Origin of the sequence: Corynebacterium sp. KPL2895 (assembly GCF_040225815.1) — a bacterium.
In the GTDB taxonomy this organism is placed as follows: domain Bacteria; phylum Actinomycetota; class Actinomycetes; order Mycobacteriales; family Mycobacteriaceae; genus Corynebacterium; species Corynebacterium rhinophilum.
Genome location: NZ_JBEHFY010000002.1, coordinates 1 through 165,944 on the forward strand (window position 1 = coordinate 1; position 165,944 = coordinate 165,944).

The following is a 165,944-nucleotide window of genomic DNA, read 5'->3' on the forward strand; positions in this document are numbered from 1 at the left end:
GGGTGTGTTTCGATAATGCGATGGCTGAGTCGTTCTGGTCGACGCTTAAGACCGAGTTCTACGACCGGAAGCGCTGGGCCACCCGTGATGTCGCACGCAAGGCCGTTGCCTACTGGATTGAAGTCGTCTACAACCGTCGGCGCCGGCACTCTGCACTCGGGATGGTCAGCCCCGTCGACTTCGAGAACCATATTGGTTTAACCACCAGCAGAAAAGAAATAGCTGCCTAACCACTAGGTAGCTCTACTATGTGTCCACGATTTGCGGGCAACCCCAGGACCTCTCGCTGAACTCAGCATCAGCCGAGCTCGGTATCAACCGTGCCTCGCTTCATTCATGGGTCACCAAGTACTACACCGGCAAACGTGCCCGCATAAAAGCCGTGCACGAGAAAGCCCAGGCAGCGAATGAATCGTGAGACGCATCCGCCAACTGGAGAAAGAAAACGCACAACTGCGCGAAGAACGTGACATCCTGCGTAAGGCTGCGAAATATTTTGCTTAAAGCAACTCACTGGAGTTCTGGGTTGCGTCCCTTAGTGTGGTGTAACGCTTGCTGATGGTGGGCCCCGGAAATAGTGGGGCGGTCACCGTCAGTTAACCTTTCGACTCAACTACCACATCTCAGCGAAAGGCATATGACGATGACCGCTGCACCACATTCTATCGACCCGACAACCTACTTGGATGATCTGCTCGCTCAAGCCTCCCCTGACTTGATGCGCCAGATGCTGCAAGGGTTTATCAACCAAATCCTCTCCGCCCAGGCCGACACCGTCTGCGGCGCCGAATACAGCGGTTGTCTCCACCGAACGCGTCAACCACCGCAATGGGTACCGCCACCGCGACCTTGACACCCGTGTCGGCACGATCGATGTCGCAGTACCGAAGTTGCGTCACGGCGCATTCTTCCCGGACTGGCTGTTAGAACGCCGTACGCGTGCAGAACGGGCCTTATCGACTGTGATCGCCACGTGCTACCTCAAAGGGGTTTCCACCCGCAGGATGAATGATCTAGTGGCAACACTTGGGATTTCCAGCATGTCGAAATCGCAAGTCTCACGCATGTCAGAAGAACTTGACGACATGGTCACAGACTTCAAAAACCGCCCACTAGACCCCGGCGGGTACGCCTTTGTGTCGTGCGACGCGCTGACGATCACAGTCCGTGAAGGCGGCCGGGTGGTCACATGTTCAGTGCTGCTTGCCACCGGAGTCAACGCCGACGGGTACCGCGAAATGCTCGGCATGCACGTTGCCACCGCGGAATCCAACGCGTCGTGGAAAGGCTTCTTCCAGGACTTAAAAGCCCGCGGACTTACCGGGGTATTCCTTATCACCAGCCACACCCACGAAGGCATCCAGCACGCCATTTCCGAAGTGCTACCCAATGCGTCGTGGCAGCGGTGCCGCACCCATTTCGCGAAGAACCTCTTAAGAAAAGGTCCCGAAAACACAGGTGGCCTATGGTCTCTGCAATGTTCCAGACGATCTTCCAGCAACCTGACGCCACATCCACCTGGGCACAAGCCCGCGAAGTCGTCGACCTGCTGGAGCCGAAGTTCCCGCAAGTTGCGACCTATCTGGAGGAATCACTCGATGAAGTATTAGCGTTTACCGCAGCCCCGAAACCAGTCTGGACGAAGGTGTGGTCGAACAATCCCACAGAACGGTTAAATCGGGAAATCCGCCGGCGCACCGATGTTGTGGGCATCTTCTGGAACCGTGAATCCATCATCCGGCTTGTCGGTGCGGTCCTAGCCGAGCAACACGACGATTGGATCCAACAAAAACGCTACATGTCACTGACCGCACTCGAACACACCAAACACCTCATGCACCGCACAGGAGACGCCAATGGTGACCACAACCAGCTAACCGCCTGACCTCAAACACAGAACTGAATACCGAGCCGAAAGCACAAACGGCTACACCACTACACGGGACTTGACCGGAGTTCTGCTTCCAGTGTGTCTATGACCACCGAACCGAGTTCTCGGTCAAGCGGATGTGCCACGTGTTGAAGCTGAATCGTTCCTCGTTCTATAAATGGGTACAAACCCGTAAAAATCGCAGGATACAATGATGTATTCTGACGGTCTTATTGGTGCGAGGATCGCAACCATCTTTGATGATGAGCTTGGTCTTTACGGCGCTAAACGCATCGCTGCGAGCCTTAAAGCCGATACGAGCTTTGGCCCGACGAATCACAAGAAAGTCGCACGAATTATGAAAGCCATGGGGCTTAGAGACTTTACCACACGTCGCCGATGTACCACCACTAGGCGTAAGCCTGGCCACCGAGTCATGCCGGATTTGCTAGGCCGCAAATTCGCAGCTAACGAGCCGAACCGCGTTTATGTCGGCGATATTACCTACTTGCCATGTAAAGGAGGAAAAACATGTATGTGGCCACTGTCATTGACACTTCATTCACGCAAACGTGCAGGTCATGCACTCGCAGACCACATGCGTGTCTTACTGGTCGTCGATGCTCTATCCCACGCGCATGGTGTGCGTGGCAGTCGTGACGGGGCTATATTCCATTCCGATCACGGCAGCGTGTACACCTCACAGGCCTTTAGGAACTATTGCTCGTCGTTGGGGGTGCGCCAGTCTATGGGGGCGGTAGGAACGAGTGCTGATAACGCTCTGGCAGAATCGTTTAACGCTACTTTAAAGCGGGAAGTGCTGCGTGATAGGAAAGTCTTTGACAATCCGATCGCCTGCCGCCGGGAAGTCTTTAGGTGGTGCATGCGCTACAACACGCGCCGGCGGCACTGCGGGTGCAATCTTGTAGCGCCTGATGTCTTTGAAGCCGAGACTTCAGCTACACTGACCAAAGCAGCATAGCTAACCCCCGATGTGTCCACTTTCCGGGGGTCGGGCCCGTGCGCATCCATCTCTGCCTGTAGACCAGCGTTGATCGACACCTGTAGCAAGCCTTTGACCAGCTCGCTTGCATCATCAGCAGAAGCCGACAGCTCGCTGATCAAGCTGGCGAGCTTAAGGATTTTCCATCAGCTTCTCGCTGATCTCGTTGCCCCTCGCCGGGTCATGGCTTTTCTTTGGTGACACCGTAGTCATTATCGGTGAAACTCCTTCTAGATCAGAGCCTCACACACAAACTTCCTGACCCCCTCGCAGTTCACCAACGATGAATCCGCGCTGAAAACGCTGTGGTTGATGATCTGCAACATTGAAGACAAACGAGCCGCCAAAAGAGCAAAGCAAGGCGAACGAGTCTCCGCGACAGCCGGCAGACTCATGGAAGGAGTCCGAGTTTCCGGCTGGAAACAAGCCATCAACCAAATGGCCGTAGCCTTTCCCGACCGCTTCGACAAATACCTATAAACCTAGCCCCACACACAAACAACTTGACACGCTCGATTGCGCTGCCACAAGCCAAGCTCAATACCAATGCGGTACACAACGCTGGTTCCTACATTAAGCCGCGTTGAAATATCTGACGGCTTCACACCCTGCTTCCATAGCGCTTCAATGCTTTCTGTAACCGAAGCAGAAGTCGACTTCTGAACACGCACAGGAAGTTGATACTCACGAGCCAGCCGATACGCAACACTCAAGCTAAGCCCCAGTTCCAACGCCGCACTACGAACACTACGACCGCCTGAAACCAAGCAACACAGCTGCTCCACCACATCCGGCGAAGGATCCCAACGACTCGACACCACAAACACCACCAATCAAGGTCAGGTGTTTCCACGATCCTTAGAATCCGGGCTTAACCCAAAAAATAAAACCCCCCTCACCAGCGTTTTTGCTGATAGAGGGGGACGTGGAAAAGCTTCCCCACCAGGACTCGAACCTAGAATGGCGGTACCAAAAACCGCAGTGTTGCCGATTACACCATGGGGAACCACAGCGAATGCTGTAGTCATAGCGTACCTGACGCCCCCGGGTAAATAACAAATTACTAGGTAGGGGTGGGGCAAAGGATAGGGTAGAGGGCATGGTTCGACAGAGAATGACCGGACGCGAGCGTCGCGAGCAATTGATTTCCATTGGACGCGCCGCTTTTGCGGAATTGGGGTTTGAAGGCACCAGCGTTGAAGAGATTGCGTCCCGCGCCGGAGTATCAAAACCGGTGGTCTACGAGCATTTTGGGGGCAAAGAAGGCCTGTATGCGGTTGTCGTGGATCGGGAGATGCTGGCGCTAGAAAAAGTCATTAAGGATTCTTTAGAAGAAGGCAGCTGGCGCGAGCGCATCGAGCAGGCCGTAATGGCGCTGCTGAATTACGTTGAGGAAGAAACCGATGGTTTCATCATTCTGGTGCGCGATTCGAAGCCGGGCGAGGAACGCAGTTTTTCCACGCTGCTGAATGCCGCGGTGGGGCAGGTGGCCTATATCTTGGGCGAGGCCTTTGAACACCGCGGTATTAATCCGGAGTTAGCCAATATTTACGGCCAGGCCCTCGTTGGCATGGTCTCTACTACGGCGCAGTGGTGGTTGGATGAGCGCAGCCCGGATAAACCGGATAAGGATGTCGTCGCTACGCATATAGTCAATCTATGCTGGAATGGTTTGTCCGGTATGGAAATTAAGCCCAAGCTAGGAGGCAGGAAGTAAATGGCGACGCCAATGCTGGCAGGTCTGCTTAAGGTTGCGGCCACGGACCCGAAGCTCAAGGGGCTTGTGGCCAATGTGGGCCAGGACCTGCACATTACGGGTATTGATCAGGCGCGCCCTTGGGCTCTTGGCACTTTGGCCCACCACGCGCCGGTGCTGGCGGTCACGGCCACTAGCCGCGAGGCTGAGGATCTCACCGCGGAGCTTACCGCCATGATGGGCGATAAGGTCGCAATGTTTCCTTCTTGGGAGACGCTACCGCACGAGCGCCTGAGCCCGGGCGTGGATATCATCGGCAAGCGCGCGCAGGTGCTGCACAACATTGATGACCTGCGCATTATCGTTACGGCCGCGCGCGGGCTCTCCCAGCCCATCCTGCAAGAAATTGAAGGCCGCGCCCCAGTGCACCTGGAAGAAGACCACGAGTACAATTTCGACGAAGTGGTGCGCAGCCTGGAATTTAGGGCATATAAACACGTGGATATGGTGGCCAAGCGCGGTGAGTTTGCCACCCGCGGTGGCATTATTGATGTCTTTCCCACCACCTTGGATTACCCGGTGCGCGTGGAGTTTTGGGGCGATGAGGTCACCGATATCCGCCAGTTCTCTGTTGCTGACCAGCGCACCATCCCGGAAATCGAGGTCGGCCGCGTCGATATCTTCACCGCCCGCGAGCTGCCGATTACGGATGCGGTAGCGCAGCGCGCGGCCACATTGGCGGCGACGCACACCGGCAACCCAGCGCTGGTGGAGCTGCTCACCAAAGTCAGCGAGCATATTCCGGCAGAGGGCATGGAGGCGGTTTTGCCCGTGCTTTCCGATGCCCCACTGATCACCCTTTCCGAGTTCCTCCCCGCCGCCACGCACGTGGTGATGGTGGCACCGGAAAAGATCAGGCGCCGCGTGGAAGACCTGGAAAAGACCGACGCGGAATTCCTCGCTGCCGGCTGGGAGGCTGCCGCCATGGGTGCGGATGGACCCTTGTCCACGGAAGGGCTCGATACTGAGGGATCGAGCTACCGCTCCTTTGAGTCTTTGGAGGTCTCCATTCGCGAGGCCGGTCAGCCGCTGTGGACATTTTCCCCACCGGGCATGTTGGCTGGGCCAGAGGAAGAAACCCTGCCGCTCGAGTTTGAGCCTGGGCCCACCCCGCGCGGTGATATCAAAGAGATCGATGCCATGATGGCCCAGCTGCTGGCGCATACAAACGCTGGCGGGCGTGCGGCATTTATCGCGCCTGCCCAGGGTGCTATCAAGCGCATGGTGGAGCGTTTTGCCGAGCAGGGCATTCGCACCAAGGTGGCCACCCCCGGCTGGGAACCCAGCGCGGGCGAGGTCACCCTGTATCAGGCCCTCAGCCATGCGGGCTTGGTCTTTCCCAAGGTACGCAAGCTTAAAGACGCCGAGGCACTGCCGCTCGTCGTGGTGACGGAAACGGACCTGACCGGTAACCGCGTCGGCGATATTGCGGACGCCAAGCGGCGGCCGGCCAAGCGCCGCAATAAGGTGGACCCGCTGGCACTCAAGCAGGGCGATTTTGTGGTGCATGAAACGCACGGCATCGGCAAGTTTTTGAAGATGGCCGAGCGCACCATCCAATCCGGCGATGAGACCAGCCGGCGCGAATATATCGTGCTGGAATATGCGCCCTCCAAGCGCGGGCAGCCGGCGGACCAACTGTGGGTGCCGATGGATTCGTTGGATCTGCTCAGCAAATACACCGGCGGAGAATCGCCCCACCTATCCAAGATGGGCGGCTCCGATTGGAAGAACACCAAGAAGAAGGCGCGCGCCGCCGTGCGGGAGATCGCCGGCGAATTGGTGGATCTCTATGCCAAGCGCCAGGCTGCACCGGGACACCAGTTCGCGCCCGATAATCCCTGGCAGGCGGAGATGGAGGATAATTTCCCCTTCGTCGAAACCGAGGACCAGATGCTGGCCATCGACGCAGTGAAAGAGGATATGGAATCCACGGTGCCGATGGACCGCGTGGTCGTTGGTGACGTGGGCTATGGCAAGACCGAGGTCGCCATTCGCGCCGCCTTCAAGGCCGTGCAAGATGGTACCCAGGTCGCCGTCCTAGTACCCACCACGCTGCTGGCGCAGCAGCACTACGATACCTTTAGCGAGCGCATGGCCGGTTTCCCCGTCAAGATGGCGGTCCTATCGCGCTTTACCTCAAAGAAGGAAGCCACGGAGATCTTTAAGGGGCTTGCCGATGGCTCGATTGACATCGTCGTCGGCACGCACCGCCTGCTGCAAACCGGCGTGCACTGGAAGAACTTGGGTCTCATCGTGGTCGATGAGGAGCAGCGCTTCGGCGTGGAGCACAAGGAACACATCAAGGCGCTGAAAGCCAGCGTCGACGTGCTAACCATGTCCGCGACGCCGATTCCCCGCACGCTGGAGATGTCCATGGCGGGTATCCGCGAAATATCGACCATCCTCACCCCGCCAGAGGATCGCCACCCGGTGCTGACCTATGTCGGCGCCTACGAGGATAAGCAGGTCGCGGCCGCCATTCGGCGCGAGCTTTTGCGCGATGGCCAGACCTTCTTTATCCACAACAAGGTCTCCGATATTGAAAAGAAGGCGCGCGAACTGCGCGACTTGGTGCCAGAAGCACGCATCGTCGTTGCCCACGGCCAGATGAATGAGGACCTGCTAGAAAAGACCGTCCAGGGATTCTGGGACCGCGAGTATGACGTTTTGGTGTGTACCACCATCGTGGAAACCGGACTGGATATCGCCAATGCGAATACGCTCATTGTGGAAAATGCCCACCACATGGGCTTGTCGCAGCTACACCAGCTGCGCGGGCGCGTGGGCCGCTCCCGCGAGCGCGGTTACGCCTACTTCCTGTACCCCAAGGGCGCCACGCTGACTGAGACCTCCTATGACCGCCTGGCTACCATCGCCCAGAATAATGATCTGGGCGCAGGCATGGCCGTGGCCATGAAAGACCTAGAGATGCGCGGTGCTGGCAACGTGTTGGGCGCCCAGCAATCCGGTCACATTGCAGGCGTGGGCTTCGATCTCTACGTGCGCTTGGTCGGCGAGGCCGTCGAGGCCTTCAAGTCTTTGGCCCGCGGCGAGGCACCCGCGGTGACGGACGAGGGGCCGAAGGAAATCCGCATCGATCTTCCCGTGGATGCCCACATCCCAGAGTCCTATATCGATTCCGAGCGCCTGCGCCTCGAGGTCTACCGCAAGCTAGCGGCCTCGCAGGATAATAAGGATCTCGCGGCGGCGCGGGAAGAAATGGAAGACCGCTTCGGCCCCTTGCCCAAGGAGGTCGAGCGCTTGCTCGCCGTGGCGCGCCTGCGCCACCAAGCCCGCCGCGCCGGGGTGGCAGACATTACCGTGCAGGGAACCCGCGTGAAATTCCACCCGGTCGAGCTGCCGGATTCCAAGCAGGTGCGCCTGAAGCGCCTGTACCCGGGTTCGAGCTTCCGGGCCGCGGCCAAGGCCATCAACGTGCCTTTCCCCAAGGTTGGGCGCAATGTCACCTCACCCAAGCTGCGCGATGAGGAGCTTATCCAGTGGGCCGCGGACTTCTTAAGCGCGCTTTTTGATGTCCAACCCATCAACGTCTCCGGCGACGAAGCCGGCGCCGGATCAGTCATCAGCGTCGGCGAGTAGCCGATGGGCGCGTAGCCCCTCGGCGCATAGCCGATCGGCGCTTAGGAGAAGTCCAGGCCGATATCCAGCACGCGCACCGAGTGGGTGAGGGCGCCGACGGCGATATAGTCCACGCCCGAGGTGCCGTACTCACCGGCGTTCTCCAGCTGCAACCCACCGGAGGCCTCCAGCGCCGTGGTTGGGCTGAGGGCTTGCCGGCGATGGACGGCGGTGTGGACATCGGCAAGCGCGAAGTTATCCAGCAGCACCATATCCGGATGCAGCGGGAGCACCTCGTCGAGCTGATCCAAGGTATCGACCTCGACCTCGCAGGCGATGTCCGGGGCATGTTCGCGCACGCGACGCAGGGCCGTGGCCACGCTGCCGCCCACGGCGAGCACGTGATTGTCCTTAATCATGGCGGCATCGCCCAAGCCCATCCGGTGGTTCGCCCCGCCGCCGGCGCGGACGGCGTATTTCTGCAGCGCGCGCAGGCCAGGCAGGGTCTTGCGGGTATCGCGCACCTGGGCCTGTTTAACGCTGCCCGGCGTCCCCGTGTCTTCGGCTGCTGCTGCGATGGCATCGACCCAACGCCGGGTCTGCGTCGCGATGGCGCTTACGTGCGAGACCATATTGAGCATGGTGCGTTCAGCTGCCAGCACGAGGAGGGTAGGTGCCTGCACCGTGGCGATGACCTGGCCTGGGGTAACGCGGTCGCCGTCGGTGGAGTGGAGGGTGATGGTGGGGGTCGGGGCATCGGCAAGCGTGGGGCCTGTAACCACGCCCCACTGGCTTAAGCGCTGGGCGGTAGCGTCAAGAACCTGCTCGATAAGGCCCAAGCCTGCGATGGTGCCGGCCTCGCGCGCGGTGAATTCCGCGGTGCAACGGGCCTCACCCGGCACCGTGGCAAGCGAGGTGTAATCCGGCCCGTAAGCGAAATCCTCATCCAAGCCCGTGGAAATGAGCGCGGAGCAATCCGGCAGGTGCAGGTCTTCCATTTACTCGCCCCCGCCGGGGTTGCCAATCGAAATCATGGCCTCGAGGGACTTGCGCGCTGCATTCGCGATGTCTTCTGGAACCGTAACTTCATCGGTTTCTTCCATCAGGCAGCGCTCTAGGGCCTCTGGGGTGATCATCTTCATGTATTTGCACTCGGCGTGGTCATTGACGGCCTGGAAATCGATGTCTGGGGCGGCCTGGCGCAGCTGGTGCAGCATGCCGGTCTCCGTGGCAACGAGCACCTTATTCTGCGGCTGCTTCTGGGACTGGGTGATCATCTGCCCAGTAGAGAGCATGTGCACGCGCTCTTGCGGCACTAAACCTTCGTTGGCCAGGTACAACGCAGAATTGGAGCAGCCGCACTCCGGGTGGATGTACAGGTCCGCGTCCGGGTTATCTTGGGTTTGCTGGGTTAGCTGCTGGGCACTGATGCCCGCATGCACGTGGCACTCACCGGCCCAGATGCGGATATTTTCTCGGCCGGTCTCGCGCTTGACGTAGGCGCCCAAGAACTGGTCTGGGCAAAAGAGTATCTCTTTATCCGCCGGCAGCGAGTTGACCACGTCGACGGCATTGGAGGAGGTACAGCAGACATCGGTCAGCGCCTTGACCTCGGCGGTGGTATTGACGTAGCTGACCACGAGGGCATCGGGGTGCTCGGCCTTCCAGGCGCGCAGCTCATCGGCGGTGATGGAATCTGCCAGGGAACACCCAGCGCGCTCATCGGGGATGAGGACCTTCTTATTTGGCGAAAGGATCTTGGCGGATTCCGCCATGAAGTGCACGCCGCAAAAGACGATGATATCTGCATCGGTTTCCGCCGCCTTGCGGGACAGCGCCAAGGAATCACCGGTGTGGTGGGCAACGTCTTGGATCTCCGGGATCTGGTAATTATGGGCCAGGATCACGGCATTGCGCTGCTCCGCTAATTCTTTGATCCGCTCGGCCCAGGCCTTACCTGTTTCGGTGTCCGAACCGGCATAAGTGGCAGAGGGCATGGCGCTAACATTGGTTTGAGTCACAAGTGCTCCAAAGGGGATAGTCACAGAAATTAGTGGGGTGTTATAACCGTACTAAACTGTCTGTGTTCAAGACCACTTGCGATGCCAGGTGAGTGCACCGACCCAGCCCTTTTGGTGGGGTAGGGAGGACTAGAGCTCCAGCGATCCTTGGGCAAGGCCGACCGCGGCGATGGTGGCGGCCACCAGTACCACGATGACGATTGACCACTCAAATCCATTAAAAAGCTTTTCGCGGCGCGATAGGCGGGTGAGCACATACGGGATAAGCCCTGGCACTACGGCAAGGGCGCCAAAGAGAATATAAACCGGGTCGGCGGCATAAATTAGCCACAGAGAGTACACAAAGGCCACTAGCGCGATGCCAAAGTGGCGCCGGTTTTCCCGTCTGGGAATATCCGGCCCGGATAGATCGAACCGCGTTCCGGCATGCGGGTGGGTCACGCCTTTGCCCCGTATCGCTAGCAGCAATAGGTACAGCGAGGAGAAGATATAGGGCAGGAGGTACATGATGGTGGCGAGCTGCACCATCGCGGCATAAGAAGCTTCATTGACGTAAAAGACGACGATGAAGATCTGGATGGCAGTTGTAGAAATCAGCTGGGCTACCCACGGGGCGCCGGCCACATTGATGGTGCCGATGCGGCGGGGGATAAGGCCATCGATGGCCATCATGACGATGGGCTCAGCACACAACATTTGCCAGGAAACGTAGGCGCCGAGGACCGAAAGGCACAGACCGATGGAAATCAGCGCCCCGCCCCACGGGCCGACGACCTCCGTGAGCACCGAGGCCATGGAATTATCCGGCAGCGCGGCTAGCTCTTCTTTCGTCATCACACCAAAACTCAAGGTGGAGACGGAAACTAAGAGTGCAAGCACGGAGAAGAAACCAATGACGGTGGCGCGGCCAACATCGGTGCGCTTAGTGGCCTGCTTGGAATAGACGGAGGCGCCTTCTACGCCGATAAAGACCCAGACGGTAAAGAGCATGATGCCCTGGACCTGCTCAAAGACGCTGGCATTGGAATTTCGGCCCCAGAAATCCAAGGTGAATTTATCCCAGCTAAAGCCGATGAACGCGACTAAGACGATGAAGGCCAGGATGGGGACGATCTTGGCAATCGTGGTCACCAGGTTCATGAATGCGGCTTGCTGCACCCCGCGGGCCAAAACGGCGAAGATGCCCCACGAAAGTAGGGAGACGGCGATGGCGGAGGGCCATTGGTGGTCGGCATCGAAAAGCGGCAGGTAATGCCCAATCGTATTGAAAAATAAGGTGGCATAGCCCACCTGCGCCATCACCGAGCCCAGCCAGTAGCCCCAGCCTGAGGTAAAGCCGATGAAATCGCCCAAGCCGGCGCGTACGTAGGAATAGACGCCGGAATCCAAGTGGGGCTTGCGATACGCCAAAATCTGGAAGACAAAGGCAACCGACAGCATGCCGATTCCCGCCACCAACCAACCGATGAGCATGGCACCTGGGCCTGCCACGGAGGAAATATTTTGGGGTAGCGAAAATATGCCCGCGCCGACGGTGGATCCGATAATCAGCGCGACAAGCGTCCACAATGACACCGAGTGGGACTTATTTTGGCTGGAGGTCATTGGCCTAAAGTACCGCGCCCGCCCCGTTAAAGGGAACTTGAGAAAATACACGGGATAGACTTTGTAGCTATGACAGTCCTGTTGCTCGATGAACGCTGGCCCACCATGATTCCCATGCGCGCCTATGGCAGGTTATACGGACCCGTTCAGTTCACCGGGGAAGTGCCGGTATCAGTGCGGTGGAATTTTTCGGATCTCTTAAGCGGCGATGATGCCACCGGCACCTTGGTGACCACCGATGAACACGATCCAGAAACCCAGGCGCGCATTGCCACCGGCGAGCAGGTCATTAGGGCTGAGTCGCTTGACGATCCCGTGATGCAGGCGCGAAGCGCTATGGCAACGGCCCGCCGCATCGGCGAATGGGAACGCGAACAGACCCATGAATCCCTCCTGCCGTACTTAGAAGAGGAGGCAGGCGAATTTGCGGCGGCCGTGCGCCAGCGCGCGCCCGAGGAGGATTTGCTCAAAGAGCTAGGGGATATCTTCCTGCAGGTGCTTTTTCACGCCGAGATTTCCACTTTCTCGCTAGACGATGTCGCCGACAGCTTCGTGCGCAAGATGCGCTCCCGCGCGCCATATCTCTTTGACGGAACGGCGGACATAGTAGGCGTAGAAGAACAAAACCGCCTCTGGGCGGAGGGGAAATCGCGGGTGTGAAAGCGACGTCAAAGTCTCAGGGACTTTTACGCTTGGCGGGCGCGTGTAGTTATCCGGCGGGGTGAATTTCACTTAGTAGGATGGCTACTCATGAACAGGCTGCTGCGAACAATCGGGGGCTGCGGACTAGCCGTAGTAATCATCATTGCGCTGGTAATGGGGCTATTTGTGTCAAATTCCGCCGATGATTCTTCGGTTCCCAATGCCACCCCGCCCGTGGGTGGAAAAGAGGTGGCAAATATCGATGTCAACGCGCCGGGACGCACGGCCGATAAGCTAACGCACTGGGCATCGGATTTGGCAGAAACGACCGATATTCCGCCGCAAGCGCTGCGCGCCTATGGCAACGCGGAACTTATCGCACGGCAGCAGCACCCGGGCTGCAATTTGCGGTGGAATACCCTTGCGGGTCTGGGCTTTGTAGAAACCCGGCACGGTACCTATAACGGCAACTGGTTTAAGTCCTCCAAGTTGGATGACAACGGCTACCCGCAGCCGCCGATCGTCGGCATTACCCTGGATGGCTCTAATAACACCGCGCACACCCCGGATACCGATAACGGCGAAATCGACGGGGATACGGAATTTGACCGCGCGGTGGGGCCATTGCAGTTCATCCCCACCTCGTGGGAGTCCGTGGGCGGCGATGCCAATGGCGATGGCAAGGCCGACCCGAACCAGATCGACGATGCCGCCCTGGGCGCGGCGAACCTCTTGTGCTTTGGTGATAGGGATCTCAGTGACCCGGATCAGTGGGAAGAGGCCATCTTAAATTACAACCAGTCCAGGGAATATCTGGACAAGGTAGCCCACGCGGCCAATGCCTACTCGGTACCACAACCGGCTCGGTAGCCTCACGCGTGGCGGTTTTCTGGAACAATTGGGCGTGTAACTGAACTAAGTGGCTCAGCGACGAACATCATCTATAAGGAGTGAGTTACAGCATGGCTGGTATCATCCACGCATTTGGACGCGAGATTCTGGATTCCCGCGGTAACCCGACCGTAGAGGCCGAGGTCTTCTTGGAGGACGGCGCCCACGGCGTTGCCGGCGTTCCTTCCGGTGCATCGACCGGTGTGCACGAGGCGCACGAGCTGCGCGACGGCGGCGACCGCTACCTGGGCAAGGGTGTGCAGAAGGCCGTAGAGAACATCAACGAGGAAATCGGCGATGAAATCGCTGGCCTCGAAGCCGATGACCAGCGCCTCATTGACCAGGCGCTCATCAAGCTGGACGGCACGGATAATAAGTCCCGCCTCGGCGCCAATGCCATCCTCGGTGTTTCCATCGCTACCGCTAAGGCCGCGGCCGAGTCCGCCGCGCTGCCGCTCTACCGCTACATCGGCGGCCCAAACGCTCACGTTCTTCCCGTTCCCATGATGAACATCCTGAACGGCGGCTCCCACGCTGACTCTGGCGTGGACGTGCAGGAGTTCATGATTGCTCCCATCGGCGCAGAGACCTTTACCGAGGCGCTCAGCGTTGGTGCTGGCGTGTACCACTCCCTGAAGGCCGTGCTGAAGGACAAGGGCCTGTCCACCGGTTTGGGCGATGAGGGCGGCTTTGCTCCTTCCGTTGATTCCACCCGCGCTGCGCTCGACGTCATCGTTGAGGCCATCAAGAAAGCAGGATTCGAGCCGGGCAAGGACGTTGCCTTGGCCCTTGACGTTGCTTCCTCCGAGTTCTACGAGGACGGTAAGTACCACTTCGAAGGCGGCGAGCACACCGCCGAGGAGATGTCCAAGGTCTACGAGGAGCTCATCAACGAGTACCCTATCGTTTCCATCGAGGACCCGCTGCAGGAAGATGACTGGGAAGGCTACACCACCCTGACCGCCGCCATTGGCGATAAGGTCCAGATCGTCGGCGATGACTTCTTCGTCACCAACCCGGCTCGCCTGCAGGAGGGCATCGACAAGAAGGCAGCCAACGCGCTGCTGGTAAAGGTTAACCAGATTGGTACCTTGACCGAGACCTTCGATGCCGTAGAGCTCGCGCACCGCAACGGCTACCGCACCATGATGTCCCACCGCTCCGGCGAGACCGAGGACACCACCATTGCGGACTTGGCTGTCGCCCTTAACTGCGGCCAGATCAAGACCGGTGCCCCGGCCCGCTCCGAGCGCGTGGCTAAGTACAACCAGCTGCTGCGCATTGAGCAGGAGCTTGGCGATGCCGCCGTCTACGCCGGCCGTTCCGCCTTCCCACGCTTCAACGCTTAAGGCCTTGGGATCTAGCCTAGAAGCTGGACTCCGTTAGAAAGTTAGTCCCCGCGGCACCCCGGGAAGGTGTGGCGGGGACTTCCTCGTTGTGCCACTATTTTCTGCGCAGTGTGGCCACGAAAAGCCTATTGCGCAGCACATGTTCCGAGCGCTGAAACCGCCTGAGAAAGTTGGTGAATTTCCGCGCGTGCCACGCCCGTGTTACTGGTGTGGCGGCGCTAGGATAGTAATCCTATGGCACGTGAGAAGAAGACGGAGCGCCGCCGGAGCCGCACCAGGGTTCCGGTGGCCTCGCGTGCTGCGGATATCCGCAAATCCCAGCGGGCGCAGGAAAAGAAGAACCGTAAGCCCGATCGCATGAGCATCGTTGGCATGACCGTCATCGTCGTTTTTGTGCTGGTGGTGCTCGTCATCATCGCGGTGCCGCTGCGCAATTACTACCACGGCCGCTCTGAAATCGCCCGGCTTAATGAATCGATTGCGGCGAAGCAGGATGAAAAAGACGCCCTGTTAGAAGAGATCGATAAATATAAATCCGAGGACTATATCAAGCAGGAAGCCCGGCGGCGCTTCGGCGTGGTAGAGCAGGGCGAGACCGCGTACCGCATCCTCGATCCTAATATTCAGCCCGATAACCAGGTCACTACCGATAGTCAGGCGCAGAAAGATTCGCGCCCGTGGTTTGAGGTGCTGTGGGATTCGGTGGCGCAGCCGCCGGAAGAAGAGGCCCCAGCGGGCGAGTCGCAGCACCTGCCGATCGAGCCAGCGCCTGAGGAAAGCGGCGATATGCGATAATTGTTCGCATGACCGTCACTGATGCAGATTTAGCCATCGTCTCCAAGCAATTGGGCCGCACCCCACGCGGCGTGCTGGAGGTATCCTTCCGCACGCCGGACGGCCAACCGGCCGTGATTAAAACCTCTCCCAAGTTGCCGGATGGCACCCCATTTCCCACGCTGTATTACCTCACCGATCCCCGATTGACCGCAGAGGCCTCACGGTTGGAGGTCGCCCACGTAATGAAGTGGATGGAGTCCCGCCTGGCCGAGGACAAGGAGCTCGCCGCGGACTATCACCAGGCCCACGAGCATTTCTTAGCCAAGCGCAATGAGATTGAGGACCTGGGCACGGACTTTTCCGGCGGCGGCATGCCGGAGCGAGTGAAGTGCCTGCACGTGCTCATTGCCTATGCGCTTGCCGAAGGCCCTCAACACTTCTGTCTCGGCACCGAGGCCGTGGCCATGGCGGCCGACCACGGTAAGCTGCGCGGTACGGCGATTCCACAGGCTTGGCCCACGGTGGAAGAGCTGGGCATTGACCTGGCGGAGTTCGATTTTTCCAACGCGGAATAGGAGTAAGACATGACTCGCGTGGCAGCAATTGACTGCGGTACCAATTCCATTCGTCTGCTCATTTCTGAGATTGATGAAGACGGCAAGGTGCGCGATATCACCCGCACCATGGAAATCATTCGCCTGGGCCAAGGCGTGGATGCAACGGGTGAAATCGCGTCCGATGCCTTAGAGCGCGCCCGCGTGGCCTTGGAAGGCTATGTGCGCCAGATGAAGTTCGAGAAGGTCACCCGCGTGCGCATGGTGGCAACCAGTGCCACCCGCGATGCAAAGAACCAGCAGGAATTTTTCGATATGACTGCTGAACTTTTGGGCCAGATTGAATCCGGTGCCAAGGCGGAGGTTATCTCCGGCGAAGAAGAAGCACTCCTGTCCTTCAACGGCGCGGTAGCCGATATGGAGCCTGACCGCGGCCCCTTCTGCGTCATTGACTTGGGCGGCGGTTCTACCGAATTTGTCGTGGGCACCGCGGATGAAGAGATTTTAGGTTCGCACTCTGCGTACATGGGCTGTGTGCGCCTGACAGAACGCATCATGCGCACCGACCCGCCCACGGAATCAGAGGTTGAAATCGCCTCTGAATACGTAGCAGAGCGCATGGGCGAGGTAGAAAAGATCGTCCCCATGTCCAAGGCGCGCACCATTGTGGGCTGTGCCGGCACGTTCACCACGCTATCCGCCTTGGCACAGGGCCTAGAGCGCTATGATGCCGATGCGATCCATGGCTCGGAGCTGCGTTTCGATGCCCTGCGGGTGCTGCTCAAGCAGCTCGTCAGCATTCCCTCGGAGGAACGCGCCCTCAATCCGGTCATTCACCCAGGCCGCGCCGATGTCATCGGCGGTGGGGCAGTAGCAGTTGAGGGAATCATGCAGCTTATCGAGCGCACTAGTGATGCGCGCAGCTTTTTCATCAGTGAAAAAGACATCCTAGACGGCATCATTGCAGGTCTGGTTAGTGAATCTACCCCTCATTAACTCTTTTTAGGAATAGTGTCCTACACTATTCCTTGCGCCCCGCCCCCATAGCCCAATCGGCAGAGGCAGTCGACTTAAAATCGATTCAGTGTGGGTTCGAGTCCCACTGGGGGCACGCTGTGAAGTCTCGAGACATCGTTCCTATGGTGTCTCGAGACTTTTCGTATGGCTCAGTAATTGAGCCACGCCGCGTAGCGTACGCCGATACGATCAGTGCAGTCCCCGCCGGTCCGCAGCTCTTTGCCTGTATCTGCGTCAAGGACGCTAGGCTGCACGGTTTTTCCGGTTGTTGCTGTCGATAGCAATTCCGACTGCAATGAATGCTGGGATGAAAAACGCGCTAGCTCCCGCCAGCGTCATGATGATTGCTGTGCTGGTGGATATGAGTGTAAATCGCAAGATGTTCCTTTAATCTCGACCGAAGTATGACTGTCTAGGTACTTGAGGATTAGCTCATGAAGTAGGTACCTTTTTAAGCTTATATCGAAGCTACGGATAGTGAATCCTCGGTGTACCTGACTGCAGGTGATGGGCGCCGAAGACTCGATAAAAGGGCAGCAGGAATCAAGGTCGGTAACGTCCTGGCGGGGGTCGTTCGCCATAGTTAGTCGTCTCATAGTCAGATGTTCCTTTGCAATCTGTTGGCCTTCTTATATCGAGGCTCTTTCCCGCGGCTCATAAGGCGTGAGAGCAAGTTTCTAGCAACAAAACTCGGGATACGTCAGCGGAGGGACCGGTCCAGCAATAAATTTCCGAGAATCTTGAACAAATTATTCCAAATGAGGAACTTTGTGGGGCGTGATGACGTTGATCTACATGAGAAAGATGATTTGTACATCACTGAGAAAGGACAACCGTGCGTTCAAGCAATCCGGTTATGACCTCGCTGACTGAAAGTAGCCAGCAGCAGAACCCCAGCTACGCGGGCGAAGCCCCTCGCCCCATGACCGTGGATGACGTCGTCACCAAGACGGGAATTACCCTCGGCATCATTATCGTGGCCGCTGCTATCAACTTCTACTTGGGCACCATGAACCCTGGCACCGCCATGATGCTTATGCTGGTCGGCGGCATCGGCGGATTCATTACCGTACTTGTGGCTTCCTTTGGTCGGAAGTGGGGTTCACCGGCCGCAACCCTAATCTATGCGGTATTCGAGGGCTTCTTCGTTGGTGGCTTCTCCTTCGTATTCGCTAATAGCACCATCGGTGGTTCTAATGGCATGGCGCTGATTGGCCAGGCAATCGTCGGTACCATCGGCGTATTCATCGGTATGCTCATTGTCTACAAGACTGGTGCAGTAAAGGTCACTCCAAAGTTCACCAAGATTTTGGTCGGCCTCATTGCAGGTGTCGCGGTCATGGCTCTTGCAAACTTTTTGGGTGCCCTGTTCTTCGATTTCAACCCACTGCGCGATGGTGGCCCCCTCGCCATCATCTTCTCCCTGGTCTGCATTGTCTTGGCTGCGCTGTCCTTCCTGACCGACTTTGACCAAGCAGATCGCCTTATCCGTGCTGGTGCTCCTGCCAAGCAGGCATGGGGCGTTGCCCTCGGTTTGGCCGTGACCTTGGTCTGGCTCTACACCGAAATTCTTCGCCTGTTGAGCTACGTTCAGCGCAACTAAGTCTTTTTCATGCTTCCGGCCCGCACTACGGTGCGGGCCATTTTTGTGTCCGCGTTTGGCTTACAGGCCTGTAATTATTGGGGTAATTCAGGGGGTATTAAGTCGTTCTTTAGCCTTTAAGCGGGTAGGAGAGGACATTCAGGCTTAAGACAGCTAATGAGCAGCAAATTTCACCATTTGGAAAGTTATAAATGTGGTGTGTGAGATAAATGAAATAGTTAAATAGTGATTAAATTGCGGGCTCGGCAAGAAATTTTTACGCGATTCATGCATGCTATGTGGCGGGAACGGGAAACCGGAAGGTAGAGAGTTCTCTCCTCTATTTTCTCCTCGTTCCAGCTCGTCTAGAAGGAGTAACCGAAGGATTGTTGTGAAACGTCAGGCAACCGTAGCAGCGCTGGTAGTCAGCTCGGTCGCGCTGAGTGGCTGCGTTGCGGAAGTCGGCTCGAGGAGCGCGTCAGAAGATGCCGCGATGACGGCAGAAGCTGATGGCACTAGTTCGGTCGATGGCGCGGGTGATGCCAACGGAAACCAGGGGGATGACGTGGAAGACAATGCGGGGGATTCGGAACACTCCAAAGGCGAGGACACGAGTGCTGGCGCCGGTCTTCGGGGGGAGACCGGCGCCAAGGCAGATGGGGATTCCGGGGTACTACCGCCGCCGGGAGAATTTGATCCAGCTGATCCAGATTTCGAGTTATTCGACCCATGTACGGAGATTCCACAGGACAGGCTGGAGGCTGCAGGAATCGGTTTACCTGTGGGTAATCAAGAACGGAAATCTGGTTATGCTTTTTGTACATTCAAAGCTGGATCCAATCAACGCAATAGTGGGGTGATTGGCTTTACTAGTACTCTTACTTCTGCAAGTAATAATGAAGCAAAGAATAGTGAAGGTGATTCCTCATTAGGAATAGTTATTGAAAGTAGTGATTTCAAGGGTATATTTTGCACGGTAGAATTGCTGACCAATCGGGGTTATTTGCAGGTCAGTCATTCAGGAACTGATTTGAGTGATTCGTATCAAAAGAAGTGCTCACAGGCTAGAGAAATTTTGAAAAAACTTCAATAAAATCAATCGGGGGAAGTATGAAAATCAATTTTGATAGCGTTGCTTCAGTTGCGATGAAAACTGAATCATTGCGTGAAAACTTGAAACAATCAGTTCTAGAAACGCGCTCGCCGCTGAATGCTAGTTTTTCACCAGTTAGAGGGATCGATCACGTCGGATCGATCCATCAGAGGGTTTTGGAAACAGATCCTAGTTCAGCAAGTAATTCGTTGACCTCTTTTGCAGAGCAATTGGATTGGCTCTACGACAGTCTTGCTCGTGAAGCCCGAGGCTTTGAAGCCCAAGAAGCTGCAAATAGTAGGGCGATGGATATCGCGGACGCTGGCGGTGAGATTGGCGTTGAATCGATGCCGATTATGGACCAGCCGGAGCCAGGGTATAGCCCGTTTATGTTTACTCCGCCTGTAGTTAACGTCGGCACGTCGATTACTAAGCTGGCAACGGACTTGATGTCTACGCAGATTTGGAGCGTATCCGAAGCTAATGCGCGGTGGAAGTCCTTAGGCTCCGAGGTTCGGGAGATCGTTAGTGGGCTTGAAAAAGCCGCGGGATCGTTGGAAAACGAGAATGACAGCGAAACGACGTCGCGAGCGGCAGCGAAGATCCGAGAGGTAGCGGCCTCGGGGAAGCACTTTGTGGCCAATGCCGAAGCAATGGGAGAAAAGCTCACTGGTTTCCACTCGCGATTGATGATGATTCAGCCGTCGGCAATGGCAATGGCGATGGATATTATGAAGATTCCTGACCCTGCCGAGCGAAAAATCGCAGAGACTGCGGCGTTGGCAAAGCTCCAACCGGATCTTCAAAGGTTTGCCATCGACGCAATGCCTAATCAGCATGCGTTAATGGAACAGTCGCCAGCTTCCGGAGGGGGCGGTATTGATGCCGGTTTGTCTGGTGTGGATGGCGATGGCCAGAAGTATAGAACCGACAGTGTTGCGTGGCCGCGCGCGATTCAGGAAGCTATTGCCCGCGGTGATGTGGGACCGGGAAACTTCGACGTGGCAAATGGTACGGTCCACGATTTGGAGTCGGTGGGCATGACTCCAGAGGAAACCGCTGCGTTCCAAGAGCAATTGCATGCGGACGGCAGAAAGGCTCTTTCCCAACTAGGCGTGGGCGACGGAATGGATATCAGCGGTCGCGATGTCGCAACCAGTGGGGCCTCACTTCCTGGGACGACGGCGCCGCATAGTCAGTTAGGTTCTACGTCAATGGCTGGCGGTGGGCCCGGTGCTACGGGTATGGGCACTGGGGCCGGGTTAGGTCCCGGAACTGGAATTGCAAGTGCCACGGGTACTCCTACCTTCGGCGGGCGAGCTGGAAGTGGAAATCCTGGCGCGCTCCGCGGTGGCGGATTCAATCCACTGACCGGGCTCGGCGGCGGGGCCTTGGGCACGGGTGGAAGGCCTGGTTCTGGAGTAGGCGGAAACATGGGTGCACTCGTAAATTCCGCTCTAGGACTAGGTGCTGACGGAACCGCTGCGCGCGGCGGAGCAGCTTTGCGTGGTGGCTCCGGTGAGAGCGTCGGCGCTCGCGGTGTGGGAGGCGCGCTTCCTCGCGGGGCAGGCGAATCTGCTGGCAATAGCAGCGGTGGTAACGGTAGCCGGGGACACCTTGAAAGGGGAGCTGTGCGCGAAGCTGTGGTGCGCGGGGGAGGCGCCATCAATAGCACCGGTGCCAAATCTGGCGCCGCAAGGCCGGCAGCAGGTATGCGAGCCTTTGCGCCAATGATGGGAACCCGGGGTCAGGGAAATGATAAGAACCGGGTGAAGGCAGTAACGACTCAAGTTGAGCGCGATCCTAATAAGCGAGATCTGTTGGGAGAACCACCGGCTGTTGTGCCTGGGGTCATCGGCAATTGGGCGCGAGAATCCTAGGCAGCGAATCGGGAAAGAAAAAAGGCTGAGGGATACTATCCTTCAGCCCATTTCTTTTATTGCGGCAGTTGTGTCGCGGTGGCGTTTGGCTGCTGCACAGGTTCCTCGACCCCGTTCTGCAGGCCCTCCGAATCCACCCCGGGTTCGGAGGTGGTAGCAGATGAAGACGTCTCAGCATTCTTCTGCGCCGGCGCCTCGCCGGTGAAGGTCGATGCGTTGTCGATCTTGCCGGATTCAGAATCCTGTTCGTTCGGCGGGTGGCATGCGGCCAAGGAAAGGCCGGCGGTAAAAACTAAACCAGCGGTGGCGAAACGGGAGAATTTCTTCATGGGGATGTGCTCTTTCTCCAGAGTAGTGAAGGCGGTAGTGGGGTGGGAGGAGGAATTTAGGATTCGCGCGGGGTGGCGGCCTTGGCGGAATCGTATGGGGCAGCCGATTCGATGGTTACCGAAATGGTCTTTCCGTTTGGTGCGGAGTACTCGCGGGTTTCACCCTCCTGCGCACCGATGATGGCGGCGCCCAGTGGGGACTGCTCGGAGTAGGTCTCTAGGTCCTTGTTATCGGTCGCAGCAGCGCGGGTACCGATGAGGAAGGTTTCCTTATCGTTCTTGTCGCCGTTGTAGTACACGTGAACAACGCTGCCGGTGTAGGCAACGCCTTCCTGCATGGTGCCACGCTCGGTGGTGGAGTTGGCCAGCAGCTCAGAAATCTGCTTGATGCGGGCCTCTTCCTGGTCCTGCATCTCGCGGGCGGCGTCGTAGCCGGCGTTTTCTTTCAGGTCGCCCTCTTCGCGGCGCTCATTGATTTCCGCTGCCACCTCTGGGCGGTGATCGATGAGTTCCTGCAGCTCGGTCTCGAGCTTTGCCTTGGTTTCTGGGGTGATGTACTGCTTTTGCTGCTCAGCCATTCTAAAACCTTCCGTGCTGTGGAATAGTGGTCAAAGTCCTGCGATGATGGCGGGACCGAAGTTAAGTATGCAACCAGGCAATTGCCCAGTTCTAGGCTGTACAAATCCTAGCACATGGGGCTAGCGACTTTCCGCGTAGTCGGGATTGTCCATATCCAGGTAATCCGGGATATTGCCGGAGCAACCATAGACTCCACCGGCGACGGCGCGGGCATTGGTGGGGACATCGACGGCAATGCGATGCGTCTCATTTCCGCCAGCGGGAACGGCAAATTCGCGGCGACCTACCTCGGATTTGGAATAATCGTAAGCCTGCACGATGCAGTATGCATCCTCATCGGTGTGATTGCGGGTTACGTCGACCCAGACGCGCGTGGTGTCATCGCTCAGCACCTCTTGGGTGACCATAGAAATCTGAGCATTGACGGATTCTTTTTCCCGAAAATACTGGAAGCCGTAGTAGAGAAGGGTGACGAGCATGGCGGCGAAAATCAACACCAGCGCCTTATTTGTCCAGCTACCAGAGTTCTTTTGTGATTTATCGCACGAGCCGTAGCGCGCGGCGGAGCGAGAATTTCCGGCGGAAGTCATAGCCCTACTTTAACCGAGGAGTACCATTTTCCCATTATCTACTAAGATAGTGGTCTGTTCTAAAAGCTAGTTTTAAAGGGGATGGATTTTCAGTGAGCGACTTTCGCCTCCTAGCAATCCACGCACACCCGGATGATGAATCCTCCAAGGGTGCTGCGACAACGGCCCGTTACGCTGCAGAAGGTGCGGATGTAATGGTGCTGACCTGCACCGGTGGTGAACGCGGTGACATTATTAATCCGGCTATGGACCGTCCTGGTGTTAAGGAAAACATGGCTGAGGTACGCCGCGAGGAAATGGCTAAGGCAGCCCGCGCGCTTGGGGTCCAACACCAGTGGTTAGGTCACGTTGATTCTGGCCTGCCAGATCCTGAGGAAGGCAAGAGCATGGAAGATCTCTTGCCGGAAGGCTGCTTTGCCCTGATGGGCGATGATGCAGCGGCCCAGGAAATGGTGCGCGTTATCCGTTCATTCCGCCCGCAGGTCATCATTACCTATGACGAAAATGGCGGCTACCCGCACCCAGACCACCTCATGGTTCACCGAGCCTCCATGATTGCGTGGGAAAAGGCCGGTGACGCCTCTTACCACCCAGAACTGGGCGAGCCCTTCGAGCCGCTGAAGCTGTACTATTCGCATGGCTTTGTGTACCAGCGTATGAAGATGTTCCACGATCTTCTCCTTGAGGAGGGAAAGTCCAGCCCGTACGGTCCTATGCTGGCGCGTTGGGACACGGCTTTCGGCGATATTATGGCCCGCGTTACCACGCAGGTGGAGTGCGCTGAGTACTTCCAAAACCGTGATGATGCGCTGCGGGCGCACGCGACGCAGATCGATCCTGCGGGCGCATTCTTGGCTACCTCCGTGGAGGTCCAACAGCGCTTGTGGCCAACGGAGGAGTTTGAATTAGCCAAGACCAGGGTATCGACCTCGCTGCCAGAAAATGATTTATTTGTGGGCATTGAAAAGAACGAGGAGACTTAAAGCATGAGCGTCTATGACTCCCTTTTCTTGGCTGCGCACGATGTCACTGTTCTTGCGCAAGGCACAGAAGGTGCAGAGGGCGGGCCGATGGGACCCGAGTTTGGTAAAGCCTCGCCCATCGGGCTGCTTATCTTGGCCATCTTGGGCGTTGCCGTGCTGGTAGCGGGTTGGAATTTCCACCGTCGCTTTTCGCGCTTCCGTCGGCGTACCATGTTCGCTGAAGACCACGGAATCGATCCATTCGACGAAGAGGCAGTGGATGCGGCGCTCAAGGAAGCTGGCCTTTACGATAACCGCAAGAAGTCGATTTTCTAGCCGGCTGGAGTAATCAACGTGACTTTTCTCAAGCGGCTGATGTACCCCTTGTATGAAGCACGCCTCGTGCGGCTTATCAAGGGCAGACCGCAGCCGAAGCACGTGGCGATCATGGCTGACGGCAACCGCCGCTGGGCGCGGGAAGCCGGTTTTACGGATATCAGCCACGGTCACCGCCAGGGGGCGAAGAAAATTGGGGAGATGATCGCGTGGTGCCGTGATACCGATATTGAGGTAGTCACCATCTACCTCTTGTCCACGGAGAACTTGAAGCGCAGCCAGCAGGAAGTGCAGCTGCTTTTTGACATCATCTCTGATGTGGTCACGCATTTGTCCCAGGGGGATCTGGATTGCCAGGTGCGCCTTGTGGGTAACTTAGATTTATTGCCCGCGCCGGTAACCCAGCGCATGGTTGACGCCGCTGAGGAAACCAAGGATAACCAAGGCGTCATCGTCAATGTGGCCGTGGGCTACGGTGGGCGCCAAGAAATCGTCGATGCCGTTCAGAAGCTGATGCGCAGCGAGGCCGAAAAGGGCACGAGCGCGGCCGAGATGGCGGACCGAGTCACCGCGGATTCGATTACGGAACACCTTTATACCAAGGGCCTGCCGGACCCGGATTTGGTGATCCGCACCTCCGGTGAGCAGCGACTCTCCGGATTCCTCCTGTGGCAAGCAGCCTATTCAGAGATCTGGTTCACTGATACCTATTGGCCGGCGTTCCGGAAGGTAGATTTCCTGCGCGCGCTGCGTGATTATTCGCAGCGTTCGCGCCGCTTTGGCAAATAGCGGCTAGATTTTTCGCATCCGCACCTTTTCGACGAGGTGATGCGAGCCCTTCTTCAATACCAGGGATGCGCGCACGCGGGTGGGCAGGATATTTTCCACCAAATTTGGCAGGTTAATGGATTGCCAAATCTCGCGGGCTTGGGCGCGCGCCTGCTCATCGTTCATATCGGCATAAGCAGCGAAGTGAGCATTGGGCCTGCGGAATTCGGTGTGGCGCAGCGTGAGGAAGCGGTCGATGTACCACTGCTCAATATCGTCCGTGCGGGCATCGACATAGACGGAGAAATCAAAAAGATCCGCGATGGTTAAGGTGGGGCTGGTTTGGAGGACGTTGAGGCCTTCCAAGATTAAGATATCCGGCTGGTTGACCTCTTGATAGCGATCTTTGACGATGTCATAGGTGATATGCGAATACAGCGGCGCTTTAACCACGGGTTTTCCGGATTTGACGTCGGTAACAAAGCGCATAAGTGCGCGGCGGTCGTAGGATTCGGGGAAACCCTTGCGCTTCATCAGTCCGCGGTCTTTAAGCGTTTGGGTGGGAAAGAGAAACCCGTCCGTGGTCACCAGGTCCACCTTCGGGTGAGAGTCCCAGCGCTGTAGGAGCACTTGGAGGAGGCGGGCGGTGGTGGATTTACCAACGGCAACGGAACCGCCTACGCCGATGACGAAAGGCACGTGCGTGGGAGGGTTGCCCAAGAAGGCTTCGGTGGCGGCGGTGAGTTGTTGCCGGGCGGTGACCTGCATGTGGATAAGACGGGAGAGGGGGAGGTAGACGTCTGCCACCTCGTCCAAATCAATGCGATCGCCGATGCCGCGTAGCTCTTCTAGTTCGTTTTCTGTCAACACCTGTGGCATGGATTTGCGAAGATCACGCCAGGTTTCACGGTCAAAGTCGAGGTAGGGGCTTGAATCCAGGTTGCGCGCCATAGCTTAATTGTCGCACGCGATGATAAGGGAATTAAAAATTTGCCCCCTGTAAGGTAGCCGAAAGGTTATGATATGTAATAGTTCATACTGCTTCCTACCGAGAAGAGGACTAGTCTTATATGGCTTCTTTCAATACTGACCTGCGCGATCTTGACCCCGATGTTTTCGGCGCTATCCAGGGAGAAATTTCCCGCCAGCGCGAAACTCTAGAAATGATCGCTTCTGAAAACTTCGTGCCGCGCGCCGTCTTGCAGGCACAAGGTTCTGTCCTGACCAATAAGTACGCCGAGGGATACCCAGGGCGTCGTTACTACGGCGGCTGTGAGCACGTCGATATTGTTGAGGATCTCGCCCGCGACCGTGCGAAGGCGCTCTTCAACGCGGAATTTGCCAACGTGCAGCCACACTCCGGCGCGCAGGCTAATGCCGCAGTCCTGGCCAGCATCGCGGAACCGGGCGATAAGATCCTCGGCCTGTCCTTGGCGCATGGTGGACACCTGACCCACGGGATGAAGTTGAACTTCTCCGGCAAGCTTTACGATGTCGCGGCGTATGGTGTGGACCCAGAGACCATGCGCGTGGACATGGATAAGCTGCGCGAACAGGCGCTAAAGGAGAAGCCAAAGGTCATCATCGGCGGTTGGTCCGCGTACCCGCGCACCCTGGATTTCGCGGCCTTCCGCGAGATTGCCGATGAGGTGGGCGCTTACCTGTGGGTTGACATGGCCCACTTCGCGGGTCTGGTTGCCGCAGGCCTGCACCCGAACCCAGTGGAGCACGCCGATATCGTCTCCACCACCGTGCACAAGACCCTGGGCGGTCCGCGATCCGGCATGATCTTGGCCAAGCAGGAATACGCAAAGAAGCTGAACTCCAATGTCTTCCCAGGCCAACAGGGCGGACCGCTGATGCACGCGGTGGCTGCAAAGGCTATTTCTATGAAGATTGCGGCCAGCGAGGAATTCAAGGAGCGCCAGGAGCGCACCCTTGAAGGTGCGCGCATTCTGGCTGATCGCCTCTTGGCGGAAGATACGCAGGCAGCTGGCGTGGACGTTGTGTCCGGTGGCACTGATGTCCACCTCGTCCTGGTTGATCTGCGCAATTCGCAGCTCGATGGTCAGCAGGCAGAAGACCTGCTGCACCAAGTAGGAATCACCGTCAACCGCAATGCGGTCCCGAACGATCCTCGCCCGCCGATGGTCACCTCGGGCCTGCGCATCGGCACCTCCGCCCTGGCCACCCGCGGCCTTGATGCGGAAGCCTTCACCGAGGTTGCCGATGTCATCGGCACCGCTTTGGCACAGGGCAATAGCGCCGATGTTGAGGCACTTCGCCGTCGCGTCGATAAAATCGCCGAGCACTACCCGCTGTATGAAGGCCTCGAGGACTGGAAGCTGGTTTAGTCCTTATCCTCTGCGGCGTCCTCGTTGACGTCGTGCCCGCGAGCCTGCGCCAGCGTGGCGCGGGCTTGCTGCAGCCACTCCGGCTGTTTTTCCAAAAGCTCGCTGATTTCCGCAGTGGTCAGCGGCTTATCCATGTCATTCTTCTTTAATGCGGTGACAGAAATGCCCAGCTTGTGGGCAACTTCCTGCCGGGGGTGGGGGCCTTCGCGGCGCAGCGTTTGCAGCCACTGTGGGGGATTGTGCTGCAATTCGCGCAGTTCTTCGTGGCTTACCGCGCTATTTTGAAATTCTTCGGGCGCGGCGGGCAGATAGATATTCAGCTTTTTAGCGGCGGTCTGCGCGCGCATTGCGGTACCGGACGGTTGCTGTTGGTTATGTTGTTCACTCACGGTTTAACCGTAGCACTTTCAGTAGACTGTGCTCCATGCTGCGCTTAGCCTTTGTTACCGGTACACAACCTGGAAAATGGTTTCAGAGATTTCAGGACAATACTGCGCACGGCGGTTTATCCACCATTGATGCGGATGACAGCATAGCGGAAGTGCTCGCCGGTCACGTGGATGTGGCGCTAACTCGCCTGCCGGATGCGCGCGTGGATGACTCCTTCCATGTGGTCCGCCTCTATGAGGAGGCGCCAGGCATTGCGGTTCCAAAGGACTCAGTCTATGCGGAGGTGGGCGAGGCGCTGACGCTTGCCGATGTCTCCGATGAGCACCTCAACTACCGCCTCACCGATGCCGGTGAGGTCGATATCGCCGCCGTACGCGAAGCCCTGCAGGTGGTTGCAGCCAATGTGGGGATCGCCATCGCACCGCTGCCGCTATTAAAAATCCTCAGCAAGAAACAGGTGGTCCCGCTCGCGCTGAAGGATAACGAGGTGCCGGTCACCGAAATTGCGTTGGTCTGGAGAAAGGCGGAGGATGGCGAGGCCATCCAGGACTTTGTGGGCATCGCTAAGGGCCGCACCGCCCGTTCCTCCAGGCAGGAAAAACCGAAACGCACAGCCCGCGAAAAAGCTAAAGCCAAACAGTCTCGAAGGATTGTTAACAATCCGTTACAAAAGCAGAAGAAGCGTCCTAAGCAGCGCAAACGGCGATAAACTGAAAGCTGATCCGCTCAATCCCCGGTGCACACAGTGGTGCGGCAGTGCAGATCGCTATACGGTTGGTTGCGCTCGCCACAATGGCGGCTGAAAACTACAGTGAACTAATTTTTCGGCTGAAAAGCGAAAGGTAGATTTAGAAATGCGCAAGATTACTCGTCGTATTGCAGGTGGCTTCGCGGCCGCAACCCTCTCCGTTGCTCTCGTTGCATGCTCGGACGCAGAGGATACCGTTGATGACGCCAAGGATACCGCTGGCTCCGTAGCCGCAGACGCATCGGATGCTGCCGGCTCTGCCGCAGCCGATGCCACCGACGCCGCAGGTTCCGCTGCCGCAGAGGCAACTGGCTCCAAGGACGATAATGCAGAGGGCGCCAAGGGCGATACCCAGACCGTCACTACTGCAAATGGCGAGGAAGAAGTTCCCGCTGACCTTGCAGCCGCCATCGAGGAAAAGCAGGCAGAGTGGGGCGACGTGCAGAGCGTAGAGTCCTCCGATAAGGGCACCTTGGCTACCTTCGAGGGCGGCAAGCACCTGGTCTACTCTGAGGAGACTGGTGCACAGCCGGTCATCGGCAAGATTGCTGAAACCTGGGTAAACGAGGGTGGCCTCGACTCTTCCGTTGGCCTGCCTACCAAGCCAGAGGCTGACGCAACTGAGGCGAACGGCTGGACCCAAGAGTTTAGCAACGGCACCATCTCCTGGACTGAGGGTGAAGACGGCCAATTCAAGGCTGATATCGAGGCCTAAAGGCTAAAATTCGGCGCCCGCATAAGCGGCACGCCGAACACTCTCGACACTTTCCCTGCGGGTTGTTCCGCAGGGATTTGTCGTTTTCTTAAAGTTCATCTTCCACCCATGTGATTTCAACCTTGGGTGCTTAGGTTGGGTGGCAGCCCCCAAGAGATCGCAGCACTAGCGGTATTGGGGGACAGACAAGGAAGAACAGCTTTCTACCGTTTCACAAAGGAAGATTCCTGCCACCATGACTCGCCCCTCTGTACTTTCTACTCCACCAGGCACCACCGATAATGACATCGCCACCAAGACCTATGTCCTCGATACTTCGGTTTTATTATCTGACCCGTGGGCGTTGCGAAAATTCGCTGAACACGAGGTCGTCCTTCCCGTCGTGGTTATCTCTGAATTAGAAGGAAAACGTCATCACCCGGAGCTTGGTTGGTTCGCCCGCCAAGCTCTTCGCTTTTTGGAAGAGCTGCGCGCTACCTATGAGGCGCTCGACCAACCCGTTCCGGTAAATGTAGCTGGCGGAACTTTGCGGGTAGAGCTTAACCACCAAGACCAGTCGCTCTTGCCGGCCGCATTCCGCGGGCCGGAAGGGGACCACCGCATCTTGGCCTGCACCTTGAACCTGGCGCACGAGGGCAAGGACACGGTCTTGGTCACCAAAGACGTACCGCTGCGCGTCAAGGCCGGCGCCGTGGGCGTGCAGGCCGATGAATACCACGCCCAAGACGTCATTTTGACTGGGTACTCCGGTATGGCCACCGCCTATTCCACCACAGATGTCATCGACGCCCTCTACAGCGATGGGGAAGTGCTGCTAGACGGGGCTGTCACGGACGATGACACCCCGGTTGAAGACTTGCCGGTGCACTGCGGCATCACCTTGATTGCCGGCGCGCAATCTGCCTTGGGGCGTATCATGCCGGACGGGGCGGTGCGCTTGGTGCGCGGCGATCGCAATGCCTTCGGCGTGCAGGGGCGTTCGGCGGAACAACGCATTGCCTTGGATCTGCTGCTGGATCCGGAGGTTGGCATCGTTTCCATCGGCGGTAGGGCCGGTACTGGTAAATCAGCGCTGGCATTGTGCGCTGGCTTGGAGGCTGTCTTGGAACGCGGGGAGCACCGCCGCATTGTGGTCTTCCGGCCCATGTATGCCGTCGGCGGACAGTCGCTGGGGTACCTGCCGGGCTCTGAATCAGAGAAGATGAACCCATGGGCTCAAGCGGTCTATGACACCTTGGAAGGCCTAGTCTCTGACAACGTCCTAGAAGAGATTCATCAGCGTGGGCTCATCGAGGTCCTGCCACTGACCCATATCCGCGGCCGGTCCCTGCACGATGCCTTCGTTATCGTGGACGAGGCGCAGTCATTGGAGCGCAATGTTTTGCTCACCGTGCTCTCGCGCTTGGGGGAAGGCTCGCGAGTAGTGCTCACCCACGACGTTGCCCAGCGCGATAACCTGCGGGTGGGCCGCCACGATGGGGTACAGGCGGTCATCGAAAAGCTCAAGGGCCACGAGCTCTTCTCGCACATTACCCTTAAGCGTTCGGAGCGCTCCGCCATTGCGGAACTGGTAACCGATCTATTAGAAGGCAACGACTAAGTGGGGGCCGGATGAAAGCGATTTCGCAGACAGCGAATTTAATGAATTCTTTATAGAAAAATCACCCAAGACCAGTAATAATGGTGCTTATGAGCGAGAACGCCAAGAAGACGTCTGCGGACGATAAGAAAAAGGATTTCCGTATTCGGCCCTTCACTTCGGCCGATTACCCGCAGATGCGGGACATCTACGAGCAGGGCCTGCAAACCGGCCATGCCACCTATGAAACCCGATCCTTGACCTACGAGGAGTTTACGAGCTCCAAGATCATGGCCTCGGTGCACGTAGCCGTTGAGGCGGACGATGATTCCAAGGTATTGGGGTGGGTATCGGCCGCCCCGATTTCCTCGCGCACCGTCTTCCACGGCGTCGTGGAGGATTCCATTTACTTGGGATCTGATGCCCAAGGCCGTGGCATTGCAGGAGCCTTGCTCGATTGCCTCATTGAAGTGTGCAAGGACCTGCACAAGTGGGCCATCCACTCTTGGATCTTCCCGGAAAATGAAGGTTCTGCGGGCCTTCACAAGTCCCGCGGTTTTGAAAAGGTCGGCACCTACTCACACATGGCCAAGATGACCTATGGTGAGTTGGCCGGTCAGTGGCGCGATACCGATGTCTACGAGCTCCTGCTTCCCAAGCCGGAGGAAAAGAACAGTTAAAGGGCACTCAGCCTTTTCGTCACGAAGGCCGTAGCGCTGCCGGGGGAATAAATCATCCTGGCGGCGCTACGGCCTTTATTTGTTGTCCCAAGCTAGGCGATCAACCAGTTGGGGAGAATAGAGCGCTCCTAGACTGCGGGTACCTCCCAGCGCCCAAACCACTTCTGTGCCTGTGGGCGCATGAAATCGCTCAGGCGGCTAAACGCCGGCACCTCGATGCCTTGGCGCTCTGCCAAGGCCACGAGGTAATCGCGGGTGCGCCATACCTCGATGGGGCTTGCCTCAATATCGAGCACCTCCGCGAGGCCGCCAGCCTGGTAGCCGAGGGAGGAGTTGATGGGGGCATCGGCAAGCGGCAGGCTACCGCGCAGCGCATGGAGCTCCCTACTGGTGGCGGCGGTTTCTGCGGGGTTGAGCGACATTAATCGATCGTCTCCTTCAGGCGCTCTTCACGCAGGGGAAGCAGGACCAAGAGGGCGACGATGACGAGCGGGACCATCAGCGCGATGACCGGGGTGAGTCCGTCATTATAGGAATTTAATACTGCCTGCCTGAGCGGCTCTGGCAGGGAAGACACCAAGTCCGGGGTCAGGCTATTGGCATTGCCCTCGCCATTGCCAAACTTCTCGGCATAGGCCGCGCCCTCAGGTCCCAGCTGCTGGATGGCCTGCGGCAGGCGGTTGGCCATCTCATCCTGCATGTTGTTAATGAACATGGAACCGACCAAGGAAGCACCTAGGGCAGAACCGATCTGGCGGAAGAAGTTATTCGCCGCGGTTGCCGTACCCACCTGGGAGAGCGGGAAGGAGTTCTGGACGATGAGAACGAGCACCTGCATGACCATGCCCAGGCCGATGCCGAAGGCGAGGAACTCGAAGCCGAGTTGCGTGAGCGATGTGTCTACCGACAAGCGGGACATCCAAAAGAGTGCACCGGCGGTAATGGCCAAGCCGATAACGGGGTAGATTTTGTAGCGGCCGGTGCGGGCGATGATGAAACCGACGCCGGTGGAGGTGCCGATAAGGCCAATCATCATCGGAATCATCATCAGGCCTGCGTTGGTGGGTGAGAGGGTGTGGACCATTTGCAGGTAGGTGGGCATATAGCCCAGCACCCCGAACATGGCCAGGCCCAAGATGACGCCGGATAGGGTAGTCAGGGCCATGTTGCGGTTCTTGAAGAGGCGAACCGGGATAAGCGGTTCGGCAGCCCGCAATTCCACGATGGTGGTAATGATCGCGCCGACGAGGGTAATGGCGCCGAGAGTGAGGATCATGGTGGAATCCCAGTCGTACTCGGTGCCGCCCCAAGTGGTCATGAGGATAAGGGAAGCGGTAGTAATGGCGATGAAGGTGGCACCGAGCCAGTCAAAGCGCTTCATATCGGCCTGGCCCACGCGCAGGTTGAGCACCAAGATGCAGACCACCATGGCCAGCAGGCCGAGTGGAATATTCATCCACATGCCCCAACGCCAGCCAGGGCCATCAGTAAACCAGCCACCCAAGACGGGGCCGAGGACGGAGGACAGGCCGAAGACGCCGCCCATGATGCCCATGAACTTGCCACGCTCGCGGGAGGAGGTGACCTCGGCGATGATGGACTGCGAGGAGATCATCATAAACCCGGCGCCGAAGCCTTGCACGGCGCGGGCGATGATGAGAACTGTCATGGAATCGGCGAAACCGCCGATGGCGGAGCCCACGACGAAGACGGCGATGCCGCCAATGTAGAGCCACTTGCGGCCCAGCATGTCACCCAGCTTGCCGGAAATCGGCATGGCGATGGTCATGGTGACCAGGAATGCGGAAATTACCCAGCTCATGTGGTCAACGCCGCCAAGCTCACCAACAATCGTTGGCAAAGCGGAAGAGAAAATCATCTGGCCCAGGGAGCTCATCAACATGGTGAGCACCAGCGCAGAGAAAATGAGCCCCAGGTTATCCGCCCGCGACTGGCCCTGCGCAGGAGCCTTTTCGGCTGTATCTACCATCGGATTCCTTTCATAACATCATTAATCAACATCAGTGAATCATTCAGACGCGAACTCAGGGCGTCGCTGCAATCGCTATCGGGGGCGGCGATGGAAAGCCAGAGGGCCTCGCGGACCACACCGGCGATGACCATGGCCTCCGTTGCCGTGGAATGACCCTCGAGGACGCGCAGTTCCGGTTCCCGGTCAAGGCGCTCCTCAATGAGCCCAATAAGCTCGATGGATTTCGCCCGCTTGCGGCTAATGGAGGCGGCGGCCGCCTCTGGGTCATTAGCAATGCGCTTGCGTCTCTCCCGAATCGTGGGATTAACGTGATGGCCCTCCATGTGCTGCTCAACCAGGTTAAGGACGAGCTCCATGATGTTGGTGGTGGGCTCGTGGAGGAAATACTCGCGCATTTCCGCGGTGAAGTCAGCGCTTGGCGCCCCAAGCACGGCGGATTCCTTCGAATCGAAATAATTAAAAAATGTGCGCCGAGAAATACCGGCTAGTTCGCAGATCTCTTCAATAGTGACCTCGCCAAAGGAATGCTTGTCCACCAACTCGGTGGCAGCATCTTCGATGCGTAGCCGCGTTTCTAGGCGTTTCTGCTCGCGTAGTGATAGTTCTTCTTGCACAGAATGCAACTTTACACTCGGTGCAAACTTGCACCAAGTGCAAAATGGGTGATTTTGTAGATGTGTACGCCGAATCTATGTTGTAGGTCACAGCATACGCTTGCCGATGCCCCTTTCTTTACCCGCGCTTGCCATGCCTGGCAAGCGCGTCGAGGCATGCGAAAACCCCCGCTCAGAGGCGATTTCCGAGCGGGGGTCGTAGCGCTAAACGCGGACTAGATTAAATATTGTCGCGCTCGCGGTTGGTCATGCTCAATACGTCCAAGCGCTTGTCCAGCTCTTCCTCAGTGAGGTTCTCGCCGTCAACAAAGCCCAAGTCAATAACGGCCTGGCGGACTGTGATCTTCTCATTGAGGGCGTGCTTTGCGGCTTTGGCGGCGTTCTCGTAGCCGATGGCGGAGTTCAGCGGGGTCACGATGGAAGTGGAGGACTCCGCGAAGTGCTTCATACGCTCCTCGTTGGCCTCGATGTGGTCGACGCACTTCTCGGCAAAGACGCGGGCGGAGTTAGCCAGCAGGCGAGCGGACTCGAGCACGTTGCGCGCCATCATTGGGATGAAGACGTTGAGCTCGAACTGGCCCTGCGCGCCGCCGAAGGCAACGGCTGCGTCATTGCCCACAACCTGGCCGGCCACCATGGTGACTGCCTCAGGGATAACCGGGTTGACCTTGCCCGGCATGATGGAAGAACCAGGCTGCAGGTCCTTCAGGTGGATTTCTGCCAGGCCGGTCAGCGGGCCGGAGCCCAGCATGCGCAGGTCATTGGCAATCTTGTTGAAGGATACAGCCACCGAGCGCATGGCTCCGGAGAACTCTACAAGGCCGTCGCGGTTAGCCTGTGCCTCGAAGTGGTTTTCAGCTTCCTTCAGGTTCTCAACGCCGGTGAGCTTCTTGAGCTCCTCGGTCACCTTGCCACCGAATTCAGCGGAGGTGTTCAGGCCGGTGCCGGTGGCGGTACCACCGATGGCGAGTTCGCCCAAGCGCGGGAGGGTAGCCTCGATGCGCTCGATGCCGAGCTCCACCTGGCGGGCGTAGCCGCTGAACTCCTGGCCCAGGGTGATGGGGGTGGCGTCCATGAGGTGGGTGCGGCCGGCCTTGACAACGTCCGCGAATTCCTTCGCCTTCTTGGTCAGGGACTCGTGCAGCACCTTCAGGCCCGGAATGAGGTCATTGACGGCTGCTTCCGTGGCCGCCACGTGGGTAGCGGTGGGGAAGGTGTCATTGGAGGACTGGCCCATGTTGACGTCATCGTTCGGGTGAACCTCTACGCCCTGCTTCTGTGCCAAGGAGGCGATGACCTCGTTGGTGTTCATATTGGAGGAGGTACCGGAGCCGGTCTGGAACACATCGATGGGGAAGGCATCGTTGTGCTTGCCTTCCGCGATTTCCTTCGCAGCGGCGATAATGGCGTCTGCCTTTTCCGCATCTAGGCTGCCGGAGTCCTTGTTGACCTGTGCGCATGCCGCCTTGAGCAGGCCGAGTGCGCGGATTTGCGCATCTTCTAGGCCGCGGCCGGAGATGGGGAAGTTGTCTACCGCGCGCTGGGTCTGTGCGCGCCACAGGGCATCAGCGGGAACTTTAACCTCGCCCATAGTGTCATGTTCGGTACGGTATTCGGTCATGAAAATCACCTCGGTTAATTGATTGTGTGCGTCTACCCCCAGTATGGCGAAAAGCTAAAAACTAGAGCACGAAAAGCCCGAGCCCGCCCCGCCATTTGGGGGTGAGGTTTAGTTCTTGGTGGGGTCCGAGTAGTCCACGACGGAGTATTCCTGCAGCTTTGCCAGCTTGTGGAAGGAATCGACGTAGCGGATGGTGCCGGACTTGGAACGCATGACCAGCGAACGGGTGGAGGCGCCATTATTGCGGTAGGAGACACCTCGCAGCATGTCGCCGTTGGTCACGCCGGTGGCAGCGAAGTAGCAGTTCTTGGAGGAGACCAAGTCATTGGTGCCTAAGACCTTGTCCAAGTCGTGGCCGGCGGCGCGGGCCTTTTCTGCTTCCTCTTCATCCTTTGGCCACAGCTTGCCCTGGATTTCGCCACCCATGCACCGCATGGCGCAGGCGGTGATGATGCCCTCAGGGGTACCGCCGATGCCCATCATCATGTCGATGGAATTGGAATCCTGGCAGGTGGCGATGGCACCCGCCACATCGCCGTCCATGATGAGGCGTACCTTGGCGCCTGCCTCACGGATCTCTTGGATGAGCTTATCGTGGCGCGGACGGTCCAATACCACCACGGTGATATCGGCGGTGCGCAGGCCCTTTGCCTTGGCAACAGATTCGATATTCCACTGCACGGACTGGTTGATATCGATGGATCCGACGGCTTCAGGTCCAACGGCGATCTTTTCCATGTAGAAGACTGCGGATGGGTCATACATGGTGCCGCGCTCTGCAGCGGCGATTACGGAAATGGCATTGGGGCGGCCCTCGGCCATCAGCCGCGTGCCATCCACGGGGTCCACGGCAATGTCCATCGCCGCGCCCTCGCCGGTGCCGACCTCTTCGCCGTTGAAGAGCATCGGGGCCTCATCCTTTTCGCCCTCACCAATGACAACAACGCCCTTCATTGCCACGGAGTTAATCAGCTTGCGCATGGCATCGACTGCCGCGCCATCGCCCTCATTCTTCATGCCACGACCAACCCAGCGGCCAGAGGCCAAGGCGGCGGCTTCGGTCACGCGCACCAGCTCCATGGCCAAGTTACGGTCGGGCAAATAAGAAGTATTTTCGGACATGTGTAGTGGTTGCCTTCCATGTTTTCTCACCGTGGGGGTAATTCCCACGCGCTTAGTGTTCTACTTTTCCTATTCTGGCACTTTTTGGTGTCAATAGGTCCGATTTGGGGCCCCTTTTGTGGGGATTTTCCTCTCTCGGGGGAGCATTATCGGCGCGAATGTGCACACGCGGGAGGCATGTGGCACTTTCACGGCGGCTCATGCGATACTAAGGCGCGTGGCAGCAGAACAAAGACCGAAGATTTTCGAAGGCGCTCGCGACATCATTTTGTCCCTTTCCATAGTGGTCCTCATGATGTTGCTTGTGGTGGGCGCAACCGGGCTTTGCTCGGTGAATCCGGAAACAGCGCAAGGCCCAGTCCAAGAGGTAGACGAGGAGACCTTCCTGGATACGCAGGCCCGCGCCGGTGTTGGCGCCATCCGAGATCCCCAGATGCCCGAAGGCTGGCAGGCCAATGCGGCCCGACGTTCGCAGCTAGGAGGCGAGACAGCCACTGTCGTCAGCTGGCTTACCGCAGATGGAAACTACGTGGAATCCACCCAAACCCAGGTTTCTGCAGAAGACGCGGGCGAAAAATACGACGCTAACTATCGCGGGCTGAACTCCACGCGCGAGGCAGCCGGCCACCAAGTGCGCGTGCTGGCGAGCGACGACGATTCAGTGCGCCGCTTGTGGATCGCTGACCTAGGTGATGCCCGCCTCATCATCTCCGGCGCAGCCCCCGATGAAGAATTCGCCGCCGCCACCGAGGCCTTCATCAAGGCCAAGCCTATAAGCGGAAAGTAACCTCGCTGAGCCCCTCATCGTCTGCTTTCACCGTGATTCCCTCAGTATCACCGGCGGCTTCTTCCAAGGCAGCCGCATCTAGCCCGCTCAGGCGCGTCTTTTCTAGGTAGACGTCCACGCGCTCGCGCTGGGAACGCTGCGGGTAGATGGAGACTTGGACCACCTTGGCATCGGCAAGCAGCAGCACGATGGACTGGGAAAAGTAACTCAGTTCCTCCTCGGTGGTCGAAACCTGGGTGATGGTATGCGCCGGCCCGAAAAATTCCTCTACCAACGCGCGGGAATCGCCGCCCATGATGGAGCCTGCCGATGCCGATTTGGATACGAAATCAATCCGCTTTCCCGGGTAACCATAAATCTGCATTACTCTTCACCCTCCTCGGCCTGTTGCTCGTTGTTTTCCGCCTTTTCGAGAGCATCTTCCACGCGCTTAGAGGCGCCATCCAAGTGGGATTCGCACGTGCGAGCAAGTGCCTCGCCGCGCTCCCAGTACTTCAGGGACTCGTCCAAGCCCATTTGGCCGAGCTCTAGAATCTTGACGGTTTCAATGAGCTCATCGCGCGCCTGTTCGTAGCTCAATTCCTCTACGGGAGTAAAGGCATCCTGGCCCGGCTGGCCGGAACCAATGGTTTCATCTGACATCAGCAATTCTCCTACTATTTCTGGCTAATCGGCGGCCTGGGAGGCCATGGATACGGCGGTGATGGAACCATCGCCCACGCGAATGCGCAATTGCGCGCCGGGCGGTGATTGCTCATAAGAGCTGACTACCTCCGGATCGCTGCCATCTTTGGGCAAGACTTGAACAATAGAATACCCACGGGCAAGCGTCGCCGAAGGGCCTAAAGCAGAAACCCGTGCGCGAAGGGACTCCACGTGCCGGGTCTCGCGGTCTAACAACACCCGCAATTCGCGGCGCATACTCGTACGCATGCGCTCGACTTCTTCACGCCGAGCGTGGATCGGGGTCATCGGATCGGCCAATACCGGCCGGGAACGGATATTATCTAATCCACGGCGCTCGCGTTCTACCCAGCCGCGCAACGCCGCTGCCATGCGGGAACGCGCCTCTGCGATAACCGCCCGTTCCTCTGTCACCGAAGGGACCACGCGCTTGGCGGCGTCCGTGGGTGTAGCCGCGCGTAAGTCTGCGACATTATCCAGCACCGGGCTATCCGGCTCGTGGCCAATCGCGGAGACCACCGGCGTGCTGGCGGCCACGACGGCACGTTGCAGGGCTTCTTCAGAAAAAGGCAAAAGGTCTTCGACAGAACCGCCGCCACGGGCGATGATGATGACATCGATCTCCGCATCGGCGTCGAGCTCCTGCAGGGCCGAAACCACTTCGGGGACGGTATTTGCCCCCTGAACAGCGGTATTGATGACGCGGAATTGCACGGCCGGCCACCGGTCGCGGGCGACCGCCATGACATCGCGCTCGGCGGCAGAACCGCGGCCAGTAATCAGGCCGATCTTCTGCGGGAGATAGGGAAGTGGGCGCTTGCGCGCGGGATCAAAGAGGCCTTCTGCGGCGAGCTGTGCGCGCAGCTTTTCAATGCGCGCCAATAAATCGCCGATGCCCACGTGCCGGATCTCTGTGGTCCACAAGGAAAAGGATCCGCGGCCGGCATAAAACGCGGGCTTGCCGTGCACGATGACGCGGTCGCCATCCTTCAGCGGTGTAGGTAGGTTGTGCAGCATTGAGGAAGAGCAGGTCAATTGCACCGACTTTTCCTGCTGCACATCGCGCAGGGTGAGATAAGACAGCTTCCACGTGGGCTTGTAATTGATCTGCGTTAATTGGCCTTCCACCCACAGATATCCAAGGCGCTCGATCCACCCCTTCACCTGGTCATTGACCTGGCCTACAGGCCACGGGGTCTCTGGAGTATTTGCCGGTTGGTTCACGCAGCCACCCTTTCCATCTACAGCACCATACGGTGCCTTTTAGTGTAGGTGCTCCGGACAAGCACCGCCCCGCTTGGGTGGCCTAGATGGGCGCTTTTGCTGCTGGATAGCCCTTACTATTGTTTTGCTTTACCTTTCGATACTCTGGGAGGCATGACTGATGGTAAAAATGTTCTCCTCGCGGCACCGCGCGGTTACTGCGCTGGAGTGGACCGCGCCGTCGAGACTGTAGAAAAGGCGCTAGAAAAATACGGCGCACCCATTTATGTGCGCAAGCAAATCGTCCACAACCGTTATGTCGTTGAATCTCTGGCCAAGCGCGGAGTCATCTTCGTTGAAGAGGCATCCGAAGCCCCAGAGGGTGCTCACCTCGTATTCTCTGCCCACGGCATCTCCCCGGCGGTGCGCAATCAGGCGCAAGAGCGCAAGCAATTGACCCTGGATGCCACCTGCCCCTTGGTTACCAAGGTGCACAAGGAAGCCCAGCGCTTCGAGCGCGATGGTTACCACATCCTCCTCGTGGGTCATGAAGGCCACGAAGAGGTAGAGGGCACCGCGGGAGAGGCCCCCGATGTCACACACCTGGTCGATGGCGTCGACGGCGTGGACAAGCTGCCAGATTACTTGCAGGATGAAAAACTCATCTGGCTTTCGCAGACCACGCTCTCGGTGGATGAGACCGTCGTCATCGTCAATAAACTGCGCGAGCGTTTCCCGCACCTGGAAAACCCGCCATCAGATGATATTTGCTACGCCACCCAAAACCGGCAAGAGTCCGTCAAGGCCATCGCGCCGAAGTGCGATCTGATGATCGTGGTGGGGTCAAAAAACTCGTCCAACTCGGTGCGCCTCGTAGAAGTCGCACTCGAGGCAGGCGCGCGCGACTCCCACTTGGTGGACTTCGCCGCAGAAATCGATGAATCGTGGTTAGACGGCGTAGAGACCGTTGGTGTGACCTGTGGCGCCTCCGTGCCGGAACTCTTGGTGCGCGAAGTACTCGAATACTTGGATGATCGCGGCTTTAATGACGTGGAGCAAGTAACCACCTCTACGGAATCCATTACCTTTGCGCTGCCGCGTGTTCTGCGTCCCGCGCGCACCTAGCGCTGCAACGCCTAAAACAACGATAACCGTGAGCCTGGTGGCCTCTTAAAGAGTGCCGGGGGCTCACGGTTTAGTTTATTCGTAGAGGTTATCGTCCCAGCGCTGCTTCTTGGCAGTGTCTTTTATCGAGGAAGTGGGACCTGTTTCGGGGGCCGGTGGTATCACGTCTCCCGCGCGCCGGTTCGGATCGGGTTGCAAGCGATTTTCGCGTTCCGCCTGTTGCTCGCGACGACGCTCTTCTCGGTCGCGGCCGCGGATGCGGTCCTGCGGCTTCTGCGGAGGTTGCGCCTGTGCATGCGATCTGCGGCGAGAGGCGCGTGGGGATGAGGCCTGCGGGTTTTCGGATCTATTACGCGCCATGAGTTCCGCCACGGAAAGCCGCTCAGCGCGGTTCTGACGATCCCGCTTCATGTCCGCGCGCCGCGAGACCCTTTGCTGATTCACAGCGCGCTGTGCGGCCTTGCGGAAGCGAATCCAGCGCAAAACGCCGATTGCCGTCGCGCCGAGAACCGCGATAAGCAACCACACGAAGTTCTGGACCAGCGGATACACCGAGGTGAGCAGCGACGTTTTAGAAAAACTGGTGCCTTCTGGAGCATTGGACTTGGTGATGAAGATTCCCGCCGTCACCACGGTTACCGCGTACAAAATGGGGATGGACGCGATGGACAGGAATAATCCCCGCTCCTCAACGATGAGCGCTATGAGCAGCGAGCTGATGATGAGGAAGGCAACGTACATCCAGCCTATGGAGCCGGCAAGAATGGAAATCAATGCGCCGGTGAGCAAAAGTGCCGCCAATAGCCCAAGGCCCTTCAGCAGCGAGATGTTCGGCATGCTCAGGCCCTGCGCGGCGGTTGGCTTTCGTTGTTTGGCTAGTGACACGTCGCAAAATCCTACCGTCTGGCGCGGGCCAATGGCTATATCCACGCAGTAAAACTGCCTAGAATTTATGAAGAATTTGTCCCGCGCGGCCACGTATCAATGGGGGAGGGCTCGCGCGGTGCCCTGTTCGTGCGGCCGGGGATCTCCATTTCGTGCAGCTTGCGGGCGGTCACGCCCACGCGCGAATCCAGCGAGGAGAGCGTGGAATTATAGGCTTCTACTGCCTTTTCGAGGTTTTGACCCACCTTGCCGTAGTGATCTGAGAGGGTATTGAGCCGCGAATAGAGCTCGCGTCCCAAGCGTTGGACTTCTTTTGCCTTGGTGGAAATATCTTCTTGGTGCCAACCCATAGCTACCGTGCGCAAAAGCGCGAAGAGTGAGCTCGGGGTGGCGATGACGACGTTGCGCTCAAAACCGAACTCGATGAGCTCAGGATCGACCGATAACGCAGCATCGAGGAAGGGATCCGCTGGCACGAAGAGCACCACGAATTCCGGGGTGGGTTGGAAGGCCTCAATATAGTCCTTGTGGGACAACGCCTGGATGTGGCTGCGCAGCTGATGCGCGTGGCGGCGCAGGTAGCCGGCGTGTTCTTCTGGATCCTCGGTTTCTAGCGCATCGAGGTAAGAAGAAAATGGGACCTTGGCATCGACGATGATATGCCTGCCACCGGCCAAGTTGATGAGCATGTCTGGGCGCACGATGCGGCCGTTTAAGGGGGCAGAGACTTGGGTATCGAAGTCTACGTGCCGTCTCATGCCGCCGAGTTCGACGACGCGCTCTAGCTGAATCTCGCCCCACCGCCCGCGCACATTGGGTGAGCGGAGGGCCGTAACGAGCTGATCTGTGCGCTCTGTTAGCCGGGACGAGGTGCGGGTCACCGCCTGCACTTGGCTGGACAGGGAGGCCAAGTGGGCGGTGCGATCTTCTTCCAATTCTTGGAGCTGGAATCCAAGCCTGTCCATGGCCTTTTCCAGCGGTTGCAGCTCGGCCTGGCGGCGCTGGGATTCTTGCAGCGCCCGGTGCTCCTCGCTCGGTGCGGAGCGGGAGGTGGAATGAGAGTGGGCCAACCATCCCAGAATGGCGCCCAATAGGAGACCGATAAACAGCAGCAGCACGGGCAAAGTGGATGTCATGGAATCCACTATGACACGTGCTGCCGACACAGCACACTATTTTTTCGAATCTCCGTTCAAAAGATTTTCAAAGGCGTCCCGCGCCCGGCGCAGGTTGGAGCGCATGCTCGGTTCGTCATAGTCCTCCGGGGTGGAATCGACGTCGACGGAGGCGTCGAGCGTGGTGGAATCGCCATCGGAAGCCGCGTCGGCGCCGGCGATATCGGGGTTGGCGTGTTCTGGGACCTTGCGCCATTGCTCGCGCTTGTACTGCGCTTGCTCTTCGGTATAGCGGCCGATGAGGTAGCCCGCGACGGTGGAGTAGTTGAGCTCGGAGGAGTGCTTTTCCCCGGACTGCAGCTTCATCATGTCTTGGACGTAGCGATAAGCCACCGCGATCATGGCGGCGGTCGGCACGGCCAAGAATCCACCAATGAGTCCAAAGAGCGCGGAGCCGACGATGACGGAGACCAAAACAATGACTGGGTGCAGGTTCATGGCCTTCGCCTGCAGCCACGGCGAGAGGACATTGCCTTCAAGCTGCTGGACCAAAAGAACGAGACCCAAGACCAACAGTGCTTGGGTAAAGCCCAAAGACACTAAGGCGATAACCACCGCGAGCGCGCCAGAGACAATGGCGCCGACGAACGGGATGAAGCCGGCGATGAAGGTGATGATTGCCAGGGCCATCGCCAAGGGCACGCCGATAAGCACGAGGCCGAGGCCGATAAAGATGGCATCGATAAGCGAGACCACTGCCTGTGCCCGAATGAATCCGCCCAGGGTATTCCAGGCGCGCGTGAGCAATTCCGTGAGGTGCCAGCCGGCGCGTCGGCCGGTGGCATCGCGCAGCCACGGCAGGAATTTGGTGCCGTCCTTGAGGAAGAAGAAGGTGAGCACCAAGACAATGAACACCGTAACGAAAAATGAGGTGGCATTGCCGATGCCCGTAAATACAGACCCGGCGATAACGCCCGCACGCTCTTGCAACCAGCCCGCGGCCTCGTCAATATAGGTGCTCATATCGTCGCTATCGAGGTTCAACGGTGGACCCTGGGCCCAAACCTGGAGCTGCTGGATGCCCGAGACCGTTTGTAGGTAGAGCGACTGGGATTGCCGCATGAAGTCCGGCGCCACCGAGGCGATGAGCCCACCGACGGCGGCTGAAGAGAGCAGGATTGTCACAATCGCTGCCAGGCCCGCGGGTAGTCCCTTTGTTCGCATCCAACGCGCCATGGGGTTAAGCACTGTACAGATAATAAGAGCCAAGAGCACTGGAAGGATGCCCTGCCAGAAGCTACCCAGGACCTGATATACAGCAAAAAGGAAAACGCCGATTATCAGCAGGCGCACGGCCCACAGGGAGGTCGATTTCACCATTTCGCCCGCAATGACGGAGCGATCGACCTGATTGCCCGGGGGGTGCGGCGATACGTCGTCCAATTGGTTGGTGTCGAAGTCACCGTCCATCTTATCGCCCGGGCTCGCCTGTGGCTTTTCGGGTGTTGGTTGCTTATCAGAACTCACCCCACCATCTTGCCTCATAACGCGGTAGGTGCGTTAGGATTAGCCCCGTGAGTCTTACACTAGGAATCGTCGGCTTGCCCAATGTGGGCAAGTCCACTTTGTTTAATGCCCTGACCCGTTCCGAAATCTTGGCGGCTAATTACCCATTCGCCACCATCGAGCCCAACGTGGGCTTGGTGGAGCTGCCGGATCCCCGTTTGGACGCCCTCGCCAAGATGTTCAACTCCGAGCGTATCTTGCCGGCGACCGTGTCCTTCGTGGATATTGCCGGCATCGTCGCAGGTGCCTCGCAGGGCGAGGGTATGGGAAACGCCTTCCTAGCCAATATCCGCGAGGCCGACGCTATCTGCCAGGTGGTCCGCGCCTTTTCTGATGACAGTGTCATCCACGTCGATGGCCAGGTAGATCCCGGCAATGACATTTCCGTTATTAATACAGAGCTGATTCTGGCGGATCTGCAGACCATCGAGAAGGCCCTGCCGCGCCTAGAAAAGGATGCCCGGAAGAATAAGGACTTGGCGCCTGTTGTGGAGGCCACCAAGAAGGCGCAGGAAATCCTAGAGGATGACCGCACCCTCTTCGCCGCCGCCAAGACCGGCGAGATTGATCTTTCCCTCGTACGCGAGCTGCACCTGATGACGGCTAAGCCCTTCCTCTATGTCTTTAACTCGGACGAGGCTGTGCTTACCGATGCCACCAAGAAGGACGAACTGCGCCAGCTCGTCGCCCCAGCAGATTGCGTTTTCCTCGATGCACAAACCGAGTCCGAGCTCTTGGAGCTGGATGAGGACGAGGCAAGCGAGCTGCTCGAGGCAGTAGGCCAAGAAGAGCCCGGCTTGGCTACCTTGGCCAAGGCTGGTTTCTCCACCTTGGGCCTGCAAACCTACCTCACCGCTGGTGAAAAGGAAGCCCGCGCGTGGACCATTAAGCAAGGCGCTGCCGCACCCCAGGCCGCTGGCGTAATCCACACCGATTTTGAAAAGAAGTTCATCAAGGCAGAAATCGTCTCCTTCGACGATCTTGTTGCTGCTGGCTCAATGGCCGAAGCGCGAGCCAACGGCAAGGTCCGCCAAGAAGGCAAGGACTACATCATGCACGATGGCGACGTGTGTGACTTCAAAATCGGCGGCTAAAACCTAGCTTGTTGCAGGTCGCGGTAGTGAACGTGGCGAGCGCGCGAATGTAGAGTTATCCTATCTGCGTACCCGACAACAATAAGGAGGCCATAATAATGGCTGAGCTAGAAAACAAGACGATCGCAATCATTGCTACGAATGACTTTGAAGACTCCGAGCTGACCTCTCCGCTAGAGGCCGTGCAGAAGGCCGGCGCTACCGTAAAGGTTCTGGCGCCTAAGGCCGGCACCATTACGGGCAAGAACGGTACCGAGATCAACGTTGATGCTACGACCAAGGACTCCGAGGGTGAGACCTTCGACGGCATCATCCTGCCTGGTGGCACCAATAACGCCGACCTCATCCGCCTGGATGAGGCAGCCGTTAGCATCGTGCGCAAGCACATGGGCGAGGACCGCCCCTTGGGCGCTATCTGCCACGGCGGCTGGATTCTAGCCGATGCAGAGGCTCTCAAGGGCCGTACCTTGACGTCCTTCCCGTCCCTGCAGACCGATCTCCGCAATGCAGGTGCTACCTGGGTTGACGAAGAGGTCCACTGCGACCAGGGCTTGGTCTCCTCCCGTACCCCGGATGACCTGCCTGCATTCAACGCTAAGTTGGTCGAAGAGTTCGCAGAGGGTCAGCACTAAATTAGGCTAAAGCCTTAATTACTCCCTACGAGCCAGAGTGTGAGAAACCTTCTGGCTCGTGGGGAGATTTTTCGTCTATATGGGCTCCTCGCGTTCGCTAGGGTGGATCAAGGATTTGGTTGAATGTTTAAGGATTCTCGCCGTCTGCTAACCTTTGAACCTAGAAGGGGAGTAGTTCCTACGGCGCTTACTGCGCCGCGATGACTGGTCGACACACTGGCTTAAAGGCCCGGCCACTCAGCATCGAGGCATTCGATGCGAACGAGACCTTCGGACTGATTCTGGTTGCCGAAGGGAGAGTAGTAGACCTTGTCTTCTTTAAGTACTGAGCAGCGTATTTTAGAGCGCTTTATGATGTTGTCCATCGCCGCGGCGGTGGCGACAATTGTCCTGAAATCCCTGGCGGCATGGCTGACGGGCTCGGTTGGTTTCTTCTCTGATGCCCTCGAATCCCTCGTGAATCTCGTGGCCGCCATCGCGGGTTATTGCGCCTTGCGTATTGCTGCTAAGCCTGCCGATGATAATCACCACTTTGGCCACGGTAAGGCGGAGTATATTTCCGCGTTGGTAGAAGGGGCGATGATTTTCATTGCGGCAGGAGCCATCATCTACACCGCAGTCCAACGCCTTTTTACTCCCCAGCCCGTTGAAGAAGGCGGTTGGGGCTTAGCGCTGTCGCTATTGTCCTCGTTGCTCAATCTGGGCGTCGGTTTGGCCCTGATTAAGGCGGGCAAGTGCTACCGGTCTGCGACGCTAAATGCGGATGGGCACCACCTGATTACGGATGTGTGGACCTCCGCCGGCGTTCTCGCCGGCATGGCTGCGGTGTATCTCACGGGCTGGTTGTGGCTTGATGCGCTTGTGGCCTTGGCCGTTGGCATCAATATCTTGTGGACGGGATTTAAGATTTTGCGCGATTCCGTCAGCAGCCTGCTTTCTGAGGCCCTTCCGCAAGAAGAGCAAGATCAAATTTGGGATCTCTTAGCTGAACTGGAAAAAGAAAAGTCCGTGACTTTCACGGATCGGCGTACGGTAGCCTCCGGCAGGCAAAGAATGGTCTACCTGACCATGGAGGTGCCAGCGGACTGGAGCGTGCTCTACTCACACGAGATTGCCGATGACGTCGAAGTTGCCCTCGACGAGCTTTTCGCCGGATGCAGCGTATTTATCCACGTGGAGCCGGCCGGTGTTGCACATCGCCGCCCACTTCCATTCCGGCAATAAATAAAGGCCCAAGGCGCTGTGCCCTGGGCCTTTATTTTCGTTTATTAAGCCTTGACGCTTACTTCCTCGTCGGAGTCTTCCTCCATGATGTGCTTGACGCCATTTTCGGCTTCATCCCAGACCTCTTGGTTCTGGATGCCCGCGCGCTTGGCGACGACCGTCGCGCACAATGCCTGACCCGTGACGTTGAGTGCCGTACGGCCCATGTCAATGATGGGCTCAATGGCCAGCAGCAAACCAACGCCGGCCAAAGGAAGGCCCAGCGTGGACAGGGTCAGCGTGAGCATGACTGTCGCGCCAGTGGTACCCGCGGTAGCCGCGGAACCAATAACGGAGACGAAAATGATGAGCAGGTATTGCGTGAAGTCTAGGTCCACGCCATAGAATTGCGCGACGAAAATCGCGGCAACAGCAGGGTAGACGGAGGCGCAGCCATCCATCTTCGTAGTGGCACCGAGTGGCACTGCGAAGGACGCGTACTCGGTGGGAACGCCCAAGGCGCGTTCGCTGAAGCGTTGCGTTGCGGGCATAACACCCATAGAGGAGCGGGTGACAAAGCCCAAGGACGTTACCGGCCAAATGCGCTTGTAGAAGCCCGTGACCGAGATATTGTTGAACTTCAGTACCGCTGGGTAGACCACGGCGAAGACGATTGCCAGGCCCACATACATTGCCAAGACGAATTTGCCCAGAGAGCCAAGTGCGTCCCAGCCGTAGGTAGCAACTGCCTTACCAATAAGCGCTGCGGTACCAATCGGTGCCAGGCGGATAATCCACCACAGGACCTTCTGGATGACCTTGAGGAAGGACTCCGTAAAGTGCAGGAAGGGATCGGCTGCCTTACCGGTCTGTACGGCGGCAATGCCAATGGCCAAGGAGATAACCAGCAGCTGAAGCGCACCGAAGTTCAGCGATATTTCGCCATCGCTGGCAGAGGCGGTAAGGCCAAAGAAGTTTTGTGGCAGGAGCTGCTCAAAGAAGGCAGTCCACGAACCAACGCTTGAAGGATCCTCTGCAGCGGATGCATCGACGCTCGTGCCAGCACCGGGCTTCATGACTAATGCCACGACGATGCCCACGATGACGGAGAAGAACGCCGTAATGGCGAACCACACCAACGTAGAAATGGCCAACGATGCGGCATTGGCAACCTTGCGCAGGTTAGCTACAGAGGTGACCACCGCGGCGAAGATAAGCGGCGGAACCATGACCTTCAATAGCTGGACATAGGCGCCACCGACACCGCTGAGCAGGTTGGTTAACCACCCTGGGTTGTCAGGATCGGTATTCATCCCAGATGCGATCAGTCCTAGGATGAGGCCGATAATAAGGCCCGCAATGACTTGCGCGCCAAACCCCGTTGCCCAGCTAGGAAGTTTGGAGCGAGAGGAAACTTTTTGTGTCATAGAACGTCCTTTAGAAATAAAATGAACAGGTCTGACTATTTGTTGAGTACGGTTCTGTTCAACTTCAACTAGTTTCACTTTATTCCACACGTCAAACCGCAAAGAAAAAGGGTCTCGTTTGCAGCAGGTGAATTGCTTTGACCGCTTTGTAGATAAAGCGGTTCAGTATCCACTCATGCTTTCACCTTCAGCTGCGACCTCCATCCCGCCCTTTATCTCTTCCTCCTGCAACCCCGCGCTTCATCCCTCCTCCTGCAACGCCGCCCTTCGCGCTCACCGCGAGCATCAGCTCGGTTGGCTCGCCTATCTCCCGTGAGCGCGAAGGGAGGGGTAGGGGAGATGAATGGTCGCCCTCGATTTAATACACTGCCCGTCCGCTCGAATTCGTCTTCCTCACCTTCGCGCTCACCGATAGCGCAGCGCCCCGGTGAAAGCCGCTGCCGGTGAGCGCGAAGGGCGGTTGGGTACTACGCGCAAACTAAGAGAACAGCGCTTAATCAAAGCAGCGGGGTACCGTTAGCTGCCATACTGGAATGATGAAGATTCTGGTAACTGCTTTTGATGCCTTTGGCGGCGAAGAGATTAACCCTACAGAACGCGCGCTGGATAGGCTGCCGGATGAAATCCGCGGCGCGCAGATTATTAAGCACCCTGTGCCAACGGTATTCGGTGAAGCACTGAAACAGGCAATTGCTGCGGCCGAGGAAGAAGATGTGGACGCGGTGGTCTGCCTGGGGCAGGCCGGCGGGCGTGGGCATATCACTCCGGAGCGGGTAGGCATCAACTTGGCGGATGCTTCTATTCCGGATAATGCGGGCAACCAGCCAATCGATGAACCAGTGGTTGAAGGTGGCCCAGTCGCATACTTTTCCACCCTGCCGGTGAAGGCGATGGTCGCAGCGATTCAGGAGGCGGAGATTCCGGCACGGGTCTCGACCACCGCGGGAACGTTTGTGTGCAACCACCTGTTTTATGGCCTGCTGCACCATTTCAAAGATACGCAGGTAAAAGCAGGCTTTATCCACGTGCCGTTTATTAAGGAGCAGAATAAAGAAAACAGCCCGATGCTGGAGCTCGCGGACGTCGTGCAGGGCGTGGAATGCGCGATCAGCGCAGTTGCGAAAAACGCTTAGGGTCACCTTGCTAGAGAAATTTTCCGCCCAAATATAGATTTAAAGTCATGTCTCGCTTAAGTCCTCTCAACTGGCCGGTGGTGCGCCAGCTGCGTAGCGGCGATCCCTTTGGCAGGGATATCAATACGCAGTCTTCTAAGAGTAAGGAAAAGCACGGGCGCACAGTGGAAGCTGACCGCGTGGTGCAATCCGTGTGCCCATACTGCGCCGTCGGTTGTGCCCAGCGCGTATACGTCAAAGATGACCGGGTCATCCAGATTGAGGGCGATCCGGATTCACCGATTTCGCGCGGGCGTTTGTGCCCCAAGGGCTCGGCGTCGGAGCAGTTGGTCAACTCCGCAACGCGTTTGACCAAGATTAAATATCGCGCACCGCACTCCACCGAGTGGCAGGAGCTGGATGAAGACACCGCGATGGACATGATCGCGGATCGTTTCTTGGAAGCGCGCCGGAAGGGCTGGCAAGACACCGACGACTCGGGGCGGAAGTTGAACCGCACGATGGGTGTCGCTGGCCTTGGTGGCGCGACCTTGGATAACGAGGAAAACTACCTCATCAAGAAGCTTTTTACCGCTGCCGGTGCGGTGCAGCTCGAAAACCAGGCGCGCATATGACACTCCGCCACAGTTCCTAGTTTAGGAACTTCGTTTGGCCGCGGCGGCGCAACCCAACCGCTGCAGGATATGGCGAATGCTGATTGCATCGTCATTGAGGGTTCGAATATGGCCGAGTGCCACCCGGTGGGATTCCAGTGGGTCGTAGAAGCTAAAAAGCGTGGTGCCCGCATTATTCACGTGGATCCGCGGTATACGCGTACCTCTGCGTTCTCCAACCGTCACATTGGTATTCGCGGCGGTACCGACGTGGTGCTGTTGGGTGCGGTCATTAATTACATGCTCCAAAATGAACTGTACTTCCGCGATTATGTCGTGGCATATACCAATGCGCCGATGATCATCTCGGAGGACTACCAGGACACCGAGGAACTGGACGGACTGTTTTCTGGCTATGACCCGGAAACCGGCACGTACGTGACCGATTCGTGGCAGTACGTGCAAAAGCCGGAAGGTTCTTCCTGGAATGTGGAGCGCGATGACACCCTGGAGCACCCGAATTCGGTCTTCCAGATTCTCAAGCGCCACTATGCGCGCTATACCCCTGAGCTGGTAGAAGAAACCTGCGGCATCGCGCAGGAAGACTTCTACTACCTGGCGGATTCCATTGCGCAGAATTCGGATCCGGAACACACCACGTGTTTCGCCTATGCTTTGGGCTTTACCCAGCACACCTTGGGCGCGCAGTTCATCCGTACCGCTGCCATTTTGCAGCTCTTGATGGGCAATGTGGGCCGTCCGGGCTCCGGAATCATGGCCCTGCGCGGGCATGCCTCCATTCAGGGATCCACGGATATCCCGACGCTCTTCCACTCCCTGCCCGGCTACCTGCCCATGCCGAGCGTGGAAAAGCAGACGTGGCCGGAATTTGTGGATGAGATCCGGGATGAGTCCCAAAAGGGCTTCTGGCAGATTGGCGAGAATTACGCCGTGTCCTTGATGAAGTCCTACTGGGGAGATGCGGCGACCAAGGAAAATAACTGGGGCTATGACCTCATGCCGCGCATTTCCGGCGCGCATTCCACCTACGAAACCCTGCAGGCCATGCTCAATGGTCAGGTGGAAGGCTACTTCGTCTTTGGCCAGAATCCGGCGGTGGCGCAGTCCAATGGTGGCATGCAGCGCCGTGGTTTGGCTTCTCTGAAGTGGCTAGTGGTGCGCGATTTCCAGGAAATCGAAACCGCATCGTTTTGGAAGGATGCGCCGGAGATCAAAAACGGCGAGCTGAAGACGGAAGACATCGAGACCGAAGTCTTCTTAATGCCCGCAGCTACCCACGTGGAAAAGGCCGGTACCTTTACCCAGACGCAGCGCATGCTGCAGTGGCGCTTCCAAGCGGCGCCGCCGCCAGGCGATGCGAAGAGCGAGCTGTGGTTCTTCTACCAGCTGGGCAAGAAGCTGAAGGAACGCCTGCGCGATTCCACTGATCCGCGCGATCTCCCGCTCCAGAAGGTGACGTGGGATTACGTGGAAAATGAGGAAGGCGAGCCGAACTCCGAGGATGTCCTCAAGGAGATCAACGGCTACTACCTGGATGGGCCCAAGAAGGGTGAGCTTTTGCCCACCTTCGTGGAGATGAAGAATGACGGCACGACCTCCGGCGGCTGCTGGATCTACACCGGCGTGTACAAGGACGGCGTTAACCAGTCCGCGCGCAAGGTCCCGGGTTCGGAGCAGAACGAGGTCGCGCCCGAGTGGGGCTGGGTATGGCCTGCTAACCGCCGCATTTTGTACAACCGTGCATCGGCCAAGCCGGATGGCACCCCGTGGTCCGAGCGCAAGAAGTACGTGTGGTGGGACGAGGCCCAGGGCAAGTGGGTAGGCGATGACGTCCCTGACTTCCCGGTGACGAAGTCGCCCGAGTATAAGGCTCCCGCCGATGCCGTCGGTCCGGACGCCCTTGATGGCACGGACGCCTTCATCATGCAGGCGGACGGTCGCGGGTGGCTCTTTGCGCCTTCCGGGCTTTCCGATGGCCCTTTGCCCACCCACTACGAGCCGCAGGAGTCTCCGGTGACCAACGTGCTGTATAAGCAGCAGCAATCGCCGACGCGCTTGACCATCAAGCGCCCGGACAACTTGCAGCGTCCAGAACCGGGCATGCCCGGTGCGGAGGTTTTTCCGTTCGTATTTTCTACCTATCGCCTCACGGAGATGTACACCTCGGGTGCGATGTCGCGCCGTCTGCCTTATCTGGCGGAGCTGCAGCCGGGCCTATTCTGCGAGGTGGATAAGGACTTGGCCGCAAAGCGCGGCTTGGAAAATGGCGAGTGGGCGACGATTATCTCGCCGCGCGGCGTGATTGAGGCGCAGGTCTTGGTCACCGATCGCATGCAGATGCTGAAGATCAATGGGGAAGAATTCCACCAGATTGGCCTGCCCTTCCACTACGGCGAGTCCGAGACCACCGCTGTGGCCGGTGACGGTGCCAACGATCTCTTGGGTCTTACGCTCGAGCCGAATGTGTTCATTCAGAACTCAAAGATCGGCGCCTGCGATATCCAGCCGGGCCGCAGGCCTAGGGGAGAAGGCCGCTTGAAGCTGCTCAAGCAATACCAGGAGCGGGCGCAGTTAAGCGTTGATTCCGGCAATGATTTGTTGTCGATTCCTGACTCGTTTACCTATAACCCCGAGCCCGAAAAGCATGGTCAGTCTGGGGCAGATAGTAGTGATGATGAGACGGCAAGCGAAGGCGAAGAAGGTAAGTAAATGACTAATCTACTGACCGAGGACGCGGGCCGGCACGGCTATGATTCCTACCGCCGCATGGCCTTTTTCACCGATACGTCCGTGTGCATCGGCTGCAAGGCCTGCGAGGTGGCGTGTAAGGAATGGAACCGCAACCCGGTAGAGGGATATGACGTCACCGGTAATTCCTATGACAATACCGGCGCGCTAGGTGCAAATACGTGGCGCCACGTTGCCTTTGTGGAACAAAACAATGACCGCATTGAAAAGGCTCGTGAAGAGGGAAAACAGCTTATTTCCCTTGGCATGCCCACCATCGGTGGAAAGCCTGACGAGGTCGATACCACGCCGCCGGATACGGATACGTTCCGGTGGTTGATGTCCTCGGACGTCTGCAAGCACTGCACGCATGCAGGGTGTTTGGATGTGTGTCCAACGGGTGCGCTTTTCCGCACCGAGTTTGGCACCGTGGTCGTCCAAGATGATGTGTGCAATGGCTGCGGAACCTGCGTTGCGGGGTGTCCCTTCGGCGTCATCGAACGCCGCGATGATGGCGGGGTGTCGTTGAAATACGATAAGACTGCGACTGTGGATTATCAGGATAATTCGCACGCCGGCATCAACGTGCTCAAAAAGCTCAAGCAGCGCAAGTCCCAAGGCACGGATCACACGCCGGGTGAGGCAATGCCGATTAAGAATGTGGGCGTCGCCCAGAAGTGCACCATGTGCTACGACCGCCTGAAACAGGGCGAGCAGCCGGCGTGTTCCAAGACGTGTCCGACGGATTCTATCCAGTTTGGTACCTATGAGGATATGCTGGCCGCGGCGAAGGATCGCGTGCGCGTCCTGCACGAGCAGGGAATAACGGAGGCGCGGCTCTATGGCGCCAATGACAATGATGGCGTGGGCGGAACCGGCTCTATCTTCTTATTGCTAGATTCGCCAGAGGTTTATGGCCTGCCGCCGGACCCGCGCGTGCCCACTGCGGATTTGCCGAGCATGTATAAGACAGCGGCCAAGGCCATCGGTGGGATGGCACTCGCCGTGGCGGGTTCCTTTTTGATTGGAGGGCGCAAATGAGCGGTTTTGATGAGTACCGGCCACCGCAACCGGAGCGGCCGAATCGCTACCGCAATTTCGACGGACCAAAGCGCAAGAAGAAGCGCAAGCGCCCGGGCGCGGGTGCGCAGGATGGCTCCAAAGAGGAGCGGATGGCAGAAGACTTTGAGTTTTCTTCCTACTACGGCAGGCCCGTGGTTAAGGCCCCGCCGTGGGAGTGGCCCATCGGTGGGTATTTCTTCTTGGGCGGTATAGCCGGCGGATCGGGCCTTTTGGCTACCGGTGCACAGGCCGCAGGCAACGCACCTTTGCGCCGGACCACGCGGGTAGCGGCCTTTGGCGCGGCGGCCGCAGGATCGGTCTTTTTGATTTTGGACCTAGGCCGGCCGGAGCGCGCGTTGAATATGTTCCGCGTCTTCAAGGTGACCTCGCCGATGTCGCTCGGATCGTGGCTGCTTGCGGGCTTTTCCACCGCGGCGGCCATTCCGGCCGCGGTAGAGGTGGATAACGCGACCAAGCGGAAGCTGCCGCTGCCGAAGTGGCTGCGCGCGAGCCTGGGCAAGGCCGCGACTCCGGCTGGGGTGGTCACTAGTGTGCTCGGTGGCCCGTTGGCCGGATATACGGCGGTATTGCTGTCTAATACGTCCAACCCAGTGTGGAATGACATGAAGCGGCACTTGCCCTATGTCTTTGTATCTTCGGCTTCGGCGGCAGCCTCTGGCCTGGCCATGGTGACCACTCCGGTAAAGCACGCCGGGCCCGCCCGTGCCTTGGGCATGGCAGCTGCGGCCAGCGATATCGCGGCGACGAAGGTGCTTGAAAGCAATATGGAGCCGGAGCCGCGCGAGGAATTGCATCACGGAACGCCGGGAAAGCTCATGCGCGCCTCGGAATACTTGATTGCCTCTGGCGGCGTGGGCAGTGCGGTGGCGGCGGCGACGAAGTCCCGCGCCGTGTCTGTGGCTTCGGGCCTGGCCTTGCTTGCCGGTTCTGCGTGCACGCGCTTTGGCGTGCTCAACGCGGGCCTGGAAGCGGTCAAGAACCCGGCTACCACGATGGGGCCGCAAAAACGCCGCGCGGAGCGGCGCCGGCGCGAGCAGGGTCTTGCCACTGACGTGCTCAGCGCAGGTTAGCGCAGGGCCAGCCAGGTTTAGTCGAGGTTGGCGAAGGAATCGGCGAGCTCTTCGCCGATCTCCTGCATGCGCGATTGCTCCGCCTCTAAGGACTCGGAATCGCGGTGGAGATAGTAGTTGACCGCCGCGTCATGGACCGTGGTCACGCAGGTGGTCGAGATGGCATCCTCGACCTCCCAGGCCGAGCAATAAAAATGCCGGTCCGCTGCGGTGAAATCGAATGGCTTGTACTCATTTCCCGCGCGGCCTTGGGCGGCATTTTGCTTATCGATGTCCTCATTGACCAGTTCCAAGTAGCGCTCTGCCGCCGCATCTGGGTCATCAGGGCATACGACCTCGTTATCGGACTCGTATTTCGTGCCCAGTACGCTAACCTTCTCCGGCGAGTCGCCGCCGTAGAGCACGGAGAAGGAGTCATTCTCATCGCTGGTGGAATCGGGTTCCTGGTTAGCGCCGATGAGGGTGTCGGGCAGGGAAGTACGCAGCTCCGATAATTCGATGGGTGAGCAGCCGCGGTTGGTGCTCCCGTCGGCGCAGGCGACAAGGCCCGCACCGAGGGCGAGGGTGGCAAGGGGCAGGCTAAAAAGGCGGTGGTTCATCTTAGGAAATGGTGATGTAGGAATCGTTAGATAGCGGCGTCGTGCGACCAATAACGGGGTAGCCCGGGACTTCGCCGATGATGAGGAGGCCACCGGAGGTTTGGGCATCGGCAAGCAGCACTAGCTCTTCTTCCGTAAGGGAGGAGGGCTGCAGGTGCGGGCGCACCCAATCCAGGTTGCGGCGGGAGCCGCCCGGGATAAAGCCTTCCGCGAGGGCATCGGTGGCACCGTCCACGGTGGGCACGGCGGAAAGGTCCAGCTCGGCCGACACCCCGGAGGCGCGGCACATCTTGTACAGGTGGCCCAGTAACCCGAAGCCAGTGACATCGGTGGCCGCGCGCGCACCGGCGGCAACCGCATCCTGGGCGGCCTGGCGGTTGAGCGCGGTCATGGAATCGATGGCTGCTTGGGATACCTCGCCGGTGGCCTTGTGCTTATTATTCAAAATGCCCACGCCGATGGGCTTGGTCAGCGTAATGGGCAGGCCGGCCTCCGCGGCATCGTTGCGCATGAGTTTTTCGGGATCGCCGATGCCCGTCGCCGCCATGCCGTACAGCGGCTCTGGGGCGGTAATAGAGTGGCCGCCGGTAATGGAAATGCCCGCCTCGGTGGCTTTATCCATGCCGCCGCGCAGCACCTCGCGCAGGACGTCCAACCCAAGCTTTTCATTGGGCCAGCCCACGAGGTTGATGGCGGTAATGGGGGTGCCACCCATAGCGTAGACATCGGATAGCGCATTGGCTGCGGCGATCTGGCCCCAGGTATAGGGATCATTGACCATGGGGGTGAAAAAGTCCGCGGTGGAAATCACGGCGAGGCCGTTGTCGATCTTGACTGCTGCAGCATCATCGCCATCGTCGAGGCCGACCAGGACATTGGGATCGGCCTTACCGATGAGCCCTTCTACCGCCGATTCCAATTCCCCGGCGGGAATCTTGCAGGCGCAGCCGCCACCGGCGGCGAAAGAGGTTAAATTAATCTGCTCGGTCATGCTGGTCATTTTACCCGCCGGAAAGTGGTGGGGCGGCGGCGGTGGGGTGCGCGGGGGATCTGTAAAGTAGCCAGGCGGAGGCGTACGTGTCCTGGTGGGCGCCCCGGTCTTCAAAACCGGTGAGGCCGAGCATCTCGGTCTGGCAGGTTCGATTCCTGTCCGTCTCCGCCATACGCGCGCAAGGAGGAAAACGAGTGCCGAGCCATCACGCTGGTCGCCCCGCGAATAATGCCCGTGATCCCCGCCGGAATTTACCCCGCATGGATGAGCTTTTGCGGCTCCCCGCAGTAGAAAGCGCGCGGGAGATAATCGCAGAACACGCCGTCCGCGCAACGATTAAAGGAGTGCTGTCCGCCGCCCGGCGCGGGGAGGTGCCCGTTACCGGCGTAGAAGAAGAAATAGCGCGAAGGCTGGCTGACCACAGCACCCATTCCTTGCAGCCGGTCATCAACGCCACCGGCGTCATCATCCATACAAACTTGGGCCGCGCCCCGCTGCCAGAGGCTGCGATAGCCGCGCTGCAGGACGCGGCCGGATATACCGACGTGGAAATGGACTTAGACACCGGGCGGCGCTCGTCCCGGCGCGGCGCCGGTGCCACCCAGGCCCTATTGGCGGCCTGCCCCGGCGCGGAGGATGCACTGGTGGTCAATAACGGTGCGGCGGCCCTATTGCTGGCCACGGCCGCGTTGGCCCCGGGCAAGGAGATCATCATCTCGCGCGGCGAGCTCATTGAAATCGGCGCGGGGTTCCGCCTACCGGAGCTGATTGAATCCACCGCGACGCGCCTGCGGGAGGTAGGCGCGACCAACCGGACGCACCTTAACGATTATGAACGCGCGCTGGGGGAGGAGACCGGCGCGATTTTGAAGGTGCACCCGTCCAATTTTCGGATTGAAGGTTTTAGCTCCTCTGTGGGCGTGGGCGAGTTGGCGCAGCTGGCGAAGAAACAAGACACGAACCTTATCGTGGATCTCGGCTCAGGCTTGCTCACCCATGATCCGGTCCTGCCAGACGAGCCCGATATTCACGCGCAGCTCAAGGCCGGGGCGGATATTGTCATCGCCTCGGGCGATAAGCTGTTGGGCGGGCCGCAGGCCGGGATCCTGTTGGGCACTAAGGGCGCGATTGCGGCGGTGAAGAAGCACCCGTTGGCGCGGGCGGTGCGCATCGATAAGCTGCGGCTCAATGCCTTAGAAGCAGCGATCACAACGCCTGCCAATGCGGTGCAGCAGGCGCTCCACCTTGACCCGGCGTGCCACCGCGCGCGCACCGAGGCCATCGCCGCGGCGGTGGGCGGCGAGGTTGTCGACCACGCAGGCCGCGTGGGCGGGGGAGGAGCCCCCGAGTACCCGCTGCCCGGCGTTGCGGTATCCCTGCCGGAGGAACTGGCACCAAAGCTGCGCCAGCACACCCCGCCGGTGGTGGCGCGCCAGCACCAGGGCCGCTGCCTCATCGACGTGCGCTGCGTGCCCGAGACCCAGGATGAGGTTCTCATCGCGGCCATCCGGGCGGTGATGTAGATGTACGTTATCGCGACCGCCGGCCACGTGGATCACGGCAAATCCAGCCTGGTGCGCGCCTTAACGGATATGGATCCGGATAGGTGGGCCGAAGAAAAGCGCCGCGGGCTCACTATTGACCTGGGCTTTGTGTGGACGGCGCTGCCCTCTGGTGCGGACGTGGCGTTTGTCGATGTCCCCGGCCACGAAAAGTTCTTTGGCAATATGCTCGCCGGTGTAGGCCCGGCCTCCGTGGTGCTCTTCGTGGTTGCCGCGGACGAGGGCTGGCAGGCCCAATCCACCGACCACCGCGATGCGCTGCACGCGCTGGGTATCGAGCACGGGATTATCGCCCTGACCCGCAGCGACCGCGCCGATGAAAAGCGCCGCGCGGAGGTCGCCGCTCAAGTGCGCACGCAGTTTTCTGCCACGCCGCTTGCCGATGCCCCCATTATCCCCGTCTCCTCCCACACCGGCGAAGGCCTGGCGGAACTGGGTGCGGCGCTCGATGAACTGGTGGCCCGCGTGCCCGCCCCCGCGATAGATGCCCCGGTGCGGCTGTGGATCGATCGTGCCTTTAGCGTCAAGGGCGCGGGAACCGTGGTGACCGGGACGCTCAGCGCCGGCACGCTGCGCACCGGCGATTCCCTGGTTCTTTCCACCGCGGCAGGGGACAACCGCGTGGAGATCCGCGGCCTGCACAGCGAAAATACCGCGCAGGAACCCCTGGGCCCCGTAACACGTGCCGCGGTCAACCTGCGCGGGGTCGGTGCCGCCGATATCCACCGCGGTGACCTGCTGCTTACCTCAGGTGCGTGGCGCGCTATCGATACCGTAGACGTCCACCGCACCTTTGGCACCGCACTTGATGAATTGCCCGATAACCTCGTGGTCCACTGCGGGACCGCGGGGGTAGAAGCAGACTTGCGGCCGCTGTCAGCGGATTTCGCCCGCCTGCGCCTATCGCGCGCTATGCCGCTGATCATCCTGGATCGCCTTGTCGTCCGCAGCCCCGGTGGTCGCCATGTCAGCGCCGGCGTGGAGGTCATCGACGTGCGCCCGCCGGAGCTAGACCGCCGCGGTGCCGCCCGCAAGCGTGCCGAGGCATTGGCGGAGCACACCTCTTTCCGCAATCCTTCCTCCTACCTGCAGCGTGTGGGCTATGCCCGGCGCGCGGACCTGGAACTCGATGGTTATGACACCGATGCCACGCCGTCGGGCATCATTAACTTTCAACAGTGGTGGATTGCCGCCCGCCAGGTAACGCGCTGGAAAGAAGCGCTGACTACCGCGCTGCAGGAGCACGCCGCGGCCAATCCGCTCGCACCGGGCATGCCGCGCAAGGCGGCACTCGATGCCTTGGGACTTAAGGAAGAGGGGCTGCTGCGCCTAGCGGTGGCCGCTGCCCACGCGGAAGAATCCGAAGGCCTTATCCGCCTGCCGGGCCACACCGTGGATCTTGGCGCCGCCGAGTCCGCCGTGGCCGAATTAGAGCGCATGTTAGAAAAGGAGCCCTTCGCCGCACCGGAGGTGCACGAGCTTAAAGAGCTGGGGCTGAGCGAGAAAGAACTGGCCGCCGCCGAGCGCGCCGGGCGCCTATTACGCCTGAAAGACGGGATCATCCTCTTACCGGACGCGCCGGGCAAGGCGCGGGAGCGCCTCTCACAACTCGAGCAGCCCTTCACCCTGTCCGCCGCCCGCCAAGCGCTAGGGACCACCCGCCGGGTGGCCATCCCGCTGCTGGAATACCTCGATGCCCACGGCATTACCCGCCGCGGCGAAGGCGGCAAGCGCACACTGCGCTAAGCAAGTGCGGCCGACCTATTTGCGGTGATTGCCGCCGCGCGGGCGGGACTGCTCGCGCGCCACGCGCCGGGCACGCACGCGGGCGGATTCGGAAGAAAAACGGCCCGGTTCCTCCGCGACGGGAAGTGCGCGCCAGCTCAGGTTTTGTGAGCCCGGCATGGATGAGACCAAGTCGGCCAAGCCACTGCTAGCGGGTGGTGCTGCGGCCTCATCGTTGTCGCGAGCACGAGGCGCCGGCGGGGTGGGAGATGCCTTTTCTTCTTTGTCTATGCCTACCGTGGCGCCGTCCTCTGGGGCAGCACTGTCCTCTGCGGCAGCGCCGTTCTCCGAGGTAGCGCTGGGCGTCGCGGGCGGGGCTTCTGCAGAACCTGTGGTTGCCGTGGCCGCGTCGGTATTGGGACTGACCGGGCGCCGCGTGCCTGTGGGAAGATCGCCGGCGATGTCAGCGGACTCCAGCGCGAACTCCCACTCCTCGGGCGGAGCTGGGGTGGCCCGGTGGGACGTAGTGGCACCAGGAAGCGCGGTGCGGCCAGACGGCACCCGCAGGGGTGGCACCGCCGGGGAGAATAATTCGCTATCTGGGGAATCCGCTGCGGGGATATCGACCGCGATCATCCCACCGGCGCTATACGCACGGGCGGCCATCGTGGTACCGGCTTCTTGCGCCGCCGCATACGCGGTGCGCAGGCCAGGCAACTGGCTCAACGCGCCGCACGGGCCGAGCACAGTATCGCCGCAGGCGGCCACGACGGCATCATCGATGACTTTGAGTGTGACAAAGAACTGCTGCGTTTCAAAGTGAGATAGCTGCGACTCGGTCAGGTCGCCCGCCGCAGTATCAACGACTGCACCGTGGCCGCCGGCGAGCAACGCCGATTCGGCCGGCTGGTCATTGACCGGCACCATCCACGGCCACAGCCCGAGGGAGACGGCAACCTCGAGTTCGCCCTCAACAATGCCGACCGTGGCTACTGTCTGCGGGGTGGCTTGCGATGCCTTCAACCGGTGCAGGTCCGGGTATTCGGCTGCCTCTACCTCATCGAGAAACCCGATGAAGCCAAACTCCGAACGCACCCGCCAGCCGTTGGAGTAGGTATCGGGCTCTAGAGAGACATCGATAAGCGCGGGCTGACTACCCATACCAGGGATGCTGAGCACCGTGCCGGAGATAACATGTTCCAATATAGCGACGTGTTCAACACCGAAGTAGCTGGTAGCAAGCGGGTAAGGCACCATAGGAAGACAGTAACTCCAAAGCTTCAAAGCGGGGCGTAACGTACGGGTTTCATTTTACGCATGTGGGGGTAAAACATTGCTTAGCCGGTGGTTTTCGGCATTGTTCGTTAACGTGTTAATAATTCCCACAAGTTGAATAGTGAATAATGAAATAGGAGTAGGGCTTTGTCATCTAATTCATCGTCCCGGCCCGATAACGGAACCACCAGTGGGCTGGAGAACGTTAATAATACGGAAGAAAGTCAAAAGCGCGTGCGCGGCGCACAACGCATACTGCACGACATCATCTACCCGCACAATATTCACCCTGCCTTGGTTCCTGGCGTGTCCATTGAGGACCAGAAGGTTAAATACAGCGTGGATAAGACCATCCTGGGCGTCGTCGGTGGACTCGTTATCGCCTTCGTAATATGGGGCGTGCTCGCTCCCGAACAGGTTTTTAATACCTCCTCCATCGCCCTGGACTGGGTCATGCGCAACCTAGGCTGGATCTTTACTGCACTGGCCACCTGCCTGATGTTCCTGCTGTTGATCCTCGCCTTTTCCAAATACGGAAAAATCCCACTCGGCGTGGATGGTGAAAAGCCGGAGTTTTCCACGATTAGCTGGGCCGCCATGCTCTTTGGTGCGGGCATCGGCATCGGGCTTATCTTCTTCGGACCCTACGAACCGCTCACTCATTATCTCTCACCGCGCCCAGGCGCCTATGAAGCCGCCAGCGATGAAGCGGTGCTCGGCGCGCTCGCCCAATCGGCCATGCACTGGGGCCTTAATGCGTGGGCCATCTACGCCATCGTCGGGCTGTGCGTGGCCTATGTGTCCTTCCGCCGCGGTCGCGTACCCCTCATGAGCTCCATCTTGATGCCGCTTTTTGGCAACCGCTCCACCGATTCCACACCGGCGCGCATTATCGATGGCCTGGCGATCATCGCCACCCTCTTTGGTACCGCGGCCATTTTGGGAATTGGCGCGCTACAGATCGGCCGCGGAGTGGAAATCGTCAGCGGTTGGTCTACCACTGGCAATACCGCAGCCTTGGTCATCATTGTCGTGCTTTCCATCGGCACCATCTTTTCCGCCGTGTCTGGTGTAGCTAAGGGCGTGCGGTGGCTATCCAATATCAACCTGGCATTGGCGCTGGGTATCGCGATCTTCTTCTTCGTCATCGGACCGACTGCTCTCCTGGCCAATATGATGCCCGCGGTCATTATTGAGTACCTCGACAACACTCCCGAAATGTTGTCCGCCAACATGGGAGAGGGCGAAGATATGGTCTCCTTCCTATCCTCGTGGACCACGTTCTACTGGGCGTGGTGGGTATCGTGGTCGCCGTTCGTTGGCGTATTCGTGGCCAAGATTTCCCGCGGGCGCACCATCCGCCAATTCGTCCTTGGCGTGCTGTTTATTCCTTCTGCTATCATCATCGCAGCATTCACCATCTTGGGCGGCACCACCATTTGGCTGCAGCGCCGCGATGGCGATATCGCCCCCGATGGCACCATCGATTCCATGCCGGCGGCCGAAGACATCTTCTTCAACGTCTTGGACCATTTCCCCGGATCCAATTGGATGGCCCCGCTGGTCATCGTCATGCTAGTGGTATTTTTCATCACCACCGCGGACTCGGCCTCGCTGGTCAATTCCCAGCTCACCCAGCGCGGCAACCCGCAGCCGAAAGCCACTGTTACTGTCTTTTGGGTGCTCTGTATGGCGGGCATCGCCGTGGTTATCCTCATGTCCGGCGGCAAAAACGCGCTGCAAGGCCTGCAAAACCTAATCACCATTACGGCGCTTCCTTTTGCCGTCATCATCTCGCTGATGTGCATTGCCCTCATTAGAGAACTGCGCCATGATCCAGCATCGATCCGCCACTATTACGAGCACCAGGCCGTCTCCAATGCTGTCATCCACGGCGTGCGTGATTACGGCGATAATTTTGCCCTGTCTATCGAGCCCACAACGGGAGATTCCGATTACGCCACCGGCGGCAAGTTTAACTCCACCGCCGCAGAGGTCACGGAGTGGTACGCGCGCACCGATGAGGAAGGCCATGCCATTGGTTATGACTACGAAGCTGGCCGTTACGTGGAAGATGATCCTTCGGTGGCCGATGGCGAGTTCGTATCCGGCTCCGGCGAAGACGATGCACAGACCCCGCCTTCCCATTAAGGCTTGATAATTATTGTCAGGTACAGTCACAGACTATGACCTTGTCCACGTTCGCCTTCGCCTTTGGACTGGTCCTGCTCTCGGGCCTGTCCACCTCCATCGGCGGGGCATTGGCGGTGGGAAAGCGCCAGCCAGGGCCCGCGTTTATGGCCGCGGCCCTGGGGCTTTCGGCGGGTGTGATGCTCTATGTCTCCTTCATGGAAATCCTGCCGGAGGGCATAGCGCAACTTAGCGATGCCCTCGGCGGCGAAAAACCCGGCACCTGGGCCGCGGTAGGAGCCTTCTTCGCTGGCGTTGCGGTCATCGCGATTATTGACCGGATAGTGCCAGAAGAGATCAACCCGCACGAACCGGGCACGACGGAAGAAGATGCCCGGCGCGGCAGGTTGATGAAGACGGGCGTATTTACCGCGGTAGCGCTGGGCTTGCACAATTTCCCGGAGGGCTTTGCCACCTTCTTAGCCGGCCTGGAGTCTAAGGAGATTGCTGTTCCGGTGGCAGTGGCGATTGCCATCCATAATATCCCGGAAGGCATCGCCGTCGCGGTGCCGCTGCGGGAGGCGACCGGCTCGCGCAAGAAGGCCTTTTGGTGGGCTACGCTTTCCGGGCTGGCTGAACCGCTGGGCGCACTCATCGGCTTTGGTCTGCTCTTACCGGTATTGGGGCCGGCCACCATGGGCATTAGCTTTGCCGCCGTAGCCGGCATCATGGTGTTTATCTCCCTGGATGAGCTGCTTCCCACCGCGGAAGAAACTGGTGAACACCACTACGCCATCTACGGCCTTATCGCCGGTATGGCCATTATGGCGGTATCGCTCATGCTGTTTATGTAAATTAGTGCTGCGCTGCCGAGGTGGCAGACGGTGAGCCGGTCGAGGCTTTGACGGCCATGACGATGCTGGCGATGACAAGTCCGAGGATGAGCCCGCACACCATGGACAGGCCGGTTTCGGCCAGCCAGCTCAGCGCGCCATTGTGGATATGTTCAGTGGCAGCCTCGATAAACCCGTGCGGCTGGTCTACTCCGAATTCGTGGAGTCCCGAGGTGACGATATGTCCGCCTACCCACAACATGGCGGCTGTACCGATGATGCCGATGATGTCCAACACGATGGGCATGCCCTTGACCAAGGTATTGCCTAGCAGGGAATTGCCATCGCGGCGCCGGGTTAAGGCCAGGCCAATGTCATCCATCTTGACCAGCAATCCCACGGCGCCATAGACGCCCAAGGTCAAGATGATACCGACGGCGATAAGCGCACCGAGGCGCAGCCAGAAGGGTTGATCGATGACCTCATTTAAGGAAATCACCATGATCTCAGCAGACAGGATGAGGTCGGTGGTAATGGCGGACTTCACCAGGCTATCTTCGGCCTCTGGGCCCTTGTTCTGGACGGTATCGGTGGCCTCGCTAGGGGAGGAGTGGAAGAAGGAGAGGATCTTTTCCGCGCCTTCGAAGCATAAATAGGTACCGCCGCACATCAAGATGGGCGTGAGCGCCCACGGCGCAATCCAAGACAGGATCATCGCAATCGGCAAAATGATGACGAGCTTGTTGATGAGCGAACCCTTGGTGATACGCCAGATCATCGGCAGCTCGCGCTGCGGTTTTATGCCCTCGACGTATTGTGGGGTCACTGCGGCATCATCGACGACGACGCCGAGAGACTTCATAGATGTCTTGCCGCCTAAGGCGGCCACATCGTCGACGCTGGAGGCGGCGGCGCGGGCTATTAAAACGACATCGTCAAGCAGGGCAAAAAGGCCACCGGCCATGGCTTATCCTTCGGGGGCTAAAGTGACGTTTTCTGACCAAGACAAGTCTATGCCGTGGTGGGCAAGCCAGGCCATTGCGTCGTCGCCGTGGCGGGTAATTCCCTCGACCGCGTTCAGGGTGGTGTCGATGGCGAGTTCGGCGTCCTCGGCGGAAATGAGGCCAGCGGACGTCGCTGCGGAGAGCTCGTCGATGTCGAGGACAGTGATGGGCTCGCCGGTGGTGGTGACTAAATCGACGTAGAGATCGCGGGTGGTCCACTCATTGCCTTGGCGCTGGATTTCGGCGACGTCGATATAAAAGTCCTGCTCTACCTCGACGCCGGGGCGGAAGTGGAAGATATTCGCGCGCAGGTTGAGGCTTGGCAGCAGCCATGATTCGAGGTAGCCAAAACGCGGGTGATCGGCACCGCGTGCCATATACAAGCCAAACTCGGTTTCGGTATAGGTATCGACTTGGCGCAGGTAGCCCTTGGGATCGGTATTGGTGAAGGCCGCAGTATTAAAGGTCTCCCGCTTGACTGGGTGGAGATCAACGGCCATTACTTCACCTCTAGGAAGGCGGCGGTGGGGACGAAATCGCAGCGTGCCTCGGTGGTATTAACGGAACCGGAGAGCAGCGCGATGACTAGGCCCTTGCCTGTGTGGGCCGTGCCAGAAAGCGTTGTGGGCCCATCCTGGTTGATGCCGTTATTGTGCAGCGGGGTAATGCCGCTTTGCAGGGTATTGATATTAAACCACTGCACGTTCATGCCTCCTTGGTCCGGTGCTGCCGGTGGGGTGCCCAAGGCGGTAAAGAGGAAGACGGTTTCGCCCTCGCCGGCGCCGGGGGCGGGAATTTCTGTAGGGCCAGGTACCGCGATGCCAGAGCCGGTGGCGGCGTTGGTGCCGCCGATGCAGTTCGCGGAGACGGTGGGCCAATAAAACTGCCGGAAGTACGGGTTATCGCCCTGCGGCATGGGCACACCGCCACCACCGTCGCCGGTGCCGGCGAAGAAGTCCAAGGCGGACAAGATCGTATTGCGGGCGTCTTCGGGGATCCACGGCTGCGCAGCAAAGGCGCGCACGCGGTCCTGGGTTTCAGGGGTAGGGCGGCCGAGCTCATCCAAGGGGCTGGCGGGCATGTGCTGCTGTGCCAGTGAGGAAAGATCTGGGGCGAAGGCCTGTGCGGGCGCTACCAGGGGAGAGGCGAGGCCAATAAGCGCAGCGGTGGCAGCGGCGATGTAGCCGGTGCGGCCGCTTAGGCGCCAAGAAGTTTGGGCGTGGCTCACGGTATCAGGTCCTTATTGTCTCGCGGGGAAAGTAGTATAGCCCCATTGGTCACAGCAGTAACAGTAATAACTCTAGTAACGATAGTTATCCGCTGGGAAGTGTCAAGTACTAGGTCGTTTCAGGCACGCGAGGCGTTACGGGGTGGCATAGGTCGCGTCTTGGCTCCCCAATGCTGCACTATGCCCTGTTAGGGGGTATCGTAGGACGTCGTTCAAGAACATTTCTCGCGCACCAGCGCTTGTAGATCCTCCGAAGGAGAACCCAACTAGTGAGTAATACCGAGTTCCGTAATGTTGCCATTGTCGCGCACGTTGACCATGGCAAGACCACGTTGGTCAACGGCATGCTGGAGCAGTCCGGTGCTTTTGGCGAACACGGTGAGCACACGGACCGCGTCATGGACTCCAACGATCAGGAGCGCGAGCGCGGCATTACCATTTTGGCCAAGAACACGGCCATCCGCCGCCAGGGTCTGGGCAAAGACGGCGCAGACCTCATCATTAACGTCATCGACACCCCGGGCCACGCCGACTTCGGCGGCGAGGTTGAGCGCGGCATTTCCATGGTGGACGGTGTCGTGCTGCTTGTCGATGCCTCTGAGGGCCCCCTCCCACAGACCCGCTTCGTCTTGACCAAGGCGCTGGAGGCCAAGCTGCCGGTCATCGTCTGTGTGAACAAGACCGACCGCCCCGATGCCCGCATCGACGAGGTTGTCACCGAGTCCCAAGACCTGCTGCTGGAAATCGCCGCTGGCCTCGAGGATGAGGAAGCCGCTGCCGCTGCTGAAGAGCTACTCGATCTCCCGGTTCTGTACGCCTCCGGCCGCGCCGGCGTTGCTTCCACCGAGAACCCGGGCGATGGCAACGTTCCCGATAGCGAGGACCTGCAGGCGCTGTTCGATGTCATCTACAACGTCCTGCCCGAGCCCTCCGCTACCGTCGATGCCCCGCTGCAGGCGCACGTTACCAACCTTGACGCTTCCGACTTCCTCGGCCGTATTGCGCTGCTGCGCATCTACGCCGGCCGCATCAAGAAGGGCCAGCAGGTGGCCTGGATTCACTACGACGATGAGGGCAACCAACACACCAAGACCGTCAAGGTTGCCGAGCTGCTGCGCACCGTCGGCTTCGAGCGCCAGCCGGCCGAAGAGGCCATCGCCGGCGATATCGTCGCCATCTCTGGTATCTCCGATGTCATGATTGGTGACACCATCGCCGATCCAGAAAACCCAGAGGCCCTGCCGCGCATCACCGTTGATGAGCCGGCCATCTCCATGACCATCGGTGTGAACACCTCGCCGATGGCAGGCCGCGGCGGCGGCACCAAGCTGACCGCCCGCATGGTTAAGGCCCGCCTGGAGCAGGAGCTTATCGGTAACGTCTCCCTGCGCGTGCTGCCCACCGAGCGCCCCGATACCTGGGAGGTCCAGGGCCGCGGCGAGATGGCTCTCTCCGTGCTCATCGAGTCCATGCGCCGCGAGGGCTTCGAGCTGACCATTGGTAAGCCGCAGGTAGTTACCCAGCAGATCGATGGCAAGACCTATGAGCCCTATGAGATCCTCACCATTGACTCCCCGTCAGAGCACCAGGGTGCCATCACCCAGCTGCTGGCCTCCCGCAAGGGCCAGATGCAGTCCATGGACGTGCGCGAAGGCGACTGGGTGCGCATGATCTTCCGCGTTCCCGCCCGTGGCCTCATCGGTTTCCGTACCCAGTTCATGACCGAGACCCGCGGTGCCGGCATCGCCAACTCCATCTCCGATGGCATCGATGTCTGGGCCGGCGAGATTAAGTCCCGCGCCACCGGCTCCTTGGTGGCTGACCGTAGCGGCCAGATCACCCAGTACGCACTGATGCAGCTGGCTGACCGCGGCAACTTCTTCGTCGAGCCAGGCGCCGAGGCCTACGAAGGCATGGTCGTGGGTGCCAATAACCGCGATGAGGATATTGACATCAACATCACCAAGGAAAAGAAGCTGACCAATATGCGCTCTGCCACCGCAGACGCCACGGTCACCCTGGCCAAGGCCCACACGCTCTCGCTGGAAGAGGCACTGGAATTCTGTGGCAACGACGAGTGCGTCGAGGTAGCCCCAGATGTGCTGCGCGTGCGCAAGCTGGAGCTTTCCGCCACCGACCGCAAGCGCGCCGCTTCCCGCGCTAAGCAGATGAAGAAGTAATCTGCCTCGATCTAAGTGGTGGCTGCGGTTGATGCCGCAGCCGCCGCGATAATCGCCGTCGTCTCCTGCAGTATGGTTTTTACCGCAGAGGCGGCGGCATCGTCGTATTCCACCTGTTGCTTTAATTCTTTGATGCGTTTGCGCATCTCCCGGCGTTTCATTTCGGGCGCATCCTCCTTGAGCAGGGGATAGGCCCCTTTAATCTCGCGGAGAATATCCAAGATAAGCACGTCTTTGGCGCTAGGGGCTTGGGAGCCGTTAAGCACCGCCGCGAGCCTCTCGCGCACCTCATCTTCTAGCGCCGTGTCCGTCATGATGTAACGGTCGCCGCCCAGCTGCCACCACGCGGCATCCTCAATCTCCAATTGGCCGCGGTCCTGAAAATCCTGGGCAATCTTCTCGCGCGGGGAGAACCACCCCGCCTGCAGCAGTGTCTTGACCGAGCAGGTCCGGTGCTCGTGCAGGCTATCCCATGCCCAAGAAAGCACCGGGTGCTCTGGCTTTTTGTCCGTGGCGTGCACCTTATTCTTTGCAGTTATGGCAACTGCTTCGTACAGGAGCAAATCGCTAAAAAGGCCGGCGCGCAGGGCGGTCTCGTTATTGGATAGCACCTCCTTTTTACCGTTGTCCTTGGTAAGCAGGAGGAACATTTCTTGGCAGATGAGCATGGTGAGGAGATCCCTTCAATGGTGATTTCGTACGAGTTTAGCGCGCAGAATCTTCGTGTGGCGGGAAGAAGGTACTAAAGTAGTCCGCGATGAAAAATAGTCTCAAGGCCCGTGCACTTGCTGCCACTGCCGCCATCGGCCTCGCGTTTGTCAGCGGGTGTTCGGCCAATCCTGGCCCTCCGCCGGTGGTAGAAGACTCGGACGACCAGGAATCTACCGCCCAGGAAACGGCATCAACGACGACCGCGACGGACGATGAGCCGCCGCGCGCGGAGGAAGAAAAGTCGCGGCCCACCATTTCCATCGGTGTCGATCCGCTGCGCGCCGGCCTCAACCCGCACCTGGTGGCCAATAACTCCGAGCTCGTGGATCAGATTGCGGAGCTAGTCTTGCCCTCAACGTTCCACTGGGGACGCATGGATACGGACGTCCTGGAATCTGCCGCGGAGGTCACCGCGCCGGAGGGCGTGGCCCAGCGAGTGCGCTACGTTATTGCCTCTCCCGCGCAGTGGTCCGATGGCACCCCGATTTCCGGCGCGGATTTCAGCTACTTGTGGAAGAAAATGACCACGACCGCAGGTGTTAAAGACCCTGCGGGCTACCGCGCCATTTCCGCGGTGACCACATCCGATGGCGGGCGTGTGGTCACGGTAGATTTTGCAGAGCGGGTTAAGGATTGGAAGCAGCTCTTCAACCAGCTCCTTCCCTCGCACCTGCTGCAAAATTCCGATTTTGATTCGGTACTGGCCAATGACATCCCCGCCTCCGCCGGCCGCTTCTCGGTCGATAGCGTGGACCGCAGCCGCGGGGTCATCACGCTCAACCGCAATGACCGCTTTTGGGGCGCCGATCCCGCTCATATCGACGTCGTCCAGCTGCGCGAGGTGCGCGATAGTACCCAGGCGCTCAATATGCTGCGCTCTGGCCAGATTGGGTTCGCGGACTTTACCCCGGGTCAAACCTCGCAGGAAGCGCTCGGCCTGCTGGGACATGTGAGCGATAAGACGGTTACCCGCCCGCGCCAGCTGCGCTTGCACATGTCCACCGAGCACGGCGCCTTGGAGGATGCGGATGCGCGGCGCGGGGTGGCCTCGCTTATCGATACCGAACAGGTCGCCCGGCTCGCCACCGGCCGCGCCTCCAACCTGAAGGCCGGGCATAATCCGGTCTCAGGGGAGGCAAACCTGACGGCCCTGCGCGAACGCGCCAGCAAGAAGCCTATCCGCTTCGCCGTCGATCCGACCAGCCCCACGGCTTTGGCTGCGGCAAATACGCTTTACGATGTCCTCGAGGCCCACGGCATCCCTGCTGAGGTCACCACCGACCGGCTCACCACCATTACCACTAAGCTGCTTCCTGAAGGCAAGGTTGATGCGGTGGTGACTTGGGAGGATATCACCCTAACCTCGCTCTCGGCCGCGAATGTCTTCACTTGCGCCGAAGACCAACCGCTCGCCGGGGACCTCTCCGGGTTCTGCCCCGACAACGCCGCCGAAACACGCATGGACATTCTCTCCGGAAAGATAAGCCCTTCCACCGCGCTGGGACGAATCCGCGAGATCAATGCCCAGGACGTGTTATACGTCCCGCTCTTAGATGAAACGCGTGTGCACGCGCTAGGGGAGGGTATTGTAGGCCCCGGCCAAAGTATTGATGATTGGGATAAAGGGCTGGTCACAGCGCCAGTTTGGAGGATAGATGAGGACTAAGGACTTGGCGGGCTACCGCGTAGTTGCAGTACACGCACACCCCGATGATGAAACGCTTTTTACCGGCGGCACCCTCGCCACCCTGGCCGCGCGCGGTGCGCAGGTCACGGTCATCACCCTTACCCTCGGCGAGGACGGCGAGGTCATCGGCGCGCCTTATCAAGGGCTCGCCGAGCACCATCAGCTCGGTGGCTTCCGCGCCCGCGAATTGGCCTGCGCTCTCTCCGCTTTAGGAGTAGAGGGCATCCAGCTGGGCGGATTCGGCCACTTCCACGATTCCGGCATGGTGGGGTCGCCCTCCCACGGCAACCCCCGCGCGCTGGTCAATCGCTTGGATGAGGCGGTAGATCTGCTCCGCGCGGAATTAGATGTACTCAAGCCACACGCCATCTTGACCTATGGACCAGACGGCGGCTATAACCACCCGGACCACGTGGCGGTGCATAGGGTGGTGGAAAAGGCGGCATCGGCAAGCACGCGCATCTGGTGGGCGATTTTTGACCGCGCCGCCAATTACTCCGGCCTTGAGACCCTCGACGCGCCCGCGGGCTGGCGCAAACCCGATGCCGCGTACTTGGATAATTTCACCACTGCTGGCACGGATCTGGCCTTCGCGCTTGACGATGCCGCCCTCCACGCCAAACGCGCCGCCATGCGCGCCCACGCCACGCAAATCTGGCTGGCCGATGGCAACACCACCGCCACCAACCCCGAGGCCGCCGTCGCCGCCGTCCACGACCCAGCCGCGGTGCCTGGGGCCTACTGCCTGTCCAATAGATTGCTTATGCCCTTGCTGCGCGCCGAATACTTCCAACTCGGCAGGGGCGAGCCCGCAACCGACCTCCTGGGGGAGCTGTAATGCGCGCTGATTTTAGCCGCGGCGAGCAGGTTACAGGCCTTATCTGGCTTTCTCTCGGCGCCCTGCTATCGCTATTTCTGGAGGTCATTTACCTCACCGCCCGGATTCCGCTGGCTGATGGTGCGAGCATAGCGTTTCCCATCACCATCCTCATCGCCGCGGCCTTCAACGTGGTGCTAACCCGCACCGCGCGGCTGTGGAGTGATCGTACTTACATCACGGCCATCCCCACCATCGTCTGGGGCCTGGGATTTTTCGCGCTTATGCTGCTGGTTCCGATTACCGGTGATGTCATCGTGGGCAATAATATTCTCAGCTTGCTCCTGCTTTTGGCCGGAATCGGCGGCGGCGTTTGGCCTTTCCTAAAGCAGAAGTGACATACTATATTTCATCCCCAAACCCATGAAATCAGGAAGATTCAAGGATTCTCCATGACTTATACAATCGCTCAACCTTGCGTTGATGTAATGGACCGCGGCTGTGTTGAGGAATGCCCCGTCGATTGCATTTACGAAGGCAAGCGCATGCTCTACATCCACCCAGATGAGTGCGTGGACTGCGGCGCCTGCGAGCCCGCATGCCCGGTAGAAGCCATCTTCTACGAGGATGACGTTCCCGATGAGTGGATCGATTACAACGAAGCCAACGCAGCATTCTTCGATGACTTGGGCTCTCCCGGTGGAGCGGCAGCCCTCGGCCCGCAAGATTTCGATGCGTCAATGGTAGCCGCGCTGCCCCCACAGAATCAGGAGTAAATCATGGCCCGCACACCGCTAGGACAATCGCTTCCGGATTTTCCCTGGAACTCGCTGGCTGGCGCCAAAAAGAAGGCCCAGGCGCATCCAGATGGAATCGTTGACCTTTCGGTGGGCAACCCCGTAGATCCGGTCGCCCCCGGCGTGCAGCTGGCGCTGTCTTCTGCCGCCGAGGCCCCCGGCTACCCGCAAACACAGGGCACGCCCGAGCTGCGCGAAGCCATCGCCTCCGCCCTGCGCCGCCGCTACCGCATGGACGTGGACCGCGTCCTGCCCGTAGTGGGCACGAAGGAGGCCATCGCGTGGCTGCCCACCCTGTTGGGAATGCGCGGCGAGACCGTCGCCTTCCCCTCGGTGGCCTATCCCACCTACGAGGTCGGCGCCCTGCTCGCCGGGGCCACTCCGCTGCGCGCTGACGACGACTTTCAGGATGCCTCCCTGGTATTCATCAATTCCCCGTCCAATCCCACCGGCCGCGTCGCTGGGGTAGAGGAGCTGCGCCGCATTGTGGCCTGGGCCCGCTCGACGGGCGCCATCATCGCCTCCGACGAGTGCTATATGGGCTTGGGCTGGAACGACGACAACCCGCCGGTATCCATCCTGGATCCGCGCGTGACCGACGGCGATAATACTGGCCTAATCGCCATGCATTCGCTGTCCAAGTCCGCGAATATGGCCTCCTACCGCGCCGGATTCTTCGCCGGCGATAACGATCTCATCGCGGAGCTCTTGGAGCTGCGCAAGCACGCCGGGCTCATCGTGCCAGGCCCGATTCAGGCGGCGATGGTGGCCGCGCTTGACGATGCCCCCACCGAAGCCCTCCAGCGCCAGCGCTACGCCGCGCGCCGCGCCGAATTGATGCAGGCGCTTATCAAGGCGGGCTTTACCATCGACCACTCCGATGCCGGCCTGTACCTCTGGGCCACCCGCGGCGAAGACTGCCGCGAGACCATCGACTGGTTGGCTTCCCTGGGCATCCTCGCCGCACCTGGCGATTTCTACGGCCCCTCGGGCGCACAACACGTGCGCATCGGCTTAAACGGCACCGACGAGCGGGTGCGCGCCGCCGCCGAACGCCTCGCCAGTGCCTAACTCGCCTCGCGCCTTTCGCCCGCCTGCGCGGGAGGGGATTTCTTCCCGCAAGGTGGTCCTGCGCGAACGCGTTCCGCGCGAGGGCGACTACTGGGCCGCCCGCGCGGGCGATTCGCCCTTTCCAGAGGGAACGCTTCTTCCCGCCGGTGCGGCTCTTCCCAGGCCTGTTCCCGCGTGGTACCACCCCTCCGTCCCGCCGGAGGAGCCGATTCCCTTTGACTACTGCGTAGTCCACGCGGATGAAGACATCATTGTTGCCGATAAGCCGCACTTTCTTCCCACCACCACGAATGGCCGCTTGCAGCGCGAAACCCTGCAAACCCGCCTGCGCGTAGACTTCGGCGAAGACGATATCGTGCCGCTTCACCGCCTCGACCGCCTCACCGCAGGCCTTGTCATCTGCTCGCGCCATCCCGCCACGCGGGCTGCCTACCAGCGCATTTTCCTGGAGGGAAGGGCGGTGAAGAGGTATAGGGGCATCGTCAAGCAGCCGCTTTTCTGTGATGAGGAAATCAGGCTGCCTATGCACAAGCCGCGGGGTAGCAGGCAGGTGCTCGTGGCCGATAATGGCACGCCTACCTCGACGTATGTGCGCGCTGCGGGGCGGGAGGTAACCATGTGGCCGCGGAACGGGCATACGCACCAGCTGCGGGTGCTGCTGAATCATCTTGGGCATCCGCTCATCGGCGATGACACATATCCCGCGCCGCGCCCACTCGACCTCTATGACTTCTCCCGCCCGCTTTACTTGCTGCACAAAACTATATCTTTTATAGATCCTTCATCACATTCGGAGCGTCAGTTTTTCAGTTCGCGTGGCTTAGGAACTACAATCAGGTAATTACTAATCTCCGGCAAGAAAGGCAGCCCATGGCAGACCTCAGCGTTGCGCGCTTTGCGTCCAATTTTGGGCAATTCCTCAAGTTTGGTCTTGTCGGCGGCTCGGGAACCGCGGTCAACCTCTTCGTTTATTTTCTCGCGCAGAAGCTCTTTGGCGCGGCGGATATTTTTGCCGAGGACCCCTTCATGAACCTCTTCGGTTCTGCATTCCATATCCGCTGGTACCACGTCTTTGCCACCATCTCCTTCCTCGTAGCCAATACCTGGAACTACCAGCTCAACCGCATGTGGACCTTCCGGACCGTGTCCAAGGTGTCCTGGATTCGCGGTTTCTTCCCGTTCCTTTTGGCTGGAATCGGGGCGTTTATCGTTAGCCAGGTCATCCTGACGCTGCTCATGAATCCGAACTCGCCCGTGGGCCTACCAACCGATGTCTTCGATAACTCCACCGGATTGCGCACCAAGTCCTATTGGGCGCAGGCCATTTCCATTGTCGTTGCGATGCCCATCAACTTCATTATCAACAAGCTCTGGACGTTCCGCTCCAAGCCGAATAAACCCGTCGTCGTCGACGAGGTAGCGCCGGTTTAACTACCCGCTCCTAGCTCGGCCTAGCCCGGCTCGTTTCGCCACCCCGGCCCCGCCCTTCGCGCTCACCAGCGTGGGCTGCTGGGGTCTTTTTATGCCGCCGGTGAGCGGCAAGGGCGGGGAGGGACGTCGCCAAGCAAGTGTATGTGCGACACCCATCCCTTCGCGCTCACGCTGGGATAGTTTTCATCGACGCCATGCCTGCTCGGTGAGCGGCAAAGGAGGCTGCGCCTTTCGCGCTCACCGGCAATGGTTGCCGGCGGCGAAACTTCCTCCCGGTGAGCGGCAAGGGCGGGGAGGCGGGGCGCCGTTGTCGCTGGGACCCCTTCGCGCTCACGGGGAGTAGTAAACGAACGCCACCCGCCGTCCGCGGTGAGCGCGAAGGGCGGGTGGTGGGGTGTGCCTGAAGGCGGGTGGTGGAGGTGAGGTACTAGTCCTCGAGGGTGGCGTCGAGGCGGGACTGGTCGCGGCGGTTTTGCTTCCGTCGGAGCGCAGGGGAGATGAGGATGACCGTGAAGGTACCTACGGTGGCGCCGATGAGGTAGGGGGCAGCGGGGGCATCGGAAAGCGTGAAGGTGTGGTAAGCGATGCCGGCGAAGCAGAGGAACATCGGGATGAGGTAGAGGGCGGTTAAGGTCCAATTGGAGCGGACCGTTGGGGTGGCGATGTGCCTGCGCAGCCAGGCGGCGCTGAGGGACGTGCCGGCGATGGAGGGGACGATGGCGAGGAGTGCGAGGAGGCTGAGGCGGCCGGGGAGGGACCACGCGAGGATGGCGGCGACGATGAGCTCGAGGAATGTGATTGGGGTCAGGGTGATGGCGGAGGCCTTGGTGAGGATGTCGCGCTCGAACTCGTCGGTGGAGGCGCGCTCGATGTGGTTGAGGGATATGTTGGCGATGGCGTTAAACATGTTGTTCAGCTCCAAAGATTTCTTCGACTGTTTTATCTAGTTCGTGGCAGATGTCCAATGCGAGGTGCACGGACGGGGAGTAGTTGCCGCGTTCGATATTTGCGATAGTTTGCCGGGAGACGCCGACGCGCTCTGCTAGTTCGCCTTGCGACCATTCGCGCCAGCGCCGCCACTTGCGGACCATGTTGGGTTGTCCGGCCACATCATCACCTCTCTTGTCGTGTTTACATGACTTAATATAAAGTAAACTTGACATTATGGCAAGGGTTAGACGCATAGATGCCAGCGCCAATATGGCTGGGTGGCGGACATGGGAAGCTGTGGCTTGCGGCCTTTGAGCAGGTCACGGGTGGCTTTGATAAGCAGGATGACTTGGTCAAGGTGGTGCCTGACGTCATCGGCAGTAAAGCGCAAAACCGTGTACCCATGCGCGGTCGCGGCGTTCTGTTTGGAGCGGTCTGCCTGAAACGCGAGGCTGTGGCTGTGGTAGGTCCAGCCGTCGATCTCCACGATGAGCTTGCCCATTAAAAGATCGAAGCGGTATCCGCACACGTGGGCGTTATGAACAGGGAAAATGCCTTCGGTGCGCAGGGCACGGCTCACCTTGCGCTCCGGTGGGCTATCCGCGCCGATGGCCGAGAGCCGCATCGTCTCCTTCAACGCGCGCGGTGTCCGGCCCATTCGTTTGCGGTCCCGCTCCAGCCGGCCGGGCCCCTTTTCACCGCGGTAAAACTCTTCCAGCAGCGGGCCACAGGCCCTAGCAATCTTGCGAGCAGCCCACAGAACCTGCACCACCGGCAGCCCCTTGACCAGGCTCGTTGCCTTGAGCCGGGAATGCGAGACGCGGAAATTCTTGCCACGCAGCGTCCGCGGCCCCTCCGCTTCCAGTGGAAAGGTCAGCGGCCGGTCAAGGTGAATCTCCTGCGCGGTCTTCCCCGTAAAATGGATACGGCTCAGCCCATGCACCAGCGCCTTCGCCACCGCCAACGGCGACCACTCGTCGGTATAAATCCCCCGGTGCACGCGGTACAGCTTGCCCGCGCGCACTCGCCGCCGAATCGCGTCCTTGCCCAGCCCCTGCTCGCGCAACTGCGCAGTCGTCCATGCCCCCATGGCTTCAATTTAAAAAGCGGCCGCCTCCTCGTCCAGACGGGGTCCGACAGCCTGTGGATAACCCGCCTATTTTGAGGTCTCGCGCTCTCTTTTCCTCGCCGCTCTGTGGATAACCTCCTTCCACCCTCCCTTAGCGCTCACCGGCGGCCAGGTCTGTGCCCTTAAGCGGCCCCTGGTGAGCGCGAGGAGTGAGTGTGCCGGCCAGCCCCCTTCACCACGCTCACCGCTTCCGCTTTCCGATGCCCATTTCGCCTCCCCGTGAGCGCGGAGGTCGGCCCCACACCCGTCGCGCTCACCGGGAGGTGAAAACGCCGTACCCCGCCCAGTGCTGGTGAGCGCGAAGGGCGGGGTAATGGGGCGGCAGGCACGGTGGGCTGGATGTGAGGTGTAGGGCGTGAGGGCCGGAGGCAGGGAGTGGCCGCTAGGTCAGAGGGAGCGTGGAGGTCGGGTCGATGCCGCGAGTCTTGGAATTGAGCACACCCGCGATGGCGAGCACCGCGAACATGGCGGCGGCGGAGAGGAGTTGGGTGCGGGCGGTGGCATCGGTAAGCATGAGCACCGCGATGGCCGCGAAGAAGGCAAGGGCGAACCAAGTGAGATAGGGGAAGGCCCACATGCGGATGGGGAGTGGATGCAGGGCCTCGAGTTGGCGGCGTAGGCGCAGCTGGCTGACGGCGATGAAGACCCACACGATGAGCAGGGAGGCGCCGGCGGCGTTGAGCATGAAGGTGAGCAACCAGCCGGTATCGGCGTAGTTGAGGACGACCATGAGCACGGAAAGTGTGACGGATAGGGCGATGGCGGTGGTGGGCACGCCCTCGGTATTGGTGGCGGCGAAGATGCGCGGGGCCTCGCCGCGGGAGGCGAGCGAGTGCATCATGCGGGAGGAGGCGAAGATTTGCGCGTTGAAAGCGGATAGCAGCGCGAGGACGATGATGACCTCCATGATGCCGGCGGCACCGGGAATGCCGGCGCGGTCGAGGACCATGGTGAACGGCGATTCGGCGGCGGTGGAGGCGGCGTCCAGGCTGGAATAGGGAAGCAGGAACGTGATGACCAGGACGGAGCCCAGGTAGAACACGGAGATCCGCAAGATGGTGGAGCGCACGGCGTTGACCAGGGATTTTTCGGGATCCTCGGACTCGGCGGAGGCGATGGCGACGACCTCGATGCCGCCGAAAGCGAAGGCTACGGCGAGCAGGCCGGCGGCGACGCCGCCGAGGCCGTTGGGCATGAAGCCATCGGCAAGGAAGACGGATGTGCCCACGAAAGTGTGGCCCGGCAGGAGGCCGAAGATGAGGAGGACGCCGATGATGAGGAAGGCGATGATGACGACGACCTTGATGAGAGCGAACCAGTACTCGAACTCGCCGAAGGTGCGCACGCGCAGCAGGTTGACGAGGCCGAAGACGGCGACGCAGATGGCGGCGGGTATCCAGGGAGGCACGTCGAACCACGCGCCGATGAAACCTGCGGCGCCGGTGATTTCTGCGCCGAGGACGGCGACGGTGGCGCACCAGTAGATCCACCCTTGGGTAAAGCCCGCCCAGCGGCCGATGCCGTGCTCGGCGTATTCGGAAAAGGAGCCGGAGGCGGGAATGACCGTTCCCATCTCTCCGAGCATTTGCATCACGAGGATGGCGAGGAAGCCGGCGATCGCGTAGGCGATGATCACCGCTGGGCCGGCGGCGGAAATGCCGACGCCCGTGCCGAGGAAGAGACCGGCGCCAATGGTGGAGCCAAGCCCCATCATGGTCAGGTGGCGGACCTTCAGGCCAGAACCAAGGGTAGAAGAGTTATCAGACACTTCTCCATGGTATTTCTCGGCCGCAGGGCACTGGAATTGGGGTGGCGTTAATTCTTGTGGAGGTCCTCGTTCAGTGCGACGGCCTCAGCATTCCACTCCACGGCCTCGACGGCACCGGAGACGGAATTGCGGCGCAGCAGCAGGCCGGAGGCGCCGGAGAGCTGGGAACCCTTAACGGCCTCGCCATTGCCGACGCCCAGGGCCTCAGCCACCTTGCCAAAGACGGCGACCTTGGTACCGGCGGTGACGTAGAGGCCGGCTTCGACAACGGCGTCATCGCCAAGCGAAATGCCGATGCCCGAGTTAGCGCCGAGCAGGCAGCGCTCGCCGATGGAAATAACCTCCTTGCCTCCGCCGGACAGGGTGCCCATGATGGAGGCACCGCCGCCGATATCGGAGCCATCGCCCACGACGACGCCCGCGGAAATGCGACCTTCCACCATGGAAGCGCCCAGCGTACCGGCGTTGAAGTTGACGAAGCCCTCGTGCATGACCGTGGTGCCCTCTGCGAGGTGGGCGCCCAAGCGGACGCGGTCGGCGTCACCGATGCGCACGCCGGAAGGGACAACGTAGTCCACCATGCGGGGGAACTTATCCACGGAGTAGACCACGACGGGGCCGCGGGAGGCGAGGCGGCCACGCACCATCTGGAAATCGGAGACGGCGCAGGGGCCGTAGTTGGTCCAGACCACGTTATTGAGGTGGCGGAAGATGCCGTCCATGTTGAGGCCGTGCGGCTTTACCTCGCGGTGGGAGAGCAGGTGGAGGCGCAGGTAGGCGTTGTAGGTATCGGTAGGTGCCTCGTCGAGGTCAGCGATGGTGGTTTCCACCGCCACGCGAGCCACGCCGCGCTCTTCATCGGGGCCGACGAGGGCGGAGAACTGCTGCGGAGTCTCCTCCAGACGCGTCGTGCCGGTGGTCTCTACTTGCTTATCGGTATGAACTGCTGGGAACCAAACGTCCAAGACGGTGCCGTCGTGGGTAATGGTTGCCAGGCCACGTGCGGATGCAGAAGTCATGGTGGCTAGCTTAGCAATTACTGCCGAACTTGTTCGCGCTTGTCCGCGGGAACCACGAAGGACAAGGCGACGAGCGCGGCAAAGAGGATGATGACGGCGATGACTTGGTTGCGGGCGGAGGGGTCAAAGAGCATGAAGATGGTCAGCGCGGCCAGCGCGGTGGCGGTCGCCCACGGTAGCCAGGGGTAGCCGGGCACGCGGATGTCCGTGAGCTCGCCGTTCGCCTTCAACTGCGGGTGCAGCTTGAGGAAGGAGGCGACGATGAAGGTCCACACCACCAAGAGGCAGCCGCCGACGGCGTTGAAGAGGAAGGCCAGCAGTCCCGGCGGGTTCCAGAACTGGAGGCCCACCGAGGCGAAGGCGAAGATCATGGACAAGATGACGGCGTTGATGGGGGAGCCGGAGTGGTTGGTCTTGAGGAAGAACTTTGGCGCGCAGTGGTCCTTGGCCATGTCGAAGACCAGGCGAGAGGTGGCGTAGATCTGCGCGTTGAAGGCGGACAGGAGGGCCAGCGCGATGATGGCCTCCATGAAGCCGGCGGCGAAAGGAATCTTGGCGGCCTCGAGCACCAAGGTGAACGGTGAATTGGCGGCGGCGTCGGCATCTTGGATCTGGCTAAACGGCAAGGCCATGGTGATGACCACGATGGAGCCGATGTAGAAGATCATGATGCGCACGATGATGGCGCGCACCGCGGTTGCCACGTTGCGGGCTGGATCCTCGGACTCGGCGGCGGCGATGGTCACCAGCTCGATTCCACCGAAGGCGAAGGCCACGGCCAGCAGGCCGGCGGCGAAGCCCGGCATGCCATTGGGCAGGAAGTTCTCGGTGAAGTTGGTTCCGGCCCGGGAGAGATCCATGCCAGGCAGGATGCCCAGTGCCATGAGGATGCCGATGGCGAGGAAGGCGATGATGACGGCGACCTTGATGATGGCAAACCAGAACTCGAATTCACCAAAACCGCGCACGGCGGCGAAATTCACTATGGCGAAGAAGGCCACCGCGATAAGCGCGGGAATCCACGGTGCAATGTCGAACCAATTGCCGATGATTGCTGCGGCACCGGTGATTTCCGCGCCCATGACCATGATGAGCATGAACCAGTAGATCCAGCCCATCGTAAAGCGCGCCCAGTGGCCGAAGGCCTGGCCGGCGTAGGTGGAAAAAGAACCCAGGGAAGGGCGGGCCGCAGCGATTTCCCCGAGCATCCACATGATGAGCGCGATGAGGACGCCGGCGACGGCATAAGAAATGAGCACCGAGGTGCCGGAGATTTGGATTCCCAATCCGACGCCCAAGAAGAGACCGGCACCCACCGCGGAGCCAAGGCCCATCATGGTGAGGTGTCGCGATTTCAATTGTGTGGCTTCGGCCATAATTACCACCTTGTGAGAGGTTATTTTTTACAGTGAAGTGAACATTACACAATGCAACGGACCCAGCGGGGCGCTACCATGGCGGCTTGTGACTTTAGATCTATATGCCGACCCCATTGAAGTGGCCAAGGCGCTCGTCGATATCCCAAGCCCCTCCCACCACGAGGAGGCCATCGCGGATGCGGTGGAAGAAGCCCTGAGTGGTCTAGACGTGGAGGTCGCCCGCTTTGGCAATACCGTGTGTGCGCGCACGAACCGCGGGATGGATTCCCGCGTGATTCTTGCAGGCCACATCGATACCGTTCCATTGGCAGATAACGTACCGCATCGCATGGACACCGCCGAAGATGGTGGCGAGATCATGTTCGGCTGCGGCACCGTGGACATGAAATCCGGCATGGCAGTATACCTCAACGCCTTTGCTCACCTGCATGAATCGGAAGAACTCCAGCATGATTTGACCGTCATTGCTTATGAGGGCGAAGAGGTATCCACTGAATTTAATGGGCTGGGCCACTTGCAAAAGGATCACCCCGAGTGGTTGCAGGGCGATTTTGCGCTCCTCGGTGAGCCCTCCGGCGCCATGGTCGAGGCCGGTTGCCAAGGCACGATTCGTCTGCGCGTGACGGCGCATGGCACCCGCGCGCACTCGGCCCGCGCGTGGCTCGGCTCCAACGCCGCGCACAAGCTCGCCCCCGTCATGACCCGCATTGCGGACTACGAGCCGCGCGAGGTCACCATCGATGGCTGCACCTACCGCGAGGGCCTGAACATCGTCCACCTGGAGGCCGGCGTGGCCACCAATACCTTGCCGGACGAGGCATGGATGTTCGTCAACTTCCGCTTCGCCCCGGACCGCAGTACGGAGGAGGCGTTGGAGTACATGAAGGGGGTCATCGGCAAGCATGAGGACGTCACCATAGAGATCGATGACATCGCCGGTGCCGCCCTGCCTGGCCTGGGGCAGCCTGCGGCACGCGCGCTTGTCGATGCCGTCGGCGGCAACGTCCGCGCCAAGTTCGGCTGGACCGATGTCTCGCGCTTTGCTGAGATAGGCATTCCCGCCGTAAATTTCGGTGCCGGCGATCCTGGCTTTGCGCATAAGAAGGACGAGCAGGTGCCCACGGCGCAAATCACTGAAGTTTCTACCGCACTGCTTAATTACTTGAAGGGATAAAAATGACCCCTGACCACATGCGTACCCTGCGCGGCCCGCTCTTGCTGCGCAGCGAGGGAGAACAAGGCTCCACCTTTGACCAGCGCCTGCTGGAATCCGGCGCGGACCACGAGTGGCAGCACGCCGATCCCTGGCGCGTGCTGCGCATCCAAGGCGAATTCGTCGCCGGCTTCGATGCGCTGGCCAAGCTGCCCAAGGCAGTGACAGTTTTTGGCTCCGCGCGCACCAAGCCTGAGGATGCGAGCTATCAGATGGCCGAAGAACTCGGCCGCAAGCTCGCTGAATGCGCCTACGCCGTCATCACCGGCGGCGGCCCCGGCATCATGGAGGCGGCGAATAAGGGTGCGCACGAGGGCGATGGCCTCTCGGTGGGACTCGGCATCGAATTGCCGCACGAGCAGGGCCTCAATAAGTACGTGGACTTGGGCCTGAACTTCCGCTACTTCTTCGCCCGCAAGACCATGTTCTTGAAGTACTCCCAGGCCTTCGTCTGCCTGCCCGGCGGCATGGGCACCATGGATGAGTTCTTCGAGGTTCTCTGCATGGTTCAAACCGGTAAGGTCACTAACTATCCCATCGTGCTCATGGGTACAGAGTACTGGTCTGGCCTGCTGGAATGGATTAAAAATACCCTCGCCGCCGGTGGGTATATCAACGAAGACGACCAAGGCCTTTTCCTGCTTACCGATGACCCCGATGAGGCCGTCGCCCATATCATCGAGCGTCACAAGGTGATGAGCGATAAACGCATTAGGGAGCCGCGTTGAGCCTCGCGCGCGTGATGGCGATAGTCAATCGCACCCCGGATTCCTTTTATGACAAGGGGGCCACCTTTGACATGGACCCCGCCCTCAAGCGCTGCGATGAGGCCATTGTGGCGGGAGCCTCCATCATCGATATCGGCGGAGTCAAGGCCGGACCGGGCGAGGAAGTGGATAGCGCGGAAGAAATCGACCGCGTCGTGCCCACCATCGCCCGCGTGCACGAGCGCCACCCGGAGGTACTTATTTCCGTCGACACTTGGCGCAGCGAGGTCGCCGAGGCCGCCATCGCCGCCGGGGCGGGGCTGGTCAATGACACCTGGGCCGGGTGGGATCCGCAGCTTATCGAGGTCGCCGGCCACTACCGTGTGGGCTACGTGTGCTCGCATACCGGCGGGATTACCCCGCGCACCCGCCCGCACCGCGTGCACTTTGATGATGTCGTCGCTGACGTCATTGCTGAGACCACCGCCTTGGCGGAAAAAGCCGCGGGGCTTGGCTGCCCGGAAGAGCTCACCTTCATCGATCCCACGCACGACTTTGGCAAAAACACCTATCACGGCCTTGAACTCTTGCGGCGCATCGACGAGATCGTCGACACCGGCTGGCCCGTGCTTATGGCGCTATCCAATAAGGACTTCGTGGGTGAGACCCTCGCGCGCGGGGTAGGAGACCGCGTTGCCGGAACGCTCGCCGCCACAGCCTGGGCCGCAGCGCACGGGGTGGCCGCCTTCCGCGTCCACGAGGTTGCTGAGACTGTCGACGTCATCCGCATGACTGCCGCCATCCAGGGCACGGCCGCGCCCCTTGACACCACCCGCGGGCTCGCATGAGCGTTTCCGTCATCATCCCTGCGCTCAACGAGGAATCCACCGTGGCCGGCGTTATCCGCGCCTGCCTTGCCGGTGACCCCCTCGAAGTGCTCGTCATCGACGCCGACTCCACCGACGACACCGCCGCAGTCGCGCGCGCAGCCGGCGCCGATGTGCGCAACTGGCGCGATATCCTGCCCGAACCGCCGCGCCCCGGCAAGGGCGAATCCCTCTGGCGCGGGGTCGCCGCCGCGCGCGGGGACATCGTTGTCTTTATCGACGCCGACCTAGAATCCGCTGCGCCCGGCATGGTCACAGCACTCGCGGCGCCCTTTGAGGATCCCCGCGTAAACATGGTCAAGGCCCGCTATCGCCGCAGCCTCAACGGCCAACCCACCGGCGGCGGGCGCGTGACCGAACTCACCGCAAAGCCACTCATCCGGCAGTTCTTCCCAGAGCTAGCCCACATCGACCAGCCCCTGGGCGGCGAGTACGCGATCCGCCGCACAGCCGCGCTAGAGGTGCCTTTTGTGGAAGGTTATGGGGTGGAAGCGGGGCTGCTGGTGGACATCGGCAAGCGCGGCGGGCTGACAGAAGTAGACCTAGGTACTCGAGTCCACCGCAACCGGCCGCTTCATGAGCTGGCACCGATGGCGGATATCGTGGCGCGCACGCTGCTCTCGCGCGCCGGGGTGGGAGCGCCAATTGCTCAGCGCCCGCCGCTGCTAGGTAGGATTTAAGCCATGCTGTCCTGGATTGTGCTCATCGTGGTGCTCATTGCGTTCATCGTGATCGGAACGTGGCTGTGGGGCTCGATATTTGGGCCCGGGACCGTGATGGACCCGCCCGATGAGCCGCAGAAGGTGCTGGAAAATAACCGCGCCGCCGCAGCTCAGGGCCGTTTTGAGGACGTGCAATTCGAGGTCGTCCCGCGCGGGTACCGCCAGGATCAGGTCGATGATCTGCTCGCGCAACTTGAGCAAGAATTAGCGGCTGCGCGGAAAAGCGGGCAAAAAGGGACTAAGCTGGATAGAAACGAAGATAGTTAAGGAGCCCTACTATGGCAGCAATGAAGCCACGTACCACTGGCGGCGAAATGGAAGCGGTGGTGGAATCCCGCAAGATCGTCATGCGCATCCCTTCTGACGGCGGCGGGCGCATCGTTATTGAGCTGATCAAAGAAGAGGCCGCGGAGCTCGGTTCTTTGTTGACCGAGGTTTCTAGCTAGTCTGGATACATGCTTTCTCATATCGTCGACATTCTGGCCGATCCAAACGACGGCACGGCGCTTTCCGGCGCCGGTGATTTTTCCCGCCTCGTTTCGGAGTCTGGCCATTCCTTTGATGTGGCCAAGCAAGGGTATGTGACCTTAGCGGCCGGTGCTGGCCTGAAGCACAAGGGCGATGACATGGACATGGTCAACGCCCGCGAGGCGTACCTGGCCACGGGCCACTTCGCGCCCTTCGTCGAGTCTGTGACCGGCGCGGTGCAAGACGCGCTCGATGCCAGCTCGCTGTCTGTCTCTACGCCCGCTTCGCTCCTCGAGGTCGGCGCCGGGACCGGCTACTATCTGGCCCACACGCTTGACTCCATCGACGGCGCGCGCGGCGTCGGCCTCGATATTTCCCCGCACGCAGCCAAGCACTTGGCCAAGTGCCACCCGCGCGTGGGCGCCGTGGTTGCCGATGTCTGGCAGCAACTTCCCATCCGCGATGAATCCATCGACGCCATTTCCGTCGTCTTCGCACCGCGCAACCCATCCGAGTTCCAGCGTGTACTCGCCCCCGGCGGCCAAGTCATCGTCCTGACCCCAGGCGCCGGGCACCTCGATGAGCTGCGCGAACCCCTCGGCATCCTCGGCGTAGAAGAGGGCAAGGTTGACCGCATGTATGAGCAGGCGGAAGGCCACCTCGAACAAGCCGCCGATCCGGTTGATATTTCCTTCCCCATCCAGTTGGACAAGGCGGCCATCGCCGCACAGGTAGGAATGAGCCCGTCCGCTCGCCACATCAGCGCCGACGAGCTCGCCGAGCGCATGGCCGCCCTTCCTCCCACGCTGACGGTCACCGCCCGCGCCCGTCTGGACCGCCTCCGCGCGGTTTCTTAATCGCACCCCTGCCTTTTGGCACCTAGCCTTCGGCCTACATACCGCCCTTCGCGCTCACCAGCAGCGCGTGGGGCGGTTCTTTTTTGCTTCCGGTGAGCGCGAAGGGCGGGTGTGGAATCGGCCAGTCACCGTTGCTTCCCTTGGTGCTCACGGGGCGCTGCTTGTCGATGCCCCTCTGCCTCGCCGGTGAGCGCGAAGGACAGGCGCTCGAAAGGCGGGGGCCGAGAGGCGGGTGGCCGGGTAGGAGGGCTGCAGTATTAGAGCTTGGAGCCGGAGCGCTGCCAGTCTTGTTCGATGACTGCGTCGCCGGTGGTTTCGACATCCATGCCGGAGCAGCCGCCGTCGAAATAGACGCGGGAGGCCATGGCGATGAGGCCGCCGTCAACGAAGACCTCCACCGTGGAACCGTCTTGGATGATGGTGAGGGTGTCGGAGTCGCCATCGGCAAGCGTGGCTGTGGCGGGAGCGGAATCAGCGAAGAAGTGGTCGAAGGCCTTGTTCATGGAACGATCGAGGCTGATTTCCTCGCCGGAGTGGCAGATGGTGGCGGCGGGGTCGCCGTTGCCATCGAGAAGGGTGATGGTGACGCTGGAGCCGGTGGGAACCTCCATGACGCCGGTCCAGGAGCGCGCGTAATCCGAAAGCTTGACCGCCTCGGGCAGGCCGGTGGCCGGTGCCTGGTACAAGACGCCGCCCTCGAGCGTGACCTGGCGCGGCAGGGAGAGGGCATTCGACCAGCCTTCGGCATCCCAAGAGGCGTGTTGGGTGGCGTCGTCGCCGCGGCCATTGCCGTTGAGAAGGCCGAGGATGACGGCGCGCTCGTAGCGCCTTTCTTCAGGGATCGTGCCTGCGGTGGCGTTGGTATTGCGCGGGCGGGAGAAATCGTGGCCGAAGTCCACGCGGCGGAAACCGGAGACCACCGTGAAGGTGGTGTCTTCCAGCTGGCCCACGAGGTAGCCGGAAACGTCGCGGCCGTCGCGCTCGAGGGTGACAAAGAGGACGTCGTAGATTTCTTCGTCGATTTCATCGCGCAGGCGCACGATGCGCGGGGAAACCACCGGAGGAATAGGGGAATTGGCAGGCACTTCGCCGTCGAGGAAGCCTGGGTCGCCCTCAAAGGTAAGGCTACCGCGTAGGGACCACGAGATGCCGTCGTGGCTTTCTAGAATGACCGGCTGCGGGGTTTCGGTGCGGCCAGAAAGCGCCAGCATGAGCCAACCCTTGTGGCCGTCTTCGCGGTCATCGGTGGCCCAATCGGGCACGACGGAGGGCGAGCGGAACCGGGTGTGGTCGGTGGTATTGCCGGCCACCTCGCCGAAGCGCACGACGTTGGGGTCGAGGGCCGAGGAATCATCGGATACCTCGCAGACATCGTCGATACCGGAATAGCGCGCGAGGCGAATGGAGGTGCCGGTCGCGGTCACGGAGGTGAAATAGAGGTTGGTAGCGTCCTCACCCTGGGCCACGGAACCCGCGCGGAGGGCGAGCTCACCGCCGACGGGTGCGAGGACATCATCGCAGTCCAGCCAGTTAAACGGCGCTTCCTCCGAATAGGTGTGTCCCCAGCGGGCGGGGGCATCGGAAGTGGGGCGATATTGATAGAACATGTGCCACGTATCGCCATCGCGAAGGACGCCGGCGGGCGCATCTAGGATGCCGGCATCGGGGATGAAGTGGAGTTCGGGGCGGTGAGTCGTCACGGCATTCCTCTCTTAAATCAGGTGCGGGTTCAAGCTTGGGTTGGGGTGGCAGCCACGCCAGGGAGGAAACTCGTTGACCTGCCACGCGGTGGTTTCGCCGCCGTGCGCGGGCGAGGACTTTATGGGGCAGTGTCCGGCTGTCATGTACACCCAGAATACGGATATCTTTTAGCGCGTGCAGGGCCCTCGCTTGCCGATGCCCCCTCTAAAGCTTCGTTACCAATGTCAGCCCCGAACCCAGTGGGAGCCGGGTTACGGTGGCGCCTTCGAGTTCGCGGAGGTATTCATCGGCCTCGCGCGCGGCGGCGGTATCGCGGTCGGTGCGGGAGGTGTCGGCGACGGTGCCATCGAGAAGCGCATTGGCAAGCACGAGCGTGCCGTGCTGGTGCAGCAGGGGCCAGGCCGCCTTGATGAGGGCGGGGAGGTCGAGGGCGGCGACGTCCGCGTAAATGACCTGGTAGGCCTCGGTGGCCAGGCGCCCGAGCACGTCGAGGGGGCGCGAGGGGAGAAAGCGGCCGCGGGTGGGGGCGTAGCCTGCCTCGCGGAAGGCGGCCTTGGCGCTGCGCTGGTGCTCGGCCTCAGGGTCGATGCACGTGAGGATGCCGTTGTCTGGCATGCCCGCGAACAGGTAGAGACCGACGACGGAGGCGGCAGGGGTAATCGCCACGGCCTGGGGGCGGTCTACCACACCGGAGGAGGTTGCCGTCAGCGTGGTGAGAAGCTGACCGGTGGATTCATCCGGGACGGGCAGGCCGTATTCCTCGGCGTGGTCGCGGGCTCCGCGGAGAGCCGCCGAAGGCTCACTGGTGGAATCGATATAGGAGCGCAGTGCGTCATATGCGGTAGTAGTCACGATTAAGACAATAGGTAAAGTTGCGCGAAAGGGTGGCAAAAACGCGCCTAGCCAGCGAAATTGTGGTCTGTGGGAAGTATGTGACGGACTCACAGGATATTATCAGCGCAGCAGCTGGAGTTTCCGCGCCGAGTATAGAAAAATGACACCCATGACAGAAACGAAGCGCGATGCCGAGTCCGTTGCCTCCACCGATCCGAACGTGGAGTTGACCGGTACCGCGGCGTTCGATGCTGGGGAAGCCACCATGCCTTCGTGGGCCGAATTGGTGGCAGAGCACGCCGATGGCGTGTACCGCTTGGCTTACCGCTTGTCCGGTGACCAGCAGGATGCCGAGGATCTCACCCAAGAGACCTTTATGCGTGTCTTCCGCTCTTTGGATAAGTACCAACCGGGTACCTTTGGCGGCTGGCTGCACCGCATCACCACGAACCTCTTTTTGGATATGGTGCGCCACCGCTCCAAGATCCGCATGGAGTCCCTACCTGAGGATTATGAGCGCGTTCCGGGTACGGATATGACCCCGGAGCAGGCCTATACCGTGGCCAACCTGGATCCCGTGCTGCAGTCCGCGCTGGATAGCCTGGCGCCGGATTTCCGTGTCGCCGTGGTTCTGTGTGATATCGAAGGCATGAGCTATGACGAAATCGCCGAAACCCTCGGCGTGAAGATGGGCACGGTGCGCTCACGCATCCACCGCGGCCGCTCCCAACTGCGTGCGGCGCTGGAAAAAGAGGCACAGACCAATGCGGAAGCGCGCATCTTGTTGCGCACGCGCTAGAATCGAATCGTTAGCTCCCCTGCCGCGTGGCAGGGGGGATTAAGTGTGAGTAATCCGGCTGTGGCATGAACGTGAGGAGGGGTGTCGATGGACTCACTGCGCGGACGCCGCACCCTCTCCAGGCTCAGCGTGCGGGGTGACTTTACCCCCGCGCAGGCGAAGGCCCGGGATAAGGCAAAGGCGCGGGCGCGGCGCAGCGATTCCATCGGCCACCTCGGCCCAGAGGCCGTCGTTGCCTTCGTGGACGGGGAGATGGAGCCCAAAGCCATGCACCGCGTGCGCATCCACCTGGTCCACTGCGCGGAATGCCGCGCCGACGTGCACCACCAGCGCCATGCCTCTGAGTGGGTGCGTCACTGCAGCGATGATTCCGCGGTGAAGGCCCCGCAGTCCTTATTGGCCAAGCTGGCGGGAATGGCTACGGAAGGCGTGGCCCCGGGCCCCGATGCGTCGACCCCGGCGCACCGGCCGGAGCAGGATTTCCTGGATAAAGTCGAGACGGTGGTACGCGCGATTAAACACAATCAGCGCGGACAGAACTAAACGGAGGGCGAGGATTTAACCGTGTTTTCTTCCATTGGCTGGCCCGAGATTATTGTCATTGTCCTCCTCGGCATCGTCATCATCGGCCCGGAGCGCATGCCGGAAGTCATCAAGGACGTGCGCGCGGCCATCTACGCCGCCCGCAAGGCCATCAATAATGCGAAGGCCGAGCTCAACGGCGAGATGGGGTCCATCTCCGCGGAATTCGACGATATCCGTGGCCCGCTCAACCAAGCTGCACAGTGGACGCGGTTAGGCCCGAAGGGTGCTATTACCAAGGCGCTTTTCGATGGCGACGATGCCGCTTGGGACGACTTCAATCCCCAGAAGATGGCCGAAGACATTAAATCCGGCACCGCGCCGAAAGAACCCGAACAGCGCGCGCAGGACAACAATGGCCCCGCCCGGCCCACCTTTAACTATGCCGAGGTATATGGCGATACCACCGAAACCACCCAGCAGCCGCCCCAGCAACAACAAAAGCCGCAGCGCGGTGGGGAAGATTCCACCGGCGGCGGCTCTGAGTGGAGCGACGTTACCTAATACAACGCGCTCTTAGTTCACGCCCAAGTTGAGGCTCTTGCCCACGAGGGAATCGGAGCGGATGGCGAGCTTATCAGCAACTGCCCTGATTTCCTTTGCGGCAGGGGAGTCGGGTGCTTCGAGCACGATGGGTGTGCCGGCGTCGCTATTCGAGCGCAGTGACGGATCCAGCGGTACGGACGCCAGCAGCGGCACCTCGTGGCCCAGGATGACGCCGAGGCGGTCTGCGACGATCTGGCCGCCGCCTTCACCAAAGACATCCATGGTGGAGCCATCCGGCATGACCATGGCGCTCATGTTCTCAATCACGCCGGCCACGCGCTGGCGCGTTTGTTGGGAGATGGAACCGGCGCGCTCGGCTACCTCTGCTGCAGCGGCCTGCGGCGTGGTGACGATGAGCAGCTCCGCATTCGGGATGAGCTGCGCAACGGACAGCGCTACATCGCCGGTACCCGGAGGCAGGTCGAGGAGGAGGACATCGAGGTCGCCCCAGAATACGTCCGCCAAGAACTGCTGCAGCGCGCGGTGGAGCATGGGCCCGCGCCAGACGACGGGCGCGTTACCCTCCACGAACTGCCCAATCGAGATGTGCTTAATGCCGTGGGAGATGGGGGGCAGCAGCATTTCATCATCAAGCACGGTGGGGCCGTCGGTTGAGCCGAGCAGGCTGGGCACGGAGTGGCCGTAAATATCGGCATCGACAATGCCGACCTTCAGGCCCTTATCCACCAGCGCTGCGGCAAGGTTGACGGTCATCGAGGACTTGCCGACGCCACCCTTACCCGACGCCACCGCAAATACGCGGGTCGTCGAATCGGGCTTCGCAAAGGGAATCTCGGGTTCGGCCTTGCCGCCGCGTAGCTTTTGCTTCAGCTCGCGGCGTTGCTCATCGCTCATCGCGTCCATGGTCACGGTGACCTTGCCAACGCCGTCGATATCCTCGACCGCGGCACGGGTATTGGTCTCGATGGTGGACTTCATGGGGCAGCCCGCGATGGTCAGATAAATGCCAACGGTGACGTCGTTTCCTTCGATATCGACCGATTTCACCATATTGAGTTCGGTGATGGGGCGGCCGATTTCTGGATCCTGTACGTGGGAAAGAGCCTCGCGTACGGCTGATTCGGTAATAGAGCTAGACATAACTCTTGCCATCTTAGTCACGGCGCTACCTCAGGTAAACACGCCTGCACGGTAGACTCTGTGGGACGTTTAAATCCATCCGTTTGTATCGGTGAACTAGAAAAATTAGAAGGAGCACCCTCAGTGAAGCGCAGCCCCGCCCGTCGATATGCCCGCGCTACTGTTACCGCGGTGGTAGGCGCTGCGCTGCTTGCTGGCTGCTCCGACAAGGTCGAGACCAGCCCCGCTGCGGCACAATCCGAACCGGAACAGGTGCAGATCGTCGTTGACCCTGCAGAAACAGATCAGCTCATCTTAGGCGAGGTATTCCGGCAGTCGCTCTTGGAGGAAGGACGCATAGCCGAGCTGAAGAAAGAAGAAACCTTCAAAACACATGGAGGCAAGGGCAGTTCCCTAAACCCGGAAGGCAATTTTTACGTTGGGTGCACTGGCAGCTTTTTAAGCCACTTTAATCCCGGTGAGGCGCGCGATATCTCGGCGGAATATAAAAAGGCAGAAGAAGACAGTGAGCCGGGCGGGGAGGACTTCCTAGCCCGCACCCACATTGCACTCATGTCTACCTTGCCCACTCAACTTGCCACCGTCGAGCCCTCCGGCGCTCACGGTTGTGAGGATGCGCAACCAGAGCTGCCAGAAAACTTCGTGGTCATCTATAGCGATAGCCTCTTTGACCGCGAAGAGGAAAAATCCGTCGCCGCGGTCACCAAATTCATCACACAAAAAGATATCTCTGACATGGTGGAGGCGATAGAGGATGGCGAAGAGCTGAAGAAGGTCGTCCACGAATGGATGGAAGCTTCCGGAATGGACATTGTCAATGAAGAAAGCGATTCCGGCTCCTCCGGCGGCTCGGATCTGAGCAGTTCCTAAGGTATCGGTGCGGTTCGTTCTACCCACCACCCGCCCTTCGCGCTCACCGGCAGGCGCGCTTTAGCGTGCGTTCGGCCTCTTCGTGATCGCGAAGGGTGGGGTAGGCGAACTGGTGAATCTAATCGTCGCACCATTTCTGCGATAGCTGCACCGCGCCCCTTGACGCTCACGGGCGGTGCTTGCCGATGCCCCTCCACCTCGCCGGTGAGCGCGAAGGGCGGGTAGGCGGCTGGCTGGAAGCGAACCTAGCGAGGCGAAGGCAACAGCGTCCATGAAATAGCATTAAGCATGAAAATGCCCCAGTGAGGAAATAACCTCACTGGGGCATTCAGCGCTGTACTGCGCTAGGTGCGGCTTCGGCGATTAAAAGCGATTAAACGTCGAAGGCCTCTTCAAGCAAGTTCTTCTGCTCAATCTGGTGCACCTTGGCGTTACCCGTAGCCGTAGAGGACTGGGCGCGGCGGGAAACGCGGACCATTTCCGGCATATCCGGAATGAGGTTGCGCAGGTGCTCGTTGTAGAACGGCCATGGGCCTTGGTTGGCGGGCTCGTCCTGTACGAACCGGACCTGGGTGGCGTTCGGGTACATCTCGAATGCCTCGCTCAGGCGGTTGAACGGAATCGGGTGGAGCATTTCCACGCGGACGATGGCGATGTCATCGCGGCCGTCAGCCTCGCGCTTCTTCTCCAAGTCCCAGTAGAGCTTGCCGGAGACCAGCATGATGGTCTTAACCTTGTCCGTATCGCCGACCTTCTTGTTATTGACGTCCACGAAGTGGGGGTCATTGATAACAGAGCGGAACTTCTTGACCTCGGTGAACTCCTCAACGGAGGAGGTAGCGGCCTTGTTGCGCAGCATGGACTTCGGGGTGAAGACGACCAGCGGGCGCTTCATTTCACCCAAAGCCTGGCGGCGCAGCAAGTGGAAGTGGTTAGCCGGGGTGGACGGCTGAGCCACGGTCATGGAACCTTCCGCACACAGCTGCAGATAGCGCTCGATGCGGGCGGAGGAGTGGTCCGGGCCCTGGCCTTCGTAGCCGTGCGGCAGGAGGAGAACCAGGCTTGATAGCTGGCCCCACTTGGCCTCACCGGAAGAGAGGTACTCATCGATGATGGTCTGGGCACCGTTGGCGAAGTCACCGAACTGAGCCTCCCACGCCACGAGGGCGTCGGGGTTACCCACGGTGTAGCCGTATTCGAAGCCCATGCCGGCGAACTCGGTAAGCGCGGAGTTGTAGACCATGAACTTACCGCCGTTGTCCTTGGACACAGCCAGGGAGTTGAGCGGGTTGTACTCGTTGCTATTGCGGTGATCGAAGGTCACGGCGTGGCGCTGGGTGAAGGTACCGCGGCGGGAATCCTCACCGGCCAGGCGCACGACCTTGCCCTGGTTAGCCAAGGAACCGAAGGCGAGCAGCTCGCCCCAGCCCCAGTCGATGCCGCCTTCGCGAACAGACTTCGCACGGTCCTTGGCCACCTTGGCCACGCGCTTGTGGTACTCGAAGTCCTCGGGTGGGTTGCCGTAGGCATCGCCAAGCTCGACCATCTCTTCAGCGGTGATGGAGGTATCCAGGCCGCGGGTGAGATCCTGCGAGGAGGTAATACCGGTCTGTTCCTTGGGGCCGGCCTTTTCGGCTTCCTTGTGCTCGGTGAATACTGACTCCATCTGGTCGTGGAAGTCGCGTGCCGCTGCCTCGGCGTCCTCGGCAGACAGGTCGCCACGGCCGATGAGCTCGTTGGTGTAGTGCTCGCGCACAGGCTCGTGGTTCTCAATGACCGAGTACAGCTGCGGCTGGGTCATGGATGGGTCATCGGCCTCGTTGTGGCCGCGCAGACGGTAGACCACGAGGTCAATGAAGACGTCCTTGCCAAACTGGCGGCGGTATTCTGCGGCCATCTGGCCAACCCAGACAACGGCCTCTGGGTCATCACCGTTGACGTGGAAGACCGGGCAGTCAAAGCCCTTGGCCAAGTCGGTGACGTAGTGGGTGGAACGGCCGGAATCCGGGGTGGTGGTAAAGCCCACCTGGTTGTTGACCACGATGTGGATGGTACCGCCGTTGGTAAAGCCGCGCAGCTGGGACAGGTTGATGGTCTCCTGTACGACGCCGAGGCCGGTGAAGGATGCATCGCCGTGGAGCATGACGGGAACGACGGAGTAGCCGTCCTTGCCCTTGTCCAAGATGTCTTGCTTGGCGCGGGCGATGCCCTCCATGACTGGGTCCACAGCCTCGAGGTGGGACGGGTTGGCTGCAAGGGTGACCTTGATTTCACCATCGCCGAACATCTGCAGGTGCTCGCCCTCGGAGCCCAAGTGGTACTTCACGTCACCAGAGCCGCCGAGCTGGCCGCCCTTGTAGTTGCCGTCGAACTCGCCGAAGATATCTGCCAGCGGCTTGCCCACGATATTGAACAGCACATTCAGACGGCCGCGGTGCGGCATGCCCATGACAACCTCGTCGAGGCCCTGGCCCGCAGCGGTATCGATGATGGAATCCAAAAGCGGGATAAGGGTTTCAGAGCCCTCGAGGGAGAAGCGCTTCTGGCCCACGTACTTGGTCTGCAGGAAGTTCTCGAATGCCTCGGCGGCGTTGACCTTCTGCAGGATGTACTTCTGCTCGGCATTGGTCGGCTTTGGCATGCCGGCCTCGAGGCGGTCCTGCATCCAGCTGCGCTCGTCGCGGTCCAGGATGTGGGTGTATTCGGAGCCGACCTTCAGGGTATAAGCAGCGCGCAGGCGGGAAAGCACCTCGCGCAAGGTCATCTGTTCCTTGCCGCCGAAGCCGCCGACGTTGAAGACGCGGTCCAAGTCCCAGATGGTCAGGCCGTGCGTAGCGATGTCGAGGTCGCGGTGATCCGGGCTAGGCAGGCCGGGCTGGGACCAGCCGAGCGGGTTGACATCGGCAAGCAAGTGCCCGCGGGAGCGGTAGGACTCGATGAGCTGCATGACGCGGGTGTTCTTGTCCACGCCAGAGTTGGGGATGTCCTGTGCCCAGCGGAAGGGCTCATAAGGAACGCCCATGGACTCGAAGAGCTCGTCCCAGAAGGCGTCATCAACAATGAGCTTGCCGATGGTGCGCAGGAACTCGCCGGACTCTGCACCCTGGATAACGCGGTGGTCATAGGTGGAGGTCAAGGTGACCAGGCGGCCGACGCCCAAGTCAGCCAAGCGGTCAGCGGAAGCGCCGGCGAATTCTGCCGGGTAATCCATGGAACCAACGCCGATAATGGAGCCTGCCCCCTTGGTCAGGCGAGCAATGGAGTGGCGGGTGCCGATGCCGCCTGGGTTGGTCAGGTTAATGGTGACCCCAGAGAAGTCATCCATGGTGAGCTTGTTCTTACGGGAACGGGTAACGATGTCCTCGTAAGCCTCAATGAACTCGGCGAAAGACTTGGTCTCGCACTCCTTGATGGCGGCGACCACGAGGGCGCGGGAGCCATCCTTCTGCGGGAGGTCGATGGCCAGGCCCAGGTTGATGTGCTCAGGCTGGACGACGAAGGGCTTGCCGTCCTTTTCCTCGTAGCGCACGTTCATGCCAGGGTGCAGCTGCACGGCCTTGACCATGGCGTAGCCAATAATGTGGGTAAAGGAGATCTTGCCACCGCGGGTGCGCTTCAGGTGGTCATTGATCATGGAGCGGTTTTCCCACATGAGCTTGACCGGCATATCGCGCACGGTGGTAGCGGTAGGAATCTCGAGGGATTCTTCCATGTTCTTAGCAATCGCCTTGAACATGCCCTTGAGCTGGCGCTCGTCGCCGCCCTTGTAATCTTCTAGGTTTTCCAGCGGAGACTGCGCATTCTTGCCTGCAGAATGCTTTGCCTTCGCGGACTTTTCTTGGGCCTTAGAGACAGACTCTTTCACGTTGGTATCGCGGGCCTCTTGCTTGCGGGCGGTGGTAGTGCCTTCGGTTTTCTTAGCCGAGGACGTGGACTCTGCCTTTGTCTTCTTTGACTGTGGTTTAGATGCTTTAGAAGGAGACTCAGCTTCCGGCTGCGCCTTGGGCGCGCCGTTTGCTTCGAAATAGTCGCGCCACTCCTTGTCTACGGAGCTAGGATCCTTGGAGTACTGCTGGAACTGCTCGTCTATCAGCCACGCATTCGGGCCGAAGATGCTCGATGTGCTCACGGCAGGTTTTCGCCTCATTTCTCTGCTTTAAAATGGTCGTTTATTCGACTTTAGTCCGGACTTTGTACGAGCGCATTTATCACCCGCCAAAGTGTCTGCCTATATGATACGGGCCAATCCCTCACATTCACTATGTCAGGGGTACTGAATTCGCTCTAAACGATCATTGGGTACCCGCCTCAGTGTGGGAAAGAGGGGAGAGCTGTTGGCGGGCGTGTTCGATGACCTGATTGGCCAGCTTGCGATTGGCCTTCGTGCCAATGACCGCGCCGATGCCCATAGGCATGAGCTTGCCCACCCAGGCCCACTTCATGCGCTTGGTAATCTGCTTGGTAAAAACCTTGGTCAAGCGGCCATTGATGCCAGACAGCGTGGGCCCGGAAAACCGGGAGAGGGAGGCTACGGAACGCGCCCCCGTGACCGTGCCGAGGTCTCCAACGAAGGTATCGACCACCGCGGAACCCTTTGAGCCTGTCAATACCACCAGTACTAGTGCACGGCGGCGCTCAGGCGAGGAGATGTCATCGCCGCGCAGGTACGCGGATGCCAGGATGTACCACGCGGCGGCCTCAAGAAAGACCACGGATTCCGCACCGATGGTGGCAGCGCCCGTAAATAGCCCGATGCCGGGGATGGATGCGGAGGCACCAGCGGCCGCGCCCGTGCCGGAAGTGATATTGATGAAGTGCTTGTTAATAAAGCCCTGCAACTCTTGGTCAGTGGCTTCTGGGTGGTGCTTCTTGAGGCTCTTGACGTATTTGGAAATAACACCAGATTGCACGGATACGGCGCGGTCCAAAGAGTTCAGCAGCGCCTTGGTAAATCGGCCGCTGTGCTCTGGATCGATGTCATATGTGTCAGTAGCTGCGTCATCTGGGGCGGACTTTTTAAATATAGACATGCCTTCTCCCACACCAATCCTTAATTTGTTGGGGCAGTAGTATTAATTGATTTTTTTACCTAGCATAGCCCTGGCCTTGAAAGAAGGGAGCGGCCATGTGCGATTCGGATCGCGGCCGGCGTGCAATCTACCTAAGGTAGGGAGTATGCCTTACCCGCAGGATGGTCAACGCGACAGTGGGGACTCTTATTCCGAAGAGTCCACCGCTGCCGCGCGCTTGCGGGCCATGCGCGCACACGAGCGCGCCCGTCAGGCCCACGAGCGGGCACAGAATGCCTATGCGGATGAGCTCACGGTGCGCACGACTTCCGGCTGGGTGCGTGGGGTCATCGAAGAAGACCTTAGGGTAGATCGCCCCATTAGCGCCGGGCCGGTGCGCACGTGGCGTGGCATTCCCTTCGGCGCCTCCACGGCCGGCGACAATCGCTTCCGCGCCCCGCGCCCGGCGCCGCGCTGGGACGGGGTGCGCGATTGCAGCCAATTCGGGCCAATTGCCCCACAACCCACGTACTCCTGGACTGACCGCATCGTCGGCTCCGAGGACTGCCTGTACCTAGACATCGTGCGCCCGCGCACGGAAGAAAAGTTGCCCGTCGTGGTGTATTTGCACGGCGGCAGCTTCATCATGGGCTCATCCCACATGCTCATGTTGCGCGGATTTGAGCTCGCCACCCGTATGGACGTGGTCTACGTTTCCATCAACTTTCGCCTCAACGCCTTGGGATATCTCGATCTGCGCAGCCTTGGCGGCGAGTGCAGCGCTAACCCCGCCGTGGCGGATCAGATTCTGGCCCTTAATTGGGTGCGAGATAATATCGCTGCCTTTGGCGGTGACCCAGACTCCGTTACTCTCATGGGCGAATCCGCGGGTGGTGCCGCGGTGCTGGCGCTGATGACCAGCCCGCCGGCCGAGGGGCTCTTCCACCGCGCCATTGCCCAATCTCCACCCATCGCGCTGGTGCATTCCCGCGCCCAATCCACCTTGTGGGCCCGCGAACTTGCCCGCCGAGTGGGCCTGCCGCGTCGGGTGAGCGTGGATGATCTGCGCCAAGAAGACTGTGCGGATGTGGTGCGCTCCGGCCAATCCATGATGTGGCGCGCCGGCGAGCTACTGCACTTAAACTCCTGCTACGCGCCCACGGTGGACGGCGAACTTTTGCCCGAGCACCCTATCACCGCCTTTGAGCAGGGCCATCAACACAAAATTCCGTTGCTGATTGGCACGAATTCGGATGAAGCCAGCTTTGGCAAGTTCCTCTTTCAGCGCCAAAGCGCCCGGGAGCGCGCAGCCCTCCGGCTCTTGGCCTCCTACGATCCCCACCACGCCCCTGAGGTCGTCGCCGCCTATCGCGGTGCGGTCCGACGGGAGGACTTTGCGCACCTGCTTGCCGATGCCCTCTTCTGGGCACCCTCCACCCGCATCGCCAGCGCCCACTCTGAAGTAGCCGATACCTGGATGTACCGCTTCGACTTCGCTTCTGCCGTCTTAAAGTGGCTGGGGCTAGGCGCCATGCACTCGATGGAATTGGGCAATGTCTTTGGCGATCCCCAATCCTCGCGCGCTTCCCTGCTAACCGGCTGGGGCTCGCGCGCTGAGATGGAGGAATTGACCTCCACCATGCAAGATCACTGGGCCGCGTTCATCCACGGCGGCAGCCCCAAGGCGCAGTGGCCGCGCTATGACGGCGGCGATCGCGCGACCATGATTTTTGATGAACAGGCCTATATCGTGCACGCCCCCAATGACGGTCGCCGCAAAGCGTGGGAGGATTACCACATGGTGGAGTGGGGAAGTGGGCGCCCAGAGCTCGTGCGCTCCCTTGGTTTCCAACCACACAGGCGGGATTAGCGGTACAATCCAGAGTGACCGCGGGCGGCGTCTTGCCCACCGCGGAGACCTCTGCTTCCGAAGGATGGATTTTCACCACCATGAGCTTTTTCGAAGATATCGCTTCCGCATTGGACGCCGAGGGCATCGAGTCCCGCGTCAACGAAGACGTCATGTTCGTTCCAATCACCTCTGATTTGGAAATCCAGTTTGTTGAAATCGATCCTCTCTTGCCTGCCGCCAACGTGTACATCGCTGCGGCGGATGTGGATGAAGACGATGAAGAATTCGAGGCCGTCTTGGTCTCCGTTGCCTTTTCCGTCGAAGACGCCGTAGAAGCCGTCTCCCGCCACATCGCCACCGACCAGGTTGTTACCGTCCTGCGTGACCTCCTGGAAGGTACCGATGAGCGCATCGCGGAATTGGAGTTTGACCAGGATGAACTCAACCCGCACCTCGTGGTGGCGGAAGTAGGCAACGATTCAGAGCTGCGCGTATTAGTAGAAACCATCGACGGCGTGCCCTCTGCCATCGTGCGCTTCTTGGCCTTCGACTTCGATGAAGAAGATATGGAAGAGCTCGAGGATGAGGCCGTCACGGAGCTATGGCAGGTGGATGAGGATGGCGAAGACCTCGATGAAAACGAGCGCCTTGCCCTCTTTGGCAACACCGATTCTGATGACATCCCCATCGTAGAAGTCCCCGCTGAGGCCCTAGAACTGGGCACCTACACCGATTTCGACCGCCTCTTTGACGTGCTCGGGTTGGTCTCGGAACAGGCCCTTGATTGGGAGGCGCAGCTCGTCAACTTCGATGAGGATGACTTCGAGGAACCAGACGTCTACGACATTTTTTGCGAAGATGCCGATGATGACGATGACGAGGACCTTGAGTTCTTCGACACCTTCACCGAAGAAGACGACGCTGACGCTGATGACGAGGGCGACAACAACTAAGCCCCTAAGCCGCTTGCTGGAATCCCGCGAACAGGGATTCCGGCGAACGAACGGGCTTAAAGGCGCTATCCACGAGCCATACGTAGGTGGCATTCGGTCCGCGAGAGATCTCGTGGACGGCACCAGCTAATTCTGCGGGGACAAGCGTGCGCACCCATCCTTCCGCCGTGGCGGGATCGACTAACTGCCCAAAGTTATCGGTGATCCGAATAGTAATGAGGTAGGCGGGGATGCGGCTTTCACCGAACCCGCGGATCCTCGCCTTCACTCGTGCTCCCACGCGGTGGCGGGTAATGCTCATGCTGTAGTCCGCGCCACCTGGCGTGGGTGGCAGCTGTTTTATGGGCGGACGCCACGTCGGGGTGGGGCGAGCCAAGGACCGTGGGTGGTGCATGATGGCGGAAATAGAGCTGACGGTCTCATAGTGGTGGTAGGCCAAGTCGGCGGCGATTTCCGTAGCCATGGCATTGGGTTGACTGGGTACTGTGTGCGAAAAGTTCTTATCTACGTTGTGCATGGCACTTACTCTAAACCGCAGGGCCGACACGAGTTCGAAGAATACAAACACGTGTTCGAATAAGTGGGCTAAATAGCTTTCAGACCTTCAAAGGCATAAGGTTGCACGTGCTATGAAGAGTGCTAATGCCGAACCGGCGCCCTACGAAAAGCCCAAGGTGCCGCGGGAAATCTGGGTAATGGTAACGGCGGCGTTCATTATCGCCTTAGGTTATGGCCTTATCGCCCCGCTTTTGCCGCAGTTCGTGGTCAGCTTTGATGTATCGATGGCCGCCGCCGGCCTCGTGGTATCCATCTTCGCCGCCTCCCGGCTGATCTTCGCGCCGGTGTCTGGTTCATTGGTGGATCGCGTCGGTTCGCGCCGCGTCTACCTGGTGGGCTTGATGACCGTTGCCGTGACCACGGGATTGGTCGCCATTGCTCAGGAGTATTGGCACATCGTGGTGCTGCGCGCCCTGGCAGGTCTTGGCTCGACCATGTTTACCGTCTCCGCGATGGGCCTTATCGTGCGCCTGTCTCCACCGTCGATTCGCGGTAAGTGCTCCGCCACCTATGCCACGGCATTCCTGCTGGGCAATGTCGCCGGCCCAGTGCTCGGCGCCAGCCTGTCCTTCTTGGGTTTTCGCTGGCCATTTTTCATTTACGGCATCGGCGTGATGCTTGCTGCGTTCGTTGTCTGGTGGCAGATGCCGCGGGTCAACCACGCCCAAACCACCACCTCGGAGCTGCCTCCCATGCGCCTGCAGGAAGCCTGGGGTGATACCGCATTCCGTGCGGTTCTCACCTCCAACTTTGCCCACGGTTGGATCAATATGGGCGTGCGTGTGTCCGTCCTGCCACTTTTCGCCGCGGCTATTTTCCACAATGGCGCCGCGGCCTCGGGCTTGGCTCTCGCGGCCTTCGCCGCAGGCAATGCGATTATTCTTCAATTCTCCGGCCGGTGGTCTGATCTCCACGGCCGCAAACCGCTGATCCTTATTGGCTTGGTGGGTTCTGCCATCTTCATGGTGCTCATGGGACTGGCCACCAGCGTGTGGTTCCTCTTGCTCGTATCCGCGCTTGCGGGCGCAGCATCGGGCCTTATCAATCCTTCCCAGACCGCCGCGGTGGCAGACATCGTGGGCAACGAGCGCTCCGGCGGCAAGGTATTGTCCGCCTTCCAGATGTCAGGAGACTTCGGCCAGATCGTGGGCCCCATGCTCATTGGGCTGCTTGCCGATGTCTATGGCTTCCCCACAGCCTTCACCGTCTGCGGTGCCATTGCCATTTTCGGCATCATCGCTTGGCTCTTCGGGCGAGAGCCCCGCGAGGAGTCCACGGTGGAAGTAGAGCGGATGCCGAAAAATAGTTGACGGCAACCGCTGAGGGCCGGTGCATCCCGCTCCACGAGGTCGAGAGCCTAAGGGTAATTGGCGCGTACCTCGAAGATTACGAGCAACAAAGTTAGAAGAGCCCGGCAACCTGGGACACGCACAGGTAGACAAAGGCTGCCGAAATGATGCCCATCAAGGTGTTGATGAACCAACCATTGCGCCATTCTTTCGGGGTGTGCTTGGTATTAAGCAGTACCAAGAGCGTAAGGCCCAGGAACGGCATGAAGAATGCGCCCAAGACGCCGTAGCCAATGATTAATCCAGTGGGCTTGCCCAGCAGTAGGAGAAGCATCGGTGGGAAGGTCAACCAGATGAGGTAAGCGCGGTAGTACTTACCGCCCGTGCTGGTGCTGGGGTGGCCCTGTGGAAGGTTCTTCAGGTGGCCCACGTAGTCCGCAAACATGAGAGACACACCGTTCCACACGCCTAAGCAGGAAGAGAATGCGGCAGAGAAGAATCCGACGATGAACCACTTAGAAATAAAGGTTCCGTAGCGAGCCTCCAGCACGTCCGCCATGTCCACCAAGCCCTGGTCATTATCGGAGACAGCGACATTAGCGCTGTACAAAAGCTCGGCACCAAGGACAAGTGTAGCGAGCACGAAGATACCGGTGACGGCATAAGCCACCGAGTTATCCATGCGCATGACCTTCATCCACTTGGGCGTGAACCATTTCTTTTCTCGCAGCCAGTAGCCATAGGCGGCAAGCGTAATGGTGCCGCCGACACCACCGGCGATGGAGAGCACGTAGACAAAAGAACCATCCGGGATGGTGGGGACAAGGCCGCGCAGAATCTCTGGCAAATTAGGTGCGGTAATTGCGGCGATGCCCACCACAGTGACAAACATGATGCCAACCAAGATGGCGGCCAGTTTTTCAAAGAGCTGGTATTGCCCCAGCCACGTAAGGACAAAGCACAACACGCCGGTCAGGATGGCCCACATAGTCAAGCTAGTACCGGGGAAGAGTGCGCTTAACGCCAAGCCGGTGCCGGACATGGCGGCGGCGCCATAAACCAACCCCCAGATGACGATGTAGGGTGCGAAATACCACGAGGTCCAGCGTCCTAGCTCCCGCCAGCCGTGGAACATGGTGTTTCCGGTGGCCAAGCTGTAGCGGCCGACGCCTTCCACCAGCACGATTTTCATAATCGTACCGACGATGACGGCCCATAACAGTGCGTAACCGTAGCGCTGGCCAGCAATCATGGTTGCCACCAGGTCAGCGGCACCGACGCCAGTGGCTGCGGCGACCAAACCCGGACCAACAAGAGTCCATTTCACCTTTGCTTGTGGCTCAGAGTCGTGTGTCTGTTGGCCTGCGGCGAAAGGTGCGCCGGTGTGGTTATCTGATTGCCTCATGACACTTCCTTAAGTGGCTGTGGTGTGAATCACTTAAGGGAAATGTATCACTCTTGGTGGGTAAAGTGCAGCCTAATTATTCAACCATGCGTGCTAAGCGACGGTCCGACCGGCAGCGTACAGCGCCTTTGGCATGGTTCTTTGGAGCTTCCATTGAAACTGAATGGGCTTTTCTCCGTGGTGGGAAACATAATCCACAGCGCCTAAAAATGTATAGGCGCTCGCGGTGCCCACTGAGTTCTTCTTAGTGAAGCGAGATGCGATAAAAATCCTCCCGCCGAGCTCCTCGTGCTGAATATAACGGCGTGCGGCCTTCGATTTTAAAGTTGTAGTAGATTGCGACTCCCAGTGGAGAAGATCCGGTGAAATCGGGTAATCACGGTAATTCGTGGTAGCGCTCACCTGATCGTCTTTTTGGAAGGTCACCAAGAACAAGTCCATGTTCATATCAGGGAAGTATTTCACTCCCTCGCGCGGAAGGCTGACTAGTTTTTCTAATTCTCCTGCTTGCAGGGCACCCACTAATTCTGCCAAGGAGTAATCGGCGTGGGTTTCCAAAACGGTGTCGTCGCTCGGCTGTGGGATAATACGCGAAGCATCATTTTGTAGCAGCATAACCTGCTCGAGTTCCCAAATAACTCGTGGGTGCTCCCGCAATATTCCCAGCGCCTCGTCAAAAGATGACGGGCTGGGTGCATTGGAATTAGCCCAAAACCCCAAGACCAGCATCCGTGCAAAGGCTTGATCAGTGGGCGTCATATCGCCGAATTGCGAGGTAGCGGATTTTAGGATTCGAAGATAGGCTTCAATGCGCGTCGTATCATTGACATGAAGGAAAACTTTAATCCGGTTGAGCAAGAAGTTTTCCATCTCATCGTCACATGGCTCGAGGAGGTTTTCCTCCCGCAGAAGACGGGTCCACGAGTACTTATTCGGCCGGTAAATATCCTCCAATTCGAGGTTTGCCTCGTCAAGGAACTTTTTGAGATCGGTAGTTCGTATTTCCGCTACCAGCGCACGCACTTTCCGCAAATTGCTGCGTGCCGTCTTCTTGACGTTGTTGAGGACCTGTTCCGTCGTCGACTCATCGAATTGGATGTGCGTTCCTGGTGGCGTGGTGGGAAAGCCCTGCTCTATTTCGGTGAGTAATCGTTTGCCACGTTTTCTCGTTAGCGCGTTGAATTTACGCTCAAAATCGTATTCAACATGTTGTTGGCCAATGAAATCGAATACGGTACAAGAATCTTTGCCGGGAGCAAGGCGAAGACCGCGGCCGAGTTGTTGTAGGAAGATAACCGGGCTTTGGGTCGGCCGGAGTAGGAGCAGCGTATTAACCGCAGGGATGTCGACGCCCTCATTGAAAATATCAACGGAGAAGAGAGCCTTGATGGCGCCGGTTTCTAGCTGTTTAATGGCTTCCGCGCGTTCAGAGGAAGTCAGTTTACTGGTCACCGCTTGGGCTGGAATGCCAAAATGCTGAAATTGCTGCGCCATGTGCTCTGCGTGGGCGATGGAAACACAAAAGCCGATCGCCTTCATCTCAGAAAGATCGAAAATCCGTTTGTCCAGTTCATTCAGAATAAATCGCGTCCGCTTTTCGCCAGACTTGATATAGAACTCTGATAACTCGGTGGTGTTGTAATCCTTCTTTCCTCTGTTCCACGTGAGTGAGGAAAGATCCGTGCCGTCTGCGATTCCGTAATAGTGCATTGGAACCAACAGCTGGAGGCGCAAGGCATCCCAGAGGCGTAGTTCATGGGCAATGCGGTAGTCGAAATATTGTTGGACATTTTTGCCATCACCGCGCTCTGGTGTTGCGGTCAGTCCAAGTAATTCGTCTGGTTCAAAATGACTTAGAAGTGCGTTATAGGTTGGTGCTTCGGCATGGTGAAATTCATCGATGACCACAACATCGAATTGATCGGGCGCGAGCTTTTCCAATCGGGTGGAATTAAGCGACTGAACGCTCGCAAAGACGAAGTCCCAGCGCCGTGGCTCGGTGCCATCGACAAGCAACTCGCCAAAGTCGGCATCCTTAAGTACCTCGCGGTACGTACGGCGCGCCTGGTGAAGAATTTCCTTGCGGTGTGCGACGAAGAGTAAGCGAGGACGACGCTTCCACTGCCGGCAAAGATTAAGGTAATCCAGGGCGGCGACGACGGTCTTGCCAGTGCCTGTGGCTGCAACGAGTAGATTTTTGTGGCGATCCTTTACCTCACGTTCGGACCGCAGTGCCTCGAGCATTTCTTCTTGATAAGGGTAGGGAGTAACTTCCAGGCCAGAAAGCTCTAATTGGCGCAACGCTTGTGGGGACTCCGCGCCTTTGGCGATGCGCAGGGATTCCTGCAGGCGATCCATGTCCCGCGCCGGATCAAAAGTTTTGAAGTGGCTATCGTGCCAGTAGCTGTCAAAGGTTTTTATAAACTTTTCAATGACCTCAGGCGTCGCCGTAGCAGAGCCGCGCACATTCCACTCCCAGCCATCGATAAGAGCAGACCGCGAAAGATTCGAGCTTCCAATAAAGGCAGTGTCGAAACCAGAATTTCGTCGGAAGAGCCATGCTTTGGCATGCAGGCGTGTGGATTTATGCTCATAACAAATCTTCACATCGGCGCGATATTTTTCTACCAGGCGTTTAAGAGCCGCCGCATCGGAAGCACCACAGTAAGTAGAGGTCAATAGGCGGAACGGAATCTGGTTGTCGCGCAGGTACTGTAGGTGCTGGTCAAGGACACTGATTCCGGAGCTTTTGATGAATGCGCACAGCAAGTCGACGGAATCAGCCGTCTTTATTTCCCGCTCAATTTCACTGGTCAAGCTGGCTTCGCCTTGGGCATTGGTAAAAAGCGCGCTCTTAGTTAGCGATACATCGGGAAGCAGCGGAGGCTCGGCTAAAGAAGTGTTGTAGACGGCGTAGAGGAGTTGCTCGGCATCGATATCTTCGTCCTCGCCAAGCAGCCCAGCGATTGTATTGATAAGTGCTACGCGGTCTGTTGAGGATTTGAGTCCCATGAGGCGCTGTTCTAGTAGATCGCCGATGTGTTGAGACATGGCGGATGTGTAGCGCCCGCGAGCGTTATCATCTGTGCCGCTTCCGACCCCAAACCCGGCCGATGGGTGTCGGCTTTGCGTTTCTTCCATTCGCTCACGGATGCGTGAGGTCACCGGGGTTTCGTAAACGCCGAAGGGGAGCGAGGAATCCAAGGAATGGCTCATAGCTACAAGATTCTAAGGGCAAAGCTTTTCCACGGCTGGAATATCTGCTGGCGCCCAGGTCAGTTCCATTGCTTCTGCGGGGGTAACCCATCTGGTTGCGTCATGATCGCTGAGGCGAAGTTCGCCGCTGATAAGCGTGCAATAAAAGGTGGTTAGTTCGATGGTGGCAAAGTCGTATTCGTAGATGGTCGTCGTGAGCTTGCCGCCTACGCGCGCGATGAGGTTGAGTTCCTCGCGAATTTCGCGAGCTAAAGCCTGTTCGGGTGATTCGCCCGGTTCGATTTTTCCGCCTGGAAATTCCCAATGTCCTTCCAAGGGTTTTCCGGGTTTCTTGCGGCAGGCGAGGAATCGGTTGCCATCGTGAAAGACGGCGCCGACGACGCGGATGGGGTTAGACATAGTTCCATTGTGCCTTGAGCTAGGAAACGCTAGACAATAACGTGTTATTTAGATAACATAATCGCAATGTTCGCGTCAGGCTGTCGCGCGGGCTTGATCATCATGCAAGCTTGAGGGGCTGTCTATCGTGACTTCTACTGATTCAGTTAATTCCTCCACCCAGAGCCATGACGGGGAAGTCCCGCGGCCTGGGGGACGGTGGAAACTCTTTGTTTATAGCGCCATTGGCGGGTTCGTGTTCTTCTTTCCTGTGACGTATAAGGAAAAGAACTCCATTCCTTTGGACCACATGGTCACCATCGTGCGCGATAGCATTCCGGCGGTGGTGCCGTGGTTTATTTTTGCGCTCGCAGTGTATGGAACGGTGCGTAGCTTTAGTACGGGGGCGTTTAAGGAAAGCGCGCTGCAGGCGGTCTTTGCGGTCTTCAATATCGCCGGTGCCATCATTTCCTTCCTCATGGTTATTGACGCGCTGCCGTGGGTACTAGGTGATGAAGATTTGGTTCCCTTCTTGTGGAACTCCATTGCCACGCCGGTGGGGCTTATCGTGCCCATCGGCGGTACCTTCCTGGCATTTCTTATTGGCTTTGGGCTCTTGGAATTTGTTGGGGTGCTGATGCAGCCCATCATGCGCCCGCTGTGGAAGACGCCGGGGCGCTCCGCTATCGATGCGGTGGCATCCTTTGTCGGTTCGTATTCGTTGGGCATCTTGGTCACGGACCGCGTCTATCAAAAGGGTGGTTATACAGGCAGGGAGGCTGCCGTTATTGCCACGGGATTCTCCACGGTATCGGCGGCGTTTATGGTTATCGTGGCTAAGCAGCTGGATTTGATGAATATCTGGGGCACGTACTTCGCCGTCACGCTGCTGGTGACGTTCCTGGTTACGGCCATTACCGTGCGCCTCCCGCCGCTGCGGACGATTCCGGATGAATACTGCGAGGATGCAGAGCCAGACCCGGAAAAGCCGGTGGAAGGATCGCGCTTTAAGAATGCGTGGCGCGAGGCGATGCTGGCTCTGCAGCGTGCGCCGTCGCTGCCGCAGGCCATTTGGGATAATCTGCGCGATGGCGTGCGTATGGCCGCGGCGATCGTTCCGTCCATTATGTCGGTTGGCCTTATTGGCTTGCTGCTTGCGCGGTTTACCCCGATTTTTGAATGGATTGGGTACCTGTTTTATCCCTTTGCCTGGATAGTGCAGCTGCCGGAGTCGGCGCTTGGCGGCAAAGCCGCGGCGATGGGCATTGCGGAGATGTTTCTACCCGCCACAGCGGTGGCAGGCAGTGACTCCATGGTGCTGAAATTCGTCATCGGGGTCGTGGCGGTCTCTGCCATCATCTTCTTCTCCGCCTTGGTGCCGTGCATTCTGGCCACCAAGATTCCGGTGAAGCTATCCCACCTGGTCATCATCTGGTTTGAGCGCGTCGCGCTCACCATCGTGATTGCGACCCCGATTGCGCACCTGCTGTTTTGAGTTTTATTGCCCGCTTACCGCAGTGAGGTGAGCATTAACGATGTCATCGATAAGCCGCGCCGCCGCCTTGGCGGTGCGGTTGTCTATGTCGAAGGTGGGGTTGAGCTCGACGACATCGACAAGCGCGAGCTTGCCCGTCGCGGCGATGGCGACCGCCAGGGCGCGGATGCGCTCGTAGGCAACGCCGAGGCTGGCCGGGGCGGATACGCCCGGTGCGGTGGAGGCGGGAAGGACATCCAGGTCGATGGAGAGGTGGACCTTGTCCGCGGCGGTGGTGGCCTGGGTGGCGAGCGCGCCGCATTCGGCCGGGGTGAGGTTTAGCAGCTCCTCATCCAGGGTGTAGTTGACGCCGAGCTTTTCGGCATCGTTGAAGAGCACCGCGGTGTTATTGGGGCGGGAGATGCCGAAGACGGTGTAGTCAAAGTCATCGGTGAGCTGGGAAATCTGGGTAAAGGGCGTGCCCGAGGTGGCGTGGTCTGCGTGGCGAAGATCGAAGTGGGCGTCCAAGTTGATGATGGGGGTCGCACCGCGCGCGCGGAACAGGCCGCGGTGGGAGCCGAAGGCGGTTTCGTGCCCGCCGCCCAAGATGATGGGCAGGGTAGTGCTGCGGACGAGTTCTTCGACCTTGTCAGATAGCGCCTCATGGGCGCCGTCGAGATCGTCGGCTTGGGTGGTGATGGTTCCGGCATCGGCAAGCGCATGGCCGTGGTGGACCGCCAGGGAGCCAAGGGCTGTGCGCAGGGCGGCGGGGCCGGCGGCGGCACCTTGGCGGCCGCCGTTGCGCAGCACGCCCTCATCAGAGGCAAAGCCCAGCAGGGTCACGGGCGCGGATTCGGCCTGGTTGATAACGCTATGCCAGCGCGCGTGCTCGGGGCCGGGGCCATCGGAGCGGCCGGACCACTCGGGGGCGGGAGTAAAAAGTGGGGCTGATTCGGTATTCATAGTGCCGATACTAGAAGCGTGCGGTGAATTTGTCTGGCAGTAGCGGAATATAATTGGGCGCTGTGAGTGCTAACCGAGTCCCCGCCGCGCGCCATGCCCTGGACATCCTCAAGCTGCTATCGACTATCGATGTCCCGATTTCCGCCGCCCGCATCCAAGGCGAGCTCGGCCTGCCGCGCTCGACCACGTACCACCTGCTCGCGGAAATGGTCGATGCCGGGTTCGTTGCCCACCTGCCGGAGCACAAGACCTACGGCCTGGGGCTGGCCGCGTACTCGATGGCCTCTGCGTATGTAACCCAGCAGCCGCTGGTGCGCATGGCTACGCGCGACCTAGAAGAATGCGCGCGGCTGGTAGGCGGATCCGGTCATCTTTCGCGCATGGCGGGCTCGGAGATTTTATACCTGCAGGAAGTCCGCGCGCCGGGCGCTGCCTCGTTGGTTACGGAGGTGGGAGTGCGCCTGCAGGCGCATAAGACGGCCTCGGGCAGGGTGATGCTGGCACACCTGCCGGAATGGGAGGTCAAGGCCGCCTTCGATACCGCAGGCGGGGAAAATTTTGGTCTCCTTAAAAAGCAGCTGGACCGGGCCCTTGCGCGCGGATGGGACCAAGAGATAGAAGAAATCTCGCGGGGACAGGCCTCGGTGGCGGTGCCCATCCTGGACCACCTGGAGCGGCCCGCGGCGGCCATTGCGGTGACCTACCCCGTGTCCACGCCGGGCGATGGGGTGGACGCACTCATCGCGGCGCTGGGCCAGGCCGCGGAGAAAGTCGCGGGGAAAATGTATCGCCAGCGCGAAAAGTGAGGTAGCATGCGGGCTAGCGCGTTAGGCTGTGGCGTGAGCTATATTTTGCTGCCCTAAAGACAATAGGAGTCATCATGCCTAATGCATACCCATCCACCGTTACCGTCGGCGTCGGAGCGCTGACCATTGAGGAAGTCGTGGCCGTTGCCCGTTACGGCGCCACGGTAGAAATCTCCGCCGAGGCCCTGGACGAGGTCGCCTCCACGCGTGACCGGGTCGAAGAACTGGCCCAAGACCCCACGCCGGTCTATGGCATCTCCACCGGTTTCGGCGCGCTTGCCCGCCGCCACATTCCAGAAAAAATGCGCGCGCAGCTGCAGCTATCCCTGGTGCGCTCCCACGCGGCCGGCACCGGCCCTGAGGTGGAAGAAGAAGTCATTCGCGCGCTTATGCTGCTGCGCCTATCCACCCTGTGCACCGGACGTACCGGCGTGCGCCCCGTGGTGGTAGAGACCTACGCGAAGGCGCTCAATGCTGGCATCGTGCCGGTGGTGCGCGAATACGGTTCCCTGGGCTGCTCCGGCGACTTGGCCCCGCTGGCCCACTGCGCCCTAGCGCTCTTGGGTGAGGGCGAGGTGCGCGTGGGCGGCGAGCTCAAGGACGCCGGCGAGGCCCTTGCCGCCGCAGGCATCGAGCCGCTGGAGCTGCGGGAGAAGGAGGGCCTTGCCCTTATCAATGGCACCGATGGCATGCTGGGCCAGCTCTGCCTGGCCATTACTGACCTGCGCGCGGCCGCCAAGACCGCCGATATCGCCACCGCCATGACGGTAGAAGGACTGCTGGGCACCCTCGTGGTCTTTGCCGATGACCTGCAGCAGCTGCGCCCGCACCCAGGCCAAGCCGATTCTGCCGCCAATATCCGCCAGGTGGCAGACGGCTCCGAAATCCTCGCGGCAGCGCTGGAGGAGTTCAAGAAGAACCAGGTCCAGGACGCTTACTCCGTGCGTTGCGCGCCGCAGGTAGCCGGCGGTTTCCGCGATACCTTGGCGCATACCGCGCAGGTAGCTGAGCGCGAGCTCGCCGCCGCCGTGGATAACCCAGTGGTGGCCAAGGACGGCCGCGTGGTCTCTAACGGCAACTTCCACGGCGCGCCGGTGGCCTATGCGCTTGATTTCCTCTCCATCGTCACCGCGGACCTGGCGTCCATTTCTGAGCGCCGCACCGACCGCTTCCTGGATCCGGCCCGCAACCGCGGCTTGAACGCCTTTCTTGCCGATGACCCCGGTGTCGACTCCGGCCACATGATCGCCCAATACGCCCAGGCTGGCATCGTCAGCGAATTAAAGCGCCTGGCCACCCCGGCCTCGGCCGATTCCATTCCTTCCTCTGCCATGCAGGAAGACCACGTGTCCATGGGCTGGTCCGCCGCCCGCAAGCTGCGCAAGGCAGTCGATGGCCTCCAGCGCGTGCTGGCAGTGGAGATCCTCACCGCGGCGCGCGCCATTGACATGCGCGAGGGCACGCCCGCTGGCGGCACCGGCGCGGTCATCGCCGCCCTGCGCGAGACCGTTCCAGGCCCCGGCACCGACCGCTACCTCTCGCCGGAAATCGAGGAGACCGTACGCCTGGTGAAGTCTGGCGCGCTGATCGATGCCGTCGAGGCCGCTACGAGCGAGCTGCGCTAACTGCCTCGGCCATCGCCACCTGGCCCGCGTGGGTGGGGTGCATGGGGAAGGAATCGGTATCCTGCCCCGTAAAGTCCACCCACGGCTCATCCGAGCAGGCGGAGTGTTGCGGGGCATCGTCAGGCAGCACGTAGGTGCCGCCGTTGCGTTCGGCGGCCTCGCGTACCGCTTTGTTGATGCGCTGGATGGTATCTGCCAACCACTCCCGGTCTGTGGCCGGGATTTTTTCTATGAAGGGGCAAGTCTCGCCGGGATTGATGAGGGGGATATAGCCGGTGGCAATGACCTTCGCATCAGGCGAGCGGTGGGCGATTTCCCCGTAGACCTTGTCCAGGCGTTGGGGCAGATCGTGTAGCTCCAGTTCTATCTGCGCCCCCGATTCGTCTTGGCATATATCGTCCGTTGCGCATTGGGTCAGGCGCACAAAGCTGGCATCGTTGCCGCCGATGCTCAAGGAGACAAGGGACGTATCCGGGGCAAGCGCGTCCACCTGGGCGGGGTGCTCGCCCGCGGAGGATAAAACATCCAGCGTGCTCGCGCCCTGGCAGGCGACGTTGCGGAAAGAGCTCGTGGTGATCTCCTGAGCGGCGAGTTCTGGATAGGAATCTTGTGCGCGTGCGCAGGAATCGGGCGGATCGAGCGGGAGCGTCGTCGAGCCCATCGCCGCGTAGGAATCCCCGAGGGCCACATAGTTTTCTGGGTCTTCTGTGGCTTCTTGGACTTCTTGTGGCTGCGAGGAGCATCCTGCCAGCAGGCAGGCGGCGGCAAGGGCGGGCAATACGTGGCGCATGACTGCCATCGTAGCCGCAGAGTCTGAAATGCCAGACAGTTGGTGACTGTGCAAGCTCTAAATACGTTGTGCATCACACTAAATTGATATCTGTGACGCTCGCCAAGCCCCCGGGAGACAGCCCCGGGAAACCGGCCTGGGGGTAGGGCACGGCGTCGATAAGCACGAGCGAAAGGAAGCCATGTCTGAACCACGCGAAGTCCGCGCACCCCGCGGCACCGAACTCAACGCAAAATCCTGGCAAACCGAAGCGCCACTGCGCATGCTGATGAATAACCTCGACCCAGAGGTGGCAGAGCGCCCCGAGGACCTCGTGGTCTACGGCGGCACCGGCCGCGCAGCCCGCAGCTGGGAGGCCTTCGATGCCATTGTGGAATCGCTGAAGGACCTAGAAAGCGATGAAACGCTCCTCGTCCAATCCGGCAAGCCGGTGGGCATCTGGAAGACCAATGAATGGGCACCGCGCGTGCTCATCGCCAACTCCAACCTCGTGGGCGACTGGGCTAACTGGGAACACTTCCGCAAGCTCGAGGACGAGGGCCTGATGATGTACGGCCAGATGACGGCCGGTTCCTGGATCTACATCGCCACCCAGGGCATCCTGCAGGGCACCTACGAGACCTTCGCGGCCGTGGCCAAGAAGCGCTTCGAGGACAGCCTGGCAGGCACCCTGACCCTGACCGGTGGATGTGGCGGCATGGGCGGTGCCCAACCGCTCGCCGTGACGCTCAACGGGGGAGCAGTGCTCATCGTGGACGTGGATGAGCACCGCCTGCGCCGCCGACAGCACAAGCGCTACCTCGATGAAGTGGTCACCGACTTGGACGAGGCCCTGCGCTTGGTCCTCGATGCCAAGGAAAACAAGAAGGCCCTCTCCGTCGGCCTCGTGGGCAACGCCGCCGAGGTCTTCCCAGAGGTGCTGCGCCGCCAGCGCGCCGGGGGGTTCAAGGTAGACATCGTCACCGACCAGACCTCCGCGCACGACCCACTGTCCTACCTGCCCACCGAAATCACCGTGGATGACTGGCAGTCCGAGGCCAAGGCTGATCCCACGACCTTTACCAAAAAGGCTCGCGAATCCATGGCCGCACAGGTCCAGGCGATGGTGGAATTCCAGGACGAGGGTGCCGAGGTCTTTGACTACGGCAACTCCATCCGCGATGAGGCCCGCCACGCCGGCTACCAGCGCGCATTCGAGTTCCCAGGCTTCGTTCCCGCCTATATCCGCCCGCTGTTCTGCGAGGGAATGGGCCCATTCCGTTGGGCAGCTCTGTCCGGCGACCCAGAAGACATCAAGGTTACCGACCAAGCCCTGAAGGAACTATTCCCGGAGAACGAGCACCTGCATAACTGGCTGGACGCCGCCGAAGAATACGTCGAGTTCGAGGGCCTGCCCGCCCGCATCTGCTGGCTCGGCTACAACGAGCGCCACAAGGCCGGCCTGCTCTTCAATGACCTAGTGCGCGAGGGCAAGATTAAGGCCCCCATCGTCATCGGCCGCGACCACCTCGATTCCGGCTCGGTTGCCTCCCCGTACCGCGAGACCGAAGCCATGCTCGATGGCACCGACGCCGTCGCTGACTGGCCGCTGCTCAACGCCATGACCGCTGTATCCTCCGGCGCTACCTGGGTCTCCCTCCACCACGGCGGCGGAGTGGGCATGGGTCGCTCCATCCACGCCGGCCAGGTCACGGTTGCCGATGGCACCGATCTCGCCGCCGCCAAGCTGCGCGCCGTACTGACCAATGACCCAGGGATGGGTGTTATCCGCCACGTCGATGCCGGGTACTCTCGCGCAGAGGAAGTAGCCAAAGAACGCGGCGTTCGCGTTCCCATGGAATTTAAGGCAAGGGATTAAATGAGCACACTTTTTACCGGAATTTCTGAACTCCGCACGGTCAGCGAGCACGGCACGCTTAACGATGCCGCCCTTATCGCCGACCACGGCACCATCGCCTGGATTGGCCCTGCATCTCAGGCGCCCGCCGCCGATGACCAGGTGGACTTGGGCGGGCGCGCCGTCCTTCCTGGTTGGGTGGATTCGCACACCCACATGGTCTTCGACGGTGACCGCTCCGCCGAGTTCGAGGCCCGCATGTCCGGCGGTTCCTACGAGGCAGGTGGCATCGCGGTGACCATGGACACCACCCGGGAGGCGGGGGCGGACCGCTTGGATAAGCTCGTCGCCGAGCGCGTGGCCGCCGGCCGCCGCGGTGGCACCACCACCTTCGAGACCAAGACCGGCTATGGCCTCAACACGGAATCTGAAGTGGAAGCCGCCCGCGTAGCATCCCAGCACGTCGATGACGTCACGTTCCTGGGCGCCCACCTCGTGCCGCCGGGAGCGGATGCGGAAGACTACCTCGATGAGGTCGTCGGCCCGATGCTGGACGGCGTTGCCGAATACGTCCAGTGGATCGACGTCTTCTGCGAGCGCGGCGCGTTCAATGAAGAGCAGTCGCGCCGGGTTTTAGAAGCCGGTAAAAAGTTGGGCCTTGGCCTGCGCGTGCACGGCAACCAGCTTGGCGAGGGCCCGGGTGTCAGCCTCGCGGTCGATCTCGGCGCCGCCTCGGTTGATCACGTGAACTACCTGAGCGATAGTGACATCGAAAAGCTCGCAGCATCTGAGACCGTGGCCACCATGCTCCCAGCCTGCGATCTTTCCACGCGCGAGCCCCTGGCGCCTGGCCGTGCGCTTCTCGATGCCGGCGCCACCCTCGCCATCGCCTCCAACCTCAACCCAGGTACCTCCTATACTTCGTCGATGAACTACTGCGTGACCACGGCCGTCCTGCAGCAGCACCTATCCGTCGACGAGGCCATCCATGCCGCCACTACCGGCGGTGCCACGGCGCTGCGCCGCCATAATGTGGGCAACGGCCTTGATCCGAAGGGCCGCCCCGCGAAGGGAACCCTGGTGGAGGGCGCTGCCGCTGACCTGCACGTGCTCGATGCTCCTAGCGCGGTGCACTTGGCCTACCGGCCGGGTATGCCGCTGAGCTATCGCACGTTTGTGGCGGGGGTATAGCGAGGAATGGAGTTTGCCGCCGGTATCGCGTAGGGTTGGACGAGCAATGAGCATTACCGATAACGCCACCGGCGGCGTAAACGAGCCGGAAGATTTTAATAAGTCGGAATCTCAGGACAACTCGCAAGGTGTCAACCAGGACACCAGGGCTGCGAATACTTCTGAGGGCACCGGCGCTGAGTCCAAAGATTCGGCCAACGACAACTCCCAGGGGTTCGAGCACCTCGGCTTGCCAGATAAAATTCTGCAAGCCGTTGCGAAAGTAGGCTTCACCACGCCGTCCCCCATCCAAGCAGAAACCATCCCGATCCTGATGGAAGGCCGCGACGTCGTGGGCCTTGCACAGACCGGTACCGGCAAAACCGCAGCCTTCGCGCTGCCGGTCTTGTCCCAGCTTGACCCGCAGGCGCGCCACCCGCAGGCGCTCGTCCTTGCGCCTACCCGCGAGCTGGCCCTGCAGGTTGCAGACGCCTTCCAATCCTTCGCGGAAACCCTGAAGGGAATCGAGGTTCTTCCCATCTACGGTGGTCAGGCCTACGGCATCCAGCTGTCTGGCCTGCGTCGCGGCGCCCAGGTCATCGTGGGTACCCCGGGTCGCGTCATCGACCACCTGGAAAAGGGTTCGCTTGACCTGTCCCAGCTGCAGTTCCTCGTCCTCGATGAGGCCGATGAAATGCTGAACATGGGCTTCCAGGAAGACGTCGAGCGCATCCTGGAAAGTACCCCGGACCGCAAGCAGGTGGCGCTTTTCTCCGCCACCATGCCTAATGCCATCCGCCGCCTGTCCAAGCAGTACCTGCACAACCCGGCGGAAGTAACCGTTAAGTCGGAGCGCCGCACCAACGACAACATTAAGCAGCGTTTCCTGCTGATTCCGCACCGCGCAAAGATGGATGCCTTCACCCGCATCCTCGAAGTCATTACCTATGACGCCATCATCGTCTTCTGCCGTACCAAGCACGAGACCGAAGAGGTGGCCGAGGCCCTGCGCGATCGCGGCTACAGCGCTGCTGCCATTAACGGCGACATCGCCCAGGCGCAGCGCGAGCGCACCGTCGATCAGCTCAAGGATGGCCGCCTAGACATCCTCGTCGCTACCGACGTCGCCGCGCGTGGCCTTGACGTCGAGCGCATCACCCACGTGGTGAACTTCGATATCCCGAACGATACCGAGTCCTACGTGCACCGCATCGGCCGTACTGGCCGTGCCGGCCGCTCTGGCGAGGCAATCTTGTTCGTCACCCCGCGCGAGCGCCGCATGCTGCGCTCCATCGAACGCGTGACCAATGCTCGCCTCGAAGAGATGGACCTGCCGTCCGTCGATGAGGTCAATGAGAAGCGCAAGGAAAAGTTTGCGCAGGCCATTACCCAGTCCATGGACAACAAGCAGGCCGATTTCTTCCGCAACTTGGTACGCAAGTACTCGGAAGACAACGACGTTGCCATGGACGACATCGCGGCTGCGTTGGCCGTCATGCATCAGGGTGGCAAGAACTTCCTATTGGAAGACAAGCCTTTGCCCAAGCCAAAGAAGGACCGCCGCGATCGCGATGACCGCAAGCGCGACCGTGACTTCAAGGGTGGCGGCAAGAACCGCGGCGGCTCCAAGCGGCCGGATGGTGACTTTGAGACGTACCGGTTGGACGTCGGCAAGCGCCAGAATGTCCGCCCTGGTGCCATCGTCGGTGCTATCGCCAACGAAGGTGGCCTGTCTGCCAAGGACTTCGGGCGCATCACCATTGCGGTGGGGCACACGCTCGTGGATCTGCCGAAGAACATGGACCCGGCTGTGCTGGACCGCCTGAAGGATACCCGGATTTCTGGCCAGCTCATCAAGATTCAGAAGGATACCGGCCGCCCGCCTCGCCGTGATGGCGGCGGCGGTGGCCGCAAGCACGGTGGTCGCTTCCGCGACTAATTAAACCTCCAAAGGGCCTCTTTTTAGAGGCCCTTTTTTCATGCCCTGTGACCTGCGCTTTTACTATAAACGGGGGTAGTGTGTCAGGGTGGTTTTGTATGGTGTATGGCGAAAGCATGTTCTAGTAAATCTCTCGAAAGAAAGTCCATGAATGCGCCATATTATGCCAATACCAATCCAGAAAATTCTACCTCCCGTGCAGCTACGGAGATTAGGAAGGCCGAATACCAGTTTTGGGAAAGGCTTCATCCTGGCCCGGATGACGATATCGAAATTATTAGCCAATCCCTGTCTAACTTAACTGGGGCGCGTCAGTCCCGAATTAGGAATATTATTTTCGCCTTCGAGCGATTAAAAGAGCTGCCGCGGCTGCGCGCTCGGCAAGAACAGCATTTCCATTTAGATTTAGACCGACTCATTACGATTGACCAAACCCTAGCCAAACTCGGCGCCATTGATGCGGAGAAGAAATTCACTATCGATGACGCCCTGACCAACTACTTGACCCCAACCCGTCCCAATCAAAAGCTGCCCTCGCACCGCAATCTCCGCCGAAAGCTGCGCGAGCTCATCGTGCGCCTCGATCCCTCTATTGCCGCGCGGGATCCGCGCCGCAAGCAAGCCTATAGCGTTGAACCTACAGGCGGGGAGTGGGCCGCGGTTTGCCTGGACGTCGGGTTAGAAACCGCGGAGATAATCGACCGCAATATTCGGGATATCGCTACGGACAAGGACCTCACGATGGCTGAGGCCGCAGTGGAGCTGCTGACTGGAAAGGCGCAGGCGAAGGCCAAGGTCGTGTTGAATATGTATCGCTGCGACCTGCCGGATGCGCCCGCGTTTGTACAGCACTTGGGCTGGGTATCCCCGGAGACCGCGGATGACCTACAGGCTCGCGCGACAACGACAAGGGATATGGAGAAAGCCGGTCAGGCGGAGAGCCCCAACTATGTGACGCCGCCAGATATCCGGGCGTTTGTAGAGGGCTTGGATGGCACGTGCCGGTGGCCAGGCTGCACGCGGCCGGCCGTGGTTTCGCAGATGGACCATCGGCACGACTTTGCGGATGGCGGTCCGACCTCGGCGGCAAACCTTACGTGCTTATGCCAACACCATCACAATATAAAGACCGATGGCAGGGCCTTTTATATCAAGGACCCGATAAGCGGGGACATCGTCTGGCTCTTTGATGACTCTACGTGGGTCTATGACTCCGCGAGTGGGCCGCTGGCCCCCAAGAACCGCAGGTGGGCGCAGACGGTTGCACAGGCGACGCAGAAACGGAGGGAGAATGCGCATGCAGATGCGCAGCAACTAAAAGAAGAACTTCGGGAAGAGTCCACCCATGAAAAAGGGGACAGCGATGACACTGTCCCCGAAGAGTAAATGGCTTCCTAGATGTACATCAAGATAAGACAGATGATCCACAGGAGGTTGAAGACGCCGCCGAAAGCGGACAAGGACTTCTTAATGGAGCCCAGGTTGGCTGTATCGCCGGACTCTAGGGCTGCCTGCGCCGTGCGCTGCTTAGGAAGGATGAGGAAGAAGAGCAGGCACCACGCGATGATGGCCACGAGGATGGCGATGTGGAAGTTGACCTGGCTCTTGAAGGTTTCGATATCAGACAGGAAGACAGCAAGGCCAAGGACCGGCACGAGCGCGGAAATGTAGCCGTAAGTATTGGTGATGTTGTGCAGGTTACGGGCGGCACCGAGGGCTGTCTTATCGCCCTGTGCTGCGCCCTGCAGCTGCGTCTGGTAGATGGACGTGGAAATGCACACGGGGCCAAGCAGAACAATGGCCGCCGCCACGTGCAGGAAAATGAAAAAAGTAGTCATGGAGGATGCCCTTCAGTTAAGAAAAGTTGCCTTGTTCACCCTAATCAATTTCCCTGCTAGAAATCGAACCGACATTGCCTTCTCATTGCACGCACGTCTGCGCGGGGCAACGGTAACTCGTAGTTCCGGGCGATTTCTGCGAGGCGCCGCGAGTAATCGCAGCGGTTGGCGGGCGGGAGCCACTCAGAGGGGAGGGAATCGGACTTTTCCTGATTGAGCTCCCGGCTGGTCGCCACCAGATTGAGGGGATCGTTAGCAAAGCGGATCTTGGTGTCTTGGTCCCATTCTGCAGCCCCCAGGTCAAAGGCGGCGGAAAGCGGGAAGATGTGGTCGACCTCGATGGGGGAGGTCGCTGAAATCATCTCACCCGCGTAGGGGTCATAAATCGTGCCGGATTGTGGCCGGCAGTCAGCGAAGTCCTCGCTGGCTTGGTTCTCCATGATGGCCTCACGCGTGGTGCATGCGCCGTTGGGCTGCCAGCCGCCGAACTCGTCGCGGTCGTAGCCCGGCAATTCCGCGCGAGCCGGCACTGTGGAGACATCAAAACGCGGAAAAGGCCACGCATACCATGCGATAACGAGAGCGGTTATGCATGATAGCGCGGCCAGATAATAGGACTTCATGCCCTATTGGACTCCGCGAGGTGCGGGAAGGTTCCTACTTGTTATCGGAAACCTTTTCTGCTGCTTCCTCGAAGTCCAGGGAGTCGTCCTTCTCAACGAGCTTGGCAAGCTTCTCGGCTTCCTCGAACTCGTCCAAGACCTCCTGGTCTGGCTGCTTGGTAGCCAAGGTGACCAGAACGGTAACGAGGAGTGCGGAGAAGAAGCCCGGAACCATCTCGTAGAGGGAATCGCCAAGCGGGGACATGCCCCAGCCGATGGCGACGACTGCACCGGTAACCATACCGGCGATTGCACCGGTTGCGTTGAGGCGCTTCCAGTACAGAGCCAGGATGACGAGCGGACCGAATGCGGAACCGAAACCAGCCCATGCGAAGCCGACCAGGCCAAGGATGGAATCGGACGGGTTGATGGCCAAGATTGCGGCGATGACCGCGATGGCCACGACGGCGGTACGGGACAGGTTAATCAGGATGCGCTCGTCAGGCTTGCGCTTTGCGATGATGAGGTAGAGGTCCTCAATCAGGGAAGAGGAAACCACGAGCATCTGGGAGGACATGGTGGACATGATCGCTGCCAAGACTGCGGTCAAGATGAAACCAGCAGGCAATGGGTGCATCATGGCCTGAGCCATATCCAAGAAGATGGTCTCGAAGTTCTCTTGGTCAGTAATGGTTTCACCGAACTGGGTGAAGTACACGGTACCGGTAAGCGCAACGAAGATAGCGCCGATGACGGAAAGACCCATCCAGGTGATGCCGTAGAAACGGCCCTGCTTGGCGTCGGAAGGCTTACGCAGTGCCATGAAGCGCACGATGATGTGCGGCTGACCAAAGTAGCCAAGGCCCCAAGCGGCGTTACCAACGATAACACCAGCAGAAACGCCAGCGAAGAGAGAGAAGTAGTTATCGTTTGGCTCGAGTGCGCCATCGGTGGCGTAGCTGTTTTCGGTAGCGAAGGAGAAGATCGCGCTGGCATCGTCAAGAGCGAAAAGCGCCATGATTGGCACGATCAGCAGGGCGACGAACATCAGCATGCCCTGCATAGCGTCGGTGTAGGACACTGCCAAGAAGCCACCGATGAAGGTGTAGAAAATGGTCACTGCGGCGATGATCAACATACCGGTGATGTAGTCGCCACCGAAGGTGGACTCGAAGTAACGACCACCGGAGACCATGCCGGAAGAGACGTAGAAGGTAAAGAAGAAGATAATGATAACTGCGGAGATAATACGCAGCATGCGCGACTTATCGCGCAGACGGTTCTCGAAGAAGGAGGGGACCGTAATGGAATCGCCCGCAACCTCCGAGTAAGCGCGCAGACGCGGCGCAATCCACTTCCAGTTTGCCCATGCACCGATAAGGAGGCCGATAGGCATCCACAGCTCGGAAAAACCGGAAAGGAAGAGCGCGCCAGGCAGGCCCATGAGCAGCCAGCCGGACATATCAGATGCGCCGGCGGAGAGAGCAGCTACGAATGGGTGCAGGCCACGGCCGCCCAAAACATAATCGTCGTATTCGTCGGTTTGTTTGTAGCTCCAGTAGCCAATGGCTGCCATTACGAGGAGGTACACAATCATCGCAATGACGTACCAAGTTGATTCTTGCACGTTTCACTCCTTGTAGTGATTTATCGGACATTGTTACGTTAACGGTGACTTAAGGTTCACCCAAGCTAAAATTCAGCTGTGGCATAGATCTCCGGTGATGTTTTTCACCGTCTAACTGCGTAAAGACGTGAATATAACGAGCTTGTAACAAAACTATACAGGGCTGCTATGCTGGCCGTTATGGCTTCTTACCTTGTGCATGGCCTTTGGCTGCCGGTTTCGGGGCTTGGTCTATGGATTGAGCAGGTAGAAGGACACAAGATTGTTATGCCTTCGGCCGTGCCAGAAGGGACGTTTCCGCAGGCAATTGATGCCATCCTGGCTAAGAAATCCTTCCGGAACCGGGCGCGCGTATCACTACGGACTCCAAAGGGCAAAGACGTCTCGCTCATGGTGCCCATGGCCATGTTTGCCCCAGAAGAAGCAGTAGAAGCCCTAGCCCAGCTGGAATACCTAGACCATCATCCACCGGCATCGATTGCCCCGGATCTGCACTGGCTCATTCACGCATATAGTGGCCTGAGCAAGTTTGTCCGCGCGGGCAGGGTGACGTTCCGGTTGGCGTACCAGGCCAACGAGTGGTTTCCCATGTGGCAGCTGGCCTCAGGTTTGGGTGAGCGCGGTTGGCTAGCAGAAATGATGGCCGCGGCCCCCGGGATTCTCCATATAAATAATAGAGCCCTTTCAGATGACCTCGCGGATGAACTGACGCATTGGATTGCCAACCGGGAATTGCAGCCACTGCTTAATGAGCCCCGGCCCATGCCTTGGCACGACTTCGCCCGCGCATTGCTGACGACGGCCCCTATCCGCCGCGGCCGCGCGCAACTGCTGCGTGGGCTCAATGAATGGAAAAATTCCATTTACCAGGTGGAACTCCAACTCGTCTACATCGTGGAGGAACCGGAGGAACAGGATCCAGAAGATGCAGCGTGGCCGATTCGGGTGCGGGTACGCTCTGGAACGGATTCGCCGCGGCCGGTATCGGCGGACGAGCTGGATAGGGCGAGCATCGAGAAGCTGCGCGAAAACCACCGCAAGGCCGTGCATGCGGCACCGAGCCTGGGCCAGAGTACGCAATTTCCTCAGCCCGGCGACGGCGATTGGGATGTCTACCTGGACACGGAACAGCTCACACAGTTTATTGCGCACGAGGTGCCCGAGCTGAAAAAGCGGGGCATTACCGTCATGCTGCCCAAATCGTGGGCGCAGATGGATACCAAGGCCAAGCTGGAAACCCGTGAGGCCCGGGACCCGGCCGAGGCCGCCACGAAGAAGCACATCGGCATGAATCAGCTCGTGGACTATAACTGGCGCATGTCCGTGGGCGATGTGGAGCTTACTGAGTCCGAGATGGATGAGCTGGTCAATTCCAAGTCCGGCCTCATTCAGCTGCGCGGCAAGTGGGTGATGGCCGATACCCAGGTTGTGTCCAAGGTCTCCTCTTATATGGAGGAGCTGGCGGATAAGTCCCGCGAGCGCGCCAAGAAGGAGCTCGAGCAGCTGGCGGCCTCGGCGGAGATGGCCAAAAAACTCAATGAGCCGGGATGGCAGCAGCTCATGGCGGAGGTCGAGCGTCGCCGCGCGGAGTTCAATGAGAAGAGTGAGCACCAGGTCACGGTGGCGGAGCTGCGGGAGCTGGCGCTTGAGTCGATGGCCCAAGAGCCCATCGAATTTACCGGCAGCACATGGCATACCGCGTTGCTCGGCGGCATGGATACGGTTGCGCCTAAGCGCGTGGACATTCCGGAGACCGTGCATGCTGAGCTGCGCGAGTATCAGCGTACTGGCGTGGACTGGCTGTATTGGATGTCGCGCAATAACATCGGTGCCGTGCTTGCCGATGACATGGGGCTCGGCAAAACACTCCAACTACTGTCCCTTTTGGCGGTGGAGAAGGAGCGCGGTGAACAAACCGGACCCACCTTAGTAGTCGCACCGACTTCCGTGGTGGGTAACTGGGCTCGCGAGGCGCGTCGCTTCGTGCCGGATTTCGAGGTCATGGTGCAACACGGCGCGGGGCGTCCGAGCGGGGAGAAGTTCCTCGAGGCCGCAGGAAAAGCAGATCTCGTCATTACTACCTATGGCACCGTGAGCCGGGACTTTAACCTCTTGGGCGAGGTGTCTTGGCAACGCGTGGTCCTCGATGAGGCGCAGGCCATTAAGAATTCGGCCACGCGTTCCTCCAAGGCGGTGCGATCGCTGCCCTCTGAGCACCGCGTGGCTCTGACTGGTACGCCGGTGGAAAACCGGTTGTCAGAGATGCGCTCCATCTTGGACTTTTGCAACCCTGGAATCTTGGGCACGGCGTCCTTCTTCCGCAATCACTTCGCAAAGGCCATCGAGCGCAATAATGATGAAGAGATGTCCGAGCGCCTGCGCGCGCTGACCGCGCCTCTTATCCTGCGCCGCGTCAAGACCGATCCCAATATCATCGATGATCTGCCGGAAAAGTCCGAGCAGATTCTTACCGTATCCATGACCACAGAGCAGGCGGCTTTGTATAAGGCGCTGGTCAATGAGGTGAAGAAGAGCTTGGAGGATGCTACGGGCATCAGCAAGCGCGGCGTCGTCTTGGCCTCGCTGACGCGCATTAAGCAGATTTGCAATCACCCAGCGCACTACCTGGGGGATGAGTCCCCAGTGGTTATCAAGGGCAAGCACCGCTCGGGCAAGGTGAAGGAGCTGATGCGGATTGTCGATGCCGCTACCGAATCCGGCGAGCGCCTGCTGATCTTTACCCAGTACAAGGCCTTCGGGGATATCCTGCAGCCCTACCTGAGCGGGCAGCTGGGCCACGAGATTCCCTTCCTGCACGGCGGGGTGACGAAGAATAAGCGCGACCAAATGGTGGAGGACTTCCAAGCCGAGGATGGCCCACAGGCGATGATCCTTTCGCTCAAGGCGGGCGGCACGGGCCTCAACCTAACTGCGGCATCGATCGTGGTGCACATGGACCGCTGGTGGAACCCCGCGGTGGAAAACCAAGCCACGGACCGCGCCTTCCGCATTGGTCAGCGCCGTAACGTGCAGGTGTATAAGATGATTACCGCTGGCACGTTGGAAGAATCCATTCAAGACATTTTGGATGGAAAGACGCAGCTGGCTGGTTCCGTCGTCGGCGAAGGCGAGGGCTGGCTCACGGAATTGGAGCCGGACCAGCTGGCAGAGCTCATGAGTTACCGGGGAAAGGAGTAAGCGGATGGCCGTTAAGGGCGATGACAATGTCATCTACGCAAACTTTGGTACCCGCAAGCGCGTGAGCACCCCGGATGAGGTCAACCATGTTGACCGCAGCGGGCGGCTACTGTCCAAGACCGCAGCCCGGATTTCTTCCTTTACCAGCCATGATGCGGACCGGGGACGGATTACCCGCGGGCGCCAGTACGCCGAAGGCGGTCACGTCGTTGGCTTGGAGATCCGCAACGGTGCCATCCATGGGCGCGTGGCCGGTTCCCAGAACGAGCCTTTTTCCGTACTCATCCAGCTGCCGTACCGCGATAATGACGATATTGCGGCACTCGCCGGCCAATTCGCGCGCACGCCGAATTCCGTAGCGAATGCGCGCAAGGGCCTGTTGTCTGAGGAAGCGCTGGATACCTTGTTTGCCAGCGAGGTCGAAGATCTGCGGCTATCCTGCACCTGCCCGGATTCCGCGTATGCCTGCAAGCACATCGTGGCGGTGGGAGATAGGCTCGCCACCCGCGCGGATGCGGATCCTGCCGTGATTTTCAATATGCGCGGGCTGGACTTTGCGCGCTTGGAAAAGGCCGTCATGGAGCAATCGCAGCAGGTCTCTCGAGAAAGCTTTGGAGCTAGCGATTTATCCGCGGAAGAAAAGAACGACGTGTTCTGGAATGGCCGCGAGATGCCTAAACTGCCGCACCCCAAGGTTGCCCCAGCGCTGGAAGATTCCGATCCGGACCTCTTGCGCAAGGCCCTGCGGGCCGTATCGCATACCAATATTGACCTCTTGCGGGCCGTGTCCGATATTGAAGACCTCTACTACCACTTAACGCACTGATTATGATTGCAACGACCTTTATCCACACGTCCGACTTCCAGCTGGGAATGACCCGCTGGTTCTTGAAGGGGGAGGCGCAAGGTCGTTTCAACGATGACCGCGAGTCCGCCATCATGCACCTAGGCCAGCTCGCGGAGGAGGTCGGCGCGCAGTTCATCGTCGTGGCGGGCGATGTATTTGAACACAATGCGCTCTCCCGGGAAATCTTGGCGCGCGCCACCGAGATGTTTAAGCGCTTGCCGGTGCCGGTGTATGTGCTGCCAGGAAACCACGATCCGCTGGTCGCGGACTCGGTATTTTATCGCACCAGCGCGGATAACGTGCACGTCATTGCGGATTCAGAACCCATCGCGGTGGGCAAGGGCGTGGAATTGGTGGGGGCACCGTACTTGTCCAAACGCGCCAACCACGATTTGGTGCGCCAGGCCTTGGAGCCGCTCGAACCCACTGAGGGAATCAGGATCGCCGTGGGCCATGGCCAGGTGGATTCGCGTACTAGCGGGGGAGAGGCCGATACCATCGACTTGGAATTCGTAGAGCAGTGCTTGGAGCGCGGGGTGATTGATTATTTGGCGCTGGGCGATACCCACTCGACGGCCAGCCTGGGAAAGACCGGCCGCGTCTGGTTCTCCGGTAGCCCGGAGACCACGGACTTTAAGGAATGCTCCACCGGTGGCGGCGAGGCCGATTCCGGGAACGCGTTGGTGGTAAGGATTGAGGGGGAGGACATAGACATCGATAAGCGCAGCATCGGGCGCTGGACGTTTGAGGCCCTCGATGCCTCCGTCAATTCCATCGAGGATGTCGAGCGCTTCCTGCGCAGCCTCGAGGAGTACCCGGATAAGGTGCGCACGGCGATTAAATACAGCCTGCAGGGCACCCTCGGCATCGCGGCGCACGCCCGGCTGCAGCGCGGGCTGGATGAGTTGGAGGCGGTCTTTGCCTCGCTGCGCCCGCGCGAGCGAACCATGGACCTGTTCTTGGAGCCTAGCGAAGACGAACTAGCCAACCTGGACATTTCCGGCTATGCCGCCGACGCCCTGCAAGAGCTGCTGGAAAACCGCGAGGATCCGGTGGCCCGCGACGCCGCCAATATGCTATTTCGCCTGGAGGGATAAACCACATGCGCATCCACAGCTTAGAGATTAAAAACGTCCGCGGCATCGAGCACCTGGTTTTAGATGATCTGCCAGAAACCGGGGTGGTGGTTATCCACGGCGAGAACGAGGCCGGTAAATCCACCATCGTGGAGGCCCTCGATGTGGTGCTGACGGAAAAGCACACGGCGCGCCCCAGCGGTATCCGGGATCTGCAGCCGGTGGGCAAGGACGTCTCACCGGAGGTCATCGCGGATATTTCGGTAGGGCAGTACCGCTTTCGCATTGCCAAGCGATGGCTGCAGAAGAAGTACTGCGAGCTGGCCATCTCTGCCCCGCGCCACGCGCAATATACCGGGCGCCAGGCCGATGACGAGCTGGAACAGATCTTAAGCCAGAACATGGATCGCCAGCTTCTCGATGTCCTCTTTATGCGCCAGGATGACTCCAATGACGCCATCTCCGCGGTGGGCATTCCGTCGCTGACGCAGGCCCTCGAGCAGCAGTCCGGCCTGGCAGAGGACGAGGTATCTGGCGATGATTCTCAGCTTTTGGGCAAGGTGGATAAGGAATATAAGCGCTACTACACCGAAAAGACGGGCAAGGCGGCCGGCGAATACAAGACGGCCCAGGACACTCTGGAGCGTGCCAAGCAGGAGCTGGAGGAAGCAACCGCTGCGGTGCGCGGGCTCGATTCCGTGGTGGAGCGCTACGAGCACCTGGAACGCCAGCAAGAAGAGGCCGAGGCGCAGCTTCCTGCGGCCCGCCAGGATCTCGCGCAGAAGCAGGCCGCCGCGGACGAGGCCGTAAAGGCCCAGCACCAGGTGGATGCGCACAAGGCCGAGCTCACCCGCGCCAAGGAGGATTTCCAACGCGCTAAGGACGCGCAATCTAAGCGCCAGGAGATGGCCGAGGCACTCGACACCTCAGGCACCGCAAAGTCGAGCGCTGCGGATAAGCTTGCGACCGCCCGCGAGAAGGCCGCGGAGGAAAACGAGAAGAAAGAGGCGGTGGAAAAGAAGCTGGCCACCGCCAAAGAGGACTACGCCACCGCGCGCACAACGCTCAAGCAGGCGCGGCTGCATCAGGACAAGGAGACCTTTCAGCGCCTGGATAAGCGCCTGCTCAAGGTAGAGGAACTGGCACGTGGCGTGGGGAAGGCTCAGGCGGAGATCGCCCAACGCGGGCGCGAGATGACCGCCGCGGATGTCGAGGAACTCCGCAAGGCGGATGCCGATCTCGGCTTGGCCAAGCGCCTGCACGATGCCACCGCCGCCAAGGTGGAATTTTCCGGGCCCGAGGGCGCGGAGATTGGGGTGGATGGGAAGCTGGTGGACATCGGCAAGCAGCCTGCAGTTGAGCTTGTCGATGGCCGCGAGATCACCATCGGCGATATCACCGCCCGCTTTGTGGCCGGTGCGTACTCTTCCGATAAGACCCAGCGCGAGGTGGATCAGGCCGAGACGCGCCTGCAGGAGCTTTTCGATGCCACCGGCGTGGCATCCATCGCCGCCGCCGAAGCTCTGTACAAGGCACACAGCGAGCAGAATGCCGGGTTGGATGCCGCCACGCGCAAGCTCGAGAGCGAGTTGGGGCCGGATGATTTGGGCGAACTGCGCGCCCAACACGCGGCGCTGAAGGAGAAGGTCGCCGGGCTCGATGATGCCCCGGTCATGGATTTATCTGCTGCAGAAGAAACGGAGGAAGAGGCGCGCGAGCTTGTCGATGCCCTCGACCGCGAGCTTATTCCCTTCCACGATAGCCGCATCGCCCACGACGTGGTGCGCTTGGAGGCCGAGCTCGCGGCCGCCACCGAGAAGGCCGAGCGCGCCGAGCGCGAGCTGACCGAAGCGCGGGAGAAAACCTCCGATGCTGGTTTGGAAGGAGAAGCGGAGCGGCTGGGTGCGCTGGTAACCCGAATGCAGGAACAGCTATCTGAGATGGAGGCCGTGGACCTAGCCACCGCTCAGAGCTTGGTGGAGGGCGCGCAATCGCACCTGGAGTACCTGCAAAATCAGGTGCAAGATTCCAAGGTGGAACTGGGCAAGTTGTCGAGCGAGATTAATTATCACTCCGGCGCGGCAGAGCGCGAGCAGCAGGCGCAAGCGGAAGCAGAAATGGCGCAGGCAGTGCTAGAAAGCGTGGAAAAGCGCGCGCTGGCGGCACGCTACCTGCGCGAGCTGCTGCTCAAACACCGCGATGCCGCGCGCCAGCGCTATGCCGAGCCCTTCGTGGCGGCACTCGCCCAGCTGGCCCGCACCATCTACGGCGGGGACATCAGCTTTGAACTGGCAGATGATCTTTCCGTCACCGCACGCACCCGCGATAATGAAACGGTGGCCATGACCAGCCTGTCTGGTGGCGCGCGCGAGCAGCTGGCTATCCTTACCCGCTTTGCCATCGCGCGCTTGGTGGCGGGGGAGGAGACCGTGCCGGTCATCGTCGATGACGCGCTGGGCTCCACCGACGCACACCGCCTGCAATTAATGTCCACCCTGTTCTCACAGGTAGGCCGCGAGAACCAGGTTTTGGTCTTTACCTGCATGCCGCAGCGTTATTCCCGGGTGCCTGGGCGTAGCGAGCGCGACATCGCCATGCTGAAGGGGGTAATCTAGTCCTTATGTCTGAACAAACCCGCTGGTTAAACGATGATGAACAGGAGCTATGGCGCCTATTATTGGCTGCGACCCGCAAGATAGATAGGGGCATGGACGAGACGCTTAAGGCGGGCGGGGAGATCTCCGTGTCCGAATTCGCGGTCTTGGTATCCCTTTCGGAAGCCCCAGATCAGCACCTGCGCCTGCGCGACCTGTGCACGGAGCTGGCTTGGGATCGCTCGCGCGCCTCCCACCAGGTCACACGCATGGAAAAGCGTGGGCTCTTGGTCAAGGAAAAGACCACCGATGATGGCCGCGGGGTCAACGTGCACATCACGGAGGCTGGGCTCCACCACCTCGAGCGCGCGGCCCCCGAGCACGTGGAATCCGTCCGCCGCTTGGTCTTCGACCACCTCCACGAGGATGACGTTCCCGCACTCAAGCGCTTTTTCCATGGGGTATTACAGGTAAATAATATCCCTGGCTATTCGGGATTCGTCCCGGATTCTTTATTGAATGGAGGAAAATAACACCGCCATGATGGGACAAGAACTTTTCGAGCACCCTAAAAAGCAGCATAAATCGTATGGCTTGACGGCCTTGGGTGAGCTGGGCCAGCGCATTGGTGATCCAGAGGCTTTTGCTGAGGACCGTGCCGATGCCGATCAAATTGCCGCGATGGAAGAAGCCTTGGAAGCCTACCCCGATTTCGCGGTGACCTTTGATGAGGATGCCGATGCCTGGATCGTAGGCGCGGAAGAGGACATCGAGAAAATGTTCGCGGACCGCGAGGCATTCCTCGAGGCTTTATTGAATGATGAAGATCCAGGGATCTAATGCCACCGCGGAGACCATAAACTGTTAAGATACTTTTAGTTAATCTTCGGTGAAGCGAGAGGTTTTATCATTATGAACGAGCGCGAGGCTCAAGAACAACGCGAGGCGGCAGCCCGCCAGCAATCCGAGGGCTGGGTTTCCGTTTTTGTCCAGTGGATTCCCTACATGCTGCTGTCCGTAGTGCTGGTCGGCGCCATGTTCTTTGGCATGTACTACATCGAGCACGGCACCCTGGATATCACCCAGCCGATCACCAACGAATTCATCGTTGAGTAATTCTGCGCAGTAGAAAAATCCGGCCTCCCCTTGGAAAGTGGGAGGCCGGATTTATTTTTATTTCTTGAGCGCCTTGCGCCAGGTCATCTTCTTGCCATTATTCAAAATGGCACGGCGGTAGATGCGCGCGACAACGATGAGAATCAGCACGGTAACTACAGCGAGGACCGCATAGCTTCCCGCCAAGCCCAGCCAGCTCATATTGCCGCTCGCGACTTGGAGGGGAGCGACCAACATGGAGACCGGCGGCACCCAGCCCATAACCTGCATCCAGGTGGCATCCAAGTTCGTCCAGCCAAACATGGTGATATACATGGTGGCAAAGACAAGGAGCAGGATGGGCATCTGCGTCGATTGCAGATCCTCGGTGCGCTGCACCATGGACCCGGCTGCGGCATAGAGACTGCCGAAGAACAGGAGGCCGAGGATTTCCCCGACGAGCAGGGCAGCGATTAGGCCATAATCGAGCTGGATTTCGCTCGCTGCGCCAGTAAATGCCAGGGAGGCCACGCCGCCGGCCAGGATGAGGAAGGTGCCGAGCAGCCCGATGATGGTATTGCCAATGACCTTGCCGGCCAAGAAATCCACCGGGCGCACCGTGGACAGGATGATTTCGACCACGCGCGAGGATTTCTCTTCTGTAACGCGGCCGCCGATGAGCCCGGCGAAGGTCATGATGGAAAAGACCACCACCATGGAGGCGATAAGGACAATGGCAACGGTGCCCATCTGGGCCTCGGAAGTCTCATCGGCTTCCAGATCGACCGCGGTCACTTCGGCTGATGGGGTGGCGGCGGCAAGCTCTTGGGCATCAATATTCAGCGTATTTAAGGCCTCTGCCTGCGCCTGCGCTGCGACCACCTGATTGACCGTGGTGGAGATGGTGGTGGAGGCAGTGCCGTTGGCCAAAAGCTCCCACCCCTCGTCGCCGGCGGGCACGAGCGCGGCGTCGACATCGCCGGCATCGATAAGCTGCACCGCGCCATCCCGGTCATCGGCGGCCTGGGCCTCCAGCCCGGAATCAGCGAATGCGTCTGCCTCCATGCCCACCACGGCGACGGAATCTGGTTCATCGTCACCACCGGAGAGCAAGTCAATGATAATGGGGGTGGCGATGGCACCAATGATAAGCAGCAGCATCATGATGACAACGGATTTGGTCTTAAGAGCAACCGCCATTTCGCGCTTGGCGACGGTCCCTATGGTCTTCATTGCCGAATACTGCATGGGCTAGGCCTCCTCGGTGGTGGTGCTGGTGACGACGTCTTGGAAAAGCTCGGTAAGGTCTGGGACCTTGAGGCCGAAGGAGTGAACAGGGCCAGCGGCCATGGCAGCGCGCAAGATGGCTTGGTCATCGGTGCCGTCATCGGCCTCGAGCACCACGCCCTGGTCAGTTTCCTCAACCAAGTGAGTGCCCTCCGGGTACCACCCGCGCGCAGGGGTTTCCACCGCATAGCGCGAGGCGCCTTGGGTGCGCAGCTCGTCTACCGTGCCTTCTGCCACCATGCGGCCTTGCGTGACGATGCCCACGTGATCGCACAGGCGCTGCACCAAGTCCAGCTGGTGGGAGGAAAAGACCACCGGCACCCCGCGGGCGGCGCGCTCGCGCAGCATGTCAGACATGACATTGACCGCAACGGGGTCCAAGCCGGAAAAGGGCTCATCCAGGATCAACATATCGGGGTCATGGATGAGGGAGGCGGCCAGCTGCACGCGCTGCTGGTTGCCCAAGGACAAGTCATCCAGCTTGTCTTTCTGGCGTTCACCTAGCCCTAGCTGCTCCAGTAGCTCCGTGCCGGATTTCTGGGCGGCCTGCTTGCTCATGCCGTGCAGGGTGCCCAGGAACGTCAGCTGGCTAAGCAGCGGTTCCTTGCCGTAGAGTCCGCGCTCTTCGGGCATATAGCCAATGCGGCGGCGGTTATCGTCATTAATGGGGGAGCCATCGAAATAAACTTCGCCGGAGTCTTTCGCGAGCACTCCCAGCGCGATGCGCATGGTGGTGGACTTGCCCGCACCATTGGAACCGACGAAGCCGAAGATTTCGCCCTCCTGCACGCTAAAGGTCATATCCCGCAGCGCTCGGACACTGCCAAAGGATTTATTGAGATGGTCGATTTCTAAGGTGGGCAAGGGGGATCCTCCATGGCTCGCCTATACTGCATAACTTTCGTGGTTCTAGATACCTTAGTATTTCATAAACCTAACAGTTTGGCTATGGAATCCATTGAAAGCCAGGTTGCATGGGTCAAGCCCCACCGAGTAAGTAGGAATAGAAAGTGCTCTCCACGTGCTGTAGCGTTTAAAACAAGCAGGAAGGAGGTGCACAATGAAGCAATACACTGCTCATCAAATCGCAGAATGGCTCGTAGCTTGGGCTGAAGAAACCGAAGAAGCCGAGCTCACACCGCTGAAAATTCAAAAGCTTCTTTACTACGCAAAGGGCCTTTACATGCGAGCCTCCGGAGGGGTGCCGCTCTTCAATGAACGGATGGAAGCATGGGCCCACGGACCTGTCGTTGTAGACATCTACCGCGAACTTAAAAAGTACGGTAAGAGCCCGATCGACCCCGATACTTTTATTTCTGATGACTTCAATTGGGATGATTATCGGCCTGTAGAAGATACCCTGATTGACGTATGGAATAAGTATGGCCCCTATTCGGCGTGGGCTTTACGTAATAAAACCCATACGGAGTCACCTTGGAAGAAAAACTTCGTTGAAGAAAAACGGGGGCTTGAGATTTCTGATGCCGACCTTAAAGAGTACTTCGACTAGGTATGGCAAAGAAAAGTAAGAGACGTGGCACGCGCCCGGTTTCGAAGAATCACAGTGGTGCAGATACAGGCGTCTTGAGCGCAATACGAGCGGCATCAAACGAATACCCGCTCCTGTCCACTAGGTTTCTGCAGAGCGGATGGGGATTCGGGCAAATGACCGATAGGATGCGCCGCGAATTCCTCGATAAATGGCACAAACGCTCACTAATTTCTTGGACAGATCTCGTTAATCACCACAGGCACGGGCTCGGCTCGGAATTTATCCCAAAAAACGAAATCAAAGCTCAAATACCTAGGCAGTTCCAAGAGCTAACCAAATTCCGCGTGTTCCGGCACCAAGAGAACCTTCCATTCGTTGGCTGGAAAGACGGTGGAATTTTCTACGTTCTATGGATAGAGACTAAGTATGGGGATCTTTACTCACATTAAAGCGGGGCCCGCGACACCTGCCACGCGCTGGCCCTAGCCCCGTCTCACAATTTTCGCTCGGCTTTTGCGTCCGTGATTCGCGGGCTTATTTTTTCCACACTTTCTTGTAGGTGGCACAGCCAAGTGTAGCCACCGCAACGCCGGTGAGGATGGTGCTGAAGATAGCGAACCCGTTGATGACGTTGATGATCAAAGATATGGCTAGTAGGGCCAGGGCGATGAAGTAGAGAGTTCGTGTGGTCATGGGTTTATCCTTCCGTTTAGAATTGGAGGGGTAGCCCGGAGGTTCAGGATGGTAAGGGCTTCCTGAACCTCCGGTGGCTACTTAATCCGCAAACGGGGCGTATATTGAAACCCCCTCGCTGGCAAAAGCGAAGGGGCTAAAAATTTGTGTCCCCGACAGGGATCGAACCTGCGACCTTCGGTACCGGAAACCGATGCTCTAATCCGCTGAGCTACGGAGACATCGCTGGGAAAATTCCCAACGATGTGATTCTAGCGCATCTCCCGCTCGGGAACTAAATCAGGCCCGGTGCGTCAGCGGTGGTTACCTCACCGGTGCGTAGATAGTGCACGCCAATCTCATCGACGGCCTTATTACCCAGCGCAAAGTGCCCGTGGCCGGGGCCGTGGACGGTGACGACGTGCGATTGCATGGGCTGGGAGAGGGCCGCGTGGTACTGGTACGGGGTCTGCGGATCGCCCGTGCCTTGGATTTGCAGCGGCTTTGTGGCAAGGTGCGACCCATCGAGTGGCGCCCCGCCGGTAACGGGTCCGCGTCCGCCGCACCCGGCGCCAGATCCGTACATGGAATTAACCAGGGAGAAAATATCGCCGGTGACAAAGTTGGACCACAGGTAGGTGGGGAAGAGCCACGGGTTACCAGCGACGGTGTTCTCGTTGCAGACGATGAGATTCTGCATATTCATCATCTGGATTGTTTGCTGTTGCACCGCGCGGGCAAGCTCCGGATCATCGACGACCTCGAGAGGCTTACTGCCGTTTAAGTACTTGGCAAACTCATCCCAGTGCGCGGGCATGGGAACGACCTCGCGGGTCTTGCCTAAGGTCACAGAGGCGCGCTGATCCGCTTGTGGGTTAAGCGCCTTGTCGGCGAGGAATTCTGCCTGCACGCGCAGCTCACCCGTGGCGGTCATGATGTCCGCGCCCGGCTGGCCGGCGAATTCGAGTCCTGGGGGAAGGTCACCGATTTTCGCATCCGGTGGCAAGACCGTAGGGCGGGCGCCGGCTTCCATGGCGACTTTCTGCGACCACTTTTCATAGACCTGGAGTGCAGTAGTGCCCAAATGGTAGGTGGTGTCATTATCCGCGATGAACTGGAAAAGATCGTGCAGCGCATTTTCGTACCCTTGTTGCTGCGAGGTGAAGATGCCGTTCCATGCCAGCTGCGGGCTCATGCCGGAATCGAGCAGCACCTTGCCGGTGTGCTGCGGATACTGGGTGGCGTAGGCGGAGCCAAGATAGGTGCCGTAGGAAATGCCGGCGATGTCGATGACCTCCTCACCCAGCGCTTGGCGCACCTTCTCCCAGTCTTGGGCGGTATTTGAGGTGGTCAAAGAGTTGGTATAGCCAGGGGTATTCTGCTCGCAGGCATCGCGGGTGGCCTTGCCGATCTGCGTAGTGGCCTCGATGGGATTGAAATTCGGGGTGGCGGCGCAGTCTACCGGGGTGGAACCGGGCAGCCCGCGCGGTTGGACGCCGATCAGATCCCATTCGTTGCGAATTTCTTCGGGCCATTCGACGGCATCGTTGCCAGCCCAAGAATAGGCGTCACCGCCAGGGCCACCTGGGTTGGTAAAGAGCGCGCCACGGCGTGCGTCTGGTTGTGCCGCAGGTACGCGGACAAAACCAACGCTAATGGTTCCGGCCTCGGGGTTATCGTAGTAGGTAGGTACCTCTATCCGGCCGCACTCGGCGCCATCCAGATTGACCTGTGCGGGGCAATCCTCCCAGGTGATTTCTGGATCCGCCGCGGCGGCGGTGGGGGCTGCCACGCCCAGTGCGAGGGCGCTAGCGCAGACTACGGTAGAAATTTTTCGAGAAAAAGAAAGCATAAGCTAAAGCTCCGACTCCTATAACGTTCGTCAGAGTTAGCTTATGCTTCTTTCAGGTTCGTGGCAGTAATTGCCACGCGGCGGGTGCCCTAACTCGGCACCCTAGCCTCGTTACTTCACAATAATCACGATGAGATCGCGCGGGCCGTGCACACCCTCAACGCGCGAGAGCTCGATATCGGAGGTCGCGGAAGGGCCAGAAATCCACGTTGCGGGCTTATCTGGGTTCATCCGGGAAATGACCTCAGTGATGCCGTAGACAACCTCGTCGCGGCGGACGATACAGATGTGACGGTCCGGTACCAGCGTCAAGGCGCGGCGGCCGCAGCGGGAATCGGACTGCAATACGATGGTGCCGGTCTGCGCGGAAGACACAAGGGACTCGGTGACGACGGCATCGGCATCGTCAAGCTCGCGCGGATCCGCTTCCTCGTCGTCCGGGCGGGCCGGAAGGCCATCAAAAAGATCGGCATTCATGCCCGGGGCGTAGCGGATGTCCTTACAGTTGCGATCGTTGACGATGGAATCCAGCGTCTTTTTGAGATCGCTTTCCTCCGTGACGTGGACTTCCGCCTTGTAATCCTCGAGGCGATCGACCAGCATCTCGCGCAGTTCATCATCATTCAGCGTGCCTTCGCGCTGGTATTCGCGGGGCACATCGACGTGATCTGGCAGCCCAGCCTGCTTCTGTGCCGAGCGAATGCGGTTTAGGATGTCTTGCTTTGCGCTCACTTGGAGGCCTCCTTACGGGCATTGGACAGCAGCTCTTTGCCTTCTTCGGAGTCGAACCATTGGCGGAAGGATTTCTTTGGCGGAATCGCGGTATCGCGGCCATCGGACCAACCGGACATGAACAGCGGCAGCGACTCGATGGTGCCGTTGAATCCGCCCATCACGCGGCCAAGTGCCACGAGGTGGGTGACCTTATCCCACATCTTCGGGTTGTCCCAGAGCAGCTGCACCGTCTTGAACAGCTTTGGCTCGATCGGCGAGGCAGCATGGGTGACCTTCTGGTGGCGGTTTTCTAAGATGACATCAGAAAGCGGAATCTTCACCGGGCATACGTCGTCGCAGCGCCCGCACAGCGAGCAGGCGTACGGCAAGCTAGCCGATGGATCGTTGTGGTCCTTCATGCCAGTTAGCTGCGGGGTCAGGGAGATACCGATGGGGCCCGGGTACACGGAGCCGTAGGCGTGTCCGCCGGCGCGCTCGTACACGGGGCAGACATTGAGGCAGGCCGAGCAACGGATGCACTTCAGTGCTTGGTGGCCAACGGGCGAAGACAACGCTGCGGTGCGCCCATTATCCAGCAAGACGATGTGGAAGTTCTGCGGGCCATCGCCCTCTGTCACACCGGACCACATGGAGGTATACGGGTTCATGCGCTCCGCGGTGGAGGAACGGGGGAGCAGCTGCAGGAAGACTTCCAGGTCCTGGAAGGTAGGCACGAGCTTTTCGATGCCCATGACGGTAATCAGTGTTTCCGGCAATGTCAGGCACATGCGGCCATTGCCCTCGGATTCCACGACGTTGACGGTGCCGGTTTCTGCCACGCCGAAGTTGGCGCCGGAAATGGCGACCTTGGCCTTCATGAACTGTTGGCGCAGGAACTGTCGGGATGCCTCGGCCAACTCGGCGGGCTCGGCCTTCAGCGAGTCATCGGTATTGGGCATCTTATCGACAAAAATATCGCGAATTTCCGCGCGGTTGCGGTGAATTGCGGGCACCAGAATGTGCGATGGCATATCGTCACCAAGCTGGACGATGAGCTCTGCCAAGTCGGTTTCCTGGGCGTGGATTCCGGCCTCTTCGAGGTGCTCGTTTAAGCCGATTTCTTGGGTAGCCATGGATTTCACCTTGACCACGTCGGTTTCACCCGTTTCGCGGATGAGACCTTCAATGATCTCGTTGGCTTCCTTGGCATCGCGGGCCCAGTGGACGATGCCGCCGCGGTCAGACACTGCCTTTTCAAATTGCTCGAGCAATTCCGGCATGCGGGCGGTGACGTCCTCTTTGAGGGCAGACCCGGCGTTGCGGAGCTGCTGCCAGTCATCTACTTCCTGCACGGTGTTGGCGCGCTTTTGGCGGATGGTGGTGGTCGCGTGCTGCAGGTTGTGACGCTGGGTAGCGTTATTCAGCCCGACGTGCGCGAGCGGGACGAAGGCCTTGCTGCCACGCAGGTTGCCGTAGCCTTCAGGGGCGCGTGGTGGGGTGGTGTCGAGGAAAGAGGTCATTAGAGCATCGTCTCCTTGGAGTAAGCGGCGGAGTCTGGCTGCCACGGGTGTTCCTTCGTGGAGGCCAAAATCTCTGCCATGTGTAGGGCGCGAATGCCGGAGCGCTGGCGGTGCAGGGCGCCGCCGATATTCATCAGGCAGGAGGAGTCACCGGCGGTCACGTACTCAGCCTTGGTGTCTTTAATGTGGCGAGTCTTATCGGAGACCATGGCCTGGGAGACCTCCGCATTCTTCAGGGCGAATGTGCCGCCGAAGCCGCAGCACTCTTCGCTATTGGCTAGCGGTGCCAAGTCGATGCCCTCGACTTCTTGCAGAAGCTTGTAGGGGCGGTCTTCCAGCTTGAGGAAGCGCAGGCCGTGGCAAGCGGAGTGGTAGGTCACGCGGTGTGGGAAGAAAGCGCCGACGTTGGTCACGCCTTCAATATCGACCAAAAATTCGGTGAGATCGTAGGTCTTTTGTGCGGTCTTTTGCGCGCCATCGACATCGGCGGACGTGCCGAAGCGGTCAGCAATGCTTTCGTGGCGGTCGCGAACCGCTGCCACGCAGGAACCGGAGGCTGCCACGACGTAGTCAATGGAAGGATCTGCGAAGGCATCCGCATAAGAGCGGATCATCCCCAGCGTTTCCTTTTGGTAACCGGTGTTGATGTGCATCTGGCCGCAGCAGGTTTGCTCCTCCGGAAGGACAACTTCGTGACCTAACCGTGAGAGAACCAATGCCGTCGCCTTTTGGACGTCCGGGAAAAGGGTGTCACCAATGCAAGTAGAAAAAAGCGCAATGCGCATACGGTGCTCCTTATTAGTTTTAAGTCATGGAGGTGTAACTAACCCTACACATTCATCACGTGAAATGTAGTGTGAATCACGTTCTACCAGCATATATTTTGTAATATATATCGCAATATAGGTTTGCCTAAGAGGTCTAGAAAATGAGTAAATTTTGCCCTCTGAAATGTTAGCCAGTGCTTCTTTTCGCACGTGTCGGGGCAGTGAACTAGACTCTTGCCACATGACTCCAGCTGATTTGGCCACCTTAGTTAAAGAATCCGCCACCGAGGTCATGGCAGAACATGACCTAGACGCGTCCGTATTGCCGGAATCTGTCACGGTAGAGCGACCCCGCAACCCAGAACACGGTGACTACGCCACCAACCTTGCACTGCAGGTGGCCAAGAAGGCCGGCGCGAATCCGCGCGAATTTGGTGGCTGGTTAGCACAAAAATTGGCCCAGCACGATGCTATCGCGGAGGCCGATATTGCCGGTCCTGGCTTTATTAATATCAGCTTGGCCGCCGCTGCCCAGGGCGAGATTGTTGCCCAGATTCTGCAGGCAGGCGCGGACTACGGTTCCAATGATTCCTTTGCGGGCAAGAAGATTAACCTGGAATTCGTATCTGCCAATCCCACCGGCCCGATTCACTTGGGCGGTACGCGCTGGGCCGCGGTCGGCGATTCGCTGGGTAGGGTGCTCACGGCTTCCGGTGCAGAGGTCACCCGCGAGTACTACTTCAACGACCACGGCGGCCAGATTGACCGCTTCTCCCGCTCCCTTGTTGCTGCCGCAAAGGGCGAGCCCACGCCGGAGGACGGCTACGGCGGAGATTATATCCACGACATCGCAAACGCGGTTGTGGAAAAGAATCCAAGCGCGCTCGAGGGCGATGCTGCGCAGGTACAAGAGGCCTTCCGCGCCGATGGCGTGGAGATGATGTTTGCGCAGATTAAGCAGTCCCTGCATGAATTCGGCGTGGATTTTGATGTCTACTTCCACGAAAATTCGCTTTTTGAATCTGGGGCGGTAGACAAGGCGCTTGAGACCCTGAAGTCTGAAGGCCACCTCTATGAGGCGGACAATGCGTGGTGGCTAAAGTCCACCGATTATGGCGATTCTAAGGATCGCGTCGTGGTGAAATCGGACGGTAATGCGGCCTATATCGCCGGTGATATCGCCTATGTGGCCGATAAATTCGACCGCGGTCACGATCTCAATATCTACATGCTGGGCGCTGACCACCACGGTTATGTCCCGCGCCTGAAGGCTGCGGCAGCCGCCTTGGGCTATGACGCCGATGGCGTCGAAGTGCTCATTGGCCAGATGGTCAACCTGCTGCGCGATGGCAAGCCGGTGCGCATGTCCAAGCGCGCGGGCACCGTGATCACCATCGAGGATTTGGTTGCCGCCATCGGTGTTGATGCATCGCGGTTTTCGCTGGTGCGCTCGTCGGTGGATCAGTCCATCGATATCGACTTGGGCCTGTGGGAGTCGCAGTCCTCGGATAATCCTGTCTACTACGTGCAATACGGCCATGCGCGGCTGTGCTCGATCGGGCGCAAGGCGGCGGAGTTGGGGGTTAGCTCCGAGGGTGCAGACCTCTCCCTGCTGGAGCATGAGCGCGAAGGCGACCTCATCCGCACCCTGGGCGAGTTCCCCGCAGTGGTGGCAGATGCCGCGGAACTGCGCGAGCCGCACCGCGTGGCGCGCTATGCCGAAGAGTTGGCTGGCGTATTCCACCGTTTCTATGACACCTGCCAGGTTCTGCCCAAGGCAGGGGAGGAAGAGCAGCCCATTCACAGCGCACGCCTCGCATTGGCAGAAGCATCCCGCGTCGTCCTGTCCAATGCCTTGACCATGGTGGGCGTGAGCGCACCGGAGAAGATGTAAATGACTGATTTCAATGAGCTTCCCGCCCACGTGTGGCCGCGGAATGCGAGCCGCCAGGAAGACGGCGTAGTAACCGTAGCGGAAGTCCCCTTGCCGGATTTGGCAGAGGAATTCCAGACCCCGCTGTACGTCTTCGATGAAGATGACTTCCGCTCGCGCTGCCAAGACATGGCCCGCGCCTTCGGTGGACCCGATCACGTGCACTATGCCTCCAAGGCATTCATTTCCAAAAAGGTAGTGCAGTGGGTCAATGAAGAAGGCCTGTGCCTCGATGCTGCCGCGCTCAATGAGCTAAAGATTGCGCTCGCCGCAGAGTTCCCGGTAGCGCGCATTACGGCGCACGGGAATAATAAAGACGAGGAATACCTGCGCCTGTGCGTGGATGCGGGCGTGGGCCACGTGGTCATCGATAATGAGCAGGAGCTCGAAGAGCTCAACCGCATCGCCGGCGAGGCAGGCGTGGTGCAGCCGGTAATGATTCGCGTCAAGCCGGGTGTGGATGCGCATACCCACGAATTCATTGCTACCTCGCACGAGGACCAGAAATTCGGTATTTCCCTGGCCACGGGCGCGGCTTTCGCCGCCGCTAAGCGCTGCCTTGAGGTGAATAACCTCCACTTGAGCGGCTTGCACTGCCATGTAGGCTCCCAGGTTTTCAATGCCGAGGGTTTTAAACTCGCCGCCGAGCGCGTGCTGGAGCTCTACCGCCAAATCCACACCGAGCTGGGCATTGACTTGGCCGAGCTGGACTTGGGCGGTGGCTTTGGTATTCCATATATGCCCTATGAGGAAGCGCTGAATATTGACCGCGTGGCGCAGGACATGCTGCGGGCCGTGGACCAGACCGCGGAAGAACTCGACATTAAAGCACCGTTCCTCCTCGTGGAGCCGGGGCGCTCCTTGGTGGCCGGGTCTGCCGTGACCGTCTACCGCGTGGGTACGGTCAAGGACGTGGAAACCGGCAAGGCCGATTTGCCGGTGCGCCGGTATATCTCTATCGATGGGGGAATGTCCGATAACATTCGCCCCGCGCTCTATGGTTCCGAATACGATGTGCGCCTGGTAAACCGCTTTAGCGATGGCGAGATGGTGCCCTCGCGCATCGTGGGCTTCCACTGCGAATCCGGCGATATTCTGCTGGAGGAAGGCGAATTGCCCAATGATATTCAGCCGGGAGACTTGCTCGCCTTCGCTGCTACCGGTGGGTATCAGTACATGATGTCGTCCCGGTACAACGGCGCGGTGCGCCCAGCCGTGGTTGCCACGCGCGTGGGAAATACCAAGCCCATGCTGCGGCGCGAAACCATCGAGGATCTTTTGTCCTTGGAAGTGGATTAAGCCAGTACTACCCCCGCAACGCACGGGCTGCAATAGGCCCGTGCGGCGGGGGTTTTCTGTAGCTAAACGAATATTATCCCCCGCATGTCGCAATATAGACAGCTCGTTCTGTATAGTGACCTGTAGCCGCATACAGCGGGAGACATTTTCCACCACTAAATCGACATGGAGACGGACTATGGATGCTTCAAACAGTGAGCTACAGCTACATTCGCGTACCGGCAAGGGTGAAGGCGAAACCGTTGGCATCGCGCTGCTTGGATTCGGCACCGTGGGCGCGGAAGTTTTCCGCCTCTTAGATGAAAATGCGGATGCCTTTGCTCATCGCATCGGTGGGCCAGCAGAGATCCGTGGCATCGCCATCCAGAACAAGAATAAGCTGCGCCCGGGCGTGCCCAGCGAATTGTTGACCGATGATGCCAAGGCCCTGATCTCCCGCGATGATATCGACTTGGTGGTGGAGGTCATCGGCGGGATCGATTTCCCGCGCGAGCTGGTGTTGACCGCGCTTAATTCCGGCAAGTCCGTGGTGACGGCGAATAAGGCGCTCGTTGCCGCGCACGCTGATGAATTGGCCGAGGCCGCCGAACGCTCCGGCGTTGACCTGTACTTTGAGGCCGCCGTTGCCGCCGCCATCCCCGTCGTGGGTATGCTGCGTCGCTCCCTGGCAGGCGACCAGATCGAGCGCATCTCCGGCATCGTCAACGGCACGACCAACTACATCTTGGATGCCATGGAATCCACCGGCGCCACCTATGACGAGGCCCTGGCAGAAGCTACCCGCCTGGGCTATGCCGAGGCGGATCCCACCGCGGACGTGGAGGGGCATGACGCGGCGTCCAAGGCCGCCATCATGGCCTCCATCGGTTTCCACACCCGCGTGAAGTTCGAGGACGTGCACTGCGAGGGAATTACCGATATCACGGCAGACGATATTGCCGCGGCAAATGATGCCGGCTATTCCATCAAGCTGCTGGCCATTTGTGAGCGCCTGCGCCGCGAGGATGGATCCGAAGTGGTCAACGCGCGCGTGCACCCGACCTTGGTGGCCAAGGAGCACCCGCTGGCTACCGTCAGCGAGTCCTATAACGCCATCTTCGTCGAGGCTGAGGCAGCCGGATCGCTCATGTTCTACGGCAATGGTGCTGGCGGCAACCCCACTGCTTCGGCCGTGCTTGGCGATGTCGTCGGTGCCGCCCGCAATATCGTCCACGGCGGCCGCGCGCCTGGCGAGAATACCTACGCTAACTTGCCGATTGCGGACTTCGGCGAGGTTGATACCCGTTTCCACATCGATATGGAAGTCCAGGACCGCGCTGGCGTCTTGGAGGCTATTTCCGCGCTTTTCGCACAGCATGGGGTATCCCTGCGCACCGTGCGCCAGGAAGACGGCGAGGACACCGCGCGCCTTATCGTGGTCACCCACGCTGCCAAGGAAGCGACCCTGGAAAACATCGTCTCCGCCTTGGGCGAGCTCGATGAGGTCAAGGCCGTTCACTCGGTCATCCGCCTGGGCAGCTAAACCGGTTCGATATATTAGTCACCATGAGCATCGAAGTTGAAGTCGGCACCAAAGCGATAGTCACCGTCCCCGCCTCCACGGCGAACCTGGGGCCGGGCTATGACACCCTGGGCATGTCACTGAGCATGTATGACACCGCCGAGGTGGAGGTCATTCCCTCCGGCCTTGAGGTGGAGATTTTTGGTGAGGGGGCAGAAGACCTCCCGCGCGATGGCTCGCACCTGATGGTTAAGGCCATCCGGTCCGCCCTATCTGCGGCCGAAGCTACGGTGCCGGGGCTGCGCGTGGTTTCGCATAATACGATTCCCCAATCGCGCGGCCTGGGTTCTTCGGCGTCTACAGCGGTCGCCGGCGTGGCCGCGGGCAATGCCTTGGCGGGCAGCCCGCTGACCCAAGATCAGCTCGTGCAATTGTCCTCGGCGTTTGAGGGCCACCCGGATAATGCCGCCGCCTCGGTACTGGGCAGTGCCGTGGTCTCGTGGACGACGGTTCCTGTCGATGGCCGATCCTTACCGGAATACAAGGCCGCTACCATCAACGTGCATCCCGATATTCGGGCGACCGCGCTGGTGCCGGATTCCCACGCCTCCACCCAGGCGGTGCGTCGCGTTCTGCCTTCGCACGTGACGCATTCCGATGCCGCCTTTAACGTCTCCCGCACCGCCGTCCAGGTAGCCGCATTGCAGAACTACCCGGAGTTACTGTGGGAAGGCACCCGCGACCGCTTACACCAGCCGTATCGCGCCGACGTGCTTCCCGTGACCGCGGAGTGGGTGAACCGCCTGCGCAACCGCGGGTACGCCGCCTATCTTTCCGGAGCGGGGCCAACGGTGATGGTGCTGCACACGGAGGACATCGACGAGAGTATTCTCGATGATGCCCGCGAGCAGGGCCTGCGCGTCTTCGATCTCAAGGTCGCGGGCCCGGTTCGCGTGGAAGTTACACAGGCTTAATCTCGATCTGGCACACTTCGGGGCGCTGCATCGGCGTTAAGGCGATGTCCGCGTCCGTACCGCTGGCTTCCTGCAAAAAGCCAGCGTGTATGGCGCAGACAAAGGGGCTCGGGGTGGTTCCGGAGGAGACGAACGGGCAGGCATTCAACTCGATTTCGGAAGGATCTGCGCCCTGCGAAGGATCAAAACCCATATCGCGCAGGGTGGCAAAAAGGGTATCGAGCGCCCCGCTGTGAATGTCCGCGCCCGTGGCGCGCGCCCATTGGCGTCCCAGCTCCCGGGCCTGTGGGGAAGAGAAATCATCGAGCTCTTCTTTGCCCGCGAGCATCGAGGTCAGCACGCTAATGAGGCTGACGTATTCGTCTGCGATGGCGCGGTTATCTGGCACGCGCGCCTGGAAAATCAGGGACGGGCGTCCGCGACCGGTGCTGTGCTCTGGAACGGCGGTGACGGCACCGACATGAATGAGCTCATCGATATGCCCGCGCGCGGTATTGACGTGCATGCCTAAATCTTTTGCTACCTCCGCCGCACGGGCTCCTCGCGGGTAGTGCTGGAGCTGCGTGAGCACCTCGCGCTGCTTAGGGGAAAGCTTGAGTGCTTCTGGGAAAAGTTCTGTACTGGGGCGGGGGAGCGAATTAGGCATGCGATTAACTTCGTATCTCTGAGTGCTGTTGAGGGGCTTGATTAACAGAAATCTTATCTTTAGCCACGCTATAGGATACGGTATCGCCAGTATCAATACCTAAAGCTACCTGCCTACTCACCGGCACAGTGATGGATTGCCCGTCCATATCTAGGCTTAATCGAGCATCCGCCGTGCTGGCAGCTTCTACCGCGATGACCTTGGTGGACCAGTGATTGACCCCGGTAGAGGCTTCAGCCGTAAGGTGCACGTCGCTGGGTTTAAAGGTGACCGCTACCTTATCGCCGGCGCGGAGATCGGCGGGCCCGCCAGTGATGGTGGCATTCCCGCAGGTAATGACGGTCTCGGTAGCAGTCGCCTCTGTGACGGTGCCTTCCACGCGGTTGAGGCCTGCGATATTAGCCACAAAGCCGGTGGGTGGGACATCGAGGAGGTCTGCGGCAGGCCCGTGGGCGGTGACGCGGCCGGAATTCATGACCACCATGTCATCGGCAAGCCCGGCAATATCCAACGCATTGTGGGTCACCAGCAAAGTGGTGCGGTCATGGCGGGTAGCGCGCAGGAAGCGGCGCCACTTGCTGGCGGATTCCACGTCGATGGCCGCCAAGGGCTCATCCAGAATCAGGATGGTGGGCCGTGCGGCAAGCGCGCGGACGAGGGCCACTTGGGCGGCCTGGCCGCCAGAAAGGGCGGGCACGGGGACATCGCTAAGCTCCCGTAATCCTGCTGCCTCCAGTAATTTCGTGGCGCGGTGCTTATCGCGGGTGACCATCGCAATGGCCTGGTTGGCGGTGGCCCGTGGGGGCAGGCCGGGGCGCTGGGTAAGCAGGACGATCTCATCTGGGTCGGCGGTAATATCCGCGCCGGTCAGCCGCCCGGCGATGCGCCCCATGAGTGTGGTCTTGCCCGAGCCATTGGAACCGACGATGGCCGTGATCGCGCGCGGGGTAAATTCCGTGGTTTCCCCGTCCGCCGTGACGTTTAGGGTGGGGGCCTTTTCTGGGGACGTCAGGGCGCTGAGCTTCTCGTAGTCCATGCTGTGCAGCTCGCGGGCCTGCGCTTGGTAGGAACGCTGGAGGAGAGAGGGAAGCCCGGCGAGGGCGAGGCAGAGGATGGCCATCGCAATGAGGATGGCGGAAAGCACATAGGCACCATCGGTATCGACCTCGCGCTCCAGGTAAATACCGAGCGGCATCGTGCGGGTCACGCCCGGCTGGGAGCCCGCAAAGGTCAGCGTGGTACCGAACTCGCCGAGGGACCGGGCAAAGGCAAGGCCGGCGCCGGTGGCCAAGGCGGGGGCGATGGAGGGGATGGTGATTTTGCGCAGTACCTCCCAGCGGGAAAGGCCTACGCTGGCGGCAGAGGCCAAAATCTCTTGATCCAATTGGCGCAGGGCGGAATCGACCGCCACCACGACGAAGGGCAAGGCGACGAAGCACTGCGCGGCGATGACGCCGGGAAAAGCAAAAGCAAAATGGAAGTCTATGGCGTCAAGAAACGGGGCTAAATAGCCCCTGCGGCCAATGGCGGCGGTCAGCGCCAAACCGCCCACCACGGGTGGCATGGCCAGGGGCAAATAGATGAACAGGCGGATAACGCCGCTGCCTCGGCCGAGTTGTTGGACCCAAAGGGCAAGGCCGGTCCCCAGCACCATCGCCAGCAGCATTGATTGGAATGCCGCGGTGAAAGACAGCTTGAGCATGTCCCAAATCTCCGGTTTGGCGAGGTATTCGCCGAGGCGGTCCCACGGTACGCGCAGCCCCAAGGAGGCTACGGGAACGAGGATGACAACGACCGCGATGAGGCCGATAAGGCCGATAACGAGGGGATACCTAAGGCGGATGGGCTGGGGAGGGGTCATTGATTAATCTGCTGGGTTAAAGCCGTACTCTTCCCAGGCCTTATCAAAGTCATCGGCCAATAGGTCGAGGACCTTTTGTGCCTCTTCTGGGTGCTCAGCCTCGGCGGAGATTGCGCCTAGGATTTGGTTGGCAAACTTATCAGCATCCGGAATCTCGATAACCTCTACATTATCGCCAGCGGCCGTGGCGTCGGTGGAGTAGACCCAGCCGGCATTGGCCTCACCGGAGACGACCTTGCCCAAAACGTCAGCGACCTGCTGCTCCTGGGAGGCGGGCTTTACGTCCAGGTTGTTTTCTTCGATGATCTGGGAAGAGATATCTCCGCAGGGAACCTGCGGGTCACAGATGACGAAGCGGTCTTCGTTCTGCAGATCCTCGATGGAGTGGATATTGCCCGGGTTGCCCTTCGGCACGACCATCACCATGACGTTGGTGGCAAGCACCTTCGGGTCCTTGACGGTTCCGTCATTGATTGCCTTGTCCATGGTCTTTTTGGACGCGGTAAGCAGCAAGTCCGCAGGAGCGCCCTCGCTGAGCTTATTGACCAAGTCGGAAGAGCCGCCATTTTGGAACTCGAGGTTTACCGGGGCGTCGAACTCGGAAGCGCGCTTTTCCAGTTCATCGTTGATGACGCGGGTGGACGATGCAGCCAGTAGGTTCAAGCTGGTCTCCTCCGCATCGGAGGTAGTGGAGGTATCGGGAGAGCAGGCGGAGAGCGCCAGCCCGGTCGCAGCCACGGCGGCTGCGGCAAATTTCTTATTCATAGTGAATGTTCCGTGTTATGTAGGCAACTTAGTATGAGAGATGAAGTTATCAGCACATAGCCTATCGATTGGCACGGAAATACACTACGAAATTCGCGTGAACTTGATGTGATAGTCGTTTTCTTCTTCCTTGAGGTACGACAGCTCAAATTTCTCCGCGCGCTCTTCTACTTCCTTGAGTAGGGGGAGGGGGTTGTGTGGGGCGATGAGGATCATGGCTTGGCCCACGTTCAGGGTGCCCAAAGCGCCGTGGATGGCACCGTGACGCACGGCGTGGGGGATTTCGGTCGCGTTGAGCGTGGGGATGGAGTTCTGCTGGGAAGAATCGGTGATGGGAAGTTCCATGGTGAGGATCATCCTTTCGGAGGTGGGGTGAGGTTTTACCTTGCCACCAATATTAGTACGATTAAAGCCGTGATAAATAATAGGCTCGCGCACCGCTTCTTCTTCCTTGCCTGCGCGGGGCTGTCCTTGCTGGTTGGGCTCGCCGCCGGGGCATCCCTGCTCGGCGTGGGTTTCTCGCCGGCTGCCTCCGTCGCCGCCGATCATGGCCCCTTGATGGTCTTTGGCTTTGTCGGCGGCGCTATCGGGCTGGAGCGCGCCGTCGCCGTGAGCACGCGGTGGGCCTGGACAGGACCCATCTTCCACGTCGCCGGTTTTGTGGGCATCGTGGCCGGCCTGCCGCGGCAGGTTCCGGCGTTGTGTTTTGCCGCCGGCTTCATCGTGCTGGGGTTTATCTATGCCACCATCCACCGGCGCCAGCCCGCCCTGGCCATCATCGTGCAGGCCACCGGCGTCATCGGCGGGGTAGCGGCGGCACTGCTGTGGGCCATGGAGCCGGCCTTTTCTACTGCGATGCCGCTGTGCGTGCTCTACGTGGTGGCGACGATCATCGGCGAGCGCATGGAGCTTGCCCGCATCACCATGGCCGGCACGCAGGCGGAAAAGCGGATTACGCTGTGGGTTTTGGGGTTGGCGGCGCTCAGCGTGGTCTATATCCTCTCCCCGGCAGTGGGCTATCGCGCGATGGGCGCGGGGCTTATCGGCGTTGCGGTTTCTACCGTGCGCGTGGACGTGGCGAAGAACCTAGTGCGCTCGCGCGGGCTGCCGCGCTATTCCGCCGCGTGCATGCTCGCCGGGTATTTTTGGTTGGCCCTCGGCGGCTATTTCTGGCTGCTCTATGGCGAAAGCTCGGGCTTTGCCTACGATGCCTCGGTGCACGCCATCTTTTTGGGCTTTGTCATGTCCATGATTTTTGCCCATGCCCCCATCATCATTACCTCCGTCATCCGCCGCCGCTTGCCTTACCACCCGGTGCTTTTCCTTCCCGTGGCGGTCCTGCACGGCGGGCTGGCGTTGCGCATTCTTGCCGATGTCGCCCGCCACACCGTCGCCTACCAGGTAGGTGGGCTGACGACCCTCGCCGCCGTCTTGGTTTTCCTCGCCTGCGGCATTACTTTGACGGTGAAGGAGGCCCGCCGTGCACATTAATGACATCTCCCTGGCCGCCCGCAGCCGCTGGCACATCCTTACCGCCGCGCTTATCGGTGCGTGGGTATTCATCGGCATCGGCATCAATGTGGCGGGTCACCTGGGCGCGCCCGTGGTGTGGTGGGATCTCATCCACCCGCTGACCATCGGCGCGCTGACCACGGCCATCGTTGTATTTTCCACCCACTTCACCGAGGCGCTTACACGCACCGCCAATAACGGATACCGGGGCGTGGGCGCACGCGTGGTACTCATCCAGGTGGGCCTTGTCCTGCTCATTATCGATCGCGCCGGATATGACTGGGGCCTGCTTGCCGATGCCGCCTCCCTCCTCATCATCGCCGCCCTTGCCTGGCAGCTCGCCTTTACTTACACGCGCTTGCGCGGATCGCTTTCTGGTTCGTTTGCGGTGACGGTGCCGTTTTATGCGGCCGCATCCATCTTCATGATTGCCTCCGTGGTGCTGGTGATCTTAAGCGGCAATGGCGTAGGCAACTATTCCTTCCTGGTGGCCGCCCACTCGCGCGGCATGGTGTGGGGGTTTGCGTGGCTGACCAGCGTGGGCACCATCGTGACGCTCCTTCCCACCTTGTCCAGCACCGCGATTTCGCCCACCGCGCGCACCAGGTGTACGCGCGGGCTCATCGTCCACTGCACCGGGCTAATACTGACCATGGTCTGCGGCGCGGTGGGGTGGACGCGCGCGGCGGGCATCGCCCAGCTGCTCGTCGTGCTCGCCGCCATCATGATCATCCAACCCGTCCTGGCCACCGTGCTGGGGCGCAACCCTCGGCTCACCACAGCATCGGTATCCGTTATCGCAGGACTGCTGTGGATGGTGGCCCTGTGCGCCGGCGATGCCGTCGCCGCAGCGCTCGGCGCTTACCCGCGCGTCATCACGCTGTTTTTGGTTCCGGCCTTCATCGGCGGCGGCATTTTGCAGCTGGTCACCGGCGTCTTGCACCACCTCTTGCCCACGCTGGTGGGAGGCGGTCCTGCCAAGGTGCACCACGGCCGGGATACCGCGGACCGCGCCGGTTTTGCCCGACTCGTTCTCATCAACCTCGGCGCCCTGCTGAGCCTTGTCAACGCCCTGCCTGCTGGGCTTATCCTCATGGGGATGGGCTTAGCATTAAACGTGCTTGCCGTGGGCCGCGCCGTCTACCAACAACAGAATCTGGAGAATTAAATGCTTAGTGTTTCTTCCCCACAGCCACAGGATAAGCCGCCGGAGTCCGGCAACTCCCAATGGGCCTCGTGGTTACTTATCGGTATCGCGCTGGCCGCGGTAATCGCGCTCGCCCTAGTCAATACCACCTCTAAGGACTCCCAGCCATCAAGCTCTGTTGCCGAAGGTGAAACCCACACCATTGACGTAGAAGTCGATGGTATGGCCTTCGTCCCCAACCACGTTGATATCGATCCCGGTACCCACTTGGTGGTTAACTTCACCAATACCGGGGACCAAGTCCACGATCTAAAGATTGGTGATGCCGAAACCGGCCGCGTCGATCCCGGCGATACCGTGCAGCTCGATGCCGGTGTCATCGAATCCAGCATCGAAGGCTACTGCACCATTGCCGGTCACCGCCTGCAAGGTATGACCTTTGACGTCAACGTGGACGATTCCGCGCCAAGCACCGGCGGGCACGATCACCACCATGCCGTGGCAGGGGCATCCAACCCGCACGTTGATGTTCCGAGCGCCGCCGAGCTTGGCGCCTCCCGCGAAGGTTTTAAAGCCCATGACGCCTCCCTCGCGCCAGCGGCCAATACCACCACGCATGAAGAAACCTGGTCTATGACCGAGGAAATCGTTGAGGTAGTCCCCGGCGTCAAGCAGATGCAATGGCTCTTTAACGGCCAAGCGCCCGGGCCGACGCTACGCGGCAAGGTGGGCGATAAGTTCAAGATCACCATCAAGAACGAGGGCAGCATGGCCCATTCCATCGACTTCCACGCCGGTGAGGTCAGCCCGGATGAAAACATGAAGTCCATCCAGCCCGGGGAAGAACTGACCTACGAATTCACCGCGAATCGCGCCGGTATTTGGATGTACCACTGCTCAACCGCCCCGATGTCCCTGCACATCGCCAACGGCATGGCCGGCAACGTCATCATCGATCCACCAGATCTCAAGGACGTGGATGCCGAGTACAACTTCATCGCCAACGATGTCTTCCTCGGCGAGGAAAAGACCGGCGCCGATGCCCAGCGCGTAGCCGATGGCGAGTTCGACCTCATGGCCTTTAATTACTACCCCAGCCAGTACGACGTCGATCCCATCAAGGCCAAGGTAGGCGATACCGTTCGCCTGTGGATCCTGAACGTCGGCCCCGATCAGCCGCTTAGCTTCCACGTGGTGGGCGAGCAATTCGATACTGCCTACAAGGAAGGCGCCTATCTCATCAAGGACGAGGAAAAGACCGGCTCGCAGGCCTTCGACCTACTTCCCGCGCAAGGCGGGTTTGTGGAAATGACCTTCAACGAGCCCGGAACCTATTCCTTTGTCAACCACATCATGACCAACGCGGAAAAGGGACAGCACGGCAAGTTCGTCGTTACCGAATAAAGCGTTGCCAACCCCACCCCGTCCTTCGCGCTCACCAGGGCACTGCCGATAGGTAGTTCCACCTCTCCCCGTGAGCGCGAAGGGGCGGGGTTCTTTATTGCTAGCCTCTCCTTGGCGCTCACTGGGTGGAAGTATCTACGGGCGCACCGCCTTGCCGGTGAGCGCGAAGGGCGCGTGGGAGGCGAGTGGTGGGTGCATGGGGAGCGCCGGAGTAAACGTAGACATAAGGAAACCGCCGCGGGCCATCCAAATATTGGACAGCGCGCAGCGGTGAAAGGACCGAGGAACTACCTAGGCACCGTGGCCCGGGGTTTCTCCTTCCAATTGCTTCCGGTTGGAGCGGATAGGCTCCCACGCGGTATTGGAGCGCATCGGGGTGGTGCGCTCATCGCGGGAACGGTAGACCACGTACGGGCGGGTAACGTAGCCGACCGGCGCCGAGAACGCGTGGACAAGGCGGGTAAAGGGCCACACGGCGATGATGGTGAATCCGCAGAGGACGTGGACCTTAAATTGCCACGGGGCACTGGCCATGAGGTCTGGCTGGATGTTGAAGATCAACAGCTGGCGCAGCCACGGGGAAATGGTTTCGCGGTAGTCGTACCCGCCGGTGCCGGCGAGGTCAAAAAGCTGCAGGGTAAAGGTGGCAAAAGAACCCGATACCAGTGCGAGGCCGAGCAGCGCGTACATGACCTTATCCGAGGTGGAGGTGGACAAGAATACGGAGCGGTTCTTTAGCCTGCGGTACAGCAAACCGGCAAAGCCCAGCAGGACCGCCAGAGCGGCGATGGAGCCGGGGATGGTGGCCAAGAGATGGTAGGCGTGGTCGCTGATGCCAACGGCCTGGGTCCAAGATTTGGGGAATGCCAAGCCCATTAGGTGGCCAATGACCACGAAGACCATGCCCCAGTGGAAAAGCGGCGAGGATAAACGCAGCAGCTTGGATTCATAGATTTGGGAGGAGTGGGTGGTCCAGCCGAATTGGTCGGAACGCCACCGCCAGAAGATGCCCACAAAGAACGCCGCGATGGCTAACCACGGGAAGGCACCCCAGAGGAAGTTATCAAACATGATGTGGCTCCTAGACGAGGTCTGGTTGGGTAGTGGGGAAGGGAAGGTCTGCAATGCCGACCATCTCGGCGGGTGGGCCGGTGCGGATGAGATCGACGTACTTTTGCGCGGTATCAGAATCGACTTCTGGAAGGGCTTTGCACAGCGCGACGATCAAGCTGACATACGGCGAACGCTCGCGGGCGAGGGCCGCGCGCAGCACCTCGATTCCTTCGCGGTAGCTGGCCACTAATTCGACGGCGCGCTCGTGCGTATCCCCCTCGCTCATGGCGAGGGCTTCGAGGACGACGCAGAGGTGATCAGGTAGCTCTGCATCCGAAATCTCGAAGCCGAGCGATTCTAATTGCTGGCGGAAGGACAAAATGGCCATTCCACGCTGGCGGGTATCGCCAACAGCAAAGTAGGACAGGTACAGCGCGCAGCGTCGGCGCTGGTCAAAGGTCTCGACGTAGTGTTCTTCCAAGCCGCGGGGGCCGATGCTGCGGGCCCATTCGGCGAAGTTGATGAAGTCGGTGGCAATGGCCAGCGGCAGGTCATCTACTTGGTCTTCGACCGCGGAGAGGCGGTCAAAGATATCTTCGCCGGGGTAATTCAGCAGCACGGACACGGCCATGGCGACGATTCGCCGCTGGTCTTCAGTGACCTCGACCGGCGTGACAAATTCATTGGGGACTTGACCTGTGTGGGTGCGCAGCGTCTTTTCGACGTCCTTGGCACCGCCCATGGAACCGATGCCAGCGGGTGTTCCGAATCCTGCCACGGGGGCATCGCCACCCTGCTGGGCCGATTGCCGCTGCAGGGATTCCTGGCGTTTGCGGAGTTTATCGAAGATATTCACGGCTTCACCTACTTCCGCGGCGGGAACATGGCATCGGGGCGGTCGCCGCTCCAGGAGAGCAGCGAGACCTTACCTTGCGGTTCGGCGCCGTGGGTGCAGGCCTCGGGCGCGCCCATGCCAAGGTCGTGGAAGACGTCTTCGGAGGCCTTGGCTGGGTCCACATCGCCAAACGGATCCAAATCGGTAATGCCGCGCGGGGATTCCGGCGAGGCGGTGGGAATGACGTAGCGGTCATCGTATTTAGCGATGGACAACAGGCGGTACATGCCTTCCATGTCCCTGCCCGTCATACCGACTGCCTGGGCGATCTCCTCTTGCGGTTCGTTGCCCAGGTTGATATCGCGCATATACGAGCGCATAGCGACGAGCCGGCGCAGCGACTTTTCTACCGGGACGGTATCGCCGGCGGTAAATAGGCCTGCCAAGTATTCCAGCGGAATGCGCATATTCGATAGCGCCGAGAAGAGGATCTTGTGGTCCTCGCCGTCGTTGCCGGTTGCGGTCACCTTGTCAACGATGGGCGACAGCGGCGGGATGTACCAGACCATCGGCAGCGTGCGATACTCCGGGTGCAGCGGCAGAGCGACGCCGTACTTGAAGATGAGATCGTAAATCGGCGACTGCTGCGCGGCGTCGATCCAGGAGTGCGGGATGCCCTCGGCCTGAGCTGCGCGGACAACCTCTGGATCGTGTGGGTCGAGCATGATCGACTTTTGGGCCTCGAAAAGGTCCTGCTCATTCTCGGTGGAGGCGGCCTCGGCGACACGGTCGGCATCGTAGAGGATGACGCCCAAGTAACGCAGGCGGCCCACGCAGGTCTCGGAGCACACGGTGGGCTGTCCCACCTCGAGGCGCGGGTAGCACAGCGTGCACTTTTCGGCCTTGCCAGTTTTGTGGTTGAAGTAGACCTTCTTATACGGGCAGCCGGATACGCACATGCGTCAGCCGCGGCAGCGGTCCTGGTCCACCAAGACGATGCCGTCCTCGGTGCGCTTGTACATCGCACCGGAGGGGCAGGAGGATACGCAGGTCGGGTTCATGCAGTGCTCGCAAATACGCGGCAGGTAGAACATGAACGAGTCTTCGATTTCCTTCTTGACCTCGAGGTTCATGTTGTGGAGCACGGGGTCATCGTCAAGCGTGGCAGTAGAGCCACCCAGGTTATCGTCCCAGTTGGAGGACCATTCAATCTTGCCGATGTCCCGGCCGTCGATCTGGGAGACCGGCTTGGCGGTCGGCTGGGTCTTCTGGCCCGCCTCGGCGCCCATCAGGTCCTCGTACTGGTAGGTCCAGGGCTCGTAGTAATCCTGGATGGTGGGCAGGTTGGGGTTGTGGAAGAGGGTAGCCAGCTTCTTGAGGCGGCCGCCGGCCTTGGGCTTGATCTTGCCGGATGCCGTGCGCTCCCAGCCGCCCTTCCACTTTTCCTGGTCCTCCCAGGTGCGCGGGTAGCCGAGGCCGGGGCGGGTTTCGACGTTATTGAACCAGATGTACTCGGTGCCTTCGCGGTTGGTCCATGCCTGCTTACAGGTAACTGAACACGTGTGGCAACCAATGCACTTGTCCAGGTTCATGATCATGGAGATTTGGGCCATGACTTTCATTAGTAGGATACCTCCTGGGAACGGCGGCGCACGCGGGTGACTTCATCGCGGTTATTGCCGGTAGGGCCGATGTAGTTGAAGTGGTAGGTCAGCTGGCCATAGCCGCCAGCGATGTGCACCGGTTTGATGGAAATGCGGGTCAGCGAGTTATGCGTGCCGCCGCGGCGGCCGGTGTGCTCGTTGATCGGCGTGCCCACGGTGCGCTCCTGTGCGTGGTTGCACAGCATAGTTCCCTCCGGGATGCGGTGGGAAACAATGGCGCGGGCGGAGACGACGCCGTTGCGGTTATATACCTCAACCCAGTCATTGTCTGTCACACCGATTTTCTCGGCGTCCTTATTGGACATCCAGACCACCTGGCCACCGCGCGAGATGGAGAGCACGTGCAGGTTGTCAAAGTACTGCGAGTGGATGGACCACTTATTGTGCGTGGTGAGGTAACGCAGGGTGACCTCAGCCTCGCCGCGGTCATTGGTCAATTCCGTGCCCGGCGCGAATTCGCCGTGCATGTGGACGTGGTCGAGCGGTGGGCGGAAGATCGGCAGCGATTCGCCGTAGTCCATAAACCAGTCGTGGTCGATGTAGTACTGCATGCGGCCGGTCAGCGTGTGCCAGGGCTTTTCAAACTCGACGTTGATGGAAAAGGCGGTGTAGCGGCGCTTATTGCGCTTATCTGCGGTCCACTCGGGGGAGGTGATGACCTCCTTCGGGCGTTCTTTGATGTCGTCCCACGTGATGCGTACGTCTTCATCGGGAGCGCCCAGCGGGGTCAGATCCTTGCCGGTGCGCGAGGATAGGAACTCAAAGCCTTGCTTGGCTAGCTCACCGTTGGAGACACCAGACAGGTGCAAGATAGCGTCGATAACCTTGGTGTCCTTGGACAGATCCACCAGCTCGCCCATGGAGGTCTCCGTGGTGCCACAGATGAGCTCGAGTTCTTTGACCTGCTTTTCCACGTTGAACTTGGTGCCGTGCACGCCGGTGCCGGCCTTGGCGGGAAGCGGGCCCAAGTGCGCCCACTTTTCGTAGACCTTGGTGTAGTCGCGCTCGACCACATGAAGCTTCGGCATCGTGACCCCAGGGATAAGGCCCTGTTCTTCGGGGTCGGGGACGATGCCATTGGGCATGCCGAGCTCGTCCGGGCTGTCGTGGTGGCTCGGCTGGGTAATGACATCGCGTTGCACGCCCAGCCACTTGGTGGCTTTATCAGAGAGCGCTGCGGCCAGGTCCCGGAAGACCTCGTAGTCCGAGCGGGCCTCCCACGGCGGGTTAATCGCCGCGTTAAATGAGTGCAGGTACGGGTGCATGTCGGTAGAGGACATGTCGTGCTTTTCGTACCAGGTTGCGGCCGGGAAAATGAGGTCCGAAACCAGCGTGGTGGAGGTATTGCGGAAGTCCGTGGTCATCATCAGATCCAGCTTGCCCTCCGGTGCCTTATCCACCCACTTGATGCTGCGCGGGCGGTCTTCGGGGGCTAGTTCTTCCGCGGTGGCATCCGAGTCGATGCCCAGCAGGTGGCGCAGGAAGAACTCGGTGCCCTTGGCGGACGAGCCGAGCAGGTTGGTGCGCCAGTTGAGCAGGATGCGCGGCCAGTTCTCCTCGGCAGACGGGTTGTCATAGGAGAACTCTAGGCGGCCGCTTTCTAGCTCTTGGACCACGTAGTCATTGATGTCCATGCCGGCCTCATCGGCTTCATCGGCAAGGAAGAGGGAGTTGCGGTTGAACTGCGGGTAGGCCGGCATCCAGCCGCGGCGCATGGATTCCGCCATGGTATCGGAGACCATCTTGTCCCCGATGGAACCGTGGCTAGCCAGCGGCGAGCCCAAGTGGGACGCGCGCGAATTATCGTAGCGGTACTGCTCGGTGGCGAAGTAGTAGAAGCCGGTAGAAATCATGTGGCGCGGCGGGCGCTGCCAGTCGGCGGCCATAGCCCACTGGGTCCAGCCATTGATCGGGCGCAGCTTTTCCTGGCCGACGTAGTGCGCCCAACCGCCACCGTTAACGCCCTGGGTGCCGCACATGGAGGTTAGCGCCAAGAAGGTGCGGTAGATATTATCGGCGTGGAAGTAGTGGTTGACTCCCGCGCCCATGATGATCTGCGAGCGGCCCTTGGAATCCGCGGCGTTTTGTGCAAATTCGCGGCCGATGCGGATAGCGGTATCGGCAGCCACGCCCGTGAGCTCTTCCTGCCAGGCGGGGGTGCCGACCTCGCTGGCATCGTGGAAGTCCTTCGGCCAGCTACCCGGCAGGTGGAGATCCTCGCGGTTGACGCCGTAGTGGGCGAGCATGATGTCGAAGACGGTGGTAACCAGCTTGCCGTCGACCTCGCGGACGGGGACGCCGCGGTGGACGATGCCCGCGCCAATGGGCTTGTCGGTCCCCACGTCCTCTGGGTTGGTATCCAGGTCAAAGCGGGGGAAGAGCACCTCGGCGGTGTCAAAGCGATCGGTTTCTGCGATGGACATGACCGGATCGGCGTTATCCAGCGCCAGGTTCCACTTGGCGCTCTCGTTATCCCAGCGGTCTGCCACGGTGCCGCCTGGGTCAACGATGCGTCCGTCTTCTTCCATCACAAGGCCACGGTGGGTGGCGTTGGGGGAGGAGTTCAAGGTGGCATCGGCAAGCTGCGAGGCGGTGAGGAATTTGCCTGGGGTGTAGGTGCCGTCGCCGTGGTCTTCCAGGGATACCAGGAAGGGCGAGTCGGTGTATTTGCGCATGTAGTTCAGGAAGTACGGTTCCTGGCGGTCCACGTGGAAGGTCTTCAAGATGACGTGGCCCATGGCAAAGGCGAGCGCGGCATCCGTTCCTGGCTCGATGCGGGCCCACTCATCGGCGAACTTGGTATTATCCGCAAAGTCGGGCGAGACCACGACGACCTTGGTGCCCTTGTAGCGCGATTCCACCATGAAGTGGGCGTCCGGGGTGCGGGTGACCGGGATATTCGAGCCCCACATCATGAGGTAGGAAGAGTTGTACCAGTCGCCGGATTCCGGGACGTCGGTCTGGTCGCCGAAGGTCTGCGGGGATGCCGGCGGCAGGTCGGCGTACCAGTCATAGAAGGAGAGCGCGACGCCGCCGATGGTCTGCAAGAAGCGCATGCCCGCGCCATAGGAAATCTGCGACATGGCCGGGATCACGGTAAAGCCGTTGATGCGGTCAGGACCGTACTTGCGGATGGTGTAGACGTGCGCGGCCGAGGCGATGTCGATGGCCTCTTCATAAGAGATGCGGATGAGCCCGCCCTTGCCGCGCTGGGAGATATACGCCTTGCGCTTTTCGGGGTCCTCTTGGATGGCGCGCCAGGCCAGGACGGAATCGCCGTGCTTAGCCTTTTCCTCGCGGAACATATCTACCAGCACGCCGCGGGCATACGGGTAGCGCACGCGGGTAGGAGAGTAGGTGTACCAGGAAAAGGAGGCTCCACGCGGGCAGCCGCGGGGCTCGTATTCTGGCATGTCATTGCCGGTGGTGGGGTAATCCACCGCCTGGGATTCCCAGGTGATGACGCCGTCTTTGACGTAGACCTTCCACGAGCACGAACCGGTGCAGTTCACGCCGTGGGTGGAGCGCACCATCTTGTCGAAGGCCCAGCGGTTGCGGTAAAAGACATCTGCCTGGCGGCCGCCCTTTAAGAAAAGTTGCTGACCAGAATCGGTAGCTTCGCCTTTGCGCAGGTAGGCACCGAACTTAAAGAGCGGATTTGAAGAGCCCTTTTCGGGCGCGAAGTATGCAGTCATGGGGTTGAAAGCTCCTAATTATCCGGGGAATGGTGCATTGGGGCGGGCGTAGTAGATCCACACCAGCACGGTGGTGATGGCAAAGTACACGGCGCAGCCCCAGAAGAACGTCGGTGCAGACATCATGGAGAGCAAGACACCTGCGACAAACGGGCCGAAGGCGCCGATGGCACCGGTCCAACCGATAACGCCGCCTGCTTGGCGCTTGGGCAAAATCATGGGCATTTGCTTAAACGTGCCGGCGTTGCCCAAGCCCGTGAAGAAGAAGAAAATGAGCATGGTGCCCAGGAACCACCAGACCTCATCCGGCTCGTCCGGGGTGAGGAAGAAGGTGGCCACGACGGTAAAGATGGTCATGCCCAGGCAGCCAATGAAGGTCCAGATGGCGCCGCCGAACTTATCGCACAGTGGGCCCCACAGGGCGCGGACGAGCGCACCGATAAGTGGTCCGAGGAAGGCGTAGCTCGCGCCGGCGGGCAGGTTCTCGTAGGTGCCGGCAAATTCGGAGCCTTCGCCGAAGATCTGGTTAATAAGCAGCGCGGTTTGCGCGGCGAAGCCTGAAAATGCGCCGAAGGTCATGAAGTAGACGACGGTAAGAATCCAGGTGTTCTTATTGCCAAAGATGTCCATCTGCTGGCGGAAATTCGCCTTCACGGGAACATCCTTGAGCAGGGTCCATGCCAGGAATGCGCCGACGATGGCCCACGGCACCAAGAAGATGGCGGGGTTGTGGACAAAGATTTCGCCGTCATCGGTGCGCTGCGGGGCAACAAAACCTACACCCAACAGGGTAAAGCCCATGAGCCATGGGGCAACCAGCTGGATAAAGGAGATACCGAAGTTACCGATGCCGGCCTGGATACCCAGCGCGGTACCGGACAGGCGCTTGGGGAAGAAGTAGCCGGTCGAGGGCATGAAGCCGGAGAACACCCCGCCGCCGATGCCGGAGAGGAAGGCGAGGGTCATCAGCCACCAGTACGGGGTGGAGGAGTCCTGTACCGCGAAGAACCAGCCCAGCATGGGGATGATAAACAGCAGCGAGGAGCTGAAGACGAGCTTGCGCGTGCCGAGGATGGGCGGCAGGAACATGAAGACGAGACGGAAGATACCGCACGCCAATCCGGGGATGGCTGTTAGCCAGTAGAGCTGGCTGCGGGTTAAGTCGAAACCAATCTGGTTCAACTGCGGGGCAATTGCCGATACGAGGTACCAAGTGGCAAAGCCAATGATAAGAACAAATGTGGAGATCCACAGCGTGCGCCAGGCAATTTTGGAATCCCAGTGGTCGGAATCTTCTGGATCCCAACCTTGGATGACTTTGCCTGAGGTATCAAGAGCGGTCATGATTTCCTCACAGGTAGTAGGTCGTTCAACTCCTTAATCTACCGGCGACTATGCTCGAAAAGGTAAATAAAAACGGTAAAATCCGTATCTAATTACGGCATGCAAATGTTGCGTAATTCTTGATCGATTCCGATGCTGCAGGTTAGCCCCGTGCCCCAAATGTGTTGGTGTCGAAAACTGAATGATGTGATATTAACCACACTCCACAGTGGGAAAGGAATGAGACTTATGTCCCAAAGAAAGGCACAGATAATCGTCAGCTCGGACCGCATTTTGGCCGGGGAAAAACCGAACCGCGCCGGGGAGAAAGCGGCAGAAATCCTGCGCACCCACGACATCGATGTCGCGCCACCGAGCATCGTGCCGGAGGGCCTTAAGCCAGTCGACGACGCGCTGCGGACCGCCGTGGATACCGGCACCGATATAGTCGTGGTAATCGGCGGCACCGGCATCGGGGCGACGAACCTGACCCCAGAGGTCACCGAGCGCTATATCAAGGCCCGCCTCTACGGCCTGGAGACCCAGGTGCTCCTGCGCGGGCTCGAGTCCTCGCCCAAGGCGGGTCTGTCCCGCGGGATCATCGGCATGACCGACCACGGCGGCGGCAGCCTCATCATCAATTGCGCCTCGTCTACCGGCGCCGTGGCAGATGCTCTTGGGGTTATTGCGCCGCTGCTTGCCGATGTCTTCCGCTCCCGCGGCGAATAATGCCTCCCTCACCATCCCTTCGCGCTCACGGGGAGGGCGGCGTGTACTTGCCTTAGCCGCGCCGGTGAGCGCGAAGGGCGGGGTGCGGTGGAATGTCCTGCAATTCGGCAGGGGTATCGTAATCGCGCTCGGCACCGGTGCCGGCCACCTCGACGAAATCGGCGCCGCGGATAAGCCTTTTTACGGAGACATTGCGGGTCGACTCCAGCGCGCCCAAGCGTTCGAAGATCGCATCGGTATGCCACAGCGAACACAGGGGCTGTAAGTACCCATCCGCGGCGCGGGTAATCGCGGCATCGGCGCTGGGCGCGGCCTGCAACGCGTAGTTAAGGTGCGGGAGGAGCTGCGGGGAATCGGGAGCATCCACAGCGAAGAGTGCCAGGCGGTCGCAATGCGACAAAGCGCGCGCACCAGCTTCGATGCCGGCGACAGGGCCGCCGAAAAGCGGCGACTCGCACACCTGCGGCAGGCTGAGGTAATGCGGGGAAATAACGATAGACGGCATGCCATAGGGAAGCTGGCGCAGCAGGCGGTCCACCAAGCGCAGGCCAAAGGCGCGCACCTGTGCCTTATCCGCCCCGCCCATGCGGCGCGATTGCCCGCCGGCCAGAATGATCGCGCCGTCCATTAAGCCTCCGAGAGGGTCCTAGACCAATCGCCGGAGCGCCCGCCCGATTTCGCCACGATGCCACAGCGACGAATAAAAGCAGAGCGGTCGACGCCCTTGACCATGTCAATGAGCGCCAAGGCGGCAACGTTGACCGCGGTCAGAGCCTCCATTTCCACGCCGGTGCGGTCGGCGGTGCGCACGGTGGCGGTGATCTTCACGTGGGCATCGGCAAGCTCGAGATCCACCGCGCAGCCATGCACGCCAATGGTGTGCGCGAGCGGCAGGAGCTCTGGGACCTTCTTCGCCGCGGAAATGCCGGCAATGCGCGCGACCGCCAGCACGTCCCCCTTGGGCACGGTGCCCTCGCGCAGCGCGGTCATGACCTCCGGGGAACAGGCGACCTCGCCCTCGGCGGTGGCGGTGCGCACGGTCGGCTGCTTCTCGGTCACATCGACCATGTAGGCGGTGCCGGCGGAATTGAGGTGGGTAAACTCCATGAAAAATTCTCCTCTTTAATACAGATAGACGGTGGTCTCTTCGCCCGCGGCGGGGGCAGGTCCATCAATGATGCAATACCCATTCGTACCGGCCAGCGAGACCACCCGGTGGCTGCCACGGCTTAACGCGCCAGTAATCCTGGGCTTTCCCGCAAAGCTTACGGTCACAGGAACGATGATGGGGCGTGCGCTTGCCGATGGCAGCGAAACCTCCACCTTCGCACTCAGCTGCACGGTCTCCCGCGGGTGCGGCTGGCCCGATAAGGCGGCGATAAGCGGGCGTGCATAGAGCTGGAAACCGACGAAAGCCGCCACCGGATTGCCCGGCAGCGCAAGCACCGGAACACCCCGCCACCTGCCGATGCCCTGCGGCGCACCGGGCCGCTGGTGAACGTGCCCGAACCACGAATTATCGCCCGTGCCCAGCACCCCGTGCACCACATCGAAAGCGCCGGCCGATACCCCGCCGGAGGTAATGATGAGGTCGTGGGATGCGCTGAGCTCATCGAACAATCTGGATAACTCCGCAGGATCGTCGCCCACGTGCGAGTAGGACTCCGTGTGGGCGAGGGAGGCGAGCATCGGCCCATTGGAATCCGGCAGGCGCCCTGGGGCGAGTTCATCCGGATAGGCGGATAGCTCATTGCCGGAAGAAATCACCGCGATGCGCGGGCGCCGGTAAGCCTTTACAGAATAGATGCCGGTGGATATAAGCGCCGCGATAACCGCCGCGTTCGCGGTGGCGCCGGCAGGGGCAACTATGGTGCCGGGTTGTATATCTTCTCCAGCGGGGCGGATATGGGTTTTTGCAGGCGCGGCGGTGATGGTGACCTCGCGCGGCAACTCCGTGGGACCAGACGGGACGGTGGTGTTTTCTACTGGGACGACGATTAAGCCAGTGGCATCGCCCACCGGGGCCCCGGTCATGATGCGAACGGCCTGGCCGGCGGGTACTGCCTGAGCGGTAGCACCGGCGGGGACATCGCCTGCGACCGGCAGCGTCCACGGTCCCGGGCCCGAAATATCAGCGGCGCGGACGAGGAATCCATCCATGGCGGAATTGGCAAACGGTGGGACGGGAAAGCGCGCGGTCGCATCCTCCGCTAATACCCGTCCGCACAGCGCGGGGCCAACGGGTACGGACTCTGCGCGCGGTGTCGGCGCCAGTGCCAAAACCGCGGAAAGGTGCTCAGAAATGGAACGCGATGCGGACATAAATAATTAGATTAGCCGCCTATGGCAGACATGGGACGATCCGGCTGCAAAAAGCCCTCATCATCAATGCCATGGCCCGGTTTCTTCGTCCACATTTCCCCGGCCCACGCCTCCATTAATTCCTCGTCGCTGGCGCCAGAGCGCATGAGATCCCGCAACTGGGTTTCGGAATTGCCAAACAGGCAGTTGCGCACGGCACCATCGGTGGTAAGCCGGGTGCGGTCGCAGTCGCCGCAGAAGGGATGGGTTACGGAGGCGATGATGCCGAGCTTGCCGGCGGTGCCATCGGGGGCGATAACATCCCATAAAGCGGCCGGGGCTGATCCGCGCGGCTCGCGCGCCGGGCGCATGGAAAAGTGGCTTTGTAGCCGGTGCAAGATGTCATCTGCGGTGACCATGTCTTCGCGGCGCCACTTTTCCCGCGGTCCGAGCGGCATCTGCTCAATAAAGCGCAGCTGGGCGCCCTGGTGCAGCGCATAGTCCGCCAGCGGGACGATATCTGCTTCATTGACGCCGGGCATGACCACGGCATTGATCTTGACGGGATTCAATCCGGCATCGGCTGCGGCGGCGATGGCTTCGAGCACGTGGGCTAGCCGATCGCGCCGGGTGAGTGCGGCATAGCGCTGTGGATCGATGGTATCTAGCGAGATATTAATGCGGTCGAGGCCTGCTGCGGCAAGCTTTGCGGCGCGCTTTTCCAAGCCCAACCCATTAGTAGTCAGCGCCGTCGACGGCGCAATGCCTTCATCCGTGGTGAGTTCCTTGGTAGCGGCGATGATTTTTTCCAAGGATTTGCGCAGCAGCGGCTCGCCGCCGGTAAAGCGCACCTGGCGGATGCCGAGCTTTTCCACGCCGAGGCGGATAAGCCGGATGGTCTCTTCATCGGACAGCGTTTGCTGCGTGGGCATCCACTCTAAGCCTTCGGCTGGCATGCAGTACGTGCAGCGCAGGTTGCAGCGGTCCGTGAGGGACACACGCAGGTCGCGTGCCCTGCGGCCGTAGCGATCAACCAAGGCGCGGGTGCCGTCGCTTGCCGCGGCAGGTAAATCCTCCGGCGGCTGCGTCCGGCCCACGGTGGGCAGGGGCAGGGACACCGCTGAAGAAGAAGGCGTTGGTGAAGTCATTGCTGCCAGTCTAAGAGTGGGAAACAAGGTACACCAAGCCACAACGCAACCTGGCCGATGATTATTCCTCGTTTTCCCGGTTAAAATCGCTTTCGTTGATTTCGTCAAGGCGCTGGGCTTCACCTGGGCCCTTGAGGCGGATGATATTGTAATCGCCTTCCGCCAAGTGGGTGCGCAGATCCTTCTTATCAAACTTGCCCACTGAGGTCTTATCGATCGACTTTACGAAGGCCCAGTACTCCGGCAGCATCCAGCTAGGCAATTCCTTGCGCAGGCTCTGGCGCAATTTTTCGGCCGTTTCGATGGTGGGAGAGGCTTGTTCATCCAAGACGGTCACGGCGAGGGGGCGTTCCACCCACTGCTTATCTGGGTAGCCAATTACCGCGGCTTCCACCACATCTGAATTGGCCATGATGAGGTTTTCCAACTGCACCGAATAGATCCACTCGCCACCCGAGCGGATGACATCGCGGGCGCGGTCTTCCACGGTGAGGAAGCCGTCCTTCGTTACGGAGCCGACATCGCCTGTGCGCAACCAGCCGTCTGCGGTGAACTTGGATTCCGCGGCCTCGACCGGCTTGCCGCGGAACTCGGAAGCCACTTCACCCGGCTCAGCGGTGGGGGAATGATAATAAGAACCGGTCACGAGGTTGCCACGCACCTGGAGCTCACCGGCATTGCGGTCGGTCTTCGATACCACTTGGCCGTCATTGACCACGCGGTATTGCAGCGAGGCGGCGATCTTTCCCTGGGAGATGCGATAAGCCCAGCGGGTATCGCCGGACGCTCCCTGCGGCGGGCGGGCG

At 59.9% G+C, this 165,944-nt stretch carries 147 protein-coding genes, 3 tRNA genes and 4 pseudogenes; 83 read left to right on the top strand and 71 right to left on the bottom strand.

Annotation, left to right across the window (positions count from 1 at the left end):
- The 3 genes and pseudogenes from ABRP95_RS00980 to ABRP95_RS00995 all read left to right on the top strand — a co-directional run.
- A partial coding sequence (locus ABRP95_RS00980) for an integrase core domain-containing protein (RefSeq protein ID WP_502880336.1) occupies positions 1 to 230 on the top strand: 230 nt, incomplete at its 5' end.
- Between the two features lie 413 nt (positions 231 to 643).
- Positions 644 to 1,885, top strand: a pseudogene (locus tag ABRP95_RS00990) (IS256 family transposase).
- 196 nt (positions 1,886 to 2,081) lie between these two features.
- Positions 2,082 to 2,852 carry an IS3 family transposase gene (locus ABRP95_RS00995; RefSeq protein WP_349838798.1) on the top strand — a complete coding sequence of 257 codons (771 nt, stop codon included), beginning with the start codon at positions 2,082 to 2,084 and terminating at the stop codon, positions 2,850 to 2,852.
- 38 nt (positions 2,853 to 2,890) lie between these two features.
- Here ABRP95_RS00995 and ABRP95_RS01000 read toward each other — a convergent pair.
- A pseudogene (locus tag ABRP95_RS01000) lies at positions 2,891 to 3,086 on the bottom strand (IS256 family transposase); the annotation flags it as partial.
- A 57-nt stretch (positions 3,087 to 3,143) separates the two neighbouring features.
- Here ABRP95_RS01000 and ABRP95_RS01005 point away from each other — a divergent pair.
- The 3 genes and pseudogenes from ABRP95_RS01005 to mfd form a co-directional block, all read left to right on the top strand.
- Positions 3,144 to 3,353, top strand: a pseudogene (locus ABRP95_RS01005) (IS256 family transposase); the annotation flags it as partial.
- 619 nt (positions 3,354 to 3,972) lie between these two features.
- The gene (locus ABRP95_RS01010) at positions 3,973 to 4,590 is read left to right on the top strand and encodes a TetR family transcriptional regulator (RefSeq protein WP_349838799.1); all 618 of its coding nucleotides are present in this window, start codon (positions 3,973 to 3,975) and stop codon (positions 4,588 to 4,590) included.
- A complete protein-coding gene (gene mfd, locus ABRP95_RS01015) occupies positions 4,591 to 8,232 on the top strand; it encodes a transcription-repair coupling factor (RefSeq protein WP_349838800.1) in 3,642 nt (1,213 codons plus the stop codon).
- 41 nt (positions 8,233 to 8,273) lie between these two features.
- Here mfd and nadC read toward each other — a convergent pair whose 3' ends face one another.
- From nadC to ABRP95_RS01030, 3 genes are all read right to left on the bottom strand, one after another.
- On the bottom strand, positions 8,274 to 9,209 hold the full coding sequence (gene nadC, locus ABRP95_RS01020) for a carboxylating nicotinate-nucleotide diphosphorylase (protein WP_349838801.1): 936 nt from the start codon (positions 9,207 to 9,209) through the stop codon (positions 8,274 to 8,276).
- Entirely contained in the window at positions 9,210 to 10,232 is a 1,023-nt protein-coding gene (gene nadA / locus ABRP95_RS01025; RefSeq protein ID WP_485875505.1) for a quinolinate synthase NadA, read from the bottom strand.
- A gap of 129 nt (positions 10,233 to 10,361) precedes the next feature.
- Positions 10,362 to 11,837: an amino acid permease gene (locus ABRP95_RS01030; RefSeq protein ID WP_284769963.1), complete on the bottom strand. Its 1,476-nt coding sequence runs from the start codon at positions 11,835 to 11,837 to the stop codon at positions 10,362 to 10,364.
- A 69-nt stretch (positions 11,838 to 11,906) separates the two neighbouring features.
- On the opposite strand from ABRP95_RS01030, the gene ABRP95_RS01035 reads away from it, so the two are divergent.
- The 10 genes from ABRP95_RS01035 (at position 11,907) to ABRP95_RS01080 (ending at position 21,622) form a co-directional block, all read left to right on the top strand.
- A complete protein-coding gene (locus ABRP95_RS01035) occupies positions 11,907 to 12,497 on the top strand; it encodes a MazG nucleotide pyrophosphohydrolase domain-containing protein (protein WP_349838802.1) in 591 nt (196 codons plus the stop codon).
- A gap of 90 nt (positions 12,498 to 12,587) precedes the next feature.
- Entirely contained in the window at positions 12,588 to 13,349 is a 762-nt protein-coding gene (locus tag ABRP95_RS01040; RefSeq protein ID WP_284851587.1) for a lytic transglycosylase domain-containing protein, read from the top strand.
- A gap of 92 nt (positions 13,350 to 13,441) precedes the next feature.
- The gene (eno, locus tag ABRP95_RS01045; RefSeq protein ID WP_284769960.1) at positions 13,442 to 14,719 is read left to right on the top strand and encodes a phosphopyruvate hydratase; all 1,278 of its coding nucleotides are present in this window, start codon (positions 13,442 to 13,444) and stop codon (positions 14,717 to 14,719) included.
- 234 nt (positions 14,720 to 14,953) lie between these two features.
- The gene (locus ABRP95_RS01050) at positions 14,954 to 15,514 is read left to right on the top strand and encodes a septum formation initiator family protein (RefSeq protein WP_284782441.1); all 561 of its coding nucleotides are present in this window, start codon (positions 14,954 to 14,956) and stop codon (positions 15,512 to 15,514) included.
- Between the two features lie 8 nt (positions 15,515 to 15,522).
- Entirely contained in the window at positions 15,523 to 16,071 is a 549-nt protein-coding gene (locus tag ABRP95_RS01055) for a DUF501 domain-containing protein (RefSeq protein ID WP_349838803.1), read from the top strand.
- A 9-nt stretch (positions 16,072 to 16,080) separates the two neighbouring features.
- Positions 16,081 to 17,046, top strand: coding sequence for a Ppx/GppA phosphatase family protein (locus ABRP95_RS01060; protein WP_349838804.1), 966 nt, complete (start codon positions 16,081 to 16,083; stop codon positions 17,044 to 17,046).
- Between the two features lie 41 nt (positions 17,047 to 17,087).
- Positions 17,088 to 17,161: transfer RNA gene (locus ABRP95_RS01065), tRNA-Leu, on the top strand.
- Between the two features lie 741 nt (positions 17,162 to 17,902).
- Positions 17,903 to 18,670: a Bax inhibitor-1/YccA family protein gene (locus ABRP95_RS01070; protein WP_284769956.1), complete on the top strand. Its 768-nt coding sequence runs from the start codon at positions 17,903 to 17,905 to the stop codon at positions 18,668 to 18,670.
- Positions 18,671 to 19,040: 370 nt separating this feature from the next.
- Positions 19,041 to 19,742, top strand: a complete 702-nt coding sequence (locus tag ABRP95_RS01075; RefSeq protein WP_349838805.1) for a DUF3558 family protein — start codon at positions 19,041 to 19,043, stop codon at positions 19,740 to 19,742.
- Between the two features lie 17 nt (positions 19,743 to 19,759).
- The gene (locus ABRP95_RS01080) at positions 19,760 to 21,622 is read left to right on the top strand and encodes a hypothetical protein (protein ID WP_349838806.1); all 1,863 of its coding nucleotides are present in this window, start codon (positions 19,760 to 19,762) and stop codon (positions 21,620 to 21,622) included.
- Positions 21,623 to 21,678: 56 nt separating this feature from the next.
- Here ABRP95_RS01080 and ABRP95_RS01085 read toward each other — a convergent pair whose 3' ends face one another.
- The 3 genes from ABRP95_RS01085 to ABRP95_RS01095 form a co-directional block, all read right to left on the bottom strand.
- A complete protein-coding gene (locus tag ABRP95_RS01085) occupies positions 21,679 to 21,951 on the bottom strand; it encodes a thiamine biosynthesis protein X (RefSeq protein ID WP_349838807.1) in 273 nt (90 codons plus the stop codon).
- Between the two features lie 56 nt (positions 21,952 to 22,007).
- Positions 22,008 to 22,529: a transcription elongation factor GreA gene (gene greA / locus ABRP95_RS01090; protein ID WP_284769952.1), complete on the bottom strand. Its 522-nt coding sequence runs from the start codon at positions 22,527 to 22,529 to the stop codon at positions 22,008 to 22,010.
- A gap of 120 nt (positions 22,530 to 22,649) precedes the next feature.
- Complete coding sequence (locus ABRP95_RS01095; protein ID WP_349838808.1) at positions 22,650 to 23,120, bottom strand: DUF4307 domain-containing protein; 471 nt, start codon at positions 23,118 to 23,120, stop codon at positions 22,650 to 22,652.
- A 92-nt stretch (positions 23,121 to 23,212) separates the two neighbouring features.
- Here ABRP95_RS01095 and mca point away from each other — a divergent pair, with 92 nt between their 5' ends.
- The 3 genes from mca to ABRP95_RS01110 are packed head-to-tail and all read left to right on the top strand — an operon-like array spanning position 23,213 to position 25,207.
- Positions 23,213 to 24,103, top strand: a complete 891-nt coding sequence (mca, locus tag ABRP95_RS01100; protein ID WP_349838809.1) for a mycothiol conjugate amidase Mca — start codon at positions 23,213 to 23,215, stop codon at positions 24,101 to 24,103.
- 3 nt (positions 24,104 to 24,106) lie between these two features.
- Positions 24,107 to 24,418 carry a hypothetical protein gene (locus tag ABRP95_RS01105; RefSeq protein ID WP_005280029.1) on the top strand — a complete coding sequence of 104 codons (312 nt, stop codon included), beginning with the start codon at positions 24,107 to 24,109 and terminating at the stop codon, positions 24,416 to 24,418.
- 18 nt (positions 24,419 to 24,436) lie between these two features.
- Positions 24,437 to 25,207 carry an isoprenyl transferase gene (locus ABRP95_RS01110; RefSeq protein ID WP_349838810.1) on the top strand — a complete coding sequence of 257 codons (771 nt, stop codon included), beginning with the start codon at positions 24,437 to 24,439 and terminating at the stop codon, positions 25,205 to 25,207.
- 3 nt (positions 25,208 to 25,210) lie between these two features.
- Here ABRP95_RS01110 and coaA read toward each other — a convergent pair whose 3' ends face one another.
- A complete protein-coding gene (gene coaA, locus ABRP95_RS01115; RefSeq protein WP_284769949.1) occupies positions 25,211 to 26,137 on the bottom strand; it encodes a type I pantothenate kinase in 927 nt (308 codons plus the stop codon).
- A 119-nt stretch (positions 26,138 to 26,256) separates the two neighbouring features.
- Here coaA and glyA point away from each other — a divergent pair, with 119 nt between their 5' ends.
- Positions 26,257 to 27,540 carry a serine hydroxymethyltransferase gene (gene glyA, locus ABRP95_RS01120; RefSeq protein ID WP_284782456.1) on the top strand — a complete coding sequence of 428 codons (1,284 nt, stop codon included), beginning with the start codon at positions 26,257 to 26,259 and terminating at the stop codon, positions 27,538 to 27,540.
- Here the strand turns inward: glyA and ABRP95_RS01125 are convergent.
- The gene (locus ABRP95_RS01125; protein ID WP_296089941.1) at positions 27,537 to 27,929 is read right to left on the bottom strand and encodes a DUF5997 family protein; all 393 of its coding nucleotides are present in this window, start codon (positions 27,927 to 27,929) and stop codon (positions 27,537 to 27,539) included. The two genes, glyA and ABRP95_RS01125, sit on opposite strands and share 4 nt — an antisense overlap.
- Positions 27,930 to 27,964: 35 nt before the next feature.
- Between ABRP95_RS01125 and ABRP95_RS01130 the strand changes: the two genes are divergently transcribed.
- The 4 genes from ABRP95_RS01130 (at position 27,965) to ABRP95_RS01145 (ending at position 31,652) form a co-directional block, all read left to right on the top strand.
- Positions 27,965 to 28,639, top strand: coding sequence for a LysR family transcriptional regulator substrate-binding protein (locus ABRP95_RS01130; RefSeq protein ID WP_296089939.1), 675 nt, complete (start codon positions 27,965 to 27,967; stop codon positions 28,637 to 28,639).
- Positions 28,640 to 28,784: 145 nt separating this feature from the next.
- A complete protein-coding gene (locus tag ABRP95_RS01135) occupies positions 28,785 to 29,393 on the top strand; it encodes an LGFP repeat-containing protein (RefSeq protein WP_284769948.1) in 609 nt (202 codons plus the stop codon).
- Between the two features lie 235 nt (positions 29,394 to 29,628).
- A complete protein-coding gene (gene phoH2 / locus ABRP95_RS01140) occupies positions 29,629 to 30,993 on the top strand; it encodes an RNA 5'-3' helicase PhoH2 (RefSeq protein WP_349838811.1) in 1,365 nt (454 codons plus the stop codon).
- An 80-nt stretch (positions 30,994 to 31,073) separates the two neighbouring features.
- A complete protein-coding gene (locus ABRP95_RS01145) occupies positions 31,074 to 31,652 on the top strand; it encodes a GNAT family N-acetyltransferase (protein ID WP_284769946.1) in 579 nt (192 codons plus the stop codon).
- A 128-nt stretch (positions 31,653 to 31,780) separates the two neighbouring features.
- Here the strand turns inward: ABRP95_RS01145 and ABRP95_RS01150 are convergent, their stop codons facing one another.
- The 5 genes from ABRP95_RS01150 to glpX form a co-directional block, all read right to left on the bottom strand.
- Positions 31,781 to 32,074: a DUF2316 family protein gene (locus ABRP95_RS01150; RefSeq protein WP_349838812.1), complete on the bottom strand. Its 294-nt coding sequence runs from the start codon at positions 32,072 to 32,074 to the stop codon at positions 31,781 to 31,783.
- Positions 32,074 to 33,642 carry an MDR family MFS transporter gene (locus ABRP95_RS01155; RefSeq protein WP_284850336.1) on the bottom strand — a complete coding sequence of 523 codons (1,569 nt, stop codon included), beginning with the start codon at positions 33,640 to 33,642 and terminating at the stop codon, positions 32,074 to 32,076. The genes ABRP95_RS01150 and ABRP95_RS01155 overlap by 1 nt, the downstream gene beginning before the upstream one ends.
- Positions 33,636 to 34,259, bottom strand: a complete 624-nt coding sequence (locus tag ABRP95_RS01160; RefSeq protein WP_284609610.1) for a TetR/AcrR family transcriptional regulator — start codon at positions 34,257 to 34,259, stop codon at positions 33,636 to 33,638. Before ABRP95_RS01160 ends, ABRP95_RS01155 begins: the two co-directional genes overlap by 7 nt.
- A gap of 220 nt (positions 34,260 to 34,479) precedes the next feature.
- Positions 34,480 to 35,880 (bottom strand): class II fumarate hydratase, encoded by a 1,401-nt coding sequence (locus tag ABRP95_RS01165; protein ID WP_349838813.1) that lies wholly within the window; start codon positions 35,878 to 35,880, stop codon positions 34,480 to 34,482.
- A 108-nt stretch (positions 35,881 to 35,988) separates the two neighbouring features.
- Complete coding sequence (gene glpX, locus ABRP95_RS01170; protein WP_284769941.1) at positions 35,989 to 37,002, bottom strand: class II fructose-bisphosphatase; 1,014 nt, start codon at positions 37,000 to 37,002, stop codon at positions 35,989 to 35,991.
- A gap of 217 nt (positions 37,003 to 37,219) precedes the next feature.
- On the opposite strand from glpX, the gene ABRP95_RS01175 reads away from it, so the two are divergent.
- Positions 37,220 to 37,789: a DUF4245 domain-containing protein gene (locus ABRP95_RS01175; protein ID WP_349838814.1), complete on the top strand. Its 570-nt coding sequence runs from the start codon at positions 37,220 to 37,222 to the stop codon at positions 37,787 to 37,789.
- Here ABRP95_RS01175 and ABRP95_RS01180 read toward each other — a convergent pair.
- Genes ABRP95_RS01180 through xseA form a run of 3 tightly spaced genes read right to left on the bottom strand, consistent with a single transcriptional unit; the run spans position 37,773 to position 39,697 of the window.
- Positions 37,773 to 38,153, bottom strand: coding sequence for a hypothetical protein (locus tag ABRP95_RS01180; protein WP_349838815.1), 381 nt, complete (start codon positions 38,151 to 38,153; stop codon positions 37,773 to 37,775). The two genes, ABRP95_RS01175 and ABRP95_RS01180, sit on opposite strands and share 17 nt — an antisense overlap.
- Positions 38,153 to 38,431, bottom strand: coding sequence for an exodeoxyribonuclease VII small subunit (locus ABRP95_RS01185; protein ID WP_005280052.1), 279 nt, complete (start codon positions 38,429 to 38,431; stop codon positions 38,153 to 38,155). The genes ABRP95_RS01180 and ABRP95_RS01185 overlap by 1 nt, the downstream gene beginning before the upstream one ends.
- A 24-nt stretch (positions 38,432 to 38,455) precedes the next feature.
- Entirely contained in the window at positions 38,456 to 39,697 is a 1,242-nt protein-coding gene (gene xseA / locus ABRP95_RS01190; RefSeq protein WP_349838816.1) for an exodeoxyribonuclease VII large subunit, read from the bottom strand.
- 153 nt (positions 39,698 to 39,850) lie between these two features.
- On the opposite strand from xseA, the gene ABRP95_RS01195 reads away from it, so the two are divergent.
- Complete coding sequence (locus tag ABRP95_RS01195) at positions 39,851 to 40,801, top strand: 4-hydroxy-3-methylbut-2-enyl diphosphate reductase (RefSeq protein ID WP_349838817.1); 951 nt, start codon at positions 39,851 to 39,853, stop codon at positions 40,799 to 40,801.
- 75 nt (positions 40,802 to 40,876) lie between these two features.
- Here the strand turns inward: ABRP95_RS01195 and ABRP95_RS01200 are convergent, their stop codons facing one another.
- The 3 genes from ABRP95_RS01200 to ABRP95_RS01210 all read right to left on the bottom strand — a co-directional run bounded on the left by ABRP95_RS01200 (position 40,877) and on the right by ABRP95_RS01210 (position 44,346).
- A complete protein-coding gene (locus ABRP95_RS01200; RefSeq protein WP_349838818.1) occupies positions 40,877 to 41,686 on the bottom strand; it encodes a DUF6542 domain-containing protein in 810 nt (269 codons plus the stop codon).
- A gap of 65 nt (positions 41,687 to 41,751) precedes the next feature.
- On the bottom strand, positions 41,752 to 42,822 hold the full coding sequence (locus ABRP95_RS01205; protein ID WP_349838819.1) for a DNA recombination protein RmuC: 1,071 nt from the start codon (positions 42,820 to 42,822) through the stop codon (positions 41,752 to 41,754).
- A gap of 36 nt (positions 42,823 to 42,858) precedes the next feature.
- Positions 42,859 to 44,346 carry an AI-2E family transporter gene (locus ABRP95_RS01210; protein ID WP_284850344.1) on the bottom strand — a complete coding sequence of 496 codons (1,488 nt, stop codon included), beginning with the start codon at positions 44,344 to 44,346 and terminating at the stop codon, positions 42,859 to 42,861.
- 29 nt (positions 44,347 to 44,375) lie between these two features.
- Between ABRP95_RS01210 and ychF the strand changes: the two genes are divergently transcribed.
- The 3 genes from ychF to ABRP95_RS01225 all read left to right on the top strand — a co-directional run bounded on the left by ychF (position 44,376) and on the right by ABRP95_RS01225 (position 47,317).
- Positions 44,376 to 45,461, top strand: coding sequence for a redox-regulated ATPase YchF (gene ychF, locus ABRP95_RS01215; RefSeq protein ID WP_349838820.1), 1,086 nt, complete (start codon positions 44,376 to 44,378; stop codon positions 45,459 to 45,461).
- A 98-nt stretch (positions 45,462 to 45,559) separates the two neighbouring features.
- Positions 45,560 to 46,093: a type 1 glutamine amidotransferase domain-containing protein gene (locus tag ABRP95_RS01220; protein ID WP_005282146.1), complete on the top strand. Its 534-nt coding sequence runs from the start codon at positions 45,560 to 45,562 to the stop codon at positions 46,091 to 46,093.
- A 309-nt stretch (positions 46,094 to 46,402) separates the two neighbouring features.
- Positions 46,403 to 47,317 (top strand): cation diffusion facilitator family transporter, encoded by a 915-nt coding sequence (locus tag ABRP95_RS01225; protein ID WP_458773837.1) that lies wholly within the window; start codon positions 46,403 to 46,405, stop codon positions 47,315 to 47,317.
- A 44-nt stretch (positions 47,318 to 47,361) separates the two neighbouring features.
- On the opposite strand, the gene ABRP95_RS01230 is transcribed toward ABRP95_RS01225, so the two are convergent.
- Entirely contained in the window at positions 47,362 to 48,723 is a 1,362-nt protein-coding gene (locus ABRP95_RS01230) for a dicarboxylate/amino acid:cation symporter (RefSeq protein WP_284850345.1), read from the bottom strand.
- A 533-nt stretch (positions 48,724 to 49,256) separates the two neighbouring features.
- Between ABRP95_RS01230 and pcp the strand changes: the two genes are divergently transcribed.
- The 4 genes from pcp to nrfD are packed head-to-tail and all read left to right on the top strand — an operon-like array spanning position 49,257 to position 55,350.
- Positions 49,257 to 49,856, top strand: a complete 600-nt coding sequence (gene pcp, locus ABRP95_RS01235; protein ID WP_349838821.1) for a pyroglutamyl-peptidase I — start codon at positions 49,257 to 49,259, stop codon at positions 49,854 to 49,856.
- Positions 49,857 to 49,903: 47 nt separating this feature from the next.
- Positions 49,904 to 53,179, top strand: a complete 3,276-nt coding sequence (gene fdnG / locus ABRP95_RS01240; RefSeq protein ID WP_349838822.1) for a formate dehydrogenase-N subunit alpha — start codon at positions 49,904 to 49,906, stop codon at positions 53,177 to 53,179.
- A complete protein-coding gene (locus tag ABRP95_RS01245) occupies positions 53,180 to 54,238 on the top strand; it encodes a 4Fe-4S dicluster domain-containing protein (protein WP_284850348.1) in 1,059 nt (352 codons plus the stop codon). It abuts the gene before it with no gap.
- Positions 54,235 to 55,350 carry an NrfD/PsrC family molybdoenzyme membrane anchor subunit gene (gene nrfD, locus ABRP95_RS01250; protein ID WP_284782475.1) on the top strand — a complete coding sequence of 372 codons (1,116 nt, stop codon included), beginning with the start codon at positions 54,235 to 54,237 and terminating at the stop codon, positions 55,348 to 55,350. The genes ABRP95_RS01245 and nrfD overlap by 4 nt, the downstream gene beginning before the upstream one ends.
- Positions 55,351 to 55,367: 17 nt before the next feature.
- On the opposite strand, the gene ABRP95_RS01255 is transcribed toward nrfD, so the two are convergent.
- Positions 55,368 to 55,949, bottom strand: a complete 582-nt coding sequence (locus ABRP95_RS01255; RefSeq protein ID WP_284782477.1) for a hypothetical protein — start codon at positions 55,947 to 55,949, stop codon at positions 55,368 to 55,370.
- Between the two features lies 1 nt (position 55,950).
- Positions 55,951 to 56,940: a selenide, water dikinase SelD gene (selD, locus tag ABRP95_RS01260; protein ID WP_284782479.1), complete on the bottom strand. Its 990-nt coding sequence runs from the start codon at positions 56,938 to 56,940 to the stop codon at positions 55,951 to 55,953.
- 76 nt (positions 56,941 to 57,016) lie between these two features.
- Here selD and ABRP95_RS01265 point away from each other — a divergent pair.
- The 3 genes from ABRP95_RS01265 to selB all read left to right on the top strand — a co-directional run bounded on the left by ABRP95_RS01265 (position 57,017) and on the right by selB (position 60,248).
- Positions 57,017 to 57,111: transfer RNA gene (locus tag ABRP95_RS01265), tRNA-Sec, on the top strand.
- 23 nt (positions 57,112 to 57,134) lie between these two features.
- Complete coding sequence (gene selA / locus ABRP95_RS01270) at positions 57,135 to 58,463, top strand: L-seryl-tRNA(Sec) selenium transferase (RefSeq protein WP_349838823.1); 1,329 nt, start codon at positions 57,135 to 57,137, stop codon at positions 58,461 to 58,463.
- Positions 58,464 to 60,248 (top strand): selenocysteine-specific translation elongation factor, encoded by a 1,785-nt coding sequence (gene selB / locus ABRP95_RS01275; RefSeq protein WP_349838824.1) that lies wholly within the window; start codon positions 58,464 to 58,466, stop codon positions 60,246 to 60,248. It begins immediately after the preceding gene.
- Between the two features lie 15 nt (positions 60,249 to 60,263).
- Here selB and ABRP95_RS01280 read toward each other — a convergent pair whose 3' ends face one another.
- A complete protein-coding gene (locus tag ABRP95_RS01280; RefSeq protein WP_284850351.1) occupies positions 60,264 to 61,484 on the bottom strand; it encodes a hypothetical protein in 1,221 nt (406 codons plus the stop codon).
- A gap of 252 nt (positions 61,485 to 61,736) precedes the next feature.
- On the opposite strand from ABRP95_RS01280, the gene ABRP95_RS01285 reads away from it, so the two are divergent.
- On the top strand, positions 61,737 to 63,653 hold the full coding sequence (locus ABRP95_RS01285) for a BCCT family transporter (protein ID WP_502880343.1): 1,917 nt from the start codon (positions 61,737 to 61,739) through the stop codon (positions 63,651 to 63,653).
- Between the two features lie 35 nt (positions 63,654 to 63,688).
- Complete coding sequence (zupT, locus tag ABRP95_RS01290) at positions 63,689 to 64,486, top strand: zinc transporter ZupT (RefSeq protein ID WP_284850352.1); 798 nt, start codon at positions 63,689 to 63,691, stop codon at positions 64,484 to 64,486.
- 1 nt (position 64,487) lies between these two features.
- Here zupT and ABRP95_RS01295 read toward each other — a convergent pair whose 3' ends face one another.
- The 3 genes from ABRP95_RS01295 to ABRP95_RS01305 are packed head-to-tail and all read right to left on the bottom strand — an operon-like array spanning position 64,488 to position 66,697.
- Positions 64,488 to 65,429 (bottom strand): DUF808 domain-containing protein, encoded by a 942-nt coding sequence (locus ABRP95_RS01295; protein ID WP_349838825.1) that lies wholly within the window; start codon positions 65,427 to 65,429, stop codon positions 64,488 to 64,490.
- Positions 65,430 to 65,432: 3 nt separating this feature from the next.
- Positions 65,433 to 65,969 carry a ribonuclease FAU-1 family protein gene (locus tag ABRP95_RS01300; RefSeq protein WP_284850354.1) on the bottom strand — a complete coding sequence of 179 codons (537 nt, stop codon included), beginning with the start codon at positions 65,967 to 65,969 and terminating at the stop codon, positions 65,433 to 65,435.
- Positions 65,969 to 66,697: an Rv1157c family protein gene (locus tag ABRP95_RS01305; protein ID WP_284851567.1), complete on the bottom strand. Its 729-nt coding sequence runs from the start codon at positions 66,695 to 66,697 to the stop codon at positions 65,969 to 65,971. The genes ABRP95_RS01300 and ABRP95_RS01305 overlap by 1 nt, the downstream gene beginning before the upstream one ends.
- 269 nt (positions 66,698 to 66,966) lie before the next feature.
- Here ABRP95_RS01305 and typA point away from each other — a divergent pair, with 269 nt between their 5' ends.
- Entirely contained in the window at positions 66,967 to 68,877 is a 1,911-nt protein-coding gene (gene typA, locus ABRP95_RS01310) for a translational GTPase TypA (RefSeq protein WP_284851566.1), read from the top strand.
- A gap of 11 nt (positions 68,878 to 68,888) precedes the next feature.
- Here the strand turns inward: typA and ABRP95_RS01315 are convergent, their stop codons facing one another.
- Positions 68,889 to 69,545: a GOLPH3/VPS74 family protein gene (locus ABRP95_RS01315; RefSeq protein WP_284850357.1), complete on the bottom strand. Its 657-nt coding sequence runs from the start codon at positions 69,543 to 69,545 to the stop codon at positions 68,889 to 68,891.
- An 89-nt stretch (positions 69,546 to 69,634) separates the two neighbouring features.
- Here ABRP95_RS01315 and ABRP95_RS01320 point away from each other — a divergent pair, with 89 nt between their 5' ends.
- Genes ABRP95_RS01320 through ABRP95_RS01350 form a run of 7 tightly spaced genes read left to right on the top strand, consistent with a single transcriptional unit; the run spans position 69,635 to position 75,391 of the window.
- Complete coding sequence (locus ABRP95_RS01320; RefSeq protein WP_284850358.1) at positions 69,635 to 71,254, top strand: ABC transporter family substrate-binding protein; 1,620 nt, start codon at positions 69,635 to 69,637, stop codon at positions 71,252 to 71,254.
- The gene (locus tag ABRP95_RS01325; RefSeq protein ID WP_284784664.1) at positions 71,244 to 72,113 is read left to right on the top strand and encodes a PIG-L family deacetylase; all 870 of its coding nucleotides are present in this window, start codon (positions 71,244 to 71,246) and stop codon (positions 72,111 to 72,113) included. The genes ABRP95_RS01320 and ABRP95_RS01325 overlap by 11 nt, the downstream gene beginning before the upstream one ends.
- On the top strand, positions 72,113 to 72,490 hold the full coding sequence (locus ABRP95_RS01330) for a hypothetical protein (protein WP_284769912.1): 378 nt from the start codon (positions 72,113 to 72,115) through the stop codon (positions 72,488 to 72,490). The genes ABRP95_RS01325 and ABRP95_RS01330 overlap by 1 nt, the downstream gene beginning before the upstream one ends.
- 54 nt (positions 72,491 to 72,544) lie before the next feature.
- Positions 72,545 to 72,868, top strand: a complete 324-nt coding sequence (gene fdxA / locus ABRP95_RS01335) for a ferredoxin (RefSeq protein ID WP_284769911.1) — start codon at positions 72,545 to 72,547, stop codon at positions 72,866 to 72,868.
- A gap of 3 nt (positions 72,869 to 72,871) precedes the next feature.
- On the top strand, positions 72,872 to 73,960 hold the full coding sequence (dapC, locus tag ABRP95_RS01340; protein WP_349838826.1) for a succinyldiaminopimelate transaminase: 1,089 nt from the start codon (positions 72,872 to 72,874) through the stop codon (positions 73,958 to 73,960).
- A gap of 52 nt (positions 73,961 to 74,012) precedes the next feature.
- Positions 74,013 to 74,801 carry a pseudouridine synthase gene (locus tag ABRP95_RS01345; protein ID WP_284796348.1) on the top strand — a complete coding sequence of 263 codons (789 nt, stop codon included), beginning with the start codon at positions 74,013 to 74,015 and terminating at the stop codon, positions 74,799 to 74,801.
- A 29-nt stretch (positions 74,802 to 74,830) separates the two neighbouring features.
- Complete coding sequence (locus ABRP95_RS01350) at positions 74,831 to 75,391, top strand: GtrA family protein (RefSeq protein WP_005280100.1); 561 nt, start codon at positions 74,831 to 74,833, stop codon at positions 75,389 to 75,391.
- A gap of 427 nt (positions 75,392 to 75,818) precedes the next feature.
- Here the strand turns inward: ABRP95_RS01350 and ABRP95_RS01355 are convergent, their stop codons facing one another.
- The 6 genes from ABRP95_RS01355 to ABRP95_RS01380 all read right to left on the bottom strand — a co-directional run bounded on the left by ABRP95_RS01355 (position 75,819) and on the right by ABRP95_RS01380 (position 81,613).
- The gene (locus ABRP95_RS01355) at positions 75,819 to 76,298 is read right to left on the bottom strand and encodes a transcriptional regulator (RefSeq protein WP_284784669.1); all 480 of its coding nucleotides are present in this window, start codon (positions 76,296 to 76,298) and stop codon (positions 75,819 to 75,821) included.
- On the bottom strand, positions 76,291 to 76,500 hold the full coding sequence (locus tag ABRP95_RS01360; protein ID WP_284769908.1) for a helix-turn-helix transcriptional regulator: 210 nt from the start codon (positions 76,498 to 76,500) through the stop codon (positions 76,291 to 76,293). Before ABRP95_RS01360 ends, ABRP95_RS01355 begins: the two co-directional genes overlap by 8 nt.
- Positions 76,501 to 76,565: 65 nt before the next feature.
- On the bottom strand, positions 76,566 to 77,411 hold the full coding sequence (locus tag ABRP95_RS01365) for a type IV toxin-antitoxin system AbiEi family antitoxin domain-containing protein (RefSeq protein ID WP_284769907.1): 846 nt from the start codon (positions 77,409 to 77,411) through the stop codon (positions 76,566 to 76,568).
- Positions 77,412 to 77,832: 421 nt separating this feature from the next.
- Positions 77,833 to 79,164: an amino acid permease gene (locus tag ABRP95_RS01370; protein WP_349838850.1), complete on the bottom strand. Its 1,332-nt coding sequence runs from the start codon at positions 79,162 to 79,164 to the stop codon at positions 77,833 to 77,835.
- Between the two features lie 101 nt (positions 79,165 to 79,265).
- The gene (dapD, locus tag ABRP95_RS01375; protein WP_349838827.1) at positions 79,266 to 80,237 is read right to left on the bottom strand and encodes a 2,3,4,5-tetrahydropyridine-2,6-dicarboxylate N-succinyltransferase; all 972 of its coding nucleotides are present in this window, start codon (positions 80,235 to 80,237) and stop codon (positions 79,266 to 79,268) included.
- A gap of 17 nt (positions 80,238 to 80,254) precedes the next feature.
- A complete protein-coding gene (locus ABRP95_RS01380; protein WP_349838828.1) occupies positions 80,255 to 81,613 on the bottom strand; it encodes an amino acid permease in 1,359 nt (452 codons plus the stop codon).
- Positions 81,614 to 81,701: 88 nt separating this feature from the next.
- Here ABRP95_RS01380 and dapE point away from each other — a divergent pair, with 88 nt between their 5' ends.
- Genes dapE through ABRP95_RS01415 form a run of 7 tightly spaced genes read left to right on the top strand, consistent with a single transcriptional unit; the run spans position 81,702 to position 86,470 of the window.
- Positions 81,702 to 82,790 (top strand): succinyl-diaminopimelate desuccinylase, encoded by a 1,089-nt coding sequence (gene dapE, locus ABRP95_RS01385; protein WP_284850363.1) that lies wholly within the window; start codon positions 81,702 to 81,704, stop codon positions 82,788 to 82,790.
- Between the two features lie 2 nt (positions 82,791 to 82,792).
- Complete coding sequence (locus ABRP95_RS01390) at positions 82,793 to 83,557, top strand: LOG family protein (RefSeq protein ID WP_284769902.1); 765 nt, start codon at positions 82,793 to 82,795, stop codon at positions 83,555 to 83,557.
- Between the two features lie 14 nt (positions 83,558 to 83,571).
- A complete protein-coding gene (folP, locus tag ABRP95_RS01395; RefSeq protein ID WP_349838851.1) occupies positions 83,572 to 84,384 on the top strand; it encodes a dihydropteroate synthase in 813 nt (270 codons plus the stop codon).
- A complete protein-coding gene (locus ABRP95_RS01400) occupies positions 84,381 to 85,103 on the top strand; it encodes a glucosyl-3-phosphoglycerate synthase (RefSeq protein WP_284784674.1) in 723 nt (240 codons plus the stop codon). Before folP ends, ABRP95_RS01400 begins: the two co-directional genes overlap by 4 nt.
- A 3-nt stretch (positions 85,104 to 85,106) precedes the next feature.
- Positions 85,107 to 85,412, top strand: a complete 306-nt coding sequence (locus ABRP95_RS01405) for a DivIVA domain-containing protein (protein ID WP_284782508.1) — start codon at positions 85,107 to 85,109, stop codon at positions 85,410 to 85,412.
- 11 nt (positions 85,413 to 85,423) lie between these two features.
- Positions 85,424 to 85,591, top strand: a complete 168-nt coding sequence (locus ABRP95_RS01410) for a DUF3117 domain-containing protein (RefSeq protein ID WP_349838829.1) — start codon at positions 85,424 to 85,426, stop codon at positions 85,589 to 85,591.
- Positions 85,592 to 85,600: 9 nt separating this feature from the next.
- Positions 85,601 to 86,470, top strand: coding sequence for a methyltransferase domain-containing protein (locus tag ABRP95_RS01415; RefSeq protein ID WP_284769899.1), 870 nt, complete (start codon positions 85,601 to 85,603; stop codon positions 86,468 to 86,470).
- A 257-nt stretch (positions 86,471 to 86,727) separates the two neighbouring features.
- Here ABRP95_RS01415 and ABRP95_RS01420 read toward each other — a convergent pair whose 3' ends face one another.
- The 3 genes from ABRP95_RS01420 to ABRP95_RS01430 form a co-directional block, all read right to left on the bottom strand.
- Positions 86,728 to 88,170, bottom strand: a complete 1,443-nt coding sequence (locus ABRP95_RS01420; RefSeq protein WP_284782511.1) for a GH32 C-terminal domain-containing protein — start codon at positions 88,168 to 88,170, stop codon at positions 86,728 to 86,730.
- Between the two features lie 12 nt (positions 88,171 to 88,182).
- Complete coding sequence (locus ABRP95_RS01425; RefSeq protein WP_284769897.1) at positions 88,183 to 88,314, bottom strand: hypothetical protein; 132 nt, start codon at positions 88,312 to 88,314, stop codon at positions 88,183 to 88,185.
- A 61-nt stretch (positions 88,315 to 88,375) separates the two neighbouring features.
- The gene (locus ABRP95_RS01430; protein ID WP_023028631.1) at positions 88,376 to 89,023 is read right to left on the bottom strand and encodes an O-methyltransferase; all 648 of its coding nucleotides are present in this window, start codon (positions 89,021 to 89,023) and stop codon (positions 88,376 to 88,378) included.
- 151 nt (positions 89,024 to 89,174) lie between these two features.
- Between ABRP95_RS01430 and sigE the strand changes: the two genes are divergently transcribed.
- From sigE to ABRP95_RS01445, 3 genes are all read left to right on the top strand, one after another.
- Positions 89,175 to 89,804 carry an RNA polymerase sigma factor SigE gene (gene sigE / locus ABRP95_RS01435; RefSeq protein ID WP_005280118.1) on the top strand — a complete coding sequence of 210 codons (630 nt, stop codon included), beginning with the start codon at positions 89,175 to 89,177 and terminating at the stop codon, positions 89,802 to 89,804.
- 87 nt (positions 89,805 to 89,891) lie between these two features.
- The gene (locus tag ABRP95_RS01440; protein WP_284769895.1) at positions 89,892 to 90,347 is read left to right on the top strand and encodes an anti-sigma factor family protein; all 456 of its coding nucleotides are present in this window, start codon (positions 89,892 to 89,894) and stop codon (positions 90,345 to 90,347) included.
- A 21-nt stretch (positions 90,348 to 90,368) separates the two neighbouring features.
- A complete protein-coding gene (locus ABRP95_RS01445) occupies positions 90,369 to 90,890 on the top strand; it encodes a twin-arginine translocase TatA/TatE family subunit (protein ID WP_284864481.1) in 522 nt (173 codons plus the stop codon).
- Positions 90,891 to 90,902: 12 nt separating this feature from the next.
- On the opposite strand, the gene ABRP95_RS01450 is transcribed toward ABRP95_RS01445, so the two are convergent.
- Positions 90,903 to 92,033, bottom strand: coding sequence for an Mrp/NBP35 family ATP-binding protein (locus tag ABRP95_RS01450; RefSeq protein WP_284782512.1), 1,131 nt, complete (start codon positions 92,031 to 92,033; stop codon positions 90,903 to 90,905).
- A 123-nt stretch (positions 92,034 to 92,156) separates the two neighbouring features.
- Here ABRP95_RS01450 and ABRP95_RS01455 point away from each other — a divergent pair, with 123 nt between their 5' ends.
- Positions 92,157 to 92,903 carry a hypothetical protein gene (locus ABRP95_RS01455; RefSeq protein WP_284850365.1) on the top strand — a complete coding sequence of 249 codons (747 nt, stop codon included), beginning with the start codon at positions 92,157 to 92,159 and terminating at the stop codon, positions 92,901 to 92,903.
- Between the two features lie 373 nt (positions 92,904 to 93,276).
- Here the strand turns inward: ABRP95_RS01455 and ABRP95_RS01460 are convergent, their stop codons facing one another.
- Positions 93,277 to 97,032, bottom strand: coding sequence for a multifunctional oxoglutarate decarboxylase/oxoglutarate dehydrogenase thiamine pyrophosphate-binding subunit/dihydrolipoyllysine-residue succinyltransferase subunit (locus tag ABRP95_RS01460; RefSeq protein ID WP_502880338.1), 3,756 nt, complete (start codon positions 97,030 to 97,032; stop codon positions 93,277 to 93,279).
- Positions 97,033 to 97,195: 163 nt separating this feature from the next.
- Positions 97,196 to 97,933 (bottom strand): hypothetical protein, encoded by a 738-nt coding sequence (locus tag ABRP95_RS01465; protein ID WP_349838831.1) that lies wholly within the window; start codon positions 97,931 to 97,933, stop codon positions 97,196 to 97,198.
- A gap of 145 nt (positions 97,934 to 98,078) precedes the next feature.
- Here ABRP95_RS01465 and ABRP95_RS01470 point away from each other — a divergent pair, with 145 nt between their 5' ends.
- The gene (locus tag ABRP95_RS01470) at positions 98,079 to 99,782 is read left to right on the top strand and encodes a carboxylesterase/lipase family protein (RefSeq protein ID WP_284782516.1); all 1,704 of its coding nucleotides are present in this window, start codon (positions 98,079 to 98,081) and stop codon (positions 99,780 to 99,782) included.
- 80 nt (positions 99,783 to 99,862) lie between these two features.
- The gene (locus ABRP95_RS01475; RefSeq protein ID WP_284782611.1) at positions 99,863 to 100,717 is read left to right on the top strand and encodes a DNA primase; all 855 of its coding nucleotides are present in this window, start codon (positions 99,863 to 99,865) and stop codon (positions 100,715 to 100,717) included.
- A gap of 4 nt (positions 100,718 to 100,721) precedes the next feature.
- Here ABRP95_RS01475 and ABRP95_RS01480 read toward each other — a convergent pair whose 3' ends face one another.
- Positions 100,722 to 101,234, bottom strand: a complete 513-nt coding sequence (locus ABRP95_RS01480) for a hypothetical protein (RefSeq protein ID WP_284782517.1) — start codon at positions 101,232 to 101,234, stop codon at positions 100,722 to 100,724.
- A gap of 112 nt (positions 101,235 to 101,346) precedes the next feature.
- On the opposite strand from ABRP95_RS01480, the gene ABRP95_RS01485 reads away from it, so the two are divergent.
- A complete protein-coding gene (locus ABRP95_RS01485) occupies positions 101,347 to 102,585 on the top strand; it encodes an MFS transporter (RefSeq protein WP_284782518.1) in 1,239 nt (412 codons plus the stop codon).
- 91 nt (positions 102,586 to 102,676) lie between these two features.
- Here the strand turns inward: ABRP95_RS01485 and ABRP95_RS01490 are convergent, their stop codons facing one another.
- From ABRP95_RS01490 to ABRP95_RS01500, 3 genes are all read right to left on the bottom strand, one after another.
- On the bottom strand, positions 102,677 to 103,969 hold the full coding sequence (locus ABRP95_RS01490; RefSeq protein ID WP_284769886.1) for an Nramp family divalent metal transporter: 1,293 nt from the start codon (positions 103,967 to 103,969) through the stop codon (positions 102,677 to 102,679).
- Between the two features lie 93 nt (positions 103,970 to 104,062).
- Positions 104,063 to 107,185: a DUF3427 domain-containing protein gene (locus ABRP95_RS01495; RefSeq protein ID WP_349838832.1), complete on the bottom strand. Its 3,123-nt coding sequence runs from the start codon at positions 107,183 to 107,185 to the stop codon at positions 104,063 to 104,065.
- 12 nt (positions 107,186 to 107,197) lie between these two features.
- Entirely contained in the window at positions 107,198 to 107,584 is a 387-nt protein-coding gene (locus tag ABRP95_RS01500) for a (deoxy)nucleoside triphosphate pyrophosphohydrolase (RefSeq protein ID WP_284769884.1), read from the bottom strand.
- Positions 107,585 to 107,711: 127 nt separating this feature from the next.
- Here ABRP95_RS01500 and ABRP95_RS01505 point away from each other — a divergent pair, with 127 nt between their 5' ends.
- On the top strand, positions 107,712 to 109,058 hold the full coding sequence (locus ABRP95_RS01505; protein ID WP_349838833.1) for a YjiH family protein: 1,347 nt from the start codon (positions 107,712 to 107,714) through the stop codon (positions 109,056 to 109,058).
- Positions 109,059 to 109,061: 3 nt separating this feature from the next.
- Here ABRP95_RS01505 and hutG read toward each other — a convergent pair whose 3' ends face one another.
- Positions 109,062 to 110,000: a formimidoylglutamase gene (hutG, locus tag ABRP95_RS01510; protein ID WP_349838834.1), complete on the bottom strand. Its 939-nt coding sequence runs from the start codon at positions 109,998 to 110,000 to the stop codon at positions 109,062 to 109,064.
- A 62-nt stretch (positions 110,001 to 110,062) separates the two neighbouring features.
- On the opposite strand from hutG, the gene ABRP95_RS01515 reads away from it, so the two are divergent.
- Positions 110,063 to 110,806, top strand: coding sequence for an IclR family transcriptional regulator (locus tag ABRP95_RS01515; RefSeq protein ID WP_349838835.1), 744 nt, complete (start codon positions 110,063 to 110,065; stop codon positions 110,804 to 110,806).
- A 74-nt stretch (positions 110,807 to 110,880) separates the two neighbouring features.
- A complete protein-coding gene (gene hutH, locus ABRP95_RS01520; RefSeq protein WP_284784689.1) occupies positions 110,881 to 112,431 on the top strand; it encodes a histidine ammonia-lyase in 1,551 nt (516 codons plus the stop codon).
- Here the strand turns inward: hutH and ABRP95_RS01525 are convergent.
- The gene (locus ABRP95_RS01525; protein ID WP_296088155.1) at positions 112,412 to 113,221 is read right to left on the bottom strand and encodes an SGNH/GDSL hydrolase family protein; all 810 of its coding nucleotides are present in this window, start codon (positions 113,219 to 113,221) and stop codon (positions 112,412 to 112,414) included. The two genes, hutH and ABRP95_RS01525, sit on opposite strands and share 20 nt — an antisense overlap.
- 181 nt (positions 113,222 to 113,402) lie before the next feature.
- On the opposite strand from ABRP95_RS01525, the gene hutU reads away from it, so the two are divergent.
- The 4 genes from hutU (at position 113,403) to ABRP95_RS01545 (ending at position 119,553) form a co-directional block, all read left to right on the top strand.
- Positions 113,403 to 115,079 carry a urocanate hydratase gene (gene hutU, locus ABRP95_RS01530; protein ID WP_349838836.1) on the top strand — a complete coding sequence of 559 codons (1,677 nt, stop codon included), beginning with the start codon at positions 113,403 to 113,405 and terminating at the stop codon, positions 115,077 to 115,079.
- Positions 115,080 to 116,249 carry an imidazolonepropionase gene (hutI, locus tag ABRP95_RS01535; protein WP_349838837.1) on the top strand — a complete coding sequence of 390 codons (1,170 nt, stop codon included), beginning with the start codon at positions 115,080 to 115,082 and terminating at the stop codon, positions 116,247 to 116,249.
- A 46-nt stretch (positions 116,250 to 116,295) separates the two neighbouring features.
- Positions 116,296 to 118,167, top strand: coding sequence for a DEAD/DEAH box helicase (locus ABRP95_RS01540; RefSeq protein ID WP_023017755.1), 1,872 nt, complete (start codon positions 116,296 to 116,298; stop codon positions 118,165 to 118,167).
- A 147-nt stretch (positions 118,168 to 118,314) separates the two neighbouring features.
- The gene (locus ABRP95_RS01545; protein ID WP_284769875.1) at positions 118,315 to 119,553 is read left to right on the top strand and encodes an HNH endonuclease signature motif containing protein; all 1,239 of its coding nucleotides are present in this window, start codon (positions 118,315 to 118,317) and stop codon (positions 119,551 to 119,553) included.
- A gap of 8 nt (positions 119,554 to 119,561) precedes the next feature.
- Here ABRP95_RS01545 and ABRP95_RS01550 read toward each other — a convergent pair whose 3' ends face one another.
- From ABRP95_RS01550 to putP, 3 genes are read right to left on the bottom strand one after another with little or no spacing between them, the layout of a single operon-like run.
- Complete coding sequence (locus ABRP95_RS01550; protein WP_284769874.1) at positions 119,562 to 120,005, bottom strand: DUF2269 domain-containing protein; 444 nt, start codon at positions 120,003 to 120,005, stop codon at positions 119,562 to 119,564.
- 56 nt (positions 120,006 to 120,061) lie between these two features.
- Complete coding sequence (locus tag ABRP95_RS01555) at positions 120,062 to 120,628, bottom strand: HNH endonuclease family protein (protein WP_284769873.1); 567 nt, start codon at positions 120,626 to 120,628, stop codon at positions 120,062 to 120,064.
- A 34-nt stretch (positions 120,629 to 120,662) separates the two neighbouring features.
- Entirely contained in the window at positions 120,663 to 122,234 is a 1,572-nt protein-coding gene (putP, locus tag ABRP95_RS01560; RefSeq protein ID WP_349838838.1) for a sodium/proline symporter PutP, read from the bottom strand.
- Between the two features lie 180 nt (positions 122,235 to 122,414).
- On the opposite strand from putP, the gene ABRP95_RS01565 reads away from it, so the two are divergent.
- From ABRP95_RS01565 to ABRP95_RS01595, 7 genes are all read left to right on the top strand, one after another.
- The gene (locus tag ABRP95_RS01565) at positions 122,415 to 125,432 is read left to right on the top strand and encodes a DEAD/DEAH box helicase (protein WP_502880339.1); all 3,018 of its coding nucleotides are present in this window, start codon (positions 122,415 to 122,417) and stop codon (positions 125,430 to 125,432) included.
- A gap of 4 nt (positions 125,433 to 125,436) precedes the next feature.
- A complete protein-coding gene (locus ABRP95_RS01570; RefSeq protein WP_284769870.1) occupies positions 125,437 to 126,258 on the top strand; it encodes an SWIM zinc finger family protein in 822 nt (273 codons plus the stop codon).
- Between the two features lie 2 nt (positions 126,259 to 126,260).
- Positions 126,261 to 127,376 (top strand): metallophosphoesterase family protein, encoded by a 1,116-nt coding sequence (locus ABRP95_RS01575; protein WP_296088172.1) that lies wholly within the window; start codon positions 126,261 to 126,263, stop codon positions 127,374 to 127,376.
- Positions 127,377 to 127,381: 5 nt separating this feature from the next.
- The gene (locus tag ABRP95_RS01580) at positions 127,382 to 129,970 is read left to right on the top strand and encodes an AAA family ATPase (RefSeq protein ID WP_349838839.1); all 2,589 of its coding nucleotides are present in this window, start codon (positions 127,382 to 127,384) and stop codon (positions 129,968 to 129,970) included.
- A 5-nt stretch (positions 129,971 to 129,975) separates the two neighbouring features.
- Entirely contained in the window at positions 129,976 to 130,482 is a 507-nt protein-coding gene (locus tag ABRP95_RS01585) for a MarR family winged helix-turn-helix transcriptional regulator (protein ID WP_023026318.1), read from the top strand.
- A complete protein-coding gene (locus tag ABRP95_RS01590) occupies positions 130,469 to 130,789 on the top strand; it encodes a molecular chaperone GrpE (RefSeq protein WP_284853508.1) in 321 nt (106 codons plus the stop codon). The genes ABRP95_RS01585 and ABRP95_RS01590 overlap by 14 nt, the downstream gene beginning before the upstream one ends.
- Positions 130,790 to 130,861: 72 nt before the next feature.
- Positions 130,862 to 131,065 (top strand): hypothetical protein, encoded by a 204-nt coding sequence (locus ABRP95_RS01595; protein ID WP_284853509.1) that lies wholly within the window; start codon positions 130,862 to 130,864, stop codon positions 131,063 to 131,065.
- Positions 131,066 to 131,122: 57 nt separating this feature from the next.
- Here the strand turns inward: ABRP95_RS01595 and ABRP95_RS01600 are convergent, their stop codons facing one another.
- Both ABRP95_RS01600 and ABRP95_RS01605 read right to left on the bottom strand, forming a co-directional pair.
- Entirely contained in the window at positions 131,123 to 132,292 is a 1,170-nt protein-coding gene (locus tag ABRP95_RS01600) for an ABC transporter permease (RefSeq protein WP_349838840.1), read from the bottom strand.
- A gap of 3 nt (positions 132,293 to 132,295) precedes the next feature.
- Positions 132,296 to 133,195 (bottom strand): ABC transporter ATP-binding protein, encoded by a 900-nt coding sequence (locus ABRP95_RS01605; RefSeq protein ID WP_284853510.1) that lies wholly within the window; start codon positions 133,193 to 133,195, stop codon positions 132,296 to 132,298.
- A 196-nt stretch (positions 133,196 to 133,391) separates the two neighbouring features.
- Here ABRP95_RS01605 and ABRP95_RS01610 point away from each other — a divergent pair, with 196 nt between their 5' ends.
- On the top strand, positions 133,392 to 133,841 hold the full coding sequence (locus ABRP95_RS01610; RefSeq protein WP_284769864.1) for a Panacea domain-containing protein: 450 nt from the start codon (positions 133,392 to 133,394) through the stop codon (positions 133,839 to 133,841).
- Positions 133,842 to 134,357: 516 nt separating this feature from the next.
- Here ABRP95_RS01610 and ABRP95_RS01615 read toward each other — a convergent pair.
- From ABRP95_RS01615 to ABRP95_RS01640, 6 genes are all read right to left on the bottom strand, one after another.
- Complete coding sequence (locus ABRP95_RS01615) at positions 134,358 to 134,516, bottom strand: hypothetical protein (RefSeq protein WP_005282354.1); 159 nt, start codon at positions 134,514 to 134,516, stop codon at positions 134,358 to 134,360.
- A 147-nt stretch (positions 134,517 to 134,663) separates the two neighbouring features.
- Positions 134,664 to 134,737, bottom strand: a tRNA-Arg gene (locus ABRP95_RS01620).
- Between the two features lie 53 nt (positions 134,738 to 134,790).
- The gene (locus tag ABRP95_RS01625) at positions 134,791 to 136,347 is read right to left on the bottom strand and encodes an alpha/beta fold hydrolase (RefSeq protein ID WP_349838841.1); all 1,557 of its coding nucleotides are present in this window, start codon (positions 136,345 to 136,347) and stop codon (positions 134,791 to 134,793) included.
- 111 nt (positions 136,348 to 136,458) lie between these two features.
- Positions 136,459 to 137,079, bottom strand: a complete 621-nt coding sequence (locus ABRP95_RS01630) for a LutC/YkgG family protein (protein WP_284769862.1) — start codon at positions 137,077 to 137,079, stop codon at positions 136,459 to 136,461.
- Positions 137,076 to 138,581, bottom strand: a complete 1,506-nt coding sequence (locus tag ABRP95_RS01635; protein WP_284784698.1) for a lactate utilization protein B — start codon at positions 138,579 to 138,581, stop codon at positions 137,076 to 137,078. Before ABRP95_RS01635 ends, ABRP95_RS01630 begins: the two co-directional genes overlap by 4 nt.
- A complete protein-coding gene (locus ABRP95_RS01640) occupies positions 138,581 to 139,366 on the bottom strand; it encodes a (Fe-S)-binding protein (protein WP_023026328.1) in 786 nt (261 codons plus the stop codon). Before ABRP95_RS01640 ends, ABRP95_RS01635 begins: the two co-directional genes overlap by 1 nt.
- A 223-nt stretch (positions 139,367 to 139,589) precedes the next feature.
- Between ABRP95_RS01640 and argS the strand changes: the two genes are divergently transcribed.
- The 4 genes from argS (at position 139,590) to thrB (ending at position 145,055) form a co-directional block, all read left to right on the top strand.
- Positions 139,590 to 141,242, top strand: coding sequence for an arginine--tRNA ligase (argS, locus tag ABRP95_RS01645; protein WP_349838842.1), 1,653 nt, complete (start codon positions 139,590 to 139,592; stop codon positions 141,240 to 141,242).
- Positions 141,243 to 142,580, top strand: a complete 1,338-nt coding sequence (lysA, locus tag ABRP95_RS01650) for a diaminopimelate decarboxylase (RefSeq protein ID WP_349838843.1) — start codon at positions 141,243 to 141,245, stop codon at positions 142,578 to 142,580. It abuts the gene before it with no gap.
- 178 nt (positions 142,581 to 142,758) lie between these two features.
- On the top strand, positions 142,759 to 144,102 hold the full coding sequence (locus ABRP95_RS01655; RefSeq protein ID WP_284782551.1) for a homoserine dehydrogenase: 1,344 nt from the start codon (positions 142,759 to 142,761) through the stop codon (positions 144,100 to 144,102).
- A gap of 23 nt (positions 144,103 to 144,125) precedes the next feature.
- Positions 144,126 to 145,055, top strand: coding sequence for a homoserine kinase (thrB, locus tag ABRP95_RS01660; RefSeq protein ID WP_284852162.1), 930 nt, complete (start codon positions 144,126 to 144,128; stop codon positions 145,053 to 145,055).
- Here thrB and ABRP95_RS01665 read toward each other — a convergent pair.
- The 4 genes from ABRP95_RS01665 to ABRP95_RS01680 all read right to left on the bottom strand — a co-directional run bounded on the left by ABRP95_RS01665 (position 145,042) and on the right by ABRP95_RS01680 (position 148,672).
- Positions 145,042 to 145,701, bottom strand: coding sequence for a helix-turn-helix transcriptional regulator (locus tag ABRP95_RS01665; protein ID WP_284796325.1), 660 nt, complete (start codon positions 145,699 to 145,701; stop codon positions 145,042 to 145,044). The two genes, thrB and ABRP95_RS01665, sit on opposite strands and share 14 nt — an antisense overlap.
- A 4-nt stretch (positions 145,702 to 145,705) precedes the next feature.
- Complete coding sequence (locus tag ABRP95_RS01670; protein WP_349838844.1) at positions 145,706 to 147,562, bottom strand: ATP-binding cassette domain-containing protein; 1,857 nt, start codon at positions 147,560 to 147,562, stop codon at positions 145,706 to 145,708.
- Positions 147,563 to 147,565: 3 nt separating this feature from the next.
- Positions 147,566 to 148,327: a molybdate ABC transporter substrate-binding protein gene (gene modA / locus ABRP95_RS01675; protein WP_296088206.1), complete on the bottom strand. Its 762-nt coding sequence runs from the start codon at positions 148,325 to 148,327 to the stop codon at positions 147,566 to 147,568.
- An 84-nt stretch (positions 148,328 to 148,411) separates the two neighbouring features.
- Positions 148,412 to 148,672, bottom strand: a complete 261-nt coding sequence (locus tag ABRP95_RS01680; RefSeq protein WP_284769854.1) for a DUF2249 domain-containing protein — start codon at positions 148,670 to 148,672, stop codon at positions 148,412 to 148,414.
- Positions 148,673 to 148,741: 69 nt separating this feature from the next.
- Between ABRP95_RS01680 and ABRP95_RS01685 the strand changes: the two genes are divergently transcribed.
- The 3 genes from ABRP95_RS01685 to ABRP95_RS01695 are packed head-to-tail and all read left to right on the top strand — an operon-like array spanning position 148,742 to position 152,390.
- Positions 148,742 to 149,818, top strand: a complete 1,077-nt coding sequence (locus ABRP95_RS01685; protein ID WP_349838845.1) for a DUF8744 domain-containing protein — start codon at positions 148,742 to 148,744, stop codon at positions 149,816 to 149,818.
- Positions 149,808 to 151,007 (top strand): beta-carotene 15,15'-monooxygenase, encoded by a 1,200-nt coding sequence (locus ABRP95_RS01690; protein ID WP_349838846.1) that lies wholly within the window; start codon positions 149,808 to 149,810, stop codon positions 151,005 to 151,007. Before ABRP95_RS01685 ends, ABRP95_RS01690 begins: the two co-directional genes overlap by 11 nt.
- A complete protein-coding gene (locus ABRP95_RS01695) occupies positions 151,008 to 152,390 on the top strand; it encodes a multicopper oxidase domain-containing protein (protein ID WP_296088218.1) in 1,383 nt (460 codons plus the stop codon).
- A gap of 291 nt (positions 152,391 to 152,681) precedes the next feature.
- Here the strand turns inward: ABRP95_RS01695 and narI are convergent, their stop codons facing one another.
- From narI to ABRP95_RS01720, 5 genes and pseudogenes are all read right to left on the bottom strand, one after another.
- On the bottom strand, positions 152,682 to 153,461 hold the full coding sequence (gene narI / locus ABRP95_RS01700; RefSeq protein ID WP_005280178.1) for a respiratory nitrate reductase subunit gamma: 780 nt from the start codon (positions 153,459 to 153,461) through the stop codon (positions 152,682 to 152,684).
- Positions 153,462 to 153,471: 10 nt separating this feature from the next.
- Entirely contained in the window at positions 153,472 to 154,299 is an 828-nt protein-coding gene (gene narJ / locus ABRP95_RS01705) for a nitrate reductase molybdenum cofactor assembly chaperone (RefSeq protein ID WP_284769850.1), read from the bottom strand.
- 8 nt (positions 154,300 to 154,307) lie between these two features.
- Positions 154,308 to 155,900: pseudogene (gene narH, locus ABRP95_RS01710) on the bottom strand (nitrate reductase subunit beta).
- The gene (locus tag ABRP95_RS01715) at positions 155,900 to 159,637 is read right to left on the bottom strand and encodes a nitrate reductase subunit alpha (protein WP_349838847.1); all 3,738 of its coding nucleotides are present in this window, start codon (positions 159,635 to 159,637) and stop codon (positions 155,900 to 155,902) included. Before ABRP95_RS01715 ends, narH begins: the two are co-directional and overlap by 1 nt.
- An 18-nt stretch (positions 159,638 to 159,655) precedes the next feature.
- Entirely contained in the window at positions 159,656 to 160,981 is a 1,326-nt protein-coding gene (locus ABRP95_RS01720) for a nitrate/nitrite transporter (RefSeq protein ID WP_284853516.1), read from the bottom strand.
- 228 nt (positions 160,982 to 161,209) lie between these two features.
- On the opposite strand from ABRP95_RS01720, the gene ABRP95_RS01725 reads away from it, so the two are divergent.
- A complete protein-coding gene (locus ABRP95_RS01725) occupies positions 161,210 to 161,689 on the top strand; it encodes a molybdopterin-binding protein (protein ID WP_284782557.1) in 480 nt (159 codons plus the stop codon).
- Between the two features lie 52 nt (positions 161,690 to 161,741).
- Here ABRP95_RS01725 and mobA read toward each other — a convergent pair whose 3' ends face one another.
- The 5 genes from mobA to ABRP95_RS01750 all read right to left on the bottom strand — a co-directional run.
- The gene (gene mobA / locus ABRP95_RS01730; protein WP_284769846.1) at positions 161,742 to 162,317 is read right to left on the bottom strand and encodes a molybdenum cofactor guanylyltransferase; all 576 of its coding nucleotides are present in this window, start codon (positions 162,315 to 162,317) and stop codon (positions 161,742 to 161,744) included.
- Complete coding sequence (gene moaC, locus ABRP95_RS01735) at positions 162,317 to 162,796, bottom strand: cyclic pyranopterin monophosphate synthase MoaC (RefSeq protein WP_284850272.1); 480 nt, start codon at positions 162,794 to 162,796, stop codon at positions 162,317 to 162,319. The genes mobA and moaC overlap by 1 nt, the downstream gene beginning before the upstream one ends.
- Before the next feature lie 15 nt (positions 162,797 to 162,811).
- On the bottom strand, positions 162,812 to 164,011 hold the full coding sequence (locus tag ABRP95_RS01740) for a molybdopterin molybdotransferase MoeA (RefSeq protein ID WP_296088240.1): 1,200 nt from the start codon (positions 164,009 to 164,011) through the stop codon (positions 162,812 to 162,814).
- Positions 164,012 to 164,022: 11 nt separating this feature from the next.
- Positions 164,023 to 165,138, bottom strand: a complete 1,116-nt coding sequence (gene moaA, locus ABRP95_RS01745) for a GTP 3',8-cyclase MoaA (RefSeq protein ID WP_284850270.1) — start codon at positions 165,136 to 165,138, stop codon at positions 164,023 to 164,025.
- Positions 165,139 to 165,199: 61 nt separating this feature from the next.
- Positions 165,200 to 165,944: AMP-binding enzyme (locus ABRP95_RS01750; RefSeq protein ID WP_502880342.1), on the bottom strand; the 745-nt coding region annotated here is incomplete at its 5' end.

Bases quoted from the DNA above. Each gene is read 5' to 3' on its own strand.
- ABRP95_RS01185 (WP_005280052.1), bottom strand. From the start codon at position 38,431: ATGTCAGATGAAACCATTGGTTCCGGCCAGCCGGGCCAGGATGCCTTT.
- ABRP95_RS01280 (WP_284850351.1), bottom strand. From the start codon at position 61,484: ATGGTGCCTTACCCGCTTGCTACCAGCTACTTCGGTGTTGAACACGTC.
- ABRP95_RS01655 (WP_284782551.1), top strand. From the start codon at position 142,759: ATGGATGCTTCAAACAGTGAGCTACAGCTACATTCGCGTACCGGCAAG.
- ABRP95_RS01495 (WP_349838832.1), bottom strand. From the start codon at position 107,185: ATGAGCCATTCCTTGGATTCCTCGCTCCCCTTCGGCGTTTACGAAACC.
- hutH (WP_284784689.1), top strand. From the start codon at position 110,881: ATGCCTAATGCATACCCATCCACCGTTACCGTCGGCGTCGGAGCGCTG.
- selB (WP_349838824.1), top strand. From the start codon at position 58,464: ATGTACGTTATCGCGACCGCCGGCCACGTGGATCACGGCAAATCCAGC.
- ABRP95_RS01695 (WP_296088218.1), top strand. From the start codon at position 151,008: ATGCTTAGTGTTTCTTCCCCACAGCCACAGGATAAGCCGCCGGAGTCC.
- ABRP95_RS01570 (WP_284769870.1), top strand. From the start codon at position 125,437: ATGGCCGTTAAGGGCGATGACAATGTCATCTACGCAAACTTTGGTACC.
- ABRP95_RS01165 (WP_349838813.1), bottom strand. From the start codon at position 35,880: ATGACCGAATACCGTACCGAACATGACACTATGGGCGAGGTTAAAGTT.
- ABRP95_RS01230 (WP_284850345.1), bottom strand. From the start codon at position 48,723: ATGACACAAAAAGTTTCCTCTCGCTCCAAACTTCCTAGCTGGGCAACG.
- ABRP95_RS01370 (WP_349838850.1), bottom strand. From the start codon at position 79,164: ATGATGGGGCTTGGCTCCACCATTGGCGCCGGTCTCTTCCTCGGCACG.
- ABRP95_RS01050 (WP_284782441.1), top strand. From the start codon at position 14,954: ATGGCACGTGAGAAGAAGACGGAGCGCCGCCGGAGCCGCACCAGGGTT.
- coaA (WP_284769949.1), bottom strand. From the start codon at position 26,137: ATGGCGCGCAACCTGGATTCAAGCCCCTACCTCGACTTTGACCGTGAA.
- ABRP95_RS01135 (WP_284769948.1), top strand. From the start codon at position 28,785: ATGCGCAAGATTACTCGTCGTATTGCAGGTGGCTTCGCGGCCGCAACC.
- zupT (WP_284850352.1), top strand. From the start codon at position 63,689: ATGACCTTGTCCACGTTCGCCTTCGCCTTTGGACTGGTCCTGCTCTCG.
- ABRP95_RS01055 (WP_349838803.1), top strand. From the start codon at position 15,523: ATGACCGTCACTGATGCAGATTTAGCCATCGTCTCCAAGCAATTGGGC.
- ABRP95_RS01155 (WP_284850336.1), bottom strand. From the start codon at position 33,642: ATGGTAGATACAGCCGAAAAGGCTCCTGCGCAGGGCCAGTCGCGGGCG.
- ABRP95_RS01525 (WP_296088155.1), bottom strand. From the start codon at position 113,221: ATGCGCCACGTATTGCCCGCCCTTGCCGCCGCCTGCCTGCTGGCAGGA.
- ABRP95_RS01145 (WP_284769946.1), top strand. From the start codon at position 31,074: ATGGTGCTTATGAGCGAGAACGCCAAGAAGACGTCTGCGGACGATAAG.
- fdxA (WP_284769911.1), top strand. From the start codon at position 72,545: ATGACTTATACAATCGCTCAACCTTGCGTTGATGTAATGGACCGCGGC.
- ABRP95_RS01210 (WP_284850344.1), bottom strand. From the start codon at position 44,346: ATGAGGCAAGATGGTGGGGTGAGTTCTGATAAGCAACCAACACCCGAA.
- greA (WP_284769952.1), bottom strand. From the start codon at position 22,529: ATGGCTGAGCAGCAAAAGCAGTACATCACCCCAGAAACCAAGGCAAAG.
- ABRP95_RS01490 (WP_284769886.1), bottom strand. From the start codon at position 103,969: ATGAGGCAATCAGATAACCACACCGGCGCACCTTTCGCCGCAGGCCAA.
- lysA (WP_349838843.1), top strand. From the start codon at position 141,243: ATGACTGATTTCAATGAGCTTCCCGCCCACGTGTGGCCGCGGAATGCG.
- ABRP95_RS01180 (WP_349838815.1), bottom strand. From the start codon at position 38,153: ATGCAGATTTATGGTTACCCGGGAAAGCGGATTGATTTCGTATCCAAA.
- ABRP95_RS01410 (WP_349838829.1), top strand. From the start codon at position 85,424: ATGGCAGCAATGAAGCCACGTACCACTGGCGGCGAAATGGAAGCGGTG.
- modA (WP_296088206.1), bottom strand. From the start codon at position 148,327: ATGAATAAGAAATTTGCCGCAGCCGCCGTGGCTGCGACCGGGCTGGCG.
- ABRP95_RS01565 (WP_502880339.1), top strand. From the start codon at position 122,415: ATGGCTTCTTACCTTGTGCATGGCCTTTGGCTGCCGGTTTCGGGGCTT.
- ABRP95_RS01195 (WP_349838817.1), top strand. From the start codon at position 39,851: ATGACTGATGGTAAAAATGTTCTCCTCGCGGCACCGCGCGGTTACTGC.
- ABRP95_RS01080 (WP_349838806.1), top strand. From the start codon at position 19,760: ATGAAAATCAATTTTGATAGCGTTGCTTCAGTTGCGATGAAAACTGAA.
- ABRP95_RS01580 (WP_349838839.1), top strand. From the start codon at position 127,382: ATGCGCATCCACAGCTTAGAGATTAAAAACGTCCGCGGCATCGAGCAC.
- thrB (WP_284852162.1), top strand. From the start codon at position 144,126: ATGAGCATCGAAGTTGAAGTCGGCACCAAAGCGATAGTCACCGTCCCC.
- mfd (WP_349838800.1), top strand. From the start codon at position 4,591: ATGGCGACGCCAATGCTGGCAGGTCTGCTTAAGGTTGCGGCCACGGAC.
- ABRP95_RS01545 (WP_284769875.1), top strand. From the start codon at position 118,315: ATGAATGCGCCATATTATGCCAATACCAATCCAGAAAATTCTACCTCC.
- ABRP95_RS01640 (WP_023026328.1), bottom strand. From the start codon at position 139,366: ATGCGCATTGCGCTTTTTTCTACTTGCATTGGTGACACCCTTTTCCCG.
- ABRP95_RS01600 (WP_349838840.1), bottom strand. From the start codon at position 132,292: ATGCAGTATTCGGCAATGAAGACCATAGGGACCGTCGCCAAGCGCGAA.
- ABRP95_RS01320 (WP_284850358.1), top strand. From the start codon at position 69,635: ATGAAAAATAGTCTCAAGGCCCGTGCACTTGCTGCCACTGCCGCCATC.
- ABRP95_RS01040 (WP_284851587.1), top strand. From the start codon at position 12,588: ATGAACAGGCTGCTGCGAACAATCGGGGGCTGCGGACTAGCCGTAGTA.
- folP (WP_349838851.1), top strand. From the start codon at position 83,572: ATGGCGATAGTCAATCGCACCCCGGATTCCTTTTATGACAAGGGGGCC.
- ABRP95_RS01130 (WP_296089939.1), top strand. From the start codon at position 27,965: ATGCTGCGCTTAGCCTTTGTTACCGGTACACAACCTGGAAAATGGTTT.
- ABRP95_RS01085 (WP_349838807.1), bottom strand. From the start codon at position 21,951: ATGAAGAAATTCTCCCGTTTCGCCACCGCTGGTTTAGTTTTTACCGCC.
- ABRP95_RS01670 (WP_349838844.1), bottom strand. From the start codon at position 147,562: ATGACCCCTCCCCAGCCCATCCGCCTTAGGTATCCCCTCGTTATCGGC.
- ABRP95_RS01680 (WP_284769854.1), bottom strand. From the start codon at position 148,672: ATGGAACTTCCCATCACCGATTCTTCCCAGCAGAACTCCATCCCCACG.
- ABRP95_RS01740 (WP_296088240.1), bottom strand. From the start codon at position 164,011: ATGTCCGCATCGCGTTCCATTTCTGAGCACCTTTCCGCGGTTTTGGCA.
- ABRP95_RS01315 (WP_284850357.1), bottom strand. From the start codon at position 69,545: ATGCTCATCTGCCAAGAAATGTTCCTCCTGCTTACCAAGGACAACGGT.
- phoH2 (WP_349838811.1), top strand. From the start codon at position 29,629: ATGACTCGCCCCTCTGTACTTTCTACTCCACCAGGCACCACCGATAAT.
- ABRP95_RS01665 (WP_284796325.1), bottom strand. From the start codon at position 145,701: ATGCCTAATTCGCTCCCCCGCCCCAGTACAGAACTTTTCCCAGAAGCA.
- argS (WP_349838842.1), top strand. From the start codon at position 139,590: ATGACTCCAGCTGATTTGGCCACCTTAGTTAAAGAATCCGCCACCGAG.
- ABRP95_RS01615 (WP_005282354.1), bottom strand. From the start codon at position 134,516: ATGACCACACGAACTCTCTACTTCATCGCCCTGGCCCTACTAGCCATA.
- ABRP95_RS01610 (WP_284769864.1), top strand. From the start codon at position 133,392: ATGAAGCAATACACTGCTCATCAAATCGCAGAATGGCTCGTAGCTTGG.
- ABRP95_RS01355 (WP_284784669.1), bottom strand. From the start codon at position 76,298: ATGTTTAACGCCATCGCCAACATATCCCTCAACCACATCGAGCGCGCC.
- sigE (WP_005280118.1), top strand. From the start codon at position 89,175: ATGACAGAAACGAAGCGCGATGCCGAGTCCGTTGCCTCCACCGATCCG.
- ABRP95_RS01365 (WP_284769907.1), bottom strand. From the start codon at position 77,411: ATGGGGGCATGGACGACTGCGCAGTTGCGCGAGCAGGGGCTGGGCAAG.
- ABRP95_RS01220 (WP_005282146.1), top strand. From the start codon at position 45,560: ATGGCTGAGCTAGAAAACAAGACGATCGCAATCATTGCTACGAATGAC.
- ABRP95_RS01470 (WP_284782516.1), top strand. From the start codon at position 98,079: ATGCCTTACCCGCAGGATGGTCAACGCGACAGTGGGGACTCTTATTCC.
- ABRP95_RS00995 (WP_349838798.1), top strand. From the start codon at position 2,082: ATGATGTATTCTGACGGTCTTATTGGTGCGAGGATCGCAACCATCTTT.
- ABRP95_RS01625 (WP_349838841.1), bottom strand. From the start codon at position 136,347: ATGCTTTCTTTTTCTCGAAAAATTTCTACCGTAGTCTGCGCTAGCGCC.
- nadC (WP_349838801.1), bottom strand. From the start codon at position 9,209: ATGGAAGACCTGCACCTGCCGGATTGCTCCGCGCTCATTTCCACGGGC.
- hutG (WP_349838834.1), bottom strand. From the start codon at position 110,000: ATGAATACCGAATCAGCCCCACTTTTTACTCCCGCCCCCGAGTGGTCC.
- pcp (WP_349838821.1), top strand. From the start codon at position 49,257: ATGATGAAGATTCTGGTAACTGCTTTTGATGCCTTTGGCGGCGAAGAG.
- ABRP95_RS01590 (WP_284853508.1), top strand. From the start codon at position 130,469: ATGGAGGAAAATAACACCGCCATGATGGGACAAGAACTTTTCGAGCAC.
- ABRP95_RS01485 (WP_284782518.1), top strand. From the start codon at position 101,347: ATGAAGAGTGCTAATGCCGAACCGGCGCCCTACGAAAAGCCCAAGGTG.
- ABRP95_RS01405 (WP_284782508.1), top strand. From the start codon at position 85,107: ATGCTGTCCTGGATTGTGCTCATCGTGGTGCTCATTGCGTTCATCGTG.
- ABRP95_RS01475 (WP_284782611.1), top strand. From the start codon at position 99,863: ATGAGCTTTTTCGAAGATATCGCTTCCGCATTGGACGCCGAGGGCATC.
- ABRP95_RS01575 (WP_296088172.1), top strand. From the start codon at position 126,261: ATGATTGCAACGACCTTTATCCACACGTCCGACTTCCAGCTGGGAATG.
- ABRP95_RS01465 (WP_349838831.1), bottom strand. From the start codon at position 97,933: ATGTCTATATTTAAAAAGTCCGCCCCAGATGACGCAGCTACTGACACA.
- dapD (WP_349838827.1), bottom strand. From the start codon at position 80,237: ATGACTTCTGCATCCGCACGTGGCCTGGCAACCATTACCCACGACGGC.
- ABRP95_RS01030 (WP_284769963.1), bottom strand. From the start codon at position 11,837: ATGACCTCCAGCCAAAATAAGTCCCACTCGGTGTCATTGTGGACGCTT.
- ABRP95_RS01550 (WP_284769874.1), bottom strand. From the start codon at position 120,005: ATGACTACTTTTTTCATTTTCCTGCACGTGGCGGCGGCCATTGTTCTG.
- ABRP95_RS01035 (WP_349838802.1), top strand. From the start codon at position 11,907: ATGACAGTCCTGTTGCTCGATGAACGCTGGCCCACCATGATTCCCATG.
- ABRP95_RS01400 (WP_284784674.1), top strand. From the start codon at position 84,381: ATGAGCGTTTCCGTCATCATCCCTGCGCTCAACGAGGAATCCACCGTG.
- selD (WP_284782479.1), bottom strand. From the start codon at position 56,940: ATGACCGAGCAGATTAATTTAACCTCTTTCGCCGCCGGTGGCGGCTGC.
- ABRP95_RS01635 (WP_284784698.1), bottom strand. From the start codon at position 138,581: ATGACCTCTTTCCTCGACACCACCCCACCACGCGCCCCTGAAGGCTAC.
- ABRP95_RS01725 (WP_284782557.1), top strand. From the start codon at position 161,210: ATGTCCCAAAGAAAGGCACAGATAATCGTCAGCTCGGACCGCATTTTG.
- ABRP95_RS01150 (WP_349838812.1), bottom strand. From the start codon at position 32,074: ATGTCGCTCAACCCCGCAGAAACCGCCGCCACCAGTAGGGAGCTCCAT.
- ABRP95_RS01720 (WP_284853516.1), bottom strand. From the start codon at position 160,981: ATGACCGCTCTTGATACCTCAGGCAAAGTCATCCAAGGTTGGGATCCA.
- ABRP95_RS01425 (WP_284769897.1), bottom strand. From the start codon at position 88,314: ATGACAGCCGGACACTGCCCCATAAAGTCCTCGCCCGCGCACGGCGGC.
- ABRP95_RS01380 (WP_349838828.1), bottom strand. From the start codon at position 81,613: ATGGCCGAAGCCACACAATTGAAATCGCGACACCTCACCATGATGGGC.
- mobA (WP_284769846.1), bottom strand. From the start codon at position 162,317: ATGGACGGCGCGATCATTCTGGCCGGCGGGCAATCGCGCCGCATGGGC.
- ABRP95_RS01595 (WP_284853509.1), top strand. From the start codon at position 130,862: ATGAACGAGCGCGAGGCTCAAGAACAACGCGAGGCGGCAGCCCGCCAG.
- ABRP95_RS01205 (WP_349838819.1), bottom strand. From the start codon at position 42,822: ATGACATCCACTTTGCCCGTGCTGCTGCTGTTTATCGGTCTCCTATTG.
- ABRP95_RS01715 (WP_349838847.1), bottom strand. From the start codon at position 159,637: ATGACTGCATACTTCGCGCCCGAAAAGGGCTCTTCAAATCCGCTCTTT.
- ABRP95_RS01060 (WP_349838804.1), top strand. From the start codon at position 16,081: ATGACTCGCGTGGCAGCAATTGACTGCGGTACCAATTCCATTCGTCTG.
- nrfD (WP_284782475.1), top strand. From the start codon at position 54,235: ATGAGCGGTTTTGATGAGTACCGGCCACCGCAACCGGAGCGGCCGAAT.
- dapC (WP_349838826.1), top strand. From the start codon at position 72,872: ATGGCCCGCACACCGCTAGGACAATCGCTTCCGGATTTTCCCTGGAAC.
- hutU (WP_349838836.1), top strand. From the start codon at position 113,403: ATGTCTGAACCACGCGAAGTCCGCGCACCCCGCGGCACCGAACTCAAC.
- ABRP95_RS01010 (WP_349838799.1), top strand. From the start codon at position 3,973: ATGGTTCGACAGAGAATGACCGGACGCGAGCGTCGCGAGCAATTGATT.
- eno (WP_284769960.1), top strand. From the start codon at position 13,442: ATGGCTGGTATCATCCACGCATTTGGACGCGAGATTCTGGATTCCCGC.
- narI (WP_005280178.1), bottom strand. From the start codon at position 153,461: ATGTTTGATAACTTCCTCTGGGGTGCCTTCCCGTGGTTAGCCATCGCG.
- moaA (WP_284850270.1), bottom strand. From the start codon at position 165,138: ATGACTTCACCAACGCCTTCTTCTTCAGCGGTGTCCCTGCCCCTGCCC.
- glyA (WP_284782456.1), top strand. From the start codon at position 26,257: ATGGCTTCTTTCAATACTGACCTGCGCGATCTTGACCCCGATGTTTTC.
- ABRP95_RS01095 (WP_349838808.1), bottom strand. From the start codon at position 23,120: ATGACTTCCGCCGGAAATTCTCGCTCCGCCGCGCGCTACGGCTCGTGC.
- hutI (WP_349838837.1), top strand. From the start codon at position 115,080: ATGAGCACACTTTTTACCGGAATTTCTGAACTCCGCACGGTCAGCGAG.
- ABRP95_RS01540 (WP_023017755.1), top strand. From the start codon at position 116,296: ATGAGCATTACCGATAACGCCACCGGCGGCGTAAACGAGCCGGAAGAT.
- ABRP95_RS01480 (WP_284782517.1), bottom strand. From the start codon at position 101,234: ATGCACAACGTAGATAAGAACTTTTCGCACACAGTACCCAGTCAACCC.
- ABRP95_RS01450 (WP_284782512.1), bottom strand. From the start codon at position 92,033: ATGTCTAGCTCTATTACCGAATCAGCCGTACGCGAGGCTCTTTCCCAC.
- ABRP95_RS01415 (WP_284769899.1), top strand. From the start codon at position 85,601: ATGCTTTCTCATATCGTCGACATTCTGGCCGATCCAAACGACGGCACG.
- moaC (WP_284850272.1), bottom strand. From the start codon at position 162,796: ATGGAGTTTACCCACCTCAATTCCGCCGGCACCGCCTACATGGTCGAT.
- ABRP95_RS01105 (WP_005280029.1), top strand. From the start codon at position 24,107: ATGAGCGTCTATGACTCCCTTTTCTTGGCTGCGCACGATGTCACTGTT.
- ABRP95_RS01440 (WP_284769895.1), top strand. From the start codon at position 89,892: ATGGACTCACTGCGCGGACGCCGCACCCTCTCCAGGCTCAGCGTGCGG.
- ABRP95_RS01350 (WP_005280100.1), top strand. From the start codon at position 74,831: ATGGCAGACCTCAGCGTTGCGCGCTTTGCGTCCAATTTTGGGCAATTC.
- ABRP95_RS01555 (WP_284769873.1), bottom strand. From the start codon at position 120,628: ATGAAGTCCTATTATCTGGCCGCGCTATCATGCATAACCGCTCTCGTT.
- ABRP95_RS01500 (WP_284769884.1), bottom strand. From the start codon at position 107,584: ATGTCTAACCCCATCCGCGTCGTCGGCGCCGTCTTTCACGATGGCAAC.
- ABRP95_RS01585 (WP_023026318.1), top strand. From the start codon at position 129,976: ATGTCTGAACAAACCCGCTGGTTAAACGATGATGAACAGGAGCTATGG.
- ABRP95_RS01255 (WP_284782477.1), bottom strand. From the start codon at position 55,949: ATGAACCACCGCCTTTTTAGCCTGCCCCTTGCCACCCTCGCCCTCGGT.
- ABRP95_RS01325 (WP_284784664.1), top strand. From the start codon at position 71,244: ATGAGGACTAAGGACTTGGCGGGCTACCGCGTAGTTGCAGTACACGCA.
- ABRP95_RS01295 (WP_349838825.1), bottom strand. From the start codon at position 65,429: ATGGCCGGTGGCCTTTTTGCCCTGCTTGACGATGTCGTTTTAATAGCC.
- ABRP95_RS01245 (WP_284850348.1), top strand. From the start codon at position 53,180: ATGACTAATCTACTGACCGAGGACGCGGGCCGGCACGGCTATGATTCC.
- ABRP95_RS01300 (WP_284850354.1), bottom strand. From the start codon at position 65,969: ATGGCCGTTGATCTCCACCCAGTCAAGCGGGAGACCTTTAATACTGCG.
- glpX (WP_284769941.1), bottom strand. From the start codon at position 37,002: ATGTCCGAAAATACTTCTTATTTGCCCGACCGTAACTTGGCCATGGAG.
- ABRP95_RS01390 (WP_284769902.1), top strand. From the start codon at position 82,793: ATGACCCCTGACCACATGCGTACCCTGCGCGGCCCGCTCTTGCTGCGC.
- ABRP95_RS01330 (WP_284769912.1), top strand. From the start codon at position 72,113: ATGCGCGCTGATTTTAGCCGCGGCGAGCAGGTTACAGGCCTTATCTGG.